Source organism: Burkholderia sp. 28_3 (assembly GCF_003253915.1).
GTDB classification, from domain to species: domain Bacteria; phylum Pseudomonadota; class Gammaproteobacteria; order Burkholderiales; family Burkholderiaceae; genus Burkholderia; species Burkholderia cenocepacia.
On the sequence record NZ_QKZF01000004.1, the window covers coordinates 112,923 to 336,623 of the forward strand.

Genomic DNA, 223,701 nt, shown 5'->3' on the forward strand with positions numbered 1-223,701 from the left:
CTGATCCGCCGCGAGGACGAAGACGTCTCGCAGGCCGTGCGCGAGATCCTCGAAAAGGAAGGGATCGACGTGCAGCTCGACGCGAACTGCCTGAGCGCGCGCCGCGACGGCGACGGCATCGTGGTCGGCCTCGACTGCGCGGGCGGCGGCCGCGAGGTCGCGGGTTCGCACCTGCTGCTCGCGGTCGGGCGCGTGCCGAACACCGACGATCTCGGGCTCGACCGCGCGGGCGTCGACACCGACGCGCGCGGCTACATCACCGTCGACGACCAGTTGCGCACCAACGTGCCCGGCATCTGGGCGCTCGGCGACTGCAACGGGCGCGGCGCGTTCACGCACACTTCGTACAACGACTACGAGATCGTCGCGGCCAACCTGCTCGACGACGATCCGCGCAAGGTGTCCGACCGGATCATGGCCTACGCGATGTACATCGACCCGCCGCTTGGCCGCGTCGGGATGACGCTCGCGGAAGCGAAGCAGACGGGCCGCCGGCTGCTGGTCGGCACGCGCCCGATGACGCGCGTCGGCCGGGCGGTCGAGAAAGGCGAAAGCCAGGGCTTCATGAAGGTGATCGTCGATGCGGACAGCCATGCGATCCTCGGCGCGTCGATCCTCGGCGTGACCGGCGACGAAGTCGTGCACGGGATCCTCGACGTGATGACCGCCGGCGCGCCGTACACGACGATCAGCCGCGCGATGCATATCCACCCGACCGTGTCGGAGCTGGTGCCGACGCTGCTGCAGGATCTGCATCCGGTCGAATGACGCACGGCAGGCGGGCGGCCGCGCATCCGGTTCTATCGGTGTGCGAAGATGGCCGCTCGCCACGCCATCCGGGAACGCCATGGACCGCCTGCAAACGATGCAGATCTACGTACAGATCGTCGAACGCGGCAACTTCACGCAGGCCGCCGACGCGCTACAGCTGCATCGGCCGGCCGTCACCAAAGCCGTGCAGCAGCTCGAACAGGAGCTCGGCGTGCGGCTGCTGAACCGCAGCACGCGCCGCGTCAGCGTGACGGCCGAAGGCGAGGCATTCCATGCGCGCTGCGTGCAGTTGCTCGGCAGCATAGACGATGCGTTCGCGTCGTTCCCGAAGCAACGCGCGGTGCCGAAGGGCCGGCTGCGGATCGACGTTGCCCTCGCGCTCGCGAAGACGGTCGTGATTCCGGCGCTGCCCGACTTCCAGCAGCGCTATCCGCAGATCGAGCTCGTGCTCGGCGCGAGCGACCAGCCGGCCGACCTGATCGGCGAAGGCATCGACTGCGTGGTGCGGGTCGGGACGCTGAAGGACTCGAGCATGGTCGCGCGCACCGTCGGCGCGGTGCCGATGGCCACATGCGCGTCGCCGGCCTATATCGCGCGTCACGGCTTGCCGCGTACGCTCGACGATCTGCGGATGCATCGCGCGATCAACTTCTTCACCGGCCGCAACCGCCGCGTGCTCGAATGGACGTTCCGCCCGCACGGCGACACCGTCGCGGTGAAGCTCGCGAGCAGCCTGCTCACCGACAACTCGGAAGCATTGCTGTCGTGCGGGCTCGCCGGTCTCGGCATCGTGCACGCGTTGCGGCCCGCGCTGCAGCCGAGCATCGACTCGGGTCAGCTGGTCGAGCTGCTGCCCGGCGTGCCGGCCGTGCCGAAGCCGGTGTCGGTGCTGTACCCGAACCGCGCGCATCTGCCCGACAAGGTGCGCGCGTTCATCGACTGGCTGACCGATCTGTTCGCGCGACGTTATCCGGCGTAGCACGGGTTCGCGTCGATTGTTATTCGTCAAATAACAATCAATGATCCGGCCGCGCGTTTATCCGGCGCGGGCGCCCGCCTACGATGCGGCTTCATCGACACCCGTTCATCGAAGGAGCGCTCCATGACTCGCATCGTCCGTTTCCACCGCATCGGCGGCCCCGAAGTCCTGCAGATCGACACCGTCGACGTGCCCGCGCCGGGCCCCGACGACATCCAGCTGCGCGTGAAGGCGATCGGCGTCAATCGCGCGGAAGTCATGTTCCGCCGCGGCGAATACACGTTCATGCCACGCTTTCCGGCATCGCTCGGCTACGAGGCGTCGGGTATCGTCGCGGCGGTCGGCCGCAACGTGACGGCATTCGCGGAAGGCGACGCGGTGAGCGTCGTGCCGGCGTTCTCGTTCGCCGACTACGGGATGTACGGCGAGGTGGTCAACGTGCCCGCGCATGCGGTCGTCAAGCATCCGGACAGCCTGTCGTTCGAGGAGGCGGCCGCGACGTGGATGATGTTCGTGACGGCCTACGGCGCGCTGACCGAACTCGGCGGGCTCGAGCGCGGCGACGCGGTGCTGATCGGCGCCGCGTCGAGCAGCGTCGGGCAGGCCGCGATCCAGGTCGCGAACCAGGTCGGCGCGGTGCCGATCGCGCTGACGCGCGGCGAATCGAAGCGCCAGGCACTGCTCGACGCCGGCGCGCGGCACGTGATCGTCGGCAGCCCCGCCGACCTGCCGCGGCAGGTGGCGGAAATCACGGGCGGCGTCGGCGCGCGCCTCGCGTTCGATCCGGTCGGCGGCCCCGACGCGGCGAACCTGCTGCGCGCGCTGGCCACCCACGGCACGTTCTTCCAGTACGGCGCGCTCGATACGCGCGACATCCCGGTGCCGGTGATGGACCTGCTCGCGCGCCACCTGACGCTGCGCGGCTACGAGCTGTTCGAGATCACCGGCGATGCGCGGCGGCTCGAACGCGCGAAGCGCTTCATCGTCGACGGGCTCGCGGCCGGCACGCTGAAGCCGCGGATCGATCGCACGTTCGCGTTCGACGACATCGTGGACGCGCACCGCTACATGGAAGCCGGTGCGCAGGTCGGGAAGATCGTCGTCACGGTGTGAGCGGCTGTCCGAGCCGCACCCATGGCGAGCGGCGCGCGCCGCTCGTCAGCTTTCGAAATACCGCGGCCGGTCGATATCGGCCAGCAACTTCGGCTGCGTCGGCGCCCAGCCGAGCGATGCCCGCGTGCGCTCGCTGGTTGCGGGCGCATCCATCCCCGCAAATCTCGCGAACCAGCCGAAGTGCTCGCCGGCTTCCGCCGCCGACTTCGCGACGACCGGCACGTTCAGCCGCCGCCCGATCACCTCGGCGATCTCGCGAAACGGCACGCCCGTATCGTCGACCGCGTGATAGCGCGCGCCGGCTGCGCCCCGCTCGATCGCGAGCCGATACACGCGCGCCGCGTCGAGCCGGTGCACGGCCGGCCAGCGGTTCGCGCCGTCGCCGATGTACGCCGACACGCCCTTCTCCCTCGCGAACGCAATCAGGTGCGGCACGAACGCGTGATCGCCGTCGCCGTGCACGGACGGCGGCAGCCGGACGACCGACGCGTGCACGCCGCGCGCTTCGAGCGCGACCGCCGTCGCTTCGGACGCACGCGGATAATTTTCCGACACCGGCACGTGCGGATCGTCCTCCGTCGCCGCGCGGCCGGGCGCGACGAGCGCAAGGCCCGACGTGACGATCAGCGGCCGCGCCGAGCCGACGAGCGCCGCACCGATCGTCTCGATCGCGCGGCGGTCGAGTTCGCAGTTCTGCGCAAAACGCGAGAAGTCGTGATTGAATCCCGTGTGGATCACCGCATCGGCGGCTTCGGCGCCGCGCGTGAGGCTGTCGAGATCCTCGAGCGACCCGCGATGGACGTCGGCGCCGGCCGCGGCAACCGACGCCGCGGCCGCGTCGGAGCGCGCGAGCCCCAGCACCGAGTGGCCGGCGGCCACGAGTTCGGCCACGACGGCCGAGCCGACGAAGCCCGATGCTCCCGTAACAAAGACACGCATGTTCAGCACCTCCGGATGAAATGGAGGCTTACTATCTGTCGAGCGCCGCGCGCGGTGAAGTCGTGACGGTTTACTGGTAAACGAACTAACAGGATATGGCTGACGCCCCCGACAACCTGCTCGGCGCGTACCTGCGGGACCGCCGCGAAAAACTCGACCCGGCCGCGCTCGGGCTGCCGGCGACGCGCCGCCGCACGCCGGGCCTGCGGCGCGAGGAAGTCGCGCAGCGCGCGCACGTGAGCGTCGCGTGGTACACGTGGCTCGAACAGGGGCGCGGCGGCGCGCCGTCGGCCGACGTGCTCGACCGGCTCGCCCGCGCGCTGATGCTCAACGAGGCCGAACGCGAGCACCTGTTCCTGATCGGCCTCGGCCACCCGCCCGAGGTACGCTATCACGCGCCGGCCGGCGTGACGCCGCGCCTGCAGCACGTGCTCGATTCGCTCGACGCGAGCCCCGCGATCATCCGCACCGCGACGTGGGACGTCGCCGCGTGGAACGACGCGGCGGCCGCGACGCTCACCGACTATGCGACGCTCCCGCCGGCCGCGCGCAACATCCTGCGGCTGATCTTCGTCGACGCGGGCGTGCGCCATGCCCAGTCGGACTGGGAGCGCGTCGCGCGGTTCGCGGTTGGCGGGTTTCGTGCGGACGTCGCGCGCAGCGGCGCGACGCAGGCCGTGCAGGCGTTCGTCGACGAGATGCGCGCGACCAGCGCCGAATTCGACGCGATGTGGCGCGACCACGATATCCGTACGCACGAAGAAGCCACGAAGGAGATCCGCCATCCGCGGGCCGGCCGGATCGCGCTCGAACATTCGACGTTCTCGGTTACCGGCCGCCCGGACCTGAGCCTCGTGATCTTCACGCCGGCGACGCCGGCCGACCGCGCGCGGATCAGGGAACTCGTCGCGGTACGCGAACGGGCCCGCGCAACGCCGGCGCCGGCTGCGTGACCGCACGCGGCTTTCTCGGTAGGTAGCCTGATTCGGGACGGCACGTATCAGCGCATCGCGAAGCAACCTGTCTCGTTCAATATCCGCGACTGACGAACGCGGGCGGAAAACGCAACGGGGCGTCGCGCACGCATGCGCGACGCCCCTCGTTCATTCACGGAACAGTGCCGACTACGCCGCGCGCTGCAGCAGGTCCGTGGCGAACGACTTCGCGTGCGCGACGGCTTCCTGCGCGTCGCCGAATACGCCGAGTTCATCCCAGTGCTCTTCGGCCGCATAGGTGCCTTTCACGGCGAGCGCCCGCTGGACGCTCAACTGCGCCGCGTATCGGCCGTCATCCAGCGGCCGGGCCGTCGCGACGACCTTGTGCGGCGGGCTGGCCCGCTCCGGCTGAACCAGCTCGACAGGGCCGCTGAGCGTGCCGATATTCATCAACTCGTTTCTGGTGTTGCAGTCCGGGCAGTAGAAGCACCAGCCGGCGCCCTCCTGATGGTGCCTGACCTGCCCGCGAGCCAGCACGGCACGACATTCAACGTTTTCGCAGATGAACGGCATCGCAGTCTCCGGAGTTGTTTGACGGAAATCCTAGCATGTCCGCCGGCGGTCAACCATCGGCATCCGCATGATGACCGTGCCGGCGGTTTCCGTTGGTTACGGGGGCCGGGCCAGCCGAGCGTCGGCGCCTTTCGCTGCGCTGCAAAATCGGCGCTTTTTTCCGCATCGGGAAGCCGCCTGCGCGACCGCGCGCAACATCGCTGCCCGACCCGGAAGCGATCGCGCGGCCTGCCGATGTCGACGTGAACGAGGCCGCCGTGCGTCCGACTGCGGCGGTCGCCGGTCGGCAGGCCACGAAGCGGCTGCTCGACATCACCCGGGATAAACTGTCGGCCCGATACCGAACCGAGAGAAGCGTCATGTTGATCCGCGTTGCGACCTTGGCCGATGCCATACCGCTTGCCGAACTGAAACGCGATACGTTTCGCGAAACCTTTCTGCAGGACGGCTTCGGCATCGACTATCCGCCGAACGATCTGGCCGAGTACGAGGCCCGCACCTACTCGGTTGCCGCGATCACCGAACAGCTCGGCGACCCGCAGTGCCGGACGTGGGTCGCGGAAGGCGACGACGGCACGCTGGTCGGGTATGCGCACGCGGGGCCGTGCAAGCTTCCGCACCCGGAAGTGGCGGACGGTTCAGGCGAGATCCATCAGATCTATCTGCGCCGCGGCACGCAGGGAACCGGCGCCGGACGGGCGTTGTTCGACGCCGCGCTCGAGTATCTCGCCGCGACGCGCCCCGGCCCGGTATGGCTCGGCGTGTGGTCAGGCAATGCGAAGGCCATCGCGTTCTACGAGAAGGCCGGCTTCAAGCGGGTCGGCACGTACGATTTCAAGGTCGGCGCATCGACCGATCTGGAGTTCATCTACCGTCGCTGAGCATCGCTTTCCGTCGGCATCGCATCAGCACGGCGCAAACGAATACAGTTGATCGATCGCGGCGTAAACGACGGTTTTCCCTCGTTTTGAGCCAACTGACACAATTCGAGGGTTCCCGGTAGAATTCGCCATTCCGGCGTTCTCGATCAATGGCTTCGTGATGCATCGCATTGGATTTTTCGTTTGCCGTGGCTACGACGCGCTCGATCTTGGCGGCCCGCTGTCGGCCTTCAATCAGGTGGCCACGGCCGCCGGCCATACGCCCTACGCGCTTCACGTCATCTCGCCAACCGGCGGCCCGATTCCCGGCAATACCGGCCTTTCGATCGACACGAAGCCGATCGGAAGACGCGCGTTCGACACCGTCGTGTTCGTCGGCGGCGATATCGCGCCGATGCAGACCTCGGACAATATCGCCGCGGCCAAAAAACTGGCCGCCAAGGCGTCGCGGGTGGCAAGCGTGTGCACGGGCGCGTTCCTGCTTGCCGAAACCGGCTCGCTGGACGGTTTGAGAGCCGCGACGCACTGGCGATACGCGGCGCAATTGCAGTCGCGTTTCCCTCGCACGCGGGTCGACGGCGACAGCATCTATGTCGTCGATGGCCGCGTCTGGACGTCGGCGGGTATTGCCTCCGGCATCGACCTGGCGCTCGGCATGATCGAACGGGACATGAGCGCGGAGATCGCGCGCGAGGTCTCGCGGCTGCTGGTCGTTCCGTATCGGCGGCCCGGCGGGCAGTCGCAATTCTCCGCGATGTCGCAGATGGAGCCGGAATCGGATCGCATCCGCATTGCGCTGAATTTCGCCCGCGAACATCTGGCCGAAGCGTTGCCGGTCGAACGGCTCGCCGATGCCGCCAGCCTGAGCGTGCGACAGTTCGGCCGCGCGTTTCGCCGGGAAACCGGTGAAACGCCGGCGCGGGCCGTCGAGCGTTTGCGCGTCGAAGCCGCAAGGCTGCGCCTGCAGGGCGGCAGCGAACCGATCGAACAGATTGCGCTGGCGGTGGGATTCACCGATCCCGAACGGATGCGCCGAGCGTTCATCAAGCTGCACGGGCATCCGCCGCAAGCGATTCGACGCGAGAGCAGAACGAACGCAGCGCGCTGATCGAGCGCTGCCGATCAGCGCGCTGCGTGGCCCGCTTCCCGCTAACCGGCGATGGGCGCGTGGGCACGTCGCGCGTCCTTTCGCCGGACGTCGACGATCGTCAATCCTTGACCGGCGGGTAAGCGTTCCACATGTCGCGATGCAGCTTCCACACGCCGCCCTGCTTCAGAAAGACGAGCGTCTGCTTGGCGCGGACCTTCAGCTTTCCATCACCGTCGCGAACCTCCGCATCCGACACCTCCGTCACGACCCGCTCATTGCCGTAGAACTCGTAATGGCTGAACGATACGGTGCCGGGTTTCGATCCGGCATACCCGTTGGTGAAGTACTCGGTGATCGCGCGGCGGCCGGTGACTTTATCGCCTCCCGGCGGCAAGAGCGCGCCGTCGTCGGTATAGAGGCGGCCGATCGCGTCGTAATCCCCTCGCGCAAAGGCATCCGCCCATCGCGCGTTTTCGGCCTTGATGGCCGCTTCGGGCGGGCGTTGCGAACCTGCGGCGAGCGCCGGCGTCGCGAGTGCGAAAAAGGACACGCAGGCTGCAAGCGCAGCCGTACACGGATGAATCTGTTGCATCGAGTGATTTCCGAATAGGGTTTGAATTGAAGAGGCCGGCAACCCTGCACGGGTTGCCGGCAAACGTGTCAGCGAACGCCGGGGATGCGTGCGAGGCCCTTCGATGCGCCCGGCAGCTTCTTGTCGACCATCGCGACGAGTTCGGGCCGTGCATCGCTCGGATGACCGGAGTGGAACGGCGGAGCGGGATCGTATTCGATCACGAGTTGCGTGTATTCGGCGGCCGGCTGGCCGCGCAGCTTCGCCGCCACGCGCAGCGCGAAGTCGATGCCCGCCGTCACGCCGCCACCGCTCATGAAGCGGCCGTTGTCGTCTTCGACGAAGCGGTCGGGAACGGGAATCGCGCCGTATTCGGCCAGCTTGTTGACGAACGCCCAATGGCACGCGCTGCGCTTGCCCTCGAGCACGCCCGTCGCGGCGAGCACGAGCGAGCCGTTGCACACCGACGTCACGTGTTTCGCCCTTTCCGCCAGACGCCGGATCTGCACCTGATACGCCGGCCGCATCGGTGCCGACAAATCGGACCCGCCAGGCACGAGGATCACGTCGGTCTTGTCGATATCGGCCAATCGCTCGGTCTTGCCGTACACGACGCCGAATTCGAGCGTCACGTTGCCGCCATCGAGGCTCGCGTAGCGAACGTTCGTATTCGGCAGCCGGTGAAAGATTTCGCTGGGGCCCGCGAAGTCGAGCAGCGTGCCGCCGTCGTAATTGACGATCAGGATGTCGAGCGGCTCGTTCGGCGCAAGCAGCCCTGCGCTGCCTGTCGGTGTCGGCGCAGGCGCGGCGTGCCCGAGCAACGCGCTGCCGCCCAGCACGGCGCCGAGGGTGGCGGCGCTGCCGAACTTCAGGACATCGCGGCGGGAACGGCCTGCCCGCGTGAGTGGCCCGGTGGGCGCATGGTTGTCGCTACTGTCGGTCAAGATGATTGCTCCTTGCACTTCGGCCCATGGGCGAGCGCAACCCCGCCGGGCCGGATGAAATAACCGCCACGGCGAACCGCGCGGCGGACGTGAAATCGGGAGGGGAACGCGCCGGCACGACGTACCGGGCTCGGGAAACGTGACGCACGGGCTTAAAGCTGCGACGCGCCGCCATCGACGACCAGCTCGGTGCCGACGACGAACGACGATTCGTCGCTGGCGAGATAGAGCGCGGCGCAGGCGATGTCGTCCGCCGTGCCCATGCGGCCCACCGGAATCGCTTCGGCGAATTCGGCCTTGCGGGCGCGCACCCATTCGGCGGGCTTGCCCCATTTCGAGAGCAGCGGTGTGTCGATCGCGCCGGGCGCGATCGCGTTGAAGCGGATCTTCCGGTCGAGAAATTCGTACGACCAGCTGCGAGCCAGCGATCGCACGGCGGCCTTCGCTGCGGCGGTCAACGAGATGCCATGCTTGCCGGTCTGCGCGACGAACGAGGTATTGAGGATCACCGACGAACCTTCGCGCAAGTACGGCAGCGCCGCCTGAAGCGTGAACACCACGCCCTTGACGTTGACGTCCATGATGCCGTTGTAGAGCGTGTCATCGATGTCGTCGACGGCAGACGGGAACGCCCAGCCCGCGTTGGCGAACACGACATCGAGGCCGCCGAACGTGTCGTTGACCTCCGCTGCAATCGCGCGCATGTCGTCGAGCGACCGTACGTCGCCCTTGAGCACGATCGCATGCTCGCCAAGCTCCGCCTTCACCCGCTCGAATACGGCGTCGTCGCGCCCCGTCACCGCGACGCGCGCGCCTTCTGAAATGAACAGCTTCGCGGTGGCCAGACCAATGCCGCTGGTGCCGCCCGTGATCAATGCCGATTTGCTCTTGAGTCGCATCTTCCGTTCCTTTTCATGTCGTGATTGATCAGGCCGGATATGCGACGCGTCATTGCGTTTGTGTGCGGACTCCGGCTTGCTCGTTCATGTGAAGTATGGAACGGGACGTAAATGGCTCAAAGGTCGTATAACCCTCGAAATACGCCATTCGATCCGAACGTATCGCGCGCTCGCGGCGCCACACGCGCAAGCCCGCAAGAAAAACGAAAGCGCGCGAGTCCGCCGGACCCTGCGCGCCTTGATCGGACGTGCATGGCTTGCGCAAGCAAGCCGATGAAACGGCAACGCGCAACGCTCGCTAGACGGTTTTCCCCGATAGCCCGTGCATCGGCCGCCGCAACGCGGCGTCGAACGGATTGGTGCGCGGGCCGATCGCGTCGGCCTGGCGTCGCAGCAGTTCGACGACCATCGGCATCCGGTCGTCGCCGAGCCGCGACGCGAGCGTGCCGACGCTCAGCGCGCCGACCGGATAACCGGTGCGGTCGAGGATCGGCACCGCGACGCCGGCCATCCCGTCGAGCACGCCGCTATTGCGGCCCGCGTAGCCGAGTTGCCGCACGCGTTCGATCTCGGTGCGCAGATACACCTCGTCGAGCACGCCGTAGCCGCGAATGCGCGGCACGTTGAAGCGGATCACCTCCTCGCGTTCGGCTTCGGGCAGGAACGCGAGGATCGCGAGGCTGCCCTGCCCCACACCGAGCGCGATGCGCCCGCCGATGTCGCCGGTAAACGAGCGGATCGGAAACGGCCCTTCGCACAGGTCGAGACACACGGCGTCGAAGCCGCTCTTCACGAGCAGGAAGATGGTCTCCCCGAGGCTCGCGCACAGCCGCAGCAACGCCGGACGGCATAGCGTGCGCATGCTGCTCGGATTGCCGGCCTGCGCGGCGAGCGCGAAGAAGTCGACGCTCAGCCGGTACAGCTTCGACTGCTCGTCCTGTTCGACCATCCCTTCGGCGATCAGCGATTGCAGGATCCGGTGCGCGGTGCCCTGCGTGAGGCCGACGGCCTTCGCAAGATGCGTGACGCGCACGCCGTCCTGCTGCATGCCGGCCAGCGCGCGCAGGATCGCGAACGCACGCTGCAGCATGCCGGTACCGGGCGCGCCGGCCGGCTCGACCGCATCTGCCGCGTCGACGACGCCCTCGTCCGGGCGCGGCGTGCGCGCGGCCGGCGACGTTCCGGGCGAATGGGGTTCCTGCATGCCGGCTCTCCTCGACGATTTCATTGAACGGAATAGGGTAGCCGCCATTGTCGTCCGGTCGAAATTCCGCTGACATCCGGGTGTGCACGGGATTGACGCGTGCGTTTCGCGGCTCGGGCGCCCTTCATCCATCGGAACGATTCGCCTGCGATCGGCCGGTTCGTTCCGTTCAACGGAATTTTTTCGAAATTCATCCCGTTCAGCAGAATTCGAAATTGACGCGCCGAAATATGGCTGGCTAGAGTCCGCGTCATCGGCGCACCGGCCACGCGGTGTGCGAACCGGAGCTCTCCATGTCGTTTCTCACGCTTACGGATCTGACGAAAACCTTCGGCGCGCTCACCGCCGTCGCGGACGTCAACCTGTCGGTCGAACAGGGCGAATTCGTGTCGCTGCTCGGGCCGTCCGGTTGCGGCAAGACCACCACGCTGCAGATGATCGCCGGCTTCGTCGACGTCACGCGCGGCCACATCGCGCTCGACGGGCAGGACATCACGCACCTGAAGCCGAACCGCCGCGGGCTCGGCATCGTGTTCCAGAGCTATGCGCTGTTTCCGCACATGAGCGTCGCGGAGAACGTCGGCTTCGGCCTCGACATGCGCGGCGTCGACAAGGCCGAGCGCGCGGAGCGCATCCGCGCGGCGCTGGCGCTCGTACGGCTCGACGCGCTCGCGCACCGCTTTCCGCGCGAATTGTCGGGCGGCCAGCGGCAGCGGGTTGCGATCGCGCGCGCGGTCGTGATCGAGCCGCCCGTACTGCTGCTTGACGAACCGATGTCGAACCTCGACGCGAAGCTGCGCGAGGAGATGCAGTTCGAGCTGCGCGCGATCCAGCGCAAGATCGGCACGACGACGATCATGGTCACGCACGATCAGTCCGAAGCGCTGTCGATCAGCGACCGCGTGGTCGTGATGGAAGCCGGCCGCATCACGCAGACCGATACGCCGTACCGCGCGTACGAGCGCCCGGAAAACCGCTTCGTGTCGCAGTTCATCGGCAAGGCGAACCTGTTGCCCGGCACGATCGTCGCGCACGACGGCGACGCGATCCGCATCGACCTCGGGCACGATCTCGCCGAGACGGGCCGCACCGCGCACCTGCCGCCGCGCGAGCGCGACATGCGCGTCGGCGACGCGGTGTCGGTCTGCATCCGTCCGGAGAAGCTGCGGCTGTGCGCGCCCGACGCCGGCCGCTTCGCCGCGACCGTCACGAGCCGGTTCTTCCTCGGCAGCCAGTGGCTGTACCGCGTCGACAGCGCGCTCGGCGAAGTGCTCGTGTGCTGCCAGAACGAAGGCGCGGAACCGCTCGCGGAAGGCGCGCCGGTCGGCATCGACTGGCACAGCGACGCGGTGCGCGTGATGCGCCGGGAGGCCTGAATGCGACCGCCTTCCCGCCCGCTCTCGACCGACGTCGCACCGGCCGGACTCGCGCGATCGGGTGCGCATGACGCGGTGCCGACACGCACCGCCGCGCACGCGACGCAGCCGGCCCGCACGACACGCGCGAGCTGGCGCGCCCATGCGCCGCTGTGGCTGATGTGCGCGCCCGCATTCGCACTCTTCGCCGCGCTCGTGCTCGTGCCGCTCGCGATGACCTTCGTGTTGACGTTCTACCGCTTCGACCCGGCCACCGGTCCGATCGCCGCGTTCCAGTTCGGCAACTACGCGGAAGTGCTCGGCTCGTCGTATTTCCACACGATCTTCGCGCGCACGTTCGGGATCGCCGCGCTGACCACCGCGATCTGCGTCGCGATCGGCACGCCGGAAGCGTACGTGCTGTCGAAAATGCGCGACCCGTGGCGCTCGCTGTTCCTGCTCGCGATCCTCGCGCCGCTGCTGGTGTCGGTGGTCGTGCGCGCATTCGGCTGGAGCATGCTGCTGAACACCGGCGGGCTCGTGAACCAGGCGCTCGGGCTCGTGGGTCTCGGGCCGTACAAGCTCGAATACACGACCTTCGCGATCGTGATCGCACTGGTGCACGTGATGCTGCCGTTCATGGTGATTCCCGTGTGGACCGCGCTGCAGCGGCTCGATCCGCAGACCGAACACGCGGCGCTGTCGCTCGGCGCGTCGCCGTTCACGACGCTGCGCCGCATCGTCGTGCCGCAACTGATGCCGGGCGTGCTGTCGGGCAGCCTGATGGTGTTCGGGCTGTCGGCGAGCGCGTTCGCGATTCCGGGCCTGCTCGGCGGACGACGGCTGAAGGTCGCGGCCACGGCCGTCTACGACGAGTTCCTCGGCTCGCTGAACTGGCCGCTCGGCGCGACGATCGCGGTGCTGCTGCTCGCCGCGAACCTCGTCGTGATGCTCACTTACTACCGCGTGCTCGAACGCCGCTACGCGCGCAGCCTCGGAGGCGCATCGCGATGAGAAAGAACGGTCCCTTCGCCCTCGCCTTCCACACGCTCGTGATCCTGTTCGTGCTCGCGCCGCTCGTGATCGTCGTGCTCGTCGCGTTCACGCCCGACGAAACGCTGACACTGCCGACCCGCGGCGTGTCGCTGCGCTGGTTCCGCGCGATCCTCGACTATCCGGACTTCGTGACCGCGTTCTTCAACAGCGTGAAGCTCGCGTTCGCGTCGGCCACGCTGTCGCTCGCGATCGGGCTGCCGGCCGGCCTCGCGATCGGCCGCGCGACGTTTCCGGGCCGCGCGTTCCTGAACGGGCTGCTGCTGTCGCCGCTCGTGATTCCCGGCCTCGTGCTCGGCATCGCGCTGCTGCGCTTCTTCGCGCTGATCGGCGCGACCGGCTCGTTCGCGTGGCTCGTGCTCGCGCACATGATCGTCATCACGCCGTTCGTGATGCGCCTCGTGCTCGCGTCGGTCGCCGGCCTCGACCGCAGCATCGAGCAGGCCGCGTGCTCGCTCGGCGCGGACCCGTGGACGATCTTCCGCCGCATCACGCTGCCGATGATCGTGCCCGGCATCACGGGCGGCTGGCTGCTCGCGTTCATCAACAGCTTCGACGAGCTGACGATGTCGATCTTCGTCACGTCGCCGCAGACGGTCACGCTGCCCGTGCGCATGTACATGTACGCGACCGAATCGATCGACCCGATGATGGCGTCGGTGTCGGCGCTCGTCATCTTCATCACCGCCGGCGCGATGCTGCTGCTCGATCGCGTGTACGGCCTGAACCGCATCCTGATCGGCCAACATTGATGACGACTCCCGTTTCCCGTTCCACTCACGTCGCGGACGACGGCGCGCAGTTCGTGCGCGTCGCCGAACGCGAACGCGCCCCCGTCGCGTTCGTGCTCGACGGCCGGCCCGCGCAGGCGCTCGCCGGCGACACCGTGCTCACCGCGATCCTGGTCGCGCAGCGTCGCGTGCGCGTCAGCGAATTCAGCGGCCAGCCGCGCGCGGGTTTCTGCCTGATCGGCGCCTGCCAGGACTGCTGGGTGCGCACCGAAGCCGGCGCACGCGTGCGCGCATGCTCGACGCCGATCGCCGACGGCATGCGGATTCTTACGGCCGCCCGGCCGGCCGCGACCGGAGACGCATCGTGAGCGCCGTACTGCAACCGGTGATCGTCGGCGCGGGACCGGCCGGCGTGCGCGCGGCCGAGGCGCTGGTCGACGCGGGGCTGCACCCGGTCGTGATCGACGAGAACGCGCGCTGGGGCGGACAGATCTACCGCCAACCGCCGGCCGACGCCGCATTCGTGCGCGGCAAGCGCACGCTGTACGGTTTCGAGGCGGCGAAGGCCGACGCCGTGCACCAGACGATGGCCGCGCTGCTGCCGCAGGTCGACTACCGGCCGAACACGCTCGCGTGGTCATGCGGCGCCGGCCGCGTCGACACGCTGCAGGACGGACGCGAAGTGACGGTGCCGTACTCGCACCTGATCGTCGCGAGCGGCGCGACCGACCGCATGCTGCCCGTGCCGGGCTGGACGCTCGCGGGCGTCTATACGCTCGGCGGCGCCCAGGTCGCGCTGAAAGCGCAGGGCTGCGCGATCGGCCGGCGCATCGTGCTCGCGGGCACGGGGCCGCTGCTTTACCTCGTCGCCTACCAGTATGCGAAGGCCGGCGCGAACGTCGCGGCCGTGCTCGACACGAGCCCACTGCGCCGCCAGGCCGCTGCCGCGCCCGCGTTGCTGCGCATGCCGTCGATCTTCGCGAAGGGGCTCTACACCATCGGCTGGCTGCGCGCGCATGGCGTCGCGATCGAAACGGGCGTCACGCTCGAGCGCGTGCTCGGCGACCGGCATGTGACGGGGCTCGCATGGCGCGCCGCCGGCGACGATGGGCAAACCGCGTCGCCACGCGTACTCGATTGCGACGCGCTCGGCCTCGGCTTCGGCCTGCGTTCCGAGACGCAGCTCGCCGATCTCGCCGGCTGCCGGTTCGAATTCGACCCGCTCAATCGCGCCTGGCTGCCCGAGCGCGACGCGGCCGGACGCACGTCGGTGCGCGGCCTCTACGTGGCGGGCGACGGCGCGGGCATCGCGGGCGCCGACGCGGCCGAGGCATCGGGCCGGCGCGCGGCGCTCGCGTTGCTCGACGACGCCGGCATCGCGTCGCGCTCGCCGTCCGCCAAACCCGGCGCGGCCGCGCTCGAACGCACGCTCGCCCGCATCGGCGCATTCCGCGCCGGCCTCGAAACGGCGTTCGCGCCGCCGGCCGAACAGGCTGCCCATTGCGCCGACGACACGATCGTGTGCCGCTGCGAGGAGATCGACGCGGGCACGCTGCGCCGCTGCGTGCGCGACGGCGCGGCGACCGAATTGAACCGGCTGAAGGCGCTGACACGCGTCGGCATGGGCCGCTGCCAGGGCCGCATGTGCGGCGATGCGGCCGCGCTCGTGCTCGCCGCCGAAACCGGCCGCCCGCTCGCCGACGTCGGACGGTTGCGTGCGCAACCGCCGGTGAAACCGTTCCCGATCTCGGCCGCGCTCGCGGGCGACGAGGTCACGGCGATTCCCGACGAGGCACGCGATGAGTGAGATCCGGCATTACGACGTCGCGATCGTCGGCGGCGGCCTCGTCGGCGCGTCGGCCGCGCTCGCGCTGACGCGCCGCGGGCTGCGCGTCGGGCTGTTCGAACGGCGCGACTGCGGCGCGCAGGCGAGCGGCGTGAACTACGGCGGCGTACGCTGCCAAGGCCGCCCGGCCGAGCAACTGCCGCTCGCGCTGCGCGCGCGGCGTCTCTGGGATCGGCTGCCCGAGCTGATCGGCATCGACGGCGAATTCGTCGTGTCCGGCCACTTGCGGCTCGCGCGCAGCCATGACGATCTCGACGCACTCGACGCGTATGCGGCGCTCGCCGGCGCACACGGCTTGCCGCTGCAGGTGATGCGTGGCGATGCGTTCCGCCGCCGCTACCCGTGGCTCGGCCGCGCGGCGCTCGGCGGCTCGCTGTGCGAGACCGATGGCCATGCCAACCCGCGCCTCGTGTCGCCCGCGTTCGCGCGCGCGGCCCGCGCGGCGGGCGCGGACGTCTTCGAGCACACGCCCGTCGACGCGGTCCATCACGATGGCACGCGCTTTCACTTGCAGGCGGGCGGCCGCGCGCACACCGCGACGTGGCTGATCAATTCGGCCGGCGCGTGGGCGAACACGATCGCGGAACGCTTTGGCGAAGCGGTACCGATGGAGCCGATCTACCCGAACATGTGGGTGACCGAACCGTTGCCGCCGTTCATCACGCACAACCTCGGCGTGTACGGCGGCGGCGTGTACGCGCGCCAGGTCGCGCGCGGCAACTGCGTGATCGGCGGCGGGCGCGGCCGCGGCGACGGCGAATTCGGCCAGCCGTCGGTCGATACGACGCGCGCGGTGATGCGCGACGCGTGCGCGCTGCTGCCCGCGTTGCGCGACGCGCTGCTGATCCGCACGTGGAGCGGCGTCGAAGGCTGCACGCCCGACCACAACCCGATCATCGGCATGAGCCGCACGACGCCGAATCTGCTGCACGCGTTCGGCTTTTCCGGGGGCGGTTTCCTGCTCGCGCCGGGCGTCGGCGACGTGCTCGCCGATCTCGTCACGACCGGCGAAACCGCCACGCCACTCGACGCATTCTCGATCGGCCGCTTTTTCCGCCAAGCCGCGCCGACCGCCCCTTTCCGTCAAGAGGAGCCCCACAATTGACGTCCCCCTGCGCCTAACGGCGAAGGATTCCAACATCCGGCGATGCACGTCCGCATCGGAGAATGATCAGCGCAGCATTGGTATCACGATAATGTGCGACACCACATCTACAGCAAGCTCACTCTCTTATTCGCAGTCCTGCGATACCTTTCGGCCGCGTCGTGCTGTCTTTCGATTCGCACGCCGAACAAGACTGGGTAGAACCGCTTTCTTCGACTTTCTTGAACGTGGCTCCGTGCGTAATCGGCTTGTAGCAGAGCGTGTCCCGGCAAGACGACCAGAACGCGTCGCAGACGCTCTTCGTCATCCTGGTGTTGGCGAGTTTCGTAGCCGACACCAGGCCATTCAAGGCGAAATCCGTCGATCACCTCTTGTTCCACTCGAGCGCATGCTTTCGCGTGTCGTTGCAGAGGTTCCAGACGTAGTGCACTACGCGGCTCGTTCAGCAAACCGTCGAGCGACTTCACCCGGTAGCTGTAGACAAGAACCATACCGGTGACCTTAACCCGTGGAAGAAGCTGCCTGTCAGCGGCAATCCTTTCACTCCTCGCCCCCCAAAGGAAGTCTCCTTGGGAGAAAGGCCGGGGTTTCCAGGAGTAAATTTTGATGAAACTGCTCGGAACGATCGCGGCGGCCGCCGCCCTCGGCATCGCAGGCGCCGGCGCGCCCGCGTTCGCGCAAACGAAGACGATCTACGTCGGCATGAACGGCGGCCCGATGGAAAAGGCCTATACGAGCCAGGTGCTGCCCGACTTCGAGAAAGCGAACAACGTCAAGGTGGTGATCGTGCCCGGCACGTCGTCGGACGTGCTCGCGAAGCTGCTCGCGAACCGGAACAAGCCGCAGATCCACGTCGCGTTCCTCGACGACGGCGTGATGGCGCGCGCGGTAAGCCTCGGCGTATGCCAGAAACTCGACGATTCGCCGGTGCTGAAGGAGCTGTATCCGTTCGCGCGGATGAAGGACGACGTCGGCGCGGGCGTACAGCTCGGAATGACCGGCATCGCGTACAACAAGAAGCTGTTCGCCGAGAAAGGCTGGGCGCCGCCGACGTCGTGGATGGATTTCGCCGATCCGAAATACAAGGGCAAGGTCGTGTTCCAGTCGGCGTCGAGCAGCACGTTCGGGCTGCACGGCTTCCTCGCGATCAACCGGCTGCTCGGCGGCAACGAACAGAACGTCGAGCCCGGCTTCGGCAAGTGGGCGAGCACGGTCGGGCCGAATGTCGTCGAGTACATCCCGAACTCGGCGAAGATCTCCGAGATGGTGCAGACGGGCGAAGCCGGCCTGTTCCCGCTCACGCCGACCGGCGTCGGCGACCTGCAGGACAAGGGCATCCCCGTCGCATATGCGAACCCGAAGGAAGGCCCGGTGCTGCTGCTCGTCGACCTGTGCGTGGTCGCGAACAACCCCGATCCGCAACTGGCGCAGAAGCTCGCGCAATTCCTGCTGTCCGCGCCCGCGCAGACGAAGGCGGCCGAGGCCGGCAGGCAGATCCCGACCAACCGTCTCGCGAAGATGCCCGCCACGATGCAGCAGAGCCTCGGCAATGTCGACGACCTGGTGCGCAAGGTGACCGTGGTCGACTGGACCGCGATCAACGCGCGCCGCGCGCAGTGGGATACGCGCTGGAACCGGCAGATCGAACGGTAGCCGCGCACGGGGCGCGGGAACGTTACCGCAGCCTCTCCGCCACCGCGCGCGCCACCGCGCTCAGCGCATCGCCGCGCTCGAGCGCCGCGCGCGGCCGGGTCGCCTCGCGCTGCGCATCGAGTGCGCGCGGCGCGAAGTCCGGCGACGCCGAGAACTTCACGATCGTCAGCGCGGTTTTCGGATCGACGAGGATCGCCTGCCCGAAGCGCCCCGCCGCCGCGAACGAGCCATCACCGTCGTTCACCTGATACCAGTAGTCGCGATACGCGTAGCCGTCCTTGCCGGGTACCACGTTGCCCTTCGCGAACAGCGCCGCGTTGTGCGCCGGCTGCAATGCCGCGCGGATCGTCGCGGCCGGCAGCATGCCGCGCGCGCCGGCGAGCCCGGTGCGCACGCGTTCCGCGAAGCGCGCGGCGTCGCGCAGCGTCGTGTACAGCCCGCCGCTCGCCATCGCCATCGCATTGCGGTCCACCGCGACGTACGCATCGTCTTCCGCGAAATCGCGCCACAGCCACCGCTCGACCAGCGCGCTCCACGACTGCCCCGTCGCGCGCTGCATCGCCCACGAGACGGCTTCCGGCGACCCGTTCTGGTAGAACCATGCGCTGCCCGGCGCGACGTCCGGCACGCGCCGCACGGTCAGCAGGAAATCGGCGATGCTCGCCGGCGCGCCTTCTCGGTGCGGCACGAGCCCGACCGCGCCGAACAGCCCGAGATCGGGCGGGATGCCCGGCGCATACGCGGTGGGCACTTCCATGTCGAGGTTCTGCTGCAGCGTCGCGCCGCCGAACGGCGTGTCGGCCAGCTCCGGCACCGTGCGCGACAGCGGCGCATTCGCATCGAGCACGCCGGATTCGATCATCTGCGCGGCGAGCAGCCCCGTCACCGATTTCGTCATCGACGCCCATGCGTGCGGCTGGTCGGGCCGGAAGCCGTCGAAGTAGCGCTCGTAGACGACCCGGCCGCGCTGCAGCACGATGAAGCCGTCGGTGTGGGTCGCACGCAGGTACGCGTCGAGCGTCAGCGTCTCGCCGCCGATCGTCACGGGCAGCGCGTCGAGACCGGGCGCCGGCTGCTCGGGGAGCGGCATCGGCGCGGCCGCATGCCGGATGCCGGCCGTCGGCGCGAGCAGCCGCGTGTTGCTCAGCGCCCAGCGCAGCCGGGCCGGCGTGAACGCGTTCGCCTTGTCGACGATCCGGTCGGCCGGCGGCGGGAAGCCCTGCATCATGCCGGTCGGCGCCACGCCGTCGGTTGCGGCGGCGACCGTGGCCGCGAGCGCGAGCCCGCCGGCCAGCGCGAAGGTGCAGGCCAGCCGGCGGCCTCGCCGGGTCAGGGTAAAGCGTCGATGAATTTGCATCGGATCATGCCTCCTGGTGGAAAAGGATCGCGCGATGCGCGCGGACATCACGGCTGCTGGCCGTCGATGCGCAACTGGTTCGATACCGACGTCACGCCGTCGACGCGCCGCGCGACCGCCACGGCGAGATTCACCTGGGCCGTATCGGTGACCGAGCCCGCGAGCGTCACGCCGCCGTCGCGCACGCGCACGAGGATGCGCGTCGCGTTCAGGTTTTTCGTGCGGGCGAGCGCGGTGCTGACGCGGCGCTTCAGCTTGCGGTCGGCCGCCTTGCGCTGCGCGGGCGGCACGCCGGCCGACGCCGATGCTGGCGCTTGCGCGGATTCCTGCGCGATCGCAGTCGATGACGACGGAACCGCCGCGCTCGCGGCGTCGGGCTGCGCATGGGCGACGAGGGTCCAGCATGCTGCCGTCAGCAGCCCCGCGGCCATTCTGGATGAAGTACGCATGATCGAATCACGCTCCTGAAAATCGTTGAAGGGAAGACTTCAGAACTGCGTCATCAGCCCGATCGACACGCCGGTCGTCGCGCTCGCGCCGCGCCGCAGGTTCAGCGCCGCGATCGTCGCCGGATCGCGCATGTACGCGCCCGTCATCCCGTTGCGGTCGACTTCGACATACAGCTCGGTGCGCTTCGACAGGAAATACTCGGCGATCGCGTAGGTCGTCAGCTTGTGGCCGTCCGCGCCCGACACGTTGCCGAGATTGCGCGCGCGATCGTAGAACGCGGCCGCGCTCAACTGCACCGACGGCAGCGGCTGAACGACGACGCCGAACGACGGGATATCGTCGCGTCGCGACGGCGCGCCGGCCTTGTTCGCGCGCACGTTCAGCGACGCATAGCTCAGATAGAAGCGCGCGCGGCCGAGTTGCAGCGTGCCGCCCGCCTGGATCGTCTGCGCGGATTGCGAGCCGTCGGGGCTGTACGTCTTCGCGTACGACACGCCGCCCATCAGGTCCGAATACGTATACATCGCGGCCGTCGAATAGCTGGTGCCCGCATGCGAGCGGCCGGCGACGCCGCCCGGCGAATAGTTCGCGCCGAAGCGCAGCCCGCCCACCTGCCCGAGATACTTGATCGTGTTGTTGAAACGCGAATCGAGCGTGAAGAAGTTGCCGTCGAACAGCACGCCCGGCTCGACCGCGAGCGACTGGCCGCGCCCGCCGAGCGGATCGAGCGCGATGCCGAGATCCTCCGCGACGTTGAACTGGCGGCCGAGCGTCAGGCGGCCGAAATCGCCGGCGAGGCCGACATACGCCGCCTGCGAAAACAGCGTGCCCGACGTCTTGAGCGCGCCGTTGCCGCTGTTGAACGCGCCGTCGAGCACGAACAGCGCCTTGAGCCCGTTGCCGAGATCCTCCCGGCCGCGGATGCCGAACTCGTTTCCCGCGATGATGTTGTTGTTGAAGCCGACCTGGCTGCCGCCCGGCAGCCCGTTGACCCACCGCACGCCACCGCCGATCCGGCCGAACAGCGTCACGCTCGACTGCGCGTGCGCGCTTGCACACAGCGCGCCGACCAGCGTCGCCGCGATCATCTTCTTCATGTCTCCTCCTGCCGCGTCGTTGCGCGGCGTATCGTGGTACTGCCTGCCGTCGAAAGGCGCGCCGACCGGCAAGCCGGCCGCACGCCGAAACCGATGCGATGCGCGGCGCTAGCGGCCGCACGCGCCGACCGGCGAATCGGCGCGCGCCGCTTCGCCCGAGAGACGCCGCAGCGAGCGCTGCGGATCGAGGCACCAGGCGCCGAGCACGCCGCACGCGATCAGCACGACCCCGCACACGAGGCTGGCCTGTTCGAAGCCGTGTGCGACCGACGCGCCGGCGCCCTCGATCAGCATCCCGGTGACAACCGGCGCGCCCAGGCCCGCGAGCGACGCGAAACCGTTGCTGAGCGCGAGCACGCCGCCGCGCTGCGCGTCCGGCGTCACTTCGGCGAGCATCGCGGGGCCGATCGAGTACATGGTCAAGGTGAGGCCGCTGCCGAGCGTCAGCAGCACGAGCTTGGCCGCGCGCGGGACGTCCGGCACCGGCAGCATCGCCAGCATCGCGCCGGCGACCGCCAGCGTGATCGCGATGAAGGTGCCGCGGCCGTGGCGCGACGGCATGCCGCGCGCGAGCAGGGTCTGTGACAGCCATGCGAGCGCGAGGCTGAGCGGCGACGTGACCGCGACGAACAGCGCGAACATGCGGCCGGCCTCGTGCGGCCCGAAGCCGAGCCCGAGTTGCAGGTAGGTCGGCATCCACGTGAGCGTCATCGCGAGAATCCAGTTCGCCGCGAAGTGGCCGAGGAAGTTGCCGAGCACCGTGCGGTCGGTCAGCAGCCGGCCGTACGGCACGCGGTCGCCGCCCGCCGCGCGCGGCGCCCGCGCCAGCGTGCCCTCCTCGCCGAGCACCGCCCACGCAATGCACCACACGGCCCCGAGCAGCGCGAGCACCGCGAAGTTCGCGCGCCAGCCCCAGTGCGTCGTGATGACTGGAATCGACAACCCCGCGATCAGCAGGCCGAGCGCGCTGCCCTGGTGCAGCAGCGCGACGGGCAGGTTGCGCCGCGTATCGGGAAACCACTTGTAGATCGCGTGCGTCGCAACCGGCGACGCGGGGCCTTCGCCGATGCCGAGCAGCACGCGGCACGCGATGACGACCCAGATCGAGCCGGCCACCAGCATCGGCAATTGCAGCAGCGCCCACGCGGCGGCCATCGCGAACAGCAGCCATTTCGCGGGCCAGCGGTTCGCGGCGATGCCGCCCGCGACCGCCGCGACCGCGAACAGCCAGTTGAGGCTGCCGCCGATCACGCCGAACTGCGTCGGGCTCAGATGCAGGTCGCGCATCATCGGCACCGACACGAGGCCGAGCACGACCTTGTCGAGAAAATTCACCAGCATCATCAGCGCGAGCATCGTCGCGATGGACCACGCCCGTCCGGGGCGGTACTGCGCACCATTCGTCATGGCTGTCTCCTGTTTCGTTATCGTGGGCGGTCGGGGCGTCGCGCTACCCGCCGCCGTGCTCGCCAGGCGCCGCCACACGGTCGTCGCCGTCCGGCAGCCCGAGCGAGAATTTCACCGGGAAGCGCACCGCGAGCGTGCGGTCGGCCGCCACTTCGCGCGCGACGCCGCGAGCCCGCACCTGCGGATCGTCGAACAGCTCGCCGGCATCGGGCACGCGCGACACCGGCAGCCCGAGCGCGCCGAGCACGCGCATCCAGTCGTCCTGCGTACGCGTCGCGAACAGCGCGCGCAACTGCGCGCCGAGCGCGTGCCGGTGCTGCTGCCGGCCCGCACGCCGTGCGTAGCGCGGCTCCCGCAGCGCCGGGCATGCATCGCCGAGCGCGTCGGCGAACGCGGCCCAGAACTTGTCCTCGAACGTCGCGAGCGCGATGTGCCGCCCGTCGGCGGTTTCGAACAGGTCGTTGTCGGGCATCACCCAGCGGGCGGCATCCGGCGTATCGCGGCCCGTGCGCAGCGCCCAGGCGGCCGGAGCGGTCCACGCGAACATCGCATCGTGAATCGACACGTCGAGGTGCTGGCCGAGCCCGTTCGATCGCGCGCTCATCACCGCGACGGCCAGCGCGAGCGCCGCATGCATCGCGGCCGCATGATCGGCGAGCCGCACGCGCGGCCGCGCAACGGTGTCGTGCAGTTGCGCGGGCACCGACCAGTAGCCGGCATCGGCGAGAAAATTCAGGTCGTGGCCGGGCCGGTCCGCATACGGACCGTCCTGCCCGTAGCCGGTGATCGAGCACAGCACGATGCGCGGGTTCGCGCGGGCCAACGTCGCGTAATCGAGCCCGAGCCGCGCCATCACGCCGGGCCGGTTGCCTTCGACCACCGCATCCGCGTCGCGCACCAGATCGAGAAAGCGCGAGCGCCCGTCCGGCGTCTTCAGGTCGAGGACGAGCGAGCGCTTGCCGCGGTTGAACTGCGCGAACGTGTCGGCGCCAAACTGCCGCAACGCGTCGCCGCCCGGCGGCTCGACCTTGATCACGTCGGCGCCGAGCTGGCGCAGCAGCGCGCACGCATGCGGGCCGGGCAGCAACTGGCCGGCATCGACGATCCGCACGCCGCGCAGGCACGACCATGCGGGCGCGTGATCGTCGCCGGCCGGCCACGCGCCGCGCGTGCCGCGGGTCGTCATGCGTCGCGCCCCGCGCCGGCCGGGTCGAGAATCGCCTTCGCGATCGCGTTGCGCTGGATCTCGCTCGTGCCGGTCAGGATGCGGAACATCCGCAGCTTGCGGAACGTCTGCTCGACCGGATGGCCGCGCGTCACGCCGACGTTGCCGTGAATCTGCACGGCCTTGTCCGCGACCTCGAAGCACCGCTCCGACACGTACAGCTTGCACGCGGACGCCGTCATCCGCAGGTCGGCGCCCGCATCGGCGAGGGCCGCCGTGTGCGCGATCATGCTTTCGCACGCCCACAGCGCGGCCGCCATGTCGGCGAGCATGTGCTGGATCGCCTGGAAGCGCGCGATCGGGCCGCCGAACTGCCGGCGCGTGCGCGCATGGTCGAGCGATGCGCGATACGCGGACATCGCGAGGCCCAGCATCGTCGGGCAATGCAGCAGCCGGTTCACGTTGATGCGCGACATGCCGAGCCGGAAGCCGTTGCCGACCCCGCCGAACACGTTCTCGCGCGGCACGCGCACGTCGACGAAGCGGATGTCCGCGTCGATGTGCTGGCCCGACATCGGCACGTACTCATGCTGAACGCTCACGCCCGGCAGGTCGAGATCGACCAGCACGGCCGTGATCTGCGGCGGCGTCGCGGTTGCGTCGGTCACGCACATCACGATCGCGAAATCGGCGAACGGCGCGCCGCTGATGTAGTGCTTCGTGCCGTTGATGACGAGTGATTCGCCGTCCTCGACCGCCGTCGTGCGGATGCTCATCGCGTCCGAGCCCGAGTGCGGCTCGGTCAGGGCGAAGCACGTCGATTTCTCGCCGCGCATCACCGGCCGGAAATAGCGGTCGAGTTGCGCGGTGGTCGCGTACTTCAGCATGTTGCCGATGCGCGGCGGCCCGCCGAGTTCGCCGAGCACGTGCGGCGCGAGCGCCGCGCCGCAGGCGGCCAGGTCGGCCTTCAGCGCGCACACCTCGGCGATCGACAGCCCCTGGCCGCCGATCTCGACGGGCAGGCTCGCGGTATAGAAGCCGAGCGCGGCCGAGCGTTGCCACACGCGGCGCAGCACGTCGCGCGGCCACACGTCTTCCGAGTCGAGCCCGAGCTCGCGCTCGATCGGGCGCAGCTCGTCGTCGACGAAGCGCAGCACGGCCGCGCGCAGCGCGACGAATTCGGGGCGTTGCAGATGATCGAACATGGCGGGCTCCTTCAGTTGACGCGACGCGTGACGCCGCGCCAGTACGGCTCGCGCACGAGCTTGCGGGCGATCTTGCCGCTCGCGTTCTTCGGCAGCTCCGCGACGAAATCGACCGAGCGCGGCGCCTTGTAGTCGGCGAGCTGCGCGCGGCAGTGCGCGACGAGGTCGGCCGCCTGCGCGGCATGGCCGGCACGCAGCACGACGACGGCCTTCACGGCCTCGCCCCACTTGTCGTCTGGCACGCCGACGACGCAGGCCTCGAGCACGCTTTCGTGCCGGTACAGCGCCGCTTCGACTTCGGTCGGATACACGTTGAAGCCGCCCGAAATGATCATGTCGTGCTTGCGGTCGACCAGGTAGATGAAGCCTTCTCGATCGGTGCGGGCGAGGTCGCCGGTGTGCAGCCAGCCGTCGATCAGCACCTCGCGCGTCAGCTCCGGCGCATTCCAGTAGCCCTGGAACACGTCCGCGCCGCGAATCACCAGCTCGCCGATCGCATCGCCCTCGACTTCGCGCCCGTCCGCATCGACCACCCGCACTTCCGTTTCGCCGAGCGGCCGGCCACACGACGCGAGCCGCTCGCGGTCGTGCAGCAGCGCATGCGCGTGATCGGCGATCCCCAGCCGCGTGACGCCCGACGTCGATTCGCTCGCGCCGTAGCCTTGCGACAGCACCGGGCCGATGCGCGCCCATGCTTCCTCGATCCGCGCGGGCGCCATCGGCGCGGCGCCGTAGCCGAGCACCTTCAGGCTGCGCAGGTCGGCCTGCGCGAGCGCCGGCGTGTTGAGCAGCATGTTGACCATCGCCGGCACCATGAACGTGTGCGTGATGCGCTGGCGCGCGACTTCGGCGAGGAATTGCGCGGGCTCGAACGCGTCGAACAGCACCAGCGTCGCGCCGCAGAACAGGTAGGGCTGCATCAGCATCCCCGACGCGTGCGTGATCGGCCCGATCAGCGCGAGCCGGTCGCCGGGCTGCGCGGGACGGTCCATCCCGAGCACGATCTTGCGCAGCGACGCGAGCCGGTTGCCGTAGCTCTGCATCGCCGCCTTGATGCGCCCGGTCGAGCCGGACGAGAAGTGCAGCACCGCGAGATCGTCGGCCGCCGGTACGTAGTCGGGCGCCGTATCGCTCCCCTTCGCGAGCAGCGTTTCGTAGTCGAGGTAGCCGGAGACCGCGCCGTCGAGCGACACGAACCGCTCGACCGACCCGAAGCCCGGCGAATCGGGCGTGTAGTCCGTATAGCCGCGCCCGCCGATGAACGCGACGGGCGTGCAGTTGCCAACGACGTCGGCGGCCTCGGCCGCCGTGAAGCGCGGGTTCAGCGCGGCTTTCACGAGACCCGCCTTGTACAGCGCGCACTCGATCTCGACGAGCTCGATGCAGTTGCGCGCCTGCACGGCGATACGCTCGCCGCGCGCGAAGCCGAGGCCGCGCAGCGCGTTCGCGAGGCGCGTCGAACGTTCGTCGAGCTGACGGTACGTGACGGCGCGGTCGCGGTGGACCACGGCGGGCTGGCTGCCCCAGTAGCGGGCCGCGCGCCGCAGGAAATAGGCGAAGCTCAAGACGATTCTCCTGGTCGAACAGTGCCGCCAGTCTGTAAGATGCCGAGGCATCACCACAATGCATTACCGGATATAAAGTCATAACCGACAGGAATCCCCTGATGGATACCCGCGATCTGGAGTACCTGCTGGCCGTGGAGCGGCACGGCAGCATCGGCAAGGCGGCCGACGCGCTGGGGCTGTCGCAGCCCGCGCTGACCAAGGCCGTGCAGCGGCTGGAGGCGCAGGTCGGCGTGACGCTGTTCGAGCGCACCGCGAACGGGATGACGCCGACGCCGGCCGGCGCGCGTTTCGTCGCCCGCGCGCAGCGGATCGCGCTCGAATTCGACGATGCAATGCAGGAGATGCGCGCGATCCGCGGCGGCGAACAGGGCGTCGTGCGGGTCGGCTACTCGCCGACCGTGCCCAACGCGTTCGTGCTCGGCGCGTGCCGGCAACTGATTCGCGAGCGGCCGGCCGCGCGGCTGCGGCTGCGCTGCCGGCTCGCGCGCGAGCTGCTCGACCTGCTCGCGGCCGGCGAGCTCGACCTGGTGGTGGCGCCCGAGCCGCAGCAGCCGGACCCCGCGCTCGACACCATCGCACTGTTCGACGACCGGCTCACGGTGCTCGCCGACGCCGCCCACCCGCTGCAGCGCAAGCGCGCGCTCACGCTCGCGGATCTCGCCGACCAGGAATGGCTGCTGCCGGAGACGACGATCCCGGTGCGGCACCGGATCGACGACGCATTCCGCGCGCGCGGGCTGCCGGCGCCGCGCCTGCGCGTCGAGACCGATTTCGGCAACACGTCGCTGCTGCAGTTGCTGCGCGGCACGTCGCTGCTGTGCGTCGGCGGCGCCGATGCGCTCACCCAGGTGACCGGGCTGCGCGCGCTCGACCTGCGGGCCGGCGAACTCGAACTGGACCGCCGCATCGGCGCGATGCACCGCGCGGGCGCGTACGTGCCGCCGCTCGCGCAACGGATGATCGCGCTGCTGCGGGAAAGCGCCGCAGCGCGCGCCGACCATCATTTGCGGGAGTGATGACACTCCCCTTTTTCTGCGGATTTGACCGGGAAGCGGCGGGCCGACAACACTAGCCCGCAGTGCCGCATGCATCGCGAAGACGGCACGCGCCTGCCTCCCCCTTCAGAGTCCGCCATGTACCCGACCGACACCGTGCAATCCCCGGGCGCCGCTGCCGCGCCGCTCGCCGACCGGCAACTGCGCCGGATCGTCATCGCCTCCGTCGCCGGCAACGCGATGGAGTGGTACGACTTCTTCGTGTACGGCACGGCCGCGGCGCTGGTGTTCGGTCACGTGTTCTTCCCCCCCGGCGCCTCCCCGCTCGCGGGCAGCCTCGCCGCGTTCGCGGCGTTCGCGCTCGGCTTCGTCGCGCGGCCGCTCGGCGGAATCGTGTTCGGCCACGTCGGCGATCGCTACGGGCGCAAGGCGTCGCTCGTCTGGACGCTGCTGATCATGGGCGCATCGACCTTCGCGATCGGCCTGCTGCCGACCTATGCGCAGATCGGCCTGTGGGCGCCGGCCGCGCTCGTCGTGCTGCGCCTGCTGCAGGGCATCGCGTCCGGCGGCGAATGGGGCGGCGGCGTGCTGATGATCAGCGAGAACGCGCCGCCCGGGCAGCGCGGCTACTACGCGGCGTGGAGCCAGCTCGGCGTGGGCGGCGGCTTCGTGCTGTCGTCGATCGCGTTCCTCGCCGCGCAGGCGCTGCCGGACGACCTGTTCCGCGCGTGGGGCTGGCGGCTGCCGTTCCTCGCGAGCATCGTCATTTTCGCGATCGGCATCTATATCCGCCGCCATCTGCCGGAAAGCCGCGACTTCGAACAGGCCGGCAAACGCGGCGCGCACACGCACTTGCCGATCGTCGAGTGCATCCGCCGCCATCCGAAGGAAATCCTGCTCGCGATGGGGCTGCGCGTGGCCGAGAACGGCGGCGCGTACATCTTCCTCGCGTTCTCGCTCGTCTACGGAAAATACCTCGGGATTCCGAACGGCACGATGCTGACCGGCGTGATGATCGCGATGATCGTCGAAATGGGCGCGATGCTCGCCTGGGGCCGGTTGTCCGACCGGATCGGCCGCAAGCCCGTGTACCTGATCGGCGCGCTGAGCCTCGTCGCGTGCGCGTTTCCGTTCTTCTGGCTGCTCGACACGCGCGTGACGCCGCTCGTGTGGCTCGCGCTGACGGTCGGCACGGCGGTGAGCCACGGCGCGATGATCGGCACGCTGCCCGCGCTCGTCGGCGAGCTGTTCAGCACCGAAGTGCGCTACTCGGGCGTCGCGCTCGGTCACGAAGTGGCATCGATCTTCGCGGGCGGGATGTCGCCGCTGATCGCGACCGCGCTGCTCGCGCGCTATCACGCGTCGTGGCCGGTGTCGCTGTTCCTCATTGCGCTCGGCCTCGTGACCGTCGCGACGCTGTGCGTGATGCGCGAGACGCGCACCACGCCCGCCGCCGGTTCGCGCGGCGACCCGGCATGATCGCGCGCCGCTCAGCGCCCGGCGTCGCGCCGCGCGCGGTCGAACGCCGGCGCCAGCCCGAGATGGTCGAGCAGCCGCGCGAATTCGCCGAGCCGCTGCCGCATGTACGCGGGCACGTCGACCGCCGCATAGTCGTGAAAGCCGGCGCCCGTGCGCACGCCGTCGCGGCCGGCTTCCATGTTGCGCACGACGCTCGCGGCCGGCGCGAAGCGCGGGCCGATTTCGCCGGCCAGGTACGTCGACGCGTAGTACAGGATGTCGCAACCGCCCCAGTCGATGAATTCGAGCAGCCCGAGCACCGCGAAACGCGGGCCGAAGCCGGTGCGGATCGCAGTGTCGATGTCCTCGGCGCTGGCCACGCCTTCCTCGACCATCCGCGCGGCCTCGTTCATCGCGAGCGCCTGGATGCGCGGCACGATATAGCCGGGCGCCGGCCCGCAGATCACCGGCTTCTTGCCCACGCGTTCGAGCAGCGCCGCGAGCCCGTCGACGACGGCCTGATCGGTCGCCTCGCTGCGGCTGACCTCGACGAGCGGCATCAGCAGCGCCGGGTTCAGCCAGTGCGCGTTCAGCATCCGCGCCGGGTGCGTGACGTGGCGCTGCAATTCGGTGACGACGAACGTCGACGTGGTCGACGCGATCGTTGCGTGCGCATCGACGTGCTCGCCGAGCCAGCGCAGCGCGTCGGCCTTTGCATCGAGCACTTCGGGCAGCGCCTCGAACACGATGTCGGCATCGCGTACCGCGTCGGCCCCGCCGTCCCGCGCCACGAGCGCGATGCGCGCGACGACGGCATCGGCCTGCGCGGCGTCGATGCGGCCGAGCGCGATCTGCGCGTGCAGCGGCCGCACGATCTCGTCGCGCGTGCGGCCCTCGAATGCGCGCCACGCGTGCACGTCGCGCGGCTTGAAGTCGATCAGCGTCACGTCGAGGCCCGCGAACGCGAACACGAGCGCGATGCCCTGCCCCATGCGTCCCGCGCCGAGCACGTGAATGCGTGTCACATCGGCGGCCGCCTTCATGCCGAATACCCCGCGTCGAGCAGCGCGCGCAGCGCGTCCTTCGACAGCGCCGCGAGCCCGAGCCGCTCCAGCGTGCGGCCTTCCCCATACAGGTCGCGCACCGCGACCGCACTCGCGATGCTCAGCAGCCCTTGCGCGACGGGCGTCGGCACGCCGGCCCAACGCCCGCACGACACGATGAACGACAGCCCGAGCCGGGTGTCCTCGAGCATGTAGCGATGCGCGCGCAGATCGATCTTCTCGCGCCAGTCGCCGCTATCGGTCAGCTTGCCGTGCGCGCCGCGCCCGTACATCCACTCGTCGCCGTCGGTCGCGTAGTGATCGGCGAGCGGAAAATGCGGCGCGCGGTAGCCGAGCGCTTCGCGCACCGCGATGCGCTCGGCGTCGAGCGCGTTCGTCACGCGGCGGATCGACGGCTGCGTGCCTTCGTTGTGGATGTCCCACGCGTCGAAGTGTTCGAGCGGGCCGGCGTTCATCAGGATCAGCGGCGGATGGATCACCGGGCCCGCGTTCATCAGCGCGCCGGACAACGCATCCTCGACCGGCTCGACCGACGGATAGCCGGCGCGCAGCACGTCGAACGCCCAGCCCGCCGCATTCGCCGGCCACACGCCGGTCGGCAGGCGCGTCGCGTATGCGCTGATCACGACGTCGTTGTCGCCGTGCTTGCGCACCAGGTACGGCAGCGTGCCCGTTTCGGCGAACGCGACGCGCGAACGGTTGCCGGCATCGGCCGCCGCGCGGGCGAACACGGCACTGCCGAACGTGCCGGGCGGCAGGAACACGACCTGGCCATCCTCCAGCAGCGGCGCGGCCTGCGCGGCGAGCGCGTCGTGCGACGTGGCCGGCAGCGGCACCACGACGAGTTGCGCGCCGCGCAGCGCGGCGGCGAGATCGTCGGTCAGGCGGATCGCGCCCGGCGCATCGCCGAGCGGCACCGAACGCTTGCCGCGATAGTCGGCGACGTTCAGCACGCCAAGCTCGCGCAGCCGCGCATGCGGCTCGCGATCGCGCCGCCACCACGTCACGTCGTGGCCTTTTTCGAGCAGGTCGATGGCCGCCGCATGGCAACCGTGGCCGCCGCCCAGAACACATACCTTCATCGTTTTCTCCCGGTGATCGAGTATGTCCGAGACTACGCGGCCGCCCGCGCCGCGTCGCTTCAAAACGCGCAACGACGCGCCCGTTCGCGCAACGCAATCGCGGCGATGCGCAGGCCGCGGCGCTCCCGTATCCGCCACGAGGTCTAGGCATGGACATCGCCCTTTCCCGCCATGCGCCGAACCGGCTCGGCACGCTGCAGGCCCCCGACGAGGTCGAACGCGCGGTCGCGCACCGGCTCGGGCCGCACCGGATGGCCGCGTCCGGCCGCGATCCGTTTCACGCGGAGCTGTACGAGGTGCCGCTGCATCACGGCGCGCTGCTCGAACTCTGCTACGGCCGCGAGACACGCATCGATTTCGGCGACGATGCCGATCACTTCCTGTTCCGGCTGACGCTCGCGGGCGCATGCGAGCTGCAGGCCGGCAGCGTCGTCGCACGCGCCGGGCCCGGCGAGCTGACCGTGTCGTCGCCCGCGCTCGCGAGCCGCCTGCGCACGAGCCCCGATTGCCGCAACCTCGTGCTGCGGCTCGAACGCGGCGCGCTCGAACGCAAGCTGCAGGACATGCTGCAGGCGACGCTCACGCGGCCGCTGCAATTCGACCTCGCGGCCGGCGGCACAGGCGCCGCGCTCGTGCTGCCGACCTTCGAGTACCTGTGCCGGCTCGGCGCGCAGCCGGGCGTCGGCACGGCCTCGCCGGTGTTCGGCGCCGACCTCACCGCGTGGCTGATGTCGCTGCTGCTCACGCACCTGCCGCACGCGTACAGCGACGCGCTGCTGCGCGGCACGCCGCCGCTGCCCGCGCACGTGCGCCGCGCGTGCGATCACGTCGATGCGCATCTCGGCGAGCCGCTCGCGCTCGCCGCGCTGGCGGCCGTCGCGGGCGTCGCGCCGCGCACGCTGCAGCATGCGTTCCGCGCGTTCCTGCACACCACGCCGGCCGCGTACGTGCGCGAGCGTCGGCTCGCCGCCGTGCATGCGGCACTGCAACGCGGCGACGCGCGCAGCGTGACCGACGTGCTGATCGCGCACGGCATCCATGGCTTCGGCCATTTCGCGAAGGCGTATGCGCGGCGTTACGGCCACCCGCCTTCCGTCACCGCGAGGCAGACCCGATGACGCTCTCCGCTCCCGGCCGCGCGACGGCCCCCGCCCGCCCTGAACCCGCGCCGCACGACGGCGACGCGCCCGACGGCCTGCGCGTGCAGGATCTCGATCTCAACCTGTTGAAGACGTTTCGCGCGGTGTACGAGGAGCGGCACGTCGGCCGCGCGGCGCTGCGGCTCGGCGTCACGCAGCCGTCCGTCAGCTACGCGCTCGGCCGGCTGCGGCTGATGTTCCGCGACGCGCTGTTCGTGCGCACCGGCACCGGCGTCGAGCCGACCCCGCGTGCGCAACGGCTCGCGATCTCGGTCGACAAGGCGCTCGCGATCCTGCAGGACGTGCTCGACGAAGGCTCGCGCTTCGCGCCCGACAGCACGCAGCGCGTGTTCCGCCTGCACATGAGCGATTTCGCGGCGAGCGCGTTCCTGCCGACGCTGCTCGCCGCGTTCGACCGGCGCGCGCCGGGCGCCGTGATCGAGACACTGCACGTCGACGAATGCCAGCTCAACGTCGCGCTCGAATCGGGGCGCATCGACTTCGCGCTCGGGCATTTTGCCGATGCGTCGAGCCACTTCCAGCGCACCGCGCTGCTGCACGAGCGCTGCGTGCTGCTGATGCCACGCCGCACCGCGCAGCGCGTCGGGCTGCCCGACGATTTCGTGCTCGACGGCACGGCGCCCGATGCGTTGCGCTTCGTCGCGGTCACGTCGCATCCGCAATCGATGCAACTGCTCGAACGGCACGAGCTGATGCCGCGCGTGCGCGCGGCGCTGCCCGATTTTCTGGTGGTGCCTGCCCTGCTGCAGGGCGGCGATTACGCGCTGATCCTGCCGGAGACGATCGCGATCACGTTCGCGGCACGCCAGCCGTGCGTGCTGTACGAGATCGCCGGCGCCGGCGAATGGGCCGTCAATGCGTACTGGCATCGCCGCTTCGACGCGGACCCCGGCCATCGCTGGCTGCGGGCGCTGCTGCTCGAACTGTTCAATATCGGCGAGCAGGCGCCGTTCGACGCATGGCTCGCGCCGCAGCCGCCCGCCTGCGCATAGCGGCGCACGCGGGGCCGCCGCAACGCTCAGAACGACGTGAGGATGCCCGCGACGAGCGAGCTGGCGGTCGCCCCCGGCTTCGCCACCGCGACGCCGCCGCCCGCCGCGCCGTTGACGACGAAGCGCGCATGCGCGCCGTTGCGCACCATCGCGGCGCCCGTGTACAGCACCGTGCGCTTCGACAGCGGATAGTCGAAGCGGATGCCGTACGAATCGGCGTTGCCGTCGCTGTCGGCCACCTTCCGGTAATGGCCGATGCTCAGCAGCAGCGACGCGCGCCCGATCGGCACCGTCGCGCTGAGTTCCATGATGTCGCTGTGCGGATACGCGCTCTGGCCGTCGATCGCGGTCGCCACATCGGGGCCGCCGCGATGGCGCAGGTACAGCGCGGCCACTTTCACGACGCTGAAGTCGTACGAAATCGCGCCGAGCGTGTAGTTGCCGTTCGCGGCCGGGCTCGTGCTGCCGAGCGTGGACGCCGCGACCGGACTGAACTTCTGCTGCATGTAGTCGACGTCGACCGACAAGCCGCCGCGCACGTAATTGATGCCGGCGCCGTACGTATCGCCGAGCGTCGCCGGCTGCCCGGCCGCGCCGTTGGCGCCGCGTGCAGCCATCGCGCGCAGCATGAAGCCCGCGTAGCGCGGCGACGTGTAGCGCATCGAGTTGCGCACGCGCAGGAACGCGGGCCCGACGAAATTGTTGGTCGCGTTGCCCCAGGCGAGCCCCGCGCCGAGCCCCGGCAGGCTGTACGTGACGAGCGTCGTATGCAGGATCGTGTAGAGCTCGCCGAACTGCACGCCGCCGAACGGCCCGGTGATGCCGACCCACGCTTCGCGGCCGAACAGCGCGCTGCTGTTCGACAACGCGCCGCTCGCCGCGTTGAAACCGTCCTCCAGCTTGAAGATCGTCGCGTAGCCGCCGCCGAGATCCTCGACGCCCTTCAGCCCCCACTGCGACGCCCACAGGTTGCCGCTGCCCATGCGCGTCACGTGGTTCGGCCCGGCGTTCGCGTATTCGATCGCGGTGTCGATGCGGCCGTAGAGCGTCACGCTCGATTGCGCGACGGCCGGCAGCGCGATGCATGCGAGCAGCGCGGTAAGCGGTACGGCAAGCCGGTCGGCCCGCCCGTTCGGATGGTTCATCTGCGTCGTCCCGTAGAAGTTGCGGCGCCTGTCGGCATCGCGCCGCTTGATGTGAAGCGCGTTCGCTTTCAGATGCGAACGCTGCCGATAAAAACCGGGCCGAGTCTAGGAACGACAATTTCGGACGTCGACGCAATGCGCTCTATAACGCTTATAGATGCGCCGCATGACGCGCGCGGGCCCCGCCGCACGCGCGCTGCACGGCGGCCCGTGCGCACGGTCTCGGTGTTTTCTTTATCCGGGTCGGTAAATGTCCGTGTGGCGCGGCTGTCACTCCGGCTATGGCGGCCGAATTTGGCCGACTACGCTGCTCTCCGATCGTGTCGATCGTGTCACCCGCACGCTTTCGCGCCGCGACGGCGCCCGGCCCGCCAGGCCGATGCCGCGCTTTTCCACCGCCCGCTCCTGGAGAACCCGCATGTCCGCATCCACGGCCCGCGCTGCCGACGGCAAGCGCTATACGTACGAATGGTATGTCGTCGTCATCTGCATGCTCGCGTACATCTTTTCGTTCGTCGACCGGCAAGTCCTCGTGCTGATGATCGAACCGATCAAGCGCGACCTGCACCTGTCCGATACGCAGTTCAGCCTGCTCAACGGCTTCGCGTTTTCGCTGTTCTATGCGGTGATGGGGCTGCCCGTCGCATATCTCGCCGACCGCTATGCGCGCCCGCGCATCATCTCGCTCGGCATCGCGCTGTGGAGCGTCGCGACCGCCGCGTGCGGGCTCAGCCAGCAATTCGTGCAGATGTTCGTCGCGCGGATGGGTGTGGGCGTCGGCGAGGCCGCGCTGTCGCCCGGCGCGTATTCGATGCTCGCCGACTACTTCCCGAAGGAGAAGCTCGGGCGCGCGGTCGCCGTGTATTCGCTCGGCTCGTTCATCGGCGGCGGCATCGCGTTCCTGATCGGCGGCTACGTGATCGCGCTGCTCAAGCATGCGAGCGCATTCACGCTGCCGGTCGTCGGACAGGTGCATGCGTGGCAGGTCACGTTCCTGATCGTCGGGCTGCCGGGCATCCTCGTCGCGCTGCTGTTCGCCGCGACCGTGCGCGACCCGCAGCGCAAGGGGCTCGCGCAGGATCGCTCGGGCGCCGTGCGGCGCGTGTCGATGCGCGATTCGCTGCGCTTCGTCGGCACGCACCGCGCGACCTTCGCGTGCCACTACCTCGGCTTCTCGTTCTACGCGATGGCGCTGTACTGCCTGCTGAGCTGGACGCCCGCGTTCTATATCCGCCGCTTCGGGATGACGGCCGTCGAAGCCGGCTATACGCTCGGCATCGTGCTGCTGGTCGCCAACACCGCCGGCGTGTTCTGCGGCGGCTGGCTCAACGACTGGCTGCTGCGGCGCGGTCGCGGCGATGCGCCGATGCGCGCCGGCGCGATCGGCGCCGCGTGCATGGCGATCCCCGCGACGCTGTTCACGCAGCTCGACAGCCTGCCCGCATCGCTCGCGATGCTGGTCGTCGCGATGTTCTTCGCGTCGTTCCCGATGCCGACCTCGACCGCCGCGATGCAGACGCTCGCGCCGAACCAGATGCGCGCGCAGATCTCCGCGTTGTTCCTGCTCGTGTCGAACCTGATCGCGCTCGGCATCGGCACGACCGTCGTCGCGCTGTTCACCGATCGCGTGTTCGGCGCGCCGGCCGCGGTCGGCCATTCGATGTCGATCGTCAACGTCGCGGCGGCCACGCTCGCCGCGCTGCTGCTCGCGGTCGGCTGCCGGCACTATCGCCGCAGCCTCGACCGCGAACGCGGTCACACGTCGGCCGCGACGCCGCAGGCCGCCGGCGCTGGCGACGCGATTGCCGCGCGCTGAACGCCGGGCACGACCGCGCGCCCGAGTATTATCCATCCGGCTGATTCAGGCATCGCTTTTTAATCGATTTGATTTATGCGATGCCCGTCCCTATTCTCGATCGCATGAAGGCGCGGGCTCTGCCGCGCCGCTTTCCTCTATCCCACGGAATTTCCCATGCAAGCGAACCGCCACCAGGTCCGGATCGACGCGCTGATCGACGCGGCGCAGGACATCCGCTGTTTCCGGGTCTCGCGCGTCGACGGCCAGCCGTTCGACGCGTACGAACCGGGCGCCCATATCGACGTCACCGCGCCGTCCGGCATCACGCGGCAATACTCGCTGTGCGGCAACCCCGACGAGCGCGGCAGCTACCTGTTCGCGGTGAAGAAGGAAGCGCGGTCGCGCGGCGGCTCGCGTTCGCTGCACGACGACGTGAGCGTCGGCGCCGAATTGTCGATCGGCACGCCGCGCAACCTGTTTCGTCTGACCGATGACGCGAGCGAGCACGTGCTCGTCGCGGCCGGCATCGGCATCACGCCGCTGCTGTCGATGGCGTATGCGCTGCACAAGCGCGGCGCGCGTTATCGACTGCACTATTTCGCGCGCAGCCGCGACCATGCCGCCTTCGTCGACGAACTGTCGGCCGGGCCGTTCGCGGCGCACGTGACATTCCATTACGGCGTCGAGCCCGATGCGCTCGCGGCCGAACTCGGCCGTTGCATGGAATCGATCGACCCGACGGCGCACGTCTATACGTGCGGCCCCGGGCCGTTCATGGATGCCGTCGTCGCGGCCGCGGCCACGCGAATCCCGGAAGACGCGATTCATCTCGAACGCTTCGCGGCGGAACCCGTCGCCGCGGATGCGGGCAATGCCGAAGCCGGTTCGGGCCCGGCCGGCGGCTTCGAAGTGCGCCTGCAACGCAGCGGCCAGTCGGTGCGCGTCGCCCCCGATACGTCGATCGTCGACGCACTCGCGACGATCGGCATCGAGGTCGACACGTCATGCGGCGAAGGCGTGTGCGGCACCTGCATGGTGCCGGTGCTCGACGGCGAGCCCGATCATCGCGATCACTGCCTGAGCAAGGCCGAGCGCGCGAGCAATACGGTGATCTGCTGCTGCGTGTCGCGCGCACGTTCCGCCGTGCTGGTGCTCGATCTCTGACACGTCGGGCGCGCCGACATGCTGCGGCGCCGATCCAGCGACGGGCCGATGCACCGGTGCGCTGGAAGCCGATGCAGGCCGACGCCGGCGCGCCCCCTCGGCCGCCCATCGCGCACCACCCGCGCGTCACTCGTCAAAGCGCTCGACGATCTCGGCGAGCAGCGCACGCATCCACGCGTTGCCTTCGTCCTCGTGGAAATGCTCGTGCCAGTGCATCGTCACCGGCGCGGGCGGCAACGTGACCGGCAGTTCATACAGGCGGAACGCGTTGTCGCGGTTCAGGATCTGCGCGAGCCGCTTCGGCAGCGTCGCATACAGATCGGTGACCGACAGCACGCTCGGCAGCGCGACGAAGTGCGGCACCTCGAGCGCGATGTTGCGGCCCACGCCCTGCGCGCGCAACGCGTCGTCGAGCGCGTGGTGGCTGTGCTCGACCGATTTCACGTTGACGTGCGCGGCGCGCACGAACTGGTCGAGGCTCAGCGCGGCAGCCGCCGGCAGCCCGCGCCGGCGCCCCGTCATGCACACGTAGGTTTCCTCGAACAGCAACTGGTGGCGCGTGCGCGGCATCAGCTCCGGCAGGTTGCCGATCGCGAAATCGAGCCGGCTCGCGCGCAGCGCCTCCTCGATCTCCTCCACCGGCAGCGGCTGCACGCTGAGCGTCACGCGCGGCGCGCGCTCGCGCAGCGCCTGGCAGATCGCCGGCACGTACGCCATCTCGCCCGCATCCGACAGCGACAGCCGGAACGTGCGCGTGCTGGCGGCCGGATCGAAGCGCTCCGCATAGCGCAGCGCGACGCGCACCATGTCGAGCGCCTTGCCGACGATGCCGGCGAGTTCCAGCGCGACCGGCGTCGGCTGCATGCCCGAACGCGTCCGCACGAACAGCGGATCGTCGAACAGCGTGCGCAGCCGGCCGAGCGAATAGCTGACGGCCGGCTGCGACAGCGCGAGCCGCTCGCCGGCCTTCGTCAGGCTGCGTTCCTCGACGATCGCCTGGAAAACGCGCAACAGGTTCAGATCGAGATGATCGACCGACGTCATCGTGACCTCCATCATTTGCTGTATTTATTTGATGATCGATTTTAGATCAATTTGACCGATATGTAGCAGAAGACGAGACTGGTCCCTGGACGCTGCGCACGGCGCGGCCCGATTTTCGCGACTCTTTCCCCACGACGACGATGAGCGACATTGCCTACCAGACGATCGACACCCGCGCGTTGCATGGTCTCGCGCAGCCCGACCGCATCGCGCCCGCGATGTATCACGACCCCGCGCTGTTCGAAGCCGAACTCGACCGCATCTTCTACCGCACCTGGATCTGGGTCGCGCACGCAAGCGAACTGCCGAACCCGGGCGACTTCATCACGACGACGATCGGCCGCCAGCCGGTGATCGTCGTGCGCGACAAGACCGGCGAGATCAACGTGCTGCAGAACCGCTGCCGCCATCGCGGCGCGACCGTGTGCGAATCGCACAAGGGCAACGCGAAGGGCTTCACGTGCCCGTATCACAGCTGGTCGTACGCGCTCGACGGCACGCTGCGCGCGCTGCCGTACGGCGACGGCTACGAAGGCGTGTGCGACAAAGGCGACCTGCCGCTCGTGAAGCTGCGCGTCGGCGTGTACCAGGGGCTGATCTTCGCGAGCTTCAACGATGCGATCGAACCGCTCGAGGATTTCCTCGGCGGCGCGAAGCCGTGGATCGACCTGTTCATGAAACAGGGCGCCGGCTACCCGATCAAGGCGAACGGCGAACACAAGTTCAAGTTCAAGGGCAACTGGAAGATCCAGCTCGAGAACACCACCGACCTCTATCACTTCCCGGTCGTGCACAAGTCGTGGATGAAGTCGATCGACGACGAGACGGCCGCCGCGATCACGAGCTTCATGACGAGCGAGCACGCGTTCTGCCGCGGGCTCGGCAACGGCCACAGCCTCGCGGTGCTGATGCCCGAGCTGATCGATCTCGACGAGGACGACGGCGCGCCGCTGCCCGAACGCTTCGCGCCGCTCGCCGCGAAGCTCGCCGAGCGCCATGCGCCGGACGAAGTGCGCCGCATCGTGCGCTCGCTGATGGGCGTCGGCTTCAACCTGAACCTGTTCCCGAACCTGGCGCTGTCGATGGCGTTCTTCCGCGTGCTGCGGCCGATCTCCGCGAACGAAACCGAGATCCGCCACGTCGCGCTCGCGATGGACGGCGGCCCCGACGAAGCGAACCGCGAGCGGCTGCGCATCCACGAGCACTTCCAGGGCCCGTTCGGCTTCGGCAGCCCCGACGACGCGGAAGCCTGGGAGCGCGTGCAGCGCGGCGCGCACGCGGGCCCCGACGTGCCGATCCTCGTGAATCGCGGGCTGAACCGGGAGACGACCGCCGCGAACGGCGAAAAGACCGCGCATGCGACCGACGAAACCGGCATGCGCGAGGCCTACCAGCAATGGCGCAAGATGATGGAGCAACAATGATGGACGACCGCAACGCCCTCTTTTCCGAGCAGACCTTCGCCCGCGCGGTCGAATTCGTGTGGCGCGAAGCCGAGATGCTCGACCGCCGCGACTACCGCGCGTGGCTCGACCTGTGGGACCGGTCCGGGCACTACGTGGTGCCGATCGATCCCGACACGACCGATTTCGCGGCGACGCTGAACTACGTGTTCGACGACCAGGACATGCGCGAGAAGCGCGTGCAGCGGATGGTGTCCGGCTATTCGGCGTCGGCGACCGACGCGGCGCGCACGGTGCGCACCGTGTCGCGCTTCACGCTGGAGAGCGGCAGCGCCGATACCGTCGAGCTGAAATCGGCGCAGGTCGTCGTCGCGTACAAGCGCGGCGTCGCGACGCTGTTCGCGGCCGACGTCACGCACAAGCTGCACGTCGATGGCGACGGCGAGATGCGGATCGCGGAGAAAGTCGTGCGCCTGATCGACTCGACCGAAGCGCTGAGCGCCATCGGCTTCCTGCTGTAAGCCCTGACCGGTTCGCCGCCGCCAACGCAAAAGTGAGCCGGTCACCTTCACCTTTCCGGACGACCATGCCCACACTCGAAGTTTTCCTGCCGGCCGGCCACGATGCCGCGCGCAAGGCCGAACTGATCGCCAGGCTGACCGGTGCGACCGTCGACGCGATCGGCGCACCGATCGAATCGGTGCGCGTGTTGCTCACCGAGCTGCCGGCGACGCATATCGGCCTCGGCGGCCGCAGCGCCGCGGACGGCGCGCCGCCGTCGCTGCCGGTGATCGTCGCGATCCTGATCGCCGGCCGCACCGACGAACAGAAGCGCGCGCTGATCGCCGCGCTGTCCGACGCGGGCGCGCACGTGCTCGACGCGCCGCTGCAGGCGACGCGCGTGATCATCAAGGACATTCCGAACACGGACTTCGGCATCGGCGGCCAGACCGCGCGGGCGCTGGGGCGCTGACCATGCGCCGCGCGCCGCTGCCCCGTCGTGACGCCGCGCAGCCGCTAGGCGGACGCGTCGGCGAGCGGCAGCGTCACGCGGCAGTCGAGCCCGCCGCCTGCGGCCGGACTCGCGGCGATCCGCCCGCCGTGGCGCGTGACGATGCTCTTGCACAGCGACAAGCCGATCCCGTTGCCGCCGGCCTTCGACGACGAGAAGCCGTCGAACAGCCGGTCGTGCGCGCCGGCCTCGATGCCCGGGCCATTGTCGATCGCACGCAACTCCGCGTGGCCGGCCACGTTCGCGGTGCCGAGCGTCAGCGTGCGCGGCAGCCGCTCGCAACTGGCGAATGCCTCGATCGCATTGAACGCGAGATTCAGGATCACCTGCCCGATCAGCACGCGTTCGCAGCGGATCGGCAGCGGTGCGTCGGCCTGCACGATCGCGACCGTCACGCCGGCCTCCTTCGCGCGCAGCTCGATGAAGTACGCGACGTCCGCGAGGATGTCGCGCAGGTCGGCCCGCGCGACGACCGGCTCGCGCTTCACGATGAATTCGCGCACGCTCTTGATGATCAGCGCCGCATGCTCGGCCTGCCGGTCCGCGCTGCGCAGCCCCCAGATCGCGTCGTCGACGGCGCCGTCGCCGTTCAGCCGCCGCACCGCGCCTTCGATGAAATTGCGCACGGCCGCGAGCGGCTGGCTCAACTCGTGCGCGATCACGGTCGCCATCTCGCCCATCGCGTTGTAACGGCCCGCGTATTCGAGCATGCGCGCTTCGGCGCGCCGCGCGTCCTCGATCGCGACTTCGTCGCTCACGTCGCGGAACTGCACGAGCAGCCCGTCGAGATCGTCCTCGATCTCGACCTGCCGGCACAGGATGCGCAGCCAGCATGCCGAGCCGTCGCGCCGCACGATCCGGTAGCGTTGCGGTGCGGACGGGTGCGCCGACGGTGCGTCGCGCAACTGCGCGACGAGCCGGTCGCGATCGGCCGCGGAGCAGTAGTCGAGCACCGCGCCGAGCGGTTCGTCGGGCGCGAGCCCGAGCACGCGGCGGCCCGACTCGCTGATGAACTGCACGCCGCCGTGCGGCGTCACGACCGCGATGCCTTCGTCGAGATCCTGCATGAACTCGCGCAGCCGCGCCTCGTAGCGGCGCAACTGCTGGCGGACCGCCTCCTCCGCGCTGATGTCGCGGAACTGCACCATCACGACGTCGCGCCCGCGCAGCGGCACGTAGGTCGCGGTGGCCTCGGACAGCATGTCGACGCCGGTACGCGAGCGATAGCACCACTCGTACACCTGCGGCCCGTCGACGAGCGCGCGATCCCATGCGCTCACCGCGATCTCGCGGCGGTACTTCGGCTCGGGACGCGTCATGTCCGGCGCCTTCAGCGGCAGCAGTTCCTCGACCGAAAAGCCGAGCGCGATGCACGCGGCGCGATTCGCCCACACGATTGCCCTGGTGTGCGCGTCGTGCAGCAGCACGCAGGTCGTCAGCGCGTCGAGCAGCCGGTGGAAATCGTCTTCGTCGGGAAAACTCATGATCGGATTCGGAAGAAGGCGCGCGGCGTCGCGCGGCCGGAAACCCAACATAGCACCGGCGCGCGCCGATCGCATCTGAAGATTTCTTTAGGCCGGCACGGAGCGTCACCAGTCGCGCGGCCCAACGCACCAATTGCTGCGTGTTTTCGGCGTTTCTAGACTGGTTGCATCGTCTGGCTCCCCGCAACCGACACAGAAATCGCCCCCCATCCCCAGGAGACAACCATGCCGCAAGCCGCCCTCGCCATCGAATCCGCGCCGACCTCGCCGCCCGCGGCCTCTCCCGCGGCCGGGCAGTTGTCGCCGCTCGACGCGGTGCTCGAAACCGTCGCCGCGCGCCGCGAGGAATTCGACCGGCTGTCGCACGTGCCGCGCGACGTGATCGCGCTGTTCAAGCAGGCCGGCATCTATCGCGCGGGCACGCCGCGCCGCTTCGGCGGCGATGCGCTCGCGCCGACCGCGTTTCTCGACATGATCGAACGGATCGCGACCGCCGACGGTTCGGCCGCGTGGGTCGCGAGCTTCGGCTCCGCGAACGTCTACCTCGCCGCGCTGCCGCTCGAGACCCAGGCCGAGCTCTACGCGGGCGGCCCCGACCAGGTTTTCGCGGGCGGCCTGTTCCCGGTGCAGCCCGCGCAGGACGCGCCGGGCGGCTGGCGCGTGAACGGCACGTGGAAATTCGCGAGCGGCTGCAAGGGCGCCGACTGGCTCGGCGTCGGCATCGCCGTGCCGGGTGTGCAGGACGCCGCGCCGAACAAGCCGCGCACGGCCGTGTTCCGCGCCGCCGAGGTCGAGATCGTCGAGAACTGGAGCGTGGTCGGCATGCAGGGCACCGGCAGCCACGACCTGCGCGTGAACGACCGCTTCGTGCCCGAGGCGTGGACCTTCGTACGCGGCGGCGAGCCGACCGTCGACGAACCGCTGTACCGCTATCCGACCGTCGCGTATGCGGCGCAGGTGCTGGCCGTCGTCAACCTCGGCCTCGCGCGTGCGGCGCTCGACGTCGTGAATCGCATGTCCGGCGGCCGCCAGACGACGACCGGCGCGCCGCGTCTGGCCGATCGCGCGTATTTCCGCATCGAGCTCGCGAAGGCCGAGGCGCAGCTGCGCTCGGCGCGCGCGTTCTTCTACGATGCGACCGACTCGGTGTGGCAATCGATCCTCGCGGGCAACCCGGTGACGCCCGACCAGGTCAGCCTGCTGCGGCTCGCGGCCACGCAGATCGCCCGCGAAGGCGCGAGCGTCGTCGAGCGCGCGTACCGCCTCGGCGGCACGGCGGCGATCTACCGGTCGCATCCGCTGCAGCGGCTGCTGCGCGATGCGATGGTCGTCACGCAGCACGCGTTCCTCGCCGAAGGCAACTTCGACGGCGCGGGCGCGGTATTCACCGGCGTCGCGCCGTTTCCCGGTTATCTGTAACCTGCATCGACCGACGCTTTTGACGAACGCGCATGAAGCCGAACCGGTCGCGCCGTCGCCGGCCGGCTCATGCGCCCGCCTGATTTCTCTGGAGAACCCGATATGTCCGATTCGAATCCGCTGCCGCTGCGCGTCCTGTTCTGCTGCGGCGTGTCGCAGAATTTCTTCGACCTGCCGCGCGAGCAGATCGGCGAAGTGTGGCAGGCGTACGGCGCGATGCTCGCGGCCGTCGAAGCGATGCCCGGCGTGCGCGTGCTCGGCGTGATGGACGACGACCGCCTCGTGGTCGGCCAGGCCGACGGCGCGCCGTGGACCTTCTACATCATGGCCGACGTCGCCGATTTCGACACGACGGTCGCCGTGTGCAACCTGTACCGCACGACGCCCGTCGGCGAATACAACCTGTGGCGCTACGGCAAGATCGAGGCGCGCGTGGGCCGCGCGCTGACCGTGCCGCCGGCCGCGAAGCCCGCGGCGTGAGGCGCGCGATGACCGACCTGTCCCCTGCCGCGATCGACACGCTCGTGCAGCGCGTCGCGGCGCTCGATGCCGAGCGCGCGGTGCGTGCGACGCTCACGCGCTACATGGCGCTGTGCGACGTCCCCGCAGACGCCGGCGCCGGCCCGTCGCTCGCCGACCTGTTCACGGCCGACGCCGTGTGGGAAGGCATCGGCCCGCAATACGCGCGGAAGTTCGGCCGCCTCGAAGGCCCCGCGGCGATCGTCGCGATGCTCGGCCGCTACCTGCCGCCCGATCCGCATTTCGCGGCGAACCTGCACTTCCTGACGTCGGAGTCGATCGAGATCGGCGCCGATCGCGCCAGCGCGCGCGGCCGCTGGATCATGCTGCAGGCGTCGCGCTACGCCGACGGCTCGGCCGAACTGATCGCCGCGCGACTGACCGTCGATTTCGCGCCGGCCGCCGACGGCGCCACCTGGCTGATCCGCCATTTCCGCACCGAACGCGTGCTCGACGGCCCGTGGCCGCTCGCCGCCGCGCCACGGTCCTGATGTTTCCCGCTGCTTTCGCACGATACCGACCATGACAGGCTTCATCGACACCTTCACGCTCGGCGGCCCCGGCCCGACGATCGCGATCAAGGACACGATCGACATCGCAGGCCACCCGACCCGCGCGGCGAGCCGCGCGCTCGCCGATGCGCCGCCCGCCGCGCAGCACGCGGACGTGGTCCGCCTGCTGCTCGACGCCGGCTGGCAGATCGCCGGCAAGGCGAACATGCACGAACTCGCGTTCGGCATGACCGGCATCAACGACTACACGGGCACGCCCGTCAATCCGCAGGATGCCACGCGCATTCCCGGCGGCTCGTCGAGCGGCTCCGCGTCGCTCGTCGGGCTCGGCGCCGTCGATGCGGCGCTCGGCACCGATACCGGCGGCTCGATTCGCGGGCCGGCCGCGTGCTGCGGCGTGGCCGGGCTGAAACCGACGTTCGGCCGCGTGTCGCGGCGCGGCGTCGCGCCCGCCGACACGACGCTCGATTGCGTCGGGCCGTTCGCACGCGAGATGCGCACGCTCGTCGCGGTGATGGCCGCGATCGCGCCGGGCTTCGATCGTGCGCAGGCGACGGCTGCCGCGGCAGGCTGCACGGTCGCGCAACTCGTCGTCGACGCCGACCCGGCGATCGCCGCCGCGCTCGATGCGGCCGTTCGTGCATCGGGCCTGCGCGCGCACACGGTCGTGCTCGACGAAATGCCGGCCTCGTTCGCGGCCGGGCTGACCGTGATCAATGCGGAAACGTCGCGCGCGTTCGGCCATCTGGTCGAAACGGGGCGGCTCGGCGCCGATCTCGATGCGCGACTGCGCATGGCCGCGACGACGACACCGGCCGCGCTCGCGGAAGCCGAAGCCGTGCGCGCACGCTTCACCGCGCAGGTCGACGCCGCGCTCGAACACGCGGACGTGCTGGTGCTGCCGACGCTGCCCGCGCTGCCGATCACGCTGCAGCAGGCCCGCGACGGCGTATCGGTGATCGCGATGTCGTCGCTGATCCGGCCGTTCAACCTGAGCGGCCATCCAGCGCTGAGCCTGCCGCTACCGCTCGCCGGTTCACCGCTGAAGGCCGGCTTGCAGATCGTCGGTCGCAAAGGCGCGGACGAGCGGGTCTGCGCGATCGCGGCCCGCTTCGAAGCGGCGCTCGCCGCATGAACCACGATGCGGGCGCCGCGTCCATCGGCGTGCGCCCGCGAACCACGGAATTCCACACCATGTCAGATCGAGTCGTTCTCGTCACCGGCGCCGCGCGCGGGCTCGGCGCCGTCATCGCCGAACGCTTCCATGCGGCCGGCTATCGCGTCGCGCTGGCCGACATCGCCGCCGACGCCGTTCACGCGCATGCACGCGAACTCGACCCGGGCGGCGCACGCGCGATCGCGCTGCCGCTCGACGTCACGTCCAAACGCGATTTCGAAGCGGCGCGCGATGCGCTCGTCGCGCGCTGGGGCACGATCGACGTGCTCGTCAACAACGCAGGCGCGTCGAAGGTCGTACCGGCGATGGAGATCACCGCCGAGCAGTTCGACCAGGTGATCGACGTGAACCTGCGCAGCGTGCTGTTCGGCTGCCAGGTGTTCGGCCAGTACTTCGCGCAGCGCGGCGCGGGCCGCATCGTCAACATCGCATCGCTCGCCGGGCAGAACGGCGGCTCGGCGACGGGCGCGCACTATGCGGCAGCGAAAGGCGGCACGCTGACGCTGACGAAGGTGTTCGCACGCGATCTCGCCGCGCACGGCGTAACCGTCAACGCGATCTCGCCGGGGCCGCTCGATCTGCCGATCGTGTACGAAAGCGTCGCGCCCGAAAAACTGCGTCAGGTGCTCGCGAGCCTGCCGGGCGGCAAGCTCGGGTCGGCCGGGTTCGTCGCGGATGCCGCCGTGCTGCTCGCGTCGGGCGACGCGCATTTCGCGAACGGCGCATGCTGGGACATCAACGGCGGGCTGTACATGCGCTGAACGCGCCGGGCCTCATCGCGACGATTCGCCGTCGTCGCCCCATACGACCATCACGTCGCGCACCAGCGCGGCGATCGACGTCGCGCCGAGCTTCTCCTTGATGCTCGCGCGATGCACGTCGACCGTCTTCACGCTGATCGACAGATCCGACGCGATCTGCTTGCTGCCCTTGCCGTCCACGACGCCGCGCAGCACTTCCTTCTCGCGCGCGGTCAGCGCATCGAGCCGCTGGCGCAGCTCGCGGTGGCGCTGGCTCACCGCGTGCCGCTGCTGCGCGAGCCGCAGCGCACGCTGCACGCGCTCGAGCATCTGCTGCGAGTTGTACGGCTTCTCGACGAAATCGATCGCGCCGTTCTGCAACGCACGCACCGACATCGGAATGTCGCCATGCCCGCTGACGAAGATCACCGGCAGCGTCGCGCCGCGTGCATTCAGTTCGGCCTGCACGTCGAAGCCGCTTTTCTCCGGCATCCGCACGTCGAGCACGAGGCAGGCGGGCAGGTTCACGTCGAAGCGCGCGAGAAAGTCGGCGGCGTTCGCGAATCCTTCGGACGCGATGCCGACCGATTCGAGCAGCCACGCGAGCGACGTCCGCATGCCGCTGTCGTCGTCGACGATGTATACGATCGGTGCGGGTGACGTCATCGCGGGTGTCTCGCTGAATATCGGTATCGGTATCGCACGCGCCGCGCGGGAAGCCGGTGGCCGGCATGTCGCGAGCGTCGTTCGCTGGGGGTGTGCGGCACATCATAACGAGCCGAAAACCCGCTGCAAACCCCTGCACGTGCCGCACGAACGCGCAATCGCGGTTTTTTTCACACGCGGCGGCACGCATCTAGGTAGAACCTTTAGACGCGTTGGCGGCAACGCCATCCCGATCGCCAATCGTGCGAATGGTCGGCCGCATTTTCGCGACGTACGCTTGGGTCATCGTCGGCGATCCGGCGCCGCGCTCGCCGCGCTGCATCGTTCGCCGCTTTCGTCCAACCAGGAGCGCCCATGTCTTCCACGACCGATATCCAGCGACCGGCGCGCGTCGAACCGACCGACGCGCAGAAGGCCTTCCGCCAGGCGATGGCCCACCTCGGCGCGGCCGTCAACGTGATCACCACCGCCGGGCCGCACGGCCGCTGCGGGATCACCGCGAGCGCCGTATGCTCCGTCACCGACGCGCCGCCGACGCTGCTCGTGTGCCTGAACCGGTCGAGCGCGATGCACGCGACCTTCGAGCGCAACCGTCAGGTCTGCATCAACGTGCTGCCGGCCGAGCACGAACTGCTCGCGCGACACTTCGCGGGGCTCACCGACCTGCCCATGGAACAGCGTTTCCAGTTGCCCGTGTGGGATCGCGGCGAACAGGACGTGCCGGTGCTGCGCGACGCGCTCGCGAGCCTGCAGGGCACGATCGCCGAAATGAAGGAAGTCGGCTCGCATTCGGTGATGTTCATCGAGGCGACGTCGATTCGCGTGCGCGACGACGGCGACAGCCTCATCTACTTCAGCCGTGCGTTTCATCGCGTGTCGCGTACCGCGTGCGTGCGGTGACGGGTGCCTGACTACGCGGACGTGCTGCGCAGCGCGCGCTGCCCGGCCGCGAACGCGGCACCCGCGAACAGTGTCAGCGCGGAATACACGAGCCCGCGCGCGAGCCCCGCGCTGTCCGACACCCAGCCGATCGCGACCGGCCCCGCGATCTGCCCGAATGCGAAGACCGTCGTGAATGCGCTGATCCCCTTCGCCCAGCCGTCGGGCGGCAGGTTGTGCCGCACGAAGGCCGTCGTCGACGCGACCGCCGACAGGAACGTCGCGCCGAACAGCAGGCCCGACGCGAACGCGGCGGCCGGGTGCACGAACAGCGCGGGCATCAGCGTCGCGACGCCGAGCAGCGCGTTGAGCACGGCGAGCGCCTGGCCGCCGCGCATCCGGTCGAGCAGCCCCGACCACAGCCGCGCCGACACGACGGTCGCGATCCCGAGCATCACGTAGAACGCGGCGACCACCGTGCCGCTCATCCCCGCGCCGCGCAGCAGTGCGACGATGAACGTCATGTAGCCGATGTAGCCGACGCCGAACAGCCCGTAGCCGGCCAGCGCGAGCGCGAAGCGGGCCGGGCTCGCGCTCGCCGCCGGTTTCGCGCCGTCGGTCTGTCTGACCGGCGCCGCATGCGCATGCTCGATGCGGCGCGCGGCCGACACGGCCACCGCCGAGAACAGCACGCACGCCGTCGCGAGTGCGAACCACGCGGGCTGCCAGCCGTGCACGCGGTGCACGAGCGTGGCCGGCACGAGCAGCGACGACGCGACGATGCCCCATCCGGTGCCGCCGTAATAGAGGCCGAGCAGCAGCCCTGCGTCGCGCGGCGACGCGGACGCGAGCCGCGCGGCCAGCACACCGCCGCTGATGAAGATCAACGCGCTGCCGATACCTGTGGCCAGCCGCTGCGCCAGTAGCGCGTGCATGTCCGACGTGAGCCCGCCCGCGGCCATCAGCACGGCGGTCAGTGCGCAGCCGGCCGCGAGCAGCGTGCCCGCGCGCCAGCGCCGCGACAGCAGCGGGAATGCCAGCGCGCCGATCAGGTAGCCGGCCGCGTTCGCCGTGTTCAGCGCGCCGGCCTGCGCGAAGGTCCAGCCGAGATCGGCTTTCATCGGCGGCAGCAGCAGCGCATATGAAAAGCGTGCGAGGCCGAGCGCGATCGCGCTGCCGAGCGACAGGCAGATCGCGAGTCGCCACGCGGCCATGCGGCCGGGATCGGTTGCGCCGGCGTCCGGCCGCGAGCGGCCGGCACGCTCCGGTTGCGGCACTGCGCGCATCGGGGTGTCTCCATCGTTGTTCGATTGCGGGGCTTGCGCCACCGTCGGTCGATCATACTTGAGCCGCCGTGAACCGGTGCGGTGGCGACAAAAACCCGACGGCCGGCGCAAGCACGCACGATCACGCTCGCCCGAGCCCGGCTGCAAACGCCGTCAGCAGCGCGCGTCCTTCTTGCCATTCCCCCAACCCGGAAGCCGCGTTCAGATGGCCGCGCGCGCCGAGCTGCAGCGGCGTCGCGCCCTGTTGCGTGACCCATTCGAGCGCTCGCCCGGACGGATCGTACGGATCGTCCGCGCTCGCGATCGCCAGCACCGGCACGCGCCCGAACCGGCCGCGCGGCAGCTTCGCGAACGCGGCGGCGGCCACCGGAAAACGCGGCCCTGCCGGGTCCGGCACGGCGACGAGAAACGCGCCGCGCACCGCGCGCGCCGACGCGGCATGCCAATGCGCGAACAACAGACAGCCCAGCGAATGACCAATCACGAGCGCAGGCGCGCCGGCGTTCGCCACGGCCTCGTCCAGCGCCGCCGTCCAGTCGGCCAGGTCGGGCGCATCCCACGACTCAGGCGCGATGCGCGCGGCGCGGGGAAACGCGGTCTCCCAATGACTCTGCCAATGATCCGATCCCGAATTGCCGATACCCGGCACGATCACGATCGCTTGCTCCATCACGCCCTCCATCAACGAAAGCCGGCAGTGTGACGGGGCGCCGGTCGGCATGGAATGGCAAGTCATCGGTTATTGAGACAAAATGCCGATGAATCAACGGTACCGGAGGACCGTCATGCCGGACGAAGCACTGGATCGCCTGGATCTTGCGATCCTCGAGGCCCTGCAGGACAACGCGCGAACGCCGCTGTCGGAAGTGGGCCGGCGCATCGGGCTGTCGCAGCCCGCGACGTCGGAGCGCGTCAAGCGGCTCGAAGAACGCGGCATCATCGCGGGCTACGGCGCACGGATCGATCCGGCGGCGCTCGGGCTGGGCATGATGGCCATCATCCGGCTGAAGACGACTCACGAGCACATCAAACCGGCGCTGCGCACGTTTGCCGACATGCCGCATGTCATCGAAGTCCATCGCATGACCGGCGACGATTGCTTTCTGCTGAAGGTGCTGGTGCCGACACCGGGCCAGCTCGAAACGCTCATCGACGCGATTGCGCGCTTCGGCGCGGTCACGACTTCGCTGGTGCTGCGCTCCGAACCGACCAAGGCGATCGGCAAGGCGTTGCTCGGATGACGCTCGCGTGCGAACCGCGCGCGGTGCGTGACATCGCGGACCGGTTCGATCGCGGATTCGAACGCCACGCGAATGCGTATGCGGCTTTCGTCAATGACATAAAACGCAGCAATCCGGACAATTGAATTCGAATTAAAAATAGCCGAATTCATTTCGTCGATCCGGATTCCGTCCTCTAAAAAAATGATGCGTGATCTGTCGCCCGTTTTATCCGGTTTTTCCAGTATGTGAAGCGCAAACGCTGCGTGTTTAGCACGTGTCGGCTAAAAACATGGCAACGCATTGCATTCGAAAATTCGTCAGACTAATATCGACGCCACTTGTCCGGGATTCACAAAATGCCGAACGAGGAGCGGCAATTTTTTTGTCGCGCTTTCATGTTGAATCACTCATGTTCACCACAGGAGAATTGACATGCAGGAAACCCAGCAAATCGAATTGCTTGACTGGATGCAGGAAGACACGCACCCCGAGGCCGTCGACATGATGGTCGAGGACGCCGTGGTGCCGTTCGGCACCGCGCTCTGGCCGGTCTGAGCGGGCCACCCGTTCTCGCGGAAGGGCCTCGGCCCTTCCGCCGCTTCCGGAGATACGCATGCTGAACCTGCACCGCGCGCTCGGTTTTCACCCGGCGCTGCGCGCCAAGCTGGCCCGCGGCGAATCGGGAAAACTGCTGGTCGGCTATGACACCCGCAACCGCGACATCGCGTTGCGCGCCTTTTCCGCCCTGCCCGATTCGCTCGACGCGACCACCCTCTGCCTCGAAAGCACCGCGCCCGCCGACATCGCCGTCGCGCTCGACAACGCCGACCTGTTCGTGCTGCTGTACGACTCGTCGTGCCTGCCGACGCCGTCGCCGAGCGGGCCGCCGTTCCTCGCCGCGATCCGCCCCGCGATCGTCGAACACTGGAGTAAATCGGTTTTATTCAAGGATTACGGCCCGCACCTCGACGAGGCGTTCGCCGAATCGCTCGACGACATCGCCGCCCGCAACGGCCGGCTGATCGAGGCGGCCTCGCGCGCGTCGCAGATCCGCTTCATCGACGAAGCCGGCAACGCGCTGACGGGCGCGCTCGCGCCGGACCAGAAATGGACGAGCGTGGACGGCATGGGCAACCTCGACGTCGTGCCCGGCGAGATCGCGACGCACGTGACGGACCTGAACGGCACCGTCGTGTTCAGCGGCACGTTTCTCGGCACCGTGCCGTTCGCGATCAAGTACAAGGTGGCCGAGCGGCTCGCGACGCTGCATGTCGAACACAGCACGATCGTCGATTTCGACACCGACGATGCGGGCTTCCGGCGCGACTTCTCGACCTATCTGGACCGGCACGCGAATCACCGGCGGATCGAGGAATTCGGCATCGGCACGAACCTCGGCATCCGCAGCCTGTACGGCCGCAACGCGGGGTTCGAGGAACGCCATCCGGGCCTGCATCTCGGCCTCGGCGGCGGCGAAAACGGCAGCCACCATCTCGACCTGATCTTCGCGCGCGGCACGCTCGCGCTCGACGAGCGGATCGTGTTCGACGGCGCGTTCGCCGTCTGACGCGGCGCGCAGGTGACTCAGGCTTCGGCGGCGGCCGCGTCGCCGAGCCACTTGAACATCACGAGGCAGTCGACGAAGCCGAGCCGCGCGTGACGGTATGCGCGCGGCAGCCGGCCGACGATCTCGAATCCCAGCTTCTGCCACAGCGCGACCGCGACCTCGTTGGTCGCGACCACCGAATTGAACTGCATCGCGAGAAAACCGTGCTCGCGCGCGACCTGCTGCGAGTGCTCGCACATCAGGCGCGCGACGCCGCGGCCGCGCGCGGCCTCGTTCACCATGTAGCCGCAGTTGCTCACGTGCTTGGCCGGCCCGGCCGCATTCGCCTTCAGGTAATACGAGCCGAGCACCACGCCGTCCTCCTCGGCGATCCACGTACAGAGCGGCGCGTCGAGCCACAGTGCGCGTGCCGCTTCGGGCGTCGGCTCGGGATCGAATGCGTAGGTTTCCTGAGCAGCGACGATGGCGCGGTAGGTCGGCCAGAAACGTGCGAAATCGTCGTCGGTCATCGGGCGGATCGTGATCATGCGGGGGGTCTCGTGAGGGTGATGTCAGCAGGCAAGGCAGGCGAACGAGCGATCGTACCGCGATTCATCGCGGGTCGCCCGTTCGCCGCGCCGCGCTGCGATACGCGCCCGGCGGTACGCCGTACCAGCGCTTGAATGCCTGCGAGAAACTGGACAGATCGCTGAAACCGAGCCGCTCGGCCACCTCCGCGAGCGACAGCCGCGCATCGGCGAGCAGCGTCTCGGCCATCGCGCCGCGCGCCTGCGCGAGCAGCGCGCGAAACGTCGTGCCTTCGTCCTGAAGCCGGCGCTTGAGCGTGCGCGGGCTCGTGTTCATCAGCCGCGCCATGTCCTCGAGCGAGAACGGCGCGCTGCCCGGCGTCGCGTTCAGGTACTGGCGCACCATCTCCGACGTGCCCACGCGTGCACGCCGCGCTTCGACGAGTTGGCCGCACATCTGCTCGCACATCGACACCGTCAGCGGATTCGCATGCGGCAGCGGCCGGTCGAGAAACGCGCGATCGAACTCGAGGCTGTTCGCACGCGCCGCGAACGTCGGCTCGATACCCGCGATGCGCGGCGCGACAAGCGCCGGCGAACGCGCGGCCTGCAGCGTGAAGCGCGACAACGCGAAATCGCCGCTGGCGATTTCCTGCAGCAGCACGGCCGCGGCCGTCATGTCGCGCTCGACGAGGAACCGGCTCAGGTCGGCGTCGAGTTCCGGCGCGCCGAAGTTGAGCACGCCGGTGTCAGCGGCCTCGCGGTACGTGATGACGGTGTACGCATACGTGAGCGGCAAAAAGCGCATCGCCAGCGCGAGCGCATCGCTCCCGGTCGCGCTCGCGATCAGCCCGTAGCCCCACACGCCGTACGCGGAGAAGTGATAACGCAGCCCGACCTCGAACCCGAGGCCCTGCGCCCGGCCGAGCGCGCGCAGCAGATTGCCGGTCAGCCGCAGTTCCTGCGCGGCCGTCACCTCGACTTTCGGGTCGTCGAGCTGCGCGCTCGCGAGGCCGGTGCCGGCCAGCAACGTGGCAGGCGGCACGCCGCGTTCGTCGCCGAAATCGGCCAGCAGCCGGGCGCTGGCCGGACTCCGGGTGAAATCCCAGAAGCTCATGCGGAGAAACCCTCGAAGCGCCGATTTGGCCCAAATACTAAAACAATTGTCCCCAAGCAGCATTGGTGTTTTCCCACGCGGCCCGCACCATCGGCGTCATCCGGTCGTCGCCCGAACGACGCCATCGCCCCAGGAGGAGACACCATGCGACCGAGTCGCCCGATCGATCCCGCCGCCCGCTTCGCCCACCGGCGCGCCGCCCGTCCCCGCATGCCGACGTGCATCGCGTGACCCACCGATTACCGAGGAAAGGAGACGATTCCATGAGCAGGACTTTCGACTACATCGTGGTTGGCGGCGGGTCGGGCGGCTGCGTCGTCGCGGGGCGGCTGACCGAGGACCCGGCCGTGACCGTCTGCGTGCTCGAAGCCGGCGGCCGGGGCGACGGCGCGGTCGTCAACGTGCCGACCGGCGCGGTCGCGATGATGCCCACCCGCCTGAACAACTGGGCCTTCGACACGGTGCCGCAGCCGGGGCTCGGCGGGCGCATCGGCTATCAGCCGCGCGGCAGGACGCTCGGCGGTTCGTCGGCGATCAACGCGATGGTCTATATCCGCGGCCATCGCGTCGATTACGACGGCTGGGCCGCGCTCGGCAACGAAGGCTGGGCATACGACGACGTGCTGCCGTACTTTCGCCTGAGCGAACACAACGAGCGCTTCGACGATGCGTGGCACGGCCGCGACGGCCCGCTGTGGGTCAGCGACCTGCGCACCGGCAACCCGTTTCACGCGCGCTATCTGGAAGCCGCGCGACAGGCCGGCTTGCCGCTCACCGACGATTTCAACGGCGCGCAGCAGGAAGGCATCGGGATCTACCAGGTCACGCAAAAGCACGGCGAACGATGGAGCGCGGCACGCGCGTACCTGCTGCCGCACGTCGGGCGACGCGACAACCTGACGGTCGAGACGCATGCGCAGGTGCTGCGCATCCTGTTCGACGGCACGCGCGCAACCGGCGTCGAAGTGCGGCAGCACGGCGAAATCCGCACGCTGCGCGCGCGGCGCGAAGTCGTGCTCGCGGCCGGCGCGCTGCAGACACCGCAATTGCTGATGCTGTCGGGCGTCGGCCCGGGCAGTGCACTCCAGCAGCGCGGCATCGCGGTACGGGCGGACCTGCCGGGCGTCGGCCGCAACCTGCAGGATCATCCGGATTTCATCTTCGGCTACCGCACGCGCAGCGTCGACACGATGGGCGTATCCGTCCGCGGCGGGCTGCGCATGCTGCGCGAATTCGCGCGCTTTCGCCGCGAACGGCGCGGGATGCTGACGTCGAACTTCGCGGAAGGCGGCGGCTTCCTGAAAACGCGCGCCGATCTCGCCGCACCGGACATCCAGCTGCATTTCGTCGTCGCGCTCGTCGACGACCATGCGCGCAAGCCGCATGCCGGTCACGGGCTGTCGTGCCACGTCTGCCTGCTGCGGCCGCGCAGCCGCGGCTCGGTCACGCTGAACGGCGCCGATCCGCTCGCGGCGCCGCGCATCGATCCCGCATTCTTCGACGATCCGCGCGATCTCGACGACATGGTCGCGGGCTTCCGCCTCACGCGTCGCCTGATGGACGCACCGGCACTCGCCAGCTGGACCACGCGCGACCTGTTCACCGCGAACGTGACGACCGACGACGAGATTCGCGACGTGCTGCGGCGGCGCACCGACACCGTCTATCACCCGGTCGGCACCTGCCGGATGGGACGCGACGCGCTCGCCGTCGTCGATCCGCAACTGCGCGTGCATGGCCTGCAAGGGCTGCGCATCGTCGATGCATCGGTGATGCCGACGCTCATCGGCGGCAACACCAATGCGCCGACGATCATGATCGCCGAGAAGGCCGTCGACCTGATGCGCGGCGTATGCCGCGTAGCGGTAGAGCCGCATGCCGAAGCAATCGTCAGGACAGCGACGGATTTCGACGCTACCCTTGCACCCCACGCCGCGCACGATACCGCCCAGCCCGAGGAAACCCGCCATGCTGTCGCCTGATCCTTCCCGTTCCGCCGGCTCCGCCACGCCGCTTGCCGCGATCATCATCGGCGCCGGCTTTGCCGGCATCGGCATGGCGGTCGCGCTGCAACGCGCCGGCATTCACGATTTCGTGATCGTCGAACGCTCGCACGACGTCGGCGGCGTGTGGCGCGACAACCGCTATCCGGGCGCCGCGTGCGACGTGCCTTCGCACTTGTACTCGTTCTCGTTCGAGCCCAATCCGGCGTGGTCGCGCGTGTTCGCGCCGCAGCCTGAAATTCATGCGTACCTGCAACACTGCGCGCGCAAGTACGGCCTCGCGCGATATCTGCGCTTCGGCGCCGAAGTCGAACACGCACGCTACGACGAAGCCGGCGCGCTGTGGCACGTCACGCTGCGCGACGGCACGACGCTGAGCGCCGCGCTGCTCGTCAGCGGCACCGGCCAGCTGAGCCGCCCCGCCATGCCGGACCTGCCCGGCATCGACACGTTTCGCGGCCGTGCGTTTCACTCCGCACACTGGGATCACGATTACGCACTCGCCGGCAAACGTGTCGCCGTGGTCGGCACCGGCGCATCGGCGATCCAGTTCGTTCCGGCGATCGCCGGCGACGTGCGGCGCCTGACCGTGTTCCAGCGCTCGCCGGCCTATGTGATGCCGCGCCCCGACCGCGCGTATCGCCCGTGGGAAAAGGCGCTGTTTCGCCGGCTGCCGGCGGCGATGAAACTGCATCGCGCATCGATCTACCTGCGCTACGAAGCGCGCGCGATCGCGTTCACGCGCCTGCACGGGTTGATGAAGGTCGCGGTCGGCCGGCCGTTTCGCAAGCTGCTCGCGCGCGACGTGCCGGACCGCGCGCTGCGCGCACGGCTCACGCCCGACTATCCGGTCGGCTGCAAACGCATCCTGTTGTCGAGCGACTATCTCGCCGCGATGAGCCGCGACCATGTCGAGCTCGTCACGCAGCCGATCCGGCGCGTGACCGAGGACGGGATCGAAACCGCCGACGGCGTGCATCATCCCGTCGACGCGATCGTCTACGGCACTGGGTTCGCGGCGACCGAGTTCCTGTCGCCGATGCGCATCACGGGCCGCGGCGGCCTGGACCTGAACGATGCGTGGCGACGCGGCGCGCAGGCGTATCTCGGGCTCACCGTGCCCGGCTTTCCGAACTTCTTCATGCTGTACGGCCCGAACACCAACCTCGGTCACAACTCGATCGTCTACATGCTCGAAAGCCAGATCGCGCACGTGATGCGCTGCGTGCATGCGATGCGTCGCGACGGCGCGCGCGAGATCGACGTCGACGCGCGCCGCTACCGGCGTTTCAACGTGCACGTGCAGCAACGGCTCGCAGGGTCGGTATGGAGCAATTGCAAGAGCTGGTACGTCGATGCGTCGGGACACAACAGCACGAACTGGCCGGGCTTCACGCTGACCTACCGGTGGATCACGCGCTTCACCGGCATGTCCGCGTACCGCTTGTCGCAACCGCTGCCCGCGGCGGCCGCGCCGCTGCACGGCACGATGGTCGCGCCGCCCGCCGGCAGACTCGAAGCCTTCACGGCCGCTTCGTTGCGCGGTTTCCTGCGCGTCGCGTTCCGGCCGCTGATCGGGCCGCCGTTCGGCGCGCGCATGCAGCGCCGCGTCGTCGCGCTGCTGTCGCCGCTGATGCCCGGCGCGGGCGGCACGCTGCGCTACCGCACGTCGGTGCAACGCGTGCCCGTCGAAGTCGTCGCGCCGAAGCGTGGCGATACGGGTGGCGCGATCCTCTATCTGCACGGCGGCGCGTTTTGTCTCGGCGGGCCGCATACGCATCGCGGCGTGACGACGCGCCTCGCGAACGACGCGGGCCTGCCGGTGTGGGTGCCCGATTACCGGCTCGCGCCCGAGCATCCGAGCCCGGCCGCGCTCGACGATGCACTGGCCGCATACGATGCGATGCGCACGCAGGGCTATGCGCCGCACCGGATCGTGATCGCCGGCGACTCCGCCGGCGGCGCGCTGGCGCTGGCGCTCGCCATCGCGCTGCGCGAGCGCGGCGAGCCGGCTGCCGCCGCGCTGCTGCTGATCTCGCCCGTGACCGACCCGGCGCTCGGCGGCGCGACGCTGGCCTCGCGCCGCCACGACGATCCGATGATCCGGCGCGGCTGGCTCGAACAGGGCCTGCGCTGGTATCACGGCACGGGGTCCGCCGCGGCGCGCGGCCCGCTCGACACCGACCTGCGCGGCTTGCCGCCGATGCTGATCCAGGCCGGCGACCAGGAAGTGCTGCTGTCCGATGCGCAGCGGCTCGCGGAGCATGCGCATGCGTGCGGCGTGCCGTGCCGGCTGGAGATTCATGCGGCGCGCTGGCACGTGTTTCATCTGCAGGCGTTTTATCTGCGCTCGGCGCGGGACGCGTTGCGTACGTTGGCGGGGTTTGCAGCGAAACGTGTCGCCTCGCCGGCATGACGATGAAGCGGCGACGTACGACGCTCGGCGCCGGCCCGAGCGTCGCACCCGCTTGCAACGAAGCGACACCGACTTGCGAAAACCGGCCGTTTATTTTTTTCCGCCGCATGCGGCCGTCATGATTTCCCGCAAACCCCGGTGCGTCACCGGGGCGAGCAACCACCCCACCCTGGCGGAGACATCATGAAAAGAAGGCACACCCTCGGCACGCTTGCGCTGCTCTGCGGCGTCGGCATCCAGTGCGCGACGTCGGCATGGGCCGACGAACCGAAGAAGGTCGCGTTCGTCGACACGGGCAACACCGGGCGCAGCGTGATGGCGGAAGCGATTGCCGGCCAGTTGATCGCGCAGCGCCACGCGCATGTCGCGGTGATTTCGCGCGCGGTCGACGAGGATCCGTACGACGAAAAGCCGGAGGAGAACGGCGTGATCCTGATGAAGCGCCGCGGGATCGACACGTCCGCGCATCGCGCGGCGCAGTTGAACGCGAACGACGTCAAGCATTCGGACGTCATCCTGACGATGACCGACAAGCACAAGGAAAAGGTGCTCGCGCTCTATCCGTCGGCGGCCGGCAAGGTGTTCACGCTGGCCGAGTACGCGAGCGGGAAACACGTCGACGTGCCCGACGCATGGGGCAAGCCGATCGACTTCTACGAATCGGTGACCGCGCAACTCGATACGTACATTCCGGCGGCGCTCGACAAGGTCGCGACCGCCGTGCCGGCGAAGCAGTAGCGCGGGAATCTGCCGGCTCGCGGTACACATCGCGAGCCGGCAAACCCTCCACCCAGTCGTTCCTCTCGCTCTCCGTCTCCGAGCGCATCCCCCCTCATCACGCCATCGATACCGGCCATTTGGCCGAATCGTCGCGCGCCCGACCGGATGAAACAATGATCGTCGTCCGGGAGGTCCGCTCCATGCCCTGACAGCCGAACCATGAAGACGCTGCATGCGCGTCGGCTGTGAAGCCATTGCATGCGACCCGATTCGTTCCATTGATTTTTTGTAGCTTATAAGTTACAATGCTCTCCAAGTTCGAACTGCTTCGCTATCAGCGCGACGACGGTCGCGAGCCTTTCACCGAATGGCTGAACGCCGTGCGTGACAAGCTCGCGCAGGCACGCATCCGCGAGCGCCTGCGCCGCGTGCAGACGGGCAATTTCGGCGACTGCGAGCCGGTCGGCGAAGGCGTGATCGAACTGCGCGTCCATGTCGGCGCCGGCTATCGCGTGTACTTCGGCCGGCACGGCAGCGCCCTGGTGCTGCTATTGTCAGGCGGCGACAAGGCGAGTCAATCCGACGACATCCGGCGCGCAAAGGAACACTGGTCGAACTGGAAACGGAGGCAAATGTGAACAAGCTCAAAGGCGCGGTATCGCACCACGACGCAGAGGTCGCCGAACTCGGCGCCGACCGCGAGCTCGCGGTCGCCTATCTGCGCGTCGCGATGGAGTCGCTCGACGACCCGGACAACCGCGCGGCCGGCCTGCTCGCGCTGCGCACGGTCGCGGAAGCGTATGGCGGGCTCGGCGCCGTCGCGGCCGAAGCCGGCATCAGCCGCGAATCGCTGTATCGCACGCTGTCCCCGAACGGCAACCCGACGCTGAAGACCCTGCTCGCGGTGCTCAAGACCGTCGGCCTGCGCCTGTCCGTCGTTCCCGCGCAGCCGTCGCACGCGTAAGGGGCGCACGGCACGCGCACCCCCTCACGGCCTCACCATCCACACCAGCAGCATCTCGTCCGGCGCGACCGTCACTCCCGCCGGCCGATGCGCGATCGTCGGCTCGACCGCCAGCGCCTGCGCGATCGCCGCCGCATCGTCGATCGTCGTCGTGCGCACGATCGTCATCAGCCGCGCCGGCCGGCGCAGCGTCTCGCGATACAGCGCGCCGTACCACAGCGGCCGCATGCCGAGCGCATCCTGCAGCACGTACGGATAACGCCACAGCCGCAGCACGAAACGGCTTTCCGGGTGGGCCGGGTCGATATGGACGAACACGCGCCGCGTGCTTTCGCCATGCGTATAGCGCGGCAGCACGGGCAGCGTATCCGTCGGCGCCTGCGGCAACAGCCAGCGCAGCGCGGTGGCCGGCGACCACGGCGTCGCACGCTGCCAGCCGGCCTGCGCGAGATGCCGGTCGAGCGTGTCCGACGTCGCGCTCCATTGCAGCGGCAGATATTCCTCGCGGTCGCCGCCGATCTCGGTGCGCCGCGTCGGCACGCGCTGCCAGCCGCCGCGCAGCCACTGGTCGACGGTCATCGCGACCACGTCGCCGACATGCGGACGCGCCGCGCGATCGAGCTGCCATTGCGCGGGCACCGTCCATACGCCGGCCGTCGCGAGCACGACGACGACCGCGACGAGCGCGCCTCTCGGCTGCACATGCTCGCGCACGCGCCAGTACGCATAGGCACCGGCGAGCAACGCGAACCACGCGAGCCCGAGGCTCCATCCGCCCAGCAGGCCCGACAACCAGGTGTCGCCGACGTACAGCCGCGCGAAACCGCCGAGCACGATCCACAGCACGACCGCGGTCACGACCGGAATGCGCCACAACGCGGGCCGGTCGCGCGTGAGCACCCAGCCGAGGCCGCTGCTCGCGAGGATCGCGAACGCGGCGTCGGCGTCGGGCAGCGCCACGTGCGGCGCGCCGGGCGGCAGGCTCGCGGGTGTCGCGCCCGGCACGCCTCCGCCGAACACCGGCACGAGCACGACGGCGACGCCGACCGTCGCGAGCCACCACGCAGCCGACAGCCAGCAGCGGTGAATCATCAGCCAGACGAGAAACGCGGCCGCGACGATCAGCCCCGTGTCGTGCCCATGCAGCACGGCGAGCGCACTCATCGCGGCGTCGACGGGCGGCGTGCGCAGGTTCTGCAGGAACGCGTACAGCGCGATGTCCGCGTGCATCAGCGGATCGTTCGCGACGACGTCCTGCACGATGCCCGCGAACAGCCACACACAGCCGATGAACAGCAGCGCGAGCACGGGCACCGCGCCCGGCAACCCGCGCAGGTACGCGATCCCGTCGTGCAGCCGCGCGCCGAACCGCGGCCAGCGGCGCGCGCAGGCATGCAGGGCTTCGGCGAGCGCACGGCACAGCAGCGGCCAGCCGCGCCGCAGCGCGATGCGCACGCCGATCCACACGAGCGCGACCAGCGCGGCGACGACCAGCAGGATCGCGGCGACCCGCACGCTGATCGCCGCGGCCAGCGCGGCCGACGCGCCGAACAGGATGCCGGGCGCGACGTGGACAGGCGCCCACACGAGCGCCGAGATCACGTTGACCGGATAGAACGACCGGCGCGGCAGCGTCGCGCAGCCGACGACGACCGGCACCACCGCACGCACCGGCGCGAGAAAACGCGCGAGCACGATGCTCTTCATGCCGTGACGCAGCACGAATTCCTCGCCGCGCGCGTAGGCGTTCGCATAGCCGAAGCGCGCCCATGCGTTGCGGATCATCCCGCGGTAATGCCGCCCGAGTTCGTAACTGATCCCGTCGCCGATCACCGCGCCGACGGCCGCAACGCCGATCGTCGCCCACGCGTCGAGCGCGCCCGCGCCGATCAGCGCGCCGGCCGCGAACATCACGGCGCCGGCCGGCACGATCGTGCCGATCAACGCGATCGCCTCCGCGCAGGCGGCCACGAACACGATCGCCAGCACGAGCAGCGGATGCGCGCCGATCGCACCGATCCACGCATGGATCGTGTCGCTCATCACACGCTCCCGAACGGTGCGGCCCGGCGCGCGAACGGCGGGCCGGCAGGGGCATTGGATACGTTCATCGCGACATGCGCACGCTCGCGCCGGTGTCGGGGTCAGGGGTCAATCGAATTCGTGTTGTCGCGCGTCGGCCTCGAGCGGCGCATCGTGGTAGCCGACCGTCGCGACCTCGTGCAGATAGCGCGCAAGAAACGCGCCGATCGAGCCGGCGGCCTCGTATTGATGCACATGCCGGAATTCGTGAGTCAGCAGGCGGCGCGTGTCCTGCCCGCGCAGCACGTACACCGCATGGCCGAGCGTGAGGCCGATCGTCCCGGGCGCGAGCAGCCCGGTGTCGCGGGCGAGCGCGGCAAGCGTCGGCGTGTCGGGAAACGGCATGCGATCGACGGCCGTCACGCGGATCCGCTCCGGTTGCGCGACGCCCACCGTGCGCGCGTCGTCGGCTTGTGCCGGCGTCAGCGGCGTGCCCCGCGCGAGCCCGCGCGCCGCCTCCGCTTCGGCCCACGCGACAGCGGCGGGCAATGCGGACGGCAGGATATCGGCAAGGTCGATCATCGCAGGACTCCTTGGTTGACGCGAGTGGCATCGGGCACCAGTTTAGTCCCGAATCGGACCGGTTCGCGGACCGATTGCCGTGATGCCGCGCCGGCCCCGCGCGGGTGCCACGATCACCCGGGAATACCCGGATCCGGATGCGCGTCGCGCCGTACCCTTTCCCGTGAATTATTTCGTTTCAGTGCACATTCCGCGTTCAACCCTCCCGAAAATTTCTCGAACGAGTACCGTTTTCGGGTCCGGGGGCATATATTGGTCAGAAGAACGGCCGCGGCGACAACCGGACGGCAACACGCGGCGTCATCCCGAAGAGGATCGCTGGAAGATGATCAGGGTAATTCTGGCTGACGATCACGCAGTCATGCGGGACGGACTGCGTCACATCCTGGAGATGGCCGGCGGTTTCGAGATCGTCGGCGAGGCGAGCGACGGCTCGGGCACGCTCGCGCTGGCCGAGCGCACCGTCGCCGACGTGCTGCTGCTCGACCTGTCGATGCCCGCGCCGACCGGCATCGAGCTGATCCGGCTGGTCAAGCGCCAGGCGCCGTCGCTGCGCACGCTCGTGCTGACGATGCACGCGGAAACGCAGTATGCGGCGCGCGCATTCAAGGCTGGCGCCACCGGCTACCTGACGAAGGACAGTGCGACCGCCGAGCTCGTCGAAGCCCTCGGCAAGGTGGCCGCGGGCGGCATCTACGTGAGCCCGTCCGCGGCCGAAAGCCTCGCTCGCACGCTGCGCGCGCCGGCTCAGGTATTGCCGCACGAGCGACTGTCCGCGCGCGAACTCGACGTGATGCGCCGCATCGTCGCCGGCCAGACGGTCACGCAGATCGCGTTTGAACTCGCGCTGAGCGCGAAGACGGTCAGCACGTACAAGACGCGCATCCTCGACAAGATGGCGCTGCCGCACGAAGCCGCCCTGATCCGCTACGCGGTGCGCCACGATCTCGACCTCGGCGCCGACGACGCATGATGGCCGCCTTCCGCTTCCCCTCCGCACCGCTGCCGCCGCCGCCGAACGACGACGATCCGGATACGTCGCGCCTGTTCATGTCGTCGCTGCCGCCGGGCCGGCGCGAGCGGCGGCTCGCGCTCGCGACGGTGCTCGTCTCGGCCGTGATCTTCGCCGCGCTCGCACCGTTCGCCCCCCTGCCGCTCGCGCCGGGCTGGGCGTTCATTCCCGTGTACCAGTCGGCGATCGTCGTCAACGACATGGTGACGGCCGGCCTGCTGCTCGGCCAGTACGCGATCCTGCGCGAGAAGCCGCTGCTCGTGCTGGCGGGCGGCTACCTGTTCACGGCGTTCATGGCCGGCACGCACATGCTGACCTTCCCCGGCCTGTTCGCGCCGCGCGGCCTGCTCGGCGCCGGCGAACAGACCACCGCGTGGCTGTACCTGTTCTGGCACGGCGGCTTTCCGCTGTCGGTCGCCGCGTACGCGCTGCTGCGCGCAGCGTCGCGCGGGCGCGTGGCTCCGGCCCCGCAGCGCCGCGCGGCGATTCCGGTCGTTCTCTGCATCGCGGCCGCGATCGGCGCGACGGTCGCGCTCGCGCTGCTCGCGACCGCCGGCCACGACCTGTTGCCGCGCATCATGAGCGGCAACCGGATGACCGCGACGATGACGAACGCGATCACGGTCGTCTGGGGGCTGAACCTCGTCGCGCTGATGCTGATGTGGCGGCAGCGGCGCCGCCATTCGGTGCTCGATCTGTGGGTGATGACGGTGCTCGTCGCGTGGCTGTTCGACATCGCGCTGTCGTCGATGCTGAATCACGGCCGCTTCGACCTCGGCTTCTATGCGGGGCGTGCGTACGGTCTCGTCGCGTCGGGCGTCGTGCTGTTCGCGATGCTGTTCGAGAACGGCCGGCTGCATGCGCAGACGGTGCGCGCGCTGGCCGGCGCGCGCTACCAGCATCTGCTCGTCGCGCAGAAAAGCGCGCAGTTGAACGAGGCGAACGAACGGCTCGAACAGCGCGTCGCCGCGCGCACCGCGCAGCTGAGCGCGTCGAACCGCGACTTGCGACGCGAAGTCGAGGAACGCGTGCGCGCGGAGCGGGCGCTGCAGGCGTCGCGCGAGGAGTTGCGCGACATCGCCGCGATCAGCGCCAGCGCGCGCGAAGCCGAGCAGCGCCGCATCGCGCGCGAACTGCACGACGAACTGGCGCAGACGCTCGCGACGCTGAAGAACGATCTCGAATGGCTGATCGACCGCGTGCCGCAGGACGACGCGTCGCTCGCGCGCAAGATCGCGGCGATGCATGCGCTCGCGCGCGGCGCGGTGGCCGCGACCCGCCGCATCGCGTCGGACCTGCGCCCGCTGATGCTCGACGATCTCGGCTTCGCGGCGGCGATGCAATGGCTCGTGGAGGATTTCCGGCACCGTCACGGGATCGCGTGTGCGCTGCACGTCGAGCCGCCCGAATTGCAGCTCGACGAGCCGTATGCGACGGCCGTGTTCCGCATCGCGCAGGAAGCGCTCGCGAATGTCGCCCGGCACGCGGCCGCGTCGCATGCGAACGTCGAACTCGTGTGCGGCGGCGAAGCGATCGCGCTGACGATACGCGACGACGGCGCGGGCTTCGATCCCGCGGTGCCGCGCAAGTCGAGTTCATTCGGGCTGGTGGGGTTGCGCGAGCGTGCGTATCTGGTCGGCGGCACGCTGCGGATCGCGACGACGCTCGGCGAAGGCACGACGGTGGAGGTCGAGATTCCGCGGGTGCAAGCGCCTGTGGCGGTCGCGCATGGCGGGGACGGGAATTCGCGAATCAATCGCTGACCAACGCGGCAACGACAACCACCGCATCGTCACGTATCAGTGGTAATCATCTTCCCGTTGGTGTCGTACGGCTAAAATCGTAACTTGCTCGGCTGCTTCAATCTCGAACAGCAGGACATAGCCCGACGTGCCGAAGGACACGATCAGCTCGCGCAAAAATGGATTTCCGTGATCGACCTTGCGGCATGTGAACGGAAACATGCGGAGCATGGCGACACCTTGTTCGATCGCGTCCACAGCCCGCGCCGCCGCATCCACATCACGTTCGAGCAAGTATCGATACATCCGTACCAGATCCTCACGGGCCGCACGTGTATATCGGACCCGATAGATCAATCAGCCGCCTTCGCTGCACGCGCAGCCTTCAGCATACCCTCGAGTTCGGCCTGCACGTCGGCGGCATCGACGTATTCACCGGTACGACGCGCCTCGTCGCGCGATGCGAGGCCACGGGTTACAAACTCGCGTTGCAGACGGCGACGCGCGATCCCGTCGCGCAGCGCCGACTCCATGAACGCAGACAACGTCTCGTTTTCCTCAAGGACCGACTCTGCCTCCTCCCGCAATTGCGGATCGACACGCAGCGCCGGCATGGTCGCGGTTTTCATCGCACACTCCATGTATTACATATGTAATGCATGGTAGCACACTCACTTTTTCGCGTGCAGTCAGCCATTCGGCCTAACCCACGTATCCCGGGCCAAGCCGCGCCCCATCACGCCCGCGCCGCCACCATCCCCCGCTCCGAGCGCGTCCACGCGACCAGCGCGCCGACGCCGAGCAGCGCGAGGCACACGATCGGCACGATCATCGGCCCGAACGCGGTGCCCGTCACCTTGCCCGCGAACGGCATCAGGTTCTGGCTGAAGAAGCCGCCGAGGTTGCCGATCGAGTTGATCGCCGCGACGCTCGCGGCCGCCCGCGCGCCGGTGAAATAGCGCGGCGGCATCGACCAGAAGCACGGATACAGCAGCGGGATGCACGCGCCGCCGAGCACGAGCGCGATGAAGCGCAGCGGCGTCGACGGCAGCACGAGGCTCAGCAGAAAACCGAGCGCACCGAGCGCCGCGACGATCGCGATCGTGCGCAGGATGCTCTTCGCACGGCGCAGCTTCGACGGCAGCCACACCAGCAGCACCACCGCGAGCGCCCACGGCAGCATGCTCAGGAACCCGTTCGTCGTGCTCGACACGCCGAACGATTTCACGATCGTCGGCAGCCAGTACGTGACGCCGTACAGCGACGTCGACATCAGCATGTAGGTCGCCGCGAACAGCATCACGCGCGGATCGAGCAGCGCCTTCCACGGCTGGCCGTGCTCGGCCTGCGCGGGCTTCTCGCGCTCCAGCGCGGCCGCGACGATCTGCTTCTCGCGCTCGTCGAGGAACCGCGCTTCGCGAAACGATGCGGGCAGCACGCGGAACACGACGATCGCGACGACCACGGCCGGAATGCCCGTCGCGACGAACACCCACTGCCAGCCCGCCAGCCCCCACACGCCGTTCAGGCTCAGCAGCAGGCCGCCGACGAGCGAGCCGAGCATGTTCGCGAGCGCGCTGCCGAGCGTGAAGATGCCGAGCACCTTCGCGCGGTAGCTCTGCGGGAACCACAGCGTCAGGTAATAGATCACGCCCGGATAGAAACCGGCCTCGGCGATGCCGAGCACGAAGCGCAGCGAACAGAACGCGGGCATCGACGTCGTGAAGCCCATCAGCACCGTGATGAGCCCCCACGTCAGCATGATCCGCGCGAGCCACACGCGTGCGCCGTAACGATGCAATGCGAGCGTGCTCGGCACCTCGAACAGCAGGTAGCCGATGAAGAACAGCGACGACGCGAGCCCGAACGCGGCTTCCGTCATCCCGAGGCTGTGCACCATCTGCAGTTTCGCGAAACCGACGTTCTGCCGGTCGATGAACGCGATCAGGAACATCACGACGAGGATGGGCAGCAAGCGCCGCGCCATCTTCGACATGATGCGCTGTTCTTCGGCGGACGCGGGGTCCAGGGTGTCGGTAGCGTTCACTTCAGGCTCCTTGCGTGAATCGGTTGCATATCGGTTGAATCGGTGAATCGGCTGAATCGGCGCCGCGCGTGACGAACGCGCCGGCGTCACAGGGTTCGATGAATGGATTCGGTTGGCCGCAGGCGTGGCTCAACCCGACCGGTAGTCGTCGAGCATCGGCGCGAACATCTCGTGCCACGCGCGCGGCTTCGCCTTGATCGTGCCGGCCAGGTACAGGAATTCGACGTAGTCCATCAGCTGGTTCGGCAGCACCGAGAAGCGCGTGTCGGGCGCGGCGAGCATCCGCATCACGTCGTCGTGCGACACGCCGACGCCCGACGACGTCGCATACAGCGCCGCCGCCGCACGCGGGTCCTGCGCGATCAGGCGATTCGCTTCGTCGAGCGCGCCGAGAAACGCGACGGCGAGCGCCGGCTCCGCATCGACGAGCCGCTTCGGCGCGAACACGACGTCGAGCGTCATCGGGCCGAGCACGTCGACCGAGCTCACCACGCGATGGATGCCCGGCTGCCGCAATTCGAGCGTCGAGAACGGCGGCGACGTAAAGTGCGCGGTCACGCCGTTCTCGCGGCGGATCAGCGCCTGCATCGCCTGCGGATGCGGCAGGTTCACGGTGATCGAATCGAGCTGCGCGAAATGCCTGGGGCCGAGCTGCCGGCTCGCGACCATCTGCAGCACGACCGCCGACAGCGACGTGCGGATGCCCGGCACCGCGATCCGGTCGGACGGCGCGAAGTCGCGCAGCGACACGAGGCCCGGCCGGTTCGCGTTGAGCGACAGCGACGTGGTCGACAGCCCGCTGATGCCGATCACCTCGACGTTCGGAATGCCGCGCGCCCGCGCCCATAGCTCGATGAAACCCGGCGCGCCGGCGCCCGCGAAATCGAGCGTGCCGGCCATCATCGCGTCGTTGACGGAATTGCCGCCGTCGAGCAGCACCCATTCGACCGCGACGTCGCGCACGCCGTGGCGCGCGGCATGCCGCTCGAACAGCCGCTGCTTCTCCATCACGAGCAGCGGCAGGTACAGCACGCCATAGCCTTTCGAGATCCGCACCGTGCGCGGCTTCGCGCGCACCAGCGCCGGCGCCCCGAGCACGCCCAGCACGCCGAGCCCGGCGGCGATCAACGCGCGGCGACGCGGCGACGTCGTCATGCACGCACCGTCGACGTGCGGCGAACGGCCAGCCGCCACGCGCGGGCCGGCGTAGCGCCGCGGCGCGCGTTCGTCGTGCCCGTGACATGCTGCATGTTGCCGTCTCCTTGAATATTTCTGGTATTAATGCCGTCCTTGCATCCTGCTTCCGGCTCGACACAGGTTATCGACCGAGTCTGAGAAAATGCTGACATCCCGGCCTCGGGAAAACCCCTAACCCCTCTACCTGCAAACGGCACCATGCGTATTCTCGTCGTGGAGGACGATGCCGAAATCGGCGCGGCGATCCGCGGCCGCCTGGCCCGGCTCGGCCACGCCGTCGATCTCGAAACCGACGGCGCGACCGCGAACGGGCTGCTGCGCGTCGAGCGTTTCGATCTCGTCGTGCTCGATGCGAATCTGCCCGGCATGGACGGCTTCACGGTCCTGCGCAACCTGCGCGCGTCGGGCAGCACGACGCCCGTGCTGCTCGTCACCGCGCGCTCGGCGATCGACGACCGTGTGAGCGGCCTGGGCCTCGGCGCCGACGACTACCTCGTGAAGCCGTTCGACTACCGCGAGCTCGACGCACGCGTGCAGGCGCTCCTGCGTCGCAACAGCGGCCACGCGAACGACGTGCTGACGCTCGGCGGCCTCGTGATCGACCGCAGCAGCCGCCTCGCGGAACTCGACGGCCAGCCGCTGTCGCTGTCGCGCCAGGAATTCGCGCTGCTCGAAATCCTCGCGAGCCGCCCGCAGCGCATCTTCTCGAAGGAAGAACTGCTGAACCAGTTGTTCAGCTTCGGCAACGAGCCGACCGCGAACGCGGTCGAGCAATACGTGACGCGCGTGCGCAGGAAGCTGCAGGGCAGCTCGGTCGAGATCCGCACCGCCCGCGGGATGGGGTATCAGATTGCCGCGCATTGACTGGTTTCCGAAGACGCTGTTCGGGCGCACGCTGCTGTTCATCGCGCTCGTCGTCGCGACCGGCGCGCTCGCGCTCGCGGCGATCGCGCGCTACTACGCGGGCGTCGCGGCCGAACGCGCGTACGACCAGTTGCTGGCGGGCGCGTCGATCCAGGTCGCGGAAAACCTGTACGTGCAAGGCGGCGTGCTCGCGCTGAATCCGCCGGTGGCCGCGCTGTCGACACTGTCGCGCTACGACCTCGTCTATTACAAGGTGGTCGATTCGCGCGGCGTCGTCGTGGCCGGCTACAACGACCTCGCGAGCCCCGCGACGCTCGCCGCCGCGAAGCAGGGCCCCGCGTTCGCGAACGCCGTCTACCAGGGGCACCGGATCCGCACCGCGACGATCGCGCGCTACATGCCCGAGGAAAGCACGCCCGGCTGGGCGCTCGTGACGGTTGCGCAGACAACCAACGCGCGTCAGCAGCTGACGAACGACATGAGCCTCAAGGTGTGGACGTTGATCCTGCTGATGAGCGTGCTCGCGGTCGGTGCGAGCGGCCTCGCGATCCGGCGCGGCCTGCGCCCGCTCGCGCAGATCGGCGCGATCATCGCCGCGCGCGACCCGGCCGACCTGCGGCCGGTAGCCGTCGATACGCCGAGCGAAATCGACGCGATCATCGGGTCGATCAATGGCCTGATGCACCGCCTCGCCGAGCGGATCAACGCGATGCAGCGCTTCATCGCCGACGCCGCGCACCAGATGCGCACGCCGCTCGCGCGGCTCGACGCGCAGATCGAGCTGCTCGACGGCGAATCCGACCCCGCGCGTCACGCGGCGCGGCTCGATGCGCTGCGCGCGACCTCGTCGGACGTCGGCCGGCTCACCGGGCAGTTGCTCAATCATGCGATGGTGATTCATCGCACCGAGGCCGTGCCGCTGCAACCGGTCGACCTCGTCGCGCTCGCGAAGGAGGTCCTGGGCCGCACGATTCCGCTCGCCGGCGAGCGCGACGTGGCCGTTGCGTTCGCGAGCGACGCGCCGCACGCGTGGATCGACGGCGATGCGATCAGCCTGCAGGAAGCATTGTCGAACGTGCTGCACAACGCGCTGCTGCATGGCCATGCGGACGACATCGTCGTGTCGGTCGCGACCCAGGGCAACGCGGATCAAGCGGTGACGCTGACCGTCACCGACAACGGGCGCGGGATACCGCGCGAGCACTGGGACGCGGCATTGCAGCCGTTCGTGCGGATCGCGCCGGACGGCAGCGAGCGGCGCACGGGGTCCGGGCTCGGGCTCGCGATCGTGCAGGAAGTGATGAAGGCGCACGGCGGGCGCGTCGGGTTCGCGTTTCCCGATGCGGGCGGGTTCGCGGTGGTGCTGACGTTTCCGCGGGCGGCGACGACGCACGCCGCACGCGACGCTTAGACAACCGCGGATCCGGCGCAGGTACGCTCGATCGAACGCCGCCGGGCGACACGCGTTCAGTCGTCGCTGTCCCGATCGTCGTCGGTGTTGCGCTGCGCGTGTCGCGCAACCCGTTGATCCAGCGCGTCGTACTGACGGTCGCAGAACAACCGGCACAACGCATCGACGTCGACGCGCCTTCTCACGTCGATCGTCTCGACGTGCTGCTCCAGCTTTCCCTTGCCGATCCCGAAGAGCCCCTTCTTCATCCGCATGGACACCACATTCAGCTGGAAGCCGTCCGCATGCGCATCCGTCAACGCAGTCACCCACAGCTCGCGCTGATCGTCGGCCTGCTGCAGCACGAGCGCCGGCAGCGGGCCGTCCTGCGTCTCGTTCCATTCGACGTGCTGGGCCGCCCAAGGGAACGCATCGAATGCGTGAACGAACGACGCGTAGTCGGTCGCGCCCTGCTGATCGAGCTGATTGAAATCGTAGCCGACTTTCTGGATGGAACAGGTCAACATGGCGCGGCAACCCCGTGGTGTTCGAAATCAGGAGAGCGTCAATCTACCGCGAATTTCGGTATCCGTTACGATTTTTCCGGTCGGCTCATGAACGCACATTCGCCGTCGCCGAGCGGTGATCTTCGAGGTAAGTGCCGGCCAGCTTGACGAGCTCGCGCTTCAGTTTTGGATTCCCCAGCAGCCCGCGCCGGGCCGCGTTGTGCACGACACCTTCGAACGCGGACGACAGCACCTGCGCGGTCAACGTATCGGCCTTGACCGGCGCACGCCCTCGACACGCGGCAACGATCAGCGCATACCGGCGCAGATATTCCTTCTGAAATGCGTCATACGCGTCTTTCGCACCGCCCGGATCGGGGAGATCGAGCAGCGCCCGGTGCAGCGCAGGGTAATCGCGGTGCGCGGCGATCAGGTCGCCGATCAGACCTTCGAGCCGACGCCCGGCGCTCGCCTGACGGTCATGCGCGCGCTGCAGCACGGCGAGCACGTCGTCGAAATGGCGACGCCGAATCGCATCGACCAACGCGAGCTTGTTCGGGAAATACTGATACACGGAGCCGATGCTCACCCCGGCGACTTGCGCGACCTCGTTGGTCGTGAATCCGGCCCATCCGTGCTTGTCGAGAACGCGAGCCCCGGCCGTGACGATCACGTCCACCGTCGCACGCGAACGAGCCTGGCGCGGGGCTTTGCGCATCGCGGCGGCGGCATTGGAAACGCGAGTGGACATGCGGGCTCCCACTGAAAATAATGGTGACGAAGCTCACATATTAGGTGAACCCGACGAGGAAACGACCATGAGCGCGAACGCACTCCTGTCCCGCATGCTGCGCTACCAGGCATGGGCCAATGACGAAATGCTGAAGGCGATGTCGGGGCTCGACGCGGAGCGGCATGCGCAAGCACGTCATCTCGCGCTGCGGCTGATGAACCATTGCCTCGTGGTGAACCGGATATTCGCCGCGCATCTGAGCGGCGAGCGTCACGGCTTCGTGTCCGACAACACGCCTGACACGCCGGAGCCGGAAGCGCTGCGCGCGGCATTCGCCACGCTCGATCGCTGGTATCTCGACTATGTGGCAACCGCCACACCCGACATGCTGTCGGAATCGATTCCCTTTCTGTTTACCGATGGCGACAACGGATACATGACGCGCGAAGAGATGCTGACCCATGTCGTCACGCACGGCGGCTATCATCGTGGCGAAGCGGGCAGACTGATGGTTCAGGCGGCTGCGCTCTCGGCACAGGATATCGAGCTCCCGTGGGACACGTACGCGGTTCACTTGCATCGGACAGAGCCCGAGCGCAGGCTTCAAGGCAAGCTCGGCGACGCGCACTCAGCGAATGCCGGGCGATGAAACGCGCCACGCCCACTACACCGCCACCGCCTCCCCACCGAGATACGCATCGCGCACGCGCTCGTCGTCGAGCAGCGTTTTCGCGGGCCCTTCCAGCACGACGCGCCCCGTCTGCAGCACGTACCCGTAGTGCGCGATTTCCAGCGCGAGGCTCGCGTTCTGCTCGACCATGAACACCGTTACGCCTTGCCGGTTGATCGCGTCGATCAGTTCGAGCACCTTGTCGACGTAGAGCGGCGACAGTCCCATCGTCGGCTCGTCCATGCAGATCAGCTTCGGCCGCGCCATCAGTGCGCGCGCCATCGCGAGCATCTGCTGCTCGCCGCCCGACAGCGTGCCCGCACGCTGCGCAAGCCGTTCGCGCACCCGCGGAAACAGGTCGAGCACACGCTCGTAGTCGTCGGCCACCGCCGCGCGATCGCCGCGCGTGTATGCACCCATCAGCAGGTTCTCGCGCACGCTCATGTCGCTGAACAGCCGCCGCGCCTCCGGCACGGCCGCGATCCCGCGCCGCACGCGCTGCGGCGTCGCGAGCGCCGTCACGTCGTCGCCGTCGAAACGCACGACGCCGCGCTTCGGCCGCATCAGCCCGAGAATCAGCTTCATCGTCGTCGACTTGCCGCTCGCGTTGCCGCCGAGCAGACTGACGATCTGCCCGCGACCGACCTCGAAGTTCACGTCGAAGTGCACCTGCACCGGTCCGTAGAACGTGTCGAGATGTTCGAGTTTCAGCAGCGCATCGGTCATGGTCGTATCGGGTTCCGGGGATAGTACGCTCATGCGGCCGCCTGCACGGTCCGATCGGCCGACGTGCCGCCCGCATGACGGCGGCCGAGATAGGCCTCGATCACGCGCGGATCGTGCCGCACGTCGCGCGGCGCGCCCTCGGCGATCTTCACGCCGTTGTCGAGCACCATCACGCGGTCGGACACGCGCATCACGAGTTCGAGCTTGTGCTCGATCAGCAGGATCGTCAGGCCGCGCGCCTTCAGCGACTGGATCAGTTGCAGCATCTCGGCCGTCTCCGTCTCGTTCATCCCGGCCGTCGGCTCGTCGAGCAGCAGCAGGCGCGGATGCAGCGCGAGCGCGCGGCCGATCTCCACGCGCCGCCGGTTCGCATACGACAGGCTGTGCGCCGGATGATCGATGCGCGGCGTGAGCCGTTCGCCGAAGCCGGCGACGATCGCGCGCGCTTCTTCGCGCAGTTCCGCTTCCTCGCGCCGTACCGACGCGGGCCGCACGAGCGCGCGCAGCACTTCGGCGGCCGCGCCGAGCGCCGGCCAGCCCGGCCGTGCCGCGCGCAGCCGCGCATGCGCGCCGATCAGCACGTTGTCGAGCACGCTCAGGTTGCCGAACACGCGGCCGTGCTGGAACGTGCGCGCGATGCCGAGCGCCGCGAGCCGTTCCGGCGCGGTGCCGGTGATGTCGCGTCCGTCGAACGTCACGCGGCCGGCGTCGGGCCGGTCGGCGCCCGCGATCAGGTTGAACAGCGTCGACTTGCCCGCGCCGTTCGGGCCGATCACGCTCAGCAGTTCGCCGTCGGCCAGCGTCAGGCTCGCGCCGTCGAGCGCGGTCACGCCGTCGAAGCGGCGCGTCAGGCCCTGCACGTCGAGCAGGGGTCGAGTGGTGGTCATCGCATTCCTCCTCACACCGTGCCGAGCAGGCCCTGCGGCCGGAACCGGACGAGCAGCAGCAGCACGAGGCCATAGATCAGCATCCGGTAGTCGGCCGCCCAGCGGAACAGCTCGGGCAGCCCGATCAGCGCGATCGCGCCGACGATGCCGCCGAGCACGTTGCCGAGCCCGCCGAGGATCACCATCGTCAGCGCGAGGATCGACACCTGCGAATCGAAGGTCTGGTGATTGATGTAGCTGTACAGATGCGCGGCAATGCCGCCGCTCACGCCCGCCGCGACGCCGCCGACCGCGAACGCGATCGCCTTGTAGCGGTTCGGCGCGATGCCGTGCGCACGCGCGGCGACGTCGTCCTCGCGCACCGCGCGCAGCGTGCGGCCGAGATGCGAACGCAGCAACCGCACCTGCACGAGCGCGAACACGACGAGCACCGCGAACGTGAACCAGTACGCGGCGCGCGCGGTGGTCGCCCACGGCAGCGGCGCGATGCCGGTGATGCCGAGCGGGCCGCGCGTCAGGCCGTCCCAGTTCAGGATCACGAGGCTCACCACTTCGCCGATGCCGAGCGTCGCGATCGACACGTAATGCCCGCGCAGCCGGAACGCCGGGTAGACGAGCAGCGTGCCGAGCACGGCCGTGATCGCACCGGCGCACGGGATCGTCACGGCCGGCGACCAGCCGAGATCCGACGACAGCAGCGCCGACGCATACGCGCCGATCACGAGCAGCGCGGCATGGCCGAGCGAGATCTGCCCGACCGTGCCCGCGACGAGCGTGAGGCTCAGCGCGAGCAGCCCGTACAGCCACGCGTTCGTCAGCGTCTGCAGCACGTAAGGCGATGCGCCGAGCCACGGCAGCACGGCCGCCGCCGCGATCAGCGCGACGAGCACCGGGCGCGGCACGCGCACGGCTTTCGCGGCGGCGAGGAAGGTGCCCGTCATCGGCTCGGGCGGCAGCGCGCGATTCGCGCTGAACAAGCCGTTCGGCCGCCACACGAGGAACACGATCAGCAGCCCGAACGCGAACAGGTCGCGATAGCTGGTGCCGAACAGCGCGACGCCGTAGCTTTCGACGAGACCGAGCAGCAGGCTGCCGGCGATCGCGCCCGGCACGTTGCCGAGCCCGCCGATCAGCAGCGCGACGACGCCTTTCAGCGTCGCCTGGAAACCCATCGCCGGATCGATGCTGTTGTAGTACATGCCGACCAGCAGCCCGCTCACGCCGCCGAGCGCGCACGCGATCGCGAACACGGTCTGGTTCACGCGATCGACGTCGACGCCCATCTGCAGCGCCGCGTCGCGATCCTGCGCGGTCGCGCGCACGGCCCAGCCGAGCCGCGTGAAGCGCAGGAAACCGTACAGCAGCGCGGCCGCCGCGATGCCGATACCCGCGATCAGCAGGTCGAGCGAACCGAGCGTCGCGCCGGCGATCCGCACGTGCCAGTCGGGCAGCGGCGTCGGCACCGCGCGCGGGTCCGCGCCGAACGCGAGTTGCGCGAGCTGGTCGAGGATGAAGCTGATGCCGATCGTCGCGAGCAGCGGCGCGATGCGCGCGGCATGGCGCAGCGGCCGCAGCCCGATCCGTTCGATCGCGATGCCGAGCGCGCCGCAGCCGACCACGACCGCCGCGAGCGCGACCGGCAGCGGCAGCCCGAAGCGCGTCAGGCACAGCCAGCCGATGAATGCGCCGACCATGTACACCGAGCCGTGCGCGAAGTTGATCAGGTGCGACACGCCGAAGATCAGCGCGAGCCCGACCGCGAGCAGCGCGTAGATGTTGCCGACGATGAGGCCGTTGAGCGTGTAGTCGAGCCAGGAAGCCATCACGATGCGTCCGTGGTTTTCAGCGCGCCGCGAGCTGCGGCTTCGCGCCGTCCCACAGCGCCCACTGCCCCTGCTTCACGACCAGATAGACGGTGCGCGCGCCGGCGACGCGGCGCGTCTGCGGATCGAAACGCACCTTGCCGAAGATCACGCTCGGCACGTCGCTGACCTTCGCGAAGCCGTCGTGCGCGGCCTGGCGCGTCGTGCCGTAGCGGCGCAGCACTTCCGCCGACAGGATCAGCGCGTCGTACGCGCGCGCCACGAATGAATCGGGATCCGCGTGGAATTTCGCGCGATAGCGCTGCACGAACGCCTGCACCTCGGGGCGCGGTTCGGCCGGGAAGAAGTTCGATTCGGTGTAGACGCCTTCGACGGCCGTGCCGCCCAGTTCGAGGAACTTCGGCGAGTACACGGAGCCCACCGCCGCGATCGGCAGCGCGACGCCCGACGTGCGCGCCTGGCGCACGATCTGCGCGCCGTCCGCGTAGTACGAGATCAGCACGATCGAATCGGGCTTCGACGCGCCGATCCGCACGAGCGTCGAGCGGAAATCCTTCTCCGCCGGCTGGTAGCCTTCGGCCGCGACGACCTGCGCGCCGAGCCCCGTCACCGCCTTCGCGAAGATGTCCTTGCTGGTGCGGCCCCAGTCGGTGTTCAGGTACAGCACCGCGATCCGCTTGAAGCCGAGCTCCTTCACCGCGTAGCGCGCGAGCAGCGGCTGTTCCTCGGCCTGGCTCAGCGCCGTGCTCCACAGATAGTCGCCGCCCTTCGTGAAATCCGGGTGCGAATTCGTGAAGCCGAACTGGATCAATTGCCCACGCTGATAGATCGGCGACGCTGCCATCGACGTCGCGCTCGAGAAATCGCCGAGCTCGATCGCGATGCGCGGATCGGCGACGAACTTCTGCGCGATCGCCACTGCCTGGCGCGGATCGCTGCGGCTGTCCTGGAAGTCGATCGCGAGCGGCCGGCCGTGAATGCCGCCGCTGCCGTTGATCTCGTCGAGCGCGAGATCGAAACCGCGCTTCCACTGCTCGCCGTATTGCGCGTCCTGGCCCGTGAGCGGGCCGCTCACGCCGATCACCACCGGCTCGCCCGACACGCCGGCCGCGAGCGCGCCGCCCGTCGACAGCCCCCATGCGGCAGCGAGCGCCGCCACCGTGCCCAGCACGCGTCGCCATGCGCCGCGCGCGTCGTTCCCCGAAACGTTCATGCGTCCCCCAGCTTCAGTCAGTCGAAAAGAGTGAGGGCATGTAACCATCCGGTTCAGGACGATCCAACGAAGTTTTGCGCATATCGATATCGCATGCGGCGCGAAGCAAGCGACGCTCGCGAACGGTCGTCTGTCCGTCGCGCATCAGGCGAAGTACGGGCCTGCATCGCATCGCATTGATTCGATTCGCGTTTCGTTCTCGCGACCTCGCGCAACCGGCGCGCATACGCGCACCACCGGCCGCCGCGACGATCGCGCCCTTCGCAGTTTTCCCGCTGTCGATAGCAAAAATCATTATATGAATCACGCATGCTCGCGCTCCTACAATGCGCAAATTGCATCATCGGAACGCGTCATGGAGCTGCATCAACTCGAAGCTTTTTCCGCGGTCATGTCGGCCGGCAGCGTGACCGGCGCGGGCGAACTGCTCGGCCGCTCGCAGCCGGCCGTCACGCGGCAGATCCAGGAACTCGAGGCCGATCTCGGCTACGCGCTGTTCGACCGGCATGGTCCGCGCGTCACGCCGACGCGCCGCGCGTTCCTGCTGTACGAGGAAGTCGAACGCTCGCTGGTCGGCCTGCGTGCGATCGAGGCGCGGGCGCGCGCGCTCGGCGACGAAACCGCCGAACCCGTGCGCATCGCGGCCACGCCGTCGCTCGCGGCCACGCTCGTGCCGGCCGCGCTCGCCGCGCTGCCCGACGACGCGCATGCGCCGCACTACCAGTTGCGCAGCGAATCGGCCGAGCACGTCGTGCACGAGGTGCTGGCCGGCACGGCCGATGTCGGCGTCGTCACGCTGCCGATGGCGCATGCCGGGCTCGACGTGCACTGGATCGCGCAAACGCCGTGCGTCGCCGTGCTGCCGGCCGACGATCCGCTCGCGGCGAAACCGCGCATCGCACTGCGCGACCTCGCGCGGCACCGCATCGTGACGGTCGCGAACCGGCACCGGCTGCGCCAGCGGATCGATGCGGCGTTCGCGGCCGCGCGCGTCGATGCGCGCGTGTTCATCGAAACCAACGCGTCGCTGAATGCGGTGATGGCCGCGCGCGCGGGCATCGGGATCGGCATCGTCGATCCGGCCACGGGCGTCGCGCTGCCGGTGGACGGCGTCGTCGCACGCCCGCTCGACGTCGACATCCCGTTCGCGTTCGGCGTCGCGACGCCGGCCGGCAAGACGCGCACGGCGGCCGTCGAGGCGCTGCTCGACGCGCTGCATCGCACGACGCGCGCGCTGCTCGACGACGTGATCTTTCACGACGCCGCCGCGCACGATGCGCTGCTGCGCGGCGACCGGTTGCGCACCGAGCGGGGGTCGCGCCCCGTTCGAACGACACGTGCGCGCCGCGCGCGCCCGGAGGCCGCATGACGAGCCAGCTCGACGCACTCGAAGCGCGGCTCGCGCAGGACCTGCGCTGGCTCGACCTGCCCGCGCCGTCGTGGGTGCCGTCGCGCGAAGCGGACGGCGTGCGCGTGCTCGACGTCGCGATCGTCGGCGGCGGAATGGCCGGGCTCGCGGCTTCCGCCGAGCTGCGCCTGCTCGGCATCGACAACCAGTGCGTGATCGACCGCGCGCCGGCCGGCTACGAAGGCCCGTGGGTCACGTTCGCGCGGATGGAGACGCTGCGTTCGCCCAAGCAGCTCGCGGGCCCCGCGCTTGGCCTGCCCGCGCTGACGTTCCGCGCCTGGTTCGAAGCGCAATACGGTCGCGACGCGTGGGACGCGCTCTACAAGATCCCGCGCCCGCAATGGATGGACTACCTGCGCTGGTATCGGCGCGTGCTCGACCTGCAGGTACGCAACGACACAACGCTCGTCGCGCTGCGCCCGCGCGACGACGGGCTGCTCGCGCTCGACGTGCGCGGCAACGGCGAAGCACAGACGCTGCTCGCGCGGCACGTCGTGCTCGCGACCGGCCGCGACGGGCTCGGCGGCCCGTATGTGCCGCCGGTCGCGCAACGTGCGCCGCGCACGCGCTGGGCCCATTCGTCCGAGCCGATCGACTTCGCCGCGCTCGCGGGCAAGCGCGTCGGCGTGGTCGGCGCGGGCGCGTCCGCGTTCGACAACGCGGGCACCGCGCTGGAAGCGGGCGCCGCGCGCGTCGACCTGTTCTTCCGTCGCGCGGACATTCCGCGCATCAACAAGCTGACCGGCATCGGCAGCCCGGGCCTCGTGCACGGCTACGCCGATCTCGACGACGCAACGAAGTGGCGCTTCATGCACTACGCGCTGACGTCGCAAACGCCGCCGCCGCGCGACAGCGTGCTGCGCGTCTCGCGCCACGACCATGCGCACTTTCATGCGGGCAGCCCGATCGAGACGCTCGCCGACCATGCGGACGGGCTGGAAGTAACGACGCCGCGCGGCCGCTACACGGTCGATTTCCTGATCTTCGCGACGGGTTTTCATTCGGACTGGACGACGCGCGACGAATTCGCGTCGTTCGGCGCGCACGTGCGGCGCTGGAAGGATCGCTACCAGCCGGACCCGGCGCTGCGGCTCGACGAGCTCGCCGAGTCGCCCGATCTCGGCCCCGCGTTCGCGTTCCAGGAGCGCGAGCGCGGCGCGTGCCCGGCCGTCACGCGGATTCATTGCTTCAACCATGCGGCGAGCCTGAGCCACGGCAAGCTGTCCGGCGACATCCCGGCGATCAGCGCGGGCGCAGAGCGGCTGGCACGCGGAATTGCGAGCCGGTTGTTCGATGCCGATCGCGACCGCCACTACGACGCGCTCGTCGCCTACGCGAATGCGGAGTTGCAGGGCGACGAATGGCGCGACGCCGACGCCCTCGATCACTTTGACGACGAAGGAACACCGAAACGATGACTGACTCCATCACGCCGGCCGCCGGGCCGGATACGATCGACGCGGCAGCCGGCCTGCGGGAAGGCGACGCCGTCGCCGCGCTGCGCCGCGCCCGCGACAAGGTGCTGCTGCCGACGCAACTGAGCGAAGCCGCGCTGTTCGATCCCGCGTTACCCGATCTTTCGCTGATCGAGCGGCTGCACACGGCACGGTATGTCGCGCGGCAGTCGAATGCACACGCGCTGGCCGACATCTATCGGGCCCGATTGCTCGACGCGGGCGGCACGCTCGACGACATCGAACGGGCGGATGCCGACGCGCTCGACGCACTGCCGCGCCGCCTCGGCGCGATCCTGTTGCACGCGAAGCGCCTGACGCACGCCCCGGCCGACGCGCGCGCATCCGATCTCGACGCGCTGAAATCGGCCGGGCTCACGACATCCGCGATCGTCGCGCTGTCGCAGCTCGTCGCGTTCGTCGCGTATCAGTTGCGCGTCGCCGCGGCCGCGCGGGCGCTTCAGGCACGTGCCGCGGAGGCCGCATGACGACGGCAGCCCACGGCTTCACGTCCGACACGCTCGGCTGGCGTGCGTGGCTCGACACGGTATCGCTCGACACGGCGACACCTGATCAGCTCGCGGTGCTCGAAGCGAGCCACCCGCAAGCGAAGACGTCCGACTATTACCTGCTGCTCGTCCACCTTCCCGACATCCTGCGGCAACGCTCGGGCGTATTCAACGCGATCATGTACGGTCCCGGCGGGCTGTCGCGCGCGGAGCGCGAACTGGCGAGCACGGCCGTATCGCGCGTGAACGGCTGCGTGTACTGCGCGTCGGTGCATGCGCAGCGCTTCGCGCAGCTCGCGAAACGCACCGATGCGATCGAACAGGTGTTCGACGATCCGGCGACGGCCGGCACGACGGCGCGCGAACGCGCGATCGTCCGCTATGCGATCGCGTTGACCGAACGGCCCGACGCGATCGGCGAAGATGACATTGCGGCGCTCGAAGTCGAAGGGTTGACGCACGAGGAGATTCTCGACCTGTCGCACGCCATCGCGATCTTCGCGTGGGCGAACCGGTTGATGCTGACGCTCGGCGAGCCGGTGTTCCCGGCACCGGCGGCCACGGCCTGACCGCAGCGAAAGAGGTGGCGCGGGCCCCGCCCGCGTCACGCCTTGTGCGTCGACAACAAGATGCTCGTCTCGGTATTGGCGATTCCGTCGATCAGCCGGATCGCGCCGAGCACGCGATCGAAGTGTTCGAGCGAATCGGCATGCAGCTCGGCGACGAGATCCCAGCGCCCGTTCGTGCTGTGGATCGACGCGACGTTCGGATGCCCGCGCAGCACCTTCACCACCTCCGCGCCGCGATTGCCCTGCACCGCGATCGACATCAGCGCGCGAATCCGGTGCCGTTCGGCGGCCGGCTTGAGCCGTACCGTATAGCCGACGATCACGCCGTTTTTCTCGAGCCGCGTGAGGCGGTTCTGCACGGTCGCGCGCGCCACGCGCAATTCTTTCGCCAACGCGACGACGGGCAGTCGCGCGTTGTCGCGCAGCAGCGCGATGAGCTGACGGTCGACGTCGTCGAGCGTGATCATGAACGGCTTTCCTGTTGAGCGTGAACCGGCCGCCAGCGTGCCGGAGGCCACCCGTTCCGGCCAGCGTGAACTGTTCAAAGTGCCGGAAATGGCTGGCAATTTGCCAAGTCTATCGAGAAATCTGCCACTTTTGCCGTCTTTTTGTTGGCTCGACTCACGGAAATAATGACTCCATCGACCGGCCGACCCGCCGCGCCGCTGCTTTTTCAGCAAGCCCGGATTCGCGCCGACACCCCGCCCGGTCGACCAGAACGCCCGGACACCCGTACCGGCACCGAATATGGAGACAGACCGATGACTCGCTTCCTCGACGTTCCCGCCACCGCCCGCCTGATCGCCAGGACCGGCGTCACGACGTTCCTGCGCGAACTCGTCGACACGCTGCGCGCCGACTACCTGCACTGGGCCGATTTCGACAAGTCGCCGCGCGTCGCGTGCCACTCGCGCGACGGCGTGATCGAGCTGATGCCCGTCGCGAACGCGTCGCTGTTCGCGTTCAAGTATGTGAACGGCCATCCCGTCAATGCGGCGCGCGGGATGCACACGGTGATGGCGTTCGGCGCGCTCGCCGAAGTCGATACCGGCTACCCGCTGCTGCTCGCCGAACTCACGCTCACCACCGCGCTGCGCACGGCCGCGACGTCGGTCCTCGCCGCGCAGGCGCTCGCCCGGCCCGATTCGCGCACGATGGCGCTGATCGGCAACGGCGCGCAAAGCGAATTCCAGGCGATCGCGTTCCACACGCTGCTCGGCATCGACGAAATCCGCGTGTTCGACGTCGATCCGCGCGCGACCGACAAGCTCGTGCGAAATCTCGCCGCGTACCCGAAGTTGCGGGTCGTGCGCGCGGCCTCGACCACCGACGCCGTGCGCGGCGCCGACATCGTGACGACCGTCACCGCCGACAAGGCATACGCGACGATCGTCACGGCCGACATGATCGAGCCCGGCATGCATCTGAACGCCGTCGGCGGCGATTGCCCGGGCAAGACCGAACTCGAGGCGGGCGTGCTGCACGCGGGCCGCGTGTTCGTCGAATTCGAGCCGCAGTCGCGCATCGAGGGCGAGATCCAGCAGATGCCGGCCGACTTCCCCGTCACCGAGCTGTGGCGCGTGCTGCAGCGCGAAACGGCTGGCCGCGAGCGCGCGGACGAAGTCACGGTGTTCGACTCGGTCGGCTTCGCGCTCGAGGATTACTCGGCGCTGCGCTACCTGTACGCGCTCGCGCAGCAGCACAACGCGGGCGTTGAGATCGCGCTGATTCCGCCGGCCGTCGATCCGAAGAACCTGTTCGCGCTGATCGACGACCCGGCCGCGATCGCGCACGGCCACGCGGCGTTCGTGACCGAAGCCGTCGCCGCGTTCGCGCGCTGACCGTCAGCTGCGGGCGGCCCCTGCGCCGCCCGTTTTCCTCCCTCCGCTCCCGCCCTTCATGAATCTCGTATCGATCCAGGCGCCGTCCGCCGTCGTGATGATCCGGCCGCACCGCTTCCTGCCGAACCCGCAGACCGCGGCCGACAACGCGTTCCAGCGCACGGCCGCAGGCGGTGCGTGCGACACGTCGTCGATATCGGCCGCCGCGCGCGACGAAGTCACGGCCGCCGCGCGCACGCTCGCCGATGCGGGCGTGCGCGTGCACGTGTTCGACGACCACGGCGAGCGCGACACACCGGACTCCGTGTTCCCGAACAACTGGTTCTCGACGCATCCGGGCGGCCATGTCGCGCTGTATCCGATGCACTGCCCGAACCGTCGCCGCGAGCGGCGGGCGGACGTGATCGAGATGCTGAAGGCCGAGTACCGCGTGCAGGACGTGATCGATTACTCGGGCCTCGAATACGACGACGTGTTCCTCGAAGGCACCGGTGCGATGGTCCTCGACCACGTCGCGCGGATCGCGTACACCGCGCGCTCGCGCCGTGCCGATCCGGTCGCGCTCGAACGCTTCTGCACGCACTTCAACTTCGAGCCGATCTGCTTCGACACGGCCGACGCGAACGGCAAGCCGATCTATCACACGAACGTGATGATGAGCGTCGCGACCGAGTTCGCGATGGTCGGCCTCGACCTGATCGCCGACAGCCGCCGCCGTGGCGAGATCGCGCAACGCCTGACCGAAACGGGGCGTGCGGTGATCGCGCTCGACCACGCGCAGATCGTGAATTTCGCGGGCAATACGCTGGAATTGTCGGGGAAGGATGGGCGCGTGCTCGCGCTGTCGCGGCGTGCGTTCGACTGCCTCACGCACGACCAGCGCGCGGTGATCGAACGCTCCGCGCGGCTGCTGCCGCTCGACGTGCCGGCGATCGAGCTGGCCGGCGGGTCGGTGCGCTGCATGCTCGCGGGGATACATCTCGCGCGGCGTTCGATGGCGGCACGCGACGGCGCGGCAATCGAACCGATGGAACGGGAGCGCGAAGCGGTGTCGCACGCCTGACTGTAGCGGGTTCTGACGTCACGCTACCGTTGACGCGACCGGATGCTTCGATCTACGAACGAGATCGAAGCATCCGGTCGTGCCTTCAATCGGCCAGCAACTTCAACCCCGCCGGCAGCGTTTCGCCGAATACGCGCGCCGTATCGGCTTCGTCGAACGCGATCGCTTCACGGACCATGTCGATCCACGCCGCCGATGCATTCGCGGCCGACAGGCGCTTGATGACGGCTTCACGCGTATCGTCCGGCAAATCGCGCGAACGGTCGCCGGTCATCCGCGCAATCTGTGCAGCCGCGAATGCAGCCGGCTCGACCTGCTTCCAGTCGAGCGCGAACAGCGCATCGAGCCAGCCGCCAACGATTTCCGCCGGCACGACACTGTGCGCGCTGCCGTAGAACGGCCGCCGCGCACCGATCCGCCCGAGCGCCCATGCGCACAACGCGCGTTCGGCCGGCTTCTGCAGCTGCACGATCAGGCGCTCGGCGAGCTCGACCTTGCGCGCGACGGGCAACCGTTCGAGCGACGCCGACAACCGCGTCATGTCGGCCGGCCCGACCTTGGCCGGATCGAACGGCAGCTTGCGCCGCTTGTCGTCGGACGGTTCGAGGAACGCGATCGCGTCGCGCACCTGCGTCTGCGCATCGTCGTCGAGGCCGCCGGCCACGCGCCGCCACAGCGTCCACCACTCGGACCACACCTGCGCATCGGTCACGTATTGAATGCCGTCGTCGAACAGCGGCCACAGTTGCTCGATGCGCCACGCGTCGAGCGGATGACCGAATCCCGGACGCAGGCAATAGCCGGCGAGATTCAGCCACGCGCGCTCGTGATCGGCCGAGCGACGGCGCCGCCGCGCCCGTGCGAGCAATGCGTCGAACAGTTCGCGCGCGAGCGCGACGTCCCAGTCTTCGCGGGCGCCGAGCACCTGTTCGAGTTGCGCGCGCAACCGGCGCGTGTCCTTCGGCGTCACGCCCGCGGCCTTGCTGCCGAACGAGCGCTCGATCAGCTCGATCGCCTGGTCGAGCCGCGGATGCCGCGCGGACGCCGCATCGTCGCCGTGCCCCGGCGCATCGCCGCGCAACTGGAATTCGAGCCACCAGCGGCGCGCCGCGTCGTCGGTCGCGATGCAATGCATTTCGAGCGTGCCGACCTCGGTCAGCGACGCGGTGAGCTTCACCGGCGTTTCGCGCGCGTCGCCACCCGCCTTCGCGTCGACGACCGTCGCGATCGGCGGCAGCCGCACGAAATCGCCGCCGTCGAGATCGACGAGATCGCCGGGCCGGTACTTCGTGTCGGCCACCGTCGATACGAGGTGGAACCGCACCGGCTGCCCGAGCTGCAGCGCGAACGTGCGATCGTCGAGCCGGATCTCGCGCCCCTCTTCCGCGCCGCGCGGCAGCAGGCAGACGCCGCGGGCGGCGGAATCGTCCGCACCGTCGTCGAGCACGAGGAAATAGCTGCGCGCGGAGCCGCCGCCGATGCGCGGCGCATGGCCGGCACGCGCGAGCCCGTAGGCCACCGCGCCACGCGCAACGGCCACGTCGGGATGCGCGTTGTGCAGCACGTCGAGCGGCGCGCCGCGCCACGCACCGAGCGTCTGCGCAAGCCGGCCGGCGAGCGCGCCCGCGCGGAACACGCCGCCGTTGAGCAATAGCGTGTCCGGCAGCGGGCCTTCCGCATGACGATTCAGGAACGCGGCGACGTGGCGCGTGACGGCCGCGTCGCTCGCATACGGCAAGCCGAATTCGACGATCGCCGCGCGCGCCCGGCGCGGCAGTTCGCCGGCCTCGACCTGCGGAAAGAACCCGTCGACGACGATCTGCTCGACTTCCTGCCGCGTCAGCTCGGCCGAGCGCGCGCCGCCGACGAGCTTGCTGCCCGCGCCGAGCAGCGTGACGGTGGCGGACGCCGGCGCGTCGTCGCCGAGCAGCCGCTCCTTCGCCGCGCGGCAGCGCTCGACGAGCTGCGACAGGCTCGCGGCCGACAGCCGCGTACCGGGCTCGGTCAGCCGTGACTCGACCAGGCGCGCGAGCGCGAGGTCCATGTTGTCGCCGCCGAGCATCAGGTGGTTGCCGACGCCGACGCGCGTGAAGGTCGGCTCGCCATCGTCGCCCGGCGCGACGTCGACGAGCGTGAGGTCGGTCGTGCCGCCGCCGACGTCGCAGATCAGCACGCGCCGCGCCGCGGCGAACGTCTCGCGCAACGTGTCGCGCTGGCCGTACAACCAGTCGTAGAACGCGGCTTGCGGCTCTTCCAGCAACCGTAGCGCCGGCAGCTTCGCGCGCCGTGCGGCCTCGACGGTCAACGCGCGTGCGCCGTCGTCGAACGACGCGGGCACCGTCAGGATCACGTCCTGCTGCGCGAGCGGCGCGTCGGGAAAATGCGCGTCCCACGCGTCGCGCACATGCGCGAGATAGCTCGCGCTCGCCTCGACCGGCGACACCTTGTCGACGCCGTCGGCCGCGCCCCACGGCAGGATCGCCGCGAGCCGATCGACCGACGCGTGCGACAGCCAGCTCTTCGCACTCGACACGAGCCGGCCCGGCACCTGCGCGCCCAGCGTGCGCGCGTAGCGGCCGATCACGGCCGGCGGCGCACCGGCCGCGCCCGCCTTCGTGTCGGCCTTCGGCTCGGCCGCCCACGGCAGCCGCAGCGCGTCCGGCGGCAGCTCGCCCGCCGCCGGGTGATAACGCACCGACGGCAGCAGCGGCTGCGCGGCCACCGCGCCGGGCCCGACGAGTTGCTCGACGTCGAACACGCGGATCGCGTCGGAACCGGCCTCGACGTACGCGACGACCGTATTGCTCGTGCCGAGGTCGATGCCGACCGTATAACGCTTCATCGCGCTCAGGGGGCGCCGCGCACGTCGAACTCGACCTTCCAGCGCTCGTTCGTGCCGCTCGGGATCGCCTCGAGTTCGAGCGTGCCGGCTTCGGTCACGCGCGCGTGCAGCTTCACCGGCACGACTTCGCCGACGGTGCGCCCTTCGGCGGGCAGCGTCGCCTGGATTTCCTCCAGCTCCTGCAGCTCTTCCGGCGACCAGTAGTCGAGCAGCGTGCCGACCTGATCCTGGCGGCGCACCGACGAGCCGAAGAAGCGGAACTGCACCGGTTCGCCGACGACGAGGCCGAACTCCTGCGGCGGCAGCGCCGCGTCCGAGCCTTCCTCCATCCCGAACGGCGCGACGCACAGCGCCTGCACCGGCGGCTCGAGCCCCGGCACCGCGGGCATCGCCGATTCGATCGCGACGTAGTACGCACGCGCCGTGCCGCCGCGAATGCGCACGCCACGGCCGCGCTTCACGTAGCCGTAGTACGCCGCGCCGCGCGCGACCGCGAGATCGAGATCGGCGCCTTCGAGCAGGCGGGCGGGCGGCGCGCCTTCGGCGGCGAGCCAGCCGTTGAGCGTGTCGAGCACGCGCTGCGTGAGCAGTGTCGACTTGAACACGCCGCCGTTGAACAGCACGGCGGTCGGATGCAGGAACGTCGCGCCCTGCGGCAGCGTGCGCTGCACGCCTTCGAGCGTGTCGAGCGCCGCGACCTGGCGGCCGAGGAACGCCGCGAGATGGCGCGTGATGCCGGCGTCCTGCGCATACGGCAGGCCGAGCTGCGTCAGGCCGACACGCGCGCGGCTCACCGGGCGGGCGGCGGCATCGACCTGCGGAAAGAAACCTTCGAGAATCGTCTGCGTGAGTTCCGCGCGCGTCAGTTCCGTGCGGATCGAGCCGCCGATCAGCTTCGAGCCGCGGCTCGGCACGACGAGCGGCACCGCATCGGTGGTCGGGTCGGACAGCAGCGTTTCCTTGGCCGAGCGGCACGCGTAGGTCAGCGCGCGCAGTTGCCACGGATCGGCCTGCGTGCCCTGCTGCGCGAGCTTGCGTGCGACCACGTGCGCGAGGGCGAGGTCCATGTTGTCGCCGCCGAGCAGGATGTGCTCGCCGACGGCCACGCGATGCAGTTCGAGATTGCCGTCGCGCTCGACCACCGCGATCAACGACAGGTCGGTCGTGCCGCCGCCGACGTCGACGCACAGGATCAGGTCGCCGACCTGCACCTGCTTGCGCCAGCCGCCCTCGCTCTTCTGGATCCAGCTGTACAGCGCCGCTTGCGGCTCTTCCAGCAGCGTCATCCGCGAATAACCGGCGGCACGCGCGGCTTCCGCCGTCAGTTCGCGCGCGGCCGGATCGAACGACGCGGGGATCGTGACCGTCACGTCCTGGTCGGCGAACGGCGCGTCGGGATGCGCGTGGTCCCACGCTTCGCGCAGGTGCGTCAGGTAGCGGATCGAGCTTTCCAGCGGCGACACGCGCGCCACTTCCGGCGGTGCATCGCTCGGCAGGATCGCCGCGCGGCGATCGACGCCCGGATGGCACAGCCAGCTCTTCGCGCTCGACACGAGGCGGATCGGCGTGCCGGCGCCGCGCGTGCGCGCCATTTCGCCGACCGCGAACGCGCGCGAGGCCGTCCACGGCAGCGTCAGGTCGCCCTGGGTCAGCTCGCTTTCATGCGGCAGGTAGAGGAACGACGGCAGCAGGTCGCGCGATTCCAGCGCGCCGGGCGCGGTGAGCTGCGCGATCGGCAGCACCTGCTGCACGATCTTTTCGCCATCGCTCGTGCTGCTGTCGACGTACGACAGCGCGCAATGGGTCGTCCCGAGGTCGATACCGATCGAATAGCGCGGATCGCTCACAGTTCCACCTCCGCCGGTGCGATCACCGATGCGTCGTGGCTGCCCGTCAGCTTCGGCAGGCGCACGTCGGACACGCGCCAGCCGCGATGGCTGACGGTGCCGGTAAACGGCGCGGAGCCGACCACGTTGCCCGTCACGCGCACGGCGGTCGCGTCGAAGCCGGCCGGCAGCGTCACGCGGCTGCCTTCGGCTTCGTCGCGCACCGGCACGATCGTGAAGTGTTCGCGCAGCGCGGCGCGGCAACCGTCGTGCACGAGGCGCGCGGCGGCGCCGATGTCGGCGTCCGCATAGCCGGCGATGTCTTCCTCGACGAAATCGATGAAGCGCGCATCGCGTTGCAGCAGGCCGAGCAGTTGCAGGGCGGCCTGCGGGCTCGCTTCGCGCAGCTCGGGCGCCGGCGCCTTCACCGGCGCGGGGGCGACCGGCGCGGCAGCCGGCGCGGGGGTCGGGGCCGGCGCGACCGGGGCCGGCGCGCCATCGCGCACGCGCAGCACTTCGGCCGCGAACTCGCGATTGCCGAGCACGGAGAAGAACGTGCCGACGGCCAGCGACAGCCGGCCGAAGAAGGACAGGTTGGATTCGGGCATGGGGTCTGGACTCCTGTGGGCTCGCAGCACGGCGAGCGTTTCTTGCCTGGGCGCCCGGCGGCGGCGTGCGGCATGCGCACCGGCGCCGCCCGGCGCGTGATTCGAACGCACCCTCGCGGGTGCGGAAAACCCGTATTTTGCCCTGTGGCGGACGAACCGGGCAGAAGTCGGGGGACAGAACATGGCGGCGCGGCGGTTTCCGCCGCGCCGGATCGCGCGTCAGATGCGATCGAGCGCGATGCTGCGACGCGTCAGCGCGACTTGCTCAGCCGCGCCGCCTTCGCTTCGAAATCGCGCGACAGCATGCCGAGCGTGACTTCGCCGAAGCGCGCGAGCAGCGACGCTTCGGCTTCCTTCAGCGTCGCCGACAGGTGCGCGTTGACGGCCTGTTCGACCAGGCATTCGGGTGCATCCTCGGGCACCAGGTCGGAAAACAGCGGCGGCTCGCCCACCGCGCGATAGACGTCGAGCAGCGTGATGTCGTCGAGCGCGACGCTCAGCGCCCAGCCGCCGCCGTGCCCCTTCTCCGACTGCACGTAGCCGCAGTCGCGCAACCCGCCGAGCAGGCGCCGCACGACGACCGGGTTCGTGCACAGCATCGTCGCGATCGTCTCCGACGTCAGCGGGCCGTCGGCCTGGTCCATGTGGATCAGCGCATGCAGCATGCGCGACAAACGGCTGTCGGTTCTCACGGGCGGGGCTCCCCTTCTCTCGAAACTTTTGAAGTTGCATGAATGATACCATCGCCCTATCATGCAACTTCTCGTGTTTCATGAGTTGGCCGCCAGCGGAACACGTGGATCATTCACGCAGGTCCAGAAAGGAGTTGATGCATGCATTCCCATCATGAAGTGATCGTGATCGGCGGCAGCTTCGCCGGGCTGTCGGCCGCGATGCAACTGGCGCGGGCACGCCGCCGCGTGCTCGTGATCGACGCCGGTCGGCCGCGCAACCGCTTTGCCGAACACGCGCACGGCTTCTTCGGCCAGGACGGCAAGCCGCCCGCGCAGATCGTCGCCGAAGCGCGTGCGCAGCTCGCCGCGTATCCGACCGTGCAGCGCATCGACGGCGAGGCACGCACCGCCGAGCGCGACGCGGACGGGCGCTTTCACGTGACGCTGGCCGACGGCAGCCGCGCAAGCGCCGACCGGCTGATTCTCGCGACCGGCATCCGCGACGCGTTGCCCGCGCTGCCGGGGCTGGCCGAACGCTGGGGCATCAGCGTGCTGCATTGCCCGTACTGCCACGGGTACGAAGTCAGCGGCCAGCGGCTCGGCGTGCTCGCCACGCATCCGCTGTCGGTCCATCAGGCGATCCTGATTCCGGACTGGGGCCCGACGACGTGGTTCACGCAGGGCGTGGTCGAAGCGAACGACGAAGAAGCCGCGTTGCTCGCCGCGCGCGGCGTGCGCATCGAGCGCTCGCCGGTCGTCGAGATCCTCGGCGCTGCGCCGCGTATCGACGCGCTGCGGCTCGCGGACGGTCAGGTCGTGCCGATCGACGCACTGTTCGTCGGCGCGCGCACCGACATGGCGAGCGACCTCGCGCAGCAGCTCGGCTGCGCGTTCGACGACGGGCCGCTCGGCACCGCGATTCGCGTCGACACGTGGAAGCGGACGAGCGTCGCCGGCGTATATGCGGCCGGCGACGCGTCGAGCCTGATGACCAACGCGACGTTCGCGTCGGCATCGGGCGTGGCGGCCGGCGTGGGCGCGCACCGGTCGCTGGTTTTCGGGCTGGACGCGTAGGTGGATGGGCAGCCGGGCGTCACGCCGCGCGCGGCGCGGCGTCCACCGCCGGCTGCGCGTCCCCCTCGGCGCTGCACGCTTCCAGCGAAATCCGCCGCGTCTCGCGCCCGTTGAGCCACCACAGGCCGGCCGCGAGCGGCCCCGGCAGCGCAAGCACCAGCAGCACGACCAGCGCGGCCGACGGCGAGCCCGACATTGCGTAAACATTCGTCAGCATCAGCGGCGCGATCACCGCGCCGAGCCGGCCGATCGCGACCGACACGCCGAGCCCCGTCGCGCGAATCCGCGTCGGCAGGATTTCGGACGACACCACATAGCCCGAGATGTACGCCCACGTGACGCCGAACTGGATCAGGCAGTAGCCGAACACCATGCCGGGCAATGCGTGCATCGCATAGATGAAGACGATCGCCGCGACGGTGAACGTATAGCTTGCGAACAACGACGCGCGCCGGCCCCAAGCCTCGACCAGGAACGCCGCGACGATGCCGCCCGCGAGCGCCGCGGCGTTGCCGATCATGTAGTAGATCGGCATGTCCGTCGACGCCACCTTCAGGTACGGCAGCAGCACGAGCGCCATCAGCGACAGCACGCCGTACACGACGGCCGCCTGCGAGAAGTTCAGCGCGCCGGCCAGCGCGCAGCGCGCGCGATACGCGCCGAACAGTTCGCCGACGTTGCGCCAGAACGCGGGCGCCTGGTGCGCGAAGCGGGTCGGCGTGTAGCGCTTCGTCAATGGCGCGCGGTCGGCCTGCGCGCGCGGCTCGCGCGCCACGCTCGCGACGATCTGCTCGACGATCGCTTCGGCTTCCGCCACGCGCCCCTGCTGGATCAGCCAGCGCGGCGATTCCGGAATCACGCGGCGGATCCAGAAGAACACCAGCGCCATCGTCGTGCCGAGGCCGAAGCCCACGCGCCATGCCCACTCGGGCGGCAACTGGTTCAGCACCAGATACGACACGGCCGCCGACAGCAGCGCGCCGACCGGAAAACCCGACAGGATCAGCGCGTCGGTCCGGCCGCGATGGCGCGTCGGAATGAATTCGCCCATCGTCGCGGTCACCGCCGAATATTCGCCGCCGACGGCCAGCGCCGTCATCGCGCGGAAGAACAGGAACGATTCGTAGTTCCACGACAGCACGGTCGCGACGCTGAAGCACGCGTACCAGAGCAGCGTCGCGAGGAACAGGCGCTTGCGGCCGTAGCGGTCGGCGAGATAGCCGAACGCGATCGCGCCCACCAGCATCCCGAACACCCAGATGCTGACCGCGAGCGAGCCCTGCGCGGCGCTCAGGTGCCAGTGCGACTTCAGCACGCCGAACACGCTGCCGATGATGTTGGTTTCGAACGAATCGAGCGCCCAGCCGACGCCGAGCGCGACCAGCATCAGCGTGTGGAAGCGGGTCCACGGCAGGTTGTCGAGACGCGTGAGCGCGTCCGTTTCGATCGGATGAGACGGTTGCATGATGAGGGCTCCTCGTCAGTGAAGCGCCCGCTCGGGCTGCTCCGGGCTGAAGTCGAAATGCGGGAAGCGCGCGCGGGTGCCGATGAAGTTGCGCCCACGTGCGCCGTCGAATGCGTGATCCACGATGCGCGCCCATTCGGGCGCATCGATCCCGTACGCGGCCGGGTGGCTCGCGACGCCGAGCGCGTCGAGCAATGCGACGAGCTGCGCGGGGGCGGACGCCGTATCGCCGAAGATCTCGCGCAGCGCGGCGTCGCACGCGGCGTCGACGCCGAGCGCCGCCTGCATCACGGCCGGCAGGCAGAACGAGCACGCGATGCCGTGCGCGACGCCGCGCGTCAGCGTGATCGCATAGGAAATGCTGTGCGCGAGCGCGGTGTGCGTGTTCGAGAACGCGAGCCCCGCGCGCAGCGCGCCGAGCGCCATGTCGCTGCGCGCGTCGAGATCGTCGGGGTGCGCATTCACGCGCCCGAGGCCGTGCATCAGTTCGCGTGCCGCCTGCACGGCAAGGCCGCGCGTGACGGGGTTCGCATGGACGTTCCAGATGCTTTCGAGCGCGTGCGACAACGCGTCGAGACCGCTGGCGAGCGTCGGCTGCATCGGCAGGCCGACCATCAGGCGCGGATCGACGATCACCGTTTCCGGAAAGAGATCGGGCCGCGACAGCGACAGCTTGCGCGCGTTGTGCGGATCCCAGACGGTCGCCCACCGCGTCACTTCGCTGCCGGTGCCGGCCGTGGTCGGGATCGCGACGATCGGCAGCGCGGGCCGCACCGGTGCGTCGCCCGTCGTGCCCGCGGCGCCGGACAGGATGCGCAGCACGCGATCGAAATCGCCGTGTTCGGCGGCGAGCACTTTCGCCGAATCGATCACCGAGCCGCCGCCGAGCGCGATCAGCACGTCCGGTTTGGCGGGCAGCGCGGCGAGCCGCTCGCACGCGCGTCGCAGCATCGGCACCGACGGGTTCGCCTCGACGCAGTCGATCCGCGCGAGCGCCGGCCCGAGCTGCGCTTCGACACGGTCGGCCAGCCGCGCGAACACGGCATCGGGATACGTGACGATCGCATAGCTGCGTCCGCCGAGCGCATCGCTCAGATCCGTGAGCGCGTCGACGCCGAAGCGGATCCGCACGGGATTGTGGAAGTGCCAGTCGCTCATGCCGCCGCTCCCGGGCGACGCCGCGTATCGCACACTTGTCCGTTCACGACCCGATATTCTGCATGACGAACCAACACGAAAAACCGATCTGCCGCGCAATACATGCTCGCACCTGAATGGAATGGGGACGAGCATCAGGTTAGGCATCCGCGATGACGCGTTCATGATCGAAAATCCCGGTCATCGGCTATGGATCGACCGAATTTTTCGATCGATCGCCGCCGCATGCCGGTGCGTCGTTGCCCGCGGTCACGCGTCGAGCGGCCGGCACCGCGCGACCGCATCGAAAAACGACGCGACCAGCCGGCTGCCGCGCCGTTCGCTCAGGCAACACACGTGGATATGGGTTTCGACCGGGTCGCCGTCGATGCGCAGCGGCCGCAGCCGCTCGTCGGGCACGTATTCGGCCTTCGATACCGTGCCGACGCCGAGCCCGCGCGCGACGGCCTCGCGCAACGCCTCGCGGCTGCCGATGTCCATCGCGATGCGCGGCGTCAGGCCGGCCGCCGCCATCGCGTCTTCGAGCGCGCGGCGCGTCGTCGAGCCCGGTTCGCGCATCAGCAGCGGCTCGCCGGCCAGCTCGTGCAGCGTGATCGCGTCGCGCGTCGCGAAGCGGTGCGTCGAGCGCACGAACGCGATCACCGGAAAGCTCGCATAGCGCTGCGTGAAGTAGCGCGCGTCCTCGAACGCGCGGGCCACCACGCCGACGTCGCACACGTACTCGTCGAGATCGCGCAAGACGGTTTCCGAATTGCCGAGCGCGACCGACAGGTGCATGTGCGGATGCAGCTTGTGATACGCGTCGATCATCTCGGTGACGTGAAACGGGCCGACCGCGCCGATCTTCAGCGAGCCGCGCTGCAATGCGCCGCTGTCGCGCAGCAGCGCGGCGGCATCGCTCTCGTCGCTGCAGATGCGGCGCGCGATCGGCAGGAATTCGAGCCCGACCGCCGACAGCTCGACGCGCCGGCCGCGGCGGTGGAACAGCTCGACGCCATGTTCGTGTTCGAGGGTCTGGATCTGCGACGTGATCGTCGTCTGGCTGGTGGATAGCGCGCGGGCGGCCGCGGTGAAACCGCCGTGCTGGACGACGGCAATGAAGCTGCGAAGCTGGGTCAGTGTCATGACGGGCGGTCGAATCGATCGGGAAATACGTGCCGAATGCCGGATGGCATCGAAAAATTCAATGTATCGGGCGAATGTGACAGGCGCGTTCCGGTCGAGCTTGTCGCCGCCCCTCGACGCCGCGTCGATGGCTTCGCCGCACGATGTGCGGTTTAATGCTCGACATCACCGGCATTAAGAGCCATGAAATGCTCGACCTCGACGACCTTCGACTCGTCCGCGCGATCGGCACGTCGCGCTCCCTGGCCGCTGCCGCCCGGCTGCTCGACCTCACGCCGCCCGCGGTCACGATTCGCCTGCAGCGGATGGAGGCACGGCTGAACGCAAGGCTCGCCGTGCGGCAGCCGAAAGGGATCGCGCTGACCGACGAAGGGCAGCGGCTGTACCAGGAAGCCGTCGGCATTCTCGAGCGCGTGGAAGCGCTGCCGGGCAGCCTCGCGGGCGACCACGGCGACGTACAGGGCACGCTGCGCGTCGTCGCCCCGCTCGGCTTCGGCCGCAAATACGTCGCACGGATCGTGCGCGACCTGCAGCGCGCGCATCCGAAACTCGACATCTCGCTCCATCTGTCGGAAAGCCCGTTGACGAGCGCGGCGGGGGCCGACGTGGTCGTCCATGTCGGCAGCCTCAAGTCGTCGTCGTGGATCGGCTATCCGCTCGCCCCCAACGAGCGCTTCCTGTGCGCGAGCCCCGCGTACGCGCGCCGCCTCAACGATCTAAAGCATCCGTCCGACCTGACGCGCTACGACTGCCTGTGCCTGCGCGAGAACGACGAAGACATCCCGCGCTGGCGCTTCTCGCCCGGCAGCGGCATCGAGGGCGAATCGCGGCGGGCTACCGTCATCCGCGTGAGCGGCGCGCTGTCGTCCAACGACGGCACCGTCATCACCGAATGGGCGCTCGCCGGGCTCGGCATCGTCGAGCGCTCCGAGTGGGACGTCGCGCCGCTGCTGGCGAACGGCAAGCTCGTCCGGCTGCTGCCCGGCTGGAACCTGCCGGCCGCGCCGGTGACCGCGCTGTTGCCGTCGCGTACCGGCCGCTCCGCGCGGCAGCGGGTGTTTCTCGACGCCGCGCAGCGGTTTCTCGATCCGCCGCCGTGGCGCGGCAAGGCATGAGTGTTAAATGCGGCTTAATGGCAGATTAGCCGCGCATTAAACACGAGGCGGCCCAACCGCCCTACAGTGTCCGCATCGGCAACCACGCCATCGGACACCTCGTGAACCTTCATACGCTCAATACCCCGGCCGCCCTGATCGACGTCGGCCGCATGCAGCGCAACATCGCGCGCATGCAAACGCATCTGGACGCACTCGGCGTCCGGTTCCGGCCGCACGTCAAGACCACCAAATGCCGGCACGTCGTCGACGCGCAGATCGCGGCGGGCGCGCAAGGCATCACGGTGTCGACGCTCAAGGAAGCCGAGCAGTTCTTCGCGCACGGCATCCGCGACATCGTCTATGCGGTCGGCATGGTGCCCGCCAAACTCGCGCAGGCGCTCGCGCTGCGCCGGCAGGGCTGCGACCTGAAGATCGTCGCCGACAGCCTGCCGGCCGCGCAGGCGATCGCCGCCTTCGGGCGCGAGCACGGCGAACGGTTCGACGTATGGATCGAAGTCGACGTCGACGGCCACCGCTCGGGCATCCCGCCCGAAGCCGACCTGCTGATCGACGTCGGCCGCGCGCTGACCGGCGGCGGCATGCTGCTCGGCGGCGTGCTCGCTCATGCGGGCTCCAGCTATGAATACGACACGCCCGACGCGCTGGCCGCGATCGCCGAACAGGAGCGCAGCCGCACCGTGCTGGCCGCAGAGCGCCTGCGGGCCGCCGGGTTGCCGTGCCCGGTCGTGAGCATCGGCTCGACGCCCACCGCGCTGGCGGCGGAGCGGCTCGACGGCGTGACCGAAGTGCGCGCCGGCGTGTACGTGATGTTCGACCTCGTGATGCACAACATCGGCGTGTGCGAACAGTCCGACATCGCGCTGTCGGTGCTGACCACGGTCATCGGTCATCAGGAAGAGAAAGGCTGGGCGATCGTCGACGCGGGCTGGATGGCGATGAGCCGCGACCGCGGCACGCAACGCCAGGCACGCGACTTCGGCTACGGGCAAATCTGCACCGAAGCCGGCGAAGTGCTCGACGACTACCTGATGAGCGCCGCCAACCAGGAACACGGGATCGTGTCGCGCGCGGGCACGCCGGATACGGACATCGCGCGGCGGTTTCCGATCGGCACGCGCCTGCGCATCCTGCCGAATCACGCGTGCGCGACCGGCGCGCAACATCCCGACTACCACGCGATCGGCGACGACGACGCCGCGCAGACGTGGCCACGCTTCTACGGCTGGTAAGCGAAGTCCGGCGCCCATGCCGCGCCATCCGCGCATTGACCATTTATCCAGTTCTGGACAAACTTTAAACACTCTCGATTCGTCTCGTGCCGGACAGGCACCCCCGACCATGCCGACCGACGCCCGCCTCCTTCTCCTCGACCGCGATGCCATCGAGCCCGCCCTGCAAGCCGGGCAAGTGATGGCGGCCGTGCGCGAAGCATTCGTGCTGCACAGTCAAAGGGCCGGACGCGTATTCCCGGTGGTGCGCGAGAAGCTGCATACCGGCGGCGTGTTCGGCATCAAGTCGGGCGACGTCGCCGGCCAGGATCTACTCGGTTTCAAGGCGGCCGGGTTCTGGCCCGGCAACCGTACACGCGGCGGCGAGCCGCATCAGGCGACCGTCGCGTTGTTCGATCCGGCGACGGGCCGCCCGCTGTGCATCATGGACGGCAACGCGATCACCGCCGCGCGGACCGGCGCCGCGGGCGGCCTCGGGCTGCAACAGCTCGCACGCCGCGACAGCACGCGGATCTGCGTGTTCGGCACGGGCGTGCAGGCGCGCGTGCAGCTCGACTACGCGCTCCGGCTGCTGCCGCAGCGGTGCACGGTGCAATACGTGAACGTCGGCGGCGAGCCGGACCCGGCGTTCGAATCGCACTTCGTCGAACGGTGCACGATCGGCGTGGCGCGCGACCGGAACGATGCGGTCGCCCACAGCGACGTGGTGATCACGGCCACGCCCGGCGGCGGGCCGTTGTTCGACGCGGATGCGGTTCGGCCGGGCACCCACCTGACCTGCGTGGGCGCCGATACCGCGGGCAAGCGCGAACTACCGCCTGGCGTGCTGGAACGCGCGCGCATCGTCGTGGACGATCACGATCAGGCGCGCAGCATCGGCGAGTGCCAGTGGGCGCCGGATTTGCCGCGCACGGAAATCGGTGACATCCTCGCGGGTGCGGCATCGGTCGACCGTGCCGCGCACGAGATCACCGTCTTCGACATGACGGGCCTCGCGCTTCAGGACCTGACCGTCGCGCGCTTCCTGTATCGGCACGCCGTCGACAACGGCACCGGAACCGCCGTTCCGTGGCCCTGGTAACACGACTTCCCGCTTTCAACCGCCATGCGTCTCACCCAAGTTTCCGCCCTGTCGTTCGACCTCGACGACACCCTGTGGCCGTTCGGGCCGTCCGTCGTCCGGGCCGAAGCGACGCTTCGCGCATGGTTGCTCGAGCACGCGCCGAATACCGAGCGCGTGCTGCCGACGCAACAGGCGCTCAGCGCGCTCCGTGAGGAATACGAACGTTTGTATCCGGATCTCGCCAGCGACTATCGCGCGATGCGAATCGGCTCGATCCGGCTGGCGCTGGAACGCGCGAACGAAGATGTCTCGCTGACCGATCGGGCCTACGACATCTTCTATGCGGCGCGCAATCGCGTCGAGTTCTATGAAGACGCGCTGCCGGCGCTGGCGTGGTTGAGCGCCCGCTTTCCGTTGATCGCGGTCACCAACGGCAACGCGGATCTCCGGCTGACCGGCGGCGGCGAATTCTTCCGCACGACGCTCAGCGCGCGCGTATTCGGCTTCGCCAAGCCGGAACCCGAAATCTTCCATGCGGCGGCGGACGCACTCGGCGTGCGGCCGGCCGAATTGCTGCATGTGGGCGACGACTTCCACCTCGACATCGTCGGCGCGTTGAATGCGGGGCTTCAGGCCGCGTGGGTCGTGCGCGAACCTCGGGCGGGCGGGGAACCGGCTCCGCCGCAGGCGGCGACACCGCATCTCACGTTGCGCGATCTGGCGATGCTGTGTCGTGCGCTCGGCGGGCCCGACACGGTGTCGTGATCGCACGCGGACGCGGCGGGTCACGCCGATGCGGCGCATGACCCGGCACCCGTTTCACTGTCACGCCGCCTTCCGCGCCTCCGCGATCCGCTGCGGCGCCTTCGGCCGCGCATACAGCCGCTCCAGATACGCGCGCAGTTGCGGGAACGGTTCGATCAGGTGGCATTCGCTCGCCCAGTCGATCAGGTAAGCCGTCACGCAATCGGCCACCGTCAGCGAATCGCCGACGATGAATTCGCGCCCTTCGAGATGCTTGTCGAGAATCGCGGCCATCGTCGTGAAATCCTCGCGCGCCAGTTCGATATCGGCCGGCGAGCGTTTCTCCGGCGGATAGATGAACGTATGCCGCGTGATCCGCCACAGCGGCTGCTCGAGTTCCGTCACCGCGAACATGACCCATCGATAGGCCTCCGCCCGCAGCGCCGGCTCGACCGGCAGCAGCGCCTTCTCCGGGTACTTGTCCGCGAGATACAGCACGATCGCGGCCGACTCGGGAATCACGAGGTCGCCGTCCACCAGCACCGGCACCTTGCCGGCCGGATTCAGGCGCAGGAATTCGGGCCGCTTGTGCTCGCCCTCGAGCAGGTTGACCGACACGAATTCGAAATCCGCATCCAGTTCCTTCAGCCCCCACAGCGCCCGCTGCGAGCGGGTGCCGGCAAATCCGTAAAGCTTCATCGCCCATCTCCATCCAGAATGTCGGGAAAATGTCTGCATCCGGACCACGCGCATCGCATCGGGCGACACGTCGTGTCCGGCCTCACGCGTCGCTCATGCGCCCGGAATCGCCAGCACCGGCATCACGTCGACCGACACGCCCGGGAACAGCGTGAAATGCGGATGACCTTCGAACAGCGCGGCGGCCGCCTCGTGCGATGCCGCCCGCACGACGCTGAAGCCGCTCAGCGCATTGGACGTGTCGCGGATGCCACCGGCGTCGATGGTCTTGGTCTTGCCGAGCGGGCCGCCCAGTTCGACGATCGCGTCGCGATGGCGCTCGACCCACGCATGCCACGCGGCGATGCCGTCGCGCTCGCGCGTGCGCCGCTCGTCCTCCGGCAGCGCCATCCATGCCTTCATCGCCGGGCTGTCCCGGGTCCCGAGAAATACGGCGAGATACAACTGTTGTTGCGCACTCATGCCTTCTCCTCCGATGACGGACGCGGCGGGTTGCCGCGCCTCGACCTTGACAAGATAGGTTGATATCAACACAATTGCAACATGGCACGAAAAGAAAAGCTTCCCTTCGAAACGACGCTGATGGTGCGCGATTGCTGCCTGTGCCTGCACATGCAGCGCGCGGCGCGCAATCTGGCGCGCATCTTCGACGATGTGCTGCGCCCGCTCGACCTCACCAACGGCCAGTTTTCGCTGCTGATGTCGTTGAACCGGCCGCAACCGGCCCCGATGAAATCGGTTGCGTCGTTGCTCGCGATGGATCGCACCACGCTCACCGCGGCGCTCAAGCCGCTCGAGCGGCGCGGCCTCGTCACGATCGCGCAGGATCCGGACGACCGGCGCAGCCGCCTGCTCGAACTGACTCCGGCCGGGCACGACCTGCTGACCGAGGCGTTCCCGTTGTGGCAGCAGGCACATGCCGAGATCGAGCGGCCGTTCGCGCCGGGCGAAGTCGACCAGTTGCGCGGCCAGTTGCGCACGCTGTCGATCGATCCGGGTTCGCGCGACTGAGGCGGCGCGCGGATCGCCCAGCGCTGGCGATCATGCGCACTTGCTGTCACGCGCTGTCAGCAGACATTGCCGGCGTCCGTCGCACCGCCCGATTCGATGGCAATATCGCTCGGCACGACAACCGATCCGGTATCCATAAGGAGACGAGCATGGGCAACAACGAGAAGGGCGCGATTTTCCGGTCGCTTCACCGCGCGGGCCAGCCGCTGGCGCTGTTCAACGTGTGGGACGCCGGCAGTGCGCGCGCGGTGGCCGACGCCGGCGCCGTCGCGCTGGCCACCGGCAGCTGGTCGGTCGCGGCAGCCAACGGTTTCGTCGACGGCGAGCAGATGCCGCGCGCACTGATGATGGAGGTGCTGGAGCGGATCGTGCGTGCGACGGACTTGCCCGTCACCGTCGATCTCGAAAGCGGCTACGGCGAGCGGCCGGAAGATGTCGCCGAGACGATCGCGATGAGCATCCGGGCCGGCGCGATCGGCTGCAATCTCGAAGACAGTTTTCCGTCGACGGGCGAACTGCGCGACGTCGACGAAGCGGCGGCCCGTATCGCGGCGGCCCGGCAGGCGGCCGATCGCGCGGGCGTCGACTATTTCATCAACGCGCGCACCGACGTGTTCTTCAAGGCGGCAGCCGAGACGCACGACGAACGATTGCTCGACGCGACGCTGGCGCGCGCCCGCGCGTACGCGGCGGCCGGCGCCGACGGCCTGTTCGTGCCCGGCCTGCGCTCGCCGGCGCTCATTCGCGCGCTGACGGCCGCGTCGCCGCTGCCGGTGAACGTGATGCGCGTCGCGGAAACGCCGACGCTCGCGGAACTCGCGGAGTACGGCGTGGCGCGCATCAGCCACGGGCCGTATCCGTATCTGCAGGCAATGAAGACGCTGGCGGCGCTGGTCAAGCAAGGCGGCTGACGGATTCGCGGGGCGGCGGGCGGCCGCCGCGCCGTCGCTGCCGGTCATCCCGATCGGCTTTGTTCCCGCAGGCGTCGTGCTGCGCTACTTCTCGCCGATCACGACGATCGGTACGCCGCCAAGCGCGGCCGCGCGGGAACCGCGCATCGCGTGCATGTTTCCGGCCGACGACGCGACCGGCGCGTACCACCGGCAGCGGCTCGACGCGCACGCGCACGCGCCGGTGCGCCGACCCGCGCTCAGGATGCCTTAATGAAATCGATGAACGCGCGGAGTGCCGGCGGCACCAGACGCCGCCCCGGATAGTACAGAAACGGGCCCGAGAACGGCCGCCACCACGGTTCGAGCACCGGTTCGAGCGCGCCGCTGTCGACATGCGGGCGCAGCCAGTCTTCGAACAGATGCACGATGCCCGTACCGGCGATCGCCGCGTCGACCATCAGCTCCGTCGCCCCGCCGATCTGGACCAGTAGCGGACCGGCGGCCGGCTCGACCCGCACGACCTCGCCGTCGCGCTCGAACTCCCACGGCGGCATCGCGCCGCTTGCGAAACGCCCGCGCAGGCACCGATGGTCGAGCAGGTCGCGCGGATGCCGCGGCCGGCCGTGCCGGTCGAGATAGCCGGGCGCCGCCGCGGTCGCGAACCGCTGGACGCGCGGGCCGATCGGCACCGCGATCATGTCCTGTTCGAGCCGTTCGTCGTAGCGGATGCCCGCGTCGCATCCGGCCGCCAGCACGTCGACGAAATTTTCGTCGGCGGTCACTTCCAGCCGGATGTCCGGATACGCATCGAGAAAGCGCGGCACGATCGCGGGCAACACGAGCCGCGATGCGCTGACCGGCACGTTGAGCTTCAGCGTGCCGGCCGGTCGGCCGCGGAATTCGTCGATACCGTCGAGCGCCGCCGCCACTTCGGTCAGCGCGGGCCCGAGGCGCGCGAGCAGGCGCTCGCCGGCTTCGGTGGGCACGACGCTGCGCGTCGTGCGATGCAGCAGCCGCACGCCGAGCCGCGCTTCCAGCCGGCGCACGGCCTCACTCAGCCCCGACGCGCTGAGGCCCGTCATGCGCGCGGCGTCGCGGAATCCGCCGGCGCGCGCCACGGCCATGAACGCGTTCAGATCGCCCAGATCGGTTTGCATTGTTCGCCTTTTCGTACAACCCGTGCGAATTATGCCGGCTTATCGCGCAGACGACTCGTCCCTATGCTGAACGCATTCATTCATCTCATCGACAGGAGCACGTCATGCCCGACATTCGCCACACCGCCACCTTCAGGCTCGGAGATCGCCACGTCAGACGGATCGGCTACGGCGCGATGCAGCTCGCCGGCCCCGGTGTATTCGGCCCGCCGAAAGACCGCGACGCCGCATTGAAGGTCTTGCGCGAAGCCGTCGAATCCGGCGTCGACCATCTCGACACCAGCGACTTCTACGGCCCGCACGTGACGAACCGGCTGATTCGCGACGCGTTGCATCCATATCGCGACGATCTCGTGATCGTCACCAAGATCGGCGCGCGCCGCGGCGACGACGCGTCGTGGCTGCCCGCCTTCGCGCCCGACGAACTCGAACGGGCCGTGCACGACAACCTGCGCAACCTGGGGCTCGACGTGCTCGACGTCGTCAACCTGCGCATCATGTTCGACACGCACGGGCCGGCCGAGGGATCGATCGAAGCGCCGCTGGCCACGCTCGCCGAACTGCAACGGCGCGGGCTGGTCCGGCACATCGGCCTGAGCAACGTCACGCCCGCGCAGGTTGCAGAAGGCCGGCGGATCTGCGACATCGTCTGCGTGCAGAACCACTACAACATCGCGCATCGCGGCGACGATGCACTGATCGACACGCTGGCCCGTGACGGCATCGCGTACGTGCCGTATTTTCCGCTCGGCGGCTTCTCGCCGCTGCAGTCGTCGACGCTGTCCGACGTCGCCGCCCGCGTCGGCGCGACGCCGATGCAGGTCGCGCTTGCGTGGCTGCTGCGCCGCGCGCCGAATCTCCTGCTGATTCCCGGCACGTCGTCGGTCGCGCATCTGCGCGAGAATCTCGCGGCCGCCGACCTCGATCTGCCGGCCGACGCGCTCGCGGCACTCGACGGCATCGCGGGCGCCGGCGCCGCCTGACGCGCGGACGATCGCCTGGCAGCCCGTGCGACACGAGCCGCCGGGCCGCAGGGCCGGTCAGGACGCGACCACGCCGACCCGCTTCGGCACGCCGGTCACGATCGTCGCGACCGCGACCGCCAGCACGATCGCCGCGCCGACGAACACGCCTGCCGCGCCGTTCGCGTCGAACACGACGCCGCCGGCCGCCGCGCCCGTCGCGATCGCGAGCTGGATCGCCGCGACGATCAGCCCGCCCGCGCTCTCGGCCTCGTCGGGCACGGTGCGCGTGACCCACGTCGACCACGCGACCGGCACGCCGCCGAACGCCATTCCCCACAACGCGACCAGCACCGCGTCGATCATCGGCGCGCGGCCGAGCACGACGAGCGCGATGCCGAGCACGACCATCAGCGCCGGCATGCCGATCAGCATCGGCCGCAGCCGGTGTTCGAGCACGCGGCCCGCGAGCGACGTGCCGACGAAGTTCGCGATGCCGTAGCCGAGCAGGATCGCCGACAGCCCGTTCACGCCGACACCCGCGACCTGTTCGAGGAACGGCCGCAGATACGTGAAGAACGCGAAATGGCCGGTGAACACGAGGATCGTCGCGAACATCCCGAGGCCGACGGTCGGCCGGCGCAGCACGTCGATCAGCGTGCGCAGCCGCGTCGTGCCGCTCGGCGGCATCGACGGCAGCGTGACAAGCTGCGACACGAACGCGAGGCCGCCGAGCACGGCCGCGATCAGGAACACGTTGCGCCAGCCGATCAGGTGACCGAAGTAGCTGCCCATCGGCGCGGACGCGATGGTCGCGACCGCCACGCCGCTGAAGATGATCGACAGCGCGCGCGGCACCATCGCCGTCGGCACGAGTCGCATCGCGGTGGCGGTCGCCATCGTCCAGAAGCCGCCGAGCGCGATGCCGAGCACGACGCGGCCGATCAGCAGCATCGCCAGATTCGGCGCGAACGCGACAGCGAGATTCGATGCGACGAGCAGCACCGAGAACACCAGCAGCACGCGCCGCCGGTCGATCGTGCGCGTGAGCGCCGAGATCAGCAGGCTCGTGACGAGCGCGACCGTGGCGGTGGCCGTGACGGCCTGTCCGGCCACGCCTTCGGTCACGCCGAGGCTCTCGGCCATCGGCGTGAGCAGGCTCGCCGGCAGGAATTCGGCCGTGACGAGCCCGAACACGCCGAGCGCCATCGCGAATACCGCGCCCCAGGCCGGTTCGCGGGGGGCCGCCGTCGAGGCGGCCGAAGAGATTCCGGGATTCATGCGAGGTTCCGTGTCGGTTAGGGAAAGTACTGATGAGGGCGTATCGTAAGGAACGGCGGCAGGACGGTCTATGACATACAATCCGTTCTTGTTGATCGAACGTCCGTATCTCGATATGTCCGAGCCCCTTCTGCCCCCGACTCCCGACACGCACGACCTCGTCAGCGAGCTGCTGCTGGGGATGCGCCTGAGCGGCGTCCAGTACCGCCGCATCCAGGTCGCGCGGCCGTTCGGGCTGAATTTCGGCCATGCGCCGGGCCGCGCGCAGTTCCATTTCGTCGTGCGCGGGCCCGTGCTGCTGCGCGACGCGTCGGGCGACACGATGCGGCTCGAGGCCGGCGACGCGATCCTGTTGCCGCACGGCGGCATGCACGCGCTGGTGTCCGATCCGGATGTGCCGAGCCGCGAGATCAACGGCTTCGAGATCGCGAAGATCTGCGATACGGTCGCGTCGGTGGCGTCGGCCGGCGTCTCGCCCGCGACCTGCGCGACGACGGAGCCCGGCCCCGGCGATGCGCTGATTTTCAGCGCGTGCATGGAACTCGACCTCGGCGGCATGCAGCCGCTGGTCGGCACGATGCCCGAGTTCATGCACGTGGGCACGCTGCTCGCGCGTTACCCGGAGATCCGCCCGATGCTCGATGCGATGGAGCGCGAAGCGTGCACCGCGCGCGCGGGCTTCGCGGGCATCCTCGCGCGGCTCGCGGACGTGGTCGCGGCGTTCATCGTGCGCGGCTGGGTCGAGTGCGGATGCGGCGATGCGACCGGCTGGGTACAGGCGCTGCGCGAGCCGAAGCTCGGCCGCGCGATCGTCGCGCTGCATCGCGACCCGGGCCGCAACTGGAGCGTCGCGGAGCTTGCGGCCGAAGCGGGCGTGTCGCGCTCGGTGTTCGCCGAGCGCTTCCTCGCGGCCACCGGGATGACGCCCGTGCGTTACCTGACCGAGCTGCGGATGCGGCTCGCCGCGCAGTGGATCGCACGCGACCGCGAGACGATCGAAGCGGTCGCGTACCGGCTCGGCTACGGTTCGCTCGCCGCGTTCAGCCGGGCGTTCAAGCGCGTGGTCGGCAAGCCGCCGGGCGCCGTGCGCGCGGACGGCGACGTGCCCGCCGAAGCGTAACGTGCGGCGACGGCGACGGCCTGCCGCGCGTCACTTCAACGCATCGAGCCTGTCGACCAGCGCCGTTGCGCACTGCACGGCGAGCGCCGCGCACTGCTGCGCATCCACGGCAGCGCCGTTCGTGACGGCGCCCTGCACGATCCGGCCCAGCAATTCCTTCGAGAGTTCGGCGATCTCGCGATCCCGCTCCGTCATGATGTCCTCCTGCGCGTCGGCAATGGCGGTCATTCGCCGCTTCGGAGCGAATGCCGTGCCCGCGCCGCTCAACGCTGCTTCGCCCGCACGACGATCTGCGCCTGCGTGTCGCGCTCGATGCGCTCGAGCGACGCGCGCAGCGCGGCAAACTCGTCCGGCGTGCAGACCTGCCGGCCAAAATCCGCCTTCATCCGCCGCGTGACCTGCAGGACGCGCGCGGCCGCATCGAACACGTAATGCGACGTGAAGTCGACGAACCGGTCGTGCACGGCCGTATCGGCCGGCAGGTCGGTCACGGCGACGCCCGCCGGCAGCGCGATCTGGCCGGTCTCGTCGAACGTGCCGCCGACGCAGCCCCACGGCTGCGTGCGCACCGGCTCGGCCAGCCAGGCCTCGACCTGCGTCGCGATACCGCCCGTGAGGCTCGACAGCGCGGGCAACGCGGTCGTGCCGTCCGGCCACACGAAATGATCGAGCGTGCCGGTCACGGTCACGTCGAACGGGCCGTCGGACACGCGCCGGTCGCCGGTCGACAGTTGCGCGCGGCCGCGCAGGCCGCTTTGCCGCAGGCGCTCGTTCGCCAGTTGTTCGATGCGCTCGCGCGACGCGCGGCGAAACAGCGTGCGCTCGAGTTCGGCCGTCCAGCCGTCGTCCTCGACGTACGCCTGAACACGCGCGGCGCCGGGCTGCGCGGCATCGATCGCGATCCGCGCGGTGCGGCCGCGCGGCTGCGTGGCCGGCGTGCGCGACAGCACGCCCGTATCGACCAGCAGCGCCGGGCGATCCATCACGATCGGCGGCAGGTAGCCGAATGCGATGCCGGCCGTCGTCGTGTCCGCGTAGAGGCCGAGATCGGGCAGCCACGTGATCGCATGGTTGATCGCGCCGGCGCCGTAGCCGGGGACCGACGGCAGCGTGTACACCGAGCCGAGATTGATCAGCACCGGTTCGCTGCGAATGCCGACCGCCGCGAGCAACGCGCCGAACAGCGCGACGTGGTCCTTGCAGTCGCCGTAGCGGTTGCGCAGGATGTCGGTCACGCGATGCGGCGCGGCGGCCGTTTCGCCGAGAAACAGCCCGACGTAGCGCACGTTCGCCTGCACCCAGTCGTACAGGATGCGCGCCTTGTCGCGTGGCTCGGCGGCACTCGCCGTGAGCGCGCGCGCCAGTTGCACGACGGCGGGATCGTTCGCGCCCGGGTCGACGGCCGCGTTGCGGTAGCGCGCGGCGAACGCCGCGTAGTCGGGCAGCGTCGACACGACGAGCCGGTCGCCGTAGGTCGGATAGCCGACCGCGCCGCTCTCGATGCGATCGTACGCGCCGTGCCGGTAGTCGAATTCGTAACGCGTGCGACCGTTCGCCGTGACCGGCGGCAGCGCGACGTAGCCGCGCGCATCCGCGTACAGCGGCATGTCGGCCGGCACGTCGAAAATCAGCCGCTGGCTGTCGACCGGCTCGCGTGACGGCTCGACGGTGTAGCCGAAGTAGCCGCGATTGACCGGCTTCGTGCGGGTCTTGCGGAACGCGACGCGCGTGCTCGACCCGGCTTCGACGCCGGGAAACACGACGGTGCGCAGCAGCCCGTCCTGGAACGTCGGCGCGCCGGCCGAACGCGGCTCCTGCACGTCGCGGATGCCGTCCGCGCCGACCGGATGCGCGACGCCGTCGCGGTCGATCGTCTCGGCCGCGAGCAGTTCCACCTTCTCGAGATGCTTGTCGAACCACACGTAGCGCTGCGCGACCGTGTCGATCCCGTTCGCGTCGTTCGCGCGCAGTGTCGAATCGTCGTGCTCGTCGAGCGAACCGTCGTGCTGGATCACGAATTCGTGGACGTCGCTGACGAGCGTGACGGGCGCCGTCTCGCCCGCGTCGTGCGAATCGTCCGCGCCGCGCGTATCGGCCACCGCCGTACCCGCGCCGAGCGCAACGGCGCACGCGAACAGGCAGCCGGTCCATCGGGAATAAAAACGCACCACGTCGAAGCTCTCCGCGCGTTCGTTGTCGGGCGTCAGCGCCGCGCGCCGGAGCGGGAGTCGTACCGCATGACGCGCGCATGACGGGCCGCTCGCGCGCACTCGCACGCGCGGCCGTCGTGCGGCCCAGTGTGGGCGACGGGCCGGCAAGCGTCAAGCCGCGCCAGCGGGAAGGAGATCTCATGCCGATCGGTGACGCTTGCGCAACCGGTGACCGCGTGATGGCGTTCGCGTGGCTGCGTGTGGTCCTGTTCGGCACGCTGCCAACGGTGCTGCATCCCGAACGGCGGCATCCGAAGCCGATCGACGCCGAGCGGCCATGCGCGCCGCGCGCGCCCTCTCGCTCGCTCGCGACGAGACGAATCGCCCCCACGCCGGTCGACCCGATCCGCAACAGCGGATCGGCGTCCTGACGTCGCTTTCAGCGCGTAAGCGACCGGCGACGCCGGCGCGCCCGCTCCACTCGAGTCCCCTCCCCCACCGACCTCAACCCGTCGTCCCGCCCTTCGTCGTCACCCGCCCTTTCGTTCGAACGCAAGCCGCACGGGTTTTCCGTTCGTGCGTTGTTCCCCGCAATTCGACTTTTGTGCGCGCGCAACAATGGCGTTGCCTCGCGCCAGGCGCCCCGGCGGGCCACCCGATACCCGCATGGCGCATGGCGCGACGGTCTTTAAAACCACATCTCACGAGGACATACCATGCAACTCCAATCCCATCCGGCGTGCCGGCCGTTTTACGAAGCCGGCGAACTCTCGCAACTGACGGCCTTCTACGAAGAAGGCCGTAACGTCATGTGGATGATGCTGCGATCGGAGCCGCGGCCGTGTTTCAACCAGCAACTCGTCACCGACATCATCCATCTCGCGCGCGTCGCACGCGACTCGGGCCTCACGTTCGACTTCTGGGTGACGGGCTCGCTCGTCCCCGAGCTGTTCAACGTCGGCGGCGACCTGAGTTTCTTCGTCGACGCGATCCGCAGCGGCCGGCGCGACCAGCTGATGGCCTATGCGCGCTCGTGCATCGACGGCGTGTACGAGATCTACACGGGCTTCGGCACCGGCGCGATCTCGATCGCGATGGTCGAGGGCAGCGCGCTCGGCGGCGGCTTCGAGGCCGCGCTCGCGCATCACTACGTGCTCGCGCAGAAGGGCGTGAAACTCGGGTTCCCCGAGATCGCGTTCAACCTGTTCCCGGGCATGGGCGGCTATTCGCTGGTCGCGCGCAAGGCGAACCGCGGCCTCGCGGAATCGCTGATCGCGACCGGCGAAGCGCATGCGGCAGAGTGGTACGAAGACTGCGGGCTGATCGACGAGACGTTCGACGCCGGTGACGCGTATCTCGCGACGCGCACCTTCATCGACGTGACGAAGCCCAAGCTGAACGGCATCCGTGCGATGCTGCGCGCCCGCGAACGCGTGTTCCAGCTGTCGCGCTCGGAGCTGATGGACATCACGGAAGCGTGGGTCCATGCGGCGTTCACGATCGAGCCGAAGGACCTCGCGTACATGGAACGCCTGGTGATGCTGCAGAACCGGCGCGTGTCGAAGCTGCGCACGGTGTAATGCGACGGGCGCCGCCGACGGCCGGCGGCGCCTTGTCCGGAACGACGCTCAGGCGATCAGCCTGAGCTTTCTCGTCTCCGCGAGCCACGCCTCGAACGCCTGCGCCGGCATCGGCCGCGCGTAGTAGTAGCCCTGCGCGTGATCGACGTCGAGCTGCTTGAGGAATTCGGCTTCCGCATGCGTTTCGACGCCTTCGGCGACCACCGCGAAATTCAGCGCCTTCGCGAGCGACACGACCGAGCGCACCAGCGCCTGCGAGCGCGGATTGCGGTCGATCGCCGTGATGAAGGTGCGGTCGAGCTTGATCGCGTCGAGCGGCAGCCGCGACAACTGCGACAGCGACGAATAGCCGGTGCCGAAATCGTCGAGATGGATCTCCGCGCCGAGCTGGCGGAACTGCCGCATCAGCCCGATGGCCGCGTCCTCGTCCTCGATGAAGCAGCTCTCGGTCAGCTCGATGTCGAGCAGGCCGGGCTTGAGCCCCGCGCCGTCGAGAATCGACGCGAACTGATGCACGATGTTCATGTCCTGCAACTGCCGCGCGGACACGTTCACCGCGATCCGGATGCCGAGCCCCTTCGCCTTCCACGCGGCAGCCTGCGCGGCTGCCGTGCGCATCACCCAGCGTCCGAGCGGCGCGATCAGCCCCGACTCTTCCGCGAAACGGATGAACTCGACCGGCGCGACGAGCCCGCGATCGGGCGACTGCCAGCGGATCAGCGCCTCGACGCCGTGCACGTCGCCCGTCGCGATATCGACGACCGGCTGGTAATGCAGCACGAACTGCTCTTCCTCGAGCGCCTTGCGCAGGTTCGTGTCGAGCCACATGTACTTCGCGACCTTCTGGTTCATCTCCAGCGAGAACACGCGATACGTATGCTTGCCCTCTTCCTTCGCGACGTACATCGCGGTATCGGCGCTGCGGATCAGCGTCTCGAGCGAATCGCCGTGCTGCGGATGCATCGCGATGCCGATCGAGCAACTCGTGTAGACCTCCATCAGCCCGAGATGGATCGGCGTGCGCAGCCGCTCGAGGATGATCTGCGCGGTCGCTTCGAGCAGCGGGCGCGTGCCCTGTTCGAACAGCACGAGGAATTCGTCGCCGCCGAGCCGCGCGAGCGTCGCGCCGGACGGCAGGCAGCCGCTGATGATCGCCGACACGTCCTGCAGCAGGCGGTCGCCGGTGATGTGCCCGTAGTGATCGTTGACGCGCTTGAAGTTGTCGAGATCGAGGAACAGGATGCCGACCTGCCCGCGCGTCTGCTCGCTCTCCGCGGCGATCGCCGCGTGGATGCGCTCGCTGATCGCATGGCGGTTCGGCAGCCCGGTGAGCACGTCGGTGTTCGCGAGCTCGGTGAGCCGCTGCTGCGCGTTGCGCTCCTCGGTGATGTCGATGCCCGAGCAGATCAGGTACTGCTCGTCGACGCCGCTGCCGCTCTGCACGAACTTGTTGCGGAACTGGAACAGGCGCGGCCCGTTGACCGTGTTGATGTAGCGCTCGACCGCGAACGACTGGTTGCTCGCGAAGAAGCCCGTGATGTTGCTGCGCGACTGCGCGCCCTGCTCGGGGCTCATGAACAGCTCGAACGCGCTGCGGCCGATCACGTCGACCTCGCGCTTGCCCGTCACTTCCTCGCACAGGCGATTGAAGCGCTGCACCATCCCGTTGCGGTCGAGGATCACGACGAGCGAATTCACTTCGGACACGACCTGCTCGGCGAACGCGAGCCCGTGCGACAGGTCGCCGGCGACGGATTCGGTATCGGAATAGGCGGACGCCGTGCCGGCCCAGTCGACCGTATTGACCTTCCTGCCGACGAGATGGAGGCTGACCGGGTTGCCGAACAGCACGATGTCGAGCACGAGGTGCGACGTGACGCCGGTCAGCGCGCGGATGCGCGCGGCCTGCTCGACCGTCAGCGCGATCGCGACGTTGGTCAGGCCGCGGACCGCGGCCAGTTCGAGCGCGTTGCTGTCGCTGCCGAGACGCCAGCAGGGGCTGCGCGTACCGACGTGCGCCTCGAGCACCGCGCTATCGTTTTCGTCATCCATGGACACGCCCCGATCCAGAAAAAACGCACAGTGTAGTCGGAGGCGAGTGGGCCGACCGCCTTCCCGGGCCGCGCCGTGCGCGTGCCCGGCAGGGCAGCCGTGATTGCCGTGACAGCGGGCCTCGTCCCGTCCTTGTTTCCAGCTAATGCGACCGGCGTTCGCGCGTGACGCGCAGGTTCTGCCTTACGAATGATGAGAGCCATCTTATCAAATGACGATGAGGATTGGCACTCACATTTAGAGCAGAGTGTCAAGGAATCGGGACTCGATTGGCAAGCCGGATTTTTCATGATTGGCAGCATGCGACGGAGCGGATGGCGCGCGGCGAATCAGGGCCGGCGAGACGGCCCGGAATCCCCGTCTGGCGGGCATTTGCGGCCGATTCATGGATAAGGGGACGGATCTTCGGGGCGGCCGTCGCGGCAGGGTCGAATCACATGCCGCAATCCGGTTTTCCGCCATTTTTGATTCCGTTCGCGCGTGAATGCGCGGCTTTATTCCACAGTTCGTTGCAATAGTCTCCCCCGCGCCCGGCGCGGGACGTCCGCGCCGGGCGCCGGGTACGCGGCTCAGCCGGCCGCGCCGTAACCGCCGCCGCCCGGCGTTTCGACGACGAACACGTCGCCCGGCGCCATCTGCGCGCGGCCGATGTGATCGAGCACCTCGACCGTGCCGTCCGCCCGCTCGATCGTGTTGCGGCCGAGCGCGCCGGCTTCGCCGCCCGCCGCGCCGAACGGCGCGTGGATCCGGTTGTTCGACAGGATCGACGCGGTCATCGGCTCCAGGAAGCGGATCCGTCGCACCGCGCCGTCGCCGCCGCGCCAGCGCCCGCCACCGCCCGAGCCGGCGCGGATCCGGTGCGAATCGAGCCGCACCGGGTAGCGCCATTCGAGCACCTCCGGATCGGTGAGCCGCGAGTTCGTCATGTGCGTCTGCACCGCGCCGACGCCCGCGAAGCCGTTGCCCGCGCCGCTACCGCCGGCGATCGTCTCGTAGTACTGGTACTGATGGTTACCGAATGTGAAGTTGTTCATCGTTCCCTGGCTCGACGCGACGCAGCCGAGCGCGCCGTACAGCGCGTTGGTAATCGCCGACGACGTCTCGACGTTGCCCGAGACGACGGCCGCCGGATACTCGGGATTGAGCATCGAGCGGGCCGGCACGATCACGGTCAGCGGCTTCAGGCAGCCGGCGTTCAGCGGAATGTCGTCGCCGACCAGCGTGCGGAACACGTACAGCACCGCGGCCATGCAGACGGCCTTCGGCGCGTTGAAATTGTTGCCGAGCTGCGCGGACGTGCCGGTGAAATCGATCTCCGCACGCCGCGCCGCGCGATCGACGCGGATCGCGACGCGAATCTCCGCGCCGTTGTCGAGCGGATAGCGGTACGCGCCGTCCTGCAGCGCGCCGATCACGCGCCGCACCGCTTCTTCCGCGTTGTCCTGCACGTGCCCCATGAACGCGAGCACGACGTCGCGGCCGAACTGCGCGACCATCCGGCGCAGCTCGTCGACGCCCTTCTGGTTCGCGGCGACCTGCGCGCGCAGGTCGGCCATGTTCTGCTCGACGTTGCGCGCCGGGTAGCGACCGGATGCCAGCAGCGCGCGCGTCTCGGCGTCGCGCAGCACGCCGGCCGACACGAGCTGCCAGTTGTCGATCAGCACGCCTTCCTCGTCGATATGGGTCGAATCGGGCGGCATCGAGCCCGGCGTCGTGCCGCCGATGTCCGCGTGGTGGCCGCGCGAGCCGACGTAGAACAGCGGTGCGTCCGAGCCGTCCGCGAACACCGGCGTGATGACCGTCACGTCCGGCAGGTGCGTGCCGCCGTGATACGGGTCGTTCAGCATGAACACGTCGCCGTCGCGCATGCGGCCGCGGTTGCGCTCGATCACCGTGCGGATGCTTTCGCCCATCGAGCCGAGGTGCACGGGCATGTGCGGCGCGTTCGCGATCAGGTTGCCGTCGCCGTCGAAGATCGCGCACGAGAAGTCGAGCCGCTCCTTGATGTTCACCGAGTACGCGGTGTTCTGCAGCCGCAGCCCCATCTGCTCGGCGATCGACATGAACAGGTTGTTGAAGATCTCGAGCCGCACCGGGTCGGCGTCGGTGCCGAGCGAGCGGCGCGTCGGCAGCGGCGTCGTGCGCGTCAGCACGAGGTTGCCCTGCGCGGTCATCGCGGCGCGCCAGCCGGGCTCGACGACGGTCGTGCCGTTCTGCTCCGCGACGATCGCCGGGCCGTCGATCGCGTCGCCGGCGCGCAGCGTGTCGCGCACGACCAGCGCCGCGTCGTGCCACCGGCCGCCGGAATAAAAGCGCACGGCCGCGTGCGCTTGCGGCGCCGCGCCAGCCTCGCGCGGCGCGAGCGGCGCGATGTCGACCGGCGCGTCCGAGCGGCCGATCGCCTCGACCGACGCCAGTTCGGCCACCAGCGGCGTGCCGGGCATCAGGAATGCGTAGCGCTGCCGGTACGCGGCCTCGAACGCCTGCTGCATCGCGGCGACGCTGCCGGCCGGCACGTCGAGCGCCGAATCGGTGCCCTGGTAGCGCAGGTGCACGCGCCGCTCGGTCGCGATCCGCTCCGGCGCCACGCCCTGTTCGAGCAGTGCGCCGATGGCCTCGTCGGCGAGCCGGTCGAGCGCCGCGTTCAGCGCCGGCAGCGATGCGTCGGACAACACGGCTTCCACCGCGCGCTCGCGCATCGCGGTCTGGTCGGCCAGCCCCATCCCGTATGCGGACAGGACGCCCGCGAGCGGATGCGCGAACACCTGCGTCATTCCGAGCGCATCGGCCACGCCGCACGCGTGCTGGCCGCCCGCGCCGCCGAACGTCGTCAGCACGTAGCGCGACACGTCGTGGCCGCGCTGCACGGAAATCTTCTTGATCGCGTTCGCCATGCTGCCGATCGCGATTTCCAGGAAGCCTTCGGCGAGCGCCTCGGGCGTCTCGCGCCGGCCGGTCGCCGCGTGGATTTCATCGGCGAGCGCCGCGAACTTCGCGACCACGCCGTCGCGGTCGAGCGGCTGGTCCGCATGCGGGCCGAACACGCGCGGGAAATGATCGGGCTGGATCTTGCCGAGCATCACGTTGCAGTCGGTCACCGTCAGCGGGCCGCCGCGCCGGTACGCGGCCGGCCCCGGGTTCGCGCCGGCCGATTCGGGGCCGACGCGCAGCCGCGCGCCGTCGAAGCCGAGCACCGAGCCGCCGCCGGCCGCGACCGTGTGGATGCTCATCATCGGCGCGCGCATCCGCACGCCGGCCACCTGCGTCTCGAACTCGCGCTCGAATTCGCCGTTGTAGTGCGACACGTCGGTCGACGTGCCGCCCATGTCGAAACCGATCACCTGCTCGAAGCCGGCCGCGCGCGCCGCGCGCACCATCCCGACGATGCCGCCGGCCGGGCCCGACAGGATCGCGTCCTTGCCCTGGAACGCATCGGCGCGCGTGAGGCCGCCGCTGCTCTGCATGAACTGCAGGTTCACGCCCGGCATCTCGTGCGCGACCTGCTCGACGTAGCGGCGCAGGATCGGCGACAGGTACGCGTCGACCACGGTCGTATCGCCGCGCGACACCATCTTCATCAGCGGCGACACCTCGTGCGACACCGACACCTGCGTGAAGCCGATGCGGCGCGCGAGCTCCGCCAGCATCCGTTCGTGCGCGGTGTGGCGGTAGCCGTGGATCAGCACGATCGCGAGCGCACGCACGCCGCTGTCGAACACGCGGCGCAACGACGCTTCGGCACCCTGAACATCGAGCGGCACGACCACGTCGCCATGCGCGCCGACGCGCTCGTCGATCTCGACGACCGTCTCATACAGCGCGTCGGGCAGCACGATGTCGAGATCGAACAGGCGCGGCCGGTTCTGGTACGCGATGCGCAGCACGTCGCGAAAGCCGCGCGTCGTGGCCAGCGCGGTGCGCTCGCCCTTGCGTTCGAGCAGCGCGTTGGTCGCGACCGTCGTGCCCATCTTCACCATGTCGACCTGCGCGGGCGTGATCGGCTCGCCGGCCGCGAGGCCGAGCAGGTGGCGGATGCCGGCCACGGCCGCGTCGCGGTACTGCTCGGGGTTCTCCGACAGCAGCTTGTGCGTGACGAGCGTGCCGTCGGGCCGCCGCGCGACGATGTCGGTGAACGTGCCGCCGCGGTCGATCCAGAATTGCCAGCGCGCGGCGTCGGAGGGAACGGAGGAAAGGTGTCGGTCAGTCATGGTGTCGGTCGATGCGTCGTTGAATCGAGGGACGAACGCCGCCGCACGGCGCGCGTCGCGCGCCGTGTCACGGGGTCGATGAAGAGGGAAGAAACACGCGGGGCGGGCCGCCCCGCCGCTGCCGTCGGTCAGGCGGCGTCGAGTTCGCGGCCGCGGGTCTCGGGCAGCGTCAGCGCGGCGACGATCACCACGCCGTAGGCGGCGACCGCGAAGATGCCGATGCTCATGCCGAGCCCGTATTGCTTGGACAGCGCGCCGATCAGGAACGGGAACAGCGCACCGATCGCGCGGCCCACGTTGTAGCAGAAGCCCTGGCCGGAGCCGCGCACGCGGGTCGGGAACAGCTCGGTGAGGAACGCGCCCATCCCCGAGAAGATGCCCGATGCGAAGAAGCCGAGCGGAAAGCCGAGCCACAGCATCGACGCGTTGGTCAGGTTCAGCGACGTGTACGCGAAGGCGATCACCATCGAGCCGACCGCGAACAGGATGAAGTTCGGCTTGCGGCCGAGGCGGTCGGTCAGGTACGCGCTCGTCAGGTAGCCGACCCACGAGCCGAAGATGATCATCGCGAGATAGCCGCCGGTACCCATCACCGTGAGGTGCCGTTCGGTCTTCAGGAACGTCGGCAGCCACGTCGTGATCGCGTAGTAGCCGCCCTGCGCGCCGGTCGTCAGCAATGCCGCGCGCAGCGTCGTCGTGATCAGCTTCGGCGCGAAGATCTCGGTGAGGCGCGGCGCGTCGGCCACCTTCGCCTGCGCGGCCTTCTCCTTCTCGTAGACGTCCGGCTCCTTCACGTAGCGGCGGATCGCGACGACCAGCAGCGCGGGCGCGAGCCCGACCAGGAACAGCGCGCGCCACGCCTGCTCGGCCGGCAGCACCGAGAACAGCAGCGCATACAGCAGCGCGCACAGCCCCCAGCCGATCGCCCAGCCCGACTGCACGAGGCCGACCGCCCTGCCGCGGTCGCGCGCGCGGATCACTTCGCCGATCAGCACCGCGCCGGCCGTCCATTCGCCGCCGAAGCCGAAGCCCATCAGCGCGCGCGCCGCGACCAGCTGGTGGTAGTTCTGCGCGAGCCCGCACAGCGCGGTGAACACCGCGAACCACAGCACCGTCAGCTGCAGCGTGCGCACGCGGCCGATCCGGTCGGACAGGATGCCGGCGATCCAGCCGCCGAGCGCCGACGCGAGCAGCGTGATCGTGCCGATGAAGCCCGCGTCGGCGAGCGAGATGCCCCAGGTCGCGACGAGCGTCGGGATCACGAACGACAGCATCTGCGTGTCCATCCCGTCGAGCATGTAGCCGACCTTGCAGCTCCAGAATGCGCGGCGCTCGCGCGGCTGCGCATCCGCGTACCACGAGAACAGGCCGCTGCGCTCGCGGCTCGCGGGCTCGGCGGCGGGCGCCGCGAGGGTCTTGCTTTCCATGGTGGTGCTCCTGTCGTGATGCGCCGTCAAATGGCTTGTGGTGCGGTATGTCGCGGTATGTCCCGTACGGGGTGGCCGGCCGGTCAGAACACGGCCAGCGATGCGTTCGTGATGTCGGTCATCAGCATGTGGCCGGGCGTATGCGCGATCGCGATCGGCAGCTTCGCGTCCATCAGCGCGGTTTGCGGCGTCACGCCGCACGCCCAGAACACCGGCAGCTCGCCGTCGCGGATCGTCACCGCGTCGCCGAATTCGGGCGCGTTCAGATCGTCGATGCCCAGTTCCCGCGGGTGGCCGATATGGATCGGCGCGCCGTGCACGCCCGGGAACCGGCTCGTGATCTGCACCGCGCGGATCGCGTCGGCGCCGCGCAGCGGCCGCATCGACACGACCAGCTGGCCGCCGAAGATCCCCGCGCGGCGGTTCGCGATCGACGTGCGGTACATCGGCACGTTGCGCCCCTCCTCGACGTGGCGCAGCCCGATCCCTTCGCGGGCCAGCATGTCCTCGAACGAGAACGAGCAGCCGATCGCAAATACGACGAAATCGTCTTGCCACAGCGCTTCGAGCGACTCGACGCGCTCGGTCAGCCGGCCGTCCCTGTATACGTTGTAGCTCGGCACGTCGGTGCGAATGTCGAGATCCTCGCCGAGCGCGGCGATCCGGAACGCGCCCGGTTCGCCGACGCCCAGCAGCGGGCAGGCCTTCGGGTTCGCCTGGCAGAAGCGCAGGAAATCGTGCGCGTACGCGTCGGGCAGGATCGCCAGGTTCGCCTGGGCAAACGGGCCGCAATGGCCGGCGGTCGGGCCGCGGAACGCGCCGCGGCGCACGGACTGGCGGAATTCGGAAGGCGTCATGATGGTCGGTCGCAGATCGGGATGGCGTGGGGATGACGGTGGTGTGTCATCGGATATGGCGAAGAATAGAAAGGAAAAAATTTTGTCGCCAACGAGTTTTTTTGCGCCTGTTGTATAGAATTTCTTAACGGATCTGCGGGTTTTCCCCGGTCCCGTTCACTTTTCGTCGCCGGCAAGCTGCGCATCCACTGCCTCGCCCGACCGCCATGAACACACGTTTTCTCGAAACCTTCGTCACGCTCGCGAAGCTGCGCAACTTCCGCACGACCGCGGCGGCGCTGCATGCGACGCCGGCCGCGATCTCGCAGCGCCTGAAGGCGCTCGAGGACGAACTGCAGACGGTACTCGTCGATCGCGACAGCCGCGCGTTCCGGCTCACGCCGAACGGCGAATACCTGCTCGGCTATGCGAAAGCCGTGGTCGAGGCGACGCAGGAACTGCAGGCCGCCGCGTCCGGCGAAAGCGCGCTGCGCGGCAAGCTGCGGCTCGGCGTGATCGAGACGGTCGTGCACAGCTGGCTGCCGCACTACATGCGGCGGCTCGCGGCCGACTATCCGCAGCTCGAGATCGATCTGACCGTCGACGTCAGCGTCGTGCTGCAGCGCCGGCTGATGGCGGGAGAACTCGACCTGATCATCCGCGTGGAAGGCAGCGACGAAGCGTCGGTCGTGTGCGACGCGCTCGCAAACTACCCGGTACGCTGGATCGCCCGCGCCGGGCTGCTGCCGAACACGCGCACCGGCCTCGCGCGGCAGGTGCTGCGCCAGCCGATCCTCACCTACGGACGCGGCACCGCGCCCCATCGCGCGCTGGAAGACATCGTCCGCACGCTCGCGCACGCGCATGGCGTGCCGCTGTCGGAGACGCGCATCACCGGATCGCCGTCGATCTCGGTGATCGTGCAGCTGGTGCGCGACGGTTTCGGCGTCGCCGCGATTCCGGTGCTGTTCGTCGATGCGCTGATCGAGCGCGGCGAAGTCGTCGAGTTGCCGCTGCAGCCGTCGCCGCCGTCGATCGTCGTGTCGATGTCGCGGCGGGCCGACGCGCCCAGGTTCGTGCACGGTGCGTCGATCGCCGCGCGCGCGGCATGTCACGAGTATTGCGAGAAGAGCACGCGGTTGCTGGTCGAAGCGCTGTGACGGCGCAGCGGTGGACGACGCACGTTCGACATCGCCGCGCGAATCGCCCACAATCGCGTTCAGCGCGTCGCCACGTCGGCCCGCGCATCGTGAATGACGGCCCGGCCATCCGCCCTTCGTCGCTTCGCATGATCGTGCACAACGAGAAGGCAACATGCAGATTCGCTCCGCTTCGCCCCGCCTGAACCTCGCGCGTGTCGTGATCGTCGCGTCGTACATCGCGTCGCTGCTGCTGCCCGTCGCGGCCGAACCGCCGAATGCGGCCGGCGCGGTGAGCTGGTGGCACGGCTACACGGTGCTCGCGCTCGGCGGGCTCGCGATCCTCGACCTGCAATTCGCGTGGCTCGGCAACCCGTTGCTCGTCGTCGCGCTGCTCAGGCCAAGCCGTACCGTGTCCGCACTGCTGGCCGGGGTCGTGGTCTTTGCGCTCGGGTGGCATACGATCCCGACCGATGCGAACTACGAAACGATCCGCACGTTCGGGGCCGGGTACTACTTATGGATCGCGGCGATGGTGGGCGCCGCCGCGCTGCCGTGGATCGACGGGCGCGAACGGCAGGATGGCGTGGCGCCGAGCGTTGCGGCCGGTGCCGCGGGTGGGGCCGCGCCGACCGGCACTGGCACTGGCACTGGCGCAGTCGCCGGCAGCACGGCCCGATCGAATGCCGCGCGATCGTCGACCCGACAAAACGGCTGGACCGTAGCGGCAACCGACACGCGCATCGAAGCGACCGACGGCACCGGGGCGATGCGCGGCATCGCGCTGTCCGACCTCGGCGCGATCGTGATCGAGACCAACGACCAGGGGCCGTTCGCGTCGGATGTCTGGTGGATTCTGTTCGAGACGAACAGGCAATTCGCCTGCGCCTTCCCGCAGGATGCAGAAGGCGCGAAGGCGGCGATCGACCGGCTGCTCGACCTGCCCGGCATCGATCACCGCAAGGTCGTCGACGCGCAGACGTCGATCCAGAACGCGACATTCCCGATCTGGGAGCGCATGGCGAGCGAGCCGGCCGCGCCGGGAGAAGCCGGCGCAGCGGCCTGACCGGCAACGCTTACGCTGACGCCCCTGCATGCGGCGGCGTCAGCTTGCCGTCGCCATACTCGCGAAGCACCTGCGAAATCACGACGCGATACCCGTCCAGCCAGCGCGCCTGCTTCGCCTTGGCTTCGAGATGCGCGGGATGCTGGATCAACTGCCGCAGCGCCGCCTCGGATTCCCAGTAGTAGACGTTCTGAATCAGGCCCGCCTCCGCGTTCTCCCACGTTTCCTCGCCGAGATAGCCGGGCGTCGCACGCGCCATGTCGGCGATCTGCCGGTCGAGCCGGTGGAATTCGTCGTCGTACTGCCCGGCACGAAAAATGAAGGTCGACGCGTACATGCCGCTCCATCCGAACGAGTGAAAGAGCGCCAAGTGTAAGGCACGCGCGGCGTGCCGCGATCGTCACGCGGCGAGCGGATCGGCGTCGACGCGATCGTCGAGCCATGCGTCGATGCGTGGCGCATCGTCACGCGTTCCAACCGCGGATGCGGGCATGGCCGCGAGCGCCCGTCGCGCCCGCTCCAGCGCCTGCGCGAAGCCGCGCAATTCGTGCGTCGCGGGCCGGTCGGCCGCCTGCCGGCGCACGAGCGCCGCTTCGATGTTCGCGCCGATCAACGCGAGCTGGGCGTCGATGAAGTCGATGCACAGCGCGCGGCAATGCGCGGAAACCGGCGCGACGGCCAGCAGGACCGGCACGATCGACACGGTCAGGTAGCCGCCCGGCGCAAGCCGCGACAGCGCATGACGCACGTCCTGCCCGCCATCGGTCAACGACGCGAACACGGCGTCGCGCCACACCGCGCGCTCGAACACGAGCGCAGCGCGATGCGCGTCGAGCGCCGCACGGTCCGCGACCTGTCCGGCCGTCACCAGCGGAATCGAGAACACCGATTCATCGGCAGACCGCACGCGCCCCGCTTCGACGATGCAGTTCGCGCCCAGCCACGCCGCATCGTCGCGCCGCGCCGCGAGCACGCGGGCCTGCAACCGGTCGGGCAGCGCCGGATCGAGCGGCACCGCGCGGCAGATCGACGGCTTGTTCGCGTGCACGCCGCAGCGGCCGTCGTCGGCGAGCGCCGCGCAGCGGCCCAGCGACGGATAGTCGTAGCCTTGCAGCGTCAGCGCGAGCCATTCGCCGTTCATGCCGCCGCCGCGATGGAACAGCCGGTCCGCCAGCGCATCGGCGGCCGCGACGTCGTCCGCATCGAGCGTTTGCTCGCGCCCGCCTGCCTGCCAGCGTTCGCCCGTTCGCCGCTTCGGCACGCGGCGGAGCGTCAATGCGCCGACGAAGCGATGCCGATGCCGGAACAGTTCGCGCAACGACAGCGTCGGCGCGCTGTTGCAGCACCGTCCGCACGCGTTGCACGCGAGCTGGTAGGTATCTACCACGGCCGCCGCACCGAATCCTGGTAGCGCGTGAGGATGAAGCGCGCGACGTCGTCCGAGTGATACGCGGCGACGAGCTGTGCGACCCACGGCTTCGCGCGATCGGCGTCCCGCACCGTCAGCACGTTCGCATACGGCGAGCGCGCATCCTCCAGACTGATGCTGTCGCGCGCGGGCTGCAGCCCGAAGCGGGCCGCGTCGTCGCTGTCGATCGCGACGAACGCGGCCGTGTCGAGCGCCGCGTAAAGGCGGTCGCGGCGCAGCGCGACGAATTTCAGCCCGAGCCGGTTGCCGGTGACGTCGCGCAGCGTCGCATGCAGGCCGGCTTTTTCGCGCAGCGTGACCAGCGTGTCGTTCTGCAGCAGCACGAGCGCGCGCGCCATCCCGCGCCGATCGGCGGGGAGCGCGACCGTCGCGCCGGGTTGCAGTTCGTTCAGGTTCTTCAGCTTGCGCGAATAGAAGGCCATCGGCAGCGTGACGGTCGGCGCGACTTCGGTCAGCGCGACGCGCTGGCGTGCGCGAGTCGCGGCCAGCTGTTGCGCATCCTCGAAACTGGCCGCGTCGATCCGCCCGTCGGCCAGCGCCGTGTCGATGCGCGACGCATCGTCGAATTCGACGACGTCGACACCGAGCCCGCGCGCGGCAGCCACCCGCTTCACTTCGTCGAGGATCTGCGCATGCACGCCGCGCGTGACGCCGACGCGCACGGCCGGTGCAGTGGCGTCGGCAGCCATCGCCGCACCATGATGCGCGATGCCGCATGCCGCCAGCAGCCACGCCGACACGAATCGCCCGATGCCCGCCGTCATGACGCGTCCCTCAGGATCGTGCGAAACCCGATATGCGACGCGCCGAGATCGGCTTCCTGCTGTTCGCGCGACGATGCACGATAGCGCACGCAGTAATCGCGCGAGCACAGGAACGAACCGCCCTTGATGACCATCGGCGTATCGTGCCGGCGCGTCGGCGGTGCGACGGCCGCCGTGTCGCCGTTCGTGTGCGATTGATGCGGGCCCGTGTACGCGTCCTTCGTCCATTCCCACGCATTGCCGATCATGTCGTAAAGATGAAAGCCGTTCGCCGCATAGCAGCCGACGGGCGCCAATCCCGCGTGGCCATCCTCGGCCGAGTCGAGCACCGGAAACGCGCCCTGCCAGTAGTTCGCGGCCGGCTTGCCCTGCGCATCGCGCGGCGCCGCATCGAGCGATGCGTCGTCGCGGCCGGCCTTGCCCGCGTATTCCCATTCGGCCTCGGTCGGCAAATCGCGGCCGAGCCAGTGCGCATACGCGAGCGCATCGCGCTGCGTGACGAGCGTCACCGGCAGGTTGCCGAGCCCCGTCACGTCGCTGCCGGGCCCGCGCGGATGCCGCCACGACGCGCCCTTCACCCACGACCACCATGCGAGGTCGCGCGCGTTCATCTCGTCGCGCGTCGGCACATGAAACACCGCCGCGCCGCCCTGCTGCTCGGCCTCGGTCACATAGCCGGTGGCCTGCACGAACGCGGCGAACTGCGCGATCGTCACGTCGGTCTGGTCGATCCAGAAGCCGCCGACGCGCGTGCGGCCGTCGCCGACCGGACGCTCGTCCGCATAGCCGCGCGTGCTGCCGAACACGAACGCGCCGCCGCGCAGGTGCACCATCCCGGCCTTCGGATCGTCGCGCCATTTCGACGGCAGCCCCGAATAGCGTTCGCACTCGCGCTCCGAACCGAGCGGCGCAAGCGCGCGGCCGCGATTCAGGTCGTCGAACGCGCCGCCTGCCGGCGCCGCCGGATTCGCATAGCCGGCCGCGAACGCGGCGGCGAACAGCGTGGCGGCCAGCGCCGCGCCGATCGTCCAGAAGCGGAACCGCATCGTGTCGCTCCCGCGCTCAATAGTAGCCGCGCGGACGCAGCGGCTCGACGCCGCCGACGTTGCTCATGTAGGCCTTCCACTGGTCGACGAGCGTGCCGATCACCGACGGATTCTGCGCGGACACGTCGGTCGTCTCGCCGCGATCCGACGCGAGGTCGTACAGCTGCCAGTGGCCGTCGAGCGGGCCGAGCGGCGGCTCGGTCCACAGCGCCTTCCAGCGGCCGTCGGCGCTGCGCAGATACGCGCGGCCGTACGCTTCGTCGCCAAACGGCGTCGTGTGCACTTCGCCCGTCGCCGAACCGGTGAGCACCGGCAGCAGCGACTGGCCCGTGACCGGATACACGTAGCGGTTGTTGTAGACGACCTTGCCCTTGTTCTGGTCGACGCCCGTCAGCGTGTTGACGAGCGGCGGCGCCGGCTGCGACGGCGGCGTGACGCCCGCGACCGCGAGGAACGTCGCCGTGTTGTCGGTCACGTGCGTGAACGCGCGCAGCGTCGGCAGCGGCTGCGACTGGCCCGGCAGGTGCACGATCGTCGGCGTCGATACGCCGCCTTCGCCCGAATAGCCCTTCGTGAGCCGGAACGGCGCCGCGCTCACTTCCGCCCAGCGCAGCCCGTACTGCAGGCGCTGCGCATTCTGCTTGCCGTTGTCAGTACCCAGCGCCGAATAGGTCGGCTCCTGTGCGTTCGCGGTGTCGGTCGCGGTCGGGTCGGCGCCGGAATCGATCGGCCAGCCTTCCGCGCCGTTGTCCGACTGGAACATGATGAACGTGTTGTCGTATTCGCCGATGTCCTTCAGGTGCTGGATCAGCAGGCCGATGTTGTAGTCGAGGTTCTCGACCATCCCCGCGTAGATCTCCATGTAGCGCGCCTGCGCCTTGCGCTCGGCCGGCGACAAGCTCGACCACAGCTTGTCGACCTTGCCGGGGCCGTAGTCGCCGTAGCCGTCCGCGGCCGAATGCACCGCGTTGATGTACTTCGCGCCGGCCGTGCCGTTGTTCGCGGTCGCGGGCGAGGCGACCGTCGTCTCGGGCAGCCCGTCGAACGGCTTGAAATCGGCCGGAATCAGGCCGAGCGCCTTCTGCCGCGCGATCCGCGCGTTGCGGATCGCATCGTAGCCGGCGTCGTACACGCCCGCATATTTGTGCAGCCACGGATCGGGCACCTGCAGCGGCCAGTGCGGCGACGTGTAGGCCGCGTACGCGAAGAACGGCTTGCCGTCCTGCTTGTTCGCATCGATGTACGAGATCAGCTTCTGCGTATAGAAATCGGTCGAATAGAACACGGCCGGGCTGCCGCCCGCGCCGCCCGGCTGCCCGGGCTGGCCCGGCTGCACGTAGCGGCCGTCTTCCGTGTAGTTCGACGAGCCGGCCGGCTCGTGCGCGAAGTGGTTCGTCGCCGCGCCGCCGAGCAGCACGTAGCTGCGCTCGAAGCCCCACTGGTCGGGCGTCTGCCCGCTGCCCGTCGTACTGCCGACGATGCCCGAGCCGATGTGCCACTTGCCCGCGATGTACGTGTGATAGCCGGCGTCCTTCAGCAGTTGCGCGAACGACAGCGCGCGATCGTTCAGGTAGCCCTCGTAGCCGGGCAGCCCGCGCCGTTCGTCGGTCGGCACGCCCATCGTGCCTTCGCCGACGAGATGGTGATCGGTGCCCGATACCAGCATCGCGCGCGTGATCGCGCAGACGGTGCCCGTGTGGTGGTTCGACAGGATGCGGCCCGATGCGACGAGCGCGTCGAGGTTCGGCGTGTTGATCTCGCCGCCGAACGCATGGATGTCGGAGTAGCCGAGATCGTCGGCCATGATGTACAGGATGTTCGGGCGCTTCGCGGCCTGGGTCGGGGTGGGCGCTGGCGTGGCGCCGGCCTGCGACGGCGGCGCATCGCTGTCGACGCCGCCGCACGATGCGAGCGACACCGCGCCGGCAATCGCGGCGCAAACGACACGGAAACGAAAGGCATGCAACGGCGAAGCGGACTTTTTCATTCTTGTTGACGCTCGATCTACGGGAGCGGCGATCTTAGCGTCGCCCGCGCAGCGCCCAAAGTCGGATTCGTCACATGCTAACGGGGTGGCGGAATATGCGACGCGTATCGTCCGCCACGCGTCGCGCCGCCGTGCGTCAACTGCGCCCGCCGAGGCTGCCGCCGCCGTCCACCGCCAGCACCTGCCCGGTGACGAAACCGGCTTCGTCGGACAGGAAGAACGCGGTTGCGGCCGCGACGTCGTCGGCCGTGCCGAGCCGGCGCGCGGGAATCGTCGCGAGCACCTTGCGCTCGGCTTCGCTGCCGACCGGCCGCGTCTGGCGGAACAGCTCGGTCTCGATCGGGCCGGGCGCCACCGCGTTGACGGTCACGCCGTGCTCGGCGAGTTCGAGCGCCCACGTGCGCGTGCAGCCGACCAGCGCGTTCTTCGCGGCGGAATACGCGGTGCGGTCGAGGCTGCCGAAAATCGCGCGGCTGCAGATGTTGACGATGCGCCCGTGGCCGCGCGCCTTCATCGCATCGGCAAAGTGCTGCGTGACCTGGATCGCAGCCCGCACGTTGAGATCGAACACGGTCTGCAGCGACTGGAAATCGATCTTCCCGAGCGGTTGCGGCAACACGATGCCCGCGTTGTTGACGATGCCGTCGACATGGTGGTGTTCGCCGATCCGTGCGAGCGTCGCGGCGGTCTGTTCGATATCGGCGAGATCGCACGCGAGCAATTCGCCGGGGAAGTCGATGCCCTGCGCGTGCCGCGCGAGACCGACGACGCGATGGCCGCGTCGGGCGAGCGTGGTGCTGATCGCGAGGCCGATGCCGCGTGATGCGCCGGTGACGAGATAAGTGCGGGATGACATGCGTGTGCCCTTGGCAAGGAATCCGGAGGAAACGGCGCAACGCGCCTTGTGGTCACCCGGCGCGCGCGTGCTCCGCCCGATTGTGCCGCAGCGATGAGAAACGCGTACGGTCGATGCCTTCTCGTCGCGTTCGATGCGTCACCCTCACACTCGCCAGTCGCTCACCTCACCCGCCCCGCCACGACCGGCATTACGCGCCGCGACGCGATCCGCAACGCGAGCACACCACCCGCCAGCAACGCGGCCGCGACGAGCAGCAGCGCGAGATCGTACGAATGCGTGACGTCCTTGATCCGCCCCATCACCGGCGGCAGCGCGAGCCCCGCGATGTTCGCGACCGCGTTGATCAGCGCGATCGACGCGGCCGCCGTGAGGCCCGACACGTACTCGGTCGTCACGGCCCAGAACACCGGCGTCGCGGCCCAGTTGAAGCCGACCGCGAGCACCAGCAGCGCATACGCGACGGGCAGCACCGGCGTATAGATCGCCGCGATCAGCAACGCACCGGCCAGCAGCATCGGCACGCCGAGATGCAGCGCGCGTTCGCCGCCGAGATCCGAATGCCGGCCGTTCAGGTACATCGCGACGCACGCGAACAGGAACGGCAGCGCGGACAGGCTGCCGACCGCGAAGCTCGACTGTCCCGACAGACTCTTCACGAGCAGCGGCAGAAACAGCGTGAGGCCGATCGTGCCGAACGCCTGCAGCAACCAGAACGCGGCGAGCGCCCACACCTTGCCGTCGCCGAACGCACGCCGCAATGCGACGCCGTGCGACAGATGTTCGCGCGGCGCGGCGTCGCGCAGCGTCGCTTCGAGCCACGCGCGTTCGTCGGCCGGCAGCCAGCGCGCGTGCGCGGGCGTGTCCGGCAGGCGGCGCAGCACGACGAACCCGAGCAGCAACGCGGGCACGCCTTCGAGCAGGAACAGCCAGCGCCAGCCTTCGACGCCGAGCACGCCGTTCAGGTTCAGCAGCGCGCCGGACAGCGGCAGCCCGATCACCGACGCGAGCGTCGCGCCGATATAGAAGAACGACATCGCCCGCGCCCGGTCGCTCTGCGGATACCACGCGGACAGGTAGTAGATGATGCCCGGCGTGAAGCCGGCTTCGGCCGCGCCGAGCAGCAGCCGCATCGCATAGAGCTGCCCCGGCGTCTGCACCGCGCTCATCGCGGCCGCGACGATGCCCCACGTGATCATGATCCGCGCGATCCAGCGACGCGCGCCGACCCGCGCGAGGAACAGGTTGCTCGGCACCTCGAACAGGATGTAGGTCACGTAGAACAGCCCCGCGCCGAGCCCGTACATTTCGGCGCTGAGGCCGAGGTCGGCGTTCATCTGCAGCGCCGCGACCGAGATGTTCGAGCGGTCGATATACGCGACGAGGTACAGCAGCATCAGGAACGGAATCAGGCGCAGGTTCAGGCGCCGCATCGTCGCGGCGTGCAACTGCGGGGCGGGGGCGGTCATCGGCATGTCTCCTGGATCGTCTCGCGTGAGGCGCGGCGTCATGCAGGCCAGTCTAGGAGCCGCGTGAAATTCGCGTCAATTACCGGGACGTCTTCTCGATATGTGAGACGCGAGCGGGCGCGATGCGCAGCCAGCCGGGTTGTCGCGTCGTCGTCGGAATGGCGTCGCCGTCACGTACGCTCGCCGCTCGCGTCGTCGGACGCCAGCATGTGCGGAATCTCGTCGACCAGCGCATCGACGACGACCCGCACCTTCGACGGCACGTGGCGCGCCGCCGGCCGCACCGCGAACACTTCGGCGCCCGACACGCTGTCGCTGTCCATCACGAGCGCGAGGCGGCCGTCGCGCACGTACGGCGCCATCAGCCAGCACGGCAGCCACGCGAGGCCCGCGCCGGCGGCGGCCGCGTCGGCGATCGCCTGCAGGTCGTCGAACCGCAGGCGGCCGGCCGCGCGATGGTCGTGCACCGCGCCATCCGCGCCGATGATCCGCCACGGTGTCGGCTGTCCGCCGCGCGAATACGCGATGCCGACGTGCGACGCGAGTGCCTCGAGCCCCGACGGCCGGCCATGACGCGCGAGATAGTCGGGCGATGCGCAGATGCCCATGCGTTGCACGCCCAGCTTGCGGCCGACCAGCGCGCTCGTATCGGCCAGCTCGCCGATGCGCACGGCCAGGTCGAAACCGTCGTTGACGAGGTCGGCCACGCGATCGCTGAACGACATGTCGATTTCGAGCCGCGGATGGCGCTCGACGAGCCGCCGCACGACGGGCGCCACGCACTGCCGCCCGAACAGCACGGGCACGCTGACGCGCACGCGCCCGGCCGGCTCGCGGCGGCCCGCGTCGAGCGCGGCTTCCGTCTCGCCCAGTTCGGCCAGCAGCCGCCGGCACTGCTCGTAATAGACGAGCCCTTCGTCGGTCAGGCCGAGCTGGCGCGTCGTGCGCTGCAGCAGCCGCGCGCCGAGCCGGAGTTCGAGCCGCGCGACGATCTTCGCGACGGCCGAGCGCGTCATGCCGAGGCGCAGCGCCGCCGCCGCGAAGCTGCCCGATTCCACCACGTCGACAAATTCGGCGACGCCCCTGAGCCGTTCGTCCATGCCGTTCCGCTCCGCTCCAATGAAATGCGATGACGGGGTTGTGTCCATGACGGCAACAATCGTTGGCCAAATTCTCGCCAATGCGTCCACCCGCGCGACACTATGATAGTCCGGACTATCTCGAAAAGGAGTCGACATGCATGCATGGCAAATCAAACCGGGCGACGGCCTGGCCGGGCTCCGGCGCGTCGACGCGGCAGCGCGCCCGGTCGGGCCGACCGACGTCGTCGTGAAGATCCACTCGGCCGCGCTGAACTATCGCGACCTGATGTTCGCGCGCGGCGACTATCTGGGTATCGGCAAGGAAGCGCTGATCCCCGTCGCCGACGGCGCCGGCGAAGTCGTCGAAACCGGCCGCGACGTCACGCGCTTCAAGCCGGGCGACCGCGTGATCAACACCTACTTCCCGCGCTGGATCGACGGGCCGCCGACGCCGCAGAAAGTCGCGGGGTCACCCGGCGCGCAATTCGACGGCGTGCTCGCCGAACGCTTCGTGTCCGACGAAACCGCGCTGGTCGCGATTCCCGCGCATCTCGACTACGACGAAGCGGCGACGCTGTCGTGCGCGGGCATCACCGCATGGAACGCGCTGTTCGTCGACGGCGGACTGGAGCCGGGCGCGACCGTCGTGCTGCTCGGCACCGGCGGTGTGTCGATCGTCGCACTGCAGCTTGCGCAGGCCGCCGGGTTGCGCACGATCGTCACGTCGTCGAGCGATGCGAAGCTCGAACGCGCGCGTGCACTCGGTGCGGACGCAACGATCAACTATCGCGCGACGCCGGAATGGCAGCACGAGGTGCTGCGGCTCACCGACGGCGCCGGCGCGGATCTGGTCGTCGAGGTCGGCGGCCGCGATACGCTGCCGCGCTCGGTCGCCGCGACGAAAATCGGCGGCATCGTGTCGGTGATCGGCGGCCTCAGCAGCTTCGGCGGGCCGGAACTCGGGCTGCTGTCGCTGATCGGCGGCTTCCGGCGGTTGCACGGTTTCATGGTCGGCAGCCGCGCGATGCTCGACGACGTCGTGCGGCTCGTCGACGCGAAACGGATCAAGCCGGTGGTCGATCGGGTGTTCGGCTTCGACGAAGCGCCGCAGGCGTATGCGCACCTGCAATCGGGGCAGCACTTCGGCAAGGTGGTGATTCGCGTCGCCTCGTGACGCGCGCAAGGACCGCCCGCCGCGGGCCGGCGCTCCACGCGCCGGCGCCGCGGCAGGCATCGCCGTCAGATCTTCGCGGTCAGCGTGATCCCGACCGTGCGCGGATCGCCATACAGCACCGGATACGCGCCATACGACGGCAACAACTCGAGTTTCTTGTAGACCTTGTTCGTCAGGTTCGTCACGTAGCCGGTCACGATGTACTTCTGGTTCGGCGTCGTGTACGACACATGCGCGTTCAGCACCGTATAGCCGCCCTGCCAGAGCTGCGGCATCGTCTGCCGCGTCGCGCTGAAGTACTCGCGGCTGCGGTAGTTCACGTCGCCGCCCGCCGTCAGCGTGCCGAACGACACCGGCACGCGATAGTCGACGCCCGCGTTCAGCGTCGTATGCGGCGAACGCGCGAACGAGTTGCCGACGGCCGTCGGCACGTTGCGGAATTCCGTGTAGCGCGTGTTCAGCATCCCGAGGTTCGCGAACAGGTACAGGCTGTTGACCGGCTGCGCCTTCAGCTCCAGCTCGAAACCGTCCGCGCGCCCCTGCCCGGCATTCGACAGCGTCGACACCGGCGGGCCGCCGAACGGGTTCGGCGCCAGCGCGAACACCTGGATGTCGCGATAGTCGTAGTGGAACACGCTCGCGTTGACGATCAGCCGCTTGTCGAACCATTCGCTCTTGATACCGACTTCGTAATCGCTCAGGTACTCCGGCGACACGGTCGACACCGTGCTCTGCGTATACGCGTTGCCGTTGTAGCCGCCCGAGCGGAAGCCGCGCGCATAGCGGAAATACGCGCGCACATTGCTGCTGAGCGCATATTCGGGCGTGAGGTCCCAGGTCGGCGCGCGCCAGGTGTTGGTCTGGTGCTGTTGCGCGCTGACCGCGAGCGGCGACGATACCGACGACGGCGACCACCAGCTGTTCGGATCGCTGAACGTCACATTGCCCGTATCCTGCAGCCCGGTCAGGTTGATGGTCTTGCGCTCGATCGTGTAACGCAGCCCGCCCGTCACGTTGAAGCGGTCGGTGAACCGGTACTTGACGCTGCCGAAGATCGCCGCGCTCTGCGTGTGCTGCGTGAGGTCGGTCAGATGGTAGTACGCGGGCGACGGCGAGCCCGGCAGCCCGCCGCCGGCGCCCTGCTCGGCCAGTTGCTCGGTGAACAGGTGCGTGCCGACGATCCAGCTCAGCCGGTCGTTCTGCGGCGATTCGAGCCGGAATTCCTGCGAAAACTGCCGGCTCGACAGGCGGTCGTGCGAGCGCGCCGCATCGACCGGCGAATAGTCCTCGTCGTCCTGGTACCAGCGGTGCAGCCCCTCGAACGCGGTGATCGACGTCAGCGATACGGCCGGGTTGATGCGCCAGTGCGCGGTCAGCGACGTACCCCACGTCGAGATGTGATCGCTCGACGGCGCGTTGAGCGACACCGTATACGGATCGCTCGACCCGACGAAGCCGAACTGGTTCGTGCCGCCGCGTCCCGCGCCTTCCGCGTGCCATGCGTTGCCGCCGCCCGTATAGTTGCGGCCGTGGATGTTGAACAGGAAATCGGTATCCGACGTCGGCACGGCGAGCACCTGGAAGCGCACCGCGTTGTCGTGGAAGCCGCCGAAGCGCCCTTGCTGCACCGTGTTCGTGTAGAAGCTGTCGGCATTCTCGTGATACACCGACACGCGCGCGGCCAGCACGTCGTTCTTGCCGATCGGCCCGCCGATCGCCGCTTCCGCGAGCCGGCTGTTGTACTGGCCGAGCCCGATTTTTCCGTAGCCGCTCACGTCGAACGTCGGTTTCTGCGACGTGATGCTGAGCGCGCCGCCGACCGTATTCTTGCCCCACAGCGTGCCTTGCGGCCCGCGCAGCACTTCGATGTGGTCGAGGTCGAACAGCGGAAAGCCCTGCCCGAACACGCTGTTGATATAGACGTCGTCGAAGTACACGCCGATCGGGCTCAGCGACAGGTCCGACGGATCGTTGCTGCCCACGCCGCGCAGGAACCAGCGCGGCCGCTCACGGCCTTCGGTCGATTGCCCGGTGAAGTTCGGCACGTACTTCGTCACGTCGTTGATCACGCGCAGTTCGTTGTTCCTGATCGCATCGCCGCTCAGCGCGGTGACCGCGACCGGTACGTCCTGGATGCGTTCCTTGCGCCGGCGCGCCGTCACGGTCACCGTGCCGAGGTTCGTTTCGCGTGCGGCCGCGCCGCGGTTCGCACGCACCGCCTTCGGCGCGGCCGCGGCGACATCGTCCGATGCCTGTTGCGCCGGCTGCGCGTCCGGCGCGCCAGCGGTCGCCGCGCCGTCCTCTGCCCACGCGGGCAACGACACGGCGCCGCCCGTCAACAGTCCCCCCAGCGCGGTGACGATTAGTTTTTTCCTGAACATCGATGAGTCATCCTGTTTGATCGGTTGAACGCACGTGCGTGCGCGACGCACGGGTTCTCTCATGCAATTCGGATGCCAGCGTCGACATGCCCGTCGCACGGGGCTTGCGGCGGGCATGCCGCGCCGGTGTTGCTGCATGCGCATCTGTGAACGACGTCAAACTGCTGGTCACGCAACACCGTCCGACGCCGAAATCGTCAGGACAGCTTCGCAGGCGCCGGCTGCGTCGCGTCGCGACGTCCATGCGCGAACTGCAGTGCAAGCGCGCCCAGCACGACGACAGGCAGCCAGCACAGAAACACCGCCCGCAGCCCGACGAGTGGCGCGAGCGCGCTGCCGATCAGCGGACCGCAGAACGCGCCGGTCATCGACGCGAGGTTGTAGAGGCTCGACACCTGGCTCTTGTCGGCCGGATGACGGCCGAGATGCTGCATGTTCACGAGATGCAGCAGCGACGACCCGGCGCACAGCGCGGCGAGACCCGCGCCGACGGTCCATGCGTCGCGCCCGAGGCCGAGCGCGAGCAGCCCGGCCACGCCGCCCGCGACGCTCAGTGCATGGCAACGACGTTCCGTCATTCGCTGCGCGACGTGCCCGAGCCCGAACAGCGCGAGCACCGCGACGACGCCCTGCAACGTCAGCAGCGCGACGGCATGCGTCTGCGCGAGGCCGAGCGACTGGATCGCGAGCACGACCGTATAGGTGCCGACGAGTGCGCGCGTCGCGCTGTTCACCGCTTCCGCGACGAGTTGCTCGCGGATGTCGCGGCGCCACGCGAGCGCGAGCAACGTACGCAGGCTGCCGGTTCCGGTTCGATCACCACGCGGCGGCGGCGGTGCATCGCCGAGCAACGCGCGGCTGAACAACGCCATGCCGGCGAAACTCGCCGATGCCGCGCAGAACGTCGCGACCGCACCGTGCGTGCCGATCAGCCAGCTCGCCAGCCACGGCCCCGCCATCCCCGTTCCGACCGACATCGCCGCGCGATACCAGCCCGCGCGGGCCAGGCCGATCTGAGCGAGACGCGCGAGAAACACCCCGTTGATCGACACGATCCGGAACGGAATGCACAGCCCGATCAGCCCCTGCGTGAGTGCGATCAGCGGCCATGCGCCGGTGAACGGCACGACGAGATTGAGCAGCATCGGCCCCATGCTCGCGGCGAAGTACACGCGCCGTGCACCGTAGCGCGCGACCAGCAGCCCGGCCGGCAATGTCATCAGCGCGATGCCGAGCGGCTCCATCGCGGCGATGATGCCGAGCCGTGCGTCGTCGACGCCGAGCGCCAGCGCATACAGCGTCGTCGCGAGCTGCGCCATGCTGATCGTCGTGCCGCTCGCGAGCGCGAGCAGCATGAAGCCGCCGGTGAAGCGCTCGCGCCGCCATGCGTCGGCGACGCGTGCCGGCGTGCTCACCGCGACAGCGTCGCGATGCCGTCGAGCGCGCGCCGGTCGATCCATGCGCGCACGTCGAAGTCGGCGGGCAGGAACCGCCAGTCGACCAGGAAGCGCTTGAAATCGTCGAGCGCGGCGATCGACGCTTCGTCGAGATCCGTGCGCAGCCGCCGGTGGACGTTCGCGCCGTATGCGAGCCGCAGCCAGTCGTGGCCCGAGCCCGTCTCGCGACCGAGATAGCCGAGCACTTCGTGCTCGTGCTCGCGGGCCCACCCTTCGACGTCGGTCACGCGTGCGAGAAAGCGGCTGACGATATCGGGGTGGCGCTCCAGCGTCGACGCATTGACGGTCAGCGGGCGCGGCGAGCCGTTGTTGATGCGGATCTGCGGATCGGGATGAAAGCCGATGTCGATCACCGGCTGCGCGCCGATCAGGTGCGCGGTTTCGAGCCCGAGCGAACCTTTCACGTAGATCGCATCGACGTCGCCGCGCACCAGCGCGGCGGCCTCGGCCGCATAGAGCCGCCGGCTCGACAGGCTCGCGGGGTGGCTGAATGCCGCGTCGCGGGTCGCGGGCGTCGACACCGGCACGCGCAGGTTCGAGGCCGGTACGTCGACCCAGTCGACGTCGCCGGGCCCGAGCCCGTCGAGCGACAACGCACTGACAAAACCGCGCAGCGCCGCCGCGCGGAAGATGTCGATCCGCTCGCCGTCGCGGCGCGGCAGGCCGATGCGGCGCCCGCGCAGATCCTTCGGCCGCACGAGGCCGGCTTCCGGCAACGCGACGATCGCCTGCGCCTCGTCGACCCAGGTCAGCGCGATCACGCGCGTGTCGGCGCCGGACGCGCGTGCCCACAGCGCCGGAATGCTGCCGCCCTGGCGGAACGCGTTGTCGAGCGAATGGTCGACGTGCGCGTGATGCAGTGCCGCGTGCTGGCTTTCCTGCAGCGCGCGCACGGTGATGCCGTCGCCGGCGAATTCGTGATCCAGCCAGCCGAGATGGGCGGCGATGCCGAGCGGTGTCGGCACCGGACAGCGCGTGTACCAGATCGACTGGACGTTGTGTGAAGCCGTGGTGCTCATGAATGCGTTCGCAGAAAGGAGTCGTGAAGGGCGCGTCAGCCGCGCGGCGCGGTGAGCACCGACAGTCGCGTGATGCCCGCGTGCTCGATCGCCGCCATCAGCTTCGCGACGGTGCCGTACGGCACGTGCTCGTCGGCCTGCAGGTCGAGCGCGACGTCGGGCCGGCCGGCCTTCAGCGCGGCCAGCTCGGCCGGCACCGTGTCGAGCGCGACCGCGCGCTTGTCGAGATACACGACGCCCTTGCCGTCGACGCTCACGGTGACGTTCGGCTTGCGGTCGGCCGGCGCGGTGGCGACGGTGTTCGGCAGATTCACGTGCACCGCGTTGTTCAGCAGCGGCGCGGTGACGATGAACGCGACCAGCAGCACGAGCATCACGTCGACGAGCGGCGTGATGTTGATTTCGCTGAGCACGTCATCGTTGTCGGAGGAGGACGAGAAGGCCATTATGCGAACGCCTCCTGGCGGGTGTCGTCGGAACGGCGCGCCGGGGCGGCCGCGGGCGCGGCGGCCGGCACGCGGAAGCCGGCCTTCTGCGCGAGCGTGACGAAGTCGGTCGCGAACGCGTCGAGATCGGCCGACGCAGCCTTCACGCGGCGCACGAAGAAGTTGTACGCGAGCACGGCCGGCACCGCGACCGCGATGCCGATCCCGGTCGCGACGAGCGCTTCGCCGATCGGACCGGCCACGACGTCGATGCTCGCCGACGCACTGTGCGTGATCGCGGTCAGCGCATGGATGATGCCGAACACCGTACCGAACAGCCCGACGAACGGCGCGGTGCTGCCGATCGACGCGAGCACCGCGAGCCCCGCTTCCTCGCGCCGGCGCGCGTTGTGGATCTGCTGGCGCAGATGGCGTTCGAGCAGGTCGTGACGGCTCCAGCTGTGTTCGAGATCGTGCGCGCTGCTCTCGTCGGCGCGCCGCAGCGCGTCGAAGCCCGTCGCGGCGAGCTGGCCCACCGGGCTGTTCGCGCCGTCGAGCGCGGCCGCGTCGTGGAAGCTGTTCGCGGCCCAGAATGCGCTGACGTAGCGCCGGTTGCGCGCGCTCGAACGCAGGCTCTGGATCGCCTTCACGACGATCAGCGTCCACGTGACGACGGAGAAGACGACGAGCAGCCAGAGCGCGCCCTGGACGATGAAGGTGGTCGGAATACCGTTCATGATGTGAGTTCCTTGAAAAATGTGGCGGGCGGCCCGGCGGGTCAGCCCAGCTTGAAATCGATCGGCACGTTGACCCAGCCGTCGACCGCTTCGTCGCCGCGCTTCGCGGGCACGAAGGTCCAGCGCTTCACGGCGGCCACCGCCGCGCTGTCGAGCATGCGGCGGCCGCTGCTCGTGCGGACCTCGACCGAATCCGGCGTGCCGTTCGCGAGCACGTGCACGCGCAGCACGACGCGCCCTTCCCAGCCCTGGTCCTGCGCGAACGCCGGATAGTCGGGCGCCGGGTTGCGCAGGTACGCCGCGTCGCCGATCGGCGCGGTTTCGCGCACCGGCGCGGCGGGTGCGGGCGCAGGTGCCTGAACCGGGGCGGCGGGCGCGGCGACGGCCGGGGTTGCCGGCGTTGCCGGCGCGGGTGCGGCTTCGCGCGTCGCCTGCGGCGTGGCAGCCGGCGCCGGATGCGCGACGGCCGCGCGCGGCTTCGGCGGGATTGGCGCCTGCTTCGGCGGTTTCGGCGGCACGACCGGCGGCGGCGGATGCGCGGCCTGCGGCAGCGGTTCGGGCGGCCGCGTCAATTCGACCGTCATCGGCAACGGCCGGGGCGGCTGCGCGGGCGGTGCGGCAGGCACGCGCGCGGCCAGCAGCGCAACGCCCGCATGCAGTGCCGCGACAGCCAGCGCGATCGCGGCCGCGCCGCGCCATCCGTTCGCCTGCGCCGGTCGCGTGCCCGCCTGCGCGGACGGCACGACCGACAGCGGTCGCGCCCGGGTCGCCGCCGTCACGCTCACCGTGCGCGGCGCGGCACGCGCCGCATGCCGGCGTGCGGGCGGCACGCCGTATTTGATCGTCAGCCCTGTCATGTTCGACTCCTTGCAATGACGCGCCGCGGCGCGCTACGCGACCCACGCATGGCGGTGCCGGTCGATCTGCGTGAACGGCGCCGGATCGATCCACGCGCGCGCGTCGAAATCGTGTTCGAGAAAGCCCCACTCGACGAGAAAATCCTTGAACGCGACCAGCCCGTCGATCGACGTCGGCGCGAGCCCGGTCTCGAGATGGCGGTGCACGTCCGCGCCATACGCGTAGCGCACCCACTCGTCGGATGCGCGCGTTTCGCGGCCGATATAGGCGACCGTCTCCGCCGGATGGCGCGCGGCCCAGTCGCCCGCGCCGACCACGACCGACAGGAAGCGGCTCACGAGATCGGGGCGCGCGTCGATCAGCGCGCGATCGACGGTCAGCGTGCGGGGCGTGCCGTTGCCGATCCGCACCAGCGGATCGGGATGGGCGCCGAGATCGATGACGACCTGCGCGTCGATCAGATGCACGGTTTCCAGCCCGGCCACGCCCTTCACGAACACCGCGTCGACGTCACCGCGCACGAGCGCCGCGATTTCGAGTCCGTATTCGTGCGGCCCGCGCGTGAACGATGCAGGCCCGGTGCGGCGCTCGTGCGTATCGGGCAGATCGACCCATTCGGCGTCGCCATGGCCGAGCCCTTCCAGTTCGAGCGCGCTCAGGAAACCCTTCAGCGCGGCCGCGCGCCAGAAGTCGATGCTGATCGGATGGCGCGGCAAGCCGAGCCGCCGCCCGCGCAGGTCGCGCGCGGTGCGAATGCCGCGCTCGGGCAGCGTGACGATCGCCTGGAATTCGTTGGTCCACGACAGGCCGATCACGCGTGTATCGGCGCCGCGTGCCCGCGCCCACAGCGCGGGAATGTTGCCGCCCTGCCGGAACGAGTGCGGCAGGCTGTGATCGAAGTGCGATTCGCGCTTGTCGGCGTCAGCCGTCTCCTGCAGCGAATGCAGCGCGATGCCGTCCGGCCCGAACTCCTCGTCGAACCAGCCGCGATGCACGGCGATGCCGAGCGCGGTCGGCACCGGGCAGCGCGTGTACCAGAGTGCGTCGCAAGCCGTGGCCTGCGCAGCGAGTGTCGTCATGGTGAGTATCCTTGTCGTTGTCGTGGATGCGTCGCGGCGGGTCGCCGCGCTCAGGCGCCGGCCACGCGCAGCGCTGCCTGCGTGCCGCGCGCGTTCAGCGCGCCGTCGACGAGCGGCAACACTTCCTCGCCCACGCGGTACGCCTCTTCGAGATGCGGGTTGCTCGCGAGGATGAACGTCGATACGCCGATCTCGACGTATTCCGCGAGCCGTTCGGCCACCTGCTCGTGGCTGCCGACGATCACGCAGCCGGGGCCGCCGCGAATCTGCGACATCCCGGCCCACAGGTTCGGGCCGACGATCAGGTCGTCGAAGTGTTGCGTGTTGCCCTGGTGCAAGGCGAACTGGCGTTTCGCGCCGACCGACTCCGACGCTTCGCCGCGCCCGCCGAATCCGTTGCGCGTCGTGTCGCCCACCGTCGCGAACATCTGCCGCAGCTCGGCCCACGCCTGCTCCTCGGTCTCGCGCGCCAGGATGTCGATGCGCATGCCGAAGCGCAGATCGCGCTCGGCGTTCTGCCGGTCGAGCGCGCGACGGGCCGCATCGATCACTTCCTTCTGTTTCGCGAGCGGCTCGCCCCAGCTCAGGTGCACGTCGCCGTGCTTCGCGGCGACCGCGAGCGCCGCGTCGCTCGCGCCCGCCAGATAGATCCGCGGCGGCTTCTGGCCGCTCAGCGGCGGCAGCAGCCCGCCCGCCTCGACACGATAGAAGCGGCCGTCGAACGTAAACGGCGCACCGGCCGCGACGCCCTTCACGACATCGAGGAATTCGTCGGTACGCGCATAGCGGCTGTCGTGATCGATGAAATCGCCGTACGCGCGCTGGTCAGGGCCGCCGCCACCCGTGACGACGTTCCACTCGACGCGGCCGCGGCTGATTCGCTGCAGGCTCGCGGCCATTTGCGCCGCATAGACCGGATGCACGAAATGCGGTTGCAGCGCGATCAGCAGGCGCAGCCGGCGCGTCTCGCGCGCCAGCGCGGCCGCCACGACCCACGGCTCCTCGGTGAAGCGGAAGATCGGAATCAGCGCACCGTGGAAACCGGCGATATCGGCCGCACGCGCGACCTGCGACAGATAGTCGATGTAGCCGAACGCGTCGTCGTCGACTTTCGGTGCGACGCGCGACGCGCGCTGGCGATTCCATTCGCCGCGCGTATGCAGATCGTGTGCGCGCCGGCCGTCGCCGTGCATCGGCAGGCGCCACAGAAATTCAACAGCCATCGGGATTCTCCTTGTCGGCCCGTTCGGATTGCGTGCGGCACCGGCGTGCCGCGCGTATGCAGCGCTGTAAAGCACGCGGTGTGCCAACGGGCTCGCCGCGCCGCGCGCGGGGCCGCCGATGAACGCGCGCCGCGCCTTGCGGGCCGGGCGTAGGCGGCGATCGAATCACGTGCGCCGATTGCCGCCGAACCCGTCGCGACACGCACACGCGCCGCTGCTGCATCCGCCGCACCGGTGCTGCGCGCGCAACAGCGCCCGACGCGACTGTTGCTCACGCAACAGCCCGCTCGCCGGCCACCGTGCCGAGCATCGCCCGCCAGGCCCGCGCCGCCGGTCATACGGCCGCTTCCGTTCACTGGCCCGGAACTTGCAACGTGGAACGGCCCGCGCGTGCGACACCGCGCCTCGACCACGCTTACCCAGACAGGGGAATCTCACACATGACAGACAGGCCCGATTCGTCATCGGACAAGCAGCAGACGTTCTGGTACGCCCGATCGCCGGTGCCGACGCCGCTCGGCATCGCCGTGCATCTCGGCTGGCTCAACGGCGAGACGTCGGCCGACGGCGTCGCGATCCGTTCGCCGCGCGGCGCCACGCGGCACGACGTGTCGTCGATCAGCGATCACACGCTCGCGCAATCGTTTCGCCAGGGCGGCAGCATCCCGGCGATGTGGGCGCGCTCGAACGACGCGCATACGCGCGTGATCGGACTGTCGTGGGTCGACGAGTCGCAGTTGATTCTCGCGCGCCCCGAGTCGGGCATCCGGTCCGTGAAGGCGTTGCGCGGGCGCCGGATCGCGATTCCGAGCCGCCCCGACGATCGCATCGACATCTTTCGCGCATCGGCGCTGCGCGGCTTCGTCAACGCACTGAGCCTCGACGGACTGACGCTCGGCGACGTCGAACGCGTCGACGTGCGCGCCCGCACGCTGCAAGCCGTCGGGCCGGCGCGGGCGGCGAACCTGTTCGCGTCGCCGCACGGCTTTTCGAGCCGCGCGCTGTATGCGGCCGAAGCCGGCGCGCTGCTGCGCGGCGAAGTCGACGCGATCTACGTGAAGGGTTCGACGGGCCTCGAAATCGCGCAACTGATCGGCGCGCACGTCGTGATCGACATCGGCTTTCATCCGGAGCGCTCGATCCGCAACAACAACGGCACGCCGCGACCGCTGACCGTCAACGCGGACGTGCTCGCGAACCATCCCGACATCGTCGCCGGCTTCCTGAAACTCGTGGTCGCCGCCGGCGAATGGGCCGGCACGCATCCCGACGAAACCGCGCACTACGTGGCCGGCGAAACCGCGTCGTCGATCGACTGGGTGCGCGCCGCGTACGGCAACCAGTTGCACCGGCACCTCGGCGTCAACCTCGACGACGAATCGGTCGCCGCGCTCGACGAGTTCAAGACCTTCCTGCTCGACCACGGCTTTCTGGAAGCCGACTTCGACGTCGCCGACTGGATCGATCCGCGCCCGCTCGCCGACGTGCTGCAGCCCTCGCTGCAAAAACGTGCGTGAGCCCCTTTACCGTTCACTGTTCGGGACCATCATGAAACACACGCTCTGCCTTGCCTCGCTGCGCCGCCCGCTGCGCGCGCTGCTCGCCGCGCTGCCGTTGGCCGCCGCGTCGCTCACCGCCCCGGCCGCGCACGCGGAAGACGCACCCAAGGTCGTTCGAATCGCCGTCGTCGCGTATTCGAGCGGCGGCAAGACGCAATACGCGGGCGCCTCCGCATTGATCGACGCCGACAAGTCGCTCGAAAAAGCGCTCGCCGCGCGGCATGTGACGCTGCAATGGGTGCCGGTGTCGACCGCCGCGGTCGGCACGCTCGTCAACGAGGCATTCACGAACGGCAGCATCGATTTCGCCGGCTACGGCGACCTGCCGTCGGTGGTCGTCAACGCGTCGGGCACGCGCACGCGCCTGATCGTGCCGGGCGGCGTCGGCAGCAATACGTATCTGGTCGTGCCGGCCGGCTCGACCGCGAAGTCGATCGTCGACCTCAAGGGCAAGCGCATCGCGCTCAATCGCGGCCGGCCGTGGGAAGTGTCGTTCAGCAAGCTGCTCGCCGAGAACGGGCTGAAGCTGTCCGACTTCAGGATCTACAACCTCGATCCGCAGGCCGGCGCGGCAGCGGTCGCCGCCGGCCGCGTCGACGGCTTCTTCACGCTGTCCGACGCGTATTCGCTCGTCGACAAGAACGTGGGCAAGATCATCTGGTCGACCAAGCGCGCGCCCGACGACTGGAAGATGCGGGCGGAACTGTGGGCGTCCGACGATTTCGTGCGGCGCTACCCGGACATCACGCAGCTCGTCGCGACGGCCTACGTGCGCGCCGCGCACTGGATCTCGCAACCGCAGAACCGCGACGCGTACGTGAAGATCCTGAGCGCGTCCGGCCAGCCGGAAAGCGTCGTGCGCCGCGAGTACGCGGACGAAGCGACGCCGTGGAAGGAGCAATGGACGCCGCTCTTCACGCCGGCGCTGACCGGCCATTACCGCGATGTCGTCGCGTACAGCCGCCAGGCCGGGCTGACGTCCGCGCCGGTCGACGTGAACGCGCTGCTCGCGCCGACCTTCGTGTCGACCGCGCTCAAGCAGCTCGGCCTCGACGGCTACTGGCGCGCCGACGCGCCGCGCGTCGCGAGCCGCTGATGGCGACGCGCGCCCTCGCGCCGAACGGCCTGCGCGCGGCGGCTCGCCTGCCGAGCGTCGCGCGGCTCCGCGACTACGCGCTGTGGTGGATCACGCCCGTCGCATTCGCCGCGCTGTGGTGGCTCGCGAGCGCGCAGCGCTGGTTCCCGCCGCAGCTCGTCGTGCCGCCCGGCCGCCTCGCGGCGACGCTGCGCACGCTGCTCGATACCGGCGAACTGCGGGACAACCTGTCGATCACGCTGCATCGTCTTGCGCTCGGTTTCGCGATCGGCGCGACCGGCGGCGCCGCGTTCGGCGTCCTGCTCGCGCGCAGCCGGCTGTTCTCCGACTACCTGCGGCCGACCTTCGACCTGCTGCGGCAACTCCCGACGCTCACGCTGATTCCGCTGCTGATCCTGCTGATCGGCGTCGACGAGCCGTTGAAGCTCGTCGTGGTCGGCAAGGCCGTGTTCTTCCCGGTCGCGCTGGCCGCATACACGGGCGTGCACGATGCGCCGCGCGATCTCGTCGAGATGGCGCGCCACTACGGGCTCGGCCGCTTCGCGCTGCTGCGCGACGTGCTGCTGCCGGCCGCGCTGCCGCCGCTGCTGACCGGCGTACGGATCGCGCTCGCGCGTGCATGGCTCGCGCTCGTCGCGGTCGAGCTGCTCAGTGCGGACAGCGGCATCGGCCAGATGATGGAACTCGCCCGGCAGATGCTGCGGCTCGACGTGGTGCTCGTCGACGTTGCGGTCATCGGGCTGATCGGCTTCGCGCTCGACCGTTCGATCGCACTCGTGCAGCGCTACGCGTTGCGCTGGCAAACGCCCGCGCGCTGACCCCGACCAGAATCGCTTCGGAATGACCTTCGTGACCCGTACTTTCCCGTTCGCCCCGCTGCGCCGCCGCGCGCGCGGCCTCGTCGTGCCGGCGCTGCTGCTGGCCGCGTGGCAAGCCGCGTCGTCCGGCGACGCGGCCCATCAATATGCGTTCGTGCCGCTGCAGCAGGTCGGCGCCGCGTTGCTCGAACTCGCGCGCAGCGGCGAACTCGCGACCGATCTCGGCGCGAGCCTGCGCCGCACGACGCTCGGGCTCGGGTTCGGCGTCGCATTCGGGCTCGTATTCGGCGCGGCGATGGCGCGTTCGTCGCTCGCGCGCAAGCTCGGCGAGCCGGCGTTCCAGGCGCTGCGCTACGTGCCGCTGCTCGGGCTGATTCCGCTGCTGAGCCTGTGGGCCGGCACCGGCGAATTCGCGAAGGTGTTCATCATCGCGCTCGCCGCGTTCTATCCGATGACCACCGCCAGCTTCGACGGGCTGCGCCGCGTCGATCCGCGCTATGTGGAGCTCGCGCAGTCGTATCGCCTGACCCGCATCGGCCTGTGGCGCGACGTGCTGATTCCCGGCGCGTTGCCCGACCTGTTCGCGGGCGTGCTGCAGGCCGTGCCGTTCGCGTGGATCACCGCGACCAGCAGCGAGTTGCTGTTCAACACGGGCGCCGGCGTCGGCAGTCTGATGCAGAACGCGCAAGCCGGCGCGCGCGCCGACGTGCTGCTGGTGTGCGTGCTGGGCGTGACGGCGCTGGCCGTCGGCATGAGCGCGTCATGCGAGCGGATCGCGCGGCGCGCGCTGCGCTGGCGCGATTACGCCTGACGGCGCAGCCGCGCGTCGGCGGCGTCGCCGTCGCCTGCGTCGCGCGGCTTCAGGATGCCGAGTTGCGCGAGCCGGGCACGCACGATGTTGCGCGACTGGTCGAGCAGGCGCGACATCCGCAACTGGTTGTGCTCGCTGTAATCGAACACGCTGCGGTACACGGTGTCCTCGATGTGCTGCCACAACGCCGGCGTGCCGAGATCCAGCAACTCGATCACCGCACGGCGCAGCGCGTCGGTCGCCTCGGCCACGTCGCGCGCGCGGCGCGGCGGCGCGGCGGCCGGGCCCGGTGCGTCTACCGGGTCGGGGGCGAGCGACAGCGCGGAAAACTGCAGGTCGCCGACGTCGATCGCGCCGCCTGCACAGATCAGCACCGCGTGATGAATCACGTTCTCCAGTTCGCGGATGTTGCCGGGCCACGCGTGCGCATGCAGCCTGCTGCGCGCGGCGTCGGTCAGCGTCGGCGCGGCGACGCGCAGCCGCTTCGCGTAGGTATCGATGAAGTGTTCGATCAGCGGCGCGATGTCGCCGGGCCGCTCGCGCAGCGGCAACAGGCTCAGCTTCACGACGTTGAGCCGGTAGTACAGATCCTCGCGGAAATTGCCCGCGCGCACCGCGGCTTCGAGATTCACGTTGGTCGCCGCGACGAGCCGCACGTCGATCTTCACGGTCTTGCGCGACCCGACCGGCGTCACCTCGCGCTCCTGCAGCACGCGCAGCAGCTTGACCTGCGCGGACAGCGGCAGGTCGCCCACTTCGTCGAGAAACAGCGTGCCGCGATTCGCGGATTCGAACCAGCCGGGCTGGCTGTTGATTGCGCCGGTGAACGCGCCGCGCTCGTGGCCGAACAGTTCGCTTTCGATCAGCGTTTCCGAAAACGCGCCGCAATTCACCGCGACGAACGGCCCGTCGTGACGCTCGCTCAGCGAATGCACGAGGCGCGCGATCAGCTCCTTGCCGGTGCCGCTCTCGCCGGTGACGAGCACCGTCGCGTCGCTCGGCGCGACCAGCTGGATGCGTTCGAGCAGCACCCGCGATTTGGGATCGTCGAACGTCAGTGCCTTCGCACGGATCGTGATCGCGTGCGAAGTCGGGTCCGGCAAGCTGAAGATGGCCATGGCACGACCGGCGTGTTGAACGGGGAAGGTTCGACGATAGCAAGGTGCACGCCGGCCACGAACCAATTCATCGAGCTATCGGTATGACGGCGGCCGGATTGCGCCGGCCGCCGCGCGGCGTCATGCGAGGCCGGTCATCTTCCATTGCTGTTCGAGCGCGCCCGGCCCGAATTCGAGCGAGCCGCCGAGCGGTTCCGCGAGCGCCTGGAAATACGCGGCTTCCTCGAGGATCAGGATGTACTTCGACACGTCGAGGATCGACTTGCCCCAGAACGTCGCGCCGCCGTTCGCCTCGATGATCGCCGGCACGTCGGGATCGCGCCGGATCGTGTCGACGATGAAGCGCGGCTCGCCGGGGCGGCGATCGACATAGACGGGAATTTCACGCGCCCGCGTGTAGCGCGCGGCGGGCGCATAACGGATCGGCAGCGGACGATGCGCGCTCGCCCACGCGCCGAGATACGGGCCGTGTACGTGAATCACCACGTCGACTTCCGGCGCCTCGCGGAATACGCCTGCGTAGCGCGGGCCGTTGCCGCCGGCGCGTGCGTCGCCGTGCAGCACGTCGCCGTCGAGCGTCACGACGACCGGCTGGATCTCCTGCGACGCGGCCCACGGGCTGGGCGCCGACAGCGCGACGACGAGCTCCGTGCCCGGCACGCGCTGGAATGCCTGGAACGTGTTGGTGGCGCTGAGCGTGCGCGTTTCCTTCAGCACGCGCGCGGCTTGCGCGAATTCGCGCGTGGCGCGCTCGACGAAGGCCACGAGTTCGCCGCTGTCGATGGCTTGGGTGACGGACATGAGGGCGTTTCCTTGATCGGTTGAACGGTTGAACGGAAGGGCTCGCGTCGCCACGCCGCGACGCACGGTCAACGGATCAGCAGCAATCGTGCCAGCGCTGCAATTTGCGTATCGAGGGCCGGCCGGCGTGGCGCAGGCACGCGATGCCAGCGTTGCGCCGTGCAGCCCGCGCGTGCGCGTTTTGTTGCGGAAGCAACACCGTGCCGGCCGGGATTGCTGCGCGACACGCAGCCCGGTGCATGCGTGCGATACGCGCGGCATCGACCGATCGTCCGTCGTGCCGCGCGTTGCGTACGCAACGACCCTTCTGGTTCGAAACTTGCATCGCACTCGGCCCGCGCCCGCATTGCCAGGCGCATCCGATCTCATCGACCTCCATCCGACCATGACGCTTCTTTCCCTGCGCGGCGTCGCCGCGCGCACGCTGCTCGTATCGGCGCTCGCCGCTTCTTCCGTCGTTTCGCTCGCGGCTTCGCCCGGCCGCGTCCCGGCTCCCGACCCGTTGCAGGGCGACGGCCGCGTATCCGCGTTCTACACGTGGGACCGCGACATTCCGGCCAGGCCCGGTGTGCTGCTGCGCACCGAGCCGCTGCCCGCGACGGTCGGGCTCGCGAGCGCCGCGCGACAATTGCGCATCCTGTACGCGTCGACCGACGGCGTCGGCGGCCATGCGCCGATCGCCGTGTCGGGCGCGCTGTTCGTGCCGCGCGGCACGCCGCCGGCCGGCGGCTGGCCGATCGTCGCGTGGGCGCACGGCACGTTCGGGATGGCCGACATCTGCGCGCCGTCGTGGTTCGGCCGCTCGTATCGCGACGTGCGCTACCTGAACGCCTGGCTTCAGCAAGGGTTCGCGGTGGTCGCCACCGACTATCAGGGGCTCGGCACACCCGGCCCGAATCCGCAGCTCAACAACCGTTCGAACAGCTACACGCTGCTCGACAGCGTGCGCGCGGTGCTCGGCGGCGTGCCGGGCCTCGCGAACGAGGTCGTGCTGGTCGGCCAGTCGCAAGGCGGCTCGGCCGTGATCGCGGCAGCCGGCTACGCGCCGGCCTATGCGCCCGAACTGGCGATCCGCGCGACCGTCGCGACCGGCACGATCTACAACGCGTCGCACGCCACGCTCGCGGCGCTGCCGAAGTTCGAAACGGCGTACCGGCGCGATCCCGACCGCGTCGATCCGACGCTCGCATACCAGTTCTACTCGGTGCTGTCCGCGCAGCAGATCGATCCGTCGCTGCGGGCCGACGAGGTACTGACCGACACCGCGCTGCCGATTCTCGACCAGGCGCGCATCGGTTGCCTCGCATCGCTCGAGGACGATGCGGCGCTCGCGCACCTCACGCACGCGAACACCGTGAAGCCGGGCGGCGATGCGCGGCTGAAGGCGTGGTGGGACGACTACCTGAAATACCCGACGCTGAAGATCGCGACGCCCGTCTTCATCGGCGCGGGCGCGGACGACGGGCTGGCGCCGCTCGAACTCGCGCTCGCCAGGGACGCGTGCGCGGCTGGCACGACGGTCGAGGCGCACCTGTATGCGGGCCGCGAGCACAACGGCACCGTGAACGCGTCGCTCGCCGATTCGATTCCGTTCGTGAAACGCGTGCTGGCCGGCGAGACGATCCGCCCGGTCTGCTCGCCTGCCGCGCAGCCGGCCGTGTCGCAATAGCCGGTTCACCGCGCTTTGCACGACGGCGCGAATGCTTGTGCAAATCCGTTATTGGATCGCGCCGCCGCCCATTTTTATACTCGTCAGCACTCTCTGCCAAAGAGTGCCAGCCAACTTCGACAGAACCGTACAGGACGAAAAAATGAGCCTACGCCCCTTGCACGATCGCGTGATCGTGAAGCGACTCGATCAGGAAACCACCACCGCGTCGGGCATCGTGATCCCCGACAGCGCCGCCGAAAAACCCGACCAGGGCGAAGTGATCGCCGTGGGCCCCGGCCGCAAGGACACGGACGGCCAGCGCATCGTGCCCGACCTGCAGGTCGGCGAGCGCGTGCTGTTCGGCAAGTACGCGGGGCAAGCCGTCAAGGTGGACGGCAACGAGTTTCTCGTGCTGCGCGAAGAAGACATCGTCGCGGTCGTCAATCAATAACGGAGCGCAATCATGGCAGCCAAGGAAATCATTTTCAGCGACATCGCACGGTCGAAGCTGACCGAAGGCGTGAACATCCTCGCGAACGCGGTGAAGGTCACGCTCGGGCCGAAAGGCCGCAACGTCGTGCTCGAACGCAGCTTCGGCGCACCCGTCGTCACGAAGGACGGCGTGTCGGTCGCGAAGGAAATCGAACTCGCGGACAAGCTGCAGAACATCGGCGCGCAGCTCGTGAAGGAAGTCGCGTCGCGCACCAGCGACGCGGCCGGCGACGGCACGACGACGGCCACCGTGCTCGCGCAGGCGATCGTCCGCGAAGGCCAGAAATACGTGGCGGCCGGGCTCAATCCGCTCGACCTGAAGCGCGGCATCGACAAGGCCGTCGCGTCGGCCGTCGACGAATTGAAGAAGATCAGCAAGCCGACCACCACGAGCAAGGAAATCGCGCAGGTCGCGACGATCTCCGCGAACGGCGAGGAATCGATCGGCCAGCGGATCGCGGAAGCAATCGACCGGGTCGGCAAGGAAGGCGTGATCACCGTCGAGGACGGCAAGTCGCTCGCGGACGAGCTCGACGTCGTCGAAGGGCTGCAGTTCGATCGCGGCTACCTGTCGCCGTATTTCATCAACAATCCGGACAAGCAGATCGCCGAGATCGAAAGCCCGTACATCCTGCTGCACGACAAGAAGATCTCGAACATCCGCGACCTGCTGCCGGTGCTCGAACAGGTCGCCAAGTCGGGCCGGCCGCTGCTGATCATCGCGGAAGACGTCGAAGGCGAAGCGCTCGCGACGCTGGTCGTCAACAACATCCGCGGCATCCTGAAGACGGTCGCGGTCAAGGCGCCGGGCTTCGGCGATCGCCGCAAGGCGCTGCTCGAGGACATCGCGATCCTCACCGGCGGCCAGGTGATCGCCGAGGAAACGGGCCTGACGCTCGAGAAGGCCACGCTCGCCGAACTGGGGCAGGCGAAGCGCATCGAGGTCGGCAAGGAAAACACCACGGTGATCGACGGCGCGGGCGATGCGAAGAACATCGAGGCGCGCGTGAAGCAGATCCGCGTGCAGATCGACGAAGCGACGTCCGACTACGACCGCGAGAAGCTGCAGGAGCGCGTCGCGAAGCTCGCGGGCGGCGTGGCGGTGATCAAGGTCGGCGGTGCGACCGAAATCGAGGTGAAGGAGAAGAAGGATCGCGTCGACGACGCGCTGCACGCCACGCGCGCGGCCGTCGAGGAAGGCATCGTGCCGGGCGGCGGCGTCGCGCTGATCCGCGTGCGGCAGGCGATCCGCGAACTGAAAGGCGCGAACGCCGACCAGGACGCGGGCATCAAGATCGTGCTGCGCGCGCTGGAGGAACCGCTGCGCCAGATCGTCACGAATGCGGGCGAGGAAGCGAGCGTCGTCGTCGCGAAGGTCGCGGAAGGCACCGGCAACTTCGGGTACAACGCGCAGACGGGCGAGTACGGCGACCTCGTCGAATCGGGCGTGCTCGATCCGACCAAGGTCACGCGCACCGCGCTGCAGAACGCGGCGTCGGTGGCCGGGCTGCTGCTGACGACCGATGCGACCGTGTTCGAAGCGCCGAAGGATGCGGCGCCCGCTGCCGCGCCGGGCGGCCCGGGCGCGGGCGGGCCGGGGTTCGATTTCTGACGACGCAGCGTGCGCGCCGGTTCGCCGGCGTGCGCGCGGCCGGGCAGGACCCTGCAACGCGTGGCGACGAAAGTCGTCACGCGTTGTGCGCTTTGGCGCGACGCAATACGATTGCCGGCGGGCCGATTGCCGCGCTCGGGTAAGATGAAGACCCGTCCCGTCACGCCACTGCCACGCCATGTCGCCCATCGCCAACATCCTGCTGCCGCTCGCCGGCGTCCTGCTGCTGAGCGTCGCCAGTCCCGGCCCGAATTTCGTGATCGTCACGTCCACCGCCGTCGTGTCGCGCCGCGCGGGCATGATGACGGGGCTCGGCCTCGCCGCCGCGTCGGGCACCTGGGCCGCGATCGCGATCGCCGGCCTGAGCCTGCTCGTGACCCACGTCGCCTGGGTACACACCGCGCTGCGGCTGGCGGGCGCCGCCTACCTGATCTGGCTCGGCCTGAAAATGATCGTGACCGCGCGCAAGCCGTTGCCCGTTTCCGCACCGGCCGCGACGTCCGACTGGCGCGCGGCGAGAAAAGGCTACGTCGTCAGCATGACGAACCCGAAGTCCGTCGCGTTCTACGGCAGTATCTTCGCGCTGATGGTGCCGGCCCATGCGCCGGCGTGGCTCGATCTGTCGGTCGTCGTGCTGTCGGTCGCGATCTCGGCTGCGTGGTATTGCACGATGGCGCTGCTCGCGTCGCATCCGTCGGTGCGCCGGCTGCTGATCCGGCGCAAGGCCGTGCTCGATACGGCCGCCGGGCTGTTGCTGATGGGCGTGGGTGGGCGGATGCTGGCCGGACGTTGATCCGCGGCGCCCCGATCGCTTCCGTCGCTCATCATCATGCCGACCGCACACACCCTTCTGGACGACTACGAACGCCTCGGCTGGACCGGTAACGATCCGATGTCGCAGATGCTGGCACTGCGGCGCGACGAACCAGCGGCACTCGTCGATCTCGTGATCGCGTCGTTCGATCGCACGTTCGCGCATGCGACGTTCATCGACGCCGCGATCGACCTGATGGACGACATCGCGTTCGCGAACGTTGCAGCCGAAGCGTGGCGACGGGTCGTCGAAGGCGCATGGAACGCGCGACTCGCGAACGTGCTGTCCAGCGTCGCGCTACGATCGCCGCAGGTGTTTTCCGATCACTGGGACGTACTGCTCGACGTGGTCGTCCCCCGGCATTCGCCGCGCATGCATTGTGCGGAATACGCGTGGCGGGCACTCGACGCGGCCACGATCGACGCGTGGCGCCGGCGGCTTGCGCAAGCACCCGCCGTTGACGACGCGGCGCGCGCACGCGCTGTCGCACTGCTCCATTCACGACAACCTGCAGCCGTGCTCGATGCGGTGGCCCGGCTGTTTCCGGACGATCCGGAGCAAGCCGCAAACTGGCTCATGTCAGCGGGCTACACGCTGGAGCACGGCACGTTGCGCGCATTGCACGGCGATTCTCCGCTGCATATCGACTTCGGACGCGCGCTGCGTGCGCCGGCACTTCGCGACATGCCGAAGTGGAAACGCGAGATTCAGGCGAATCATCCGACCTGGCAAGCAGGCGAATCCCGTCGGTCGAACGCGCACTTCGGCGGCGTGTCGCCGCATCGATGCGGCCTGTGCCATCAGCCGTTGCATCGGCTGCTGACGCTGCCGCAACCGATCGAAGCGGGTATCGACAGCACGACGCCCGTGTCGTTCGCCACCTGCCTGGCGTGCCTCGGTTGGGAAAGCGACGGCCCGCTGTTCTACCGGCACGACGAGTCGGGTCATGCGGTCGCCCATCCCTCGCAGCGGCACGATGCCGCGATCGAGCCCGACTATCCGGCCAGCCCCTTCGTCGAATCCGACGTCGACGTTTTCGCCGCGCCCGCGCGCTGGGCCTGGCAGGAATGGGGCGAGTCGAACGGCAGGCAGAACCTCAGCCACGTCGGCGGTCCGCCGTCGTGGGTGCAGTCCGCGTGGTATCCCGATTGCCCCGATTGCGGCCGCAAGATGCGCTTCGCCATGCAGCTCGACTCCGAGCTCCCGCAAGTCGACGGCGGCGAATGGCTGTGGGGCAGCGGCGGCGCGAACTATACGTTCTGGTGCGCGCCATGCCGGACCAGCGCGCATCTGTGGCAGTGCACGTAACGCGCGATTCACGCACCTTTACGATCTTTTTACTTGCGCCGGCGCATCCGTTCACTAGAATGGATTCGCCATCCACCACCGAGCACGCGCCATGCGCATCCGAAGTCCTCGTCCTCCGAGTTGCTTCCCCGCCTGACAGGCCGGACGCCTGCGTCTCCTTCCCGAGCCACCGTCCCGCCGACAGGCGGACGATGCGCGCCGTAGTCTTTCCCGTGCATGCTTGAACACGACGTCGATGCGGTCGTCCCGCATCGCACATCGCACATCGCAATGCGTGCGACACGTTCCGCGTAACGGCGCGTCATCGATCCGCTGATCCGATCCATTTACTTTGCATCACTGATTTTATTCACGGGGATTCTCGCTTCCGAAGCCACGCACACCCCGTCTCGATCGTCTTTCATACAGGAGCAATGGAATGATGCTGGGCTTGACGTTCTGGAAACACGTGATAGGCGCGCGAACCCCTGCTCTTTGCGAGGACCGGACGACGGCGCACGGCCGACACCGCCGGGTGTCGCGAACGCTCGTGCTGGCGAGCGCCATCGTGGCGTTCGCGGCAATCGCATTCGGCGCGCCGGTCGTCGGCATTTCAGTGTTTCTGCTGACGACGCTGCCGTTCGTGCTGTCGGGAACCTGACGTTGTCCGTATCGCGCGCGGCGGCATCGGCGCTCGATACGAGATTTTAATGCCCGGCCCCCGCGTATCTGACACCGTCTTTACGCGGGTTTGTCTAGGATTTCCCTGTCATCCCGACACGGAGAGATCCGCATGCAAACGCATCAGGCCGCCGTCGGCGGCCAATCCGGCCGCCCTCAGCAACGCGGTGGCACACCGTTCGCGACCGCGCTCGCCGACGCCTGTCCGCCGGACAATATCCTGCTCGACGTACCGGTGGAAAGCGCGATCCAGTTGTTCGATCTCGTCGCTCACCATGTCGCACGCGACAGCGGCGTATCCGCGGAACGGATCCGGGCCGAACTGATCAAGCGCGAACAACTCGGCTCGACCGGCCTCAGCCAGGGCGTCGCGATTCCGCATGCGCGCGTCGACGGGATCGGCTCGGCCGTCGCGCTGTTCGTCCGCGCGCGATACCCGTTCACGTTCAACGCGCCCGACCGCAAGCCCGTGCGCGAATTCGTCGTGCTGGTTCTGCCGCACGCGGACGACCGTGCACACCTCGAACTGCTCGCCGACGCCGCACGATGGTTCAGCGAACGCGCGATCCGGCAAGCGTCACGCGACGCACAAACGCCCGACGAGATTCGCCGACTCATGCAACGCACTGTTTGATCGAGCGTCGCGCAACGACAGGTATCCCCTTCATCCTTTCGAACGCCCATGTTCCCAGACCCTGACACTCCCACTCGACGCGTGGCCGGCTTGGCCCGCTCACTGCCGTTCATGCAGGCGCTGCACGGACAGACTGTCGTCATCGTCGACGGTGGTGCCGCCAGCGACGCCCACACGCGCTCGGCCTTCGCGCAGGATGTCGCGCTGCTCGCGCTCACCGGCATCCATCCGATCGTGATCCAAAGCATTCCGACTGCGTCCGTCGCGCAATCGGTCCACGCGACACACGCCGCCATGGCCGGCGTCAACCATGAACTCGTGCGCCTGATCGGCTGCCACGGCGCGCGGGCAATCGGCGTCGACGGTCACGACGGCGGCCTGCTCGTCGCCCGCGCCGAATCCGGCCACGCGAACACGAGCGAGGTCGCGCGGTTCGACGTCACCGTATTGAATGCGTTTCTCGACAATGGACTGGTGCCCGTCGTGATGCCGATCGCGCCAGACGACGCGGGCCGCGACTGCCTGCTGCGCCCTGAACGGCTCGGCAGCGTGCTCGCGCAACACACGTGCGCCGTCTCGTTGGTGATGATGGTCGACAAAGGGTTGCTGCGCGAACTCGGCGAGCTGGCCGGGCTGTACGGCATCACGGAGCTCGAGCAATGGCTCGCCGAGCATCCGGCCGCCGATGCGGCGCCGTGCGTGCGAGACGCGCTCGATGCGCTCGCGCACGGCGTGCAGAACGTCCATCTCACCGATATCGGGCAACCCGAAGCGTTGATCGACGAACTGTTGACGGACGAAGGATCGGGCGTGGTGTTCTGCCGGCGCGGCAACACCGATCTGCTGTCGGAAATCCGTCGTTACTTCGCCGATTCGGCGTGCGTGCTGCGCGACGGGTTCAGCGTCGAGCGGAAGCCGGTCGTGCGGTTTTGACCGGGCAGCACGAACACGCTTGCGGCGGCCCGCAAAGGCCGCCGCAAGCGGGCAAGCATCGACACGGCAACGACGTCAACGTCGCGCCGCCAGTCTCCTGACGACACTCACCAGCGCATCGACTTCATCGCACGTGTTGTAGAACGCGAGCGACGGCCGCACCGTGGCTTCGAGCCCGAAGCGCCGCAGGATCGGTTGCGCGCAGTGGTGCCCCGAGCGCACCGCGATGCCCTCTTCGTTCAGCGCCTGCCCGACTTCCTCGGTTTCATAGCCCTTCAGCACGAACGACAGCACGCTCGCCTTGTCGCGCGCGGTACCGACGAGTCGCACGCCCGGCACCGGCGCGAGCACGCTGGTCGCATACGCGAGCAGATCGTGCTCGTAGCGCGCGATGTTCTCGATGCCGACGCGGTTCACGTAGTCGAGCGCCGCGCCGAGCCCCACCGCATCCGCGATGTTGCCGGTGCCGGCTTCGAAGCGGTTCGGCGGCGGCTGGAACACCGTGCGCTCGAACGTCACGTCCGCGATCATGTTGCCGCCCCCCTGCCACGGCGGCATGTCGTCGAGGATCGCGCGTTTGCCGTACACGACGCCGATCCCGGTCGGCCCGTAGATCTTGTGCCCGGAGAACACGAAGAAATCCGCATCGAGCGCCTGCACGTCCACGCGCATGTGCGAGATCGACTGCGCACCGTCGACCAGCGCCTTCGCGCCCGCGCGATGCGCGAGCTCGACGATCTCCTTCACCGGCACGACCGTGCCGAGCGCGTTCGACACCTGCGTGACCGACACGATCTTCGTGCGATCGTTGAGCAGCTTCCGGTATTCGTCGAGCAGCACCTGCCCCGAATCGTCGACCGGAATCACGCGCAGCTTCGCACCCTTGAGCGCGGCAAGCTGCTGCCACGGCACGATGTTCGCGTGATGCTCGAGATGCGACACGACGATCTCGTCGCCTTCGCCGACGTTCTGCACGCCCCACGTCTTCGCGATCAGGTTGATCGCCTCGGTCGTGCCGCGCACGAACACGATCTCGTCGGGCGACGATGCGCCGATGAAGCGCTGCACCGTCTCCCGCGCATGCTCGTACGCATCCGTCGCGCGTCCCGCCAGTGCATGCGCCGCGCGGTGGATGTTCGAGTTCTCGTGAGCGTAGAAGTACGCGAGTCGGTCGATCACGGCTTGCGGCTTGTGCGTCGTCGCCGCGTTGTCGAACCAGACGAGCTGCTTGCCGTTCACGCGTTCCTGCAGGATCGGGAAGTCGCGGCGGATCGCGTTCACGTCGAACGGCGGATGGGCGCCGCGATGCAGCTGACCGTGCGGCTCGGCTGCCTGCGCATCGTCGATGAAGTAGCGCGGCACGTCGGCACCCGACGCGCGCGACGCCGGCACGTCGCGATGCACGGCCAGCAGCGCGCGCAGCGCGTCGTCGCCGGGCAACCCGAACGCTTCCGGCGACGCGAGGCCGTTCGACGGCACGACGATGTCCTGCGGCGTCGCCTGCCAGCCCTGCAGCGAACCGTCGGTGAAGTAGTACGGCGACGCCTTCGCCGCGCCTTCCGGTGCCGGCGCATTCACCTGCGGCACACCGAGCGCCGCGCCGCCGACGCGCGGCTCCAGCGCGGGCGCGATCGATACGACGTTGTCGGGCAGCCCGTTCTGCGCGGCCGCATGCGGCGCGAGCGCGGGTGCGCGGTTGCCGAGCGACAGCACGTGCGTCGGCGCGGACGGCGCGAGGTTCGCGCCCGGTACCTTGCCTTGCGGCAGCGCGAGCCCCGGCACGCCGGTGCCCGCCCCGCCCGGGCCCGCGAGCGGCGAGCCGCCCGGCACCGGGTTGCTCACCGACGCGAGAATCGGCGCCGCCGCAGGCAAGGCCGACGGCACGCCGCCGACCGCGCCGCTGCCCGCCGACAGCCCGGGCGCGGTGGCCTGCCCGGGCGGCGTCGCGAAGAACTCGGACGCGAGCCGCGCGAGCGTCGCCGGGTCGGGCAACCCGGCCGGCAGCGGCGCGTGCGGCAACGCGTGCGCGTCGCCGCCGGCCAGGCCGGGATTAACGGTAGGTGTCGGGATAGTCATGGAACTTGGCGATTTCGACGTCATCGAGGACAGCCAGCGCATCCGGCGAATGGACCGCGAGCGAGCAATACAGCGAGATCAGGTACGACGCGATCGCCTGGTTGTTGATCCCCATGAAGCGCACCGACAGGCCCGGCCCCTGCTCGCCCGCGACGCCCGGCTGATACAGGCCGACGACGCCCTGGCGCTTGTCGCCGACGCGCAGCAGCAGGATCTTGGTCTTGCCGTCCGCGACCGGCACCTTGTCCGACGGAATCAGCGGAATGCCGCGCCACGTGAGGAACTGCGAGCCGAACAGGCTGACCGTCGGCGGCGGCACGCCGCGCCGCGTGCATTCGCGGCCGAACGCGGCGATCGCGAGCGGGTGCGTGAGGAAGAATGCCGGCTCCTTCCACACCTTCGTCAGCAGCTCGTCGAGATCGTCCGGCGTCGGCGCGCCCGTCAGCGGGAAGATCCGCTGTTCGTCGGTCACGTTCGCGAGCAGCCCGTAGTCGGGGTTGTTGATCAGCTGGCTTTCCTGCAGCTCCTTGATCGTCTCGATCGTCAGGCGCAGCTGCTCCTTGATCTGGTCATGAGGACTGCTGTAGAGATCGGAGATCCGCGTATGCACGTCGAGCACCGTGCTCACCGCGTTCAGGAAGTATTCGCGCGGCTGTTCCTCGTACGGCACGAAGGTCTGCGGCAGCACGCTTTCGTCCTCGAGCTGCGTGCATGCGGCGCGCACGGCTTCCGGGTTCTTCACCTGGTTCAGGCGGTAGATGCCGGCCTCGACCGGCACCCATTGCAGCAGATGGGTCAGCCAGCGCGGCGTGATCGTGGAAAGCTGGGGGACGGTCTTGGTAGCGTTCGCTAGTTGGCGGGCGGCGTGATCGCTCAGCGCGGCCGTGCCGCTTGCAACGGTCGACATGTGTGGCTCCGGGTTCTTAAGATGAAAAACGGGATTGCTTATGACGCTGGGTGATTATCGGAAGCACGCCCCTGCCGGCTCAACATGCTATAGCCGTCAGGTCGTGCAACCGAAGGGGAAACGGGGCGAAGCGACCTCAGGTGACGTACGCACCCGGCAGCAGCGTCGAGATCGACACGTCGAACGCGCGCGCGATCTTGTCGGCCGTGACGATCGACGCGATCGCCTCGCCGCGCTCGATCTCGCCGACGTACGAGCGGTTCAGCCCGGCATGCTCGGCCAGTTGCTCCTGCGACCACGTGCGCGCTTCGCGCAGCTTGCGCACGGTGGCGCCGAAGTGATGGATGAGGTCGCTCATCGCGCCTCCTAGGCGACGCGCGCCGCCGTGCGCGGCGCGGCGTTCGCTTCGCTGCGCAGCACGGCCTGCGTGACGTTTTCGCCGGCCGGCACGTCCTGCGTGAGCCACACGTTGCCGCCGATCACCGCGCCGCGCCCGATCGTCACGCGGCCGAGGATCGTTGCGCCCGCATAGATCACCACGTCGTCCTCGACGATCGGATGGCGCGCGAGCCCTTTCTCCAGATGGCCGGCCGCATCGCGCGGAAAGCGCTTCGCGCCGAGCGTGACGGCCTGGTACACGCGCACGCGCTCGCCGATGATCGCCGTCTCGCCGATCACGACGCCCGTGCCATGGTCGATGAAGAAGCCCGCGCCGATGCGCGCGCCCGGATGAATGTCGATGCCGGTTTCCGCATGCGCCTGCTCGGCGATGATCCGCGCGAGCAGCGGCAGGCCGAGCCCGTACAGTTCGTGCGCGAGCCGGTGGTGGATCATCGCCAGGATGCCGGGATAGCACAGCAGCACTTCGTCGACGCTGCCGGCCGCCGGATCGCCGTGAAACGCCGCCAGCACGTCGCTGTCGAGCAGCCGGCGAATCTCCGGCAAGCGTGCGGCGAACGCCTGCACGGCCTTCGACGCGACTTCGTCGAGGTTGTCGGCCGGCCCGTCAGCATTGCGGTGACGCGCCGCGTAGCGCAATTCGAGCGTCACCTGCGCGAGCAGCGCATTCAGCGCCGCGTCGAGCGCGTGGGCCACGTGGAAGTTCTCGCTCTCCTGCCGCAGGTCGGGCGGCCCGAGCCGCATCGGGAACAGCACGCCCTTCAGCGCGCCGACGATCTGCGCGAGCGCCTCGCGCGCCGGCAAATCGCGCCCGCCCGGTTCGAGCGAGCGCCGCTGCTTTTCGCGCCATGCACGGCGCACCGTCTGCAGCGATTGAACGATGTCGTCGATCTCGAATGCGGCCATGCTGCTTTCTCCCCGTAACGGCCGTGAATCAATCCTGCGCCCAAGGCAGGCCGCGGAAGCGCCAGCCGTTTTGGCCGCCGCGATGCTGCCGCTCGTCGAGGTCGCCCTCGAAGCCTTCGAGCACATTGAAAACCTGCGTGAAGCCCGCCTTCGCCGCGGCCTCGGCCGCCTGCGCCGAGCGGTTGCCGCTGCGGCACAACAACAGCACGACCGCGTCCTTGCCGGTCTTCGCTTCCAGTTCGCGCACGAAGCGCGGGTTGCGCGTCAGGCTCGTGCCGGTCGCCCACGGCACGTGCAGCGATTCAGGCACGTAACCGACGAATTTCCGTTCCTCGGCCGTGCGCACGTCCACCAGCAACGCATCGCCCGCCGAGAACAGCGCCCACGCGGCTTCCGGCGCGACGCCGCCCGCATAGGGCGTGCCGGCCGCCACGGCTGCCGCGCGCGCGTCTTCGAGCGCCTGCTGCGCGGCGGTTCGTTCTTCCAGTTCAACCGTCATGACACTTCCTTGTTTTCGCAGATTCGTATGAACAAAGACACCGGGAATGCGGCCGTTGCAGCTTGCGTGCTGTCTATAGCCGTCAGCGTCACTATGCGAGTGCGGTCGGGGAAGCAGAACCAATAAAAATTCATTTCCTAATCAGCGCCGCGGGGAATGCAATAACGGACGCGCGCTATCGATGCGCGGTTGATGGCGGGCGGGAAATGAAAGGCGATGACCGTTCGATGTCGTGCATCGAAGGAGTTTGAAAGGAAGGGGAAGAACGAGCAGCGCGGCATTCCGCGCGTCGTCATGGAATCCGAAATGCGCCGGCGAAGCCCCCGAGCCTCGCCGACGCATGGGTTCTTCAGGATGTCATACCACTGGATCGACCGGCACAATCGGCACCCCACGCGCCTCGATATCGCGTCCCGCAAGCAGACACAGATCCTCGCGATGATGCGTGGCGACCACCTGCACGCCCACCGGCACGCCGTTCACGAGCGCAGTCGTGACGGCCAACCCCGGCAGCCCCATCGCGGGTAGCGCGCGCAACGTGAGCTGCGCTTCCCACACGCGATCGAACCCTTCCGGCCCTTGCCGATCGAGATCGTCGGGAAACGGCAGTTCCGATGAAACGGGCAGCAACAGCACCGGATATTCATCTAGAAACAGCCGCCATTGCCGCGTCAACGTCGTGCGTCGAACCAGCGCACGGCTGATCACATCCGCCGGCAGATCGCGCACCTTGCCGCGCACGGCGGCGATCACCGCGGCCGCGCCCGGATCGCCGTCTTGCGCCACGGCGTTCGCCAGCGCGTCGAATCCGTCGCCGAGCCACAGCTGTTCCTGCAGCAGCGCGGCCTCGCGCATCGGCGGCGTATCGTCGATCTCGTCGACGGTCCAGCCGGCATCGACCAGCCGGCGCGCGGCATCGCGCAACGCGGCCTCGACTTCGGGCACGACCTCCAGGCCGCGCGGACGCACGCACAGCGCCGCGCGCTTCGGCACCTCGCGCCCGTCGAACGGCACCGCGACGTGCCACGGATCGCGCGGGTCCGGCGCGGAGAAGGCGCGTAGCGCGAGCGAGAGATCGTCGATCGTGCGCGCGATCGGCCCGGCCGTCGACATCAGTTGCGCGCCGATCGCCCGCTCGGGCGACGATGCATTGAATGCCGGCACGCGGCCGAGCGACGGCCGGATCCCGTGTACGCCGCATGCATAGGCCGGGTAGCGCACCGAGCCGCCGATGTCGGTGCCGACCGCGAGCGGGCCGATCCCTGCAGCCACGGCCGCCGCCGCGCCGCCGCTCGATCCGCCCGGCGTCAGCGACGCATTGCGCGGATTGCGCGTGTGGCCGTGCACGAGATTCGCCGTGAACCAGCGCAATGCGAACGTCGGGGAATTGGTGCGGCCGAGCAGCACCCCGCCGGCCCTCCGGATGTTCGCGACCACCGGGCTGTCGGCGGGCGCAACCAGATTGCGCTGCAAACGCGTGCCGTTGGTCGTCGCAAAGCCAGCCTGATCGACGTTGATCTTCACGGTGACGGGCACGCCCGCGAGCGGCCCCGGATCGTCGCCGCGCGCGATCGCGCGATCGACTTCGTCGGCCTGCTGCCGCACGTCGTCGGGACGGTGTTCGACCACCGCGTTGATCGCCGGATTCACGGCATCGAGACGATCGAGCACCGCGTCCGCCACTTCGCGCGCGGATACGTCGCGCCGCCGCACGCGTTTCGCGAGTTCGGTCGCGGACAGTTGCCAGAGTTCGGTCATGACTTCTCCTGGTGAAAAGACATCACGATCACGCGCGGAACGGCGCCCCTCACGAAAGCGCGGCGCCGCACGCGCTCACTGCGTATCCTGCTTCGCGCGCTCGGCCGCGGCGATGATCGCGTCGGCCACGGCCTTCGGCTGGCTCAGCATCGCGACATGGCTCGCGTTCACGCGCGTGACCGTCGCGCCGATCCGCTTCGCCATCGCTTCCTGCAGCGTCGGGTCGATCATCCGGTCCTGCGTCGCGACGACGAACGTCGACGGCTTCGCATGCCACGCGGCCTGCGTGACCTTCTCCGAGATGCACCCGCCATACCACGGCCCCTGGGTCGCCGCGACGAGGCGCTGCTGCGCGGGCGGCAGATCCGGCGCGAAGTCCTGCGCGATCGCCTTGTCCGACAGCCGTGCGAAACCGCCCGCGTCCTTGCGCAACTCGCCGGCCCATGCCGGCGCCGGCAGCCCCTGCGTGACGTCCGCGATCGACTGGCCGTTGTCGGGGGCGAACGCCGCGACGTACACGAGCGACTTCACCTTGTCGTCGTTGCCCGCGTCGCTGATCACGACGCCCGCCCACGAATGGCCGACCAGCACGACCGGCCCCTTCTGTTCGTCGATCGTACGCTTCGCCGCGGCCGCATCGTCGGCGAGCGAGCTCAGCGGATTCTGCACCGACACCACGTGCAGCCCGCGCGCCTCCAGCAGCGGAATCACGCGGTTCCAGCTCGATCCGTCGGCGAACGCGCCGTGCACGAGCACGACGTTGGTGCCCTTCAGGTCTTCCTTCGGCGCGGCCTGCGCCGCGACCGCACCGAACAGTCCGCCGATCATCGCGGCGGATACCAGAACGCGTTTCGTCAAACCGGCCATCGTCATGCTCCTTTGCTTGTCGTGTTGTTCAAATGAAGGACTGCAGTGAAGGCCGCGCCTGCATGCGGCAGGCGCGGCGCGGAATCACGAATGCGCGTACAGGTCGTCGGCGGCGTTGCGTGCGGCACGCGGCTGCGCGGCATCGCGATGGCCGGCCGGCGTCGACGCATCGGCCACGTTGTCGCCTTGCGACTTCGACGGGCCGTTCTGGTCCGAACGTGCGACCTGCTCGGCAGCCGCGACGGCATGCTCTGCGGCGGCGATGTCGTCCGGGTAATGCGCTTCGCTGCCGGCCGGGTTGTAGCCGGCCTTCTCGAGACGGACGAGGTCGGCGCGCACTTCGGCACGCGTGAGGCCGTGGCCGGTATCGGCGAACGACAGTGCGGGTGCGACGGCGAGAATGGCAACGGCGAGGATTCGAGCGGCTTTCATGAGATTTCTCCTTGAACGAAGTTGGGGGTGTCGATCACCTGGCATCCGGTGCGAACGCCTGGCACCGAACGTTTGCTGCATGTCGACAGTAGAACCCGCGCACGTATCCGGCATGTTTCCGAAACCGGGGCTTTCTGCATGCCAGTTTTTCAGGAGCGGCCGCAGATACAGTGCGATACAAACCGGCTTGCCGACGCGCTGCGCCGTTCCCCGCGCACCACGAAAAAAGGCGTGCCTCGCAGGGCACGCCTTTCCGTCACCTTCACCTCGCCGTGTCACGTCACGGCGCGAGCCGCGTGAACACGTAATCGTGGTTTTTCACCCGCGCCTGATGGCATGCAAAGCATGTCTGATGCTGGCCGAGGTCGGCCGGCACGCCGTTGACGAAGCGCCCGAATCCCCAGCCGCCCGTCGCTGCATAGCGGCGCGAATCCTTGACCATCACCTGCACGGTCGTCGCCTGGCCGGGCACCGTCGCGGGCGCGAACTCGTCGGACTGCTTGCGCTTGTACGCGAGCTTCACGAGGATCGTGCCGTCCGGAAACGGCAGTGTCGCCTGTTCGAGCGCGCGGATCGCGACCGGGTTGCCGAGCACCACCCGCAGTTCGTCGAGCGGTGCGGCCTCTTCGGCCGGCGCGACCATCTCCCACTTCCGGTAGCCGGGCGGAATCGTCACGCCGTAGATCGGCGACGCGGCCGCGGCCGGTTTCGGCTGCTCCGCGAACGCGGCCGGACCGCTCGCCGACCACGCACCGGCCAGCAGCACGCCCGCGACGAGCACATGGCGCGCGCCGCGCCGCTCCATTCCCACGCGGGCCCGCATCACAGATGCTCCACTTGCAGGATCGCATCGGCGAATGCCTGCGGCGCTTCCTGCGGCAGGTTGTGGCCGATGCCGCCGGTGATGGTCCGGTGCTGATACTTGCCGGTGAACTTCTTCGCGTACGCGGCCGGCTCCGGATGCGGCGCGCCGTTCGCGTCGCCTTCCATCGTGATCGTCGGCACGGTGATCGCGGGCCCGGCCGCGAGACGCCGCTCGATGTCGTCGTATTGCGCTTCGCCCTTCGCGAGCCCGAGCCGCCAGCGATAGTTGTGGATCACGACGGCCACGTGATCGGGATTCCGGAACGATGCGGCCGAGCGCGCATACGTCTCGTCGGAGAACTGCCACTTCGGCGACGCGAGTTGCCAGATCAGCTTGTTGAACGCATCGCGGTTCTGCGCGTAGCCGAGTTCGCCGCGCTCGGTCGTGAAGTAGAACTGATACCACCACTGGAATTCGGCCTGCGGCGGCAGCGGCTTGGCGTTCGCCGCCTGGCTGCCGATCAGGTAGCCGCTCACCGACACCAGCGCCTTCACGCGCTGCGGCCACAGCGCCGCGATGATGTCGGCCGTGCGTGCGCCCCAGTCGTAGCCGCCGAACACCGCGCGGTCGATCTTCAGCGCATCCATCAGCGCGACGATGTCGACGGCCGTCACCGCCTGCTGGCCGTTGCGCACCGTGTCGGCCGAGCGGAACGTCGTCGAGCCGTAGCCGCGCAGGTACGGCACGATCACGCGATAGCCGGCCGCGACGAGCAGCGGCGCGACGTCCGCGTAGCTGTAGATGTCGTACGGCCAGCCGTGCAGCAGGAACACGACCGGGCCCTGCTTCGGTCCGAGATCCGCATAACCGACGTTGAGCACGCCCGCGTCGATCTGGTGGATCGGGCCCAGCGACGCAGCGCCGGCCGGGCGCTTCGCCGCCGATGCATCGGGCGCCGACTGCGCATGCGCGAGCGCGCTGAAGCCGAGGTCGGCCAGGCTCAGGCTCGCCAGTGTCGAGCCCAGGATCAGGCGGCGGCGGGTGTTCACGGTATCAGGCATGACTCGTTCTCCATTGTCGATCGCTCAGGAAAGGGCCCGCGGCACGTGCGGGCAATCGGGTGTCGCCGTTCGCAGCGGCGGCGCATGGCACCGCGCCGCCGTGCGAATCGCTTCACCGGTTTTATATCCGAACCATCCGGACGCTTTGTATCCCAACGTATCCGTGTGCGAACACGACACACAGCGATTCAAAAATCGCGGGAAAACGATGCTTCGGCGCGGCCGCGCGGCACTCGCGGCCCGGTGCGCCGGCGTGTCAGAACAGCCTGGCGATCGCGGGCACGCTGAGCACCGCGACGTAATAGCCCATGAACTGCACGCCGGTGTTGAACGCGAACAGGCGCGACAGCATCCCGCCGAAGAGGCCGATCGTCACGATCACGGCGAGCCCGAGCAGTTGCCCTTCCCACACGCCGATCACGACGATCAGCCCCGCGAAGGTCGCGATGATCGCTTCATGGCTCAGCTTGCGCGCGACGAACGCCGCCGCGCGGTGCGCGTGGTGCATCGCGAGCGGATACGCGATCAGCGCGGCCAGCACGATCGCCAGCAGCCCGTAGCCGAGGAACGCGGGCCAGCTCATCAGCGTATGCAGGTTGTGGATCTGCCCGCTCGCCGCGTCGACCGTGAAGCGCGGCGGCGCATTGAACAGCGGCGCGGCCGGGCCGGCCGCCACGGGGCTCAGCGGCAGCCCGAACGCGATCAGCGGAATCAGCGCTTCGGCGATATAGGTGGCCTCGGTCACGCCGTTGCGCGCGGCGATCACGGTCGTCAGGCGCTGGTACGCATGACGCACGCGCGCGCCGACGATCTCGCCCATCAGCACCGTCATCGCGACCGGGCTGAACACGAACGTCGCGCTCGACACGGCGGCCGTGCCGACCGTCCACGCGACCTGCTCGCGGTCGAGCACCTTCAGCGGATTCGGGAAATAGCCGCGCCAGCTTTTCACGTCGGGCGCGAGCACGAACGTCGACGGCCCGTCGCGGCGCATGCGCCGCCGCTCGGCCGGCGACAGGATCGAGAACAGGTCGGCCACCAGCGGGCCGATCGCGATCCCGAGGAAGTAGCTGACGCTCAGCTTCACGCCGTAATGACCGGTGAGCGCCTGCAGCCCGACCACCAGCATCACGAACGGCACCAGCAGCAGCACCGATGCCCAGCGCCCCGCCGAGCAGTACGCGATGCCGACGGCCGCCGCGAGGAACACCCACGGCGCGGCCTTCGCGATCGCCGCGCCGAACGGCGCGAGCAGCGACGCGAACAACACCGCGAGCGGCAGCGCGACGAACGCGGCGACGATCGCGCCGGAGATCATCTTGCGCAGCGCGATGTGCGGCACGCCGAGCGCGCGCAGCAGCGTCGCCTGTTGCAGCAGCGGCGCGGCCATCGTGTCGCCGGGAATGCCGAGCAGCGCGGTCGGGATCGCATGCGTGATGTGCTTGGCCACCGCGCCCGCGAGGAAGAACGTGAACACGCCGGCCGGCGGCACGCCGAGCAGCGCGACGAGCAACGTGAGCGGCGCGATCGTCGTCGTTTCGTCGGTGCCGGAGATCAGCCCGATGCCGGAGAACACGATCGCGCCGAGCAGCCCCATCGCGAACGCGGCCGGCAACGCCTGCAGCAGTGCGTCCATCAGCGGCCTCCCGCGCGTGCGCGCCCGGTCGACGCGTCGTACGACGCGAACAGGTCGAGCAGCCCGAGTTCCTCCATCTCGGCGCGCGCGCTGGCCGACAGGTCGCTCGTCGCGCCCAGTCCGCCCGATGCTTCGGCGAGTTGCCGCAAGGCGTCGTCGCGCTCGGCGCTGCCCGCCGCATGCTCGATCACCGTGCGCTTCGGCTTGAACAGCACCGCGCAGATCGTGCCGGCCAGCAGGCAGCCGCCGAGGCCGATCAGCATCGCATAAGCGCGTGCGATCGCCGCATCGTGCACGAACGATGCGAGCGCGATGCGGCCGATCTCGAACGCGCCGAGGCTGATCGCGATGCCGAGCAGCACCGACCACGCGAGATGCTTCGTCGCCACCGTGTCGCCCCACACCTCGACGAGCGTCGCGGCCGCCGCATCGGCGCCGGCCAACGGCCGGGTGCGATGCGGCGCGGGTGCGACGGCGCTTGAACCGGTCTGTTCCATGTGTCTCCTCCTGGTTTGATATGTCGCCGGCCATGCCGGCGCGGCGCGGACTGCACACCGCGTCGATCACGCGGCGCGCAGCGGCGCGTCAGCCGTCGCTGCGGCCCGCGAGCAGCTCGACGGCGAAATCGGTACGCACGTCCTTCGCCGCGACCATCCGCTGCGCGATCCGGTCGATGTCGGCGCCCGTCGCGCCGGCCGCGACGGCGATGTTGCGCGCATGCAGCGCCATGTGGCCGCGCTGGATCCCTTCGGTCGCGAGCGCACGCAGCGCCCCGAGATTCTGCGCAAGCCCGACCGCGACCGCAATTTCGCCGAGTTCCTGCGCGGACGTCACGTTCATGATCTTCAATGCGAGGCGCGCGAGCGGATGCGTCTTCGTCGCGCCGCCGACGAGCCCGACCGGCATCGGCATCTCGATCGTGCCGACGAGGTCGCCGTTCGCGGCCTTCTCCCACGTCGTCAGCGACGTATAGCGGCCGCTGCGGCTCGCGTACGCATGCGCGCCGGCTTCGACCGCGCGCCAGTCGTTGCCGGTCGCGACCACCACCGGATCGATGCCGTTCATGATGCCCTTGTTGTGGGTCGCCGCGCGGTACGGATCGGTCGCCGCGAACACGTATGCGTCGATCACACGGTCGATCACCGCTTCGCCGGCGTAATCGTCGGTCGCGAGCGTCGCGGCCGAGTACCGTACCTCCGCGCGCGCCAACCGCAGGTCGGCGAGGTTGGACAGTATCCGCAACCGTACCTGGCCGCCGGTAATCGCCTCGATGCGCGTCGCGACGGTCTCGGCCATCGTGTTGACCGTGTTCGCGCCCATCGCGTCGCGCACGTCGACGATCAGGTGCGCGACGATCATCGCGCCGCGCGGCGTGTCGGGAAACACGTGAACCTCGATGTCGCGGCAGCCGCCGCCGAGGCCGACCAGCACCTTGTCGCGGCTGTTCGCGAGCGCGATCAGTTCGGCCGCATGACGCAGGATCGCGAGCCGCGCGCCGTACGGATCGTCGACGCCGACCACCTGGACCTGCGCACGCATCAGCGGGCCGCTGCTCGACGTGCGGAAGCCGCCCGCCGCGCGCGACAGCTTCGCCATGTACGATGCGGCCGCCACGATCGACGGCTCCTCGACGGCCATCGGCACGATCACGTCCCGGTCGTTGATCCGGAAGTAGCCGGCCACCGCCATCGGCAGCTCGAACGTGCCGATCACGTTCTCGATCATTCCGTTCGCGGTATCGAGCGGCAACGCACCCGGTCGGGCGAGCAGCGCGTGCTCGGCATCGTCGAGCCCGACGACACGGGCCAGGTGGGACAGGCGTTGCTCGGGCGTCAGCGAGCGGAAGTTCGGCAAGGCGGAATCGATCGGCATGATGGGTTGACTGTTGCGGGGTGGCGGTATTGCCCGTCGGTGCTTGCGGCGGGCAGTGGATAGCCGAATAATAGTCACGCTGTACCCATTGAAAAGGTACAGACGGCGCAGACAGTCCCTCAACCGTACCCATGACAGTAGACCGGCCCGACGGAAGATTCCGATGAAACAGCGTGCGAAAGCCAGCCTGTCTGGCGCGATGGCGGACAATCTCGCCAGACAGATCGAGGAAGGGGTGTTGCCGGCCGGCGCGAAACTGCCGTCGATCAGGGAATACGCTGAGGCGTCCGGCTGCTCGAAGAACACCGTGATCAGCGCGTTCGAGATGCTCGCGGCCGACGGCCTGATCGAGCCGCGCCGCGGCTCCGGCTTCTTCGTCACGCGACGTGCGGCGGCCACGCCCGACCTCGACGAGCCGAGCTCGCTCGACCGCGCGATGGACATCGTGTGGCTGATGCGCGAGCAACTGCACGTGAAACCCGACGTGCTCAATCTCGGCGAAGGCTTCCCGCCGATCGAGTGGCTCGAGGAAACGCGGCTGAACCAGTACCAGCAGCGCATCATGCGCACGAGCGCCGCGTCGCTGTTCCGCTACGGCAGCCGCTTCGGCTACCTGCCGCTGCGCCAGTCACTGCAACAGAAGCTCGCCGGTTACGAGATCGAGGCGCCGCCCGCGCAGATCGTGCTCACGCACGGCGCGAACCAGGCGATGGACCTCGTGCTGCGCTATTTCGTGCGCCCCGGCGACACCGTGCTCGTCGACGACCCCGGCTACTACCCGTTGTTCGGCAAGCTGAAGCTGAGCGGCGCGAACATCGTCGGCGTGCCGCGCGAGATCGACGGCCCCGACGTCGCGAAACTGGCCGAGCACATCGCCGCGTACCGGCCGAAACTGTTCTTCACGCAATCGGTCGGCCACAACCCGACCGCGACCGATACGAGCGCGGCCAAGGCGCACCGCATCCTGCAGCTCGCCGACGCGCACGACCTGATCATCGTCGAGGACGATGCGCTGGCCGACCTGCGGCCGCGCTCGCTCACGCGCATCGCGACGCTCGACCAGTTGCGCCGCACGATCTATATCGGCAGTTTTTCGAAATCGGTGTCGGCCGCGCTGCGTGTCGGGTTTCTCGCGTGCAATGCGGCGCTTGCCAGCGATCTCGCCGACGTGAAGATGCTGACGCACGTCAGCAGCTCGGAATACTGCGAACGCACGCTCGATGCGATCGTCAGCGATGGCCACTTTCTCAGGCATACGAATCATCTGCAGGAGAAGCTGCGGCGCGCGACCGGCACCGCGCTCGATGCGCTCGGCCGTCTCGGCGCGGAGGTCTATCGGCCGTGCGAGCAGAACCTGTATCTGTGGGCCGCGCTGCCCGGCTGGCCGGATTCGATGTCGCTCGCGCAGGCGCTGCTGGAGCGCGGCGTGATCCTGGCGCCGGGGGCGGTATTCTCGCCGCAGGCCGATCGTCCGTCGAAGTATTGCCGGTTCAACGTTGCGTATCTGGCGGACAAGCGGTTTGCGCAGGCGTTGCAGGCGATTGCATAGGCGCGGCATGTCGTTGGAAAAGGGAAGCAACCGTAGCCGCGCGCCGATTCGCCATCGACGTTGCGCGGTATTCGTCCATTCAATTCGAGGTGGTCGATTTGGCCGATATCGATGAACAAGGCATGCATTCGTTGAAACGAGCCGCGAGTGGACCGCCATTCTGGCTCGCGATGATCTGGATCGTGCTCGGGCTTCCGGCTCTCGCGTTTGCGGGCTTCTTCGGCTATTCCACGGCCTCCTGCAGTTCCTTCGGCGACGCGCTGAACTGGGCGCTGTTTCTCTCGGCCTTCGCCGTGATGGCCGGCGTCATCCATCATGCGCCCAGCATGTTGATCGGACTCGTTGTCTGCGCCGCAGCTGCGTCGATTGTCCGACGTTTTCAACGAATCGAGGTGACATGGATAGGGTTCCTGGTCACGCTAACCGGCATCTACTTTGCCGCGGCGATTGTCGGGAAGCTGATGGATTCACACTGGTCGTGCAGCCTCTTTTGACAGGCACCCCATCGCCACTCTAATGCTCACGCGAGGATTCAATCCGTATCGAAACCCGGTGTTTGAAAAACGCGGGCCGCGCAACAGGCCGGCCCGCATTCATCGCACCGACCCCGCCTACACGCGCCGCAACGGCCGGAACCCGGCACGCACTTCACGCGCGAACAATTCCGGTTCCTCCCATGCCGCGAAATGCCCGCCCTTGTCGACTTCGTTGAAGTAGATCAGGTTGTGATAACTGCGCTCGGCCCAACTGCGCGGCGCCTGATAGATCTCGCCCGGAAACACCGTGATCGCCGCCGGCAACGAGATATCCACTGCGTTGAAGTTGTTCGAGTGATCCTCCCAGTAGATCTGCGCGGCCGACGTCGCGGTGTTCGTCAGCCAGTACAGCGAGATGTCGTCGAGAATCTCGTCGCGCGGAATCGAGCGTTCGGGCACGCCGCCGCTGTACGTCCACTGCGAGATCTTGTCGTACATCCACGCGGCCTGTCCGGACGGCGAATCCGCCAGCGCATAACCAACCGTCTGCGGCCGCGTGACCATCATCGCCGAGTAGCCGCAGTTGTCGCGATAGAACGTCGCGAGCTTCTCGTACGCGGCCTTCTCCTTCGGCGACAGCGACGCCGGCGCGGGCGCATCGGTCGCGAGCAGCGTGGCGATGTCCGGCGGCACCGTCGCCGGCATGTTCACGTGAATCCCGGCCAGACCTTGCACGCGCTGCATCGCCATCCGGTGCGAGATCACCGAGCCGCAGTCGCCGCCCTGCGACACGAAGCGCGTATAGCCGAGCCGCGCCATCAGCTCGCCCCATGCGCGCGCGATGTGATCCGAACCCCAGCCGGTCTTCGTCGGCCGGCCCGAGAAACCGAAACCCGGCAGCGACGGCACGACGACATGGAACGCATCGTCCGCGCTCGCGCCGTGCGCGGTCGGATCGGTCAGCGGGCCGATCGCCTTCAGCAACTCGAAGATCGAACCGGGCCAGCCGTGCGTCATGATCATCGGCATCGCGTTCTCGTGCCGCGAGCGGACGTGAATGAAATGAATGTCGAGCCCGTCGATTTCCGTGATGAACATCGGGAAACCGTTCAGGCGCGCCTCGCCCTTGCGCCAGTCGTAGTCGGTGCCCCAGTAGCGCAGCAGCGCCTGCATGCGCGCGAGCCGCACGCCCTGCGATTCGTCGGCGACGGTCTCGCGGCCCGGCCAGCGCGTCGCGGCGATGCGACGGCGCAGGTCGGCCACGGCTTCATCGGGAATGTGCGCGGTGAACGGGCGTATGCCGCTCGCGCCGGTGGCCGCATGCAGCGCGGTGGGCAGCATCGCCGACACCCCGGCGGCCACGGAAGTGGCCAGCAGGTGGCGACGCATCGGGGAAAACGGTGTGGAAGACATCGTTCGGCATCTCCTTTCGTGAAGTGGAAAGTGAACATGCCGCGCGCGAGATCGCGCCCAGGCTTTCAATCAGGCGCGCCCTCGTCACGCGGCGTCGCCTATTCGAAAGGTCTGATGTATCCCGGATTTGTCTGATTTGTACGCGTTTGTAGCTGTTGCGCGGCGAGCGGCCACGCCTGTATGGCTGCTCGCCGATGCGGCGCTCAGAGCGCCTTGACGATCGCGCCGTCGACGCGAATGTTCTGCCCGGTGATGTAGCCCGCGCCGTCCGACAGCAGGAACGCGACCGTCTTCGCGATCTCGCCGGTCTTGCCGAAGCGGCCGGCCGGAATGCGCGCGACGATCTCCGGCGTTTCCGGCCAGCTGTCGATGAAGCCCGGCAGCACCGCGTTCATCCGGATGTTCTCGGCCGCATAGCGTTCCGCGTAGAGGCGCGTCCATGCGCTCAGCGCAGCGCGCAGCGCCGACGACACGGGCATCGGCTGCTCGGGCGCGTCCGCCGCGAAGCTCGAGATGTTGACCACCGCGCCGCCGCCCTGCTTCTGGAAGATCGGCGTCACGCGGCGCATCACGCGCACCACGTTCAGCAGGATCAGGTCGAGGCCCGCGTGCCAGTTGTCGTCGGTGATCGCCAGCAGCTCGCCCTTCGGCGGATGGCCGGTGTTGTTCACGACCGCGTCGATCCGCCCGTAGCGCGCGACCGTTTCCTGCACGAGCCGGTCGATATCGGCTTCTTCCGTCACCGAGCCCTGGATGCCGAAGCCGCCCAGTTCCTCGCCGAGCGCCACCGCGCTGCCCGACGGCGACATCAGCGCGACGCGGTAGCCGGTCGCCGCCAGTTCGCGCGCGATCGCCGCGCCCATGCCCTTGCCCGCCGCCGTGATCAGCGCCACTTTTTCTACAGTCAAGATCCGCTCCTCGTTTCGATTCTGCCGCCGCGCAGCCGCCATTCGGCGCGCCATGGTGGTAATGTAGGCGCATCGATTCCGGCTGTCGAACCAGTATTTCTGCCGCCAGCCGATAGTTTTTCTACAGCCTGACGATGCCGCCACGCCCTTCCCGCCTGCCGCCGCTGAATGCGCTTCGTGCGTTCGAAGTGTCCGCGCGGCACCTCAATTTCCGCGCCGCCGCCGACGAGATCGGCGTCACGCAGGGCGCCGTCGCGCAGCAGGTGCGCCACCTCGAGGACGTGCTCGGCTTGAAGCTGTTCGAGCGCCTGCCGCGCGGCCTCGCGCTCACGCACGACGGCGCCGCGTACTTCTCCGACGTGCAGCGCGCGCTGCATGCGATCGCCGACGCGACCGACAAGCTCGTCAAGCGCCGCGCCGCGCTGACGATCAGCACGACGCCGTCGTTCGCGTCGAAGTGGCTGATCCCGCGGCTCGCGCAGTTCACCGACGCGCATCCCGACTACGACGTGCGCGTGATCGCCGATCCGCAGATCGCGACGTTCCGCCACGACGGCGTCGACCTCGCGATCCGCTACGGCAAGCCGCCGTTCGGCAAGCATCTCGCCACCCATGCGCTGTTCCCGCTCGACGTGTACGCGGTATGCAGCCCGTCGGTGCTGACCGCGCCGGCTTCGCCGCGCGCGCTCGCTGGCCAGGTGCTGCTGCACGACGCGCACGATCTGTGGCCTGAATTCCTCGCGGCGATGCCCGAACCGGTCGACGTCGATCCGCACAAGGGGCTGCGCTTCAACCAGACGTCGCTCGCGATCGATGCGGCCGTCGCCGGCCAGGGCATCGCGCTCGCGACCGAGCCGCTCGTCGAGCGCGACATCGCCGCCGGACGGCTGTGCAAGCCGTTCGACTTCGCGTTTCCGCTGTCGATGGGGTTCTATCTCGTGTATCCGGCCGAGCGCCGCGACGACGACGCGATCGCGGTAATGCGCGCGTGGATGATCCAGGCCGCGTCGGACGGGCGGCCTTGAGCCGCGTGAGCTCGCCTGGCTGGCCTCAGGGAGCGATCCAGCGGGCTTCGTCGCCGCTGTCGCTCAGGTCGAATACCGCTCGACGATGGCCGGCGCGCGCGAGTTCGAGCCAGTCGATGCGCGTGACCGTCATGTGAATCAGGCAGAAGTTTTCGTAGCCGTCGCCGGTCGGCGCGGTACTGTCGGGATGCGCGGCTTCCGGCGACGCGATCGGCGTACCGGGCGGCAACGGTGCGCGATACAGCAGCAGCGTATGCGGACGGCTCGATTGCCAGATCGCGCGCCGCTGCGCTTCGTCGTCGCAGATCGACGCAACGCCTTCCGCGCGAATCTGCACGAGTGCATCGAGGTCATTGGCGACGATCGAGATGCGCGGATCGCGACGCAACTCCGCGACCTTCTCCGAACGTGCATCGGTATGAAACGACAGCACGCGCTCCGTGCGATTCACCTGACGCAACACGATCGTCCGAACCTTCGGCGCACCGTCGAGGCCGAGCGTCGCCGCCTGCAACATCGTGAACGGCGAGCGCTGCACGCTGACGCCGGACTCGAGGCAGGACCAGAGGCGATCGTAGGTTTGCGCGAGCGATGCGGAGGTCGAGTCGGACATGGGGCGGCGGCGATCATCGGTGTTTCGATCGCGCAAGCTTAACCGTTTGTTTCGGCGACGGCTCGCATGGGATGCGTCGCCGCCATGTGCCGGTCAGTTGTAGCCGAGCACGACCGGCGCCGCATCGCCTGCATCGGGCGCCGGCTCCGCGCCGAACCGGCCGAGCACGTCGGCCACATATTGCGGCCCGGCGCTGATCTGCGACGAGCGATGCTTCGCCGGCTGCTTATACGCGGCGCTCGCCGCCGCCCCCATCGATGCCGTTTCGTTGACGGTGATATTCACGCTGATGTCTCCTCACGCGGCCAGTGCCGCACCATACGCGCGCACGAGGCGCGCGACGCCTTCCCGGATCGCCTCGACGTCCGGCGCGGCGAACGACAGGCGCAGCGATGCCGCGTCGACGTTGTCCGCGAAGAACGCCTTGCCGGGCACGAACACGATCTTGTTGGCGATCGCCTGTTGCAGCAGCACGTCCGACGGCACCGCGCCGAGCCGCGCCCACACGAACATCCCGCCTTCGGGACGATGGAATTCGATCGCATCGCCGAACCCGTCGCGCAGCGCGTCGCACATCGCGTCGCATTTGCGCCGGTACGCGGCCGTGATACGCGGCAGATGGCGTTCGAGCGCACCGTCGGCCAGATATTCGGCGGCAGTAGCCTGCGTCCACGGCGTGCTGCACAGATCGACCGTCTGCTTCGCGATCACGCAGCGCCGCGTGATCTCGGCCGGCGCGATCGTCCAGCCCACCCGCAGCCCCGGCGCGACGATCTTCGACAGGCTCGCGAAATGCACGAGCCAGTCGCGCGCGCCGTCCACTTCACCGGCCAGCGCGAGCATCGACGGCACGGCTTCGCCGGCGAAACGCAGGTCGCCGTACGGATCGTCCTCGACGATCAGGAAACGGTATTGCACCGCGAGACGCAGCAGCTTCAGCCGGCGTTCGCGCGTGAGCGTCGCGCCCGTCGGGTTCGCGAAAGTCGGGACCGTGTAGAGCAGCTTCGGCTGCGCGATCGCGCCGGACGCGAGTTGTTCGCCGAGACGATCGACGTCGAGGCCCGCGCCATCGACGGGAATCGTCACGATGCGCGCCTGCTGCAAGCGCATGGCCTGCAGCGTGGCCGGATATGCCGGCTGTTCGGTCAGCACGACGTCGCCGGGCGACACCATCACGCGCAGCAGCAGGTCGAGGCCCTGCTGCGAACCGGTCGTGACGAGCAGTTCGGCCGGCGTGCACGCGACGCCGCGACGCGCCATCAGCGCGATCAGTTGCTGCTTCAGTTCGGCGAGGCCGTCGGTCGGGCCGTATTGCAGGCAGCGAACGGGTTGCGCGTACGCGCGTTCGGCGGCCGCGTTCAGGCCGTCGACGTCGAACAGGTCGCTGGCCGGATAGCCGCCCGCGAAGGAAATCATGCCCGGTTCGGACAGGTACTTGAACAACTCGCGGATCGGCGAGCCGGCAGGGTTTTGGAATGAGGGCGTGAACGCGTACATGTCGTCGTGAGCTGGTGGGCGCGGACGGCCGGGATAGCCGTCGAGCGCCGGCCGTCAAGGCGCTTCGGGCGCCGCGGCGGTGAATTCGAGCCACGATTGTCGATAGTCATTAAGGGCTCGGCAAACGATATCTATGCACTAGGTCTTGCGGTTTGGTCATTAAATCGCGGTGGGGCGCAGGTTGGTGGTGCGGCTTTCGGGCTGGTTTGTCGAACGGGTGCTTGATTCGGGCGATTGTTTCGCCGGACGTAGCGGCCTCACGGGCCTTGCGGTCGTGACAGTTGTTGACGGTGGCTTTAGGTGTGAGTCGCGGCGTTCGCGCCGATGGCGAGGGCGATGTCGCGCCGGCGGTCAGTCGCGTTTGGGTAGCACCTGCGTCCCACTCACTAGAGCCGCATCAAGCGGCTCTTGCAGGCGTTATAGCGACAACGGTTCCCAATCAGGATCGTGGTACGGCTGCTCTCGCAACGCCAACTGGCCATAGTCCGGCGTGATCGTGATCGTTCGGTTGGCGCCGCAGACTCTCAGATACACGCGGTCGCCCGGCTTGAATCCGAAGATCTTGAAATTGATATCGATCGCCTTCATCCACGCAAGGTACGGCCAGCCCCGCTTGGGAAGGTCCGGGTAGTCGCACAGGACCAGCTCAAACGTCTTTTGCATGTTGACGGGTGGCTGTTCGGTAGAGAGATGGTCGTGCCGCGATCACCATTCACCTTACGGTCGCTGCCGATTTGAGAAAAATGGAAGCGTGGACGTAAGGACTCTATCACCTATCCGAGCACGGCCGAGGCAATACAAGAAGCACTGATTCCGAGCAAGAGCGCTACAAAGAAGGCAAAATATCGCGGAAACTATAAATTCCAAAATCCCTTAACCCATGCGCGAATAGTAGTCACAAATATGGCCATCAAGAAGATTAAGGACGTCGCCAAAACATCAACTACGCTCGATCAGTTCGGTCGACCAGGATTTCCTACCCGGATCACCATTGTTCCAGTCTACAAAGACGAGACTGAGACGATGTCACATGCAAGAGCACGCGACACTTCTGTTCGCTCCTTTCAGGTAAGAGCGCGCCTAGCAAAAGCTATGACCCCTCCTAAGGGAATCGAAGTCAATTTCAATGCCGAAACCGGTGGCTCCTTCTTCATCGCTAACACCGGCGATGCCTATGAGATCTCAACCACCAGTGGCATCAAGTGCACTATCGAACTGAATTCTCAGCGAGAACTCGCGGCCATCGGTTTCCGCTGTGATGCACGCTCGTCAGGTGAGGCACGTTTAGCTTTTCACAACATCGTCAGACCATTGCTGGACTATTTCTGTTATCTCGCGGATGTCCCATATCACATTGACCAAATCTCGATCGTTGATGAGGTTCATCACATACAAGATGTCGAGGTCTTTCACTCTGAAATTGCGAAGATTCTTGGTTCCGGCGTTACTCCCACGCTGGGGTTACTGGTTCCGTACTACGCCATGTATCGAGAGGGGAAAAACTCAACCAGTATGATCTACAAGTTTTTTTGCTACTACAAGATACTTGACGGCCTGATGACCGCGCTCCAACCAAAGCTGAAGAAGGCGGCCAAGGCACAAGGAATTTCTTCCGAATCTCTTGTACACCTTGTGCCGCCACCAACCGAACATGATTTCTATGACTCCAAGCAGACGGAGTATATTGGAAAATCAATACAACTCTTCATGAGCGAATATCTGACCAAACGATACAGGGATGCGGTAGCACATTTTTCCTTGAAGGATGGCACGACCTTAAACGTTAGCGATATTCAGCAAATTGATAAATATGCAAGAATTCTCCCGATCGTCGAAAATTGCTGCAGAGAATCGATCGGAACATTTGAGAATTTCTTGTCGAATAATTTACTTCCCATAAGTTAAACGAAGGGCGGCCTCAGCCGCCCCTCACAAAACCAATCAATCAGCCCGCCACACCCCGATTCGCCTCGATCACCGTCAACGCAGCCATATTCACGATCCGCCGCACGGTCGCACTGGAAGTAAGAATGTTCACGGGAGCATTCACACCCAACAGGAACGGCCCCACCGCCACATTACTCCCCGCCTCGGTCTTGAGCAGGTTGTAAGCAATATTCCCCGCATCCACGTTCGGACAAACCAGCAAATTCGCGGCCCCCTTCAACGGCGACATCGGCAGCAACTTCGCCCGCAGCCCTTCATCGAGCGCACAGTCGCCATGCATCTCGCCATCCGCCTCGATATCCGGCGCCTGCTCGCGCACGATCTCCAGCGCCCGGCGCATCTTCACACCCGAAGCCGCGCTCCCCGACCCGAAATTCGACCGCGACAGCAGCGCGACCTTCGGTGTCAGGTTCAGCCATTCCATCTGGCGCGCCGCCGCGATCGTGAATTCCGCGATCTGCTCCGCATCGGGGTTGTCGTTCACGTGCGTATCCACCAGTGCGACCGTCCGCTGATCGAGCAACAGGATGTTCATCGCCGCATAGGTCGACGCACCCGGCTTCTTGCCGATCACTTCGTCCACGAACCGCAAGTGATTGTGATACTCGCCCACCGTCCCGCAGATCATCCCGTCCGCATCGCCGAGCTGCACCATCATCGCGCCGATCAGCGTCAGGCGGCGGCGCATTTCCACGCGCGCCATTTCCTTCGAAATACCGTCGCGGCAGCGCAGTTCCCAATACTTCGTCCAGTACTGCGGAAAGCGCTCGTCGTATTCCGGATTGGTCACTTCGACATCCTGACCGAGTCGCAGACGCAGGCCGAATCGCTCGATGCGCGCGAGCAGCACCTCCGGACGCCCGACCAGAATCGGCCGCGCAAGCTTCTCGTCGACGATCACCTGCACCGCGCGCAGCACCCGCTCGTCTTCGCCTTCGGTGAACACGATCCGCGCCTTGCCGCCGTCACGCACGAGCTGACGCGCGGTCGCGAACAGCGGCTTCATGAATGCGCCCGAGTGGTAGACGAATTGCTGCAACTGCTCGACGTACGCATCGAGATTCGCGAGCGGACGCGTCGCCACGCCGCCTTCCATCGCCGCCTTCGCCACCGCCGGCGCGATCCGCACGATCAGGCGCGGATCGAACGGCTTCGGAATCAGGTATTGCGGGCCAAACGACACGTCGTAGGCACCGTAGGCCGCCGCGACGACTTCGTTCTGCTCTTCCTCGGCCAGCCCGGCGATCGCATGCACCGCGGCGATTTCCATCTCGCGCGTGATCGTCGTCGCGCCGACGTCCAGCGCGCCCCGGAAAATGTACGGGAAGCACAGCACGTTGTTGACCTGGTTCGGGTAGTCCGAGCGGCCCGTCGCGATGACGACGTCATCGCGCGTCTCGTGCGCCAGTTCCGGGAAGATTTCCGGCGTCGGGTTGGCCAGCGCGAGAATCAGCGGCCGCGCCGCCATTTCCTTCAGCATGTCCGCCGTGAGGATGCCGCCGACCGACAGGCCGAGGAACACGTCCGCGCCGCCGATCACTTCGGCGAGTTTGCGCGCGTCGGTTTCCTGCGCGAAGCGCGACTTGGCCGGGTCCATCAGCGTGGTGCGGCCGCGATAGACGACGCCCTCGATGTCGGTCACCCACACGTTTTCCACCGGCAGCCCGAGGTCGACCAGCAGGTCCAGGCACGCCAGCGCGGCCGCGCCGGCGCCCGACGTCACGACCTTCACTTCCTTGATCGACTTACCGACGACCTTCAGCCCGTTGATGAACGCGGCGGAAACGGTGATGGCCGTGCCGTGCTGATCGTCGTGGAAAACGGGAATCTTCATGCGCTCGCGCAGCTTCTGCTCGACGGTGAAGCATTCCGGCGCCTTGATGTCCTCGAGGTTGATGCCGCCGAACGTGGGTTCGAGGCCGGCGATGATGTCGACCAGCTTGTCCGGATCGGTCTCGTTGATCTCGATGTCGAACACGTCGATCCCGGCGAACTTCTTGAACAGGACGGCCTTGCCTTCCATCACCGGCTTCGACGCGAGCGGGCCGATGTTGCCGAGGCCGAGCACCGCGGTGCCGTTCGTGATCACGCCGACCAGGTTGCCGCGGCTCGTGAAGCGGTGCGCCTGCAGCGGATCGGCGGCGATCGACTCGCACACGCTCGCCACGCCGGGCGTATAGGCCAGCGCCAGATCGCGCTGGGTCACCAGCGGCTTGCTCGCGACGACCGAGATCTTCCCGGGGGTCGGAAACTCGTGGTAGTCGAACGCGGCCTGCTGCTGTGTCTCGGTCTGTTTCATGTTTTGGGTCCCGGCGTGGGCGCCAGGCCAATCCCGGCGCGATCCATGAAGGGGATTCTAGGGATCCGCCATAACGTGATGATTCTGTTTTAATATCGGCCCATCACTTTTTTCTGATGAATACATGACCAGTCAATGAATTTTGACGCAAACGACGTGGTCAGGCGGCTCGGCGCGCGTCTGAAGATCCGGCATCTGGTGCTGTTGTTGCAGATCCAGCAGCACGGATCGCTGACGCGGGTCGCCGAACACATGGCCAGCAGCCAGCCGGCCGTGACGAACGCGCTGTCCGAACTGGAAAGCATGTTCGGCACGCCGCTGTTCGAGCGCTCGTCGCGCGGCATGCGGCCCACCGCGCTCGGCGCGGTCGTGCTCGAGCGCGCGAAGGCGATGATCAAGGATCTCGACCACCTCGCCCGCGAGATGGAGGCCGTCGCCGCCGGGCATGCGGCCCATCTGCACATCGGCGTGATTCCGTTCATCTCCGGCCAGATGCTGTCGGCCGCGCTGAAGCGGCTGCAAGCGCGCATGGAGCGGCGCCTGACCGTGACGATTCACGAAGGCACCAGCGATCAGCTGCTGCTGCAACTCAAGGATCACAGTGTCGACATCGTGATCGGGCGCGCGTCGTCGGCGATCGATCTCGGGCAGGTTTCGTTCGAAGTGCTGTACCAGCAGCAGCCGCGCATGATCGCGAGCCGGCGCCTGGCGGCCAAGCTCGCCCGCACGCCGCTGGACTGGCACAAGCTGCACGCGCTCGACTGGATTCTCGGCGCGCCGCATACGCCGATGCGCGAACAGGTGACCGACCTGTTCCTGTCGGCCGGCATCGCGCCGCCCGTGCCGATCGTCGAAAGCTATTCGTCGAAGCTGATCGGCGAAATGATCGCGTCGAGCGACGAAGCCGTGTCGATCGTGCCGGCCGATATCGCGGAAGAGCTGGTGCGGATCGCCGGCGTGGCGATCGTGCCATATTCGCTGGTGTGGACGCTGCCGCCCATCGCGCTGTTCACGCGCTCCGCCGATTCGCGGTCGCCCGCGCGCGATCTGCTCGTCGACGCGCTACGCGCGGTGTGCAAGGAGACTTACGGGGACGCACAGCGGTAACACGCTATTGGGCGGCGGCGAGGCGCCGCAGGATTTCCGGACGCTCGGCACTCAGCACGCGATCCGCGCCTTCGCCTCTGTCATAGCGTTTGCTCGTCCGGTAGGAAAAGCGCTTCGCGTATCGATTGGCGGCGGGATCGAACGTCCATGCGTCGACGTCGAAGACGTGCTTGCCGAAATGATCCTCGCCCTTGCCCCACACGTAGTCGGCCCGGACGAACAGCGGATACGGCGACACCTGCGGCACGCTCCACATCGCACGATCGGCCATCTCGGTTTCGGTGACGATCGGCATCAGGTTCTCGATCTTGCCATTCGCGCCGACACGCAGGACAGCCACACGTTCCAGCATTCCGCTGCCGCCCCCCGAGAACATTCCCGAGAAAAACACCCACGAGCCGCCCGACGCAATCGGCAGCCGTTCGGAGCGTGGATTCAGACCGAACTGGTACAGCTCCTTGGCGGAACCGGGGACAAGCTTCGGCGGCATCTCGAAGCACGGCGCACGGTCGGGCAGCACGCAGAGCTTCACGCCCGACAGCGGAAGCCCGTCGGCATCGAGCTTGCCTTCGGATTGCGTGAAACGCGGGAATGCAGTTTCGCCGGAGGCTGCTTGAACGTGGGCGATGCCGACGATCACCATGCTCGAGATCACCGCGAGCGTTTTACCGATCCGGCGCATCACCCCTCCGCCCGATGACACACCACCTCGATATTGTGTCCATCCGGACCGGTGACGAACGCCGCGTAATAGTTCGCGTGATAATGCGGCCGCAGCCCGGGCGCGCCATTGTCTTTCGCACCAGCCTCCAGCGCCGCGCGGTAAAACGCATCGACTTGCTGCCGCGTGTCGGCCACGAATGCGATGTGGAGATGCGCCGGCTTCTCGTCGGTCTGGAACAAACACAGCGAAGGCTTGCCGGGCGCACTGATCTCTATCCCGTACGACGGCTCGCCTTCCCCGACAATCACGACGCCCAGCGGTTCAAGCGCCTTGAGGAAAAACGCCTTGCTGGCGGCGTAGTCGCTGACGCCGAATTTGACGTGGTCGAACATGGGGCTCCCCCGGATGAATGAGCTTGGGATGGACAGTGATACGGTCCTGGCGAACCGGACAGATGATACGGGAATAGCGGTGACCGAAGCCGCTCTCCGATCGCGCAATGCACTGGCTTTCCCATGCGCTCTCACACACGTCGCCGCGCATCCACAGCGGCTCAGGTCAAGGCGGCGAACACCGGCTGGCTCCTGACGCTCTCGCGCTGCAGCATGCGCGCGTACCAGGCGCGAAGCGCTTCGCATTCCTCAGGCACCGGCAGCTTCACGAGCATCGCAAAGATCAGACCGCCGATGACGGTGATGTCGGCCATCGAGAACGTCGCACCCGCGACATACGGCCGGCTTTGCAGAACGGCATCGAAGTAGCGCATGCCCCTCAGCGCCTTGTCGCGCTGGCGGAACCCCCACTCCGGGTTTTGATACGTCTCGACGTCGGGGCCGAGCCCCGGCGTGCCGTGATGGAAATAGACGCTGACGGCGTCGAGCAGCTCCAGCTCGGCGCGTTTGCTCATCATGTGAATGATGCCCTTTTCGCGAGGCGTGCTGCCGGTGAGCGTGGGCGCGCCATCGAGTGCGTCGAGGTATTCGGTAATGGCCGTGCACTCGGCGATACAGGTTCCGTCGTCGAGTTCCAGCACCGGCAACGTACCCGAATAATTCTTGCCGGCGATGAACTCGGGCTTTTTATGCTCGCCCTTGTAAAGATCGACCATCACGAACTCGACGCGCGATTGCAGCCCCTTTTCGGCCAGCGCGATGCGCACGCGGGTCGGATAGGGCCCGGTCGGGAAATCGTAGACCTTCATCACGGGCAGTCGGGCTACGTCGAAATTGGCGGTACGGGAAGTCATTGCAGGCGCGCTCCATGGTCGTTTGCACTGGATCGGACGACATGAACACACGTCGCCCGCGAATCTACCTAACGTTTGTTAGGTTAACCATATAAGGTACAATCCGGAGTGTCAACACCATTTCCCGTGCGCGGAGACTGACGCAGTGACGAACGACGCGAGCTCGAACTCGAGAGAAAGAATTCTGGCAGCCGCCACGCGGCTCGCGCAGACGCACGGTTACGGCGGCTTGAACTATCGGGATCTCGCCAACGAGGTGGGGATCAAGGCCGCGAGCATCTACCACCATTTTGAAAGCAAGGCCGATCTCGGCGCGGCGGTAGCGAGGCGTTATCGGGAAGATTCAGCGGCGGCGCTGAACGACATGCTGGCCCGATCGCGCGATCCGCTGGATTGCCTGCGTCGCTATCCGGATACCTTTCGCAAGGCGCTCGAGACCGGCAACCGCCTGTGCCTGTGCAGCTTCATGGCCGCCGAAACCGACGACCTGCCGGAAGTCGTGATGAAGGAAGTGCTGGCCTTCGCCGACGTGAACGTGGCGTGGTTGAGCAAGGTGCTGTCCGCGGCGGCAGTGGTCGGCGCTCGGGAGAGCAAACAGCGGGCGCGGGCCATCTTCGCCGCCATCGCCGGCGCTCAGCTCATCGCGCGCAGCCGTGCCGATCTCTCGCTCTACGACGCGCTGATCGACAGTTATCGTAAGGCAGGCCTTTTGCCCGCGTAGCCGTGCAGCGGCGACGCGGCTTCGGGCGACGTCGAACGTTCGCGAACGGGCGATGATCAATCGGGCGCTCCACGCCGTCAGAAGCCCGCTCTCTACGGATGAAAAGTCTCGCCCCGCTTCAGCATGTCGATGAATTCCGCGATTTTGCGCGCCCGCGTTTCCGGCTTCTTGGCGTTCTGTATCCGGAACAGGATCGCATAGCGATTACGGCTGTTCAGCGTTGCAAAAAACTTCGCGGCTTTCGGATTGGCGTCCAGCGCCGCCTGCAAATCGTCCGGCACGATCGAGTTGCTGGCCGACGTATAGGCCGCCTCCCAGCGGCCGTCCTTCCTGGCCCTGTCGATCTCGGACAGGCCAGACGGCTGCATCCTGCCTGCGGCGATCAACGCTTCGGCCTTGTCCTTGTTGATTTTTGACCAGATGCTTTTCGCGGAACGCGGGCTAAAGCGCTGCAACCAATACTGCCCGCTCTCGGCCTTCTTTTGGCCATCGATCCAGCCGTGGCAGAGGGCGCTCTCAACCGCCTGTTCGTAGGTGACGGTTCGCTGCCCCGCGCCCTTTTTTGCGAGCCGCAGCCATGCTCCGGTCGACGTGCCGCCGTTTTGCCCCAACCAGTTTTCCCATTCGGCCTGACTGGCGAACGTCAGCGCGCAATCGGTCATGACACGATCCTGAATGGTTGCGTTTTCAACGACTCGAAAGCCGCCACTCAACCAATGAGCGGCAGCCACCGCAACACGCCATGGCGAAAAACCGCGTCAAACAATCCGGTTCAACGCATCGGCAAACCGCTTCACCGCCCCATCGATGTCATGCAGCTTGTCGAGACCGAACAACCCGAGCCGGAACGTCTTGAAGTCCGCCGGCTCGTCGCATTGCAACGGCACGCCCGCCGCGATCTGCAAACCGACATCGGCGAATTTCTGCCCGGTGCGAATACCGTCGTCGTCCGTGTAGCTGACCACGACACCCGGCGCCTCGAACCCTTTCGCGGCCACGCTTCTGAATCCCTTCTCCGTCAGCACGGCACGAACGCGCTCGCCGAGTTCGAGCTGTTCCGCCTTCACCTTGTCGAAGCCATATGCCTCGGTTTCCTTCATCACGTCGCGCAGCGTCGTGAGGCTGTCCGTGGGCATCGTCGCGTGGTACGCGAACCCGCCGCCCTCGTACGCTTCCATGATCTGCAGCCACTTGCGCAGATCGCACGCGAAGCTGGTGCTCGTCGTCGAATCGATGCGTTCCCGCGCGAGCGGGCTCAACATGACCATCGCGCAACACGGCGACGCGCTCCAGCCCTTTTGCGGCGCGCTGATCAGGATATCGACGCCGCTCGCCTGCATGTCGACCCACACGGTGCCCGACGCGATGCAATCCAGCACGAACATGCCGCCGACCGCATGCACGGCATCGGCCACCGCGCGCAGGTACGCATCGGGCAGCATCATGCCGGACGCGGTTTCGACGTGCGGCGCGAACACGAGATCGGGCTTGTGCTCGTTGATCGCGGCGACCACTTCGTCGATCGGCGCCGGCGCATAGGCGGCCTGCCTGCCCGCTTCGACCGGACGCGCCTTCAGCACCGTCGTCTCGGACGGAATGCCGCCCATGTCGAAAATCTGCGACCAGCGGAAGCTGAACCAGCCGTTGCGGATGACGAGGCACTTCCTGTTCGTCGCGAACTGCCGCGCCACGGCCTCCATGCCGAACGTCCCGCTGCCCGGGACGATCGCGACCGACTTCGCGTTGTAGACGTTTTTCAGCGTGGCGGAGATGTCGCGCATGACGGCCTGGAAGCGCTGCGACATATGGTTGACGGAGCGATCGGTGTACACCACCGAATATTCGAGGAGCCCCTCGCGGTCAACATCGGGAAGTAAACCTGGCATGCTCGCCTCCGGTGAAAGATGAACGATGGAATCAGGACAAGCAGCGTCTTCGATTCGATACTGCTCTGCACCCATGCAAATGCGTCATTTCCTCGACGAAAGCAGATTCTAACGAACGGCGCCGGTCGATTGGGGCATATTTTGTCTGCTGCGGGGCCCGGTATTCGTCGACGCCGGCCCCTGCCGCGCACATCGCCCCGTTCCATGTAAGGGTTAACGACGCGTGCGGCGCGCGTCCCATAACATGTCGACCAGGCCCTTCACGACGGAATTTTCGATGACCTTCTCTCCCGCATCGTCACTGCAGTCGTCAACCGATCGCGCGCTCGCCGAGCGCATCGACGCGGTCCTGTCCCGCCAGCTCGACACGCAGCGCCTCGTCGGCGCGGTCGTCCTCGTCGCCCGCGACGGCGAACTCGTCTATCGCCGCGCGGCCGGCTTCGCGGACCGCGAATCGCGTACGCCGATGCGCGAGGACACGCTGTTCCGGCTCGCGTCGGTGACGAAGCCGATCGTCTCGGCGGCCGCGATGGCGCTCGTCGCGCAACGCAAGCTGTCGCTCGACGACGACGTCACGCGCTGGCTGCCCGAATTCCGTCCGGCGCTGCCCGACGGCCGCGTGCCGACGATCACGGTGCGCCAGTTGCTCGTGCATACCGCCGGCCTCGACTATCGCTTCAACGAAACCGATGCGAACGGCCCGTATGCGCGTGCGGGCGTCTCCGATGGGCTCGATGCCGCATCGATCACGCTCGCCGACAACCTGCGCCGGATCGCGAGCGTGCCGCTGCTGTTCGCGCCCGGCACCAGCTGGAACTACTCGCTGTCGATCGACGTCATCGGCGCGCTGATCGAGGCCGTCTGCGGCGTGCCGCTCCCCGATGCGATCGATGCGCTCGTGCTGCGCCCGCTCGGCGTGCACGACACGGCGTTCGTCGCACGCGATCCCGCGCGGCTCGCGACGCCGTACGTCAACGACACGCCGCAGCCGCACCGGCTCGCCGAGAACGAGACGGTACCCATCGTCGAAGGGTTCGTCGGCGTCACGTACTCGCCGTCGCGTGCGCTGGATGCACACGCGTTCCCGTCGGGCGGCGCCGGGATGGTCGGCACCGCCGGCGACGTGCTGACGGTGCTGGACACGTTGCGCGCGGGCGGCGGCGCGATCCTGCCCGCCGAGCTGGTCGACGAGATGGGCCGCGTACAGACCGGCGATCTGGAATTGCCGGACCTGCCCGGCGCGGGCTTCGGAATCGGCTTCTCGGTGCTGCACGACCCGCAGGCGGCCGCGTCGCCGGAATCCGTCGGCACGTGGCGCTGGGGCGGCGTCTACGGTCATTCGTGGTTCGTCGACCGCGCACGCGGGCTCACCGTCGTGTCGCTGTCGAACACGCTCTACGAAGGGATGAACGGGCAGTACACGCTCGATCTGCGCGATGCGATTTATGGCGTGCGGTAGCGCGGAATGGAAAAGGCCCGGCAAAGCCGGGCCAGTCTCGTTCCATGCGGCTCGGCCACTTCCTCGCGCCCGGCATGGCGAATAACGTGCGGCGAGCGCCCTGAATCGACGCAACGCCAATCCCGGCTGACCGCAACGTTATCGCACGCCGTCACGGACGTTTCCCCTACCTGGCAAGAATCACGTACAAGCCCAAGCCGGTATAAGCGATGAACAAGACCGCAGCGACGATACAGGCAATACGCCCGATCCCGCGCAGACGCGTCATACCGAAATACATCAACCCGGCACCGACAAGCAGCCACAACGGCCAATAGCTGATACCCAAAATCAGCATCATGACCGGCCACGGTATATCGATGGCGATGTCGCTCATTCCAGCGCCCCCCGTTGCTCAAGTAGACAGTCAGTGTGTAAAAACCTCCGCGATGTTGCCACATTCCGACATCGACGACATCGGGTACGGATCAGCCTGCCGACGACAAAAAAAGGCCCGACGAAAGTCGGGCCAACGGGTTTGAGACACTAGGAGAATCCCGCCCACCCCATACCGGGCGGTCACGCCGCGCTACACGACGTTCTTTTCGACGATCGGCCGGTTTTCGAGCACGCGCGCCCAGCCGAGCGACGACAGGTCGAGCGTGTCGTAACGCCCGCCCAGAATGAGTTCGCTGACGCCGCGCCCCGTCGCGGGCCCCTGCTGCAGCCCGTGGCCGCTGTAGCCGTTCGCGAACACGACGTTGTCGAGTTCCGGGTGGTAGCCGATGATCGCGTTGTGATCGAACACGTTGTACTCGTAGTAACCGGACCAGCAATTCTCGACGCGCAGCGCCTCGAATTCCGGTACGCGATGCGCGAGCGTCGGCCAGATCACGTCGTCGAACAGGTCGTGGTCGACTTCGTCGAGCGGCAGGTCGTCCGGGTCGCGATCGGGGCTCGGCGACGTGCCGCAGATATACGTGCGCCCTTCCGGCCGGAAATACACGCCGGTCGGATCGATCAGCAGCGGGCAATCGGCAAGCTTCGCCGGCGACGATACGTTGAAGATGCTGCGACGCCGTGCAAACACCGGAATGTCGATGCCCATCATCGACGACAGCGTACGCGTCCATGCGCCGGCCGCGTTGACGAGCGTGTCGCACGCGTAGCGCTCGCCGTCGTCCGTCACCACATGCGTAATCTTGCGGCCGTCGCGCACCACGTCCTTCACGTCGGCCGGCACGTAGCGCGCGCCGAGCGCCTGCGCCTTCTTGCGCAGCGCCTGCACGAGCCCGTAGCCGTCGAACCAGCCTTCGCCGCTCACGCCGTACGCACCCGACACGAGATCGTCGACGTTCAGCCACGGAAACTTCGCGCGCAGCGCGTCGCCGTCCATCAGCCGGATATCGGCGCCGAGGCTGGTCTGCAGCGCATGGTTCTCGCGCAGCGTCGCGTCGCCGGCCGGCGTCGCGAGGAACAGGTAGCCGCCTTCGTGCAGATCGATCGACGGCCGGTTGCCGTCCACTTCGAGCCGCTCGCCGATCGTGCGCAGGAACTCGATGCCGAACAGCGACATCTCGATCGACAGCGGCGTGGAAAACTGCTGGCGAATCGACGCGGCCGACAGCGCCGACGACGATCTTGCATAGGTAGGATCGCGTTCGATGACGGTCACGGCGACCGTGGGATCGGTGGCGCGCAGGAAATACGCGATCGAGCTGCCGATCACACCACCGCCGACGATGACGACTTGAGAACTCACGACTGACTCCGGTTACACGTAAAAGGCGCAGCCAGCCGGCCGCGCCCGTTGGGTGGTTCGTGCCGCGACTCGCGCGGCGTCGCGCGGGCAGCCTTCGTCGGCGATCGCTCCGGCTATTTCAACACGTCCGGCATCGCCGCGAAAGCCCGCTCACGCGGGTTGCATTCAGTCCGCCGACTTGGTCGTGACGGGCTGCCACGCGGCGTTCTTCACTTCATACAGCGTCGAGCTCGGGTTCTTCAGGTCGCCCGTGTTCGTGAACGCGATCGTGCCCGTGATGCCGTCGTAGCGCGTGCCCTTCAGCGCACCGTTGAAATCGGCCGGCTTGGTCGAGTTCGCCTTCTGCATCGCGTTGATCGCGATCCACGTCGCGTCGTACGCGAACGGCGCATACGCGAGCATGTCGACGCCGTACTTCTGCTTGAATTTCGTTTCGAACAGCTTGCCCTTCGCGAGCCGCGACAGCGGCTGCCCGTATTCCCACACCGACGCGCCCTCGGCCGCATTGCCGGCCAGCCGGATGAAGTTCGCGTTCATCACGCCGCCGCCCGCGAGGAACTGCGCGCGGATGCCGAGCTGGCGCATGCGCTTCACGAGCATCGCGGCCTGTGCGTCGAGGCCGCCGAAGAACACGAGATCGGCATTGGTGCTCTTGATCTTCGTGAGCTGCGCGCTGAAGTCGACGGCCTTGTCGTTCGTGAATTCGCGCGCGACGATCGTGCCGCCGTTCGCCTTCACCGACTTCTCGAATTCGTCGGCTTCGCCCTGGCCGAACGCGGTGCGATCGTCAATGATCGCGATGCGCTTCGCCTTCGTCACGCTCGCCGCATACGCACCGGCGTTGCCGGCGTTCTGCGTGTCGGTCGCGATCACGCGATACACGGTGTCGAGCCCGGCGCGCGTGATGTCGGGATTGGTCGCCGACGGCGTGATCATCGGAATGCCGGCCTTCGCGTAGATCTTCGACGCGGGCAGCGTCGTGCCCGAATTGAAGTGGCCGATCACGACGGCGACCTGCGCGTCGGCGAGTTGCTGCGCGGCCTGTACGCCGGTGCGCGGATCGCTCTGGTCGTCCTGCGACGCGATCACGAATTTCACCGGCTTGCCGCCGACCGTCGTACGCGCGGCATTCGCTTCGTCGACCGCCATGCGCACGCCGTTCTCGATGTCCTTGCCGTAGGCGGCGCCGCCGCCCGTCAGCGGGCCCGCCACGCCGACCTTGACGATCGTCTCCTGCGCATGGGCCGCGCCCGTCTGGAACGCGAGAAGCGCGGCGGTCAGTGCCGCGCCGGAAAGCGAACGAATGCGGAACGTCATGGCAGTCCTTCTTCTGAGGGTCGGGATGCAACGCGCGAATGACGCGCGTCGGCAACCTCCTGCGCGCCGGTGACTGCTTGCACTGCCCGGGGCGCATTGCATGCGTCCGCCCGGCCGGCCGATCACCGCGGTTCCGTCTCCGAAGAACCTTTCACCGCGAAAGAGGTGAATGGATTGTGGGTAGCCAATACCCGTGCAGCAAACGAAATATCGGAACTACGTTGTGAGGATTTGTCATCAAGTTCCGGATTCATGGCCGATCCGCGGCCCGTACGACGGGGGCCGTGGATGGAGTGCTCGTGCAGGAAATGGCGGCCGCGCCCGTGGAGAAAGGCCGGCCATGGTCATGCCGGCCACGCATCATCGCTGCGACGCCGGCCCGGCCGGCCTTCGCGACGCCCGTGGCGGGCGCCACGTCATCGCTCAGTGGCGATCGGTGCCCGTATGCTTGCGCACCGCATCGGCCGCCTCGCCGGCCTTCTCCTGAAGCTTGCCGGCCTGCTGTTCGGCCAGGCCTTCCGCTTCGGTTTCGCGGTCGCCCGTCACCTTGCCCAGTGCTTCCTTGACCGAACCCTTGACCTGTTTGAGCTTGCCTTCGATGCGATTCCTGTCCATGGTCATCTCCTGCGATGGTTTGGGGGAGAGCCGGCGACGCCGCGCCCCTGCGCCGCACCGCCGAGTGGACAGGATCGCAAGCGGACGCCGCGGGCGGCAGATGCGGATGCACCAATCGGCATGGTGCATTCGTACCGCCGCGGTCAGTCCTTGCCCTTCGCGCCGCCCTTGTCGCCGCGCGCGCCGTTCGGTTCGGCCGTGCCGACGATCCCGCGCTCGCGCGCCCACACGATCGCCTCGCCGCGGCTGTGCACGTCGAGCTTCGCGTAGATCGTCGCGACGTGATTGCGCACGGTGTTCGGCGCGAGCCCGAGGCGGCCGGCGATCTCCTTGTCGGCCAGGCCGTGGCACAGCAGGTCGAACACGTCGCGCTCGCGCGCGGTCAGGTCGGACAGCTGCGCGCCCGCATCCGGCGCATTCGCGCGCCGCACGTTCGCGAGCTTCTCGATCAGCGTACGGCTGAACCACGACGCATCCTGCATCGCGGTCTCGATCGCGTAGACGAGCTCCATCTCGGTACGCTTGCGGTCGCTGATGTCGAGCAGCGCGACGAGCAGGCAGTCGCGTCCGTGAATCGCGACGGGGTCGGCCGACACGACGCAATCGCGCACGTCGCCGTCGCGCGTGCGGATCTGCACGTCCACGTTGCGCACGTGGCCGTCGCCGGCGAGCCGGCCTTCGATGCGCGACCACGCACCGCGTTCGGCCCACAGCCCGATCTCGTCCGCGGATTTACCAAGGAGGTCGGCCTGCGCATGGCCCGTCATCGCGGCAAACCCATCGTTCACGTCGAGCAGCTCGAAACGGTCGGCCGTGACGATCGCCATCGCGACCGGCGCCATCCGGAAGGCCGTCGCGAAGCGTTCCTCGCTTTGCATCAGCGCGCGCTCGGCCTGCTTGCGCGGCTCGAGATCCATGAACGTGAACAGCATGCACGCCTCGCCGTTCATGTCGATCGGCTGCCCGGCGACGACCACCGCCTTGGTGCTGCCGTCGGCAAGCTTGAGCACGGCCTCCATCTGCGGAATCGTCGCGCCTTCGCCGAGCCGCTCGATCGCGAGCTCGCGCCGTTCGGCCTGTTCGAGCACGTCGATCTCGTACACCGAGCGGCCGAGCACGTCGTCGCGCGCGTGGCCCGTCATGTCGAGAAAGCCCTGGTTGACCTTCACGTAGCGCAAGTCGTCGAGCCGGCAGATCACGGCCGGCGCCGGGTTCGCGTTGAAGGTGCGCTCGAAGCGCTCCTCGGCGCTCGCCCATTCGGTCGCGTCGTGCAGCACGAGCGCGAGGCAGTCTGGTTCGCCGGCCGCGTTCGTCAGCACCAGGCTGCGGATGCGGTGCACCCAGCTCACCGACGCGTCGGCGGCCGATTCGACTTCGACCGTCACGTCGCTGAACTCCTCTCCGGCGATCACGCGATCCATCGGATAGCGGCCGTCGCGCACCGGATGGTTGTTCCGGTAGCGCAGCCGGAATCGCTCGCGGTATTCGGTGACGTCCGCGCCGAGCGCCTTCAGCTCGGTCACGCCATGCATCGCGAGCGCGGCCTCGTTCGCCCAGACGATCCGCTGGTCCGGCTCGATCAGGATCACGCCCTCGGTGAGTCCCGCGATGATCTGGTGCAGCTGGCGCCGGTCGGTATGCGACTTGAGCGCCTGTTCGTCTACTTGTTCGTTCATCGAATCGTTGTCCCTGTCGTCAACATGAGCGGTCAACCCGAGCGCCGGCCGGGCGCCCGTTGCAACGGCATGCCCCGGCCGGCGCGTGCGGCGATGATCGCGTGCCGCGCAACGGCGCGACACGCGCGAATGCACTATCTCGAATAGTACATTCGCATGCCGCCCGTGATCGTGCGGTGCCCCGCCGAATGGTGCGGTGCGGCCCGCTCGCCTGTCGCGCCGCGTTGCCCGGGTCGTGGTGCATGTCCCCGCCCCACCGTCTGTTCCGCCCCCCAGTGCAAACGCACTAACCGATCCGGTGAATTTGCGCGATGTCCGCTCGCGTTCGCGTCGGTACGCTGGTACTGCATCGGCGCTCATGCGCTGCCCTTTCATACCGCAGAGGGAGGACACCCGGATGAAATTGCATCAGACACCCGATCCGACGCGGCCCGAACCGGCCCCGGACAATCCGCCCGAGCCGGCGCCCGGCACCGACCCGCCGGTACCGCTGCCGCCCGACGTGCCGCGCCCGGACATGCCGCCGCGCGAGCCCGGCTACGACACGCCGATCGCCCGCTGAGGCACACGAACGCACGGGAACGCGCCGTGCTCACCGACTGATTGATTCAACCCGCCAATCGAAGGAGAACATCAATGAACAAGACCTCGCACCTTTCGACCCTGCTCGCCGTCAGCGCGGCCTTCCTGCTGTCCGCCGCCCCGCTCACGAACGCGCACGCCCAGGCCTCGTCGACCGACAGCGGCATGGCGAGCGAATCGAATCAGCCGGTCACCGACACGTGGATCACGACCAAGGTGAAGGGCGAGCTCGCAACCACCGACGGCGTGAAGAGCACCGACATCAGCGTGAAGACGGTCGACGGCGTCGTCACGCTCACGGGCGTGCTGCCGACGAAGGTCGCCGTGAAGAAGGCCATCGCCGTGACGCGCGCGATCAAGGGCGTGAAGCACGTCGACGCATCCGGCCTGAAGGCGAAGGCCTGAGCTACCCCGCGGCCGAGCGCCGCACTTTTCTCCCCTTACGAAAGGAGCACACCATGAACGAAGACAAGATCAAGGGCCAGTGGAAGCAGCTCACCGGCAAGCTGAAGGCCAAGTGGGGCAAGCTGACCGACGACGACCTCCAGGTCGCGGAAGGCAATCGCGACTATCTGGCCGGCAAGATCCAGGAGCGTTACGGGATCGCCCGCGACGAAGCCGAGAAGCAGTTGAAGGAATTCGACCGCGAGCTGTAACGCGCCAGTCGTCTCACCCCGCCGCGACGCGCACCGCGTCGCGGCCACGCGGAGGACCACGACATGGGCAAATATCTGATCGCATGGCTGCTCGGCGTACCGATCGGGCTGCTGGTGCTGTTTTTTCTGGTCACGCACCTCTTCTGACGCACGCGACGCCCCGTCAATGAAAACGGGCCGACGGCTGGAACCAGCCGCCGGCCCTTCTGCTTGTGCACGCGATACGTGACGCGCCGTGCTTACTTCGCCGCGTTCGCCGTCATCTTGAAGATGCCCTGCGCATTGCCCGCGTCGAAGCGCAGGTCGGTCACCCAGCGCCGCGCCGCCTGGTCGAACGTGCGCTTGCGCGTGATGAATTCGTAGAACGACCCCGGCACGTTGCGCTTGACCGTGCCGCCGTCGCGGGTGCGGAATTCGCGCTCGACGGTATCCGCGCGATAGGCCGTCTGGAACACGCGGCCCGAGCGCGAGCGCTCGACCTCCGGCTTCATCGGCCGGCCCTTCGCCTTCTCGTCGTCGGACAGCTTGAACACGTCGGCGACGCGGTCGGTCGCATGGTTGAACGCATTGCCTTCGGTCGCGATCCACGCCATCTCCGCCGATTCCATCAGCAGCGTTTCGTAGTCGAGCTCGTTCGGCACATCGTGCTGGCGCGCGAACGCGCCGACGATTTCCGGCAGCAGCGCGTGCGCGGCTTCGAGCGACAGCCAGCCTTCGCGCTCGACTTCCCACAGCAGCGCGACGGCCGCCGGCGACAGCGGGTCGCGCGACGAACTGACGACGTTCGTCACCGCCTGCTGGAATTCCTTCGAGAAGCGCTCCGGATGCAGTTCGCTGACGAAAAACTGCGCGATTTCGTCCGGCGCGTCTTCATGCGCATACGCGCGGCCCGTCATGCCGAGCTTGTCGAGCGGGTAACGGCCGTTCAGGCGGAAGCCGAGCGGACGCAGGATGCGCGTGAACGCCGCCTCGCCCGGCGGCAGCGCGCCCGTGTGCGGCCAGCGCACCGTGCGCAGCGCGCCGTGGTCGAAATAGACCGAGCCACCGTTTTCGATCGCCTCGGCCGTGTACGCGCGGCCGTTCGCCGAACGCTCGAGCAGCCCTTCGAACAGCGCCATGTTCATCGCCTGCGCGATTTCCGCGCGCGTCACGACGCCGTCTTCCCATTCTTCGAGGATGGCCGGCATGTTCAGGGTCGAGAACAGGGCGTCGGTCTTCGCCTGTCCCAGCAGCTTCGTCAGCAAGCTGTCGATATTCGGATTGCGCATCAGGATTCTCGTCTCGGGGGACCCGCCGGCAAACGTGCCGGCAACTCGTCGGCCGGCCGCCCGGCGGGCGCCTGACCTTGCACGGGAAGCATTATTCAAAGGGTTGCAGCGGGGCGTAAAGCGAGATTAAATTGATATGTGATGAGTTTTTGGAATTATCAGCGGCCCTTCGCTCCCCCTCACCCCCGTGCGGCGCGGCCCTTTTTGTCGGATAAATAGAGCATCATGCGCAAATTCAAGATCCCCAACATGGGCGCGCTCGTGGCTTTCGAAGCCGCCGCCCGCCACGAGAGTTTCACGCACGCGGCCAAGGAGCTGTTCCTGACCGAAAGCGCGGTGTCGCGGCAGATCGCGACGCTGGAGGCGAGCCTCGGCGTGCGGCTGTTCGCGCGCGTGAAGCAGCGCGTCGTGCTGACGCGCGCCGGCAAGCTGTACGGCACGCAGGTGCGGCGCGCGCTGGAAGCGCTCGACCGCGACACGCTGTCGATCATCGCGCACGGCAGCGGCGGCGGCTACCTGGAACTCGCGGTGCTGCCGACCTTCGCGTCGCACTGGCTGATCCCGCGCATCAAGAGCTTCTACGACCGCACGCCCGACGTGCGCGTGAACATGGGCAGCCGCACCGACCTGTTCTCGTTCGAGGACACGCACTTCGAAGCCGCGATCCACTACGGCAAGCCGACGTGGCCCGGCACGTCGTCCGACTACCTGTTCGGCGAGGAAGTCGTGCCGATCTGCTCGCCCGCGCTGCTGAACGGGCCGGTCGAGCGCGTCGAGGATCTGCTCGCGTACCCGCTGCTGCACTCGACGACGCGCCCCGGCGCGTGGGCGCAGTGGTTCGAGACGCACGGCGTCGAGGACATCCGCACGATGCAGGGCGTGCGCTACGAGCTGCATACGATGCTGATCAGCGCGGCCGCGGCCGGGCTCGGCGTCGCGCTCGTGCCGAAGTTTTTCGTCGAGGAACAGTTGCAGCAACTCGGGCTCGTCGTGCCGTGCGATGCGGCAACCGTCGGCGATTCGGCGTACTACCTCGTGTATCCGACGGAGTTCAGCCACAGCAAGCCGCTGGAATCGTTCCGCGGCTGGCTGCTCGAACAGGCGAGCGCGTATGCGGCGCCGGAACGCGACGCGCGAGACGCCGATGAAGAAGATGACGAAGACGTCGAGTAACGGCGCTGCCGCGCCGGCGTCACCGCGCGGTGGCGCCGCATGCGTGCCGCGCCGGCGCGTCGGCTGACACGACCTTCACCAGCCGCGCACGATCGGGCGTTTCCAGCCCCGGGCACGCGGTCTCCAGATCGCGGATCACGAGCGTCGCGCGCCCGTCGAACCGGCACACGCCGCGCGGCTGCGCGGCGGGCAGCCGCAGCCGGCGCCGCGCGTCGGGCTGGTTCGTGAAAACGATCACGCCTGCGCGCTGCGAGCGATCAGGCAAGTGCCGCGCCGACGCGTCGTCCTCTGCGAACCCCACGTCCGGCCCGATCGATTCGTCGCCGTAGTCGAGCGCGTAACGCCCCGACAGCGTGATCGTCCGGTCGACATGCACGGCATGGCAACCCGGCTCGGCATCCGCGGGAATGGTCTGCGCGCCGGCCGCGACCGGGCCGCACGCCAGCAACGATAAAAGCAGCGCGCGGGCGCGGGCGGTCATGCTGGACGCATCAAGCGCGTGGCGGCTCATGGGCAGTCGGGTGCGAGTCGTCGTGACGAAGACCCGCATTGTCGCGCACCGCGTGCGTTACATGTGCCACTTCACCGTGGCGGTCAGCGTACGCGGATCGCCGGGCATGTTGTACAGGTCCGCGTTGCCGTGCGCGGCGATGAAGTAGCGTCGATCGAACAGGTTGTCGAGCGTGAGCGTCACATCGACCTTCTTGCTGCGATAGCCGGCGCCCAGGTTGAACACCGTGAACGACGGCAGCGTGACGAGATCGCTCGCCGACGTATAGCGCGCGGACTGGAACTGCATGCCGGCCGCCGCATAGAAGCCGTACGGCAGCTCGCGCTTGAGCCACAGGTTCGCGCTGTGGCGCGGCATCAGCCCCGGCGTGTTGCTCGACACCGCCAGGCCGGCCGCCGTCGATTGCGCGGACCCGTCCACCGTGCCGTTCAGGTACGCGTAACCCGCATACACCGACCACTTCGGCGCGATCTCGCCGGTGAAGCCGAGTTCCATCCCGCGCACGTGCTGCGTGCCGATCGGCAGCGCATAGCCGGGATTCGCCGGGTCGCCGATCTGCTGGTTGGTCTGGCGCATGTCGAACAGCGCGACGCTGGCCGTCGCCTTGCCGCCGAGGTCGAAGCGCGAGCCCACTTCATACGCGGTGGTCTTCTGCGGCGCGAGCGCGGCGCCGTTCGAGAACGCGCCGGAACTGATCAGCGTGTCGGCCAGCGGCGAGAACGACTGGCTGAACGACCCGTACAGCGTGAGCCAGTCGAGCGGTTCGTAGATCAGGCCGACACGCGGGCTCCATGCATGATCGGTGCGGTCGAGGTTGACGTTCGACGACGTGTAGTCGTGGCGGATCTGGTTCAGGTAATCGAAGCGCAGGCCGGCGAGCACCTTCCAGTGTTCGGTCAGCGAGATCAGGTCCTGCGCATAGACGCCCGCGAGCCCGACGACGGTCGACGCGTTCGTCTTCGCGCGCGTGCCGCCCGGCACGCCGGGCAGGACGACCGGCTGCGGATTGAACAGATCGTAGGTCGCGACCTTCGTCACGCTGTAGATCGTGTCGAACTTCTGCTGCTGCGACAGCTCCAGCCCGTACAGCAGCTCGTGACGCATGCCGAACAGCGAGGTCTTCTGCGTGAGTTCGAACAGCCCGTCGATGCCGTGATCGGTGCGCTGGCGCGTCGACTGATCGAGCGTGACGACCGGGTGCGCGGCGGTCTTGATCGGCTCGTACGTCACGTAGTTCTTCCGCTCGAGCGAGAAGTCGTACGCGCGGATCGCGCCGTGGAACGACAGCGAATCGTTGAAGCGATGATCGAGCGACACCGTCGCGCTTTTCGCGGAGATGTCGTTGTACGAACTGTTCCCGCCGTCGGCCGACCCGTAGTACGTGTTGATCGGCACGTCGACCGGCCGGCCGCGATACGCAGGCAACCCCTGATCGGACGTGCGACGGTCGTGCAGGTAGTCGAATTCGACGTTCAGCACCGTGTCGCGGTCGAGCTTGAACTGCGCGGACGGCGCGATCGCCTGCCGGTTGAGCTGGAACCGGTCGCGGAAGCTGTTCGAATTCTCGGCCGCGCCGGTGATGCGAAAGCGCGCCGCGTCGTTCGGGTTCCAGCCGAGATCGAATTCGCCGCGCCGCTCGCCGCGCGTGCCGAGCGTCACGCCCACGTCGTTCACCGGGTTCGCCTGCGGCCGCTTCAGCACGCGATTCACGATGCCGCCCGCCGAGCCGCGCCCGTACAGCACGGCCGCCGGCCCCTTCAGCACCTCGACGCGATCGACGTTCGACAGGTCGCGGTAGTACAGCGCGTCGTCGCGAATGCCGTCGACGTACTGGTCCGTGATGCTGTTGAAGCCGCGAATCGTGATCTGGTCGCGCTGGCCGTCGCCGACCGAGAAGCCGACGCCCGGCACGTTGCGCAGCGCGTCCTGCAGCGACGTCGCGTTCTGATCCTCGATCACCGCGTGCGGCACGACGTTCACGGTTTGCGGCACGTCCATCAGCGACATGTCCGTCTTGGTCGCCGCGCGCGAATGGCCGCCGTCGTACGACGCATGCTCGGCGGCCGCGTTGACGGAAATCGCGGGCAGGGTCGCCGCGGCATCGCTCGCCTGCGCAAACGAAGTGCGGGCGCCGGCCAGCGACGTGGCGATCAGAAGCGCATGGCACGCGCTCGTGTGGAGTTTCATCGTGAACGTAGAGGTGGTGAAGAAAACGGCGAACGGCCAGCGCAAGCGGCACGAAAAAAGCCGTGACATCCCGTCACGGCTCGTAATGCGGCGAAATAATAAACGAGAATGATTCGTGTTTTTAATTAATTTTCAACGTGTCGCCTGGCCACAACGTGAATGCGCGATGCGCTCTGCATTCCTGACGAATGCCTTTCTGTTTCAAGCGATTGGGCGGCTCGAATCGTAATAAAAACGAAAGCATCGGATCGATCGCGTCATGCGGCGACGATCGGTAAAAGGCGGGATTCGGGATACGACGGCGGAGAAGCTGGAGAGGATCACGAAGGATCGGCCAAGCTGGCGGGACTGGCGGGACGGATTCAACGGTCCGGTGCGCGCCGGACCGGGCAACCCCGACCCGGCGCTCCGGGCAGCCGACCTCGTATCGGCAGCGCGGCGGACCGACTTCTATTCTTCACTACGTCTGCTCTCAGGTTCACTGCATTTTTTTCCTCACCGCGCTGCGCCATTATCCGCTCAATTCGGCCGAAGTAAAACGTTTGCGGTTGCACCCAAGCCGTTATACCGGCGATTCGGAAACAGTCTTTCTAAATACTTACGATGCCGCTGCCGCGATTCGGTCATTGTTGCATTCGTGACGGCGTTCCTTTTTAATGGAACTGGTTCCATTCGCTGAATCGGCCATGTTCCCGCGTGACGCGCCGTCGCGTGCAGGTCATGATGCCGATTCAGGATCGAGGATCATTCAGCTCAGGATTCGCATCGCCCGTCCTTCCCGGACACCCCCGTCAAACGAGACCGTCATGCCCGATTCCGCCTCCCTGCAGCACCTCTTTCCCGCCTTACAGGACATCCCCGCCGAATTCCGGCTGGCTTCGCCGATTCACCAGCGCGTGTCGCTCGTCGACGGCGAATTGCGACCGTGGGACGGCGCGACCAAGACCGTGCTGTCGCCCGTGTGCGTGCGGCAGCCGGACGGCGGCGTCGAGCAGGTCGAGATCGGCAGCTATCCGGTGATGGGCGAAACGGAAAGCGACGCGGCGCTCGACGCCGCGGTACGCGCGTACGACGCCGGCCGCGGCGAGTGGCCGACGATGAAGGTCGAGCAGCGCATCGCGTGCATGCAGGATTTCATCAAGCGAATGGTCGCGCAGCGCGAACGCGTCGTGAACCTGATCATGTGGGAGATCGGCAAGAGCCTCGCCGATTCGCAGAAGGAATTCGACCGCACCGTCACGTACATGACGCAGACGATCGACGCGCTGAAGGAGCTCGACAACGCGAACTCGCGCTTCGTGATCGCGGAGGGCACGATCGGCCAGATCCGCCGCACGCCGCTCGGCGTCGTGCTGTGCATGGGCCCGTACAACTATCCGCTGAACGAAACCTTCGCGACGCTGATCCCCGCGCTGCTGATGGGCAACACCGTGGTGTTCAAGCCGCCGCAGTACGGCACGCTGCTGTTCGAGCCCCTGCTGGAAGCGTTCCGCGACGCGTTCCCGAAGGGCGTGATCAACACGATCTATGCGCCGGGCGCGGTGGTCGTGCCGCACATGCTCGCATCGGGCAAGATCAACGTGCTTGCGCTGATCGGCTCGAGCAAGGTCGCCGATCACCTGAAGAAGCAGCACCCGAAGTCGCACCGGCTGCGCGCGATCCTCGGTCTCGATGCGAAGAACGCGGCGATCGTGCTGCCCGACGCCGATCTCGACCTCACCGTGAAGGAGTGCCTGCTCGGCGCGCTGTCGTTCAACGGCCAGCGCTGTACCGCGCTGAAGATGCTGCTCGTGCATCGCTCGATCGTCGACGAATTCCTGAAGCGCTTCACCGCCGCGCTCGAACAGCTGAAGATCGGCATGCCGTGGGAAAAAGGCGTCAGCATCACGCCGCTGCCCGGCATGCATCGCACCGCGTACATGACGGACGCGATCGACGACGCGAGGGCGAAGGGCGCGCAGGTCGTCAACCATCAGGGCGGCGAATTCAGCAAGACGCTGTTCTACCCGGCCGTCGTGTATCCGGTGTCCGAAGGGATGAAACTGTACCGCGAGGAGCAGTTCGGGCCGATCATTCCGGTCGCGCCGTTCGACGACGTGGAAACCGCGCTCGACTACGTGACGACGTCGGAGCACGGCCAGCAGGTCAGCATCTTCGGTTCCGATCCGGCGCAGATCGGCGCGCTCGTCGATCCGCTCGTGAACCAGGTGTGCCGCGTGAACATCAACTGTCAGTGCCAGCGCGGGCCCGACGTGTTCCCGTTCGCCGGGCGCAAGGATTCGGCCGAGGGCACGCTGTCGGTGAGCGACGCACTGCGCGCGTTCTCGATCCGCTCGATGGTCGCGGCGAAGCAGACCGACGGCAGCAAGCAACTGCTCGACTCGATCGTGTCGGATCACCACTCGAAGTTCATCAATACGGGCTTCATTTTCTGAAGCCGCTTCGATGCGGGGCCTCCGCCGTGCATGGCGCGGCGGGGCGTCCGGTCGAACGCATCGCCCGCGTCGCCCGCATCACCGCCGCCGGTCAGATCGCGCCCGGTCGCGCGTGCAGGCCGTTCAGCAGCGTGTCCCATGCCTGCAGCGCGCGCGCCTCATCGACCGGCGAGGTGGCCTGCGCCGGCGGCAAGTCGCTCTGCCCGGCCACGCCCAGCAGCATCTCGATCGCGGTATGCGGTTGCGCAAGCGTGGCGGCATTGCCCGGCGCGAGCAGGTAGAAGCGATAAGCCGTGACGGCGCCGTCCCGGAGCTCGAACAGCACTTCCTCGGCATCCATGCCGGCAATCGACCGTTTCCCCTCGCGCACGAGGCGATAGCTTCCGGGCAGGCGATCGAATTTCGCGCGCAACGCGGGCAGCGTACGGCTGAGCGGCTGCTCGCGATCGTCACCGACGGCATTGCGCGACTGAATCACGAGCAGCGCCGGTCGGCCCGGCATCAACGCGAACGATTGCCTGACTTCTTCGGGGTAGGTGGACGATCCGGTCACGATCCCGCCGTCGAAGCAGAAGCCCGGTTCGGTCGGCACGACCCAGTTGTCGCGCATCCGGATGCGCCGGAACGTGTCGTCATAGATGCCCTCGACACGATCCAGCGCATCGGCGCCGATGCTGCCCGTCGTGCGGACGAGCGTGCGGTTCGCGTACAGATAGCCTTCGGTATCGAACGGCAATGTGACGGATTTCGCCGCCGCTTCGTTGAAGACGAAAACACGCGAATCCGATACGGGGGAAAAGGCCTTTTCCAGCCACGCGTGACGGGTATTCCGATCCATCTCGACCGGATTCGCGCGCAGCCGGGTACGCATCACCTGCTCGCGAGCGGCGATGGCGGCCTGGTAGGCATCCGGCGGCACCTCGTGCGTCGTGAGCAGTTGCTCCCCGCGGTACGCGTAACGCTGACTCGAGATCTCGCTCGAAACCGGCCGATCGAACACCAGGCGGCCGATACACCACGGACGTACTTTGGACAGCAGCGGATTGCTTGTCGCCGGATCGGCGGAAAACACCGAAGTGCAGGCACACAGTCCCGCCAGCACACCGAACCAGCGCAAAAGACGAACCATCAGCATCTTCCGGTACCTCGTGCATCCTTCATGGGTTGCCCGACACTGTACCCGGAAAGACGCGGCCCTCGCCGTTACGGGTCGCGCAGCAGCGGGCGGTGCGAGGCCCGATGCGGGCACGTCAACCGGCACATCGGCCACGCCGGTATCGACGGCACGCACGACGCCGTCACCGGCGCGACGATTGCGCGGGCTGACCGCCTCTCGCGGCCCGCGCAGCCGGCGCGCGACACCTCACACGTTCGTCACCAGCAGCCGCACCCCCGCCACGCCGAACACGACGGCCAGACACGCCTCCATCGCACGCCGGCCGCGCACGTACAACCGGCGCGCACCGTCCATCGAGAACACCAGCGCATAGCCGCCGAACACCGCGCAGCCGATCGCGAGGCAGCCCGGCACGACGGCGCCGTGCGCGCCGCCCGCGCCGTTCGACGACAGCGCGACGATCGACACCCACACGAGAATCGCCTTCGGATTGGTCAGGTGCAGCATCGCGCCGCGCACGTAGAAGCGCGACAGCCGCTGCTCGCGCGCCGCGTTCGCCGATGCCGCCGGCGGCCCCGCCAGCGCCGTGCGCGCCGACTTGAACGCGAGCCACAGCAGGTACAGCCCGCCGAAGACCTTGATCGCGATCAGCAGCTTCGACCATGCGAGCAACGCGGCCGATACGCCGAGCGCCGCCACCGTCGCCCAGAACATCGACCCTGAAATCACGCCAAGCGCGAACGCCAGCGCCGCCTTGCGGCCCTGGTTCGCGGCGACCGACATGATCGCGAGATTGCTCGGCCCAGGGCTGGCCGTACCGATGAAATAGGCCGTGTAGGCGAGCAGCAGATTGGCCGAGAAGAAGGTGTGGACGCTCATGGCGGACCTCGCGGGGATGGTTCGGAGATTGTTGGCAAACCCGCGCCGTCTGCCCATGGACAATTGTGCGGCCGATCGCTGGGCCAGTTGCGTGGTCATGCAACCGATCGCCGCACGCCGGACCGTCTCTGTTTTGAAACAACCGGCGCGTCCGCCGCCGGTTCGCGCGACGCAGCGGCACGCGTTCCCCGCGGCCGGGTCCCGTCGGCGGACGCACGGCGGGCGTGGCCGAACCGCGCGACACGCGCCGTGCCGGCCGTCCGCCGGCGGAAACGCGCGACGTGCCGGATACCTGCGTTACGTTACATCCGTGAAGCATTTCACCTCGTCGCGCCGCTGCAGGCGCCCGACGCCGCCCGCCGCGCGCGCGTAGACGCCCTCCTCGATCGCCAGCCCGATCCAGTCCCGGCGGGACTCGCCGACCGATGCGGGAGCGCGGCTCAACATTGCTCAACAATCGTCCGGCGGCGCTGGTACGGAATCTGCATTCCGTTCGGGCAGAAGCCGCGCTGGCGCGCGGACATGAATTCACCCGCGGGCGCCCCAACGGCTACGCCCGTACGATGTGCACACGCAACGAGGCCCTTCATGGATGCGCAGCCCAATTCGTCCGATACGTCGTTCCAGCTCTTCCTCGCGAAGGTGCTCGAACAGCCGCTGCCCGACTGGACCGAGAAACAGCAGATGGAACTCGAGATGGCGCGCACGCTGTCGACGCAAATGGTCTCGCTCGCCGAAGACATGCGCGGCCGCACGCCCGATCTCGCGCGCTGCCTCGTGCTGCTGCGCTACGCGAAGGTGCTCGATTTCATGCTGACGTCGCTCGCCGCGCACCGCGACATTCATCCGCAGACGCTGCGCACGCTGTTCCGGCTCGCGAACCTCAAGGTCGACGATGCGTATCCGGTGTGAGCCGGCGCAACGGAGCGCGTGCCGCACACGGCCGTCGTGCCGGCGCCGGCCGTCCGCGATACGCTCGCATGCCTGATAACCTCGCCGCATGCGCATCGGAAACCGGACATCCCGGCTGGCCGGCGAGCCCGGCCTCTTCGTGAAGCAATACGGGCGCAACGCACGGAAACACCTCGACCCGAACGACACCGAACGCGCGATGAGGCGACTGTCGACGGCCGACCTCCCCGGTCTGCCAGCTGACGACGCAACCGAAGAAGACGAATCGGGCGTGGATTCCGGTCCCGCCTGACGCAACCCGACCCACCTCGATCCACCCCGCACACGCACGGCCCGCCTGCCCCTCCACGCAAACGGAGGTACAATCGCGCGCCATGAACGCACTTCGCCGCTTCCTGCTCCGGCCAGGCGTCGCGCGACAGTGGCTGTGGGGAATCCTCCTCGTGACGCTGCTGTCCCGCGCGCTGATGTCGGGCGCCGTGATGCTCGATCCGGACGGTCCGGATGCGGGCTCGGTGGTGCTGTGTTCGGGCCAGGGCCCGCTGATCGTCACCGCCGCCGCGCTGGCCGCCCGCTTCGATGCGAGCGCACCGATCACGCCGGCCAACGATGCGCTGGCGCTCGTCGATGCACTGAAGCATGACGCGCACGCCGACAAGGCGGCGTCTTCCGGTAACGGCGACAGCCTGTGCGCATTCGGCGCCGCGCTGTTCACCGCGCTCGCATCGTTCGTGCTGCTGGTGCTGCTGTTTCCCGCGGCGGTTCCCCGACGCTTCCGCGTTCACTTCGACAGTCTTCCTTTCGTGCGATCGCTATTCGACGATCGCCCGCCCTCCCGCGCCCCTCCTCGGTTCTGCTGAACGTTCCACCCCGTGGCGCATGCACGTCGACGTGCACGCGCGTTCACGCCGTTCGTTTCACCCGACCTGATTCACGCGTTCACCCGCCAGCCCGCATCGCGCGGGCGACGCCGCCCTGCGCATCGTCCGCGCAACGTGCCGCGCCGCCTGCCGCGGTGCGGCCTGCACGCGGGTGCGACGCACGTTGACGGCCGCCGGCCCGCGCCGGTCCCGCCGCTCGACGCATACGAGGAGTTCATACCATGTCGACCACCGTCGATCGGGCCATCTCGCCCGCCCGTTCCGCCAGCGCCGGTTACCGGACGCTCTGGCGCTGGCACTTCTACGCCGGCCTGTTCGTGATGCCGTTCCTCGTGATTCTCGCGATCACGGGCACGCTGTACTGCTTCCAGCCGCAAATCGAGCCGCTGCTGTATCCGCACCGGCTGGTCGTCGAACCGCGCGCGACGCCGCGGCTCGATGCCGACACGCTGCTCGCCCGCGCCCGCACCGCGATGCCGGCCGACGCGACGCCGGTATCCGTGCAGGTCGCCACCGCGCCGGACCGCAGCGCCGAGTATGTTTTTCGGCTGCGCGACGGCAGCCGCGAGAGCGTGTACGTGAACCCGTACGACGGCCGCGTGCTCGGCACGCTGAGCGTCGAGAACCGCTTCATGCAGGTCGACCGGATGCTGCATCGCAAGCTGCTGCTCGGCAAGACCGGCGAGTGGCTGATGGAGCTCGCCGCTTGCTGGACCTTCGTGATGATCGGCACCGGCATCGCGCTGTGGTGGCCGCGCGGCGCGGCACGCGTCGGGCGCGCGCTGCGGCCCGACCTGTCGCTGCGCGGCCGGCCGCTGTGGAAGAGCCTTCATGCGACGGCCGGCATCTGGCTCGCGGCCGGCACGGTCGCGTTCATCCTGACCGGGCTGCCGTGGTCGGGCTCGTGGGGCAAGAACTTCAAGGCGCTCGCCGCGACCGTGAACCTCGGCGCGCCGGAAGGCGCATGGGGCGGCGCGTCGGTACGCTCGACGCGCCCCGGTGCCGCCGCGACGGCCGGGCAGGCGCCTGCGCAGGCCACCGCGCCGTCCGGCCATCACCACGATTCCGGCGAATCGATGCCGGGGATGGTGATGGACGACCTGCCGTTGCCGCAAACGCCGTGGGCGGTCGGCAACGTGCCCGTGCCGCATTCGCCGTCCGCGCCGACACCCACGCCGCTGCCGCTGGCCCGCGCGATCGCGATCGTCGCCGGGCTCGGCGTGACGAGCGGCTACACGCTCGCGCTGCCGTCCGGCGCGGACGGCGTGTTCACCGCGTCGTACTTCCCGGCCGACCCGAAGGCCGAACGCACGATCTACGTCGACCAGTACAGCGGCGCGGTCCTGAAGGACATCCGCTATGGCGACTACGGCGCGGTATCGAAAGCGGTGTCGTACGGCACGTCGCTGCACATGGGCCGCTATTTCGGCCTCGCGAACCAGATCATTTGCGCGGTGCTGTCGCTCGGGCTGGCCGCAATGGCCGTCACGGGCACCGTGATGTGGTGGAAGCGCCGCCCGGCCGGGACGCTGGGCGCACCGTCGCGCGAACGCGGCACGCCGCCGATGCGCGGCTGGATCGCCGGGCTCGTGCTGCTCGGCATCGTGTTCCCGTTGATGGGACTGACGATCGTCGCGGTCTGGTTGCTCGACCGGCTGCTGTTCGGCCGCGCCGCGCGCGCCGCGGCGTGATCGACGCAAGCGCTTCCCCCATTCGAAGGAAACCGAAACAATGAAGTTCAAATCGATGCTGCCCGCCGCCGTGCTCGCGGCGCTCTCGCCGGCCGGGCAGGCCCACGCACAGGAACGCGGCGTCGACGGTGCCGGCGCCACGCTCGCGCCGATTCGCGTCGACGCGCAGAAGGCGCCCGCCCTGACGCAACCGCTCGACACCGGCAGCCATCTCGGGCTGTCGCCGCTCGAAACGCCCGCGAGCGTCGAGCAGATCAACCGCGCGACGCTGGACACGCGCGGCGACAACTCGATCATCGACGCCGTGAGCCGCGCCGCCGGCATCAGCGCATCGCCGCATCCCGGCAACGGCAACTCGGAGCTCGCCGCGCGCGGCTTCGTCGGCGCGTCGTCGGTCACGCAGCTCTACGACGGCGTGCGCCCGTACGGCGCGATCGGCGTCACGTTCCCGTTCGACACGTGGTCGGTCGACCACATCGACGTGTTGCGCGGCCCCGCTTCGGTGATCTACGGCGAAGGCGCGATCGGCGGCGTGGTCAACATCGTGCCGAAGAAGCCGACGCGCACGCCGATCCGCAACGAGCTGCAGGTCGGCGGCGGCACCGAAGGCACGGCGCGCGCCGCGTTCGGCAGCGGCGGCGCGATCAACGACAAGCTGTCGTACCGCTTCGACGTCAGCGGCAACCGCTCGTCGAACTGGGTCGATCGCGGCGACTCGCGCAACCTGTCGGTGTCCGGCGCGCTGCGCTACGACGTGACGCCCGACCTGTACGTGACGGCGTCGTATGCGCAGGGCTTCATGCATCCGATGCAGTATTTCGGTGTGCCGCTCGTCGACGGTGCGCGCGATCGCGCGCTCGACAAGAAGAACTACAACGTCGGCGACGCCGACATCGCGTTCCGCGACAGCTGGGCCACCGTCTCGGCGAACTGGCAGCCGAGCGACGCGCTGAACGTGACGAGCACGCTGTACCGGATGAAGAGCAACCGTCACTGGAAGGACGCCGAGTACTACACGTACCTGCCGTCGAGCGCGCAGGTGCGGCGCAGCAGCTACACGGAGATCTTTCACGACCAGGAACAATACGGCAACGTGACGACGGCCACCGTCGGCAGCGCGCTGTTCGGGATGCGCAACACGTTTTCGGCGGGCGTCGAGTTCAACCACACGACGTTCCAGCACGACAACAATTCGCCGTATGCGGGCACGTCGACGGTCGATCCGTTCAACGTCGATCCGGGCAGTTTCATCAACACGGCCGGCACGTTTCCGAAGTACCGCAGCCAGTCGAACCAGTACGCACTGTTCGCGGAGAACCGGCTCGAGATCACGCCGCGCTGGTCGGTGATCGGCGGGCTGCGCTACGACCATGCGAGCGTGAACCGCGACGATCTCGTGAACGGCGGCGCGTTCACGAAGGTATTCGCGAACACGGGCTGGCGCATCGGCACCGTGTACGACGTGCGGCCCGGCCTCGCCGTATACGGCCAGTATTCGGTCGCGGCCGATCCGGTCAGCTCGCTGCTGTCGCTCAATGCGTCGAAGGCCAGCTTCACGCTCGCGACCGGCCGGCAGATCGAGATCGGCGTGAAGCAGTCGTTCCTCGACGGCAAGGCCGAATGGACGCTCGCCGCGTACCGGATCGTGAAGCGTAACCTCCTGACGGCCGACCCGGTGAATCCGAACCAGTCGATCCAGGTCGGCCAGCAGTCGTCGCGCGGGCTGGAGGCGACGGTCGGCGCGGAGATCGCGAAGGACTGGCGCGTCGATGCGAACGTGTCGATCCTGCGCGCGAAATACGACGATTTCCAGCAGTCGTCCGGCGGCGCGACGGTGTCGCGCGCGGGTAACGTGCCGGTGTCGGTGCCGCAACGGCTCGCGAACCTGTGGGTGAGCTGGCGCTTCGCGCCGGACTGGACCGGCATCGCGGGCGTCAAGTACGTGGGCAAGCGGTTCGCCGACACCGCGAACCAGCTCGTGATGCCGTCGTACACGACCGTCGACCTCGGCCTCGCGTGGAAGCCGCGCAAGGACACGACGATCACCGCCCGCGCGTACAACGTCTTCAATCGTCGCTACGTGCAGTCCGCGTATTACAACGAGACGCAGTATCTGCTCGGCAACGACCGGCGGTTCGAGCTGCTGGCGAACTACCGGTTCTGATGCGGCGCGCCGCCGCGCAACGCGTCCGCCGATGCGTGCGCGGCGGCGGGTCGGTCAGCTTCCGGTCTCGCCGCTGCCCGCCCGAAACGGCCCGTCACGCGCGCGGGCCGGCCATCCACTTCCGGTAGCGCCGCGTCTGGCACTGCGCGGCCAGTTGCTGGCGCACCAGCGCGCGCAGCGGCGACACCCGAGGGTGCGTGCGACGCCCTTCGCTGAGCCGCGTGAGCTGGAACTTGACGACGGCCATGTTCGCCAGCGCGCCCAGCGCCTTGTTCTTCCAGCGGATCGGCTGCAGCACCGGCGCGCTGTCCTTGCCCGCGCGCCAGTCGCGCGGCAGGTTCGGGTCGATCGACAGCGCGGTCGCGATGCCGACCATCGCGACACCGCTGTTCACCACCTGCTCGGCCACCGCACGGCGCCGGATGCCGCCCGTGACCATCAGCGGCATCCGCGCGACGGCCGTGATGTCGCGCGCGAATTCGAGGAAGTACGCTTCGCGCGCGAGCGTGCGCCCGTCGCGCGCCTCGCCCTGCATCGCCGGCACTTCATAGCTGCCGCCCGACAGTTCGACGAGATCGACGCCGAGCGGATTCAGCAGTTCGACCACCCGCTTCGCGTCGTCCGCGCTGAAGCCGCCGCGCTGGAAATCGGCCGAGTTCAGCTTCACCGCGACGACGAAGGCCGGCGACACCGTCGCGCGCACCGCCTTCACGATATCGAGCAGCAGGCGCGCGCGATTCTCGATGCTGCCGCCCCACTGATCCTGGCGGCGATTGGTCAGCGGCGACAGGAACTGGCTCAGCAGATAGCCGTGCGCCGCGTGCACCTGCACGCCGGTGAAGCCGCTTTGCTCCGCGAGCTGCGCGGCGCGCACGAAGCGCTGCTGCACGTCGGCGATGTCGGCCGCCGTCATCTCCTTCGGCACCGGAAACTGCTTCGACAGCGCGCCGAGCGCGAGCGGCACGGCCGACGGCGCGAGCGTCGTCTGGCCCAGCGCCGCCTGCATCTGGCGCCCCGGGTGATTGATCTGCATCCACACGTGCGCGCCGCCCGAGCGCGCGATCTGCGCCCAGCGGCGGAACCGGTCGAGATGCGCGTCGCTTTCGAGCACGACGCCGTTCGGCCCCGTCATCGCGCGGCCGTCCACCATCACGTTGCCGGTCAGGATCAGGCCGACCTGACCGTCGGCCCACGCCTGGTACAGGCGCAGCAACGCGTCGGACGGCGCGTGGTCCGCATCGGCCATGTTTTCTTCCATCGCGGCCTTGGCCAGACGGTTCGGAATCACCGCCCCGTTGGGCAGTGTGAGCGGCGCAAACAGATTCATGGTGGACACCCTCGATTGACGATGCCCAACGATAACTTTAAAGTCAACTTTAAGGTCAAGCCCTTTTGGAGCCCATCATGAAAATCGGCGAACTGGCGAAGGCGAGCGGCCTCGCGGCGTCGCGCATCCGCTTCTACGAAGCGAGCGGCCTGCTCGAACCGGCCCGCCGCCAGGCAAACGGCTATCGGGAATACGGGCCGGAAGCATTGACGCGGCTCGCGATCATCGATCGCGCGCAGCGCGCAGGCTTCTCGCTCGACGAGATCCGCGCGGTGCTGCCGCCCGATCTCGGCGCATGGCCGCACGACGAACTGCTGGTCGCGCTGCGGCACAAGGTCGACGAAATCGCGCTGCTCGAACGGCGTCTCGCGCAGAACCGGCAGCACCTCGAGACGCTGATCGACGAAATCGAGAACAAGCCCGAAGGCGAGGATTGCGCGGGCGCCGCGCAGCGGATGCTCGACCGGCTCTGCGAGCAGGCCAGCCAGCCGCTGGAGTCCGCCCCTGTGGTGCGGCCGGCGCGCAAGCGCGCGTGACCGGCTACACTGCGTCACCCATCGATCAACCGGCGCTGCGGCGACACGCGTCGCCGCATGCGCACCGTCTTCCGCCGAGCACCCTCACGACCGTATCCGCATGACGATCCCCCGTATCAAAGGATTTTTCATCGCCGTACTGCTGACGTTCGGCATCGGCAGTGCCTTCGCGTCGACGTGCGACGACACGCATTCGTCGATCCGTTGCCCGGACACCTCCGATCTGCCGGCCGACATCGTCGCGCAACTGCCCGCCGGTTACGAAGCGCTGGATGCCGCATCGGGGCGCCTGACCGACGGCACGCACAACGGTTACGTCGTCGTCGCGCATCAGCCCGGCGATTCGATGCAAACGCCGTCGCTGCGTCCGCTGCTGATCTTCCTGCAGGGTGCGAACGGACGCTACCGGCTGGCGGCCCGCAACGACACCGTGATCATGAAAGCCGACGAAGGCGGCATGGGCGACCCGTATCTCGATGGCGTCGCCGAGAACGCGCTCACGATCGAGCCTCGCATGTTCACCGTCGAACAGGGCGTATTCGCAGGCCATAACCACTGGCGCGACCGCGTGACGTTTCGCTATGACGTCGCGCATCGCACGTGGCTGTTCCATCGCGAAGTGTTCCGGAACTGGCGATTCAACTACGAGCAGGACGGCGATGCGCTGAAGGCCGACCCGGTACGCGTCACGCGTGCGAATGCGGCAAAGGCCGTTTCGTTCGAAGCGTGGCGGCCGAGTTACTGGTGCGATTCCGCCGAGCGGCGCAACAACGATCCGGCTTGCCGCAAGCATTGACGGCGGCCGGCCGGCGGCGAGGCGGGCGCGGCTGCGAGGATTTGCTTACGTCGCAGGTAATCGACGCGCGCCGTCCGCGCCGCGATCATGGCTCCATCGACTCTCGAACCGCATCACGCCAAGGAGCCCGCCATGACCGCCTACGCCATCGCCCACCTGCATGACGTCGACATGTGCGACGACATCGTCGAATACCTCGAACGGATCGACGGCACCCTCGCGCCGTACGACGGCCATTTCGTGATTCACGGCGCACGCCCGGAAGTGCGCGAAGGCGAATGGCGCGGCGACCTGATCGCGATCGCGTTTCCCGATCTCGACACGGCGCGCGCATGGTACGAATCGGATGCGTACCGGCAGATCCAGCCGCTGCGCGCGCGACACGCGAGCGGCCCGCTGATCCTGATCGATGGCGTCGACGCGCGGCACAAGGCGACCGACATCCTGCGCTGAATCATGACGCCGGCGATGCCGACGCCGCTTACGACGCCTTCCGCTCCATCGGCTCGCCGACGACGAATCCACCGCCCTGGAACCGCTGCGCGGGATCGTCGTACTCGGCGGTCGGCGCCGTCACCGGGAACAACCCGGCGAACTGTTCGGAGCTGTCGCGCGGACGGAAGCCGAGGAAACCGACCTTCGTGTTGTCCCACCACTTCACCGGGTTGTCCGACGCGCCGTAGACGATCGCGTGCCCGACGCGGTTCGTCAGCAGCGAGCAGCGCACGAGCTCGATGAAATCGCGATAGCTGAGGAATGTGACGAGCATCCGCGGATTCTTCGGCACCTCGAACGACGAGCCGATCCGCAGACATACGGTTTCGATCCCGAAGCGGTCGAAGTAATACCGCGACAGCGATTCGCCGAAGCACTTCGTCACGCCGTACAGGCTGTCGGGGCGCAGCGGCGCATCGGCGTCGAGCACTTCCGTGACCGGATGGAAACCGATCGCATGGTTCGAGCTCGCGAACACGACGCGCTTCACGCCGTGCTTGCGCGCGGCTTCGTACAGGTTGTACGTGCCGGTGATGTTCGCGCCGACCAGATCGTCGAACGGCGCATCGACCGAAATGCCGCCGAGGTGGACGATCGCGTCCACGCCGTCGACGAGCTGCATCACGGCCGGCCGGTCGGCCAGGTCGACCACGCGGATTTCTTCATGCGCGGCCGCGTCGTCCAGCGCCGCGATGTCGCTGACGCGCACGACGTCGGCCCAGTCGGCGAGCGCGCCGCGCAACTGGCGGCCGAGGTTGCCGGCCGCGCCCGTCAGCAGCAGGCGGCCGAACGGTTTGCGCGCGGCGGTGGATGAGGCGTTCATCGAATCTCCTTGGATCTGACCTGAAGCGGAAAACGTTTTCCAACTATACGCGGACGCGCCGTCGAACGTCAATGGTCGAACCCGTTCGCAGCCATCCGCACTTTCCCGATATCGACGGCTGGCCGCGCGCCGGCTTTTTCTGCCACAATCCGGCGTTATCGAACGAAAACGTTACCCTTCCGATGAAAAAAGTTTCCCCGACGATCCGCGACGTGGCCGCGGAAGCCGGCGTGTCGGTCGCGACGGTATCGAAGTACGTGAACGGCACGCAGCGCTTCTCGCCGACCGTCGAGGCCCGGCTCAAGGAAGCCATCGAGCGGCTCGGCTACCGTTCGAACCCGCTCGCGCGTTCGATGATCACCGGCCGCACGCGCACGATCGGCCTCGTGATCCTCGACATCAGCAACCCGCACTTCACGAACGTGGTGAAAGGCGCGAACCGCGTCGCGCTGCAGCACGACTACACGCTGCTGCTCGTCGATACCGAGGAGAGCCAGGCGCGCGAACGCTCGCTGATCGAGGCGCTCGCGCAGCGCGTCGACGGGCTGATCGTCAGCACGCGGATGCCCGACGAGGAAGCCGGCTGGATGCTCGACCTCAACAAGCCGCTCGTGCTGCTGCGTCGCAGCCCGGGCCTGCCGATTCCGAGCGTCGGCATCGACAACCGGCTGTCGACGTACATGCTCGCGCGCCATCTGCTCAACCTCGGCCACACGCGCATCGCGTATCTCGGCTTCGGCACCGCGCGCGTGAACGACGAACGGATCCAGGGCGCGCGCGACTGCCTCGCCGAAGCGGGGCTCACGCTGGACGTGCACGACGCGCATGCGCCGACCGCCGAAGCCGGCGAGCGCGCGTGCTCGCGCGTGATGCTCGGGCCGCAGCGCCCGCAGGCCGTGATCTGCTACAACGACCTGATCGCGCTCGGCTTCATGAAGGAAGCCGCGTCGCTCGGCTTCCGGCTGCCGCAGGACGTGTCCGTCGCCGGCATCGACAACGTGCCGTATGGCGAATACGCGGCGCCCGCGCTGACGACCGTCGACATCCAGAGCGAGAACATGGGCGAGCTCGCGATGCAGAAGCTGATCGACGCGCTCGCGGGGCGCACCGACGCGAGCTATTCGACGTTCGAGCCGCGGCTGATCATGCGTGCGTCGACGGCCCCGGCCGGCTGACGCGTTCGCGGCACCCGGCTTCCCCGCCCACAAAAAACGCCGCCCGAGGGCGGCGTTTTCGCTTGCGGATACGCGATCACGCGTCGAGTTTCGCGGGCTTCATCTTCGGCGTGAGCCCGTGCATCACGGCCAGCGCGATCAGGTAGGCCGATGCGCCGATCGCGAACAGCACCCAGTAGTGGCCGGTGCGCTGCAGCACCTGGCCGATCACTTCCGAGAACAGCACGCCGCCGATCGAGCCGGCCATCCCGCCGATGCCGACCACCGACGCGACCGCGCGGCGCGGGAACAGGTCGGACGCCGTCGTGAACAGGTTCGCCGACCAGCCCTGGTGCGCGGCGGCGGCAAGGCCGACGATCAGCACCGCGACCCACAGGCTCTGCACCTGCGACACGAACGCGATCGGCAGCACGCAGCATGCGCAGATCAGCATCGCCATCTTGCGCGCACGGTTCACGCTCCAGCCGGCGCGCAGCAGCATCGACGACAGCCAGCCGCCGCCGATGCTGCCGACCGTCGTCAGCGCATAGATGCAGACGAGCGGCAAGCCGATGTGCTGCATGTCCATCCCGCGCGACTCGTTGAGCCACTTCGGCAGCCAGAACAGGTAGAACCACCACACCGGATCGGTCAGGAACTTGCCGACCAGGAACGCCCACGTCTCGCGCTTGCGGATCAGCTCGCCCCAGCGCGGCGCGCCGGCGTCCGCGTTCGCCGCGTCGAGCGCTTCGGCTTCGTCGCGCGGCTCGTCGTATTCCGCGGCGAGCGCGCGCGTGTCGGCGGTGCGATACATCGCGAGCCATACGGCGAGCCACACGATACCGATCGCGCCGATGATCACGAACGCCGCGCGCCAGCCGTAGGCCACCGCGATCGCCGGGATGATCGCCGGCGCGAACACCGCGCCGATGTTCGCGCCCGAGTTGAAGATGCCCGTGGCGAGCGCGCGTTCGCGGCGCGGAAACCATTCGGCCGTGGTCTTGATCGCGGCAGGGAAGTTGCCGCCCTCGCCGATGCCGAGCAGCGCGCGCACGAATGCGAAGCCCGTCACCGAGCCGACCGCCGCATGCAGCATCGCGGCGATGCTCCACACCAGCATCGCCACCGCGTACGACACGCGCGTGCCGAGCCAGTCGACGATGCGCCCGAAGCCGAGCAGGCCCAGCGCATAGAACGCCGAAAACGCCATCACGATACGGCCGTACTGCACCTGGCTCCAGCCGATGTCGTGCTGGAGCATCGGCGCGAGCAGGCCGAGGATCTGCCGATCCATATAGTTGATCACGGTCGCGAAAAACAGCAGCGCACAGACGGTCCAGCGATAACGGCTGGCGGTCGCGCGCACGGCGCCGACGACGGCAGAGGGCATGAATGTCTCCGATGCACGGTCGCGCCCGTCGCGCCGCACGAAGTTCGTTGACCGGCGACCGGCGCCGGGGCGAACGGCGGTGCGCTGCGGCGCACGGCCCGTTTCGCCGCTCCATCTGGAAAACGTTTTTCAAAGGATAGGACGGGTGCCGGCGCCGTGTCAGTCGGGGATTTCGATGAGTCATCTCAAATTCGTCACGGCAAAAGAGACGACTGTTTCGCAGATTGGTATTAACCGTTTTTCCCCTGATTTTCCCGCTGCGGACCAACGGGCGCGCGGCCGCCAGGACACATGTCCGATTCCAGCCAGAATCGACCGCGAGGATGGTTTACAGTCGCCCCATGCGCCTCGATCCCGACACCTGCTACGACGCCCTGCTTTCGCGGAACCGCCGCTTCGACGGCTGGTTCTTCGTCGGCGTCGCGACGACCGGCGTGTACTGCCGCCCGGTCTGCCCGGTGAAGCCGCCGAAAGCGCAAAACTGCAGCTACTACCCGACCGCCGCGGCCGCCGAGAAAGCCGGCTTCCGGCCCTGCATGCGCTGCCGCCCCGAGCTCGCGCCCGGCCACGGGCTGCTCGACCTGTCCGGCAATCTCGCCGACGCGGCCGCGACGCTGATCGACGACGGTTTCCTGAACGCGCATTCCGTCGCGGCACTCGCACGGCGCGTCGGCGTGACCGAACGCCATCTGCGGCGGATCTTCGGTTCGCAGTTCGGCGTGTCGCCGGTCGAGTTCGCGCAGACGCAGCGGCTGCTGATGGCCAAGCGGCTGCTGACCGATACCGCGCTGCCGGTGGCCGTCGTCGCGTCGACGGCCGGGTTCGGCAGCGTACGGCGCTTCAACGACCTGTTCCGCCAGCGCTACGGCCTCAATCCGCTGCGGCTGCGCAAAGGAGCCGGCGCGTCGGCCGACGGCGACATGACGTTCCCGCTGCCGTACCGGCCGCCGTTCGCGTGGGCCGACCTGATGCGCTTTCTCGCACAGCGGCAGATCGACGGCGTCGAGCGGATCGACGCGCACGGTTATGCACGCATCGTCGAACTGCCGAACCGGAACGACGGCGGGCGCGTGGCCGGCTGGCTGTCCGTCGCGCACGTGCCGCAGCGCTTCGCGCTCGCCGTCACCGTGTCGCCCGCGCTGACGCCGGTCGTGCCGGCCGTGCTCGCGCGCGTGCGCCGGCTGTTCGATCTCGACAGCCGCCCCGACGTGATCGATGCGCATCTCGGCGATCTCGCGAACGGTTCGCCGGGCCTGCGCGTGCCCGGCGCGTTCGATGGCCTCGAGATGGCGATCCGTGCCATCGCGGGCGAGCAGCTTGCGGCGGCGCAGGCCGATACGCCGCTGCTCGCACGGATCGCGGCACGCTTCGGCAATCCGGTCGATGGCGCGCCGCCGGGCCTCGCGCATGCGCTGCCGTGCGCCGCGACGCTGGCCGCGCTACCGCCTTCGGTCCTCGAAACGATCGGCATCGAGCGCGACACGGCGCACGCGATCGTGTCGCTCGCCCGCGCGGTCGACGACGGCACGCTCGCGCTCGAACCGATGGCGCCGCTCGACGCAACGCTCGCCGCGCTGCGCGCGCTGCCCGGCTTCGACGAACGCGCGGTGCAGTACGTCGCGATGCGCGCGATGGCGTGGCCGAATGCGTTCCCCGCCGACGACGCGTGGCTGCCCGCCCGCACCGAGCGCACGCGCGTATCATCATCGGCGCCGCATGCGGCACGCTGGGCGCCGTGGCGCGCGTATGCCGCGCTGCACGTGTGGCGCCTTCATGGAGAGAAGTTGCGATGACGCCCGCTCATCTGATTCCGAGCCCGCTGGGCGACATCGCCGTGCGCATCGAGGACGATGCGCTGACCGGCCTGTACTTCGTCGGCCAGAAATACTTCCCGTCGCTGGCGATCGTGCGCGAAGCGGATGCGCTCGCCACATCGCCCATCGCACGCCAGGTCGCGGAAGAAATCGCCGAATACTTCACCGGCGCGCGCGACACGTTCTCGGTGCCGATCCACCTGCGCGGCACCGCGTTTCAGCGACGCGTATGGCAAGAACTGCTGGCGATTCCGTTCGGCGAACTCGTGTCGTACGGCGACATCACCGAGCGCGTCGGGCTGCCGATGAGCGGCGCGCGCGCCGTGGGCGGTGCGGTCGGCCGCAATCCGGTGTCGATCATCGTGCCGTGTCACCGCGTGGTCGGCGCATCGGGCAGCCTGACCGGCTATGCGGGCGGCATCGACCGCAAACGCGCGCTGCTGTCGCTCGAAGGCGCAGAACTTGCACGCGGTGTGCATCACCCGATGCAGCACGCGCTCGCGTTCTGATCGGCGGAACGCATCACGCGCTCAACACCGGCCGGCGCGCTTCACGCTTCGCGTACGCGCCGGGCGTCACGCGGAATTTCGCGTGGAACAGCGCGATGAACGACGACGTCGAGTCGTAACCCAGTTGCGCGGCCACCGTGCCGATCGGCGCGCCCGCATCGAGCAGCGGCAGCGATGCGAGCAGCCGCACGGCCTGCCGCCATTCGGTAAACGACAGCCCCGTGTCCTGCCGGAACAGCCGCGACAGCGTGCGCCGCGTCGCGCCGACCTGATGCCCCCATTCGTCGAGACTGCGCGTGTCGCCCGGCGCCGCGTGCAACGCGCGCGCGATTTTCAGCAGGCGCGGATCGCGCGGCAGCGGCACCGTGAGCGGCGCCGGCTGCATGCGCGCGATCCGGTCCGCGATCAGGCACACGAGCGCACCGTCTGGCCCCGCCTCGTCGTAATTCACCGGCAACTCGCCGGTCGCGATCATCAGTTCGCGCAGCAGCGGCGTCATGCAGAGGATCGTGCAATCGTCGTTCACGTCGCGGCGCGCGATGGCTTCGTCGAGATACAGGCTGTGAAACGCGACGCAATCGCGCGTCGACACCGCGTGTGGCACGTGCGGCGGAATCCACATCGCGTAGTGCGGCGGCAGCAGTTGCCGGCCCGACGGCGTCGTCACCTCGAGCACGCCGCTCGTCGCATACATCAGCTGGGCCCACGGATGACTGTGCGCATCGACGCTCGCGTTGCCGGGAATGCCGAACGCCCGCACGTACAGCGGCCGCGGCAGGCGCGCCATCGGCGGCACCGCGTAAGGGTCGCCGGGTTGTCCCGCCAGCAACATAAGACGTCCTCCGAAGGTCATTGCACGAACGAGCGCGATGCTACCGTGGCGGCTCCTTTTTCACACGGCTTCCGCTCATGAGCGCTCATACCCGCATCACCCGCAAGACCGTCACCGCGATCCGCTCGACCAAAGGCATCGGCAGCCTCGTGTCGCTGACCGCGTATTCCGCGCCGATGGCGAAACTCGTCGACGACGTGGCCGACGTGATCATCGTCGGCGACTCCGTCGGCATGGTGCTGTACGGGATGCCCGATACGCTGCGCGTCACGCTCGACATGATGATTGCACACGGGGCCGCCGTCGTGCGCGGCGCCGCGCAGGCGTGCGTCGTCGTCGACCTGCCGTTCTCCACGTTCCAGGAATCGCCCGCGCAGGCGTATCGCTCCGCCGCGCGGCTGCTCGCCGAAACCGGCGCGCAGGCCGTGAAGCTCGAAGGCGGCTGCGAGATGACCGACACGATCCGCTTCCTGACCGATCGCGGCATTCCGGTGATGGCGCATGTCGGCCTCATGCCGCAGCAGGCCAACGCGACGGGCGGCTTCCGTGCGCAGGGCATGGACCCGCGTTCGGCCGCGCAGGTGTTCGACGCCGCGTGCGCGGCCGAGCGGGCCGGCGCGTTCGGCGTCGTCATCGAAGGCACCGCCGAAGCGCTCGCGCGCCACCTGACCGAAACGCTGACGATCCCGACGATCGGCATCGGCGCATCGCCCGCGTGCGACGGGCAGGTGCTCGTGACGGAGGACATGATCGGCGCGTTCGATGCGTACACGCCGCGCTTCGTGAAGCGTTACGCGGATGCGAACGCGGTGATGCGCGACGCGATCCGCCAGTACGCGCACGACGTGCGGCAGCGCGTGTTTCCCGGGCCCGCGCATTGCTTCGGATACGGCAAGCCGCTGCAACTGGCGGGCGCGGCCCCGGCTGCGTGAGGCGGGACGAACGACGCGGTTACCGCACGCTAGGTGCGCTGGCGCATCGCATGCGCGACCCGCGCGTTCGCTTCGAATTTCGCGCGATGCGTCGAGAAAAACGTCCGCACGTTGCGGACGTTCGATGCGCCGGTGAACAGCCGCCGCGCGAATTCGTCGTATTCGGCGACGTCGGCCAGATCGGCGATCACGACGAAATCGGGCCCCGGCGACACGCGATAGCACTGCGTGACGGCCGGCTCCGCGCACACGTACGCTTCGAACGCGTCGTAGTCTTCGGCCGTCTGCCGGTCGAGGCTGATCTCGATCAACGCGGTGACCGCCGTGCCGATCGCGACCGGGTCGAGCACCGCGACCTGCCGGCGGATCACGCCGGCCTCCGTCAGCCGCCGCACGCGACGCATGCAGGTGGGCGGCGACGACAGCGCGCGCTCGGCGAGTTGCAGGTTCGATACCGATGCATCGTCCTGCAGGATCGCGAGGATGCGCAGGTCGAGATCGTCGAGGGTGATGCCGGCCATCGGCCACTCCTTCCCGTCAGAGATTGAAATTTAATTTCAACATGATAGACGATCATCCGTCTGTTTCATATTTGTTTGTTTTTTGAAATTTAATTCCATCTCACCGGCTCTACCATCGCTCTCACTGATCCAGACAGGACATTTACGGAGCGCGATATGTGTGGAATTGTCGGGGCGGTTGCCCAGCGGGACATCCTGCCGAACCTCGTCGACGGCCTGAAGCGGCTCGAATACCGCGGCTACGATTCGTGCGGCGTCGTGGTCTACCGCGACCGGGCGCTGGCGCGCGCCCGCAGCGTCGATCGCGTCGCGAACCTGCAGCGCGAAATCGCCGAGCTGGCGTTGTCCGGTTACACGGGCATCGCGCATACGCGCTGGGCCACGCATGGCGCGCCCGTCACGCTCAACGCGCATCCGCACTTCTCGCCGAGCGACGCGAATGCGCGCATCGCGCTGTCGCACAACGGGATCATCGAAAACTGCGATCAACTGCGCGCGGAATTGCAGGCGCACGGCTATGTGTTCGCGAGCCAGACCGACAGCGAGGCGATCGCGCACCTGATCGACCACCTGTACGACGGCGACCTGTTCGACGCGGTACGGCGCGCGGTCGCGCGACTGCGCGGCAGCTATGCGATCGCGGTGATGTGCCGCGACGAGCCGCACCGGATCGTCGGCGCGCGCGACGGGATGCCGCTCGTCGTCGGAGTCGGCGAAGGCGAGAATTTTCTGGCGTCCGACGCGATTGCGCTGTCGGGCATCACCGATCGCATTGCCTACCTGGAGAACGGCGACGTCGCCGACATTCAGTTGCATCGCTACTGGATCGTCGACGCGGCCGGCCAGCGCGTCGAGCGCACGGTACAACGCGTCGCCGCGCATAGCGGCGCGGCCGATCTCGGATCGTATCGCTACTACATGCAGAAGGAGATCTTCGAGCAGCCGCAGGCCGTGGCCGATACGCTGCTCGACGTTTCGTCGATCATGCCCGAGCTGTTCGGCGACGGCGCGTGGCGTGTGTTCAACGACGTCGATTCGGTGCTGCTGCTCGCGTGCGGCGGCAGCTATCACGCGGCGCTGACCGCGAAGTACTGGATCGAAAGCATCGCGAAGCTGCCGGCGAGCGTCGAGATTGCCAGCGAGTTTCGTTATCGCGACAGTGTGCCGAATCCGCGCACGCTGGTGATTGCGGTATCGCAGAGCGGCGAGACGGCCGATGTGCTCGGCGCCGTGCATGTCGCGAAACGCAGCGGGATGATGCATACGCTCGCGATCTGCAACGTGGCGACGAGTGCGCTGATGCGCGAATGCGCGCTGCAGTTCGTGACGCGTGCGGGGGTGGAGATCGGTGTCGCCTCGACGAAGGCGTTTACGACGCAGCTCGTTGCGCTGTTCCTGCTGACGTTGTCACTGGCGCAGGTGCGCGGGCGGTTGAGTGACGATGCGGAAAAGGAGCATCTGCGGGCGCTGCGGCATCTGCCCGATGCGATGTCGAAGGTGCTCGCGCTGGAGCCGCAGATCATGGCGTGGTCGGAGTTGCTCGCGCGACGCGACAACATGCTGTTTCTCGGGCGCGGGATGCATTATCCGATCGCGCTGGAAGGCGCGCTGAAGATGAAGGAGATTTCCTATATTCATGCGGAGGCTTATCCGGCCGGGGAGTTGAAGCATGGACCGCTGGCGCTCGTGAGTAATGAAATGCCGGTGATTGCGGTTGCGCCGAACGACGTGCTGCTCGAGAAGCTCAGGTCGAACATGCATGAGGTCAGTGCGCGGAATGGACGGCTTTTTGTGTTTGCGGATGTGGACTGTGGGTTGGTGCCGAGTGAAGGGATCGAGGTGATTCGGCTGAACGAGTACTACGGGCCGTTGTCGCCGATCTTGCATACGGTGCCGATGCAACTGCTCGCGTATCACGCTGCGCTCGCGCGGGGGACGGATATTGATAAGCCGAGGAATTTGGCTAAGTCGGTGACGGTGGAGTGAGGGGGCGAGTTCTCCCCCTCGTCGGCTGATACAGCGACGATGCGCATGCGTCGTCTAGTGGCTGCTCTCCGGCGTGCTTCCGGCCACCGCCCTCACGAAATGGTGCTCCACCCGAGTCCGGAGCACCCCCTCCAGCGCGGCAAGCCGCTCACGCAGCCGGACCGCTTGCCCTTCCGTCATTTCGCCGAGCACGATCTTCTGTTCGAGAACGTCACCACAGCGGGTGATAGCCCACCGATCGACCGTAGCCGTTTCCCCTTCGAGCACGGCCGCCGCGGTCGAGACGATGCCCGGGTTCCGTCTCGAAACGAGATGAACCGTATGCGTCAACGTGAAACCGGGAAGGAAGTGCGACCAGTCTTCACAGACGGTCGGGCGGGAAGCGGAGGAAACTTGGCTCATGGTAGCTCCGGATGAATGGTTATCGAACCGGTGCCAGCCATGCTGCTCCCGTTTCGTTGCCGTCAATCGGCCGCATCGCCTCGAGGGCGTCCACCTTGCCCGGGAGGGCAGGTTGGCGTCGGGAAACCCGACTCTGGATGCTTGAACTCTCACGTTCGACATTCCGAACGTTGATTCATTATATCGAAAATCCGGAAGCTGACAAGCTGTCCAGTAAAAGCCACATTCCGGCTGGAGTGCCTCCACCGATCCGGCCCTCATACGAGAGGGAGCGTACGTCGACGTTCAAGTTCGCGGACGATCAGCCGAGGCTGCCGGACCGGGAGAGCGACAGGGGAATACGCCGGATGGCTCGGCACGACGCGAGGCGAAGCGAAGCAGCGCGAACCCATCCTCCTCCCGTTCTCACGCGATGTCCTTGTTCTTGATCCGAATATCGCGTCCCTGAAACGGCCCGTATCGTGATCGTGCACATGCACGATCACCTGCGTCGGATCGAACCGCCTCGATACCTCACGAAAATCGTGATTCACGCGTTTCATACCCTCGAACATCTCGGCATGCAGTACTGCGTCCTCAAGCGGTATCGGCGCACTGGTCGACGCCCGTTCGAGATGAACGTGCAGGAAGCTCGTCAGGTACGCAGCATCGGGGAAGCGGACAGAACCTGCTCGATATCGGACAGGAAGACCTTCGCACCGTAAAACGGCACGCTCGAATCGTTGCGGCCGTAGACAAACGGGAACGGGAAATGGCTGGTCCGCGATGCGAAGTCCGTCAGGCGTATGCCATGTGCGGACATTCACCTGGAACGAGGCCCGACATTTGCAATGTCATCGAAGAGCTTCTCCAGCTTGTCGACATGGTGAAGTATTGCCGCGAGGTCACGATTCGGCTCAATTTTGTTGAGCACCTCAACATCGATTTCGAGAATTTTTGCAATTTCCTTTGCGAGCGCGGCGGAAATCGGCCGATGCCCTTTCTTCCCTTTGGGAGTCAGTATGTGACTTACGCGAGACATGGAACGCCACCCAAGCTGCAAAGCCAGATTCTTTTTAGTGCCGACCGGCATTTTTTCCAACTGCGCGATCAGATTTCTCCGCCTCCGCTCCTCGGGAGGCAGTTGAAAATCCTCGATAGGCCCGCCTGTGTCGAATGCGGAATTTTGTCGAACCCTCGCAGCTTCGTCCTTTGCCGCCTGTTCCTGTAACGACTCGCGCTTTCGCGCTTCAATTCTGGAGTTCAACCCGGCAAGGCCACGTTGACGATTTCGCCGGGCCGCTCGGACATCGGCACCGAGCTTGACGAGCGCGGAAATATCGCCGTTTTGTGCCGCCTTTACACACTCCAGTACATGCGCCTCGAGAAGTACCTGATATTTCTCGAGCCACACTGCTCGCTCGGCCCTTTGAGCACGACCGAATTCGTCGATCCCGCGCTGTAACGATGCCGACAACCCGGATTCAAAGCGCTCCCCGAGAAGACGGGCGAGCTCCTGGCCTACGCCCACTCCCCGCGCTTGCGCCGAGGCGACCAGATTCCGCTTCAGACTCGCCGGGATACGAGCAAACAGGGGCTCGGTGCGCGCTTTCAGTTTATCAACCATGCAATCACTTTAGCATGACTGCCCGAACACGACGCCATGGCCTAAAGTCGCTCCAGTCACACTTCGTGGCCAACCTTCTCTAGAAAAAGAGGCAAATATGAGCAAACTCGGCATCGCGGAAGGCATTAAATTGCGCGGAAATGTCAATCGCATTACCGAAATCATGACGCAAGGCACACTGGAGGACGCCGTCGCCTGTTTCGCCCTGGGCGGAATGACGCTGCAGGCGAGCGGCGGCGACGTCCCTCTCCTGCGCAATCTGTCGGAACTGACCCGCACGG

The 223,701-nt window shown here is 68.3% G+C and carries 214 protein-coding genes, 1 pseudogene and 1 riboswitch (2 of these 216 running past the window's edge); of the genes and pseudogenes, 100 read left to right on the top strand and 115 right to left on the bottom strand.

Annotated elements, in window-relative coordinates:
* From DFS13_RS11170 to DFS13_RS11180, 3 genes are all read left to right on the top strand, one after another.
* Positions 1 to 768 carry the 3' portion of an FAD-containing oxidoreductase gene (locus DFS13_RS11170; RefSeq protein WP_006485924.1) on the top strand. The gene continues 612 nt to the left of window position 1, outside the view, so the window shows 768 of its 1,380 coding nt (coding positions 613-1,380); its start codon lies beyond the left edge, outside the window; it ends in the stop codon at positions 766 to 768.
* Between the two features lie 79 nt (positions 769 to 847).
* On the top strand, positions 848 to 1,750 hold the full coding sequence (locus DFS13_RS11175) for a LysR family transcriptional regulator (RefSeq protein WP_060212718.1): 903 nt from the start codon (positions 848 to 850) through the stop codon (positions 1,748 to 1,750).
* Between the two features lie 123 nt (positions 1,751 to 1,873).
* Entirely contained in the window at positions 1,874 to 2,863 is a 990-nt protein-coding gene (locus DFS13_RS11180) for a zinc-dependent alcohol dehydrogenase family protein (protein WP_060212720.1), read from the top strand.
* A gap of 45 nt (positions 2,864 to 2,908) precedes the next feature.
* On the opposite strand, the gene DFS13_RS11185 is transcribed toward DFS13_RS11180, so the two are convergent.
* Entirely contained in the window at positions 2,909 to 3,802 is an 894-nt protein-coding gene (locus tag DFS13_RS11185; protein ID WP_060212991.1) for an SDR family oxidoreductase, read from the bottom strand.
* 95 nt (positions 3,803 to 3,897) lie between these two features.
* Here DFS13_RS11185 and DFS13_RS11190 point away from each other — a divergent pair, with 95 nt between their 5' ends.
* On the top strand, positions 3,898 to 4,755 hold the full coding sequence (locus DFS13_RS11190) for a helix-turn-helix transcriptional regulator (protein ID WP_048988324.1): 858 nt from the start codon (positions 3,898 to 3,900) through the stop codon (positions 4,753 to 4,755).
* Positions 4,756 to 4,926: 171 nt separating this feature from the next.
* Here the strand turns inward: DFS13_RS11190 and DFS13_RS11195 are convergent, their stop codons facing one another.
* Positions 4,927 to 5,310: a hypothetical protein gene (locus tag DFS13_RS11195; RefSeq protein ID WP_006493487.1), complete on the bottom strand. Its 384-nt coding sequence runs from the start codon at positions 5,308 to 5,310 to the stop codon at positions 4,927 to 4,929.
* Between the two features lie 359 nt (positions 5,311 to 5,669).
* Here DFS13_RS11195 and DFS13_RS11200 point away from each other — a divergent pair, with 359 nt between their 5' ends.
* Entirely contained in the window at positions 5,670 to 6,191 is a 522-nt protein-coding gene (locus DFS13_RS11200; RefSeq protein ID WP_006493481.1) for a GNAT family N-acetyltransferase, read from the top strand.
* Positions 6,192 to 6,351: 160 nt separating this feature from the next.
* Positions 6,352 to 7,299 (top strand): GlxA family transcriptional regulator, encoded by a 948-nt coding sequence (locus DFS13_RS11205; RefSeq protein ID WP_006485916.1) that lies wholly within the window; start codon positions 6,352 to 6,354, stop codon positions 7,297 to 7,299.
* 100 nt (positions 7,300 to 7,399) lie between these two features.
* Here the strand turns inward: DFS13_RS11205 and DFS13_RS11210 are convergent, their stop codons facing one another.
* The 4 genes from DFS13_RS11210 to DFS13_RS11225 form a co-directional block, all read right to left on the bottom strand.
* The gene (locus DFS13_RS11210) at positions 7,400 to 7,873 is read right to left on the bottom strand and encodes an SgcJ/EcaC family oxidoreductase (RefSeq protein WP_060212723.1); all 474 of its coding nucleotides are present in this window, start codon (positions 7,871 to 7,873) and stop codon (positions 7,400 to 7,402) included.
* 68 nt (positions 7,874 to 7,941) lie between these two features.
* Complete coding sequence (locus tag DFS13_RS11215; protein ID WP_060212725.1) at positions 7,942 to 8,796, bottom strand: DJ-1/PfpI family protein; 855 nt, start codon at positions 8,794 to 8,796, stop codon at positions 7,942 to 7,944.
* A gap of 152 nt (positions 8,797 to 8,948) precedes the next feature.
* The gene (locus tag DFS13_RS11220; protein WP_060212727.1) at positions 8,949 to 9,695 is read right to left on the bottom strand and encodes an SDR family oxidoreductase; all 747 of its coding nucleotides are present in this window, start codon (positions 9,693 to 9,695) and stop codon (positions 8,949 to 8,951) included.
* Positions 9,696 to 9,993: 298 nt separating this feature from the next.
* On the bottom strand, positions 9,994 to 10,899 hold the full coding sequence (locus DFS13_RS11225; protein ID WP_006485919.1) for an IclR family transcriptional regulator: 906 nt from the start codon (positions 10,897 to 10,899) through the stop codon (positions 9,994 to 9,996).
* Between the two features lie 293 nt (positions 10,900 to 11,192).
* Here DFS13_RS11225 and DFS13_RS11235 point away from each other — a divergent pair, with 293 nt between their 5' ends.
* From DFS13_RS11235 to DFS13_RS11260, 6 genes are read left to right on the top strand one after another with little or no spacing between them, the layout of a single operon-like run.
* Complete coding sequence (locus DFS13_RS11235) at positions 11,193 to 12,275, top strand: ABC transporter ATP-binding protein (protein WP_060212994.1); 1,083 nt, start codon at positions 11,193 to 11,195, stop codon at positions 12,273 to 12,275.
* Positions 12,276 to 13,268 (top strand): ABC transporter permease, encoded by a 993-nt coding sequence (locus DFS13_RS11240; RefSeq protein ID WP_058902769.1) that lies wholly within the window; start codon positions 12,276 to 12,278, stop codon positions 13,266 to 13,268.
* Positions 13,265 to 14,059 (top strand): ABC transporter permease, encoded by a 795-nt coding sequence (locus tag DFS13_RS11245; protein ID WP_048988333.1) that lies wholly within the window; start codon positions 13,265 to 13,267, stop codon positions 14,057 to 14,059. The genes DFS13_RS11240 and DFS13_RS11245 overlap by 4 nt, the downstream gene beginning before the upstream one ends.
* Complete coding sequence (locus DFS13_RS11250) at positions 14,059 to 14,406, top strand: (2Fe-2S)-binding protein (protein WP_012493144.1); 348 nt, start codon at positions 14,059 to 14,061, stop codon at positions 14,404 to 14,406. Before DFS13_RS11245 ends, DFS13_RS11250 begins: the two co-directional genes overlap by 1 nt.
* On the top strand, positions 14,403 to 15,845 hold the full coding sequence (locus DFS13_RS11255) for an NAD(P)/FAD-dependent oxidoreductase (RefSeq protein ID WP_060212729.1): 1,443 nt from the start codon (positions 14,403 to 14,405) through the stop codon (positions 15,843 to 15,845). Before DFS13_RS11250 ends, DFS13_RS11255 begins: the two co-directional genes overlap by 4 nt.
* A complete protein-coding gene (locus DFS13_RS11260; protein WP_060212731.1) occupies positions 15,838 to 16,989 on the top strand; it encodes an FAD-binding oxidoreductase in 1,152 nt (383 codons plus the stop codon). Before DFS13_RS11255 ends, DFS13_RS11260 begins: the two co-directional genes overlap by 8 nt.
* 13 nt (positions 16,990 to 17,002) lie before the next feature.
* Here DFS13_RS11260 and DFS13_RS11265 read toward each other — a convergent pair.
* A pseudogene (locus DFS13_RS11265) lies at positions 17,003 to 17,332 on the bottom strand (zinc ribbon domain-containing protein); the annotation flags it as partial.
* A 263-nt stretch (positions 17,333 to 17,595) separates the two neighbouring features.
* Here DFS13_RS11265 and DFS13_RS11270 point away from each other — a divergent pair.
* Positions 17,596 to 18,642, top strand: coding sequence for an ABC transporter substrate-binding protein (locus DFS13_RS11270; RefSeq protein WP_034202725.1), 1,047 nt, complete (start codon positions 17,596 to 17,598; stop codon positions 18,640 to 18,642).
* 22 nt (positions 18,643 to 18,664) lie between these two features.
* Here DFS13_RS11270 and DFS13_RS11275 read toward each other — a convergent pair whose 3' ends face one another.
* From DFS13_RS11275 to DFS13_RS11305, 7 genes are all read right to left on the bottom strand, one after another.
* Complete coding sequence (locus DFS13_RS11275; protein ID WP_060212733.1) at positions 18,665 to 19,999, bottom strand: serine hydrolase; 1,335 nt, start codon at positions 19,997 to 19,999, stop codon at positions 18,665 to 18,667.
* A 47-nt stretch (positions 20,000 to 20,046) separates the two neighbouring features.
* Positions 20,047 to 20,448, bottom strand: coding sequence for a BON domain-containing protein (locus DFS13_RS11280; RefSeq protein WP_230205475.1), 402 nt, complete (start codon positions 20,446 to 20,448; stop codon positions 20,047 to 20,049).
* Positions 20,449 to 20,487: 39 nt separating this feature from the next.
* Positions 20,488 to 21,546: a porin gene (locus tag DFS13_RS11285; RefSeq protein WP_034202728.1), complete on the bottom strand. Its 1,059-nt coding sequence runs from the start codon at positions 21,544 to 21,546 to the stop codon at positions 20,488 to 20,490.
* A 108-nt stretch (positions 21,547 to 21,654) separates the two neighbouring features.
* Positions 21,655 to 22,953 (bottom strand): MFS transporter, encoded by a 1,299-nt coding sequence (locus DFS13_RS11290; protein WP_006493195.1) that lies wholly within the window; start codon positions 22,951 to 22,953, stop codon positions 21,655 to 21,657.
* 43 nt (positions 22,954 to 22,996) lie between these two features.
* Entirely contained in the window at positions 22,997 to 24,139 is a 1,143-nt protein-coding gene (locus DFS13_RS11295) for a CaiB/BaiF CoA-transferase family protein (protein ID WP_034202729.1), read from the bottom strand.
* Positions 24,136 to 25,323 carry an acyl-CoA dehydrogenase family protein gene (locus DFS13_RS11300; RefSeq protein ID WP_034202730.1) on the bottom strand — a complete coding sequence of 396 codons (1,188 nt, stop codon included), beginning with the start codon at positions 25,321 to 25,323 and terminating at the stop codon, positions 24,136 to 24,138. Before DFS13_RS11300 ends, DFS13_RS11295 begins: the two co-directional genes overlap by 4 nt.
* An 11-nt stretch (positions 25,324 to 25,334) precedes the next feature.
* Entirely contained in the window at positions 25,335 to 26,888 is a 1,554-nt protein-coding gene (locus DFS13_RS11305) for an AMP-binding protein (RefSeq protein ID WP_006483606.1), read from the bottom strand.
* A 101-nt stretch (positions 26,889 to 26,989) separates the two neighbouring features.
* Here DFS13_RS11305 and DFS13_RS11310 point away from each other — a divergent pair, with 101 nt between their 5' ends.
* Both DFS13_RS11310 and DFS13_RS11315 read left to right on the top strand, forming a co-directional pair.
* The gene (locus DFS13_RS11310; RefSeq protein ID WP_060212734.1) at positions 26,990 to 27,907 is read left to right on the top strand and encodes a LysR family transcriptional regulator; all 918 of its coding nucleotides are present in this window, start codon (positions 26,990 to 26,992) and stop codon (positions 27,905 to 27,907) included.
* A gap of 117 nt (positions 27,908 to 28,024) precedes the next feature.
* Entirely contained in the window at positions 28,025 to 29,365 is a 1,341-nt protein-coding gene (locus tag DFS13_RS11315) for an MFS transporter (RefSeq protein ID WP_006483609.1), read from the top strand.
* A gap of 11 nt (positions 29,366 to 29,376) precedes the next feature.
* Here DFS13_RS11315 and DFS13_RS11320 read toward each other — a convergent pair whose 3' ends face one another.
* Both DFS13_RS11320 and DFS13_RS11325 read right to left on the bottom strand, forming a co-directional pair.
* A complete protein-coding gene (locus tag DFS13_RS11320; protein WP_060212736.1) occupies positions 29,377 to 30,387 on the bottom strand; it encodes a 3-hydroxybutyryl-CoA dehydrogenase in 1,011 nt (336 codons plus the stop codon).
* A complete protein-coding gene (locus tag DFS13_RS11325) occupies positions 30,384 to 31,490 on the bottom strand; it encodes an NAD/NADP octopine/nopaline dehydrogenase family protein (RefSeq protein ID WP_006495631.1) in 1,107 nt (368 codons plus the stop codon). Before DFS13_RS11325 ends, DFS13_RS11320 begins: the two co-directional genes overlap by 4 nt.
* 149 nt (positions 31,491 to 31,639) lie before the next feature.
* On the opposite strand from DFS13_RS11325, the gene DFS13_RS11330 reads away from it, so the two are divergent.
* Complete coding sequence (locus DFS13_RS11330) at positions 31,640 to 32,608, top strand: AraC family transcriptional regulator (RefSeq protein WP_060212739.1); 969 nt, start codon at positions 31,640 to 31,642, stop codon at positions 32,606 to 32,608.
* Positions 32,605 to 33,642 carry a LysR family transcriptional regulator gene (locus tag DFS13_RS11335; RefSeq protein WP_060212741.1) on the top strand — a complete coding sequence of 346 codons (1,038 nt, stop codon included), beginning with the start codon at positions 32,605 to 32,607 and terminating at the stop codon, positions 33,640 to 33,642. Before DFS13_RS11330 ends, DFS13_RS11335 begins: the two co-directional genes overlap by 4 nt.
* A 26-nt stretch (positions 33,643 to 33,668) precedes the next feature.
* Here the strand turns inward: DFS13_RS11335 and DFS13_RS11340 are convergent, their stop codons facing one another.
* A complete protein-coding gene (locus DFS13_RS11340; protein WP_060212743.1) occupies positions 33,669 to 34,787 on the bottom strand; it encodes a porin in 1,119 nt (372 codons plus the stop codon).
* Positions 34,788 to 35,205: 418 nt separating this feature from the next.
* On the opposite strand from DFS13_RS11340, the gene DFS13_RS11345 reads away from it, so the two are divergent.
* Positions 35,206 to 36,603 carry an MFS transporter gene (locus DFS13_RS11345; RefSeq protein ID WP_006495636.1) on the top strand — a complete coding sequence of 466 codons (1,398 nt, stop codon included), beginning with the start codon at positions 35,206 to 35,208 and terminating at the stop codon, positions 36,601 to 36,603.
* Between the two features lie 156 nt (positions 36,604 to 36,759).
* Positions 36,760 to 37,749, top strand: a complete 990-nt coding sequence (locus DFS13_RS11350) for a PDR/VanB family oxidoreductase (RefSeq protein WP_060212745.1) — start codon at positions 36,760 to 36,762, stop codon at positions 37,747 to 37,749.
* A 126-nt stretch (positions 37,750 to 37,875) separates the two neighbouring features.
* Here DFS13_RS11350 and DFS13_RS11355 read toward each other — a convergent pair whose 3' ends face one another.
* Positions 37,876 to 38,793, bottom strand: a complete 918-nt coding sequence (locus DFS13_RS11355; RefSeq protein ID WP_111441792.1) for a LysR family transcriptional regulator — start codon at positions 38,791 to 38,793, stop codon at positions 37,876 to 37,878.
* Between the two features lie 140 nt (positions 38,794 to 38,933).
* On the opposite strand from DFS13_RS11355, the gene DFS13_RS11360 reads away from it, so the two are divergent.
* The 3 genes from DFS13_RS11360 to DFS13_RS11370 all read left to right on the top strand — a co-directional run bounded on the left by DFS13_RS11360 (position 38,934) and on the right by DFS13_RS11370 (position 41,169).
* A complete protein-coding gene (locus tag DFS13_RS11360) occupies positions 38,934 to 40,217 on the top strand; it encodes a Rieske 2Fe-2S domain-containing protein (protein WP_060212748.1) in 1,284 nt (427 codons plus the stop codon).
* A complete protein-coding gene (locus DFS13_RS11365; RefSeq protein WP_006483601.1) occupies positions 40,214 to 40,717 on the top strand; it encodes an aromatic-ring-hydroxylating dioxygenase subunit beta in 504 nt (167 codons plus the stop codon). Before DFS13_RS11360 ends, DFS13_RS11365 begins: the two co-directional genes overlap by 4 nt.
* A gap of 65 nt (positions 40,718 to 40,782) precedes the next feature.
* Positions 40,783 to 41,169: a tautomerase family protein gene (locus DFS13_RS11370; RefSeq protein WP_006493343.1), complete on the top strand. Its 387-nt coding sequence runs from the start codon at positions 40,783 to 40,785 to the stop codon at positions 41,167 to 41,169.
* Between the two features lie 44 nt (positions 41,170 to 41,213).
* Here DFS13_RS11370 and DFS13_RS11375 read toward each other — a convergent pair whose 3' ends face one another.
* Positions 41,214 to 42,767, bottom strand: a complete 1,554-nt coding sequence (locus DFS13_RS11375) for a sensor histidine kinase (RefSeq protein WP_043205028.1) — start codon at positions 42,765 to 42,767, stop codon at positions 41,214 to 41,216.
* Between the two features lie 150 nt (positions 42,768 to 42,917).
* Between DFS13_RS11375 and DFS13_RS11380 the strand changes: the two genes are divergently transcribed.
* From DFS13_RS11380 to DFS13_RS11400, 5 genes are all read left to right on the top strand, one after another.
* On the top strand, positions 42,918 to 44,111 hold the full coding sequence (locus DFS13_RS11380; RefSeq protein ID WP_034202740.1) for an acyl-CoA dehydrogenase family protein: 1,194 nt from the start codon (positions 42,918 to 42,920) through the stop codon (positions 44,109 to 44,111).
* 102 nt (positions 44,112 to 44,213) lie between these two features.
* Positions 44,214 to 44,591: a hypothetical protein gene (locus tag DFS13_RS11385; protein ID WP_006490490.1), complete on the top strand. Its 378-nt coding sequence runs from the start codon at positions 44,214 to 44,216 to the stop codon at positions 44,589 to 44,591.
* Between the two features lie 8 nt (positions 44,592 to 44,599).
* Positions 44,600 to 45,121, top strand: coding sequence for a nuclear transport factor 2 family protein (locus tag DFS13_RS11390; protein ID WP_006490491.1), 522 nt, complete (start codon positions 44,600 to 44,602; stop codon positions 45,119 to 45,121).
* A 31-nt stretch (positions 45,122 to 45,152) separates the two neighbouring features.
* A complete protein-coding gene (locus DFS13_RS11395) occupies positions 45,153 to 46,277 on the top strand; it encodes an amidase (RefSeq protein WP_060212750.1) in 1,125 nt (374 codons plus the stop codon).
* Positions 46,278 to 46,336: 59 nt separating this feature from the next.
* Positions 46,337 to 47,080, top strand: coding sequence for an SDR family NAD(P)-dependent oxidoreductase (locus DFS13_RS11400; protein WP_059722711.1), 744 nt, complete (start codon positions 46,337 to 46,339; stop codon positions 47,078 to 47,080).
* A 12-nt stretch (positions 47,081 to 47,092) separates the two neighbouring features.
* Here DFS13_RS11400 and DFS13_RS11405 read toward each other — a convergent pair whose 3' ends face one another.
* Complete coding sequence (locus DFS13_RS11405) at positions 47,093 to 47,725, bottom strand: response regulator transcription factor (RefSeq protein ID WP_006479687.1); 633 nt, start codon at positions 47,723 to 47,725, stop codon at positions 47,093 to 47,095.
* A gap of 354 nt (positions 47,726 to 48,079) precedes the next feature.
* Here DFS13_RS11405 and hpaC point away from each other — a divergent pair, with 354 nt between their 5' ends.
* Positions 48,080 to 48,625, top strand: a complete 546-nt coding sequence (gene hpaC / locus DFS13_RS11410) for a 4-hydroxyphenylacetate 3-monooxygenase, reductase component (protein WP_006490502.1) — start codon at positions 48,080 to 48,082, stop codon at positions 48,623 to 48,625.
* A gap of 11 nt (positions 48,626 to 48,636) precedes the next feature.
* On the opposite strand, the gene DFS13_RS11415 is transcribed toward hpaC, so the two are convergent.
* Together DFS13_RS11415 and DFS13_RS11420 are read right to left on the bottom strand one after the other, a co-directional pair.
* Positions 48,637 to 49,890: a YbfB/YjiJ family MFS transporter gene (locus DFS13_RS11415; RefSeq protein WP_058902754.1), complete on the bottom strand. Its 1,254-nt coding sequence runs from the start codon at positions 49,888 to 49,890 to the stop codon at positions 48,637 to 48,639.
* A gap of 121 nt (positions 49,891 to 50,011) precedes the next feature.
* Complete coding sequence (locus DFS13_RS11420; protein WP_060212996.1) at positions 50,012 to 50,560, bottom strand: alpha/beta hydrolase; 549 nt, start codon at positions 50,558 to 50,560, stop codon at positions 50,012 to 50,014.
* A gap of 115 nt (positions 50,561 to 50,675) precedes the next feature.
* Between DFS13_RS11420 and DFS13_RS11425 the strand changes: the two genes are divergently transcribed.
* The 3 genes from DFS13_RS11425 (at position 50,676) to DFS13_RS11430 (ending at position 52,680) form a co-directional block, all read left to right on the top strand.
* Positions 50,676 to 51,131 carry an Lrp/AsnC family transcriptional regulator gene (locus DFS13_RS11425; RefSeq protein ID WP_006490496.1) on the top strand — a complete coding sequence of 152 codons (456 nt, stop codon included), beginning with the start codon at positions 50,676 to 50,678 and terminating at the stop codon, positions 51,129 to 51,131.
* 414 nt (positions 51,132 to 51,545) lie between these two features.
* A complete protein-coding gene (locus DFS13_RS40810) occupies positions 51,546 to 51,668 on the top strand; it encodes a hypothetical protein (protein ID WP_006479692.1) in 123 nt (40 codons plus the stop codon).
* 58 nt (positions 51,669 to 51,726) lie between these two features.
* Positions 51,727 to 52,680 carry a hypothetical protein gene (locus tag DFS13_RS11430; RefSeq protein WP_060212753.1) on the top strand — a complete coding sequence of 318 codons (954 nt, stop codon included), beginning with the start codon at positions 51,727 to 51,729 and terminating at the stop codon, positions 52,678 to 52,680.
* A gap of 17 nt (positions 52,681 to 52,697) precedes the next feature.
* Here DFS13_RS11430 and DFS13_RS11435 read toward each other — a convergent pair whose 3' ends face one another.
* Both DFS13_RS11435 and DFS13_RS11440 read right to left on the bottom strand, forming a co-directional pair.
* Complete coding sequence (locus DFS13_RS11435; RefSeq protein ID WP_006490509.1) at positions 52,698 to 53,207, bottom strand: GNAT family N-acetyltransferase; 510 nt, start codon at positions 53,205 to 53,207, stop codon at positions 52,698 to 52,700.
* A 64-nt stretch (positions 53,208 to 53,271) separates the two neighbouring features.
* Positions 53,272 to 54,303 (bottom strand): AraC family transcriptional regulator, encoded by a 1,032-nt coding sequence (locus tag DFS13_RS11440; protein ID WP_006495651.1) that lies wholly within the window; start codon positions 54,301 to 54,303, stop codon positions 53,272 to 53,274.
* A gap of 263 nt (positions 54,304 to 54,566) precedes the next feature.
* Between DFS13_RS11440 and DFS13_RS11445 the strand changes: the two genes are divergently transcribed.
* The 5 genes from DFS13_RS11445 (at position 54,567) to DFS13_RS11465 (ending at position 60,406) form a co-directional block, all read left to right on the top strand.
* The gene (locus DFS13_RS11445) at positions 54,567 to 56,285 is read left to right on the top strand and encodes a GMC family oxidoreductase (RefSeq protein WP_006490508.1); all 1,719 of its coding nucleotides are present in this window, start codon (positions 54,567 to 54,569) and stop codon (positions 56,283 to 56,285) included.
* A complete protein-coding gene (locus DFS13_RS11450; protein ID WP_060212755.1) occupies positions 56,272 to 58,722 on the top strand; it encodes an alpha/beta hydrolase fold domain-containing protein in 2,451 nt (816 codons plus the stop codon). The genes DFS13_RS11445 and DFS13_RS11450 overlap by 14 nt, the downstream gene beginning before the upstream one ends.
* Before the next feature lie 183 nt (positions 58,723 to 58,905).
* Positions 58,906 to 59,460 carry a protein-tyrosine-phosphatase gene (locus DFS13_RS11455; protein WP_006495654.1) on the top strand — a complete coding sequence of 185 codons (555 nt, stop codon included), beginning with the start codon at positions 58,906 to 58,908 and terminating at the stop codon, positions 59,458 to 59,460.
* 287 nt (positions 59,461 to 59,747) lie between these two features.
* Entirely contained in the window at positions 59,748 to 60,080 is a 333-nt protein-coding gene (locus DFS13_RS11460; protein WP_006490499.1) for a type II toxin-antitoxin system RelE/ParE family toxin, read from the top strand.
* A complete protein-coding gene (locus DFS13_RS11465; RefSeq protein WP_006479699.1) occupies positions 60,077 to 60,406 on the top strand; it encodes a DNA-binding protein in 330 nt (109 codons plus the stop codon). Before DFS13_RS11460 ends, DFS13_RS11465 begins: the two co-directional genes overlap by 4 nt.
* 24 nt (positions 60,407 to 60,430) lie before the next feature.
* Here DFS13_RS11465 and DFS13_RS11470 read toward each other — a convergent pair whose 3' ends face one another.
* Both DFS13_RS11470 and DFS13_RS11475 read right to left on the bottom strand, forming a co-directional pair.
* Complete coding sequence (locus tag DFS13_RS11470) at positions 60,431 to 62,449, bottom strand: VTT domain-containing protein (RefSeq protein WP_006493340.1); 2,019 nt, start codon at positions 62,447 to 62,449, stop codon at positions 60,431 to 60,433.
* A 108-nt stretch (positions 62,450 to 62,557) separates the two neighbouring features.
* Positions 62,558 to 63,010, bottom strand: coding sequence for a hypothetical protein (locus DFS13_RS11475; RefSeq protein ID WP_006482104.1), 453 nt, complete (start codon positions 63,008 to 63,010; stop codon positions 62,558 to 62,560).
* A 325-nt stretch (positions 63,011 to 63,335) separates the two neighbouring features.
* Here DFS13_RS11475 and DFS13_RS11485 point away from each other — a divergent pair, with 325 nt between their 5' ends.
* Together DFS13_RS11485 and DFS13_RS11490 are read left to right on the top strand one after the other, a co-directional pair.
* On the top strand, positions 63,336 to 63,983 hold the full coding sequence (locus tag DFS13_RS11485) for a response regulator transcription factor (protein ID WP_060212760.1): 648 nt from the start codon (positions 63,336 to 63,338) through the stop codon (positions 63,981 to 63,983).
* Entirely contained in the window at positions 63,980 to 65,785 is a 1,806-nt protein-coding gene (locus tag DFS13_RS11490) for a sensor histidine kinase (protein ID WP_060212762.1), read from the top strand. Before DFS13_RS11485 ends, DFS13_RS11490 begins: the two co-directional genes overlap by 4 nt.
* 36 nt (positions 65,786 to 65,821) lie before the next feature.
* On the opposite strand, the gene DFS13_RS11495 is transcribed toward DFS13_RS11490, so the two are convergent.
* The 4 genes from DFS13_RS11495 to DFS13_RS11510 form a co-directional block, all read right to left on the bottom strand.
* Positions 65,822 to 66,121, bottom strand: a complete 300-nt coding sequence (locus DFS13_RS11495) for a type II toxin-antitoxin system RelE/ParE family toxin (RefSeq protein WP_012338669.1) — start codon at positions 66,119 to 66,121, stop codon at positions 65,822 to 65,824.
* The gene (locus tag DFS13_RS11500) at positions 66,118 to 66,393 is read right to left on the bottom strand and encodes a YlcI/YnfO family protein (RefSeq protein ID WP_006482105.1); all 276 of its coding nucleotides are present in this window, start codon (positions 66,391 to 66,393) and stop codon (positions 66,118 to 66,120) included. The genes DFS13_RS11495 and DFS13_RS11500 overlap by 4 nt, the downstream gene beginning before the upstream one ends.
* A gap of 107 nt (positions 66,394 to 66,500) precedes the next feature.
* On the bottom strand, positions 66,501 to 67,811 hold the full coding sequence (locus tag DFS13_RS11505) for an MFS transporter (protein ID WP_027808611.1): 1,311 nt from the start codon (positions 67,809 to 67,811) through the stop codon (positions 66,501 to 66,503).
* A 129-nt stretch (positions 67,812 to 67,940) separates the two neighbouring features.
* Entirely contained in the window at positions 67,941 to 68,966 is a 1,026-nt protein-coding gene (locus DFS13_RS11510; protein WP_006495662.1) for an ABC transporter substrate-binding protein, read from the bottom strand.
* A 240-nt stretch (positions 68,967 to 69,206) separates the two neighbouring features.
* On the opposite strand from DFS13_RS11510, the gene DFS13_RS11515 reads away from it, so the two are divergent.
* Together DFS13_RS11515 and DFS13_RS11520 are read left to right on the top strand one after the other, a co-directional pair.
* Positions 69,207 to 69,872, top strand: coding sequence for a response regulator transcription factor (locus tag DFS13_RS11515; protein ID WP_006486117.1), 666 nt, complete (start codon positions 69,207 to 69,209; stop codon positions 69,870 to 69,872).
* Complete coding sequence (locus DFS13_RS11520; protein WP_006495663.1) at positions 69,859 to 71,283, top strand: sensor histidine kinase; 1,425 nt, start codon at positions 69,859 to 69,861, stop codon at positions 71,281 to 71,283. The genes DFS13_RS11515 and DFS13_RS11520 overlap by 14 nt, the downstream gene beginning before the upstream one ends.
* 56 nt (positions 71,284 to 71,339) lie before the next feature.
* Here the strand turns inward: DFS13_RS11520 and DFS13_RS11525 are convergent, their stop codons facing one another.
* Together DFS13_RS11525 and DFS13_RS11530 are read right to left on the bottom strand one after the other, a co-directional pair.
* Entirely contained in the window at positions 71,340 to 71,789 is a 450-nt protein-coding gene (locus DFS13_RS11525; protein ID WP_034202752.1) for a hypothetical protein, read from the bottom strand.
* 85 nt (positions 71,790 to 71,874) lie between these two features.
* Positions 71,875 to 72,519 (bottom strand): TetR/AcrR family transcriptional regulator, encoded by a 645-nt coding sequence (locus DFS13_RS11530; protein WP_006495665.1) that lies wholly within the window; start codon positions 72,517 to 72,519, stop codon positions 71,875 to 71,877.
* Positions 72,520 to 72,586: 67 nt separating this feature from the next.
* Here DFS13_RS11530 and DFS13_RS11535 point away from each other — a divergent pair, with 67 nt between their 5' ends.
* On the top strand, positions 72,587 to 73,150 hold the full coding sequence (locus DFS13_RS11535) for a DinB family protein (RefSeq protein ID WP_006486114.1): 564 nt from the start codon (positions 72,587 to 72,589) through the stop codon (positions 73,148 to 73,150).
* A gap of 15 nt (positions 73,151 to 73,165) precedes the next feature.
* Here DFS13_RS11535 and DFS13_RS11540 read toward each other — a convergent pair whose 3' ends face one another.
* The 4 genes from DFS13_RS11540 to DFS13_RS11555 are packed head-to-tail and all read right to left on the bottom strand — an operon-like array spanning position 73,166 to position 77,820.
* On the bottom strand, positions 73,166 to 73,930 hold the full coding sequence (locus tag DFS13_RS11540) for an ABC transporter ATP-binding protein (protein WP_060212765.1): 765 nt from the start codon (positions 73,928 to 73,930) through the stop codon (positions 73,166 to 73,168).
* Complete coding sequence (locus DFS13_RS11545; protein ID WP_012493136.1) at positions 73,927 to 74,784, bottom strand: ABC transporter ATP-binding protein; 858 nt, start codon at positions 74,782 to 74,784, stop codon at positions 73,927 to 73,929. Before DFS13_RS11545 ends, DFS13_RS11540 begins: the two co-directional genes overlap by 4 nt.
* 11 nt (positions 74,785 to 74,795) lie before the next feature.
* Complete coding sequence (locus DFS13_RS11550; protein WP_060212767.1) at positions 74,796 to 76,607, bottom strand: ABC transporter permease; 1,812 nt, start codon at positions 76,605 to 76,607, stop codon at positions 74,796 to 74,798.
* A gap of 19 nt (positions 76,608 to 76,626) precedes the next feature.
* The gene (locus DFS13_RS11555) at positions 76,627 to 77,820 is read right to left on the bottom strand and encodes an ABC transporter substrate-binding protein (protein ID WP_060212769.1); all 1,194 of its coding nucleotides are present in this window, start codon (positions 77,818 to 77,820) and stop codon (positions 76,627 to 76,629) included.
* 355 nt (positions 77,821 to 78,175) lie between these two features.
* Here DFS13_RS11555 and DFS13_RS11560 point away from each other — a divergent pair, with 355 nt between their 5' ends.
* From DFS13_RS11560 to DFS13_RS11575, 4 genes are read left to right on the top strand one after another with little or no spacing between them, the layout of a single operon-like run.
* The gene (locus tag DFS13_RS11560; RefSeq protein WP_060212772.1) at positions 78,176 to 79,189 is read left to right on the top strand and encodes a LysR family transcriptional regulator; all 1,014 of its coding nucleotides are present in this window, start codon (positions 78,176 to 78,178) and stop codon (positions 79,187 to 79,189) included.
* A complete protein-coding gene (locus DFS13_RS11565; RefSeq protein ID WP_006491074.1) occupies positions 79,186 to 80,646 on the top strand; it encodes an NAD(P)-binding domain-containing protein in 1,461 nt (486 codons plus the stop codon). Before DFS13_RS11560 ends, DFS13_RS11565 begins: the two co-directional genes overlap by 4 nt.
* Complete coding sequence (locus DFS13_RS11570; RefSeq protein ID WP_060212774.1) at positions 80,643 to 81,170, top strand: CMD domain-containing protein; 528 nt, start codon at positions 80,643 to 80,645, stop codon at positions 81,168 to 81,170. The genes DFS13_RS11565 and DFS13_RS11570 overlap by 4 nt, the downstream gene beginning before the upstream one ends.
* A complete protein-coding gene (locus DFS13_RS11575) occupies positions 81,167 to 81,760 on the top strand; it encodes a peroxidase-related enzyme (protein WP_058902743.1) in 594 nt (197 codons plus the stop codon). Before DFS13_RS11570 ends, DFS13_RS11575 begins: the two co-directional genes overlap by 4 nt.
* Positions 81,761 to 81,795: 35 nt before the next feature.
* Here DFS13_RS11575 and DFS13_RS11580 read toward each other — a convergent pair whose 3' ends face one another.
* Positions 81,796 to 82,227: an Lrp/AsnC family transcriptional regulator gene (locus DFS13_RS11580; protein WP_006479718.1), complete on the bottom strand. Its 432-nt coding sequence runs from the start codon at positions 82,225 to 82,227 to the stop codon at positions 81,796 to 81,798.
* A 294-nt stretch (positions 82,228 to 82,521) separates the two neighbouring features.
* Here DFS13_RS11580 and DFS13_RS11585 point away from each other — a divergent pair, with 294 nt between their 5' ends.
* Positions 82,522 to 83,601 (top strand): ornithine cyclodeaminase, encoded by a 1,080-nt coding sequence (locus DFS13_RS11585; protein ID WP_060212776.1) that lies wholly within the window; start codon positions 82,522 to 82,524, stop codon positions 83,599 to 83,601.
* Between the two features lie 58 nt (positions 83,602 to 83,659).
* A complete protein-coding gene (gene ctlX, locus DFS13_RS11590) occupies positions 83,660 to 84,664 on the top strand; it encodes a citrulline utilization hydrolase CtlX (protein ID WP_060212778.1) in 1,005 nt (334 codons plus the stop codon).
* Between the two features lie 85 nt (positions 84,665 to 84,749).
* Here the strand turns inward: ctlX and DFS13_RS11595 are convergent, their stop codons facing one another.
* The 4 genes from DFS13_RS11595 to DFS13_RS11610 all read right to left on the bottom strand — a co-directional run bounded on the left by DFS13_RS11595 (position 84,750) and on the right by DFS13_RS11610 (position 90,632).
* Entirely contained in the window at positions 84,750 to 87,506 is a 2,757-nt protein-coding gene (locus DFS13_RS11595) for an Hsp70 family protein (RefSeq protein WP_060212780.1), read from the bottom strand.
* Between the two features lie 5 nt (positions 87,507 to 87,511).
* Complete coding sequence (locus tag DFS13_RS11600) at positions 87,512 to 89,353, bottom strand: Hsp70 family protein (RefSeq protein ID WP_111441722.1); 1,842 nt, start codon at positions 89,351 to 89,353, stop codon at positions 87,512 to 87,514.
* Positions 89,350 to 89,940 (bottom strand): DUF2760 domain-containing protein, encoded by a 591-nt coding sequence (locus DFS13_RS11605; RefSeq protein WP_034202763.1) that lies wholly within the window; start codon positions 89,938 to 89,940, stop codon positions 89,350 to 89,352. Before DFS13_RS11605 ends, DFS13_RS11600 begins: the two co-directional genes overlap by 4 nt.
* A 251-nt stretch (positions 89,941 to 90,191) precedes the next feature.
* On the bottom strand, positions 90,192 to 90,632 hold the full coding sequence (locus DFS13_RS11610; RefSeq protein ID WP_043205036.1) for an Rrf2 family transcriptional regulator: 441 nt from the start codon (positions 90,630 to 90,632) through the stop codon (positions 90,192 to 90,194).
* A 141-nt stretch (positions 90,633 to 90,773) separates the two neighbouring features.
* Between DFS13_RS11610 and DFS13_RS11615 the strand changes: the two genes are divergently transcribed.
* Positions 90,774 to 91,688 carry an NAD(P)/FAD-dependent oxidoreductase gene (locus DFS13_RS11615; protein ID WP_105866023.1) on the top strand — a complete coding sequence of 305 codons (915 nt, stop codon included), beginning with the start codon at positions 90,774 to 90,776 and terminating at the stop codon, positions 91,686 to 91,688.
* Between the two features lie 19 nt (positions 91,689 to 91,707).
* Here DFS13_RS11615 and DFS13_RS11620 read toward each other — a convergent pair whose 3' ends face one another.
* From DFS13_RS11620 to DFS13_RS11630, 3 genes are all read right to left on the bottom strand, one after another.
* Positions 91,708 to 93,153, bottom strand: coding sequence for an MFS transporter (locus tag DFS13_RS11620; RefSeq protein WP_111441723.1), 1,446 nt, complete (start codon positions 93,151 to 93,153; stop codon positions 91,708 to 91,710).
* A 15-nt stretch (positions 93,154 to 93,168) separates the two neighbouring features.
* On the bottom strand, positions 93,169 to 94,311 hold the full coding sequence (psrA, locus tag DFS13_RS11625) for an iron-containing alcohol dehydrogenase PsrA (RefSeq protein ID WP_006488762.1): 1,143 nt from the start codon (positions 94,309 to 94,311) through the stop codon (positions 93,169 to 93,171).
* Between the two features lie 249 nt (positions 94,312 to 94,560).
* The gene (locus DFS13_RS11630; protein ID WP_034202765.1) at positions 94,561 to 95,436 is read right to left on the bottom strand and encodes a LysR substrate-binding domain-containing protein; all 876 of its coding nucleotides are present in this window, start codon (positions 95,434 to 95,436) and stop codon (positions 94,561 to 94,563) included.
* A gap of 155 nt (positions 95,437 to 95,591) precedes the next feature.
* On the opposite strand from DFS13_RS11630, the gene DFS13_RS11635 reads away from it, so the two are divergent.
* From DFS13_RS11635 to DFS13_RS11650, 4 genes are all read left to right on the top strand, one after another.
* Complete coding sequence (locus DFS13_RS11635; protein ID WP_006495683.1) at positions 95,592 to 96,551, top strand: LysR substrate-binding domain-containing protein; 960 nt, start codon at positions 95,592 to 95,594, stop codon at positions 96,549 to 96,551.
* Positions 96,552 to 96,652: 101 nt separating this feature from the next.
* The gene (locus tag DFS13_RS11640; protein ID WP_111441724.1) at positions 96,653 to 97,783 is read left to right on the top strand and encodes a DSD1 family PLP-dependent enzyme; all 1,131 of its coding nucleotides are present in this window, start codon (positions 96,653 to 96,655) and stop codon (positions 97,781 to 97,783) included.
* Positions 97,784 to 97,892: 109 nt separating this feature from the next.
* The gene (locus DFS13_RS11645; RefSeq protein ID WP_111441725.1) at positions 97,893 to 98,864 is read left to right on the top strand and encodes an ornithine cyclodeaminase family protein; all 972 of its coding nucleotides are present in this window, start codon (positions 97,893 to 97,895) and stop codon (positions 98,862 to 98,864) included.
* A 24-nt stretch (positions 98,865 to 98,888) separates the two neighbouring features.
* Positions 98,889 to 99,611 carry an HAD family hydrolase gene (locus tag DFS13_RS11650; protein WP_111441726.1) on the top strand — a complete coding sequence of 241 codons (723 nt, stop codon included), beginning with the start codon at positions 98,889 to 98,891 and terminating at the stop codon, positions 99,609 to 99,611.
* Positions 99,612 to 99,671: 60 nt separating this feature from the next.
* Here the strand turns inward: DFS13_RS11650 and DFS13_RS11655 are convergent, their stop codons facing one another.
* Together DFS13_RS11655 and DFS13_RS11660 are read right to left on the bottom strand one after the other, a co-directional pair.
* Positions 99,672 to 100,289 (bottom strand): glutathione S-transferase family protein, encoded by a 618-nt coding sequence (locus DFS13_RS11655; protein ID WP_006488786.1) that lies wholly within the window; start codon positions 100,287 to 100,289, stop codon positions 99,672 to 99,674.
* A 93-nt stretch (positions 100,290 to 100,382) separates the two neighbouring features.
* Entirely contained in the window at positions 100,383 to 100,751 is a 369-nt protein-coding gene (locus DFS13_RS11660; RefSeq protein ID WP_006488774.1) for a hypothetical protein, read from the bottom strand.
* A gap of 81 nt (positions 100,752 to 100,832) precedes the next feature.
* Between DFS13_RS11660 and DFS13_RS11665 the strand changes: the two genes are divergently transcribed.
* The 3 genes from DFS13_RS11665 to DFS13_RS11675 all read left to right on the top strand — a co-directional run bounded on the left by DFS13_RS11665 (position 100,833) and on the right by DFS13_RS11675 (position 102,464).
* Positions 100,833 to 101,300: a MarR family winged helix-turn-helix transcriptional regulator gene (locus DFS13_RS11665; RefSeq protein ID WP_034202769.1), complete on the top strand. Its 468-nt coding sequence runs from the start codon at positions 100,833 to 100,835 to the stop codon at positions 101,298 to 101,300.
* Positions 101,301 to 101,449: 149 nt separating this feature from the next.
* Complete coding sequence (locus DFS13_RS11670) at positions 101,450 to 102,211, top strand: isocitrate lyase/phosphoenolpyruvate mutase family protein (RefSeq protein ID WP_111441727.1); 762 nt, start codon at positions 101,450 to 101,452, stop codon at positions 102,209 to 102,211.
* 76 nt (positions 102,212 to 102,287) lie between these two features.
* The gene (locus DFS13_RS11675) at positions 102,288 to 102,464 is read left to right on the top strand and encodes a hypothetical protein (RefSeq protein WP_006488764.1); all 177 of its coding nucleotides are present in this window, start codon (positions 102,288 to 102,290) and stop codon (positions 102,462 to 102,464) included.
* Here DFS13_RS11675 and DFS13_RS11680 read toward each other — a convergent pair.
* Positions 102,451 to 103,350 carry a LysR family transcriptional regulator gene (locus tag DFS13_RS11680; protein ID WP_006488775.1) on the bottom strand — a complete coding sequence of 300 codons (900 nt, stop codon included), beginning with the start codon at positions 103,348 to 103,350 and terminating at the stop codon, positions 102,451 to 102,453. The two genes, DFS13_RS11675 and DFS13_RS11680, sit on opposite strands and share 14 nt — an antisense overlap.
* A 104-nt stretch (positions 103,351 to 103,454) precedes the next feature.
* Here DFS13_RS11680 and DFS13_RS11685 point away from each other — a divergent pair, with 104 nt between their 5' ends.
* Positions 103,455 to 104,333 carry an aldo/keto reductase family oxidoreductase gene (locus DFS13_RS11685; RefSeq protein ID WP_111441728.1) on the top strand — a complete coding sequence of 293 codons (879 nt, stop codon included), beginning with the start codon at positions 103,455 to 103,457 and terminating at the stop codon, positions 104,331 to 104,333.
* A gap of 57 nt (positions 104,334 to 104,390) precedes the next feature.
* Here the strand turns inward: DFS13_RS11685 and DFS13_RS11690 are convergent, their stop codons facing one another.
* Positions 104,391 to 105,593, bottom strand: a complete 1,203-nt coding sequence (locus tag DFS13_RS11690) for an MFS transporter (protein WP_111441729.1) — start codon at positions 105,591 to 105,593, stop codon at positions 104,391 to 104,393.
* A gap of 70 nt (positions 105,594 to 105,663) precedes the next feature.
* Between DFS13_RS11690 and DFS13_RS11695 the strand changes: the two genes are divergently transcribed.
* Complete coding sequence (locus tag DFS13_RS11695; RefSeq protein WP_111441730.1) at positions 105,664 to 106,713, top strand: AraC family transcriptional regulator; 1,050 nt, start codon at positions 105,664 to 105,666, stop codon at positions 106,711 to 106,713.
* A gap of 30 nt (positions 106,714 to 106,743) precedes the next feature.
* Here DFS13_RS11695 and DFS13_RS11700 read toward each other — a convergent pair whose 3' ends face one another.
* Positions 106,744 to 106,941, bottom strand: coding sequence for a hypothetical protein (locus DFS13_RS11700; RefSeq protein WP_006488792.1), 198 nt, complete (start codon positions 106,939 to 106,941; stop codon positions 106,744 to 106,746).
* 35 nt (positions 106,942 to 106,976) lie between these two features.
* Positions 106,977 to 108,884, bottom strand: coding sequence for a DUF3857 and transglutaminase domain-containing protein (locus DFS13_RS11705; RefSeq protein ID WP_111441793.1), 1,908 nt, complete (start codon positions 108,882 to 108,884; stop codon positions 106,977 to 106,979).
* A gap of 179 nt (positions 108,885 to 109,063) precedes the next feature.
* On the opposite strand from DFS13_RS11705, the gene DFS13_RS40815 reads away from it, so the two are divergent.
* Both DFS13_RS40815 and DFS13_RS11715 read left to right on the top strand, forming a co-directional pair.
* Complete coding sequence (locus tag DFS13_RS40815) at positions 109,064 to 109,294, top strand: hypothetical protein (RefSeq protein WP_253567345.1); 231 nt, start codon at positions 109,064 to 109,066, stop codon at positions 109,292 to 109,294.
* Positions 109,295 to 109,579: 285 nt separating this feature from the next.
* Positions 109,580 to 110,443, top strand: coding sequence for a crotonase/enoyl-CoA hydratase family protein (locus tag DFS13_RS11715; protein WP_006488766.1), 864 nt, complete (start codon positions 109,580 to 109,582; stop codon positions 110,441 to 110,443).
* A gap of 48 nt (positions 110,444 to 110,491) precedes the next feature.
* On the opposite strand, the gene pdeR is transcribed toward DFS13_RS11715, so the two are convergent.
* The 4 genes from pdeR to DFS13_RS11735 form a co-directional block, all read right to left on the bottom strand.
* The gene (gene pdeR / locus DFS13_RS11720) at positions 110,492 to 112,495 is read right to left on the bottom strand and encodes a cyclic di-GMP phosphodiesterase (protein WP_006495698.1); all 2,004 of its coding nucleotides are present in this window, start codon (positions 112,493 to 112,495) and stop codon (positions 110,492 to 110,494) included.
* 569 nt (positions 112,496 to 113,064) lie between these two features.
* Positions 113,065 to 116,703 carry a hydantoinase B/oxoprolinase family protein gene (locus tag DFS13_RS11725; RefSeq protein WP_006495699.1) on the bottom strand — a complete coding sequence of 1,213 codons (3,639 nt, stop codon included), beginning with the start codon at positions 116,701 to 116,703 and terminating at the stop codon, positions 113,065 to 113,067.
* A 128-nt stretch (positions 116,704 to 116,831) separates the two neighbouring features.
* Positions 116,832 to 118,130 (bottom strand): MFS transporter, encoded by a 1,299-nt coding sequence (locus DFS13_RS11730; RefSeq protein WP_006484334.1) that lies wholly within the window; start codon positions 118,128 to 118,130, stop codon positions 116,832 to 116,834.
* An 83-nt stretch (positions 118,131 to 118,213) separates the two neighbouring features.
* Positions 118,214 to 118,987 carry a putative hydro-lyase gene (locus tag DFS13_RS11735; protein WP_006484320.1) on the bottom strand — a complete coding sequence of 258 codons (774 nt, stop codon included), beginning with the start codon at positions 118,985 to 118,987 and terminating at the stop codon, positions 118,214 to 118,216.
* Between the two features lie 206 nt (positions 118,988 to 119,193).
* Here DFS13_RS11735 and DFS13_RS11745 point away from each other — a divergent pair, with 206 nt between their 5' ends.
* Entirely contained in the window at positions 119,194 to 120,126 is a 933-nt protein-coding gene (locus tag DFS13_RS11745) for a LysR family transcriptional regulator (RefSeq protein WP_006484336.1), read from the top strand.
* Between the two features lie 154 nt (positions 120,127 to 120,280).
* A complete protein-coding gene (locus DFS13_RS11750) occupies positions 120,281 to 121,171 on the top strand; it encodes a hypothetical protein (protein ID WP_111441731.1) in 891 nt (296 codons plus the stop codon).
* A gap of 10 nt (positions 121,172 to 121,181) precedes the next feature.
* On the opposite strand, the gene DFS13_RS11755 is transcribed toward DFS13_RS11750, so the two are convergent.
* The 8 genes from DFS13_RS11755 to DFS13_RS11790 all read right to left on the bottom strand — a co-directional run bounded on the left by DFS13_RS11755 (position 121,182) and on the right by DFS13_RS11790 (position 129,822).
* Positions 121,182 to 121,508, bottom strand: a complete 327-nt coding sequence (locus DFS13_RS11755; protein WP_006484329.1) for an antibiotic biosynthesis monooxygenase — start codon at positions 121,506 to 121,508, stop codon at positions 121,182 to 121,184.
* A gap of 63 nt (positions 121,509 to 121,571) precedes the next feature.
* Positions 121,572 to 122,558, bottom strand: coding sequence for a YkgJ family cysteine cluster protein (locus DFS13_RS11760; protein ID WP_062885290.1), 987 nt, complete (start codon positions 122,556 to 122,558; stop codon positions 121,572 to 121,574).
* Positions 122,552 to 123,364: a MetQ/NlpA family lipoprotein gene (locus DFS13_RS11765; protein WP_006484322.1), complete on the bottom strand. Its 813-nt coding sequence runs from the start codon at positions 123,362 to 123,364 to the stop codon at positions 122,552 to 122,554. The genes DFS13_RS11760 and DFS13_RS11765 overlap by 7 nt, the downstream gene beginning before the upstream one ends.
* Positions 123,361 to 124,410, bottom strand: a complete 1,050-nt coding sequence (locus tag DFS13_RS11770; protein ID WP_048984366.1) for a formylglycine-generating enzyme family protein — start codon at positions 124,408 to 124,410, stop codon at positions 123,361 to 123,363. The genes DFS13_RS11765 and DFS13_RS11770 overlap by 4 nt, the downstream gene beginning before the upstream one ends.
* 16 nt (positions 124,411 to 124,426) lie before the next feature.
* Positions 124,427 to 126,397 (bottom strand): arylsulfatase, encoded by a 1,971-nt coding sequence (locus DFS13_RS11775; RefSeq protein WP_006484325.1) that lies wholly within the window; start codon positions 126,395 to 126,397, stop codon positions 124,427 to 124,429.
* A gap of 136 nt (positions 126,398 to 126,533) precedes the next feature.
* Positions 126,534 to 127,253 (bottom strand): SDR family oxidoreductase, encoded by a 720-nt coding sequence (locus DFS13_RS11780; protein WP_006495706.1) that lies wholly within the window; start codon positions 127,251 to 127,253, stop codon positions 126,534 to 126,536.
* Between the two features lie 161 nt (positions 127,254 to 127,414).
* On the bottom strand, positions 127,415 to 128,722 hold the full coding sequence (locus DFS13_RS11785) for an MFS transporter (RefSeq protein WP_111441794.1): 1,308 nt from the start codon (positions 128,720 to 128,722) through the stop codon (positions 127,415 to 127,417).
* 170 nt (positions 128,723 to 128,892) lie between these two features.
* Positions 128,893 to 129,822 (bottom strand): LysR family transcriptional regulator, encoded by a 930-nt coding sequence (locus DFS13_RS11790; RefSeq protein WP_111441732.1) that lies wholly within the window; start codon positions 129,820 to 129,822, stop codon positions 128,893 to 128,895.
* Between the two features lie 136 nt (positions 129,823 to 129,958).
* Here DFS13_RS11790 and DFS13_RS11795 point away from each other — a divergent pair, with 136 nt between their 5' ends.
* On the top strand, positions 129,959 to 130,978 hold the full coding sequence (locus DFS13_RS11795; protein WP_006484330.1) for an NAD(P)-dependent alcohol dehydrogenase: 1,020 nt from the start codon (positions 129,959 to 129,961) through the stop codon (positions 130,976 to 130,978).
* A 65-nt stretch (positions 130,979 to 131,043) separates the two neighbouring features.
* Here the strand turns inward: DFS13_RS11795 and DFS13_RS11800 are convergent, their stop codons facing one another.
* The 8 genes from DFS13_RS11800 to DFS13_RS11840 form a co-directional block, all read right to left on the bottom strand.
* Positions 131,044 to 133,359, bottom strand: coding sequence for a TonB-dependent receptor (locus tag DFS13_RS11800; RefSeq protein WP_111441733.1), 2,316 nt, complete (start codon positions 133,357 to 133,359; stop codon positions 131,044 to 131,046).
* A 197-nt stretch (positions 133,360 to 133,556) separates the two neighbouring features.
* On the bottom strand, positions 133,557 to 134,774 hold the full coding sequence (locus DFS13_RS11810) for an MFS transporter (protein WP_111441734.1): 1,218 nt from the start codon (positions 134,772 to 134,774) through the stop codon (positions 133,557 to 133,559).
* Positions 134,771 to 135,835 carry an ABC transporter substrate-binding protein gene (locus tag DFS13_RS11815; RefSeq protein WP_059722387.1) on the bottom strand — a complete coding sequence of 355 codons (1,065 nt, stop codon included), beginning with the start codon at positions 135,833 to 135,835 and terminating at the stop codon, positions 134,771 to 134,773. Before DFS13_RS11815 ends, DFS13_RS11810 begins: the two co-directional genes overlap by 4 nt.
* 35 nt (positions 135,836 to 135,870) lie before the next feature.
* Entirely contained in the window at positions 135,871 to 136,281 is a 411-nt protein-coding gene (locus DFS13_RS11820; protein WP_006484323.1) for a biopolymer transporter ExbD, read from the bottom strand.
* Positions 136,281 to 136,997: a MotA/TolQ/ExbB proton channel family protein gene (locus DFS13_RS11825; RefSeq protein ID WP_006484339.1), complete on the bottom strand. Its 717-nt coding sequence runs from the start codon at positions 136,995 to 136,997 to the stop codon at positions 136,281 to 136,283. Before DFS13_RS11825 ends, DFS13_RS11820 begins: the two co-directional genes overlap by 1 nt.
* Before the next feature lie 41 nt (positions 136,998 to 137,038).
* Positions 137,039 to 137,854 carry an energy transducer TonB gene (locus tag DFS13_RS11830; protein WP_111441735.1) on the bottom strand — a complete coding sequence of 272 codons (816 nt, stop codon included), beginning with the start codon at positions 137,852 to 137,854 and terminating at the stop codon, positions 137,039 to 137,041.
* Between the two features lie 33 nt (positions 137,855 to 137,887).
* Positions 137,888 to 138,934, bottom strand: a complete 1,047-nt coding sequence (locus tag DFS13_RS11835; RefSeq protein ID WP_006482991.1) for an ABC transporter substrate-binding protein — start codon at positions 138,932 to 138,934, stop codon at positions 137,888 to 137,890.
* Positions 138,935 to 138,984: 50 nt separating this feature from the next.
* A complete protein-coding gene (locus tag DFS13_RS11840; RefSeq protein WP_006482993.1) occupies positions 138,985 to 140,157 on the bottom strand; it encodes an LLM class flavin-dependent oxidoreductase in 1,173 nt (390 codons plus the stop codon).
* A gap of 440 nt (positions 140,158 to 140,597) precedes the next feature.
* On the opposite strand from DFS13_RS11840, the gene DFS13_RS11845 reads away from it, so the two are divergent.
* The 4 genes from DFS13_RS11845 to DFS13_RS11860 are packed head-to-tail and all read left to right on the top strand — an operon-like array spanning position 140,598 to position 144,441.
* A complete protein-coding gene (locus tag DFS13_RS11845) occupies positions 140,598 to 141,674 on the top strand; it encodes an ABC transporter substrate-binding protein (RefSeq protein WP_111441736.1) in 1,077 nt (358 codons plus the stop codon).
* A gap of 31 nt (positions 141,675 to 141,705) precedes the next feature.
* Complete coding sequence (locus DFS13_RS11850; RefSeq protein ID WP_069353474.1) at positions 141,706 to 142,812, top strand: PhnD/SsuA/transferrin family substrate-binding protein; 1,107 nt, start codon at positions 141,706 to 141,708, stop codon at positions 142,810 to 142,812.
* Complete coding sequence (locus DFS13_RS11855) at positions 142,812 to 143,630, top strand: ABC transporter permease (RefSeq protein WP_058902714.1); 819 nt, start codon at positions 142,812 to 142,814, stop codon at positions 143,628 to 143,630. The genes DFS13_RS11850 and DFS13_RS11855 overlap by 1 nt, the downstream gene beginning before the upstream one ends.
* A 22-nt stretch (positions 143,631 to 143,652) precedes the next feature.
* Positions 143,653 to 144,441 carry an ABC transporter permease gene (locus DFS13_RS11860; RefSeq protein WP_069353475.1) on the top strand — a complete coding sequence of 263 codons (789 nt, stop codon included), beginning with the start codon at positions 143,653 to 143,655 and terminating at the stop codon, positions 144,439 to 144,441.
* On the opposite strand, the gene DFS13_RS11865 is transcribed toward DFS13_RS11860, so the two are convergent.
* Positions 144,432 to 145,559, bottom strand: a complete 1,128-nt coding sequence (locus DFS13_RS11865) for a sigma-54-dependent Fis family transcriptional regulator (RefSeq protein WP_111441737.1) — start codon at positions 145,557 to 145,559, stop codon at positions 144,432 to 144,434. The genes DFS13_RS11860 and DFS13_RS11865 overlap by 10 nt on opposite strands.
* A 120-nt stretch (positions 145,560 to 145,679) precedes the next feature.
* Complete coding sequence (locus DFS13_RS11870; protein WP_006491011.1) at positions 145,680 to 146,360, bottom strand: class II aldolase/adducin family protein; 681 nt, start codon at positions 146,358 to 146,360, stop codon at positions 145,680 to 145,682.
* Between the two features lie 385 nt (positions 146,361 to 146,745).
* On the opposite strand from DFS13_RS11870, the gene DFS13_RS11880 reads away from it, so the two are divergent.
* The 8 genes from DFS13_RS11880 (at position 146,746) to DFS13_RS11915 (ending at position 154,464) form a co-directional block, all read left to right on the top strand.
* Entirely contained in the window at positions 146,746 to 148,029 is a 1,284-nt protein-coding gene (locus DFS13_RS11880) for a lipase family protein (protein ID WP_058903571.1), read from the top strand.
* Between the two features lie 142 nt (positions 148,030 to 148,171).
* Positions 148,172 to 148,462 (top strand): co-chaperone GroES, encoded by a 291-nt coding sequence (locus DFS13_RS11885; protein ID WP_011694564.1) that lies wholly within the window; start codon positions 148,172 to 148,174, stop codon positions 148,460 to 148,462.
* A 12-nt stretch (positions 148,463 to 148,474) separates the two neighbouring features.
* Positions 148,475 to 150,115 (top strand): chaperonin GroEL, encoded by a 1,641-nt coding sequence (gene groL / locus DFS13_RS11890; RefSeq protein ID WP_006491016.1) that lies wholly within the window; start codon positions 148,475 to 148,477, stop codon positions 150,113 to 150,115.
* Between the two features lie 178 nt (positions 150,116 to 150,293).
* Positions 150,294 to 150,908, top strand: a complete 615-nt coding sequence (locus tag DFS13_RS11895; RefSeq protein WP_006495723.1) for a LysE family translocator — start codon at positions 150,294 to 150,296, stop codon at positions 150,906 to 150,908.
* 36 nt (positions 150,909 to 150,944) lie between these two features.
* On the top strand, positions 150,945 to 152,237 hold the full coding sequence (locus DFS13_RS11900; protein WP_111441738.1) for a hypothetical protein: 1,293 nt from the start codon (positions 150,945 to 150,947) through the stop codon (positions 152,235 to 152,237).
* A 418-nt stretch (positions 152,238 to 152,655) separates the two neighbouring features.
* Positions 152,656 to 152,877, top strand: coding sequence for a hypothetical protein (locus tag DFS13_RS11905; protein WP_006491013.1), 222 nt, complete (start codon positions 152,656 to 152,658; stop codon positions 152,875 to 152,877).
* Between the two features lie 132 nt (positions 152,878 to 153,009).
* Complete coding sequence (locus DFS13_RS11910; protein ID WP_111441739.1) at positions 153,010 to 153,531, top strand: PTS sugar transporter subunit IIA; 522 nt, start codon at positions 153,010 to 153,012, stop codon at positions 153,529 to 153,531.
* Between the two features lie 48 nt (positions 153,532 to 153,579).
* The gene (locus DFS13_RS11915; RefSeq protein ID WP_111441740.1) at positions 153,580 to 154,464 is read left to right on the top strand and encodes an acetylglutamate kinase; all 885 of its coding nucleotides are present in this window, start codon (positions 153,580 to 153,582) and stop codon (positions 154,462 to 154,464) included.
* Between the two features lie 75 nt (positions 154,465 to 154,539).
* Here DFS13_RS11915 and DFS13_RS11920 read toward each other — a convergent pair whose 3' ends face one another.
* The 13 genes from DFS13_RS11920 to DFS13_RS11985 all read right to left on the bottom strand — a co-directional run bounded on the left by DFS13_RS11920 (position 154,540) and on the right by DFS13_RS11985 (position 167,682).
* On the bottom strand, positions 154,540 to 156,540 hold the full coding sequence (locus DFS13_RS11920) for a family 2A encapsulin nanocompartment cargo protein cysteine desulfurase (protein WP_059722369.1): 2,001 nt from the start codon (positions 156,538 to 156,540) through the stop codon (positions 154,540 to 154,542).
* Positions 156,515 to 157,447 carry a family 2A encapsulin nanocompartment shell protein gene (locus DFS13_RS11925; RefSeq protein WP_006479760.1) on the bottom strand — a complete coding sequence of 311 codons (933 nt, stop codon included), beginning with the start codon at positions 157,445 to 157,447 and terminating at the stop codon, positions 156,515 to 156,517. Before DFS13_RS11925 ends, DFS13_RS11920 begins: the two co-directional genes overlap by 26 nt.
* A 136-nt stretch (positions 157,448 to 157,583) precedes the next feature.
* Positions 157,584 to 157,805: a helix-turn-helix domain-containing protein gene (locus DFS13_RS11930; RefSeq protein WP_006484517.1), complete on the bottom strand. Its 222-nt coding sequence runs from the start codon at positions 157,803 to 157,805 to the stop codon at positions 157,584 to 157,586.
* 8 nt (positions 157,806 to 157,813) lie between these two features.
* Positions 157,814 to 158,752: a serine O-acetyltransferase EpsC gene (gene epsC / locus DFS13_RS11935; RefSeq protein WP_077020819.1), complete on the bottom strand. Its 939-nt coding sequence runs from the start codon at positions 158,750 to 158,752 to the stop codon at positions 157,814 to 157,816.
* Between the two features lie 28 nt (positions 158,753 to 158,780).
* Positions 158,781 to 159,251, bottom strand: a complete 471-nt coding sequence (locus DFS13_RS11940) for a rhodanese-like domain-containing protein (protein WP_048984332.1) — start codon at positions 159,249 to 159,251, stop codon at positions 158,781 to 158,783.
* A 357-nt stretch (positions 159,252 to 159,608) separates the two neighbouring features.
* Positions 159,609 to 161,009: an amidase family protein gene (locus tag DFS13_RS11945; protein ID WP_111441741.1), complete on the bottom strand. Its 1,401-nt coding sequence runs from the start codon at positions 161,007 to 161,009 to the stop codon at positions 159,609 to 159,611.
* A gap of 75 nt (positions 161,010 to 161,084) precedes the next feature.
* Positions 161,085 to 161,876, bottom strand: coding sequence for an alpha/beta fold hydrolase (locus DFS13_RS11950; protein WP_006484617.1), 792 nt, complete (start codon positions 161,874 to 161,876; stop codon positions 161,085 to 161,087).
* Between the two features lie 84 nt (positions 161,877 to 161,960).
* On the bottom strand, positions 161,961 to 162,308 hold the full coding sequence (locus tag DFS13_RS11955) for a DUF4148 domain-containing protein (protein ID WP_062910074.1): 348 nt from the start codon (positions 162,306 to 162,308) through the stop codon (positions 161,961 to 161,963).
* A 280-nt stretch (positions 162,309 to 162,588) separates the two neighbouring features.
* Positions 162,589 to 163,131 (bottom strand): cytochrome P460 family protein, encoded by a 543-nt coding sequence (locus tag DFS13_RS11960; RefSeq protein WP_111441742.1) that lies wholly within the window; start codon positions 163,129 to 163,131, stop codon positions 162,589 to 162,591.
* The gene (locus DFS13_RS11965) at positions 163,131 to 164,174 is read right to left on the bottom strand and encodes an alpha/beta fold hydrolase (protein WP_006484595.1); all 1,044 of its coding nucleotides are present in this window, start codon (positions 164,172 to 164,174) and stop codon (positions 163,131 to 163,133) included. The genes DFS13_RS11960 and DFS13_RS11965 overlap by 1 nt, the downstream gene beginning before the upstream one ends.
* Before the next feature lie 256 nt (positions 164,175 to 164,430).
* Entirely contained in the window at positions 164,431 to 165,810 is a 1,380-nt protein-coding gene (locus DFS13_RS11975; RefSeq protein WP_006484537.1) for a tripartite tricarboxylate transporter permease, read from the bottom strand.
* Positions 165,810 to 166,307: a hypothetical protein gene (locus DFS13_RS11980; RefSeq protein WP_006484516.1), complete on the bottom strand. Its 498-nt coding sequence runs from the start codon at positions 166,305 to 166,307 to the stop codon at positions 165,810 to 165,812. Before DFS13_RS11980 ends, DFS13_RS11975 begins: the two co-directional genes overlap by 1 nt.
* 88 nt (positions 166,308 to 166,395) lie before the next feature.
* Entirely contained in the window at positions 166,396 to 167,682 is a 1,287-nt protein-coding gene (locus DFS13_RS11985) for a hydroxymethylglutaryl-CoA reductase, degradative (protein ID WP_006495735.1), read from the bottom strand.
* A 163-nt stretch (positions 167,683 to 167,845) separates the two neighbouring features.
* Here DFS13_RS11985 and DFS13_RS11990 point away from each other — a divergent pair, with 163 nt between their 5' ends.
* Both DFS13_RS11990 and DFS13_RS11995 read left to right on the top strand, forming a co-directional pair.
* Positions 167,846 to 169,231 (top strand): PLP-dependent aminotransferase family protein, encoded by a 1,386-nt coding sequence (locus tag DFS13_RS11990; protein WP_006484635.1) that lies wholly within the window; start codon positions 167,846 to 167,848, stop codon positions 169,229 to 169,231.
* Positions 169,232 to 169,320: 89 nt separating this feature from the next.
* Positions 169,321 to 169,725, top strand: a complete 405-nt coding sequence (locus tag DFS13_RS11995) for a hypothetical protein (RefSeq protein ID WP_241308482.1) — start codon at positions 169,321 to 169,323, stop codon at positions 169,723 to 169,725.
* 117 nt (positions 169,726 to 169,842) lie between these two features.
* Here the strand turns inward: DFS13_RS11995 and DFS13_RS12000 are convergent, their stop codons facing one another.
* The gene (locus tag DFS13_RS12000) at positions 169,843 to 171,120 is read right to left on the bottom strand and encodes an epoxide hydrolase family protein (protein ID WP_006484637.1); all 1,278 of its coding nucleotides are present in this window, start codon (positions 171,118 to 171,120) and stop codon (positions 169,843 to 169,845) included.
* Positions 171,121 to 171,323: 203 nt separating this feature from the next.
* On the bottom strand, positions 171,324 to 172,028 hold the full coding sequence (locus tag DFS13_RS12010) for an SDR family oxidoreductase (protein ID WP_039354670.1): 705 nt from the start codon (positions 172,026 to 172,028) through the stop codon (positions 171,324 to 171,326).
* A 134-nt stretch (positions 172,029 to 172,162) separates the two neighbouring features.
* Between DFS13_RS12010 and gcvA the strand changes: the two genes are divergently transcribed.
* Complete coding sequence (gcvA, locus tag DFS13_RS12015) at positions 172,163 to 173,053, top strand: transcriptional regulator GcvA (RefSeq protein ID WP_006495741.1); 891 nt, start codon at positions 172,163 to 172,165, stop codon at positions 173,051 to 173,053.
* Between the two features lie 25 nt (positions 173,054 to 173,078).
* On the opposite strand, the gene DFS13_RS12020 is transcribed toward gcvA, so the two are convergent.
* The 4 genes from DFS13_RS12020 to DFS13_RS12035 form a co-directional block, all read right to left on the bottom strand.
* Positions 173,079 to 173,666, bottom strand: a complete 588-nt coding sequence (locus tag DFS13_RS12020) for a pyridoxamine 5'-phosphate oxidase family protein (protein ID WP_111441743.1) — start codon at positions 173,664 to 173,666, stop codon at positions 173,079 to 173,081.
* Between the two features lie 93 nt (positions 173,667 to 173,759).
* The gene (locus DFS13_RS12025; RefSeq protein ID WP_027810831.1) at positions 173,760 to 173,951 is read right to left on the bottom strand and encodes a hypothetical protein; all 192 of its coding nucleotides are present in this window, start codon (positions 173,949 to 173,951) and stop codon (positions 173,760 to 173,762) included.
* 12 nt (positions 173,952 to 173,963) lie between these two features.
* A complete protein-coding gene (locus tag DFS13_RS12030; protein WP_006495744.1) occupies positions 173,964 to 175,163 on the bottom strand; it encodes a PLP-dependent aminotransferase family protein in 1,200 nt (399 codons plus the stop codon).
* 417 nt (positions 175,164 to 175,580) lie between these two features.
* A complete protein-coding gene (locus tag DFS13_RS12035) occupies positions 175,581 to 175,826 on the bottom strand; it encodes a hypothetical protein (protein WP_111441744.1) in 246 nt (81 codons plus the stop codon).
* A 240-nt stretch (positions 175,827 to 176,066) separates the two neighbouring features.
* Between DFS13_RS12035 and mauJ the strand changes: the two genes are divergently transcribed.
* Positions 176,067 to 177,068 carry a methylamine utilization protein MauJ gene (gene mauJ / locus DFS13_RS39870; protein ID WP_134163148.1) on the top strand — a complete coding sequence of 334 codons (1,002 nt, stop codon included), beginning with the start codon at positions 176,067 to 176,069 and terminating at the stop codon, positions 177,066 to 177,068.
* A gap of 40 nt (positions 177,069 to 177,108) precedes the next feature.
* Here the strand turns inward: mauJ and DFS13_RS12040 are convergent, their stop codons facing one another.
* On the bottom strand, positions 177,109 to 179,409 hold the full coding sequence (locus DFS13_RS12040) for an NADP-dependent malic enzyme (RefSeq protein WP_006495745.1): 2,301 nt from the start codon (positions 179,407 to 179,409) through the stop codon (positions 177,109 to 177,111).
* Between the two features lie 135 nt (positions 179,410 to 179,544).
* Between DFS13_RS12040 and DFS13_RS12045 the strand changes: the two genes are divergently transcribed.
* On the top strand, positions 179,545 to 180,516 hold the full coding sequence (locus DFS13_RS12045; RefSeq protein WP_006495747.1) for a LysR substrate-binding domain-containing protein: 972 nt from the start codon (positions 179,545 to 179,547) through the stop codon (positions 180,514 to 180,516).
* 4 nt (positions 180,517 to 180,520) lie between these two features.
* On the opposite strand, the gene DFS13_RS12050 is transcribed toward DFS13_RS12045, so the two are convergent.
* From DFS13_RS12050 to DFS13_RS12060, 3 genes are all read right to left on the bottom strand, one after another.
* Complete coding sequence (locus tag DFS13_RS12050; RefSeq protein ID WP_006495748.1) at positions 180,521 to 181,198, bottom strand: hypothetical protein; 678 nt, start codon at positions 181,196 to 181,198, stop codon at positions 180,521 to 180,523.
* Entirely contained in the window at positions 181,198 to 181,572 is a 375-nt protein-coding gene (locus DFS13_RS12055) for a VOC family protein (RefSeq protein WP_034202805.1), read from the bottom strand. The genes DFS13_RS12050 and DFS13_RS12055 overlap by 1 nt, the downstream gene beginning before the upstream one ends.
* A 161-nt stretch (positions 181,573 to 181,733) precedes the next feature.
* Entirely contained in the window at positions 181,734 to 182,426 is a 693-nt protein-coding gene (locus tag DFS13_RS12060) for a glutathione S-transferase (protein WP_034202806.1), read from the bottom strand.
* 145 nt (positions 182,427 to 182,571) lie between these two features.
* On the opposite strand from DFS13_RS12060, the gene DFS13_RS12065 reads away from it, so the two are divergent.
* A complete protein-coding gene (locus tag DFS13_RS12065; protein ID WP_034202807.1) occupies positions 182,572 to 183,147 on the top strand; it encodes a TetR/AcrR family transcriptional regulator in 576 nt (191 codons plus the stop codon).
* Positions 183,148 to 183,239: 92 nt separating this feature from the next.
* On the opposite strand, the gene DFS13_RS12070 is transcribed toward DFS13_RS12065, so the two are convergent.
* Entirely contained in the window at positions 183,240 to 183,809 is a 570-nt protein-coding gene (locus tag DFS13_RS12070; RefSeq protein ID WP_111441745.1) for a YdeI family protein, read from the bottom strand.
* 96 nt (positions 183,810 to 183,905) lie between these two features.
* The gene (locus DFS13_RS12075) at positions 183,906 to 185,033 is read right to left on the bottom strand and encodes an aminotransferase class V-fold PLP-dependent enzyme (protein WP_060212845.1); all 1,128 of its coding nucleotides are present in this window, start codon (positions 185,031 to 185,033) and stop codon (positions 183,906 to 183,908) included.
* Between the two features lie 277 nt (positions 185,034 to 185,310).
* Between DFS13_RS12075 and DFS13_RS12080 the strand changes: the two genes are divergently transcribed.
* On the top strand, positions 185,311 to 186,492 hold the full coding sequence (locus DFS13_RS12080) for a serine hydrolase (protein ID WP_111441746.1): 1,182 nt from the start codon (positions 185,311 to 185,313) through the stop codon (positions 186,490 to 186,492).
* 166 nt (positions 186,493 to 186,658) lie between these two features.
* Here the strand turns inward: DFS13_RS12080 and DFS13_RS40275 are convergent, their stop codons facing one another.
* The 5 genes from DFS13_RS40275 to DFS13_RS12105 all read right to left on the bottom strand — a co-directional run bounded on the left by DFS13_RS40275 (position 186,659) and on the right by DFS13_RS12105 (position 191,841).
* Positions 186,659 to 186,868, bottom strand: coding sequence for a hypothetical protein (locus tag DFS13_RS40275; protein WP_012493113.1), 210 nt, complete (start codon positions 186,866 to 186,868; stop codon positions 186,659 to 186,661).
* A gap of 192 nt (positions 186,869 to 187,060) precedes the next feature.
* Positions 187,061 to 188,233 (bottom strand): FAD-binding oxidoreductase, encoded by a 1,173-nt coding sequence (locus tag DFS13_RS12085; protein ID WP_006484555.1) that lies wholly within the window; start codon positions 188,231 to 188,233, stop codon positions 187,061 to 187,063.
* Positions 188,234 to 188,398: 165 nt separating this feature from the next.
* Positions 188,399 to 189,550 (bottom strand): branched-chain amino acid ABC transporter substrate-binding protein, encoded by a 1,152-nt coding sequence (locus DFS13_RS12090; protein ID WP_006495757.1) that lies wholly within the window; start codon positions 189,548 to 189,550, stop codon positions 188,399 to 188,401.
* 423 nt (positions 189,551 to 189,973) lie between these two features.
* Positions 189,974 to 190,165, bottom strand: coding sequence for a CsbD family protein (locus DFS13_RS12100; protein ID WP_006495758.1), 192 nt, complete (start codon positions 190,163 to 190,165; stop codon positions 189,974 to 189,976).
* Positions 190,166 to 190,308: 143 nt separating this feature from the next.
* Positions 190,309 to 191,841 (bottom strand): helix-turn-helix transcriptional regulator, encoded by a 1,533-nt coding sequence (locus DFS13_RS12105; protein ID WP_111441747.1) that lies wholly within the window; start codon positions 191,839 to 191,841, stop codon positions 190,309 to 190,311.
* Positions 191,842 to 192,238: 397 nt separating this feature from the next.
* Here DFS13_RS12105 and DFS13_RS40280 point away from each other — a divergent pair, with 397 nt between their 5' ends.
* From DFS13_RS40280 to DFS13_RS12115, 3 genes are all read left to right on the top strand, one after another.
* The gene (locus DFS13_RS40280; RefSeq protein WP_006484627.1) at positions 192,239 to 192,403 is read left to right on the top strand and encodes a hypothetical protein; all 165 of its coding nucleotides are present in this window, start codon (positions 192,239 to 192,241) and stop codon (positions 192,401 to 192,403) included.
* 74 nt (positions 192,404 to 192,477) lie between these two features.
* Complete coding sequence (locus tag DFS13_RS12110; RefSeq protein ID WP_006484592.1) at positions 192,478 to 192,828, top strand: BON domain-containing protein; 351 nt, start codon at positions 192,478 to 192,480, stop codon at positions 192,826 to 192,828.
* Positions 192,829 to 192,881: 53 nt separating this feature from the next.
* On the top strand, positions 192,882 to 193,079 hold the full coding sequence (locus DFS13_RS12115) for a CsbD family protein (protein WP_006479804.1): 198 nt from the start codon (positions 192,882 to 192,884) through the stop codon (positions 193,077 to 193,079).
* 239 nt (positions 193,080 to 193,318) lie between these two features.
* On the opposite strand, the gene DFS13_RS12120 is transcribed toward DFS13_RS12115, so the two are convergent.
* Entirely contained in the window at positions 193,319 to 194,347 is a 1,029-nt protein-coding gene (locus DFS13_RS12120) for a DUF1338 domain-containing protein (RefSeq protein WP_006495762.1), read from the bottom strand.
* 225 nt (positions 194,348 to 194,572) lie between these two features.
* Between DFS13_RS12120 and DFS13_RS12125 the strand changes: the two genes are divergently transcribed.
* On the top strand, positions 194,573 to 195,520 hold the full coding sequence (locus DFS13_RS12125) for a LysR family transcriptional regulator (RefSeq protein ID WP_006484618.1): 948 nt from the start codon (positions 194,573 to 194,575) through the stop codon (positions 195,518 to 195,520).
* A gap of 19 nt (positions 195,521 to 195,539) precedes the next feature.
* Here DFS13_RS12125 and DFS13_RS12130 read toward each other — a convergent pair whose 3' ends face one another.
* Both DFS13_RS12130 and DFS13_RS12135 read right to left on the bottom strand, forming a co-directional pair.
* Positions 195,540 to 196,001: a hypothetical protein gene (locus tag DFS13_RS12130; protein WP_111441748.1), complete on the bottom strand. Its 462-nt coding sequence runs from the start codon at positions 195,999 to 196,001 to the stop codon at positions 195,540 to 195,542.
* 87 nt (positions 196,002 to 196,088) lie between these two features.
* Positions 196,089 to 198,218, bottom strand: a complete 2,130-nt coding sequence (locus DFS13_RS12135) for a TonB-dependent siderophore receptor (protein WP_060212855.1) — start codon at positions 198,216 to 198,218, stop codon at positions 196,089 to 196,091.
* A gap of 806 nt (positions 198,219 to 199,024) precedes the next feature.
* On the opposite strand from DFS13_RS12135, the gene DFS13_RS12140 reads away from it, so the two are divergent.
* Complete coding sequence (locus tag DFS13_RS12140; RefSeq protein ID WP_006484641.1) at positions 199,025 to 200,653, top strand: NADP-dependent glyceraldehyde-3-phosphate dehydrogenase; 1,629 nt, start codon at positions 199,025 to 199,027, stop codon at positions 200,651 to 200,653.
* A 91-nt stretch (positions 200,654 to 200,744) separates the two neighbouring features.
* Here the strand turns inward: DFS13_RS12140 and DFS13_RS12145 are convergent, their stop codons facing one another.
* The 3 genes from DFS13_RS12145 to DFS13_RS40285 form a co-directional block, all read right to left on the bottom strand.
* Complete coding sequence (locus DFS13_RS12145) at positions 200,745 to 201,788, bottom strand: T6SS immunity protein Tli4 family protein (RefSeq protein ID WP_111441749.1); 1,044 nt, start codon at positions 201,786 to 201,788, stop codon at positions 200,745 to 200,747.
* Positions 201,789 to 202,016: 228 nt separating this feature from the next.
* A complete protein-coding gene (locus tag DFS13_RS12150) occupies positions 202,017 to 202,649 on the bottom strand; it encodes a LysE family translocator (RefSeq protein WP_006484586.1) in 633 nt (210 codons plus the stop codon).
* A 297-nt stretch (positions 202,650 to 202,946) separates the two neighbouring features.
* Entirely contained in the window at positions 202,947 to 203,096 is a 150-nt protein-coding gene (locus DFS13_RS40285) for a hypothetical protein (protein WP_006495767.1), read from the bottom strand.
* 141 nt (positions 203,097 to 203,237) lie between these two features.
* Between DFS13_RS40285 and DFS13_RS12155 the strand changes: the two genes are divergently transcribed.
* The 5 genes from DFS13_RS12155 (at position 203,238) to DFS13_RS12175 (ending at position 208,297) form a co-directional block, all read left to right on the top strand.
* Positions 203,238 to 203,561 (top strand): hypothetical protein, encoded by a 324-nt coding sequence (locus DFS13_RS12155; protein ID WP_034202814.1) that lies wholly within the window; start codon positions 203,238 to 203,240, stop codon positions 203,559 to 203,561.
* A gap of 88 nt (positions 203,562 to 203,649) precedes the next feature.
* Positions 203,650 to 203,853 (top strand): hypothetical protein, encoded by a 204-nt coding sequence (locus tag DFS13_RS12160; RefSeq protein ID WP_060212861.1) that lies wholly within the window; start codon positions 203,650 to 203,652, stop codon positions 203,851 to 203,853.
* 82 nt (positions 203,854 to 203,935) lie between these two features.
* Positions 203,936 to 204,421, top strand: coding sequence for a hypothetical protein (locus DFS13_RS12165; RefSeq protein WP_043205047.1), 486 nt, complete (start codon positions 203,936 to 203,938; stop codon positions 204,419 to 204,421).
* Positions 204,422 to 204,663: 242 nt separating this feature from the next.
* The gene (locus DFS13_RS12170; protein ID WP_034202815.1) at positions 204,664 to 206,133 is read left to right on the top strand and encodes a PepSY domain-containing protein; all 1,470 of its coding nucleotides are present in this window, start codon (positions 204,664 to 204,666) and stop codon (positions 206,131 to 206,133) included.
* A 40-nt stretch (positions 206,134 to 206,173) separates the two neighbouring features.
* Complete coding sequence (locus DFS13_RS12175) at positions 206,174 to 208,297, top strand: TonB-dependent siderophore receptor (protein WP_048984276.1); 2,124 nt, start codon at positions 206,174 to 206,176, stop codon at positions 208,295 to 208,297.
* Positions 208,298 to 208,391: 94 nt separating this feature from the next.
* Here DFS13_RS12175 and DFS13_RS12180 read toward each other — a convergent pair whose 3' ends face one another.
* Positions 208,392 to 209,624 (bottom strand): NADH:flavin oxidoreductase/NADH oxidase family protein, encoded by a 1,233-nt coding sequence (locus DFS13_RS12180; protein WP_006484563.1) that lies wholly within the window; start codon positions 209,622 to 209,624, stop codon positions 208,392 to 208,394.
* 77 nt (positions 209,625 to 209,701) lie between these two features.
* On the opposite strand from DFS13_RS12180, the gene DFS13_RS12185 reads away from it, so the two are divergent.
* From DFS13_RS12185 to DFS13_RS12195, 3 genes are all read left to right on the top strand, one after another.
* Positions 209,702 to 210,160, top strand: a complete 459-nt coding sequence (locus tag DFS13_RS12185; protein WP_006484623.1) for a MerR family transcriptional regulator — start codon at positions 209,702 to 209,704, stop codon at positions 210,158 to 210,160.
* A 100-nt stretch (positions 210,161 to 210,260) separates the two neighbouring features.
* Complete coding sequence (locus DFS13_RS12190; protein WP_034202817.1) at positions 210,261 to 210,956, top strand: hypothetical protein; 696 nt, start codon at positions 210,261 to 210,263, stop codon at positions 210,954 to 210,956.
* Positions 210,957 to 211,088: 132 nt separating this feature from the next.
* Positions 211,089 to 211,409: a DUF1330 domain-containing protein gene (locus DFS13_RS12195; RefSeq protein ID WP_060212872.1), complete on the top strand. Its 321-nt coding sequence runs from the start codon at positions 211,089 to 211,091 to the stop codon at positions 211,407 to 211,409.
* Between the two features lie 28 nt (positions 211,410 to 211,437).
* On the opposite strand, the gene DFS13_RS12200 is transcribed toward DFS13_RS12195, so the two are convergent.
* Positions 211,438 to 212,274, bottom strand: a complete 837-nt coding sequence (locus DFS13_RS12200) for an NAD(P)-dependent oxidoreductase (protein WP_006484602.1) — start codon at positions 212,272 to 212,274, stop codon at positions 211,438 to 211,440.
* A 71-nt stretch (positions 212,275 to 212,345) separates the two neighbouring features.
* Between DFS13_RS12200 and DFS13_RS12205 the strand changes: the two genes are divergently transcribed.
* Positions 212,346 to 213,449 (top strand): LacI family DNA-binding transcriptional regulator, encoded by a 1,104-nt coding sequence (locus DFS13_RS12205; RefSeq protein ID WP_080331261.1) that lies wholly within the window; start codon positions 212,346 to 212,348, stop codon positions 213,447 to 213,449.
* Positions 213,450 to 213,525: 76 nt separating this feature from the next.
* Here the strand turns inward: DFS13_RS12205 and DFS13_RS12210 are convergent, their stop codons facing one another.
* Positions 213,526 to 214,818: an MFS transporter gene (locus DFS13_RS12210; protein ID WP_111441795.1), complete on the bottom strand. Its 1,293-nt coding sequence runs from the start codon at positions 214,816 to 214,818 to the stop codon at positions 213,526 to 213,528.
* A 323-nt stretch (positions 214,819 to 215,141) separates the two neighbouring features.
* Between DFS13_RS12210 and DFS13_RS12215 the strand changes: the two genes are divergently transcribed.
* Both DFS13_RS12215 and DFS13_RS12220 read left to right on the top strand, forming a co-directional pair.
* Positions 215,142 to 216,611, top strand: coding sequence for a DNA-3-methyladenine glycosylase 2 family protein (locus DFS13_RS12215; protein ID WP_111441750.1), 1,470 nt, complete (start codon positions 215,142 to 215,144; stop codon positions 216,609 to 216,611).
* Complete coding sequence (locus DFS13_RS12220; RefSeq protein ID WP_006495779.1) at positions 216,608 to 217,141, top strand: methylated-DNA--[protein]-cysteine S-methyltransferase; 534 nt, start codon at positions 216,608 to 216,610, stop codon at positions 217,139 to 217,141. Before DFS13_RS12215 ends, DFS13_RS12220 begins: the two co-directional genes overlap by 4 nt.
* A gap of 13 nt (positions 217,142 to 217,154) precedes the next feature.
* Here DFS13_RS12220 and DFS13_RS12225 read toward each other — a convergent pair whose 3' ends face one another.
* Positions 217,155 to 217,973, bottom strand: a complete 819-nt coding sequence (locus tag DFS13_RS12225; protein ID WP_006495780.1) for a helix-turn-helix domain-containing protein — start codon at positions 217,971 to 217,973, stop codon at positions 217,155 to 217,157.
* Positions 217,974 to 218,050: 77 nt separating this feature from the next.
* Between DFS13_RS12225 and panB the strand changes: the two genes are divergently transcribed.
* The gene (panB, locus tag DFS13_RS12230) at positions 218,051 to 218,905 is read left to right on the top strand and encodes a 3-methyl-2-oxobutanoate hydroxymethyltransferase (protein ID WP_111441751.1); all 855 of its coding nucleotides are present in this window, start codon (positions 218,051 to 218,053) and stop codon (positions 218,903 to 218,905) included.
* A 29-nt stretch (positions 218,906 to 218,934) separates the two neighbouring features.
* On the opposite strand, the gene DFS13_RS12235 is transcribed toward panB, so the two are convergent.
* Entirely contained in the window at positions 218,935 to 219,426 is a 492-nt protein-coding gene (locus DFS13_RS12235; protein ID WP_006495781.1) for an Lrp/AsnC family transcriptional regulator, read from the bottom strand.
* Positions 219,427 to 219,582: 156 nt separating this feature from the next.
* Here DFS13_RS12235 and glmS point away from each other — a divergent pair, with 156 nt between their 5' ends.
* Positions 219,583 to 221,412 carry a glutamine--fructose-6-phosphate transaminase (isomerizing) gene (gene glmS, locus DFS13_RS12240; RefSeq protein WP_111441752.1) on the top strand — a complete coding sequence of 610 codons (1,830 nt, stop codon included), beginning with the start codon at positions 219,583 to 219,585 and terminating at the stop codon, positions 221,410 to 221,412.
* Between the two features lie 54 nt (positions 221,413 to 221,466).
* On the opposite strand, the gene DFS13_RS40290 is transcribed toward glmS, so the two are convergent.
* A complete protein-coding gene (locus tag DFS13_RS40290; protein ID WP_153188208.1) occupies positions 221,467 to 221,814 on the bottom strand; it encodes a hypothetical protein in 348 nt (115 codons plus the stop codon).
* 42 nt (positions 221,815 to 221,856) lie between these two features.
* Positions 221,857 to 221,960, bottom strand: a riboswitch (SAM-I-IV-variant riboswitch).
* Positions 221,961 to 222,616: 656 nt separating this feature from the next.
* Positions 222,617 to 223,420: a hypothetical protein gene (locus DFS13_RS40820; RefSeq protein ID WP_012493105.1), complete on the bottom strand. Its 804-nt coding sequence runs from the start codon at positions 223,418 to 223,420 to the stop codon at positions 222,617 to 222,619.
* A gap of 97 nt (positions 223,421 to 223,517) precedes the next feature.
* Between DFS13_RS40820 and DFS13_RS12260 the strand changes: the two genes are divergently transcribed.
* A protein-coding gene (locus DFS13_RS12260) for a hypothetical protein (RefSeq protein ID WP_048984259.1) crosses the window boundary here: on the top strand, positions 223,518 to 223,701 show its 5' portion. The gene runs 68 nt beyond the window's last position; only the first 184 of its 252 coding nucleotides appear in the window; its start codon is at positions 223,518 to 223,520; its stop codon lies beyond the right edge, outside the window.

Excerpts from the sequence above, each read along its gene's own strand:
- DFS13_RS11175 (WP_060212718.1), top strand. The coding sequence starts at position 848 with ATGGACCGCCTGCAAACGATGCAGATCTACGTACAGATCGTCGAACGC.
- DFS13_RS11180 (WP_060212720.1), top strand. The coding sequence starts at position 1,874 with ATGACTCGCATCGTCCGTTTCCACCGCATCGGCGGCCCCGAAGTCCTG.
- DFS13_RS11185 (WP_060212991.1), bottom strand. The coding sequence starts at position 3,802 with ATGCGTGTCTTTGTTACGGGAGCATCGGGCTTCGTCGGCTCGGCCGTC.
- DFS13_RS11190 (WP_048988324.1), top strand. The coding sequence starts at position 3,898 with ATGGCTGACGCCCCCGACAACCTGCTCGGCGCGTACCTGCGGGACCGC.
- DFS13_RS11195 (WP_006493487.1), bottom strand. The coding sequence starts at position 5,310 with ATGCCGTTCATCTGCGAAAACGTTGAATGTCGTGCCGTGCTGGCTCGC.
- DFS13_RS11200 (WP_006493481.1), top strand. The coding sequence starts at position 5,670 with ATGTTGATCCGCGTTGCGACCTTGGCCGATGCCATACCGCTTGCCGAA.
- DFS13_RS11205 (WP_006485916.1), top strand. The coding sequence starts at position 6,352 with ATGCATCGCATTGGATTTTTCGTTTGCCGTGGCTACGACGCGCTCGAT.
- DFS13_RS11210 (WP_060212723.1), bottom strand. The coding sequence starts at position 7,873 with ATGCAACAGATTCATCCGTGTACGGCTGCGCTTGCAGCCTGCGTGTCC.
- DFS13_RS11220 (WP_060212727.1), bottom strand. The coding sequence starts at position 9,695 with ATGCGACTCAAGAGCAAATCGGCATTGATCACGGGCGGCACCAGCGGC.
- DFS13_RS11225 (WP_006485919.1), bottom strand. The coding sequence starts at position 10,899 with ATGCAGGAACCCCATTCGCCCGGAACGTCGCCGGCCGCGCGCACGCCG.
- DFS13_RS11235 (WP_060212994.1), top strand. The coding sequence starts at position 11,193 with ATGTCGTTTCTCACGCTTACGGATCTGACGAAAACCTTCGGCGCGCTC.
- DFS13_RS11240 (WP_058902769.1), top strand. The coding sequence starts at position 12,276 with ATGCGACCGCCTTCCCGCCCGCTCTCGACCGACGTCGCACCGGCCGGA.
- DFS13_RS11245 (WP_048988333.1), top strand. The coding sequence starts at position 13,265 with ATGAGAAAGAACGGTCCCTTCGCCCTCGCCTTCCACACGCTCGTGATC.
- DFS13_RS11250 (WP_012493144.1), top strand. The coding sequence starts at position 14,059 with ATGACGACTCCCGTTTCCCGTTCCACTCACGTCGCGGACGACGGCGCG.
- DFS13_RS11260 (WP_060212731.1), top strand. The coding sequence starts at position 15,838 with ATGAGTGAGATCCGGCATTACGACGTCGCGATCGTCGGCGGCGGCCTC.
- DFS13_RS11270 (WP_034202725.1), top strand. The coding sequence starts at position 17,596 with ATGAAACTGCTCGGAACGATCGCGGCGGCCGCCGCCCTCGGCATCGCA.
- DFS13_RS11275 (WP_060212733.1), bottom strand. The coding sequence starts at position 19,999 with ATGCAAATTCATCGACGCTTTACCCTGACCCGGCGAGGCCGCCGGCTG.
- DFS13_RS11280 (WP_230205475.1), bottom strand. The coding sequence starts at position 20,448 with ATGCGTACTTCATCCAGAATGGCCGCGGGGCTGCTGACGGCAGCATGC.
- DFS13_RS11285 (WP_034202728.1), bottom strand. The coding sequence starts at position 21,546 with ATGAAGAAGATGATCGCGGCGACGCTGGTCGGCGCGCTGTGTGCAAGC.
- DFS13_RS11290 (WP_006493195.1), bottom strand. The coding sequence starts at position 22,953 with ATGACGAATGGTGCGCAGTACCGCCCCGGACGGGCGTGGTCCATCGCG.
- DFS13_RS11295 (WP_034202729.1), bottom strand. The coding sequence starts at position 24,139 with ATGACGACCCGCGGCACGCGCGGCGCGTGGCCGGCCGGCGACGATCAC.
- DFS13_RS11300 (WP_034202730.1), bottom strand. The coding sequence starts at position 25,323 with ATGTTCGATCATCTGCAACGCCCCGAATTCGTCGCGCTGCGCGCGGCC.
- DFS13_RS11310 (WP_060212734.1), top strand. The coding sequence starts at position 26,990 with ATGGATACCCGCGATCTGGAGTACCTGCTGGCCGTGGAGCGGCACGGC.
- DFS13_RS11315 (WP_006483609.1), top strand. The coding sequence starts at position 28,025 with ATGTACCCGACCGACACCGTGCAATCCCCGGGCGCCGCTGCCGCGCCG.
- DFS13_RS11320 (WP_060212736.1), bottom strand. The coding sequence starts at position 30,387 with ATGAAGGCGGCCGCCGATGTGACACGCATTCACGTGCTCGGCGCGGGA.
- DFS13_RS11325 (WP_006495631.1), bottom strand. The coding sequence starts at position 31,490 with ATGAAGGTATGTGTTCTGGGCGGCGGCCACGGTTGCCATGCGGCGGCC.
- DFS13_RS11330 (WP_060212739.1), top strand. The coding sequence starts at position 31,640 with ATGGACATCGCCCTTTCCCGCCATGCGCCGAACCGGCTCGGCACGCTG.
- DFS13_RS11335 (WP_060212741.1), top strand. The coding sequence starts at position 32,605 with ATGACGCTCTCCGCTCCCGGCCGCGCGACGGCCCCCGCCCGCCCTGAA.
- DFS13_RS11340 (WP_060212743.1), bottom strand. The coding sequence starts at position 34,787 with ATGAACCATCCGAACGGGCGGGCCGACCGGCTTGCCGTACCGCTTACC.
- DFS13_RS11345 (WP_006495636.1), top strand. The coding sequence starts at position 35,206 with ATGTCCGCATCCACGGCCCGCGCTGCCGACGGCAAGCGCTATACGTAC.
- DFS13_RS11350 (WP_060212745.1), top strand. The coding sequence starts at position 36,760 with ATGCAAGCGAACCGCCACCAGGTCCGGATCGACGCGCTGATCGACGCG.
- DFS13_RS11355 (WP_111441792.1), bottom strand. The coding sequence starts at position 38,793 with ATGACGTCGGTCGATCATCTCGATCTGAACCTGTTGCGCGTTTTCCAG.
- DFS13_RS11360 (WP_060212748.1), top strand. The coding sequence starts at position 38,934 with ATGAGCGACATTGCCTACCAGACGATCGACACCCGCGCGTTGCATGGT.
- DFS13_RS11365 (WP_006483601.1), top strand. The coding sequence starts at position 40,214 with ATGATGGACGACCGCAACGCCCTCTTTTCCGAGCAGACCTTCGCCCGC.
- DFS13_RS11370 (WP_006493343.1), top strand. The coding sequence starts at position 40,783 with ATGCCCACACTCGAAGTTTTCCTGCCGGCCGGCCACGATGCCGCGCGC.
- DFS13_RS11375 (WP_043205028.1), bottom strand. The coding sequence starts at position 42,767 with ATGCGATCGGCGCGCGCCGGTGCTATGTTGGGTTTCCGGCCGCGCGAC.
- DFS13_RS11380 (WP_034202740.1), top strand. The coding sequence starts at position 42,918 with ATGCCGCAAGCCGCCCTCGCCATCGAATCCGCGCCGACCTCGCCGCCC.
- DFS13_RS11385 (WP_006490490.1), top strand. The coding sequence starts at position 44,214 with ATGTCCGATTCGAATCCGCTGCCGCTGCGCGTCCTGTTCTGCTGCGGC.
- DFS13_RS11390 (WP_006490491.1), top strand. The coding sequence starts at position 44,600 with ATGACCGACCTGTCCCCTGCCGCGATCGACACGCTCGTGCAGCGCGTC.
- DFS13_RS11395 (WP_060212750.1), top strand. The coding sequence starts at position 45,153 with ATGACAGGCTTCATCGACACCTTCACGCTCGGCGGCCCCGGCCCGACG.
- DFS13_RS11400 (WP_059722711.1), top strand. The coding sequence starts at position 46,337 with ATGTCAGATCGAGTCGTTCTCGTCACCGGCGCCGCGCGCGGGCTCGGC.
- DFS13_RS11405 (WP_006479687.1), bottom strand. The coding sequence starts at position 47,725 with ATGACGTCACCCGCACCGATCGTATACATCGTCGACGACGACAGCGGC.
- hpaC (WP_006490502.1), top strand. The coding sequence starts at position 48,080 with ATGTCTTCCACGACCGATATCCAGCGACCGGCGCGCGTCGAACCGACC.
- DFS13_RS11415 (WP_058902754.1), bottom strand. The coding sequence starts at position 49,890 with ATGCGCGCAGTGCCGCAACCGGAGCGTGCCGGCCGCTCGCGGCCGGAC.
- DFS13_RS11420 (WP_060212996.1), bottom strand. The coding sequence starts at position 50,560 with ATGGAGCAAGCGATCGTGATCGTGCCGGGTATCGGCAATTCGGGATCG.
- DFS13_RS11425 (WP_006490496.1), top strand. The coding sequence starts at position 50,676 with ATGCCGGACGAAGCACTGGATCGCCTGGATCTTGCGATCCTCGAGGCC.
- DFS13_RS40810 (WP_006479692.1), top strand. The coding sequence starts at position 51,546 with ATGCAGGAAACCCAGCAAATCGAATTGCTTGACTGGATGCAGGAAGAC.
- DFS13_RS11430 (WP_060212753.1), top strand. The coding sequence starts at position 51,727 with ATGCTGAACCTGCACCGCGCGCTCGGTTTTCACCCGGCGCTGCGCGCC.
- DFS13_RS11435 (WP_006490509.1), bottom strand. The coding sequence starts at position 53,207 with ATGATCACGATCCGCCCGATGACCGACGACGATTTCGCACGTTTCTGG.
- DFS13_RS11440 (WP_006495651.1), bottom strand. The coding sequence starts at position 54,303 with ATGAGCTTCTGGGATTTCACCCGGAGTCCGGCCAGCGCCCGGCTGCTG.
- DFS13_RS11445 (WP_006490508.1), top strand. The coding sequence starts at position 54,567 with ATGAGCAGGACTTTCGACTACATCGTGGTTGGCGGCGGGTCGGGCGGC.
- DFS13_RS11450 (WP_060212755.1), top strand. The coding sequence starts at position 56,272 with ATGCTGTCGCCTGATCCTTCCCGTTCCGCCGGCTCCGCCACGCCGCTT.
- DFS13_RS11455 (WP_006495654.1), top strand. The coding sequence starts at position 58,906 with ATGAAAAGAAGGCACACCCTCGGCACGCTTGCGCTGCTCTGCGGCGTC.
- DFS13_RS11460 (WP_006490499.1), top strand. The coding sequence starts at position 59,748 with ATGCTCTCCAAGTTCGAACTGCTTCGCTATCAGCGCGACGACGGTCGC.
- DFS13_RS11470 (WP_006493340.1), bottom strand. The coding sequence starts at position 62,449 with ATGAGCGACACGATCCATGCGTGGATCGGTGCGATCGGCGCGCATCCG.
- DFS13_RS11475 (WP_006482104.1), bottom strand. The coding sequence starts at position 63,010 with ATGATCGACCTTGCCGATATCCTGCCGTCCGCATTGCCCGCCGCTGTC.
- DFS13_RS11485 (WP_060212760.1), top strand. The coding sequence starts at position 63,336 with ATGATCAGGGTAATTCTGGCTGACGATCACGCAGTCATGCGGGACGGA.
- DFS13_RS11490 (WP_060212762.1), top strand. The coding sequence starts at position 63,980 with ATGATGGCCGCCTTCCGCTTCCCCTCCGCACCGCTGCCGCCGCCGCCG.
- DFS13_RS11500 (WP_006482105.1), bottom strand. The coding sequence starts at position 66,393 with ATGAAAACCGCGACCATGCCGGCGCTGCGTGTCGATCCGCAATTGCGG.
- DFS13_RS11510 (WP_006495662.1), bottom strand. The coding sequence starts at position 68,966 with ATGACGACGTCGCCGCGTCGCCGCGCGTTGATCGCCGCCGGGCTCGGC.
- DFS13_RS11515 (WP_006486117.1), top strand. The coding sequence starts at position 69,207 with ATGCGTATTCTCGTCGTGGAGGACGATGCCGAAATCGGCGCGGCGATC.
- DFS13_RS11525 (WP_034202752.1), bottom strand. The coding sequence starts at position 71,789 with ATGTTGACCTGTTCCATCCAGAAAGTCGGCTACGATTTCAATCAGCTC.
- DFS13_RS11530 (WP_006495665.1), bottom strand. The coding sequence starts at position 72,519 with ATGTCCACTCGCGTTTCCAATGCCGCCGCCGCGATGCGCAAAGCCCCG.
- DFS13_RS11535 (WP_006486114.1), top strand. The coding sequence starts at position 72,587 with ATGAGCGCGAACGCACTCCTGTCCCGCATGCTGCGCTACCAGGCATGG.
- DFS13_RS11540 (WP_060212765.1), bottom strand. The coding sequence starts at position 73,930 with ATGAGCGTACTATCCCCGGAACCCGATACGACCATGACCGATGCGCTG.
- DFS13_RS11545 (WP_012493136.1), bottom strand. The coding sequence starts at position 74,784 with ATGACCACCACTCGACCCCTGCTCGACGTGCAGGGCCTGACGCGCCGC.
- DFS13_RS11550 (WP_060212767.1), bottom strand. The coding sequence starts at position 76,607 with ATGGCTTCCTGGCTCGACTACACGCTCAACGGCCTCATCGTCGGCAAC.
- DFS13_RS11555 (WP_060212769.1), bottom strand. The coding sequence starts at position 77,820 with ATGAACGTTTCGGGGAACGACGCGCGCGGCGCATGGCGACGCGTGCTG.
- DFS13_RS11560 (WP_060212772.1), top strand. The coding sequence starts at position 78,176 with ATGGAGCTGCATCAACTCGAAGCTTTTTCCGCGGTCATGTCGGCCGGC.
- DFS13_RS11565 (WP_006491074.1), top strand. The coding sequence starts at position 79,186 with ATGACGAGCCAGCTCGACGCACTCGAAGCGCGGCTCGCGCAGGACCTG.
- DFS13_RS11570 (WP_060212774.1), top strand. The coding sequence starts at position 80,643 with ATGACTGACTCCATCACGCCGGCCGCCGGGCCGGATACGATCGACGCG.
- DFS13_RS11575 (WP_058902743.1), top strand. The coding sequence starts at position 81,167 with ATGACGACGGCAGCCCACGGCTTCACGTCCGACACGCTCGGCTGGCGT.
- DFS13_RS11580 (WP_006479718.1), bottom strand. The coding sequence starts at position 82,227 with ATGATCACGCTCGACGACGTCGACCGTCAGCTCATCGCGCTGCTGCGC.
- DFS13_RS11585 (WP_060212776.1), top strand. The coding sequence starts at position 82,522 with ATGACTCGCTTCCTCGACGTTCCCGCCACCGCCCGCCTGATCGCCAGG.
- ctlX (WP_060212778.1), top strand. The coding sequence starts at position 83,660 with ATGAATCTCGTATCGATCCAGGCGCCGTCCGCCGTCGTGATGATCCGG.
- DFS13_RS11595 (WP_060212780.1), bottom strand. The coding sequence starts at position 87,506 with ATGAAGCGTTATACGGTCGGCATCGACCTCGGCACGAGCAATACGGTC.
- DFS13_RS11605 (WP_034202763.1), bottom strand. The coding sequence starts at position 89,940 with ATGCCCGAATCCAACCTGTCCTTCTTCGGCCGGCTGTCGCTGGCCGTC.
- DFS13_RS11615 (WP_105866023.1), top strand. The coding sequence starts at position 90,774 with ATGCATTCCCATCATGAAGTGATCGTGATCGGCGGCAGCTTCGCCGGG.
- DFS13_RS11620 (WP_111441723.1), bottom strand. The coding sequence starts at position 93,153 with ATGCAACCGTCTCATCCGATCGAAACGGACGCGCTCACGCGTCTCGAC.
- psrA (WP_006488762.1), bottom strand. The coding sequence starts at position 94,311 with ATGAGCGACTGGCACTTCCACAATCCCGTGCGGATCCGCTTCGGCGTC.
- DFS13_RS11630 (WP_034202765.1), bottom strand. The coding sequence starts at position 95,436 with ATGACACTGACCCAGCTTCGCAGCTTCATTGCCGTCGTCCAGCACGGC.
- DFS13_RS11635 (WP_006495683.1), top strand. The coding sequence starts at position 95,592 with ATGCTCGACATCACCGGCATTAAGAGCCATGAAATGCTCGACCTCGAC.
- DFS13_RS11645 (WP_111441725.1), top strand. The coding sequence starts at position 97,893 with ATGCCGACCGACGCCCGCCTCCTTCTCCTCGACCGCGATGCCATCGAG.
- DFS13_RS11650 (WP_111441726.1), top strand. The coding sequence starts at position 98,889 with ATGCGTCTCACCCAAGTTTCCGCCCTGTCGTTCGACCTCGACGACACC.
- DFS13_RS11655 (WP_006488786.1), bottom strand. The coding sequence starts at position 100,289 with ATGAAGCTTTACGGATTTGCCGGCACCCGCTCGCAGCGGGCGCTGTGG.
- DFS13_RS11660 (WP_006488774.1), bottom strand. The coding sequence starts at position 100,751 with ATGAGTGCGCAACAACAGTTGTATCTCGCCGTATTTCTCGGGACCCGG.
- DFS13_RS11665 (WP_034202769.1), top strand. The coding sequence starts at position 100,833 with ATGGCACGAAAAGAAAAGCTTCCCTTCGAAACGACGCTGATGGTGCGC.
- DFS13_RS11670 (WP_111441727.1), top strand. The coding sequence starts at position 101,450 with ATGGGCAACAACGAGAAGGGCGCGATTTTCCGGTCGCTTCACCGCGCG.
- DFS13_RS11680 (WP_006488775.1), bottom strand. The coding sequence starts at position 103,350 with ATGCAAACCGATCTGGGCGATCTGAACGCGTTCATGGCCGTGGCGCGC.
- DFS13_RS11685 (WP_111441728.1), top strand. The coding sequence starts at position 103,455 with ATGCCCGACATTCGCCACACCGCCACCTTCAGGCTCGGAGATCGCCAC.
- DFS13_RS11690 (WP_111441729.1), bottom strand. The coding sequence starts at position 105,593 with ATGAATCCCGGAATCTCTTCGGCCGCCTCGACGGCGGCCCCCCGCGAA.
- DFS13_RS11695 (WP_111441730.1), top strand. The coding sequence starts at position 105,664 with ATGACATACAATCCGTTCTTGTTGATCGAACGTCCGTATCTCGATATG.
- DFS13_RS11700 (WP_006488792.1), bottom strand. The coding sequence starts at position 106,941 with ATGACCGCCATTGCCGACGCGCAGGAGGACATCATGACGGAGCGGGAT.
- DFS13_RS40815 (WP_253567345.1), top strand. The coding sequence starts at position 109,064 with ATGCCGATCGGTGACGCTTGCGCAACCGGTGACCGCGTGATGGCGTTC.
- DFS13_RS11715 (WP_006488766.1), top strand. The coding sequence starts at position 109,580 with ATGCAACTCCAATCCCATCCGGCGTGCCGGCCGTTTTACGAAGCCGGC.
- pdeR (WP_006495698.1), bottom strand. The coding sequence starts at position 112,495 with ATGGATGACGAAAACGATAGCGCGGTGCTCGAGGCGCACGTCGGTACG.
- DFS13_RS11725 (WP_006495699.1), bottom strand. The coding sequence starts at position 116,703 with ATGACTGACCGACACCTTTCCTCCGTTCCCTCCGACGCCGCGCGCTGG.
- DFS13_RS11730 (WP_006484334.1), bottom strand. The coding sequence starts at position 118,130 with ATGGAAAGCAAGACCCTCGCGGCGCCCGCCGCCGAGCCCGCGAGCCGC.
- DFS13_RS11735 (WP_006484320.1), bottom strand. The coding sequence starts at position 118,987 with ATGACGCCTTCCGAATTCCGCCAGTCCGTGCGCCGCGGCGCGTTCCGC.
- DFS13_RS11745 (WP_006484336.1), top strand. The coding sequence starts at position 119,194 with ATGAACACACGTTTTCTCGAAACCTTCGTCACGCTCGCGAAGCTGCGC.
- DFS13_RS11750 (WP_111441731.1), top strand. The coding sequence starts at position 120,281 with ATGCAGATTCGCTCCGCTTCGCCCCGCCTGAACCTCGCGCGTGTCGTG.
- DFS13_RS11755 (WP_006484329.1), bottom strand. The coding sequence starts at position 121,508 with ATGTACGCGTCGACCTTCATTTTTCGTGCCGGGCAGTACGACGACGAA.
- DFS13_RS11765 (WP_006484322.1), bottom strand. The coding sequence starts at position 123,364 with ATGACGGCGGGCATCGGGCGATTCGTGTCGGCGTGGCTGCTGGCGGCA.
- DFS13_RS11770 (WP_048984366.1), bottom strand. The coding sequence starts at position 124,410 with ATGCGGTTCCGCTTCTGGACGATCGGCGCGGCGCTGGCCGCCACGCTG.
- DFS13_RS11775 (WP_006484325.1), bottom strand. The coding sequence starts at position 126,397 with ATGAAAAAGTCCGCTTCGCCGTTGCATGCCTTTCGTTTCCGTGTCGTT.
- DFS13_RS11780 (WP_006495706.1), bottom strand. The coding sequence starts at position 127,253 with ATGTCATCCCGCACTTATCTCGTCACCGGCGCATCACGCGGCATCGGC.
- DFS13_RS11785 (WP_111441794.1), bottom strand. The coding sequence starts at position 128,722 with ATGACCGCCCCCGCCCCGCAGTTGCACGCCGCGACGATGCGGCGCCTG.
- DFS13_RS11790 (WP_111441732.1), bottom strand. The coding sequence starts at position 129,822 with ATGGACGAACGGCTCAGGGGCGTCGCCGAATTTGTCGACGTGGTGGAA.
- DFS13_RS11795 (WP_006484330.1), top strand. The coding sequence starts at position 129,959 with ATGCATGCATGGCAAATCAAACCGGGCGACGGCCTGGCCGGGCTCCGG.
- DFS13_RS11800 (WP_111441733.1), bottom strand. The coding sequence starts at position 133,359 with ATGTTCAGGAAAAAACTAATCGTCACCGCGCTGGGGGGACTGTTGACG.
- DFS13_RS11815 (WP_059722387.1), bottom strand. The coding sequence starts at position 135,835 with ATGAGCACCACGGCTTCACACAACGTCCAGTCGATCTGGTACACGCGC.
- DFS13_RS11820 (WP_006484323.1), bottom strand. The coding sequence starts at position 136,281 with ATGGCCTTCTCGTCCTCCTCCGACAACGATGACGTGCTCAGCGAAATC.
- DFS13_RS11825 (WP_006484339.1), bottom strand. The coding sequence starts at position 136,997 with ATGAACGGTATTCCGACCACCTTCATCGTCCAGGGCGCGCTCTGGCTG.
- DFS13_RS11830 (WP_111441735.1), bottom strand. The coding sequence starts at position 137,854 with ATGACAGGGCTGACGATCAAATACGGCGTGCCGCCCGCACGCCGGCAT.
- DFS13_RS11835 (WP_006482991.1), bottom strand. The coding sequence starts at position 138,934 with ATGACGACACTCGCTGCGCAGGCCACGGCTTGCGACGCACTCTGGTAC.
- DFS13_RS11840 (WP_006482993.1), bottom strand. The coding sequence starts at position 140,157 with ATGGCTGTTGAATTTCTGTGGCGCCTGCCGATGCACGGCGACGGCCGG.
- DFS13_RS11845 (WP_111441736.1), top strand. The coding sequence starts at position 140,598 with ATGACAGACAGGCCCGATTCGTCATCGGACAAGCAGCAGACGTTCTGG.
- DFS13_RS11850 (WP_069353474.1), top strand. The coding sequence starts at position 141,706 with ATGAAACACACGCTCTGCCTTGCCTCGCTGCGCCGCCCGCTGCGCGCG.
- DFS13_RS11855 (WP_058902714.1), top strand. The coding sequence starts at position 142,812 with ATGGCGACGCGCGCCCTCGCGCCGAACGGCCTGCGCGCGGCGGCTCGC.
- DFS13_RS11860 (WP_069353475.1), top strand. The coding sequence starts at position 143,653 with ATGACCTTCGTGACCCGTACTTTCCCGTTCGCCCCGCTGCGCCGCCGC.
- DFS13_RS11865 (WP_111441737.1), bottom strand. The coding sequence starts at position 145,559 with ATGGCCATCTTCAGCTTGCCGGACCCGACTTCGCACGCGATCACGATC.
- DFS13_RS11870 (WP_006491011.1), bottom strand. The coding sequence starts at position 146,360 with ATGTCCGTCACCCAAGCCATCGACAGCGGCGAACTCGTGGCCTTCGTC.
- DFS13_RS11880 (WP_058903571.1), top strand. The coding sequence starts at position 146,746 with ATGACGCTTCTTTCCCTGCGCGGCGTCGCCGCGCGCACGCTGCTCGTA.
- DFS13_RS11885 (WP_011694564.1), top strand. The coding sequence starts at position 148,172 with ATGAGCCTACGCCCCTTGCACGATCGCGTGATCGTGAAGCGACTCGAT.
- groL (WP_006491016.1), top strand. The coding sequence starts at position 148,475 with ATGGCAGCCAAGGAAATCATTTTCAGCGACATCGCACGGTCGAAGCTG.
- DFS13_RS11895 (WP_006495723.1), top strand. The coding sequence starts at position 150,294 with ATGTCGCCCATCGCCAACATCCTGCTGCCGCTCGCCGGCGTCCTGCTG.
- DFS13_RS11900 (WP_111441738.1), top strand. The coding sequence starts at position 150,945 with ATGCCGACCGCACACACCCTTCTGGACGACTACGAACGCCTCGGCTGG.
- DFS13_RS11905 (WP_006491013.1), top strand. The coding sequence starts at position 152,656 with ATGATGCTGGGCTTGACGTTCTGGAAACACGTGATAGGCGCGCGAACC.
- DFS13_RS11910 (WP_111441739.1), top strand. The coding sequence starts at position 153,010 with ATGCAAACGCATCAGGCCGCCGTCGGCGGCCAATCCGGCCGCCCTCAG.
- DFS13_RS11915 (WP_111441740.1), top strand. The coding sequence starts at position 153,580 with ATGTTCCCAGACCCTGACACTCCCACTCGACGCGTGGCCGGCTTGGCC.
- DFS13_RS11920 (WP_059722369.1), bottom strand. The coding sequence starts at position 156,540 with ATGACTATCCCGACACCTACCGTTAATCCCGGCCTGGCCGGCGGCGAC.
- DFS13_RS11925 (WP_006479760.1), bottom strand. The coding sequence starts at position 157,447 with ATGTCGACCGTTGCAAGCGGCACGGCCGCGCTGAGCGATCACGCCGCC.
- DFS13_RS11930 (WP_006484517.1), bottom strand. The coding sequence starts at position 157,805 with ATGAGCGACCTCATCCATCACTTCGGCGCCACCGTGCGCAAGCTGCGC.
- epsC (WP_077020819.1), bottom strand. The coding sequence starts at position 158,752 with ATGGCCGCATTCGAGATCGACGACATCGTTCAATCGCTGCAGACGGTG.
- DFS13_RS11940 (WP_048984332.1), bottom strand. The coding sequence starts at position 159,251 with ATGACGGTTGAACTGGAAGAACGAACCGCCGCGCAGCAGGCGCTCGAA.
- DFS13_RS11945 (WP_111441741.1), bottom strand. The coding sequence starts at position 161,009 with ATGACCGAACTCTGGCAACTGTCCGCGACCGAACTCGCGAAACGCGTG.
- DFS13_RS11950 (WP_006484617.1), bottom strand. The coding sequence starts at position 161,876 with ATGGCCGGTTTGACGAAACGCGTTCTGGTATCCGCCGCGATGATCGGC.
- DFS13_RS11955 (WP_062910074.1), bottom strand. The coding sequence starts at position 162,308 with ATGAAAGCCGCTCGAATCCTCGCCGTTGCCATTCTCGCCGTCGCACCC.
- DFS13_RS11960 (WP_111441742.1), bottom strand. The coding sequence starts at position 163,131 with ATGCGGGCCCGCGTGGGAATGGAGCGGCGCGGCGCGCGCCATGTGCTC.
- DFS13_RS11965 (WP_006484595.1), bottom strand. The coding sequence starts at position 164,174 with ATGCCTGATACCGTGAACACCCGCCGCCGCCTGATCCTGGGCTCGACA.
- DFS13_RS11975 (WP_006484537.1), bottom strand. The coding sequence starts at position 165,810 with ATGGACGCACTGCTGCAGGCGTTGCCGGCCGCGTTCGCGATGGGGCTG.
- DFS13_RS11980 (WP_006484516.1), bottom strand. The coding sequence starts at position 166,307 with ATGGAACAGACCGGTTCAAGCGCCGTCGCACCCGCGCCGCATCGCACC.
- DFS13_RS11985 (WP_006495735.1), bottom strand. The coding sequence starts at position 167,682 with ATGCCGATCGATTCCGCCTTGCCGAACTTCCGCTCGCTGACGCCCGAG.
- DFS13_RS11990 (WP_006484635.1), top strand. The coding sequence starts at position 167,846 with ATGAAACAGCGTGCGAAAGCCAGCCTGTCTGGCGCGATGGCGGACAAT.
- DFS13_RS12000 (WP_006484637.1), bottom strand. The coding sequence starts at position 171,120 with ATGTCTTCCACACCGTTTTCCCCGATGCGTCGCCACCTGCTGGCCACT.
- gcvA (WP_006495741.1), top strand. The coding sequence starts at position 172,163 with ATGCCGCCACGCCCTTCCCGCCTGCCGCCGCTGAATGCGCTTCGTGCG.
- DFS13_RS12020 (WP_111441743.1), bottom strand. The coding sequence starts at position 173,666 with ATGTCCGACTCGACCTCCGCATCGCTCGCGCAAACCTACGATCGCCTC.
- DFS13_RS12030 (WP_006495744.1), bottom strand. The coding sequence starts at position 175,163 with ATGTACGCGTTCACGCCCTCATTCCAAAACCCTGCCGGCTCGCCGATC.
- DFS13_RS12035 (WP_111441744.1), bottom strand. The coding sequence starts at position 175,826 with ATGCAAAAGACGTTTGAGCTGGTCCTGTGCGACTACCCGGACCTTCCC.
- mauJ (WP_134163148.1), top strand. The coding sequence starts at position 176,067 with ATGGCCATCAAGAAGATTAAGGACGTCGCCAAAACATCAACTACGCTC.
- DFS13_RS12040 (WP_006495745.1), bottom strand. The coding sequence starts at position 179,409 with ATGAAACAGACCGAGACACAGCAGCAGGCCGCGTTCGACTACCACGAG.
- DFS13_RS12045 (WP_006495747.1), top strand. The coding sequence starts at position 179,545 with ATGAATTTTGACGCAAACGACGTGGTCAGGCGGCTCGGCGCGCGTCTG.
- DFS13_RS12050 (WP_006495748.1), bottom strand. The coding sequence starts at position 181,198 with ATGCGCCGGATCGGTAAAACGCTCGCGGTGATCTCGAGCATGGTGATC.
- DFS13_RS12055 (WP_034202805.1), bottom strand. The coding sequence starts at position 181,572 with ATGTTCGACCACGTCAAATTCGGCGTCAGCGACTACGCCGCCAGCAAG.
- DFS13_RS12060 (WP_034202806.1), bottom strand. The coding sequence starts at position 182,426 with ATGACTTCCCGTACCGCCAATTTCGACGTAGCCCGACTGCCCGTGATG.
- DFS13_RS12070 (WP_111441745.1), bottom strand. The coding sequence starts at position 183,809 with ATGACCGATTGCGCGCTGACGTTCGCCAGTCAGGCCGAATGGGAAAAC.
- DFS13_RS12075 (WP_060212845.1), bottom strand. The coding sequence starts at position 185,033 with ATGCCAGGTTTACTTCCCGATGTTGACCGCGAGGGGCTCCTCGAATAT.
- DFS13_RS12080 (WP_111441746.1), top strand. The coding sequence starts at position 185,311 with ATGACCTTCTCTCCCGCATCGTCACTGCAGTCGTCAACCGATCGCGCG.
- DFS13_RS40275 (WP_012493113.1), bottom strand. The coding sequence starts at position 186,868 with ATGAGCGACATCGCCATCGATATACCGTGGCCGGTCATGATGCTGATT.
- DFS13_RS12090 (WP_006495757.1), bottom strand. The coding sequence starts at position 189,550 with ATGACGTTCCGCATTCGTTCGCTTTCCGGCGCGGCACTGACCGCCGCG.
- DFS13_RS12100 (WP_006495758.1), bottom strand. The coding sequence starts at position 190,165 with ATGGACAGGAATCGCATCGAAGGCAAGCTCAAACAGGTCAAGGGTTCG.
- DFS13_RS12105 (WP_111441747.1), bottom strand. The coding sequence starts at position 191,841 with ATGAACGAACAAGTAGACGAACAGGCGCTCAAGTCGCATACCGACCGG.
- DFS13_RS40280 (WP_006484627.1), top strand. The coding sequence starts at position 192,239 with ATGAAATTGCATCAGACACCCGATCCGACGCGGCCCGAACCGGCCCCG.
- DFS13_RS12110 (WP_006484592.1), top strand. The coding sequence starts at position 192,478 with ATGAACAAGACCTCGCACCTTTCGACCCTGCTCGCCGTCAGCGCGGCC.
- DFS13_RS12115 (WP_006479804.1), top strand. The coding sequence starts at position 192,882 with ATGAACGAAGACAAGATCAAGGGCCAGTGGAAGCAGCTCACCGGCAAG.
- DFS13_RS12120 (WP_006495762.1), bottom strand. The coding sequence starts at position 194,347 with ATGCGCAATCCGAATATCGACAGCTTGCTGACGAAGCTGCTGGGACAG.
- DFS13_RS12125 (WP_006484618.1), top strand. The coding sequence starts at position 194,573 with ATGCGCAAATTCAAGATCCCCAACATGGGCGCGCTCGTGGCTTTCGAA.
- DFS13_RS12130 (WP_111441748.1), bottom strand. The coding sequence starts at position 196,001 with ATGACCGCCCGCGCCCGCGCGCTGCTTTTATCGTTGCTGGCGTGCGGC.
- DFS13_RS12135 (WP_060212855.1), bottom strand. The coding sequence starts at position 198,218 with ATGAAACTCCACACGAGCGCGTGCCATGCGCTTCTGATCGCCACGTCG.
- DFS13_RS12140 (WP_006484641.1), top strand. The coding sequence starts at position 199,025 with ATGCCCGATTCCGCCTCCCTGCAGCACCTCTTTCCCGCCTTACAGGAC.
- DFS13_RS12145 (WP_111441749.1), bottom strand. The coding sequence starts at position 201,788 with ATGCTGATGGTTCGTCTTTTGCGCTGGTTCGGTGTGCTGGCGGGACTG.
- DFS13_RS12150 (WP_006484586.1), bottom strand. The coding sequence starts at position 202,649 with ATGAGCGTCCACACCTTCTTCTCGGCCAATCTGCTGCTCGCCTACACG.
- DFS13_RS40285 (WP_006495767.1), bottom strand. The coding sequence starts at position 203,096 with ATGTTGAGCCGCGCTCCCGCATCGGTCGGCGAGTCCCGCCGGGACTGG.
- DFS13_RS12155 (WP_034202814.1), top strand. The coding sequence starts at position 203,238 with ATGGATGCGCAGCCCAATTCGTCCGATACGTCGTTCCAGCTCTTCCTC.
- DFS13_RS12160 (WP_060212861.1), top strand. The coding sequence starts at position 203,650 with ATGCGCATCGGAAACCGGACATCCCGGCTGGCCGGCGAGCCCGGCCTC.
- DFS13_RS12165 (WP_043205047.1), top strand. The coding sequence starts at position 203,936 with ATGAACGCACTTCGCCGCTTCCTGCTCCGGCCAGGCGTCGCGCGACAG.
- DFS13_RS12170 (WP_034202815.1), top strand. The coding sequence starts at position 204,664 with ATGTCGACCACCGTCGATCGGGCCATCTCGCCCGCCCGTTCCGCCAGC.
- DFS13_RS12175 (WP_048984276.1), top strand. The coding sequence starts at position 206,174 with ATGAAGTTCAAATCGATGCTGCCCGCCGCCGTGCTCGCGGCGCTCTCG.
- DFS13_RS12180 (WP_006484563.1), bottom strand. The coding sequence starts at position 209,624 with ATGAATCTGTTTGCGCCGCTCACACTGCCCAACGGGGCGGTGATTCCG.
- DFS13_RS12185 (WP_006484623.1), top strand. The coding sequence starts at position 209,702 with ATGAAAATCGGCGAACTGGCGAAGGCGAGCGGCCTCGCGGCGTCGCGC.
- DFS13_RS12190 (WP_034202817.1), top strand. The coding sequence starts at position 210,261 with ATGACGATCCCCCGTATCAAAGGATTTTTCATCGCCGTACTGCTGACG.
- DFS13_RS12195 (WP_060212872.1), top strand. The coding sequence starts at position 211,089 with ATGACCGCCTACGCCATCGCCCACCTGCATGACGTCGACATGTGCGAC.
- DFS13_RS12200 (WP_006484602.1), bottom strand. The coding sequence starts at position 212,274 with ATGAACGCCTCATCCACCGCCGCGCGCAAACCGTTCGGCCGCCTGCTG.
- DFS13_RS12205 (WP_080331261.1), top strand. The coding sequence starts at position 212,346 with ATGGTCGAACCCGTTCGCAGCCATCCGCACTTTCCCGATATCGACGGC.
- DFS13_RS12210 (WP_111441795.1), bottom strand. The coding sequence starts at position 214,818 with ATGCCCTCTGCCGTCGTCGGCGCCGTGCGCGCGACCGCCAGCCGTTAT.
- DFS13_RS12215 (WP_111441750.1), top strand. The coding sequence starts at position 215,142 with ATGGTTTACAGTCGCCCCATGCGCCTCGATCCCGACACCTGCTACGAC.
- DFS13_RS12220 (WP_006495779.1), top strand. The coding sequence starts at position 216,608 with ATGACGCCCGCTCATCTGATTCCGAGCCCGCTGGGCGACATCGCCGTG.
- DFS13_RS12225 (WP_006495780.1), bottom strand. The coding sequence starts at position 217,973 with ATGTTGCTGGCGGGACAACCCGGCGACCCTTACGCGGTGCCGCCGATG.
- panB (WP_111441751.1), top strand. The coding sequence starts at position 218,051 with ATGAGCGCTCATACCCGCATCACCCGCAAGACCGTCACCGCGATCCGC.
- DFS13_RS12235 (WP_006495781.1), bottom strand. The coding sequence starts at position 219,426 with ATGGCCGGCATCACCCTCGACGATCTCGACCTGCGCATCCTCGCGATC.
- glmS (WP_111441752.1), top strand. The coding sequence starts at position 219,583 with ATGTGTGGAATTGTCGGGGCGGTTGCCCAGCGGGACATCCTGCCGAAC.
- DFS13_RS40290 (WP_153188208.1), bottom strand. The coding sequence starts at position 221,814 with ATGAGCCAAGTTTCCTCCGCTTCCCGCCCGACCGTCTGTGAAGACTGG.
- DFS13_RS40820 (WP_012493105.1), bottom strand. The coding sequence starts at position 223,420 with ATGGTTGATAAACTGAAAGCGCGCACCGAGCCCCTGTTTGCTCGTATC.